General features: G+C 55.3%; 205 protein-coding genes, 7 tRNA genes, 6 rRNA genes, 3 pseudogenes and 1 riboswitch (2 of these 222 running past the window's edge). Of the genes and pseudogenes, 93 read left to right on the top strand and 128 right to left on the bottom strand.

Features of this window, described 5'->3' with window-relative positions; translation table 11 throughout:
• From ACJ69_RS15180 to ACJ69_RS15195, 4 genes are all read left to right on the top strand, one after another.
• Nucleotides 1-1,193, top strand: partial view of an anaerobic C4-dicarboxylate transporter gene (locus ACJ69_RS15180; protein ID WP_023334226.1) — the 3' portion only. It extends 109 nt beyond the left edge of the window; only the last 1,193 of its 1,302 coding nucleotides appear in the window; the start codon falls outside the window, past its left edge; its stop codon occupies nt 1,191-1,193.
• Between the two features lie 113 nt (nt 1,194-1,306).
• Nucleotides 1,307-1,630, top strand: coding sequence for a divalent cation tolerance protein CutA (gene cutA, locus ACJ69_RS15185; protein ID WP_014168278.1), 324 nt, complete (start codon nt 1,307-1,309; stop codon nt 1,628-1,630).
• Complete coding sequence (locus ACJ69_RS15190; protein WP_059347273.1) at nt 1,606-3,297, top strand: protein-disulfide reductase DsbD; 1,692 nt, start codon at nt 1,606-1,608, stop codon at nt 3,295-3,297. The genes cutA and ACJ69_RS15190 overlap by 25 nt, the downstream gene beginning before the upstream one ends.
• Before the next feature lie 49 nt (nt 3,298-3,346).
• Nucleotides 3,347-3,922 carry a transcriptional regulator gene (locus ACJ69_RS15195; protein ID WP_023310110.1) on the top strand — a complete coding sequence of 192 codons (576 nt, stop codon included), beginning with the start codon at nt 3,347-3,349 and terminating at the stop codon, nt 3,920-3,922.
• Here the strand turns inward: ACJ69_RS15195 and ACJ69_RS15200 are convergent.
• Nucleotides 3,919-4,509 carry a LysE family translocator gene (locus tag ACJ69_RS15200; RefSeq protein WP_059347274.1) on the bottom strand — a complete coding sequence of 197 codons (591 nt, stop codon included), beginning with the start codon at nt 4,507-4,509 and terminating at the stop codon, nt 3,919-3,921. The two genes, ACJ69_RS15195 and ACJ69_RS15200, sit on opposite strands and share 4 nt — an antisense overlap.
• Nucleotides 4,510-4,545: 36 nt before the next feature.
• Nucleotides 4,546-5,391 carry an AraC family transcriptional regulator gene (locus ACJ69_RS15205; protein ID WP_029742108.1) on the bottom strand — a complete coding sequence of 282 codons (846 nt, stop codon included), beginning with the start codon at nt 5,389-5,391 and terminating at the stop codon, nt 4,546-4,548.
• A gap of 169 nt (nt 5,392-5,560) precedes the next feature.
• Here ACJ69_RS15205 and ACJ69_RS15210 point away from each other — a divergent pair.
• Nucleotides 5,561-5,636: transfer RNA gene (locus ACJ69_RS15210), tRNA-Phe, on the top strand.
• Between the two features lie 236 nt (nt 5,637-5,872).
• On the opposite strand, the gene rrf (ACJ69_RS15215) is transcribed toward ACJ69_RS15210, so the two are convergent.
• The 4 genes from rrf (ACJ69_RS15215) to ACJ69_RS15230 form a co-directional block, all read right to left on the bottom strand.
• A 5S ribosomal RNA gene (gene rrf, locus ACJ69_RS15215) occupies nt 5,873-5,988 on the bottom strand.
• Nucleotides 5,989-6,064: 76 nt separating this feature from the next.
• Nucleotides 6,065-8,970: ribosomal RNA gene (locus tag ACJ69_RS15220) — 23S ribosomal RNA — on the bottom strand.
• 192 nt (nt 8,971-9,162) lie between these two features.
• Nucleotides 9,163-9,238: transfer RNA gene (locus tag ACJ69_RS15225), tRNA-Glu, on the bottom strand.
• An 85-nt stretch (nt 9,239-9,323) separates the two neighbouring features.
• Nucleotides 9,324-10,863 (bottom strand): 16S ribosomal RNA (locus ACJ69_RS15230).
• The 16S, 23S and 5S rRNA genes sit together here with 1 tRNA gene alongside, the layout of an rRNA operon.
• 496 nt (nt 10,864-11,359) lie before the next feature.
• On the opposite strand from ACJ69_RS15230, the gene ACJ69_RS15235 reads away from it, so the two are divergent.
• Complete coding sequence (locus tag ACJ69_RS15235; protein WP_059347275.1) at nt 11,360-12,313, top strand: nickel/cobalt transporter; 954 nt, start codon at nt 11,360-11,362, stop codon at nt 12,311-12,313.
• A gap of 33 nt (nt 12,314-12,346) precedes the next feature.
• Here the strand turns inward: ACJ69_RS15235 and proP are convergent, their stop codons facing one another.
• Both proP and ACJ69_RS15245 read right to left on the bottom strand, forming a co-directional pair.
• Complete coding sequence (gene proP / locus ACJ69_RS15240) at nt 12,347-13,849, bottom strand: glycine betaine/L-proline transporter ProP (protein WP_029740241.1); 1,503 nt, start codon at nt 13,847-13,849, stop codon at nt 12,347-12,349.
• Between the two features lie 491 nt (nt 13,850-14,340).
• Nucleotides 14,341-15,321 (bottom strand): IS5-like element IS5 family transposase, encoded by a 981-nt coding sequence (locus ACJ69_RS15245; RefSeq protein WP_000019402.1) that lies wholly within the window; start codon nt 15,319-15,321, stop codon nt 14,341-14,343.
• A 67-nt stretch (nt 15,322-15,388) separates the two neighbouring features.
• Between ACJ69_RS15245 and ACJ69_RS15250 the strand changes: the two are divergent.
• Nucleotides 15,389-16,198 (top strand): annotated as a pseudogene (locus ACJ69_RS15250) (2-keto-3-deoxygluconate permease); the annotation flags it as partial.
• A gap of 51 nt (nt 16,199-16,249) precedes the next feature.
• On the opposite strand, the gene ACJ69_RS15255 reads toward ACJ69_RS15250, so the two are convergent.
• Together ACJ69_RS15255 and crfC are read right to left on the bottom strand one after the other, a co-directional pair.
• Nucleotides 16,250-17,125: a diguanylate cyclase regulator RdcB family protein gene (locus ACJ69_RS15255; RefSeq protein WP_054829827.1), complete on the bottom strand. Its 876-nt coding sequence runs from the start codon at nt 17,123-17,125 to the stop codon at nt 16,250-16,252.
• On the bottom strand, nt 17,122-19,476 hold the full coding sequence (gene crfC, locus ACJ69_RS15260; RefSeq protein ID WP_059347276.1) for a clamp-binding protein CrfC: 2,355 nt from the start codon (nt 19,474-19,476) through the stop codon (nt 17,122-17,124). The genes ACJ69_RS15255 and crfC overlap by 4 nt, the downstream gene beginning before the upstream one ends.
• A gap of 595 nt (nt 19,477-20,071) precedes the next feature.
• Between crfC and ACJ69_RS15265 the strand changes: the two genes are divergently transcribed.
• The 16 genes and pseudogenes from ACJ69_RS15265 (at nt 20,072) to phnP (ending at nt 31,720) form a co-directional block, all read left to right on the top strand.
• A complete protein-coding gene (locus ACJ69_RS15265; RefSeq protein ID WP_023310096.1) occupies nt 20,072-20,407 on the top strand; it encodes a zinc ribbon domain-containing protein YjdM in 336 nt (111 codons plus the stop codon).
• Between the two features lie 80 nt (nt 20,408-20,487).
• A complete protein-coding gene (gene yjdN / locus ACJ69_RS15270) occupies nt 20,488-20,925 on the top strand; it encodes a VOC family metalloprotein YjdN (RefSeq protein WP_047646860.1) in 438 nt (145 codons plus the stop codon).
• A gap of 136 nt (nt 20,926-21,061) precedes the next feature.
• Nucleotides 21,062-21,850, top strand: coding sequence for a phosphonate ABC transporter ATP-binding protein (gene phnC / locus ACJ69_RS15275; RefSeq protein WP_023334215.1), 789 nt, complete (start codon nt 21,062-21,064; stop codon nt 21,848-21,850).
• Nucleotides 21,851-21,874: 24 nt separating this feature from the next.
• Nucleotides 21,875-22,891, top strand: a complete 1,017-nt coding sequence (gene phnD / locus ACJ69_RS15280; RefSeq protein WP_048976469.1) for a phosphonate ABC transporter substrate-binding protein — start codon at nt 21,875-21,877, stop codon at nt 22,889-22,891.
• Between the two features lie 50 nt (nt 22,892-22,941).
• Nucleotides 22,942-23,721, top strand: a complete 780-nt coding sequence (gene phnE, locus ACJ69_RS15285) for a phosphonate ABC transporter, permease protein PhnE (protein WP_023334213.1) — start codon at nt 22,942-22,944, stop codon at nt 23,719-23,721.
• A 20-nt stretch (nt 23,722-23,741) separates the two neighbouring features.
• Complete coding sequence (gene phnF, locus ACJ69_RS15290; RefSeq protein ID WP_023310091.1) at nt 23,742-24,467, top strand: phosphonate metabolism transcriptional regulator PhnF; 726 nt, start codon at nt 23,742-23,744, stop codon at nt 24,465-24,467.
• A complete protein-coding gene (gene phnG, locus ACJ69_RS15295) occupies nt 24,468-24,920 on the top strand; it encodes a phosphonate C-P lyase system protein PhnG (protein WP_033144437.1) in 453 nt (150 codons plus the stop codon).
• Nucleotides 24,917-25,501 (top strand): phosphonate C-P lyase system protein PhnH, encoded by a 585-nt coding sequence (gene phnH, locus ACJ69_RS15300; RefSeq protein ID WP_032662532.1) that lies wholly within the window; start codon nt 24,917-24,919, stop codon nt 25,499-25,501. The genes phnG and phnH overlap by 4 nt, the downstream gene beginning before the upstream one ends.
• Nucleotides 25,501-26,565 carry a carbon-phosphorus lyase complex subunit PhnI gene (locus ACJ69_RS15305; RefSeq protein ID WP_059347277.1) on the top strand — a complete coding sequence of 355 codons (1,065 nt, stop codon included), beginning with the start codon at nt 25,501-25,503 and terminating at the stop codon, nt 26,563-26,565. Before phnH ends, ACJ69_RS15305 begins: the two co-directional genes overlap by 1 nt.
• Nucleotides 26,558-27,403 (top strand): alpha-D-ribose 1-methylphosphonate 5-phosphate C-P-lyase PhnJ, encoded by an 846-nt coding sequence (phnJ, locus tag ACJ69_RS15310; RefSeq protein WP_023310087.1) that lies wholly within the window; start codon nt 26,558-26,560, stop codon nt 27,401-27,403. The genes ACJ69_RS15305 and phnJ overlap by 8 nt, the downstream gene beginning before the upstream one ends.
• On the top strand, nt 27,400-28,155 hold the full coding sequence (phnK, locus tag ACJ69_RS15315) for a phosphonate C-P lyase system protein PhnK (protein WP_059347278.1): 756 nt from the start codon (nt 27,400-27,402) through the stop codon (nt 28,153-28,155). The genes phnJ and phnK overlap by 4 nt, the downstream gene beginning before the upstream one ends.
• A gap of 9 nt (nt 28,156-28,164) precedes the next feature.
• Nucleotides 28,165-28,845 (top strand): phosphonate C-P lyase system protein PhnL, encoded by a 681-nt coding sequence (gene phnL, locus ACJ69_RS15320; protein ID WP_059347279.1) that lies wholly within the window; start codon nt 28,165-28,167, stop codon nt 28,843-28,845.
• On the top strand, nt 28,842-29,978 hold the full coding sequence (gene phnM, locus ACJ69_RS15325) for an alpha-D-ribose 1-methylphosphonate 5-triphosphate diphosphatase (protein ID WP_054829828.1): 1,137 nt from the start codon (nt 28,842-28,844) through the stop codon (nt 29,976-29,978). The genes phnL and phnM overlap by 4 nt, the downstream gene beginning before the upstream one ends.
• Nucleotides 29,975-30,526 carry a ribose 1,5-bisphosphokinase gene (phnN, locus tag ACJ69_RS15330; protein ID WP_155616782.1) on the top strand — a complete coding sequence of 184 codons (552 nt, stop codon included), beginning with the start codon at nt 29,975-29,977 and terminating at the stop codon, nt 30,524-30,526. The genes phnM and phnN overlap by 4 nt, the downstream gene beginning before the upstream one ends.
• On the top strand, nt 30,519-30,953 hold the full coding sequence (phnO, locus tag ACJ69_RS15335; protein ID WP_059347281.1) for an aminoalkylphosphonate N-acetyltransferase: 435 nt from the start codon (nt 30,519-30,521) through the stop codon (nt 30,951-30,953). The genes phnN and phnO overlap by 8 nt, the downstream gene beginning before the upstream one ends.
• Before the next feature lie 9 nt (nt 30,954-30,962).
• Nucleotides 30,963-31,720: pseudogene (gene phnP, locus ACJ69_RS15340) on the top strand (phosphonate metabolism protein PhnP).
• Nucleotides 31,721-31,772: 52 nt separating this feature from the next.
• On the opposite strand, the gene yjdP reads toward phnP, so the two are convergent.
• On the bottom strand, nt 31,773-32,096 hold the full coding sequence (yjdP, locus tag ACJ69_RS15345) for a DDRRRQL repeat protein YjdP (RefSeq protein WP_049007719.1): 324 nt from the start codon (nt 32,094-32,096) through the stop codon (nt 31,773-31,775).
• 69 nt (nt 32,097-32,165) lie between these two features.
• Nucleotides 32,166-34,445: an ATP-binding protein gene (locus tag ACJ69_RS15350; protein WP_059347282.1), complete on the bottom strand. Its 2,280-nt coding sequence runs from the start codon at nt 34,443-34,445 to the stop codon at nt 32,166-32,168.
• 181 nt (nt 34,446-34,626) lie between these two features.
• On the opposite strand from ACJ69_RS15350, the gene ACJ69_RS15355 reads away from it, so the two are divergent.
• The 6 genes from ACJ69_RS15355 to ACJ69_RS15380 are packed head-to-tail and all read left to right on the top strand — an operon-like array spanning nt 34,627 to nt 40,724.
• The gene (locus ACJ69_RS15355; RefSeq protein WP_059347283.1) at nt 34,627-36,147 is read left to right on the top strand and encodes a sugar ABC transporter ATP-binding protein; all 1,521 of its coding nucleotides are present in this window, start codon (nt 34,627-34,629) and stop codon (nt 36,145-36,147) included.
• Complete coding sequence (locus ACJ69_RS15360; RefSeq protein WP_029741569.1) at nt 36,144-37,139, top strand: ABC transporter permease subunit; 996 nt, start codon at nt 36,144-36,146, stop codon at nt 37,137-37,139. The genes ACJ69_RS15355 and ACJ69_RS15360 overlap by 4 nt, the downstream gene beginning before the upstream one ends.
• Nucleotides 37,140-37,171: 32 nt before the next feature.
• Nucleotides 37,172-38,113: an ABC transporter substrate-binding protein gene (locus tag ACJ69_RS15365; protein WP_021242935.1), complete on the top strand. Its 942-nt coding sequence runs from the start codon at nt 37,172-37,174 to the stop codon at nt 38,111-38,113.
• 49 nt (nt 38,114-38,162) lie between these two features.
• Entirely contained in the window at nt 38,163-38,849 is a 687-nt protein-coding gene (locus ACJ69_RS15370) for a D-lyxose/D-mannose isomerase (protein WP_059347284.1), read from the top strand.
• A gap of 10 nt (nt 38,850-38,859) precedes the next feature.
• A complete protein-coding gene (locus ACJ69_RS15375) occupies nt 38,860-39,720 on the top strand; it encodes a ketose 1,6-bisphosphate aldolase (RefSeq protein ID WP_054829830.1) in 861 nt (286 codons plus the stop codon).
• Nucleotides 39,720-40,724 (top strand): carbohydrate kinase family protein, encoded by a 1,005-nt coding sequence (locus ACJ69_RS15380; protein ID WP_059347285.1) that lies wholly within the window; start codon nt 39,720-39,722, stop codon nt 40,722-40,724. Before ACJ69_RS15375 ends, ACJ69_RS15380 begins: the two co-directional genes overlap by 1 nt.
• Here the strand turns inward: ACJ69_RS15380 and ACJ69_RS15385 are convergent.
• Entirely contained in the window at nt 40,721-41,452 is a 732-nt protein-coding gene (locus ACJ69_RS15385) for a response regulator (RefSeq protein WP_047646875.1), read from the bottom strand. The two genes, ACJ69_RS15380 and ACJ69_RS15385, sit on opposite strands and share 4 nt — an antisense overlap.
• A gap of 256 nt (nt 41,453-41,708) precedes the next feature.
• Here ACJ69_RS15385 and fdhF point away from each other — a divergent pair, with 256 nt between their 5' ends.
• The 3 genes from fdhF (at nt 41,709) to ACJ69_RS15405 (ending at nt 45,128) form a co-directional block, all read left to right on the top strand.
• Complete coding sequence (gene fdhF, locus ACJ69_RS15395) at nt 41,709-43,856, top strand: formate dehydrogenase subunit alpha (RefSeq protein ID WP_081051435.1); 2,148 nt, start codon at nt 41,709-41,711, stop codon at nt 43,854-43,856.
• Nucleotides 43,857-44,179: 323 nt separating this feature from the next.
• Nucleotides 44,180-44,332 carry a Hok/Gef family protein gene (locus ACJ69_RS15400; RefSeq protein ID WP_054829833.1) on the top strand — a complete coding sequence of 51 codons (153 nt, stop codon included), beginning with the start codon at nt 44,180-44,182 and terminating at the stop codon, nt 44,330-44,332.
• 121 nt (nt 44,333-44,453) lie between these two features.
• Nucleotides 44,454-45,128: a tetratricopeptide repeat protein gene (locus tag ACJ69_RS15405; protein ID WP_029740746.1), complete on the top strand. Its 675-nt coding sequence runs from the start codon at nt 44,454-44,456 to the stop codon at nt 45,126-45,128.
• An 80-nt stretch (nt 45,129-45,208) separates the two neighbouring features.
• Here ACJ69_RS15405 and gltP read toward each other — a convergent pair whose 3' ends face one another.
• On the bottom strand, nt 45,209-46,522 hold the full coding sequence (gltP, locus tag ACJ69_RS15410) for a glutamate/aspartate:proton symporter GltP (RefSeq protein WP_059347286.1): 1,314 nt from the start codon (nt 46,520-46,522) through the stop codon (nt 45,209-45,211).
• A gap of 423 nt (nt 46,523-46,945) precedes the next feature.
• On the opposite strand from gltP, the gene acs reads away from it, so the two are divergent.
• The 3 genes from acs to actP all read left to right on the top strand — a co-directional run bounded on the left by acs (nt 46,946) and on the right by actP (nt 51,056).
• Nucleotides 46,946-48,904 carry an acetate--CoA ligase gene (gene acs, locus ACJ69_RS15415; RefSeq protein WP_059347287.1) on the top strand — a complete coding sequence of 653 codons (1,959 nt, stop codon included), beginning with the start codon at nt 46,946-46,948 and terminating at the stop codon, nt 48,902-48,904.
• Between the two features lie 191 nt (nt 48,905-49,095).
• On the top strand, nt 49,096-49,410 hold the full coding sequence (locus ACJ69_RS15420) for a DUF485 domain-containing protein (RefSeq protein WP_054829834.1): 315 nt from the start codon (nt 49,096-49,098) through the stop codon (nt 49,408-49,410).
• A complete protein-coding gene (gene actP, locus ACJ69_RS15425) occupies nt 49,407-51,056 on the top strand; it encodes a cation/acetate symporter ActP (protein WP_038417698.1) in 1,650 nt (549 codons plus the stop codon). The genes ACJ69_RS15420 and actP overlap by 4 nt, the downstream gene beginning before the upstream one ends.
• Nucleotides 51,057-51,088: 32 nt before the next feature.
• On the opposite strand, the gene ACJ69_RS15430 is transcribed toward actP, so the two are convergent.
• Nucleotides 51,089-51,778 carry an LrgB family protein gene (locus tag ACJ69_RS15430; protein ID WP_038417700.1) on the bottom strand — a complete coding sequence of 230 codons (690 nt, stop codon included), beginning with the start codon at nt 51,776-51,778 and terminating at the stop codon, nt 51,089-51,091.
• Nucleotides 51,771-52,181 carry a CidA/LrgA family protein gene (locus tag ACJ69_RS15435; RefSeq protein WP_021242769.1) on the bottom strand — a complete coding sequence of 137 codons (411 nt, stop codon included), beginning with the start codon at nt 52,179-52,181 and terminating at the stop codon, nt 51,771-51,773. Before ACJ69_RS15435 ends, ACJ69_RS15430 begins: the two co-directional genes overlap by 8 nt.
• A 102-nt stretch (nt 52,182-52,283) precedes the next feature.
• Between ACJ69_RS15435 and ACJ69_RS15440 the strand changes: the two genes are divergently transcribed.
• Nucleotides 52,284-53,171, top strand: coding sequence for a LysR family transcriptional regulator (locus ACJ69_RS15440; protein ID WP_038417702.1), 888 nt, complete (start codon nt 52,284-52,286; stop codon nt 53,169-53,171).
• A gap of 76 nt (nt 53,172-53,247) precedes the next feature.
• On the opposite strand, the gene ACJ69_RS15445 is transcribed toward ACJ69_RS15440, so the two are convergent.
• The 4 genes from ACJ69_RS15445 to soxR form a co-directional block, all read right to left on the bottom strand.
• Nucleotides 53,248-54,894: a Na+/H+ antiporter gene (locus tag ACJ69_RS15445; RefSeq protein ID WP_029740207.1), complete on the bottom strand. Its 1,647-nt coding sequence runs from the start codon at nt 54,892-54,894 to the stop codon at nt 53,248-53,250.
• Between the two features lie 150 nt (nt 54,895-55,044).
• Nucleotides 55,045-56,394 (bottom strand): guanine/hypoxanthine transporter GhxP, encoded by a 1,350-nt coding sequence (gene ghxP / locus ACJ69_RS15450; protein WP_047646881.1) that lies wholly within the window; start codon nt 56,392-56,394, stop codon nt 55,045-55,047.
• 294 nt (nt 56,395-56,688) lie between these two features.
• Nucleotides 56,689-57,360: a glutathione S-transferase family protein gene (locus tag ACJ69_RS15455; protein ID WP_047646882.1), complete on the bottom strand. Its 672-nt coding sequence runs from the start codon at nt 57,358-57,360 to the stop codon at nt 56,689-56,691.
• 292 nt (nt 57,361-57,652) lie between these two features.
• On the bottom strand, nt 57,653-58,111 hold the full coding sequence (gene soxR, locus ACJ69_RS15460; protein WP_023310057.1) for a redox-sensitive transcriptional activator SoxR: 459 nt from the start codon (nt 58,109-58,111) through the stop codon (nt 57,653-57,655).
• A 98-nt stretch (nt 58,112-58,209) separates the two neighbouring features.
• Between soxR and soxS the strand changes: the two genes are divergently transcribed.
• A complete protein-coding gene (gene soxS / locus ACJ69_RS15465) occupies nt 58,210-58,536 on the top strand; it encodes a superoxide response transcriptional regulator SoxS (RefSeq protein ID WP_013095071.1) in 327 nt (108 codons plus the stop codon).
• A gap of 6 nt (nt 58,537-58,542) precedes the next feature.
• Here the strand turns inward: soxS and ACJ69_RS15470 are convergent, their stop codons facing one another.
• Nucleotides 58,543-60,108, bottom strand: a complete 1,566-nt coding sequence (locus ACJ69_RS15470; RefSeq protein WP_029740210.1) for an EAL domain-containing protein — start codon at nt 60,106-60,108, stop codon at nt 58,543-58,545.
• Nucleotides 60,109-60,754: 646 nt separating this feature from the next.
• On the opposite strand from ACJ69_RS15470, the gene ACJ69_RS15475 reads away from it, so the two are divergent.
• Nucleotides 60,755-61,036, top strand: a complete 282-nt coding sequence (locus tag ACJ69_RS15475) for a YjcB family protein (RefSeq protein WP_008503385.1) — start codon at nt 60,755-60,757, stop codon at nt 61,034-61,036.
• 259 nt (nt 61,037-61,295) lie between these two features.
• Here the strand turns inward: ACJ69_RS15475 and ACJ69_RS15480 are convergent, their stop codons facing one another.
• Complete coding sequence (locus ACJ69_RS15480) at nt 61,296-61,541, bottom strand: AbrB/MazE/SpoVT family DNA-binding domain-containing protein (protein ID WP_048216952.1); 246 nt, start codon at nt 61,539-61,541, stop codon at nt 61,296-61,298.
• Nucleotides 61,542-62,198: 657 nt separating this feature from the next.
• Nucleotides 62,199-63,563, bottom strand: coding sequence for an anti-phage deoxyguanosine triphosphatase (locus ACJ69_RS15485; protein WP_059347288.1), 1,365 nt, complete (start codon nt 63,561-63,563; stop codon nt 62,199-62,201).
• A 527-nt stretch (nt 63,564-64,090) separates the two neighbouring features.
• On the opposite strand from ACJ69_RS15485, the gene ACJ69_RS15490 reads away from it, so the two are divergent.
• Entirely contained in the window at nt 64,091-64,657 is a 567-nt protein-coding gene (locus ACJ69_RS15490; RefSeq protein WP_081051437.1) for a DNA adenine methylase, read from the top strand.
• The gene (locus ACJ69_RS15495) at nt 64,654-65,499 is read left to right on the top strand and encodes an 8-oxoguanine DNA glycosylase (protein ID WP_048216955.1); all 846 of its coding nucleotides are present in this window, start codon (nt 64,654-64,656) and stop codon (nt 65,497-65,499) included. Before ACJ69_RS15490 ends, ACJ69_RS15495 begins: the two co-directional genes overlap by 4 nt.
• On the opposite strand, the gene ACJ69_RS24340 is transcribed toward ACJ69_RS15495, so the two are convergent.
• The 4 genes from ACJ69_RS24340 to ACJ69_RS15510 are packed head-to-tail and all read right to left on the bottom strand — an operon-like array spanning nt 65,443 to nt 68,267.
• Nucleotides 65,443-66,117, bottom strand: a complete 675-nt coding sequence (locus ACJ69_RS24340) for a nitroreductase family protein (RefSeq protein WP_223862018.1) — start codon at nt 66,115-66,117, stop codon at nt 65,443-65,445. The genes ACJ69_RS15495 and ACJ69_RS24340 overlap by 57 nt on opposite strands.
• A complete protein-coding gene (locus ACJ69_RS15500; protein WP_048216956.1) occupies nt 66,095-66,700 on the bottom strand; it encodes a 7-cyano-7-deazaguanine synthase in 606 nt (201 codons plus the stop codon). The genes ACJ69_RS24340 and ACJ69_RS15500 overlap by 23 nt, the downstream gene beginning before the upstream one ends.
• Nucleotides 66,697-67,938, bottom strand: a complete 1,242-nt coding sequence (locus ACJ69_RS15505; protein WP_081051438.1) for a PfkB family carbohydrate kinase — start codon at nt 67,936-67,938, stop codon at nt 66,697-66,699. Before ACJ69_RS15505 ends, ACJ69_RS15500 begins: the two co-directional genes overlap by 4 nt.
• Nucleotides 67,935-68,267, bottom strand: coding sequence for a hypothetical protein (locus ACJ69_RS15510; protein ID WP_048216957.1), 333 nt, complete (start codon nt 68,265-68,267; stop codon nt 67,935-67,937). The genes ACJ69_RS15505 and ACJ69_RS15510 overlap by 4 nt, the downstream gene beginning before the upstream one ends.
• Before the next feature lie 359 nt (nt 68,268-68,626).
• On the opposite strand from ACJ69_RS15510, the gene ACJ69_RS15515 reads away from it, so the two are divergent.
• Nucleotides 68,627-69,232: a hypothetical protein gene (locus ACJ69_RS15515; RefSeq protein ID WP_048216958.1), complete on the top strand. Its 606-nt coding sequence runs from the start codon at nt 68,627-68,629 to the stop codon at nt 69,230-69,232.
• Nucleotides 69,233-69,516: 284 nt separating this feature from the next.
• Here ACJ69_RS15515 and ACJ69_RS15520 read toward each other — a convergent pair whose 3' ends face one another.
• Nucleotides 69,517-69,759 carry an AbrB/MazE/SpoVT family DNA-binding domain-containing protein gene (locus ACJ69_RS15520; protein ID WP_048216959.1) on the bottom strand — a complete coding sequence of 81 codons (243 nt, stop codon included), beginning with the start codon at nt 69,757-69,759 and terminating at the stop codon, nt 69,517-69,519.
• Nucleotides 69,760-70,018: 259 nt separating this feature from the next.
• Here ACJ69_RS15520 and ACJ69_RS24345 point away from each other — a divergent pair.
• From ACJ69_RS24345 to ACJ69_RS15530, 3 genes and pseudogenes are all read left to right on the top strand, one after another.
• Nucleotides 70,019-70,484: pseudogene (locus ACJ69_RS24345) on the top strand (tyrosine-type recombinase/integrase); the annotation flags it as partial.
• A gap of 3 nt (nt 70,485-70,487) precedes the next feature.
• Nucleotides 70,488-72,614: an ATP-dependent nuclease gene (locus tag ACJ69_RS15525; RefSeq protein ID WP_059347289.1), complete on the top strand. Its 2,127-nt coding sequence runs from the start codon at nt 70,488-70,490 to the stop codon at nt 72,612-72,614.
• A 2-nt stretch (nt 72,615-72,616) separates the two neighbouring features.
• A complete protein-coding gene (locus ACJ69_RS15530) occupies nt 72,617-74,308 on the top strand; it encodes a UvrD-helicase domain-containing protein (RefSeq protein WP_059347290.1) in 1,692 nt (563 codons plus the stop codon).
• 200 nt (nt 74,309-74,508) lie between these two features.
• Here the strand turns inward: ACJ69_RS15530 and ACJ69_RS25580 are convergent, their stop codons facing one another.
• The 7 genes from ACJ69_RS25580 to ssb1 all read right to left on the bottom strand — a co-directional run bounded on the left by ACJ69_RS25580 (nt 74,509) and on the right by ssb1 (nt 81,631).
• Nucleotides 74,509-74,928 carry a hypothetical protein gene (locus ACJ69_RS25580; RefSeq protein WP_048216962.1) on the bottom strand — a complete coding sequence of 140 codons (420 nt, stop codon included), beginning with the start codon at nt 74,926-74,928 and terminating at the stop codon, nt 74,509-74,511.
• Nucleotides 74,921-75,868 (bottom strand): hypothetical protein, encoded by a 948-nt coding sequence (locus ACJ69_RS15540; protein ID WP_232248556.1) that lies wholly within the window; start codon nt 75,866-75,868, stop codon nt 74,921-74,923. Before ACJ69_RS15540 ends, ACJ69_RS25580 begins: the two co-directional genes overlap by 8 nt.
• 313 nt (nt 75,869-76,181) lie before the next feature.
• Nucleotides 76,182-77,162: an IS5-like element IS5 family transposase gene (locus ACJ69_RS15545; protein ID WP_000019402.1), complete on the bottom strand. Its 981-nt coding sequence runs from the start codon at nt 77,160-77,162 to the stop codon at nt 76,182-76,184.
• 40 nt (nt 77,163-77,202) lie between these two features.
• On the bottom strand, nt 77,203-78,153 hold the full coding sequence (locus tag ACJ69_RS15550) for a hypothetical protein (RefSeq protein WP_232248565.1): 951 nt from the start codon (nt 78,151-78,153) through the stop codon (nt 77,203-77,205).
• Nucleotides 78,146-79,708 (bottom strand): site-specific integrase, encoded by a 1,563-nt coding sequence (locus ACJ69_RS15555; RefSeq protein WP_048216964.1) that lies wholly within the window; start codon nt 79,706-79,708, stop codon nt 78,146-78,148. The genes ACJ69_RS15550 and ACJ69_RS15555 overlap by 8 nt, the downstream gene beginning before the upstream one ends.
• On the bottom strand, nt 79,695-80,942 hold the full coding sequence (locus ACJ69_RS15560) for a tyrosine-type recombinase/integrase (RefSeq protein WP_048216965.1): 1,248 nt from the start codon (nt 80,940-80,942) through the stop codon (nt 79,695-79,697). Before ACJ69_RS15560 ends, ACJ69_RS15555 begins: the two co-directional genes overlap by 14 nt.
• A 158-nt stretch (nt 80,943-81,100) precedes the next feature.
• On the bottom strand, nt 81,101-81,631 hold the full coding sequence (gene ssb1, locus ACJ69_RS15565; RefSeq protein WP_029740211.1) for a single-stranded DNA-binding protein SSB1: 531 nt from the start codon (nt 81,629-81,631) through the stop codon (nt 81,101-81,103).
• Between the two features lie 250 nt (nt 81,632-81,881).
• Here ssb1 and uvrA point away from each other — a divergent pair, with 250 nt between their 5' ends.
• Nucleotides 81,882-84,704: an excinuclease ABC subunit UvrA gene (uvrA, locus tag ACJ69_RS15570; protein ID WP_054830309.1), complete on the top strand. Its 2,823-nt coding sequence runs from the start codon at nt 81,882-81,884 to the stop codon at nt 84,702-84,704.
• A gap of 3 nt (nt 84,705-84,707) precedes the next feature.
• Here the strand turns inward: uvrA and ACJ69_RS15575 are convergent, their stop codons facing one another.
• The 4 genes from ACJ69_RS15575 to tyrB form a co-directional block, all read right to left on the bottom strand.
• Nucleotides 84,708-85,061, bottom strand: a complete 354-nt coding sequence (locus ACJ69_RS15575) for an MmcQ/YjbR family DNA-binding protein (RefSeq protein WP_023310053.1) — start codon at nt 85,059-85,061, stop codon at nt 84,708-84,710.
• 2 nt (nt 85,062-85,063) lie between these two features.
• Nucleotides 85,064-85,480: a secondary thiamine-phosphate synthase enzyme YjbQ gene (locus ACJ69_RS15580; RefSeq protein ID WP_054830310.1), complete on the bottom strand. Its 417-nt coding sequence runs from the start codon at nt 85,478-85,480 to the stop codon at nt 85,064-85,066.
• Nucleotides 85,481-85,593: 113 nt separating this feature from the next.
• A complete protein-coding gene (gene aphA / locus ACJ69_RS15585; protein WP_059347291.1) occupies nt 85,594-86,307 on the bottom strand; it encodes an acid phosphatase AphA in 714 nt (237 codons plus the stop codon).
• A 217-nt stretch (nt 86,308-86,524) separates the two neighbouring features.
• A complete protein-coding gene (gene tyrB / locus ACJ69_RS15590) occupies nt 86,525-87,718 on the bottom strand; it encodes an aromatic amino acid transaminase (RefSeq protein WP_059347292.1) in 1,194 nt (397 codons plus the stop codon).
• A gap of 206 nt (nt 87,719-87,924) precedes the next feature.
• Here tyrB and ACJ69_RS15595 point away from each other — a divergent pair, with 206 nt between their 5' ends.
• The 7 genes from ACJ69_RS15595 (at nt 87,925) to ACJ69_RS15625 (ending at nt 91,651) form a co-directional block, all read left to right on the top strand.
• Nucleotides 87,925-88,482 (top strand): DUF2589 domain-containing protein, encoded by a 558-nt coding sequence (locus tag ACJ69_RS15595; RefSeq protein ID WP_029740216.1) that lies wholly within the window; start codon nt 87,925-87,927, stop codon nt 88,480-88,482.
• A 75-nt stretch (nt 88,483-88,557) separates the two neighbouring features.
• Nucleotides 88,558-89,160 (top strand): DUF2589 domain-containing protein, encoded by a 603-nt coding sequence (locus ACJ69_RS15600; protein WP_059347293.1) that lies wholly within the window; start codon nt 88,558-88,560, stop codon nt 89,158-89,160.
• Complete coding sequence (locus ACJ69_RS15605) at nt 89,160-89,609, top strand: lysozyme (RefSeq protein WP_045888341.1); 450 nt, start codon at nt 89,160-89,162, stop codon at nt 89,607-89,609. Before ACJ69_RS15600 ends, ACJ69_RS15605 begins: the two co-directional genes overlap by 1 nt.
• Nucleotides 89,610-89,627: 18 nt before the next feature.
• Nucleotides 89,628-90,110, top strand: coding sequence for a ribonuclease domain-containing protein (locus ACJ69_RS15610; RefSeq protein ID WP_059347294.1), 483 nt, complete (start codon nt 89,628-89,630; stop codon nt 90,108-90,110).
• 65 nt (nt 90,111-90,175) lie between these two features.
• Complete coding sequence (locus ACJ69_RS15615; RefSeq protein ID WP_197937163.1) at nt 90,176-90,460, top strand: hypothetical protein; 285 nt, start codon at nt 90,176-90,178, stop codon at nt 90,458-90,460.
• Between the two features lie 28 nt (nt 90,461-90,488).
• Nucleotides 90,489-91,186, top strand: a protein-coding gene (locus tag ACJ69_RS15620; RefSeq protein ID WP_103215986.1) for an IS1-like element IS1A family transposase whose coding sequence is annotated in 2 segments (ribosomal slippage) — nt 90,489-90,738 and nt 90,738-91,186 — 699 coding nt in all. Because the reading frame shifts where the segments join, the coding sequence is not laid out codon by codon here.
• Between the two features lie 174 nt (nt 91,187-91,360).
• The gene (locus tag ACJ69_RS15625; RefSeq protein ID WP_029740221.1) at nt 91,361-91,651 is read left to right on the top strand and encodes a hypothetical protein; all 291 of its coding nucleotides are present in this window, start codon (nt 91,361-91,363) and stop codon (nt 91,649-91,651) included.
• 81 nt (nt 91,652-91,732) lie between these two features.
• On the opposite strand, the gene ACJ69_RS15630 is transcribed toward ACJ69_RS15625, so the two are convergent.
• Nucleotides 91,733-92,326, bottom strand: a complete 594-nt coding sequence (locus tag ACJ69_RS15630; protein WP_223862650.1) for a response regulator transcription factor — start codon at nt 92,324-92,326, stop codon at nt 91,733-91,735.
• A gap of 317 nt (nt 92,327-92,643) precedes the next feature.
• On the opposite strand from ACJ69_RS15630, the gene ACJ69_RS15635 reads away from it, so the two are divergent.
• Entirely contained in the window at nt 92,644-93,774 is a 1,131-nt protein-coding gene (locus ACJ69_RS15635) for an ENY2 family protein (RefSeq protein WP_059347295.1), read from the top strand.
• Between the two features lie 51 nt (nt 93,775-93,825).
• On the opposite strand, the gene alr is transcribed toward ACJ69_RS15635, so the two are convergent.
• Nucleotides 93,826-94,905 carry an alanine racemase gene (gene alr / locus ACJ69_RS15640; protein ID WP_029740224.1) on the bottom strand — a complete coding sequence of 360 codons (1,080 nt, stop codon included), beginning with the start codon at nt 94,903-94,905 and terminating at the stop codon, nt 93,826-93,828.
• A gap of 16 nt (nt 94,906-94,921) precedes the next feature.
• Entirely contained in the window at nt 94,922-96,334 is a 1,413-nt protein-coding gene (gene dnaB, locus ACJ69_RS15645) for a replicative DNA helicase (RefSeq protein WP_059347296.1), read from the bottom strand.
• A 66-nt stretch (nt 96,335-96,400) separates the two neighbouring features.
• On the opposite strand from dnaB, the gene ACJ69_RS15650 reads away from it, so the two are divergent.
• Nucleotides 96,401-97,384: a quinone oxidoreductase gene (locus tag ACJ69_RS15650; RefSeq protein WP_039264131.1), complete on the top strand. Its 984-nt coding sequence runs from the start codon at nt 96,401-96,403 to the stop codon at nt 97,382-97,384.
• A 185-nt stretch (nt 97,385-97,569) separates the two neighbouring features.
• On the opposite strand, the gene pspG is transcribed toward ACJ69_RS15650, so the two are convergent.
• The 4 genes from pspG to ACJ69_RS15670 all read right to left on the bottom strand — a co-directional run bounded on the left by pspG (nt 97,570) and on the right by ACJ69_RS15670 (nt 100,998).
• Nucleotides 97,570-97,812, bottom strand: a complete 243-nt coding sequence (gene pspG, locus ACJ69_RS15655) for an envelope stress response protein PspG (protein WP_023310044.1) — start codon at nt 97,810-97,812, stop codon at nt 97,570-97,572.
• A gap of 136 nt (nt 97,813-97,948) precedes the next feature.
• The gene (dusA, locus tag ACJ69_RS15660; protein WP_059347297.1) at nt 97,949-98,944 is read right to left on the bottom strand and encodes a tRNA dihydrouridine(20/20a) synthase DusA; all 996 of its coding nucleotides are present in this window, start codon (nt 98,942-98,944) and stop codon (nt 97,949-97,951) included.
• A gap of 82 nt (nt 98,945-99,026) precedes the next feature.
• Complete coding sequence (locus ACJ69_RS15665) at nt 99,027-100,337, bottom strand: conjugal transfer protein TraF (protein ID WP_059347298.1); 1,311 nt, start codon at nt 100,335-100,337, stop codon at nt 99,027-99,029.
• 172 nt (nt 100,338-100,509) lie between these two features.
• A complete protein-coding gene (locus ACJ69_RS15670; protein WP_029741577.1) occupies nt 100,510-100,998 on the bottom strand; it encodes a cupin domain-containing protein in 489 nt (162 codons plus the stop codon).
• Nucleotides 100,999-101,113: 115 nt separating this feature from the next.
• On the opposite strand from ACJ69_RS15670, the gene zur reads away from it, so the two are divergent.
• Entirely contained in the window at nt 101,114-101,626 is a 513-nt protein-coding gene (zur, locus tag ACJ69_RS15675; protein ID WP_008503369.1) for a zinc uptake transcriptional repressor Zur, read from the top strand.
• A 69-nt stretch (nt 101,627-101,695) separates the two neighbouring features.
• Here the strand turns inward: zur and ACJ69_RS15680 are convergent, their stop codons facing one another.
• The 4 genes from ACJ69_RS15680 to ACJ69_RS15695 all read right to left on the bottom strand — a co-directional run bounded on the left by ACJ69_RS15680 (nt 101,696) and on the right by ACJ69_RS15695 (nt 104,512).
• On the bottom strand, nt 101,696-101,905 hold the full coding sequence (locus tag ACJ69_RS15680; RefSeq protein WP_014830284.1) for a CsbD family protein: 210 nt from the start codon (nt 101,903-101,905) through the stop codon (nt 101,696-101,698).
• 120 nt (nt 101,906-102,025) lie between these two features.
• Complete coding sequence (gene dinF, locus ACJ69_RS15685; protein WP_029741578.1) at nt 102,026-103,363, bottom strand: MATE family efflux transporter DinF; 1,338 nt, start codon at nt 103,361-103,363, stop codon at nt 102,026-102,028.
• A 63-nt stretch (nt 103,364-103,426) separates the two neighbouring features.
• Nucleotides 103,427-104,035, bottom strand: coding sequence for a transcriptional repressor LexA (gene lexA, locus ACJ69_RS15690; RefSeq protein ID WP_023310039.1), 609 nt, complete (start codon nt 104,033-104,035; stop codon nt 103,427-103,429).
• 108 nt (nt 104,036-104,143) lie between these two features.
• The gene (locus ACJ69_RS15695; protein WP_023334158.1) at nt 104,144-104,512 is read right to left on the bottom strand and encodes a diacylglycerol kinase; all 369 of its coding nucleotides are present in this window, start codon (nt 104,510-104,512) and stop codon (nt 104,144-104,146) included.
• A 154-nt stretch (nt 104,513-104,666) separates the two neighbouring features.
• On the opposite strand from ACJ69_RS15695, the gene plsB reads away from it, so the two are divergent.
• A complete protein-coding gene (plsB, locus tag ACJ69_RS15700) occupies nt 104,667-107,087 on the top strand; it encodes a glycerol-3-phosphate 1-O-acyltransferase PlsB (RefSeq protein WP_029741579.1) in 2,421 nt (806 codons plus the stop codon).
• Nucleotides 107,088-107,205: 118 nt separating this feature from the next.
• Here the strand turns inward: plsB and gntU are convergent, their stop codons facing one another.
• The 5 genes from gntU to ACJ69_RS15725 form a co-directional block, all read right to left on the bottom strand.
• On the bottom strand, nt 107,206-108,546 hold the full coding sequence (gntU, locus tag ACJ69_RS15705; RefSeq protein WP_010436459.1) for a gluconate transporter: 1,341 nt from the start codon (nt 108,544-108,546) through the stop codon (nt 107,206-107,208).
• A 3-nt stretch (nt 108,547-108,549) separates the two neighbouring features.
• Nucleotides 108,550-109,077, bottom strand: coding sequence for a gluconokinase (gene gntK / locus ACJ69_RS15710; RefSeq protein ID WP_008503362.1), 528 nt, complete (start codon nt 109,075-109,077; stop codon nt 108,550-108,552).
• Nucleotides 109,078-109,203: 126 nt separating this feature from the next.
• Nucleotides 109,204-110,199: a gluconate operon transcriptional repressor GntR gene (gntR, locus tag ACJ69_RS15715; RefSeq protein WP_021242747.1), complete on the bottom strand. Its 996-nt coding sequence runs from the start codon at nt 110,197-110,199 to the stop codon at nt 109,204-109,206.
• A 101-nt stretch (nt 110,200-110,300) separates the two neighbouring features.
• Nucleotides 110,301-110,996 (bottom strand): pirin family protein, encoded by a 696-nt coding sequence (locus ACJ69_RS15720; RefSeq protein WP_003861565.1) that lies wholly within the window; start codon nt 110,994-110,996, stop codon nt 110,301-110,303.
• A gap of 123 nt (nt 110,997-111,119) precedes the next feature.
• Complete coding sequence (locus ACJ69_RS15725) at nt 111,120-112,157, bottom strand: oxidoreductase (RefSeq protein WP_047646897.1); 1,038 nt, start codon at nt 112,155-112,157, stop codon at nt 111,120-111,122.
• Between the two features lie 256 nt (nt 112,158-112,413).
• On the opposite strand from ACJ69_RS15725, the gene yhhY reads away from it, so the two are divergent.
• Complete coding sequence (gene yhhY, locus ACJ69_RS15730) at nt 112,414-112,902, top strand: N-acetyltransferase (protein WP_059347299.1); 489 nt, start codon at nt 112,414-112,416, stop codon at nt 112,900-112,902.
• 88 nt (nt 112,903-112,990) lie between these two features.
• Here the strand turns inward: yhhY and ggt are convergent, their stop codons facing one another.
• Nucleotides 112,991-114,736 carry a gamma-glutamyltransferase gene (gene ggt / locus ACJ69_RS15735; protein ID WP_197937165.1) on the bottom strand — a complete coding sequence of 582 codons (1,746 nt, stop codon included), beginning with the start codon at nt 114,734-114,736 and terminating at the stop codon, nt 112,991-112,993.
• Between the two features lie 123 nt (nt 114,737-114,859).
• On the opposite strand from ggt, the gene ACJ69_RS15740 reads away from it, so the two are divergent.
• Nucleotides 114,860-115,237, top strand: coding sequence for a DUF2756 family protein (locus tag ACJ69_RS15740; RefSeq protein WP_029742185.1), 378 nt, complete (start codon nt 114,860-114,862; stop codon nt 115,235-115,237).
• On the opposite strand, the gene ugpQ is transcribed toward ACJ69_RS15740, so the two are convergent.
• The 10 genes from ugpQ to livK form a co-directional block, all read right to left on the bottom strand.
• The gene (ugpQ, locus tag ACJ69_RS15745) at nt 115,221-115,967 is read right to left on the bottom strand and encodes a glycerophosphodiester phosphodiesterase (RefSeq protein WP_029742186.1); all 747 of its coding nucleotides are present in this window, start codon (nt 115,965-115,967) and stop codon (nt 115,221-115,223) included. The two genes, ACJ69_RS15740 and ugpQ, sit on opposite strands and share 17 nt — an antisense overlap.
• A complete protein-coding gene (locus tag ACJ69_RS15750; protein ID WP_029742187.1) occupies nt 115,964-117,034 on the bottom strand; it encodes a sn-glycerol-3-phosphate import ATP-binding protein UgpC in 1,071 nt (356 codons plus the stop codon). Before ACJ69_RS15750 ends, ugpQ begins: the two co-directional genes overlap by 4 nt.
• A gap of 1 nt (nt 117,035) precedes the next feature.
• Nucleotides 117,036-117,881: a sn-glycerol-3-phosphate ABC transporter permease UgpE gene (gene ugpE, locus ACJ69_RS15755; protein WP_013099125.1), complete on the bottom strand. Its 846-nt coding sequence runs from the start codon at nt 117,879-117,881 to the stop codon at nt 117,036-117,038.
• Nucleotides 117,878-118,765, bottom strand: a complete 888-nt coding sequence (ugpA, locus tag ACJ69_RS15760; protein WP_023310026.1) for a sn-glycerol-3-phosphate ABC transporter permease UgpA — start codon at nt 118,763-118,765, stop codon at nt 117,878-117,880. The genes ugpE and ugpA overlap by 4 nt, the downstream gene beginning before the upstream one ends.
• A 133-nt stretch (nt 118,766-118,898) precedes the next feature.
• Entirely contained in the window at nt 118,899-120,215 is a 1,317-nt protein-coding gene (ugpB, locus tag ACJ69_RS15765) for a sn-glycerol-3-phosphate ABC transporter substrate-binding protein UgpB (protein ID WP_023310025.1), read from the bottom strand.
• A gap of 256 nt (nt 120,216-120,471) precedes the next feature.
• On the bottom strand, nt 120,472-121,185 hold the full coding sequence (gene livF, locus ACJ69_RS15770; protein ID WP_081051440.1) for a high-affinity branched-chain amino acid ABC transporter ATP-binding protein LivF: 714 nt from the start codon (nt 121,183-121,185) through the stop codon (nt 120,472-120,474).
• Nucleotide 121,186: 1 nt separating this feature from the next.
• Entirely contained in the window at nt 121,187-121,954 is a 768-nt protein-coding gene (gene livG, locus ACJ69_RS15775) for a high-affinity branched-chain amino acid ABC transporter ATP-binding protein LivG (RefSeq protein ID WP_023310024.1), read from the bottom strand.
• Nucleotides 121,951-123,228, bottom strand: a complete 1,278-nt coding sequence (gene livM, locus ACJ69_RS15780) for a branched chain amino acid ABC transporter permease LivM (protein WP_029741812.1) — start codon at nt 123,226-123,228, stop codon at nt 121,951-121,953. The genes livG and livM overlap by 4 nt, the downstream gene beginning before the upstream one ends.
• On the bottom strand, nt 123,225-124,151 hold the full coding sequence (gene livH / locus ACJ69_RS15785; RefSeq protein WP_008500099.1) for a high-affinity branched-chain amino acid ABC transporter permease LivH: 927 nt from the start codon (nt 124,149-124,151) through the stop codon (nt 123,225-123,227). Before livH ends, livM begins: the two co-directional genes overlap by 4 nt.
• 46 nt (nt 124,152-124,197) lie before the next feature.
• Nucleotides 124,198-125,307, bottom strand: a complete 1,110-nt coding sequence (gene livK, locus ACJ69_RS15790; RefSeq protein ID WP_039264148.1) for a high-affinity branched-chain amino acid ABC transporter substrate-binding protein LivK — start codon at nt 125,305-125,307, stop codon at nt 124,198-124,200.
• 425 nt (nt 125,308-125,732) lie between these two features.
• On the opposite strand from livK, the gene panM reads away from it, so the two are divergent.
• Nucleotides 125,733-126,122 (top strand): aspartate 1-decarboxylase autocleavage activator PanM, encoded by a 390-nt coding sequence (panM, locus tag ACJ69_RS15805; RefSeq protein WP_023310021.1) that lies wholly within the window; start codon nt 125,733-125,735, stop codon nt 126,120-126,122.
• A 116-nt stretch (nt 126,123-126,238) separates the two neighbouring features.
• Here panM and livJ read toward each other — a convergent pair whose 3' ends face one another.
• From livJ to ftsY, 6 genes are all read right to left on the bottom strand, one after another.
• Complete coding sequence (livJ, locus tag ACJ69_RS15810; protein ID WP_072163886.1) at nt 126,239-127,339, bottom strand: branched chain amino acid ABC transporter substrate-binding protein LivJ; 1,101 nt, start codon at nt 127,337-127,339, stop codon at nt 126,239-126,241.
• Nucleotides 127,340-127,536: 197 nt separating this feature from the next.
• Entirely contained in the window at nt 127,537-128,802 is a 1,266-nt protein-coding gene (locus ACJ69_RS15815) for a 4-aminobutyrate--2-oxoglutarate transaminase (RefSeq protein WP_059347300.1), read from the bottom strand.
• Nucleotides 128,803-128,938: 136 nt separating this feature from the next.
• Nucleotides 128,939-129,796 (bottom strand): RNA polymerase sigma factor RpoH, encoded by an 858-nt coding sequence (rpoH, locus tag ACJ69_RS15820; protein WP_023334143.1) that lies wholly within the window; start codon nt 129,794-129,796, stop codon nt 128,939-128,941.
• A 251-nt stretch (nt 129,797-130,047) separates the two neighbouring features.
• Entirely contained in the window at nt 130,048-131,103 is a 1,056-nt protein-coding gene (ftsX, locus tag ACJ69_RS15830; RefSeq protein ID WP_029741817.1) for a permease-like cell division protein FtsX, read from the bottom strand.
• Entirely contained in the window at nt 131,090-131,761 is a 672-nt protein-coding gene (gene ftsE, locus ACJ69_RS15835; RefSeq protein WP_023310016.1) for a cell division ATP-binding protein FtsE, read from the bottom strand. Before ftsE ends, ftsX begins: the two co-directional genes overlap by 14 nt.
• 2 nt (nt 131,762-131,763) lie before the next feature.
• Nucleotides 131,764-133,224: a signal recognition particle-docking protein FtsY gene (gene ftsY, locus ACJ69_RS15840; RefSeq protein WP_059347301.1), complete on the bottom strand. Its 1,461-nt coding sequence runs from the start codon at nt 133,222-133,224 to the stop codon at nt 131,764-131,766.
• Nucleotides 133,225-133,351: 127 nt separating this feature from the next.
• On the opposite strand from ftsY, the gene rsmD reads away from it, so the two are divergent.
• Entirely contained in the window at nt 133,352-133,954 is a 603-nt protein-coding gene (rsmD, locus tag ACJ69_RS15845) for a 16S rRNA (guanine(966)-N(2))-methyltransferase (protein ID WP_023334140.1), read from the top strand.
• Complete coding sequence (locus ACJ69_RS15850) at nt 133,938-134,219, top strand: DUF1145 family protein (protein ID WP_010436509.1); 282 nt, start codon at nt 133,938-133,940, stop codon at nt 134,217-134,219. Before rsmD ends, ACJ69_RS15850 begins: the two co-directional genes overlap by 17 nt.
• A 60-nt stretch (nt 134,220-134,279) precedes the next feature.
• On the opposite strand, the gene ACJ69_RS15855 is transcribed toward ACJ69_RS15850, so the two are convergent.
• Complete coding sequence (locus tag ACJ69_RS15855; RefSeq protein ID WP_059347302.1) at nt 134,280-134,636, bottom strand: DUF2500 domain-containing protein; 357 nt, start codon at nt 134,634-134,636, stop codon at nt 134,280-134,282.
• A 129-nt stretch (nt 134,637-134,765) separates the two neighbouring features.
• Between ACJ69_RS15855 and ACJ69_RS15860 the strand changes: the two genes are divergently transcribed.
• A complete protein-coding gene (locus ACJ69_RS15860) occupies nt 134,766-135,392 on the top strand; it encodes a lysoplasmalogenase (RefSeq protein ID WP_029741976.1) in 627 nt (208 codons plus the stop codon).
• A gap of 76 nt (nt 135,393-135,468) precedes the next feature.
• Entirely contained in the window at nt 135,469-137,640 is a 2,172-nt protein-coding gene (gene zntA, locus ACJ69_RS15865; protein WP_059347303.1) for a Zn(II)/Cd(II)/Pb(II) translocating P-type ATPase ZntA, read from the top strand.
• Nucleotides 137,641-137,727: 87 nt separating this feature from the next.
• Here the strand turns inward: zntA and ubiA are convergent, their stop codons facing one another.
• The 5 genes from ubiA to malK form a co-directional block, all read right to left on the bottom strand.
• Nucleotides 137,728-138,597 carry a 4-hydroxybenzoate octaprenyltransferase gene (gene ubiA / locus ACJ69_RS15870; RefSeq protein ID WP_059347304.1) on the bottom strand — a complete coding sequence of 290 codons (870 nt, stop codon included), beginning with the start codon at nt 138,595-138,597 and terminating at the stop codon, nt 137,728-137,730.
• A gap of 12 nt (nt 138,598-138,609) precedes the next feature.
• Nucleotides 138,610-139,107, bottom strand: a complete 498-nt coding sequence (ubiC, locus tag ACJ69_RS15875) for a chorismate lyase (RefSeq protein ID WP_023334136.1) — start codon at nt 139,105-139,107, stop codon at nt 138,610-138,612.
• A gap of 180 nt (nt 139,108-139,287) precedes the next feature.
• Complete coding sequence (gene malM, locus ACJ69_RS15880) at nt 139,288-140,241, bottom strand: maltose operon protein MalM (RefSeq protein ID WP_023334135.1); 954 nt, start codon at nt 140,239-140,241, stop codon at nt 139,288-139,290.
• 114 nt (nt 140,242-140,355) lie between these two features.
• Nucleotides 140,356-141,669, bottom strand: a complete 1,314-nt coding sequence (locus ACJ69_RS15885; protein WP_029740620.1) for a maltoporin — start codon at nt 141,667-141,669, stop codon at nt 140,356-140,358.
• Between the two features lie 71 nt (nt 141,670-141,740).
• On the bottom strand, nt 141,741-142,850 hold the full coding sequence (malK, locus tag ACJ69_RS15890; protein ID WP_023310005.1) for a maltose/maltodextrin ABC transporter ATP-binding protein MalK: 1,110 nt from the start codon (nt 142,848-142,850) through the stop codon (nt 141,741-141,743).
• Nucleotides 142,851-143,220: 370 nt separating this feature from the next.
• Between malK and malE the strand changes: the two genes are divergently transcribed.
• The 3 genes from malE (at nt 143,221) to malG (ending at nt 146,986) form a co-directional block, all read left to right on the top strand.
• Nucleotides 143,221-144,411, top strand: a complete 1,191-nt coding sequence (gene malE / locus ACJ69_RS15895) for a maltose/maltodextrin ABC transporter substrate-binding protein MalE (RefSeq protein ID WP_059347305.1) — start codon at nt 143,221-143,223, stop codon at nt 144,409-144,411.
• Nucleotides 144,412-144,536: 125 nt separating this feature from the next.
• Nucleotides 144,537-146,081, top strand: coding sequence for a maltose ABC transporter permease MalF (malF, locus tag ACJ69_RS15900; protein ID WP_047646911.1), 1,545 nt, complete (start codon nt 144,537-144,539; stop codon nt 146,079-146,081).
• 14 nt (nt 146,082-146,095) lie between these two features.
• The gene (gene malG, locus ACJ69_RS15905) at nt 146,096-146,986 is read left to right on the top strand and encodes a maltose ABC transporter permease MalG (protein ID WP_023310002.1); all 891 of its coding nucleotides are present in this window, start codon (nt 146,096-146,098) and stop codon (nt 146,984-146,986) included.
• Nucleotides 146,987-147,083: 97 nt separating this feature from the next.
• Here malG and psiE read toward each other — a convergent pair whose 3' ends face one another.
• Nucleotides 147,084-147,494 (bottom strand): phosphate-starvation-inducible protein PsiE, encoded by a 411-nt coding sequence (gene psiE, locus ACJ69_RS15910; RefSeq protein WP_000202963.1) that lies wholly within the window; start codon nt 147,492-147,494, stop codon nt 147,084-147,086.
• Nucleotides 147,495-147,590: 96 nt separating this feature from the next.
• Here psiE and ACJ69_RS15915 point away from each other — a divergent pair, with 96 nt between their 5' ends.
• Nucleotides 147,591-148,043 (top strand): acyltransferase, encoded by a 453-nt coding sequence (locus ACJ69_RS15915; RefSeq protein WP_054830151.1) that lies wholly within the window; start codon nt 147,591-147,593, stop codon nt 148,041-148,043.
• A gap of 77 nt (nt 148,044-148,120) precedes the next feature.
• Here the strand turns inward: ACJ69_RS15915 and ACJ69_RS15920 are convergent, their stop codons facing one another.
• From ACJ69_RS15920 to pgi, 5 genes are all read right to left on the bottom strand, one after another.
• Nucleotides 148,121-150,217: a YjbH domain-containing protein gene (locus tag ACJ69_RS15920; RefSeq protein WP_029740624.1), complete on the bottom strand. Its 2,097-nt coding sequence runs from the start codon at nt 150,215-150,217 to the stop codon at nt 148,121-148,123.
• Nucleotides 150,217-150,954, bottom strand: coding sequence for a capsule biosynthesis GfcC family protein (locus ACJ69_RS15925; RefSeq protein WP_059347306.1), 738 nt, complete (start codon nt 150,952-150,954; stop codon nt 150,217-150,219). Before ACJ69_RS15925 ends, ACJ69_RS15920 begins: the two co-directional genes overlap by 1 nt.
• Nucleotides 150,951-151,589: a YjbF family lipoprotein gene (locus ACJ69_RS15930; protein ID WP_059347307.1), complete on the bottom strand. Its 639-nt coding sequence runs from the start codon at nt 151,587-151,589 to the stop codon at nt 150,951-150,953. The genes ACJ69_RS15925 and ACJ69_RS15930 overlap by 4 nt, the downstream gene beginning before the upstream one ends.
• A gap of 63 nt (nt 151,590-151,652) precedes the next feature.
• Nucleotides 151,653-151,895, bottom strand: coding sequence for an exopolysaccharide production protein YjbE (yjbE, locus tag ACJ69_RS15935; protein WP_008503423.1), 243 nt, complete (start codon nt 151,893-151,895; stop codon nt 151,653-151,655).
• A 367-nt stretch (nt 151,896-152,262) separates the two neighbouring features.
• Nucleotides 152,263-153,912, bottom strand: a complete 1,650-nt coding sequence (gene pgi, locus ACJ69_RS15940; RefSeq protein WP_054830152.1) for a glucose-6-phosphate isomerase — start codon at nt 153,910-153,912, stop codon at nt 152,263-152,265.
• 374 nt (nt 153,913-154,286) lie between these two features.
• Between pgi and lysC the strand changes: the two genes are divergently transcribed.
• From lysC to ACJ69_RS15955, 3 genes are all read left to right on the top strand, one after another.
• Nucleotides 154,287-155,636 carry a lysine-sensitive aspartokinase 3 gene (gene lysC, locus ACJ69_RS15945; protein WP_023309996.1) on the top strand — a complete coding sequence of 450 codons (1,350 nt, stop codon included), beginning with the start codon at nt 154,287-154,289 and terminating at the stop codon, nt 155,634-155,636.
• A 93-nt stretch (nt 155,637-155,729) separates the two neighbouring features.
• The gene (gene panS / locus ACJ69_RS15950) at nt 155,730-156,674 is read left to right on the top strand and encodes a ketopantoate/pantoate/pantothenate transporter PanS (protein ID WP_059347308.1); all 945 of its coding nucleotides are present in this window, start codon (nt 155,730-155,732) and stop codon (nt 156,672-156,674) included.
• A gap of 50 nt (nt 156,675-156,724) precedes the next feature.
• Nucleotides 156,725-156,997: a YjbD family protein gene (locus ACJ69_RS15955; RefSeq protein WP_032662654.1), complete on the top strand. Its 273-nt coding sequence runs from the start codon at nt 156,725-156,727 to the stop codon at nt 156,995-156,997.
• Here ACJ69_RS15955 and rluF read toward each other — a convergent pair whose 3' ends face one another.
• From rluF to metH, 5 genes are all read right to left on the bottom strand, one after another.
• Nucleotides 156,998-157,870, bottom strand: a complete 873-nt coding sequence (rluF, locus tag ACJ69_RS15960) for a 23S rRNA pseudouridine(2604) synthase RluF (protein ID WP_023309993.1) — start codon at nt 157,868-157,870, stop codon at nt 156,998-157,000.
• A gap of 54 nt (nt 157,871-157,924) precedes the next feature.
• Nucleotides 157,925-158,242: a CcdB family protein gene (locus ACJ69_RS15965; RefSeq protein ID WP_029740630.1), complete on the bottom strand. Its 318-nt coding sequence runs from the start codon at nt 158,240-158,242 to the stop codon at nt 157,925-157,927.
• Nucleotides 158,242-158,535 carry a type II toxin-antitoxin system CcdA family antitoxin gene (locus tag ACJ69_RS15970; protein ID WP_032662656.1) on the bottom strand — a complete coding sequence of 98 codons (294 nt, stop codon included), beginning with the start codon at nt 158,533-158,535 and terminating at the stop codon, nt 158,242-158,244. Before ACJ69_RS15970 ends, ACJ69_RS15965 begins: the two co-directional genes overlap by 1 nt.
• A gap of 95 nt (nt 158,536-158,630) precedes the next feature.
• Nucleotides 158,631-160,262: a Na/Pi cotransporter family protein gene (locus ACJ69_RS15975; protein ID WP_023309990.1), complete on the bottom strand. Its 1,632-nt coding sequence runs from the start codon at nt 160,260-160,262 to the stop codon at nt 158,631-158,633.
• Between the two features lie 116 nt (nt 160,263-160,378).
• The gene (metH, locus tag ACJ69_RS15980; protein WP_059347309.1) at nt 160,379-164,062 is read right to left on the bottom strand and encodes a methionine synthase; all 3,684 of its coding nucleotides are present in this window, start codon (nt 164,060-164,062) and stop codon (nt 160,379-160,381) included.
• A gap of 193 nt (nt 164,063-164,255) precedes the next feature.
• Between metH and iclR the strand changes: the two genes are divergently transcribed.
• Nucleotides 164,256-165,086 (top strand): glyoxylate bypass operon transcriptional repressor IclR, encoded by an 831-nt coding sequence (gene iclR / locus ACJ69_RS15985; protein WP_038417708.1) that lies wholly within the window; start codon nt 164,256-164,258, stop codon nt 165,084-165,086.
• A 22-nt stretch (nt 165,087-165,108) separates the two neighbouring features.
• Here iclR and aceK read toward each other — a convergent pair whose 3' ends face one another.
• The 7 genes from aceK to ACJ69_RS16020 form a co-directional block, all read right to left on the bottom strand.
• On the bottom strand, nt 165,109-166,860 hold the full coding sequence (gene aceK, locus ACJ69_RS15990) for a bifunctional isocitrate dehydrogenase kinase/phosphatase (RefSeq protein WP_059347310.1): 1,752 nt from the start codon (nt 166,858-166,860) through the stop codon (nt 165,109-165,111).
• Between the two features lie 51 nt (nt 166,861-166,911).
• On the bottom strand, nt 166,912-168,216 hold the full coding sequence (aceA, locus tag ACJ69_RS15995) for an isocitrate lyase (RefSeq protein WP_059347311.1): 1,305 nt from the start codon (nt 168,214-168,216) through the stop codon (nt 166,912-166,914).
• Between the two features lie 31 nt (nt 168,217-168,247).
• Entirely contained in the window at nt 168,248-169,849 is a 1,602-nt protein-coding gene (gene aceB / locus ACJ69_RS16000) for a malate synthase A (protein ID WP_059347312.1), read from the bottom strand.
• A 270-nt stretch (nt 169,850-170,119) separates the two neighbouring features.
• The gene (metA, locus tag ACJ69_RS16005) at nt 170,120-171,049 is read right to left on the bottom strand and encodes a homoserine O-acetyltransferase MetA (RefSeq protein ID WP_024906663.1); all 930 of its coding nucleotides are present in this window, start codon (nt 171,047-171,049) and stop codon (nt 170,120-170,122) included.
• A 173-nt stretch (nt 171,050-171,222) separates the two neighbouring features.
• Nucleotides 171,223-171,338, bottom strand: a 5S ribosomal RNA gene (gene rrf / locus ACJ69_RS16010).
• Nucleotides 171,339-171,414: 76 nt separating this feature from the next.
• Nucleotides 171,415-174,319 (bottom strand): 23S ribosomal RNA (locus ACJ69_RS16015).
• A gap of 209 nt (nt 174,320-174,528) precedes the next feature.
• Nucleotides 174,529-176,068, bottom strand: a 16S ribosomal RNA gene (locus ACJ69_RS16020).
• Between the two features lie 561 nt (nt 176,069-176,629).
• Between ACJ69_RS16020 and purH the strand changes: the two genes are divergently transcribed.
• A complete protein-coding gene (gene purH, locus ACJ69_RS16030) occupies nt 176,630-178,219 on the top strand; it encodes a bifunctional phosphoribosylaminoimidazolecarboxamide formyltransferase/IMP cyclohydrolase (protein ID WP_032641537.1) in 1,590 nt (529 codons plus the stop codon).
• Between the two features lie 15 nt (nt 178,220-178,234).
• A complete protein-coding gene (gene purD / locus ACJ69_RS16035) occupies nt 178,235-179,527 on the top strand; it encodes a phosphoribosylamine--glycine ligase (RefSeq protein WP_059347313.1) in 1,293 nt (430 codons plus the stop codon).
• Between the two features lie 43 nt (nt 179,528-179,570).
• Here purD and ACJ69_RS16040 read toward each other — a convergent pair whose 3' ends face one another.
• From ACJ69_RS16040 to nudC, 6 genes are all read right to left on the bottom strand, one after another.
• Nucleotides 179,571-180,263 carry a DUF1481 domain-containing protein gene (locus ACJ69_RS16040; protein ID WP_023334112.1) on the bottom strand — a complete coding sequence of 231 codons (693 nt, stop codon included), beginning with the start codon at nt 180,261-180,263 and terminating at the stop codon, nt 179,571-179,573.
• 11 nt (nt 180,264-180,274) lie between these two features.
• Nucleotides 180,275-180,547, bottom strand: coding sequence for a nucleoid-associated protein HU-alpha (gene hupA, locus ACJ69_RS16045; RefSeq protein WP_002445246.1), 273 nt, complete (start codon nt 180,545-180,547; stop codon nt 180,275-180,277).
• Between the two features lie 186 nt (nt 180,548-180,733).
• Complete coding sequence (locus ACJ69_RS16050) at nt 180,734-181,324, bottom strand: YjaG family protein (protein ID WP_029742042.1); 591 nt, start codon at nt 181,322-181,324, stop codon at nt 180,734-180,736.
• Nucleotides 181,325-181,365: 41 nt separating this feature from the next.
• Nucleotides 181,366-182,037: a deoxyribonuclease V gene (gene nfi / locus ACJ69_RS16055; RefSeq protein ID WP_059347314.1), complete on the bottom strand. Its 672-nt coding sequence runs from the start codon at nt 182,035-182,037 to the stop codon at nt 181,366-181,368.
• Nucleotides 182,038-182,046: 9 nt separating this feature from the next.
• Nucleotides 182,047-183,111: a uroporphyrinogen decarboxylase gene (gene hemE, locus ACJ69_RS16060; protein ID WP_029742041.1), complete on the bottom strand. Its 1,065-nt coding sequence runs from the start codon at nt 183,109-183,111 to the stop codon at nt 182,047-182,049.
• A gap of 38 nt (nt 183,112-183,149) precedes the next feature.
• Nucleotides 183,150-183,923, bottom strand: a complete 774-nt coding sequence (nudC, locus tag ACJ69_RS16065) for an NAD(+) diphosphatase (protein WP_054830115.1) — start codon at nt 183,921-183,923, stop codon at nt 183,150-183,152.
• A gap of 95 nt (nt 183,924-184,018) precedes the next feature.
• Between nudC and ACJ69_RS16070 the strand changes: the two genes are divergently transcribed.
• The 10 genes from ACJ69_RS16070 to ACJ69_RS16115 all read left to right on the top strand — a co-directional run bounded on the left by ACJ69_RS16070 (nt 184,019) and on the right by ACJ69_RS16115 (nt 192,804).
• Entirely contained in the window at nt 184,019-184,516 is a 498-nt protein-coding gene (locus ACJ69_RS16070) for an Rsd/AlgQ family anti-sigma factor (RefSeq protein ID WP_054830116.1), read from the top strand.
• Nucleotides 184,517-184,570: 54 nt separating this feature from the next.
• A riboswitch (TPP riboswitch) is annotated at nt 184,571-184,682 on the top strand.
• Nucleotides 184,683-184,760: 78 nt separating this feature from the next.
• Nucleotides 184,761-186,656 (top strand): phosphomethylpyrimidine synthase ThiC, encoded by a 1,896-nt coding sequence (thiC, locus tag ACJ69_RS16075; protein WP_059347315.1) that lies wholly within the window; start codon nt 184,761-184,763, stop codon nt 186,654-186,656.
• Nucleotides 186,656-187,297 (top strand): thiamine phosphate synthase, encoded by a 642-nt coding sequence (gene thiE / locus ACJ69_RS16080; RefSeq protein ID WP_059347316.1) that lies wholly within the window; start codon nt 186,656-186,658, stop codon nt 187,295-187,297. Before thiC ends, thiE begins: the two co-directional genes overlap by 1 nt.
• Nucleotides 187,284-188,039 carry a thiazole biosynthesis adenylyltransferase ThiF gene (thiF, locus tag ACJ69_RS16085; protein ID WP_054830118.1) on the top strand — a complete coding sequence of 252 codons (756 nt, stop codon included), beginning with the start codon at nt 187,284-187,286 and terminating at the stop codon, nt 188,037-188,039. The genes thiE and thiF overlap by 14 nt, the downstream gene beginning before the upstream one ends.
• Nucleotides 188,023-188,223, top strand: coding sequence for a sulfur carrier protein ThiS (gene thiS, locus ACJ69_RS16090; RefSeq protein WP_023309972.1), 201 nt, complete (start codon nt 188,023-188,025; stop codon nt 188,221-188,223). Before thiF ends, thiS begins: the two co-directional genes overlap by 17 nt.
• A 1-nt stretch (nt 188,224) precedes the next feature.
• Nucleotides 188,225-188,995: a thiazole synthase gene (thiG, locus tag ACJ69_RS16095; RefSeq protein ID WP_023334103.1), complete on the top strand. Its 771-nt coding sequence runs from the start codon at nt 188,225-188,227 to the stop codon at nt 188,993-188,995.
• Nucleotides 188,992-190,119 (top strand): 2-iminoacetate synthase ThiH, encoded by a 1,128-nt coding sequence (gene thiH, locus ACJ69_RS16100; RefSeq protein WP_059347317.1) that lies wholly within the window; start codon nt 188,992-188,994, stop codon nt 190,117-190,119. Before thiG ends, thiH begins: the two co-directional genes overlap by 4 nt.
• Before the next feature lie 337 nt (nt 190,120-190,456).
• On the top strand, nt 190,457-191,998 hold the full coding sequence (locus ACJ69_RS16105; RefSeq protein ID WP_029741808.1) for a sensor domain-containing diguanylate cyclase: 1,542 nt from the start codon (nt 190,457-190,459) through the stop codon (nt 191,996-191,998).
• Nucleotides 191,999-192,178: 180 nt separating this feature from the next.
• On the top strand, nt 192,179-192,487 hold the full coding sequence (locus tag ACJ69_RS16110) for a PTS sugar transporter subunit IIB (RefSeq protein ID WP_023334100.1): 309 nt from the start codon (nt 192,179-192,181) through the stop codon (nt 192,485-192,487).
• Nucleotides 192,487-192,804 (top strand): PTS lactose/cellobiose transporter subunit IIA, encoded by a 318-nt coding sequence (locus ACJ69_RS16115; RefSeq protein WP_033146992.1) that lies wholly within the window; start codon nt 192,487-192,489, stop codon nt 192,802-192,804. The genes ACJ69_RS16110 and ACJ69_RS16115 overlap by 1 nt, the downstream gene beginning before the upstream one ends.
• 115 nt (nt 192,805-192,919) lie before the next feature.
• Here the strand turns inward: ACJ69_RS16115 and rpoC are convergent, their stop codons facing one another.
• From rpoC to ACJ69_RS16185, 13 genes are all read right to left on the bottom strand, one after another.
• Nucleotides 192,920-197,143: a DNA-directed RNA polymerase subunit beta' gene (gene rpoC, locus ACJ69_RS16120; protein ID WP_029741888.1), complete on the bottom strand. Its 4,224-nt coding sequence runs from the start codon at nt 197,141-197,143 to the stop codon at nt 192,920-192,922.
• 76 nt (nt 197,144-197,219) lie between these two features.
• Nucleotides 197,220-201,248: a DNA-directed RNA polymerase subunit beta gene (gene rpoB / locus ACJ69_RS16125; RefSeq protein ID WP_023334099.1), complete on the bottom strand. Its 4,029-nt coding sequence runs from the start codon at nt 201,246-201,248 to the stop codon at nt 197,220-197,222.
• Between the two features lie 319 nt (nt 201,249-201,567).
• Nucleotides 201,568-201,933 (bottom strand): 50S ribosomal protein L7/L12, encoded by a 366-nt coding sequence (gene rplL, locus ACJ69_RS16130; RefSeq protein ID WP_006176746.1) that lies wholly within the window; start codon nt 201,931-201,933, stop codon nt 201,568-201,570.
• A gap of 66 nt (nt 201,934-201,999) precedes the next feature.
• Nucleotides 202,000-202,497: a 50S ribosomal protein L10 gene (rplJ, locus tag ACJ69_RS16135; protein ID WP_001207203.1), complete on the bottom strand. Its 498-nt coding sequence runs from the start codon at nt 202,495-202,497 to the stop codon at nt 202,000-202,002.
• Nucleotides 202,498-202,788: 291 nt separating this feature from the next.
• Nucleotides 202,789-203,493 (bottom strand): 50S ribosomal protein L1, encoded by a 705-nt coding sequence (gene rplA, locus ACJ69_RS16140; protein WP_006810530.1) that lies wholly within the window; start codon nt 203,491-203,493, stop codon nt 202,789-202,791.
• A 3-nt stretch (nt 203,494-203,496) separates the two neighbouring features.
• The gene (gene rplK / locus ACJ69_RS16145) at nt 203,497-203,925 is read right to left on the bottom strand and encodes a 50S ribosomal protein L11 (protein ID WP_008503452.1); all 429 of its coding nucleotides are present in this window, start codon (nt 203,923-203,925) and stop codon (nt 203,497-203,499) included.
• 156 nt (nt 203,926-204,081) lie between these two features.
• Complete coding sequence (gene nusG, locus ACJ69_RS16150; RefSeq protein WP_002438628.1) at nt 204,082-204,627, bottom strand: transcription termination/antitermination protein NusG; 546 nt, start codon at nt 204,625-204,627, stop codon at nt 204,082-204,084.
• Nucleotide 204,628: 1 nt separating this feature from the next.
• Complete coding sequence (secE, locus tag ACJ69_RS16155) at nt 204,629-205,012, bottom strand: preprotein translocase subunit SecE (protein ID WP_014068449.1); 384 nt, start codon at nt 205,010-205,012, stop codon at nt 204,629-204,631.
• Nucleotides 205,013-205,240: 228 nt separating this feature from the next.
• Nucleotides 205,241-206,425: an elongation factor Tu gene (gene tuf / locus ACJ69_RS16165; protein ID WP_023309456.1), complete on the bottom strand. Its 1,185-nt coding sequence runs from the start codon at nt 206,423-206,425 to the stop codon at nt 205,241-205,243.
• A 118-nt stretch (nt 206,426-206,543) separates the two neighbouring features.
• A tRNA-Thr gene (locus ACJ69_RS16170) sits at nt 206,544-206,619 on the bottom strand.
• Between the two features lie 6 nt (nt 206,620-206,625).
• Nucleotides 206,626-206,700: transfer RNA gene (locus ACJ69_RS16175), tRNA-Gly, on the bottom strand.
• 117 nt (nt 206,701-206,817) lie between these two features.
• Nucleotides 206,818-206,902, bottom strand: a tRNA-Tyr gene (locus ACJ69_RS16180).
• A gap of 8 nt (nt 206,903-206,910) precedes the next feature.
• A tRNA-Thr gene (locus ACJ69_RS16185) sits at nt 206,911-206,986 on the bottom strand.
• 317 nt (nt 206,987-207,303) lie between these two features.
• Here ACJ69_RS16185 and coaA point away from each other — a divergent pair.
• Nucleotides 207,304-208,254, top strand: a complete 951-nt coding sequence (gene coaA, locus ACJ69_RS16190; RefSeq protein ID WP_021242480.1) for a type I pantothenate kinase — start codon at nt 207,304-207,306, stop codon at nt 208,252-208,254.
• A 43-nt stretch (nt 208,255-208,297) separates the two neighbouring features.
• Here the strand turns inward: coaA and dppF are convergent, their stop codons facing one another.
• The 9 genes from dppF to ACJ69_RS16235 all read right to left on the bottom strand — a co-directional run bounded on the left by dppF (nt 208,298) and on the right by ACJ69_RS16235 (nt 218,864).
• Nucleotides 208,298-209,311 carry a dipeptide ABC transporter ATP-binding subunit DppF gene (dppF, locus tag ACJ69_RS16195; protein ID WP_059347318.1) on the bottom strand — a complete coding sequence of 338 codons (1,014 nt, stop codon included), beginning with the start codon at nt 209,309-209,311 and terminating at the stop codon, nt 208,298-208,300.
• Nucleotides 209,308-210,291 (bottom strand): dipeptide ABC transporter ATP-binding protein, encoded by a 984-nt coding sequence (dppD, locus tag ACJ69_RS16200; RefSeq protein ID WP_008502772.1) that lies wholly within the window; start codon nt 210,289-210,291, stop codon nt 209,308-209,310. Before dppD ends, dppF begins: the two co-directional genes overlap by 4 nt.
• A 10-nt stretch (nt 210,292-210,301) precedes the next feature.
• Nucleotides 210,302-211,204 carry a dipeptide ABC transporter permease DppC gene (gene dppC, locus ACJ69_RS16205; protein ID WP_029742039.1) on the bottom strand — a complete coding sequence of 301 codons (903 nt, stop codon included), beginning with the start codon at nt 211,202-211,204 and terminating at the stop codon, nt 210,302-210,304.
• A gap of 9 nt (nt 211,205-211,213) precedes the next feature.
• Nucleotides 211,214-212,233 carry a dipeptide ABC transporter permease DppB gene (gene dppB, locus ACJ69_RS16210; protein WP_023334097.1) on the bottom strand — a complete coding sequence of 340 codons (1,020 nt, stop codon included), beginning with the start codon at nt 212,231-212,233 and terminating at the stop codon, nt 211,214-211,216.
• A gap of 161 nt (nt 212,234-212,394) precedes the next feature.
• A complete protein-coding gene (dppA, locus tag ACJ69_RS16215) occupies nt 212,395-214,002 on the bottom strand; it encodes a dipeptide ABC transporter periplasmic-binding protein DppA (RefSeq protein WP_029742038.1) in 1,608 nt (535 codons plus the stop codon).
• A 620-nt stretch (nt 214,003-214,622) separates the two neighbouring features.
• A tRNA-Pro gene (locus ACJ69_RS16220) sits at nt 214,623-214,699 on the bottom strand.
• 91 nt (nt 214,700-214,790) lie between these two features.
• On the bottom strand, nt 214,791-216,485 hold the full coding sequence (eptB, locus tag ACJ69_RS16225) for a kdo(2)-lipid A phosphoethanolamine 7''-transferase (protein WP_059347319.1): 1,695 nt from the start codon (nt 216,483-216,485) through the stop codon (nt 214,791-214,793).
• Nucleotides 216,486-216,724: 239 nt separating this feature from the next.
• A complete protein-coding gene (locus tag ACJ69_RS16230; protein ID WP_033146995.1) occupies nt 216,725-217,927 on the bottom strand; it encodes an L-lactate MFS transporter in 1,203 nt (400 codons plus the stop codon).
• A gap of 238 nt (nt 217,928-218,165) precedes the next feature.
• Complete coding sequence (locus tag ACJ69_RS16235) at nt 218,166-218,864, bottom strand: autotransporter domain-containing protein (RefSeq protein ID WP_029741571.1); 699 nt, start codon at nt 218,862-218,864, stop codon at nt 218,166-218,168.
• Between the two features lie 154 nt (nt 218,865-219,018).
• Between ACJ69_RS16235 and tag the strand changes: the two genes are divergently transcribed.
• Complete coding sequence (gene tag, locus ACJ69_RS16240) at nt 219,019-219,600, top strand: DNA-3-methyladenine glycosylase I (protein ID WP_059347320.1); 582 nt, start codon at nt 219,019-219,021, stop codon at nt 219,598-219,600.
• Nucleotides 219,578-220,024, top strand: coding sequence for an N-acetyltransferase (locus tag ACJ69_RS16245; protein WP_032661790.1), 447 nt, complete (start codon nt 219,578-219,580; stop codon nt 220,022-220,024). Before tag ends, ACJ69_RS16245 begins: the two co-directional genes overlap by 23 nt.
• On the opposite strand, the gene ACJ69_RS16250 is transcribed toward ACJ69_RS16245, so the two are convergent.
• Nucleotides 219,987-222,266, bottom strand: a complete 2,280-nt coding sequence (locus ACJ69_RS16250; RefSeq protein WP_059347843.1) for a molybdopterin guanine dinucleotide-containing S/N-oxide reductase — start codon at nt 222,264-222,266, stop codon at nt 219,987-219,989. The genes ACJ69_RS16245 and ACJ69_RS16250 overlap by 38 nt on opposite strands.
• 211 nt (nt 222,267-222,477) lie before the next feature.
• On the opposite strand from ACJ69_RS16250, the gene ACJ69_RS16255 reads away from it, so the two are divergent.
• The 6 genes from ACJ69_RS16255 (at nt 222,478) to ghrB (ending at nt 228,507) form a co-directional block, all read left to right on the top strand.
• Nucleotides 222,478-223,140 carry an OmpA family lipoprotein gene (locus ACJ69_RS16255; protein ID WP_059347321.1) on the top strand — a complete coding sequence of 221 codons (663 nt, stop codon included), beginning with the start codon at nt 222,478-222,480 and terminating at the stop codon, nt 223,138-223,140.
• A gap of 179 nt (nt 223,141-223,319) precedes the next feature.
• Nucleotides 223,320-224,336, top strand: coding sequence for a LacI family DNA-binding transcriptional regulator (locus tag ACJ69_RS16260; protein WP_023309954.1), 1,017 nt, complete (start codon nt 223,320-223,322; stop codon nt 224,334-224,336).
• Between the two features lie 103 nt (nt 224,337-224,439).
• Nucleotides 224,440-225,189, top strand: coding sequence for a sugar phosphate isomerase/epimerase family protein (locus tag ACJ69_RS16265; RefSeq protein WP_038417725.1), 750 nt, complete (start codon nt 224,440-224,442; stop codon nt 225,187-225,189).
• 3 nt (nt 225,190-225,192) lie between these two features.
• The gene (locus ACJ69_RS16270; RefSeq protein ID WP_059347322.1) at nt 225,193-226,131 is read left to right on the top strand and encodes a sugar kinase; all 939 of its coding nucleotides are present in this window, start codon (nt 225,193-225,195) and stop codon (nt 226,129-226,131) included.
• Between the two features lie 94 nt (nt 226,132-226,225).
• Entirely contained in the window at nt 226,226-227,506 is a 1,281-nt protein-coding gene (locus ACJ69_RS16275) for an MFS transporter (RefSeq protein WP_023309951.1), read from the top strand.
• Between the two features lie 26 nt (nt 227,507-227,532).
• Complete coding sequence (gene ghrB, locus ACJ69_RS16280; protein ID WP_059347323.1) at nt 227,533-228,507, top strand: glyoxylate/hydroxypyruvate reductase GhrB; 975 nt, start codon at nt 227,533-227,535, stop codon at nt 228,505-228,507.
• A gap of 58 nt (nt 228,508-228,565) precedes the next feature.
• On the opposite strand, the gene cspE is transcribed toward ghrB, so the two are convergent.
• Complete coding sequence (gene cspE, locus ACJ69_RS16285) at nt 228,566-228,778, bottom strand: transcription antiterminator/RNA stability regulator CspE (RefSeq protein ID WP_003860775.1); 213 nt, start codon at nt 228,776-228,778, stop codon at nt 228,566-228,568.
• Between the two features lie 247 nt (nt 228,779-229,025).
• Nucleotides 229,026-229,736 carry a DUF3053 domain-containing protein gene (locus tag ACJ69_RS16290; RefSeq protein ID WP_023309949.1) on the bottom strand — a complete coding sequence of 237 codons (711 nt, stop codon included), beginning with the start codon at nt 229,734-229,736 and terminating at the stop codon, nt 229,026-229,028.
• A 331-nt stretch (nt 229,737-230,067) separates the two neighbouring features.
• Here ACJ69_RS16290 and ACJ69_RS16300 point away from each other — a divergent pair, with 331 nt between their 5' ends.
• Entirely contained in the window at nt 230,068-230,355 is a 288-nt protein-coding gene (locus ACJ69_RS16300) for an HTH-type transcriptional regulator (protein WP_029740975.1), read from the top strand.
• 39 nt (nt 230,356-230,394) lie between these two features.
• On the opposite strand, the gene ACJ69_RS16305 is transcribed toward ACJ69_RS16300, so the two are convergent.
• Nucleotides 230,395-230,686, bottom strand: the end of a protein-coding gene (locus ACJ69_RS16305) for an ABC-F family ATP-binding cassette domain-containing protein (protein WP_059347324.1). The gene runs 1,328 nt beyond the window's last position; the window shows 292 of its 1,620 coding nt (coding positions 1,329-1,620); its start codon lies beyond the right edge, outside the window; its stop codon occupies nt 230,395-230,397.

The following is a 230,686-nucleotide window of genomic DNA, read 5'->3' on the forward strand; positions in this document are numbered from 1 at the left end:
TTATCTTTCAGATTAAACCCGGCGCAATCCCGTTCGACGTTATTGAAATCATCATGGCCGTTATTGCCGCTATCGCCGCCATGCAGGTGGCAGGCGGTATGGACTACCTGGTAAGCCTGGCGGAGCGTATGCTGCGCCGCCATCCAAAATACATTACCTTCCTTGCCCCGCTGGTGACCTGGTTTATGACCATTCTCGCCGGTACGGGCCACACCGCCTTCTCTACGCTGCCGGTGATTACCGAAGTGGCGAAAGAGCAGGGTATCCGTCCGTCTCGTCCGCTCTCTATTGCCGTCGTCGCGTCCCAGATTGCGATTACCGCCTCACCGATTTCCGCTGCGGTGGTCTTCTTCGCCGGTATTCTTGAGCCAATGGGCGTGAGCTACCTGACGCTGCTGGCGATCTGTATCCCGGTGACGCTGATTGCGGTGATGATCACTGCCGTGCTGTGTAACTTCCTCGGCGCCGAACTGAAAGACGATCCGGTTTATCAGGAACGCCTCGCCAAGGGTGAAGTGAGACTGCGCGGCAGCCAGGTCTTCGAGCTGAAGCCGCACGCAAAACGTTCCGTGCTGCTGTTCCTGATCGGTATTGTCGCGGTGATGTTCTACGCGACCGCTATCAGCGATACCGTGGGTCTGATCCAGAACCCGGTCCTGCCGCGTAACGAAGCGATTGTGGTGTTTATGCTGACCATCGCGACGCTGATTAGCATCACCTGTAAAATTGATACCAGCGAAGTGCTGAACGCCAGCACCTTCAAATCCGGTATGAGCGCCTGCGTGTGCGTCCTCGGCGTAGCCTGGCTTGGTGATACCTTCGTGAAAGCGCACATCAGCGACATTCAGACCGTCGCTGGCGACCTGCTGCACAACTACCCGTGGCTGCTGGCGGTGGTGCTGTTCTTTGCTGCTACCCTGCTTTACTCCCAGGCGGCGACCACCAAAGCGCTGATGCCTGCGGCACTGATGCTGGGCGTTACCCCGCTGACGGCGATTGCCTCTTTCGCAGCGGTTTCTGCCCTGTTCGTTCTGCCAACCTACCCAACCCTGCTGGCGGCGGTGGAGATGGACGACACTGGCTCAACCCGTATCGGTAAGTATGTGTTTAACCACGCGTTCCTGATCCCGGGCGTGGTCGCCATTTCACTTTGCGTGATCCTCGGCTTTATCATTGGCGGCGTGGTGCTGTAAACGGTGAGTGGTTGTAAAAATAGTTAAAATCGGGCCGCTCTGCGGCCCGTTTCATTAATGACCAACCGCCTTGCGTGATATAGTGAAGCCTTTCGTGATGAGGAGGTCGACTTGTGAACACGCCTGATGCTGTTGTCGTACTGTGTACCGCCCCTGATGAAGCCTCTGCCCAGGATCTCGCCGCCAAAGTGCTGGCCGAAAAACTGGCTGCCTGCGTGACGCTCCTCCCCGGTGCCACCTCCCTTTATTACTGGGAAGGCAAGCTGGAGCAAGAGTACGAAGTCCAGATGTTGCTCAAAACCAATCTGGCGAATCAGCAGGCACTCCTGGACTGCCTCAAATCTCATCATCCTTACCAAACCCCGGAGCTGCTGGTATTGCCAGTGGTTCATGGCGATAACGACTATCTCTCATGGCTCAACGCTTCCTTACGCTGATCCTGCTGCTGTGCAGCACGTCAGCTTTTGCCGGGTTGTTTGACGCGCCCGGCCGTTCGAACTTTATTCCTGCCGACCAGGCGTTTGTTTTCGACTTTCAGCAAAACCAGCACGATCTCTATCTTACCTGGCAGGTGAAAGAGGGCTATTACCTCTATCGCAAGCAGGTGAGCATCACCCCTGCCCAGGCAAACGTGGGCGCACTGCAGATGCCCGCTGGCGAGTGGCACGAGGACGAGTTCTACGGCAAGAGTGAAATCTACCGCCAGCGCTTAAGCGTGCCCGTGACGGTGAATCAGGCCGATAAAGGCGCGACGCTGACGGTAACCTATCAGGGATGTGCGGATGCAGGTTTCTGCTATCCGCCGGAGACGAAAGTCGTGCCGCTTAGCGAAGTTAAGGCTGCCGCCGCTTTCTCCCCTCTCCCCTCGGGCGAGACAAGCGAAGAGCGGACAGACCTTCCGTTCTCAGCGCTTTGGGCCTTGCTGATCGGTATCGGCATTGCCTTTACGCCGTGCGTGCTGCCGATGTATCCGCTCATCTCTGGCATCGTGCTGGGCGGTAAGCAACGGCTTTCCACCGCACGCGCCCTGCTGCTGGCCTTTATATACGTGCAGGGAATGGCGCTAACCTACACGGCGCTCGGCCTCGTGGTTGCCGCTGCCGGTTTACAGTTCCAGGCAGCACTCCAGCACCCTTATGTTCTCATTGGCCTGTCAGCGGTGTTTATGCTGTTGGCGCTGTCAATGTTTGGCCTGTTCACGCTACAGCTGCCCTCCTCGCTGCAAACGCGCTTAACGCTGATGAGCAACCGTCAGCAGGGCGGCTCCGCAGGCGGCGTGTTCGCGATGGGTGCCATTGCCGGGCTGATATGCTCTCCCTGCACTACCGCGCCGCTGAGCGCCATCCTGCTCTATATCGCCCAGAGCGGCAACATTTGGCTCGGCGGCGGAACGTTGTACCTGTATGCCCTGGGCATGGGCCTGCCGCTGATTCTGGTCACGGTTTTCGGTAATCGACTTCTGCCGAAGAGCGGCCCGTGGATGGAGACGGTGAAAACCGCATTTGGCTTTGTCATCCTCGCGCTGCCGGTGTTCCTCCTTGAGCGTATCATCGGGGACGTCTGGGGTTTACGCCTGTGGGCGATGCTCGGCGTAGCGTTCTTTGCCTGGGCGTTTATTGTCAGCCTGGGGGCGAAGAAGCCATGGATGCGCCTGGTGCAAATCCTGCTGCTGGCTGCCGCGCTGGTGAGCGTACGCCCTCTGCAGGACTGGGCGTTCGGCACACCGGTGGGTCAGACGCAAGCGCATCTGAACTTCACCCAGATTAAAAACGTGGATGAACTTAACAGCGCCCTGGCAGAGGCGAAAGGCAAAGCGGTGATGCTCGATCTCTATGCCGACTGGTGTGTCGCCTGCAAAGAGTTTGAAAAATATACTTTTAGCGATCCGCAGGTGCAAAGCGCCCTGAAAGAGACCGTTTTGCTCCAGGCGAACGTGACCGCCAATAATGCGCAGGATAAGGCTCTGCTGAAGCAGCTTAACGTGCTCGGGCTGCCAACGATTCTGTTCTTCAATCAACAGGGCCAGGAGCAGCCAGAACAGCGTGTAACCGGGTTTATGGATGCGGCGGCATTTAGCGCGCATTTGCGCAATCGCCAACCGTAAACAACACTTTAAACGGGACATACCGTTGGGAATAGCGGAGGAGATAACCGTGCAACGTGAAGACGTACTGGGACAAGCCCTGCAACTACTTGAGATTCAAGGGATCGCCAGCACCACGCTTGAGATGGTAGCCGACCGTATCGATTATCCTCTGGATGAACTTAAGCGCTTCTGGCCAGATAAAGAGGCACTACTCTATGATGCCCTGCGCTATCTCAGCCAGCAGGTTGATATCTGGCGCAGGCAACTGATGCTGAATGAAGAACTGACCGCGGAGCAAAAGCTGCTGGCGCGCTATACCGCGCTGACCGAATGCGTCAGCAACAACCGCTACCCGGGTTGTCTGTTCATCGCCGCCTGCACTTATTTTCCCGACCCAGGCCATCCTATCCACCAGTTGGCGGAGCAGCAAAAACGGGCGGCGCATGACTTCACCCACGAGCTGCTGACCACGCTGGAAGTCGATGACCCGGCGATGGTAGCGAAGCAGATGGAGCTGGTGCTGGAAGGTTGCCTCAGCCGCATGCTGGTGAACCGTAGCCAGGCCGATGTGGATACGGCGCACCGCCTGGCGGAAGATATTCTACGCTTTGCCCAATGCAGAATGGGTGGAGCGCTGACCTAAGCCAGCATGCCCGCCCAGGCGGAGACGAGCAGACACAGCGCCATCAGGCGCTGAAACCGCACCATCGCCACGGTGGTGCGAAAAATTCGGTTCACCGCTTTACCCAACCACGCCCAGCACATCAAGCAGGCTATCGAGATCAGCAGAAACCATAGCGCCATTAGCGCAATATCCCGCAATGCATGGTCGCCAGTTGGGGCAAACAGGCTGACGACGGCCAGCGCCATCATCCAGGTTTTGGGGTTCACGATCTGCAGCAGCGCCGCCGCCCGAGCGGTGAATCGGATACGGTTCTCAGCGGAAAGACGGGCGGCCGGGGCGCGAAACAGCTGCCAGCTCATCCAGCTTAGCCACAGCACGCCAGCCCAGCTCATTATCTGACGTATCAGAGGGTACTGACGCAGCACTTCCCCCGCGCCAGCGCCTGATACCAGCACAATCGCACTGGCCGCGATACACCCGCCCAGAATAGCTGGTACGGTATTTTTTACGCCAAAGTGCTGGCTGTTCGTCAGCACGAGAATATTGGTCGGCCCCGGCGTAATGGAGGCGACAAATGCGAACAGCAGAAAGGGGATCAAACTCACAGGTGGCTCCTTTTTATTAGAGCCATGAATGTGCCGTTATTTTTTGGAAACGTCTGGAAGGTTTGTGCACAACCGGCGGTAGTGTGCGGGAGAGATACGGTAAGCACGCTGAAACCATCGCCCCAGATGGCTTTGATCGGCAAAACCCACTGCGGCAGCCACATCAACGGGCTGGTCACCGCGCGCCAGCAGCTGTCGGGCCTTTGCCAGACGCAGCTGAATAAGCCATGCGTGGGGCGCCAGGTTGAACTCGCGCTTAAAACAGCGCGTCAGGGTAAAGCGATCCGTGCCCGTCTCGCGCGCAAGATCTGACAGCCCCACGTTCTCACCGATATGGGCATAGAGATAGTCGCGCGCACGATGCGCCACAGCAGCGCTTTGTAACTGCGACGGTAGTTTCTTACGCCAGTGGCAGTGGGCGGTGATCCGGGAGAGCAGATTATCCATTGTGCTTTGCTGAACGATTTTCATCTCGTCATTATGCAGGGTGGAGAATGTCTCACCGATAGCGCGCACCAGCTGCGGCTCCCGCGTCAGCGTTTGGGCAAAGTGGAGTGAATAACTCCCTGGAGTCGATTCGTAGAGCCCCTGTAGCGCATGGGTAAGCCAGCGCTCATCAAGATAGAAGGTCAAATAGGTAAAGCCACCCTCTACAGGCGCATCACCGTCGTGGATCTCGCCAGGCTCGAGGAGAAATGCGTCGCCCGGCTGGCTACGATGACGCTCACGGCGGCAGTGAAACTGCTGCGTGCCGGAGAGGGTTATCCCTACCAGATAGCTATCATGCCAGTGCGGATCAAAGGCATGCCCTTCGAAATGCGCTTTAATCGTCTCAATACCCGTATCTGCATGCTGACGCAGTTCAAGCCAGTCATTTGCCATACTGCCCTCCTCTTGCTCTCAGCATTGCCGTATTACACTGGTTCTGTCTGGAAGATTTGTGCATTTTCACGGCGAAAGCGGACAGATTGCCGCAAACTTAAGCAGTTGAACAGCTTTTCCCGAAATAATGTTGACGATCGAGCGTGATTGCGGTTTAATGCGCTCCGTTGCCCGGATAGCTCAGTCGGTAGAGCAGGGGATTGAAAATCCCCGTGTCCTTGGTTCGATTCCGAGTCCGGGCACCACTATTTAAAGAACCCAGCCTATGGCTGGGTTTTTGCTTTTCTGCGTTTATAAATCCCTTCTTTGTATTCTTGTTTCTCTTTGCCGTGGGATCGTGCGGTCTGCGTTGCCGGATGGCGGCTTTGCCTTATCCGGCCTACTGAGCCCGCAGGCCCGGCAAGTGCAGCACTATCGGCCTTTTCTGCGCGCGCAAAGCAAAAAACCCCGCACCTTACGGTACGGGGTTCTTCTATTTGATGCCTGGCAGTTCCCTACTCTCACATGGGGAGACCCCACACTACCATCGGCGCTACGGCGTTTCACTTCTGAGTTCGGCATGGGGTCAGGTGGGACCACCGCGCTAAAGCCGCCAGGCAAATTCTGTTAAATCTGTATCAAAGCTGAAATTTGATTGTCTGTCTCTCGTCCGCCGAAACAGCTTCGGCGTTGTAAGGTTAAGCCTCACGGTTCATTAGTATCGGTTAGCTCAACGCATCGCTGCGCTTACACACCCGACCTATCAACGTCGTAGTCTTCAACGTTCCTTCAGGACCCTTAAAGGGTCAGGGAGAACTCATCTCGGGGCAAGTTTCGTGCTTAGATGCTTTCAGCACTTATCTTTTCCGCATTTAGCTACCGGGCAATGCCATTGGCATGACAACCCGAACACCAGTGATGCGTCCACTCCGGTCCTCTCGTACTAGGAGCAGCCCCCCTCAATTCTCCAGCGCCCACGGCAGATAGGGACCGAACTGTCTCACGACGTTCTAAACCCAGCTCGCGTACCACTTTAAATGGCGAACAGCCATACCCTTGGGACCTACTTCAGCCCCAGGATGTGATGAGCCGACATCGAGGTGCCAAACACCGCCGTCGATATGAACTCTTGGGCGGTATCAGCCTGTTATCCCCGGAGTACCTTTTATCCGTTGAGCGATGGCCCTTCCATTCAGAACCACCGGATCACTATGACCTGCTTTCGCACCTGCTCGAGCCGTCACTCTCGCAGTCAAGCTAGCTTATGCCATTGCACTAACCTCCTGATGTCCGACCAGGATTAGCTAACCTTCGTGCTCCTCCGTTACTCTTTGGGAGGAGACCGCCCCAGTCAAACTACCCACCAGACACTGTCCGCAACCCGGATTACGGGTCTACGTTAGAACACCAGCCATTAAAGGGTGGTATTTCAAGGTCGGCTCCACGCAGACTGGCGTCCACGCTTCAAAGCCTCCCACCTATCCTACACATCAAGGACCAGTGTTCAGTGTCAAGCTATAGTAAAGGTTCACGGGGTCTTTCCGTCTTGCCGCGGGTACACTGCATCTTCACAGCGAGTTCAATTTCACTGAGTCTCGGGTGGAGACAGCCTGGCCATCATTACGCCATTCGTGCAGGTCGGAACTTACCCGACAAGGAATTTCGCTACCTTAGGACCGTTATAGTTACGGCCGCCGTTTACCGGGGCTTCGATCAAGAGCTTCGCGTTGCCGCTAACCCCATCAATTAACCTTCCGGCACCGGGCAGGCGTCACACCGTATACGTCCACTTTCGTGTTTGCACAGTGCTGTGTTTTTAATAAACAGTTGCAGCCAGCTGGTATCTTCGACTGATTTCAGCTCCACCCGCAGGGGCTTCACCTACATATCAGCGTGCCTTCTCCCGAAGTTACGGCACCATTTTGCCTAGTTCCTTCACCCGAGTTCTCTCAAGCGCCTTGGTATTCTCTACCTGACCACCTGTGTCGGTTTGGGGTACGATTTGATGTTACCTGATGCTTAGAGGCTTTTCCTGGAAGCAGGGCATTTGTTACTTCAGCACCGTAGTGCCTCGTCATCACACCTCAGCGTTAATAAACGACCGGATTTACCTAATCGTTCCGCCTACATGCTTAAACCGGGACAACCGTCGCCCGGCTAACATAGCCTTCTCCGTCCCCCCTTCGCAGTAACACCAAGTACAGGAATATTAACCTGTTTCCCATCGACTACGCCTTTCGGCCTCGCCTTAGGGGTCGACTCACCCTGCCCCGATTAACGTTGGACAGGAACCCTTGGTCTTCCGGCGAGCGGGCTTTTCACCCGCTTTATCGTTACTTATGTCAGCATTCGCACTTCTGATACCTCCAGCATGCCTCACAGCACACCTTCAACGGCTTACAGAACGCTCCCCTACCCAACAACGCATAAGCGTCGCTGCCGCAGCTTCGGTGCATGGTTTAGCCCCGTTACATCTTCCGCGCAGGCCGACTCGACCAGTGAGCTATTACGCTTTCTTTAAATGATGGCTGCTTCTAAGCCAACATCCTGGCTGTCTGTGCCTTCCCACATCGTTTCCCACTTAACCATGACTTTGGGACCTTAGCTGGCGGTCTGGGTTGTTTCCCTCTTCACGACGGACGTTAGCACCCGCCGTGTGTCTCCCGTGATAACATTCTTCGGTATTCGTAGTTTGCATCGGGTTGGTAAGCCGGGATGGCCCCCTAGCCGAAACAGTGCTCTACCCCCGAAGATGAGTTCACGAGGCGCTACCTAAATAGCTTTCGGGGAGAACCAGCTATCTCCCGGTTTGATTGGCCTTTCACCCCCAGCCACAAGTCATCCGCTAATTTTTCAACATTAGTCGGTTCGGTCCTCCAGTTAGTGTTACCCAACCTTCAACCTGCCCATGGCTAGATCACCGGGTTTCGGGTCTATACCCTGCAACTTAACGCCCAGTTAAGACTCGGTTTCCCTTCGGCTCCCCTATACGGTTAACCTTGCTACAGAATATAAGTCGCTGACCCATTATACAAAAGGTACGCAGTCACACCACGAAGGTGCTCCCACTGCTTGTACGTACACGGTTTCAGGTTCTTTTTCACTCCCCTCGCCGGGGTTCTTTTCGCCTTTCCCTCACGGTACTGGTTCACTATCGGTCAGTCAGGAGTATTTAGCCTTGGAGGATGGTCCCCCCATATTCAGACAGGATACCACGTGTCCCGCCCTACTCTTCGAGTTCACAACCTGTGTGCTTTCGTGTACGGGGCTGTCACCCTGTATCGCCGGACTTTCCAGACCGTTCCACTAACACACAAGCTGATTCAGACTCTGGGCTGCTCCCCGTTCGCTCGCCGCTACTGGGGGAATCTCGGTTGATTTCTTTTCCTCGGGGTACTTAGATGTTTCAGTTCCCCCGGTTCGCCTCGTTAACCTATGTATTCAGTTAACGATAGTGTGACGAATCACACTGGGTTTCCCCATTCGGACATCGCCGGGTCAAAGGTTCATATCACCTCGCCGGCGCTTTTCGCAGATTAGCACGTCCTTCATCGCCTCTGACTGCCAGGGCATCCACCGTGTACGCTTAGTCGCTTAACCTCACAACCCGAAGATGTTTCTTTCGATTCATCATCGACTTGCGAAAATTTGAGAGACTCGAACACACATAACATGTGTGTCGTTTCAATTTTCAGCTTGATCCAGATTTTTAAAGAGAAAATATCTCAAACGTCACCCGAAGATGAGTTTTGAGATATGACGGCAGGTGACTTTCACTCACGAACCAGCAAGTGGCGTCCCCTAGGGGATTCGAACCCCTGTTACCGCCGTGAAAGGGCGGTGTCCTGGGCCTCTAGACGAAGGGGACACTGAAGTCTCAATCGCAAGACGCCTTGCTATTTACTTTTCATCAGACAATCTGTGTGAGCACTACAAAGGCAGGTTCTTTAAGGTAAGGAGGTGATCCAACCGCAGGTTCCCCTACGGTTACCTTGTTACGACTTCACCCCAGTCATGAATCACAAAGTGGTAAGCGCCCTCCCGAAGGTTAAGCTACCTACTTCTTTTGCAACCCACTCCCATGGTGTGACGGGCGGTGTGTACAAGGCCCGGGAACGTATTCACCGTAGCATTCTGATCTACGATTACTAGCGATTCCGACTTCATGGAGTCGAGTTGCAGACTCCAATCCGGACTACGACGCACTTTATGAGGTCCGCTTGCTCTCGCGAGGTCGCTTCTCTTTGTATGCGCCATTGTAGCACGTGTGTAGCCCTACTCGTAAGGGCCATGATGACTTGACGTCATCCCCACCTTCCTCCAGTTTATCACTGGCAGTCTCCTTTGAGTTCCCGGCCGAACCGCTGGCAACAAAGGATAAGGGTTGCGCTCGTTGCGGGACTTAACCCAACATTTCACAACACGAGCTGACGACAGCCATGCAGCACCTGTCTCAGAGTTCCCGAAGGCACCAATCCATCTCTGGAAAGTTCTCTGGATGTCAAGAGTAGGTAAGGTTCTTCGCGTTGCATCGAATTAAACCACATGCTCCACCGCTTGTGCGGGCCCCCGTCAATTCATTTGAGTTTTAACCTTGCGGCCGTACTCCCCAGGCGGTCGACTTAACGCGTTAGCTCCGGAAGCCACGCCTCAAGGGCACAACCTCCAAGTCGACATCGTTTACGGCGTGGACTACCAGGGTATCTAATCCTGTTTGCTCCCCACGCTTTCGCACCTGAGCGTCAGTCTTTGTCCAGGGGGCCGCCTTCGCCACCGGTATTCCTCCAGATCTCTACGCATTTCACCGCTACACCTGGAATTCTACCCCCCTCTACAAGACTCTAGCCTGCCAGTTTCGAATGCAGTTCCCAGGTTGAGCCCGGGGATTTCACATCCGACTTGACAGACCGCCTGCGTGCGCTTTACGCCCAGTAATTCCGATTAACGCTTGCACCCTCCGTATTACCGCGGCTGCTGGCACGGAGTTAGCCGGTGCTTCTTCTGCGGGTAACGTCAATCGACAAGGTTATTAACCTTATCGCCTTCCTCCCCGCTGAAAGTACTTTACAACCCGAAGGCCTTCTTCATACACGCGGCATGGCTGCATCAGGCTTGCGCCCATTGTGCAATATTCCCCACTGCTGCCTCCCGTAGGAGTCTGGACCGTGTCTCAGTTCCAGTGTGGCTGGTCATCCTCTCAGACCAGCTAGGGATCGTCGCCTAGGTGAGCCGTTACCCCACCTACTAGCTAATCCCATCTGGGCACATCTGATGGCAAGAGGCCCGAAGGTCCCCCTCTTTGGTCTTGCGACGTTATGCGGTATTAGCTACCGTTTCCAGTAGTTATCCCCCTCCATCAGGCAGTTTCCCAGACATTACTCACCCGTCCGCCGCTCGTCACCCAGGAGCAAGCTCCCTGTGTTACCGCTCGACTTGCATGTGTTAGGCCTGCCGCCAGCGTTCAATCTGAGCCATGATCAAACTCTTCAATTTAAGTTTGATGCTCGTGAATTAAACTTCGTAATGAATTACGTATGTTCACTCAGAGACTTGGTATTCATTTTTCGTCTTGCGACGTTAAGAATCCATGTCACTTTGAGTGCCCACACAGATTGTCTGATAAATTGTTAAAGAGCAGTGCAACGCGGCTTTCGCTCACCGTTGCGAGGTGGCGTATATTACGCTTTCCTCTTTCAGAGTCAACCCGTTATTTCAGGATTTTTTCTCTTCAACCGACCGGATTGTTTGTGAAGTGATTCACATCCGCCGTGTCGATGGAGGCGCATTATAGGGAGTTCTCAACAGGCCGCAACCGCTAAATGACAGAAAAATGACTGACTGCTGCATTCCACAGCAAAACCCCGCCTTATACCCTTTTATGCACAAAGTTATCCACAATCATGAGCGGATCGCGATGCGATCCCACGAATTGAGCGAGAAGATCAACTATACTAGCGGCAAATATTCTCCTCTGTGCAGGCCCACCCTCATGACCACACAACGCCTCGCCCGCGACTGGCGTCTCCCTACTGCAGGAGTGATGCTGCTGGCACTCCTCTTTGCCGTTTTTACCCTGCATGCGCACTGGAACGCCTTTATCCAGTGGTGTCTCGCCACGCAAATTACGCTGCACCGCTATCTGGTGATGTATCTGCTGCAGCTTAATAACCACCAGTACAGCGGCGGATTATGGCTGTTAACGGGGGCTTTCCTTTATGGTGTCCTTCACGCCATCGGGCCCGGACACGGAAAATTCATCGTGACGACCTATCTGACCACCAATAAGGAAAGCGAGCTGGCCGCCCGGGTCGTCCCCTTCCTGGGTAGCCTGATGCAGGGCGTCAGCGCCATTCTGTTTGTCTTTATTCTGGCGGTGGGGTTTAACCTCGCCTCCGGGGATATTAGTACCAGCCGCTGGTACGTGGAGAAGATAAGCGCTGTGCTTATTGGCGCATTCGGTGCTTTTGTCATTTATCAGGCGCTGAAGAGCCTGCGCCCGCGCAGGATGTCTATCTCCGCCATCAAGCCGCTTCATCAGCACGATGAACACTGTGGCTGCGGCCATCACGGCGTAGGTACAGACCTGACGCAGGGCGACTGGAAAACCCGTCTGGGCGTGATTCTGGCGATTGGCGCACGTCCGTGCAGCGGGGCGATCATGATTCTGATGTTTTCGAATGCGCTGGGCATTGTCACCTGGGGAGTGGCCGCAGTCATGACTATGTCTTTAGGCACCGCACTTTCTATTGTGGGGCTTTCCCTGGCAGTGCGTTACGCCCGCGAGCGCACGGTGACCTGGTTCGGAGAAAGCGCCTCACTAAGATGGCTGGTACCGGCAGTCAAAATAGCCGGAGGGGTAGTCCTGATCCTGTTTGCGACGGTGCTGTTCCTGACGGTGATCCCCATCAGCGCCAATGGTGACTACATCGCTGCCGGATGCTAATAAAAGAAAACCCGCCGTTGGCGGGTTTCTTTATTACTCGTTGATGCGTGGATGCTGGTCCACCAGTCGGGAGCGTTTTTTCTGCAGCTCTTCAATCTCTGCGTCAATATCTTCAATCTTCTGCTCTACGTTATCGTAGTGCTCGCGCAGGATCTCTTTCGCTTCCTGGATGTCAGACGCCGCAGGCGTTGCGCCTTTCAGAGGGCGATTAGCCGTCTCCTTCATGGTAAGACCGGTAATCAAACCAATCACCGCAATCACCATCAGGTAATAAGCCGGCATCATCAGGTTCTGCGTGCTCTCGACCAGCGAGGCGGCAAGCGTCGGGGTCAGACCGGCAATCAGCACCGAGATGTTAAAGGCCGCGGCCAGCGCGCTGTAGCGAATATGCGTCGGGAACATCGCGGGCAACGTTGAGGCCATCACCCCGATAAAGCAGTTAAGGATCACCGCCAGCATCAGCAGACCGGCAAAAATCAGCCCCAGCACATCGCTGTTAATCAGAATGAATGCCGGAATGGCCAGAGCAAACAGCGCAACGCTTCCCAGAATAATGAACGGTCGACGACCAAAACGGTCACTCAACAGGCCCATAATCGGCTGCACAAACAGCATACCCACCATGATGGCGATAATAATCAGCACACCGTGATCTTCCGAGTAGTGCAGGTTATGCGACAGGTAGCTCGGCATGTAGGTCAACAGCATGTAGTAGGTCACGTTGGTCGAAATCACCAGGCCAATACAGGTCAGCAGGCTGCGCCAGTGTTTAGTGGCAATCTCTTTGAACGACACCTTCGGACCATCCTGCAGCCCTTCGCGGTCACCCTGTTCCAGTTTTTCGACGTGCTGCTGGAACGCGGGCGTCTCCTCAAGCGCATGACGCAGGTAAAGACCAATTATCCCCAGCGGCAATGCCAGGAAGAACGGGATACGCCAGCCCCAGTCGAGGAAGTTATCTTCACCCACCACGGTTGAAATCAGCACGACTACGCCTGCGCCCATGACAAATCCAGCAATCGAGCCGAAGTCCAGCCAGCTCCCCATAAATCCGCGCTTACGGTCCGGGGAATACTCGGCAACGAAGATTGAGGCACCGGTATATTCACCGCCGACGGAGAAGCCCTGCGCCATCTTACAAATCAGCAGGAGAATGGGTGCCCAAATGCCGATGGTGGCGTAAGACGGTATAAGACCGATACAGAATGTACTGATCGACATAATGACGATGGTGATGGCCAGGATCTTCTGACGACCATATTTATCGCCGAGCATACCGAAGAACAGACCGCCCAGCGGGCGAATCAGGAAGGGAACGGAGAACGTACCCAGTGCGGCAATCATCTGCAGGCTGGGATCGGCCCCGGGGAAAAACACTTTACCTAACGCATAGGCCACAAAGCCGTAGACACCAAAATCGAACCATTCCATCGCATTACCGAGCGAGGCTGCGGTAATGGCTTTACGCAGCTTTGCGTCATCAATAATGGTGACGTCGCGAAGCGTGATGGGTTTAATCTTTTTCCTTCTCAGCATAGCTATCCTCGTTGACTCGGCCCTGTCTGTTTCACAGTCCAGTTAGCGTTCTGTGAACCATGGGATCCGCTCCATGCGAATCGCCTTATTCAAGCGTAGCAGGTTTACTTACATTGACGTTTTACGTCGATACAACCGAACCTGTTGACGCCTGCCTGGGCAGTTAATGACCTTTTTACCCTACCAGCGTTTATATTTGTGATCAACTTCACACATATTTTCGCGTCTCGTCAACTCAGTCCAATTTTTGTCAAGGAGTGCCAATAAGCACATCCTTACCCCGCCTAAAGAACATCCTCCCGCGCGTCATTATTTCTTTCTTAACGGAAAAACAAACCACGTTAAGGAAGGTGCGAATAAGCGGGGAAATTCTTCTCGGCTGACTCAGTCATTTCATTTCTTCATGTTTGAGCCGATTTTTTCTCCCGTAAATGCCTTGAATCAGCCTATTTAGACCGTTTCTTCGCCATTTAAGGTGTTATCCCCAGTTTTTAGTGAGATCTCTCCCACTGACGTATCATTTGGTCCGCCCGAAACAGGTTGGCCAGCGTGAATAACATCGCCAGTTGGTTATCGTTTTTCAGCAACCCCTTGTATCTGGCTTTCACGAAGCCGAACTGTCGCTTGATGATGCGAAATGGGTGCTCCACCTTGGCCCGGATGCTGGCTTTCATGTATTCGATGTTGATGGCCGTTTTGTTCTTGCGTGGATGCTGTTTCAAGGTTCTTACCTTGCCGGGGCGCTCGGCGATCAGCCAGTCCACATCCACCTCGGCCAGCTCCTCGCGCTGTGGCGCCCCTTGGTAGCCGGCATCGGCTGAGACAAATTGCTCCTCTCCATGCAGCAGATTACCCAGCTGATTGAGGTCATGCTCGTTGGCCGCGGTGGTGACTAGGCTGTGGGTCAGGCCACTCTTGGCATCGACACCAATGTGGGCCTTCATGCCAAAGTGCCACTGATTGCCTTTCTTGGTCTGATGCATCTCCGGATCGCGTTGCTGCTCTTTGTTCTTGGTCGAGCTGGGTGCCTCAATGATGGTGGCATCGACCAAGGTGCCTTGAGTCATCATGACGCCTGCTTCGGCCAGCCAGCGATTGATGGTCTTGAACAATTGGCGGGCCAGTTGATGCTGCTCCAGCAGGTGGCGGAAATTCATGATGGTGGTGCGGTCCGGCAAGGCGCTATCCAGGGATAACCGGGCAAACAGACGCATGGAGGCGATTTCGTACAGAGCATCTTCCATCGCGCCATCGCTCAGGTTGTACCAATGCTGCATGCAGTGAATGCGTAGCATGGTTTCCAGCGGATAAGGTCGCCGGCCATTACCAGCCTTGGGGTAAAACGGCTCGATGACTTCCACCATGTTTTGCCATGGCAGAATCTGCTCCATGCGGGACAAGAAAATCTCTTTTCTGGTCTGACGGCGCTTACTGCTGAATTCACTGTCGGCGAAGGTAAGTTGATGACTCATGATGAACCCTGTTCCATGGCTCCAGATGACAAACATGATCTCATATCAGGGACTTGTTCGCACCTTCCTTAATTTGCGGGCAACGGGGACAGTATTACGGAAATCCGGAACGCTGGTGATAACCAAAATAGCGGTAGCCTGGGCGGTGGCAATGATATGCGCGATGTTCATTCCGGAGAATGGAATTCAGACCGGGTTCTTTGCGGGTTTATCAGTCCTGGCGATTGTCTCGGCAATGGATATGACCAACGGCGGATTGTACGCCAGCCTGATGAACCAGTACGGAACGAAAGAAGAGTCCGGCGCATTTGTGTTGATGTCTCTGGAGTCCGGCCCATTGATGACGATGCTGATCCTGGGGTCTGCTGGCCTGGCCTCGTTTGAGCCGCACCACTTTGTCGGCGCAATCCTGCCCTTCCTGGTCGGTTTCGCCCTTGGCAATCTCGACCGCGATCTGCGTGATTTCTTCAGCAAAGCCACGCCGGTGCTGATCCCGTTCTTCGGTTTCGCACTGGGGAACACCATCAACCTGAAGGTCATTCTCGACACCGGCCTGCTGGGCATTGTGCTGGGTGTCGCCGTGATCGTCATCACCGGTATTCCGCTGATTATTGCCGACCGCGTAATCGGAGGAGGAAACGGCACGGCCGGCGTCGCCGCCTCTTCAGCCGCGGGGGCTGCTGTTGCAAACCCGGTGATTATCGCCCAAATTAACCCGGCCTTCGAACCGGTCGCCGCTTCAGCAACGGCACTGGTTGCCGCGAGCGTAATTGTCACCGCGATTCTGGTCCCCATCATCACGGCGCTGTATGCGAAACGCTACGGGAATATGCAAGAGACCCTGCCTGAACCGAAGCCGATAGAAATGAATCATTAACACACCGCACCATTCCCTCTCCCAACGGGGAGAGGGTGAGCGAGAAGGGGTTTACCCAAAAATCTCTTCCACCATCGCGTCCACCAGCCGTTTTGCCGAACAGAGCCTTGGCATACCCAGCGCGACGGTCTGCCAGTTTTGCGTCACTGACCAGCTCACCGGATGTTGATCCGCCTGACACCAGTCCCCCAGCCAGCCCAGCATGTCTTTATGATCGATTAAACCCGGAGAGGCCGGCGTTGTCAGCCACTGGTGATAGAAATGGCGGGTCGTGGGGGATGCATTAATGCCCTGTGCCAGATAGTTAGCCGCCATGCTGCGCAGGTTATCCTTAAGCATTGCCGCCACATCTTCATTCGCGAGGCGGCATGCGTCACCAAATGCCCCCCAGCGCAACTCTTCCAGGACGATAAAACAGCGCCCGGCCAGCGACCAGCCATCATAGTGCCCGGCCCGCCAGCGGGTAAAAATCTGCTCGCTGTGCTCGCCCGCCTGCACCGTCAGCCCGCGCTGGGTTAGTGCCTTCTCTTTATAGGCTGCGCGTTGGGTAAAATGAGAGGCGAGTTCAGCGTACTGCTGCATCAGACCGGGGGACTGCTGGGCGCGCGGGTGCGTCTGCTGGCGCAAAGCAATCAGTTTCTCTGCCATCAGCGTCAGAGCGAGATGACCCGGGTCAAGCATGCCGGCCAGTTTTTCCGCCAGCCCCAGGCGCAGCGCCGCATTTTCATTGAGCATACCCGCCATCGCCCAGGGGCGTAGCCGGGTATGCGTCATGATTTCCTGAGTCAAACGCTCACGAAACTGAAGCTGTTGTGGTCCCAGGTGAGGATGACGCGCCGCGTCTACTCCCTGAACCAGATCGACCATAAATTTTGGATTAATACACTCCAGCGTTCGCCCGGGGCCGTCCAGTAGTGGTGTTGTCATGGTTGCTCTGCCGCGAATAGAGTTTGAATATCATCGCGTAACAGTCGGGTATCTTCCTGTATCCACGTCGCAGTCGTAATACTTTGCTTCAACAGCTGGCAGAGCGCTCGGGTTGAATGCTCATTCTGTTGACGCACTGCGAGGCTATCACGCAAGCTTTCCTGTAACCCGGTCAGGCACAGCGAAAATTCTGCAAAGAACGTCGCCATTCCTGCCGTAACAGAGACATCGACCTGCGCGGACAAAGCTTTACGTATTTGTTCACAAAACAGCTCAATATGTTGCTTAAATTTGTCATGTAGCTGCGCAATATCGATAACATATCGCGTGCGCGTTTCCACATACTCATCCCAGCCCCAGCCCGGGTTATTGAGCCAGCGAGAGACCGTTTCTCGCATACTGCTCCCGCCTGATGACGGGCCTGCCTGGCTGTCATCCTGCGCTATTGCATCATTAAAAAGCGCCCGCGTGTTGAAGTTAAGCTGGTGAGCCTGAAACGCCGGGAAACTGATTCGCGCCCGAAAACCCGCATGGCTCAGATGCTCTTTAATACGCGTTTCGATGGGGCGCATGGCTTCGTTCAGGGAACGCGCCAGCGTAGATTCAAGCTGGTCGAAGCGTAACGCCAGCTCCCGGCAGATTTTCGTCTGTGCATCCAGCATCACCAGTTCGCAGGAGGAGCGGATTTTACTCAGCGCGATCTGCGCCTTCCCTTCATCGTCCAGAACCAGCTGCTTCAGCTCGTGCGGCTCGTCACCGTGAGGGTTCTGCCGATCGATGCCAGCCAAATCAAGAATATGCTGAGCGCTGAACACCTCGCCAATCGCCTGGTTAAGCGCGGTTTTTTGGGCGCCCATAAAGTCCGCGGTAGCGTTCAGCGCCTCCTCAACTTCATGTTTCACCTCATCGCTCACCACGCTCTGGCGCGTCTGGAGAAGCGCCATATCCTCTTCCAGACGTGCGATATTCAGTTCCAGCGCCTCAAAGGCAACCGTCAGCCCCTGATAGCGGAAGTCGAGGTACTCCCGGGCATTTTGTGCGTAGTTGAGCAGCTTATGCGAGGCCGAACGCAGCGCGTAAAGCGAGGCATTGGCATAGGCGGCGTAAATCAGCTTGCGTATCGGTTGTTCGAAAAGCGAATCTTCCCAGAGCAAATCGGCAGAATGACGAATATGGTCGATATCGTCCAGGTCCGCCGTGCGCCAGCGACGCCCAAGCGCCGCTTCGGCAAAGTCCTGCACCCAGGGTTGCTCCTGATGATCCGGCAGCTGTCCGTGGGTACTCATCTCGTAGCGAGCGCGGTTTGCCAGATAGGCCCACATGGACGAAACGGGGTAGATCTGGCCAGGCGAAATATTGCCTTTCATTAAGGTGCCGGAGATCATCGCCCGGATCTGCTCTTCATCATCGCTATTGCGATCTTTCTGATCGAATTTATTGACCAGGGCATACAGCGGCACGGATTTTCCCGCCGCGGAAATGGCCTGGCGGACTTCTTCATCAGAGATGGATTTAAGCTGGGTATAATCCATCACGGCCAGCACCGCCGACGCGCGGGACAACTGCTCGCTGAGCATTTTTTGCAGATGCGGCTGTCCGGCCTCATTCGGCCCGGGCGTATCGAGCAGCGTCAGCTGTCCGAGGTGAGCATCCAGACCCGCAAGATGCACAAACTCCACTTCAATCACCGGAATATGTTCGATGGCGGCATATTCAGAGAAGGGAAACTCCACGCCTAGCGCCTGGGAAAGCCTCACCAGGTCGTTGAGGCTTTTCAGACAATGAAATATCGGCTGCGCGCCCAGGTGATGCTTCTCAAAAGCCTCTCCTTTTTCAATGCGCTCCAGCAGCGTATTCATGTCTTTATCAATTTCCAGATGCTGAGCGAGCTTTCCGCGATCGTAATCGCATAGCTTTTTCTGGAGCAGTTGGATCAATTCATCAATAGGTGAGGCATGTGAGAAATGCAGCACCGGCTCCTTCTGGCCCGGCGTGTGGCGAATCAGGGTAGGGAGCGCCGTCATCGGACGATTGCGGTTCGGCAACACTTCGGTCCCCACAATCGCATTAATGGTGGTCGATTTTCCCGCTTTCATGGTGCCCACAATAGCCAGGACCATTTCCAGCCGGGTTATTTTTCGTAATTCATTATTCAGCATCGCCTGCTGCGCTTCGACACCGCGCGCGCTAAAATGCAAAGGTAAAACGTTGTTCTTTTCACCCGTAATAGCAGCCGCGGTGCTCTCCAGCATCGCAGTCGGCATTGATTTCAACGTATCAAGGTTTTGCAGGGCGAGCTGTAACAAACGCTCAGCTTCCTGGCTTAATTCAAAAATGGTCTGTGTGTGCATGATAAAAGCCTTTCCTTAACGCAAATTTATTACTTTTATTAAGCCACTGGTATTAATTATGTTGTTCAGGCTTATATGATCACGTGTGGAAAACATGTTCGCCGAAATATAACTGATTGATGATAATCAGAAATAATTCGCTATCCTTGCATGGCGTGTATAGCTCCCCTTCTGGCCTGACGGCCAAAGGAAAAAAGCGTAGCCCAATTTTAAGAAACTTCAGGATATATCATCATTATTTACCCACCTAAAAAGAGAGGTAATAGGCCCCTGCCAAAAGATATGGATGGCAGCGAAGTCAGGAGATAAATAACAACGTGTCGCTTCACCTTATCCGAAATGAAGGAGCGTAGCAATTTGCTGCAATAAAATATTCGATATATTTAGCGTCATTTCTTCCCACCGTGTTAATGAGGTAAGCATCGCTTAACTGACTGACACGAAGTGTCACTCCCGATACGCTTTTTGCATTTTTTTAATTCACAATGCCACCGACAAACGTGTGGATTTGCGCTATACTTGCCGCCTTTTTCGGCACGCTGCCGTCATTTAGCTGGCACTTTCCAGCGCGTTTACACTTTTTGAGGATACCGATATGTCACTCCCACACTGCCCAAAATGCAATTCTGAATACACCTATGAAGATAATGGCATGTTCATCTGCCCGGAATGCGCTCACGAATGGAATGATGCCGAACCATCACACGATGCTGATGCACTTGTCGTCAAAGATGCGAACGGCAATCTGCTGGCGGACGGCGACAGCGTAACCGTGATTAAAGACCTGAAAGTGAAAGGCAGTTCTTCCATGCTGAAGATTGGCACCAAAGTGAAGAATATCCGTCTGGTTGAAGGCGATCATAATATCGACTGCAAAATTGACGGCTTCGGTCCGATGAAGCTGAAATCAGAGTTCGTGAAAAAGAACTGATTTACCCGCCCGGTGGCGCTTCGCTTACCGGGCTTTCGGGAACTACACTTAACGAGCTTTTCTTACGTGAGGTAAAGATTATGCCGTTAAGTCCCTACATCTCGTTCGCCGGCAACTGTGCAGAAGCTACTTCTTTCTACCAGCAAGCCGTCGGCGCAGAACTCCTCTATAAAATCACCTTCGGCGAAATGCCAAAAAGCGATAACAGCGATGAAGGCTGTCCGTCCGGTATGCAATTTCCGGATTCGGCTATCGCTCACTCCAACGTTCGCATTGCGGGCAGCGATATCATGATGAGCGACGGAATGCCGCCGGGCAGCAACGCGCAGTACGCGGGTTTCACGCTGGTACTCGATACCCAGGACGTTAATGAAGGCAAACGCTGGTTTGACAACCTCGCCGCGGGCGGGAATATCGACATGGCCTGGCAGGAAACCTTCTGGGCACACGGTTTCGGTAAAGTCACCGATAAATACGGCGTGCCGTGGATGATTAACGTCGTTAAGCAGCAGCACTAATTTTCTGGCGGAGAGCCGTCTGCCTCCGCCTGTCATTAAACTCCCCTCAACTCTTCAAACTCCCGCAACCCAGACTTAACCCAAATGTCACATTGATGCGCCAGCATGAGGCCACATTTATCGTGAGGCCCAGCACATGCAAACCGTCATCCGCGTCGAGAAACTGAGCAAGACCTTCAATCACAATAAGGCTCTGCATGCCGTTGATCTGACCGTCCAGCAGGGCGAAATGGTGGCGCTGCTGGGGCCATCCGGTTCCGGTAAATCCACCCTTCTGCGTCATTTAAGCGGTCTTATCACCTGCGATAAAACGCCGGAAAGCCACGTCGAGCTGCTGGGCAATACCGTGCAGCGCGCGGGGCGTCTCGCCAGCGATATCCGCAAGAGCCGCGCCCAGACGGGCTACATCTTCCAGCAGTTCAACCTGGTGAACCGCCTGACGGTGCTGGAGAACGTGCTGATTGGCGCGCTCGGCAGTACCCCGTTCTGGCGCACCTGTCTGCGCTGGTTCTCCCCTTCGCAGAAGCAGGAAGCCTTACAGGCGCTGACCCGCGTCGGCATGGCGCATTTCGCCCACCAGCGCGTCTCCACCCTGTCCGGTGGACAACAGCAGCGCGTGGCGATTGCCCGCGCCCTGATGCAAAAAGCGCAAATCATTCTCGCTGACGAACCCATTGCCTCGCTGGACCCGGAGTCCGCCCGCATCGTGATGGAAACCCTGCGCGACATTAACCAGAACGACGGCATCACCGTGGTGGTCACGCTGCATCAGGTGGATTACGCCCTGCGCTACTGCGAACGCATTGTCGCCCTGCGTCAAGGACACGTGTTCTTTGATGGCGCGAGCCATCAGTTTGATAACGAACGTTTTGACCATCTCTACCGCAGCATTAACCGCGTCGAAGAGAACGCGCAGGCTGCTTAATTAAACCCGATCCGAGGAAAGTACATGAGCTACAAAGCCGTTGCCGCGCTGGCCTTTACCAGCATGTTCAGCCTCAGCACCCTGTTAAGCCCGGCGTATGCACAAGAGCAGGAAAAAGCGCTGAACTTCGGCATTATTTCGACGGAATCACAGCAGAACCTGAAGCCTCAGTGGGAACCGTTCCTGAAAGATATGGAAACCAAGCTGGGAATCAAAGTGAACGCCTTCTTCGCCCCGGACTACGCGGGCATCATCCAGGGGATGCGCTTTAATAAAGTGGACATCGCCTGGTACGGCAACCTCTCCGCCATGGAAGCGGTGGACCGCGCGAACGGCCAGGTGTTTGCCCAGACCGTCGCGGCAGATGGCTCCCCGGGCTACTGGAGCGTGCTGATCGTGAACAAAGACAGCCCGATCAACAACCTCAACGACATGCTCGCCAAACGCAAAGAGCTGACCTTCGGCAACGGCGACCCGAACTCGACCTCCGGCTACCTTGTCCCTGGCTACTACGTCTTCGCCAAAAACAACGCCTCCGCCAGCGACTTCAAACGCACGGTGAACGCCAGCCACGAAACCAACGCCCTGGCCGTGGCCAACAAGCAGGTGGACGTTGCTACCAACAACACCGAGAACCTCGACAAGCTCAAGACCTCCGCGCCGGACAAGCTGAAAGAGATCAAGGTTATCTGGAAATCGCCGCTGATCCCGGGCGACCCGATCGTCTGGCGTAAAAATCTCTCCGAGAGCACCAAGGACAAGGTGTACGACTTCTTTATGACCTATGGCAAAACGCCGGAAGAGAAAGCGGTCCTGGCGCGTCTGGGCTGGGCACCGTTCCGCCCGTCAAGCGACCTGCAGCTGGTCCCGATTCGTCAGCTGGCGCTGTTTAAAGAGATGCAGGGCGTGAAGGACAACAAAGGGCTGAAGGACGAGGAGAAGACCAGCAAAGTGGCCACCATTCAGGCCCAGCTGGAAGACCTCGATCGCCTGACCGCCGCGCTCGGTGCAATGACGAGCGTGAATAAAGCGGTGCAGTAACTCAAGTTCCCTCTCCCACAGGGAGAGGGAGAACAGCTTAAGGAGCCAACATGCAAACCATCACCCTCCCACCGCCAAAGCGCAGCTGGTTCTCGCTCATAAGCTGGGCCATCCTGCTGGCGGTGCTGGTTATCTCCTGGAAGGGCGCGGAAATGGATCCGCTGCTGCTCTTCAAAGACGCGGGCAACATGGCGACTTTCGCCGCCGACTTCTTCCCGCCGGACTTCAGCCAGTGGCAGGACTATCTCAGCGAAATGGCGGTCACCCTGCAAATTGCCGTCTGGGGCACCGCCCTTGCCGTCGTTCTCTCCATTCCGTTTGGCCTGATGAGCGCCGAAAACATCGTGCCGTGGTGGGTGTATCAGCCGATGCGTCGCCTGATGGACGCCTGTCGCGCCATCAACGAGATGGTCTTTGCGATGCTGTTCGTGGTCGCCGTTGGCCTGGGTCCATTCGCGGGCGTGATGGCGCTGTTCATCCACACCACCGGCGTGCTCTCCAAGCTGCTTTCTGAAGCGGTCGAAGCCATCGAGCCCGGCCCGGTGGAAGGCATCCGCGCAACGGGCGCCAACAAAATAGAAGAAATCCTTTATGGCGTCCTGCCGCAGGTTATGCCGCTCCTGATCTCCTATTCCCTGTACCGCTTTGAGTCCAACGTCCGCTCCGCGACGGTGGTCGGCATGGTGGGCGCAGGCGGGATTGGCGTCACCCTGTGGGAAGCGATTCGCGGTTTCCAGTTCCAGCAAACCTGCGCCCTGATGGTGCTCATCATCGTCACCGTCAGCCTGCTGGATTTCCTCTCTCAACGTTTGCGTAAGCACTTCATCTGAGAAGCGAGGCTTTGTTTTCTATGCACTTATCCAGACATCCGACCAGTTACCCTACCCGCTGGCAAGAGATTGCGGCAAAGCTCGAAGTGGAGCTGCGCACGCACTACCGCTGCGGGGACTACCTGCCCGCCGAGCAGCAGCTTGCCGACCGCTATGAGGTGAACCGCCACACCCTGCGTCGCGCCATTGACCAGCTGGTCGAGCGCGGCTGGGTCCAGCGCCGTCAGGGCGTGGGCGTGCTGGTGCTGATGCGCCCGTTCGACTACCCGCTGAACGCCCAGGCGCGCTTTAGCCAGAACCTGCTGGATCAGGGCAGCCACCCGACCAGCGAAAAGCTGCTTTCGGTGCTGCGTCCGGCCTCCAGCCACGTGGCGGACGCGCTGGGCATTCAGGAGGGCGACGACGTCATTCACCTGCGTACCCTGCGTCGCGTTAACGGCGTGGCGGTATGCCAGATAGACCACTACTTTGCGGACCTCGCCCTCTGGCCCGTGCTCCAGCATTTCTCCAGCGGCTCGCTGCATGATTTTCTTCAGGATGCGACAGGCATTGCGCTCAAGCGCACCCAGACGCGCATCAGCGCCCGTCGCGCGCAGGCGAAAGAGAGCAAGGTGCTCGAAATCCCCAATATGGCCCCGCTGCTCTGCGTGCGCACCCTCAACCACCGTGACGGCGAGATCAACGCGACGGAATACTCCGTCAGCCTGACCCGCGCCGACATGATCGAATTCACTATGGAGCACTGAATGCACTTCGACACCGCCACCCGACAGCGCTGGATGCGCGTGCTGGCCCACAGCCAGCCTGCTGCGCTGGCTGCCCGCATGAACGCGCTCAGCCTGACGCCAGACTACGACACACTTCGCGCCCCGGAGATCGGCCTCGTTCAGATCCAAGCGCGCATGGGCGGCACCGGCGAGCGCTTTTTCGCCGGAGACGCCACCCTCACCCGCGCCGCGATCCGCCTGAACAGCGGCACGCTGGGCTACAGCTACGTGCTGGGGCGCGACAAAGCGCACGCCGAGCGCTGCGCGGTGATCGACGCGCTTTTACAGGAACAACCCTATTTCCAGACGTTAATGGAAACCCTTATAGCCCCGCTGGAAGCCGACCGCGCCGCGCGCATTGCCGCACGTCAGGCCGAAGTGAATACCAGCCGGGTCGACTTCTTTACGCTCGTTCGCGGAGACAACGCATGACGCTTCAACCTGCTTTTACCCTGGCCGTCCAGGATGCCCAACACAGTTTTCGTCGCCTGCTGAAGGCGATGAGCGAGCCGGGCGTGATCGTCTCGCTGCACCAGCTCTCCCAGGGCTGGCTGCCGCTGAACCTGGCGACCACCAGCGTACTGCTGACGCTTGCCGATAACGACACTCCGGTGTGGCTCTCGGGCGCGCTGTCGAACGATATCGCCAGCCAGAACCTGCGTTTTCACACCAGCGCCCCGCTGGTCGATCAGCCCCAGCAGGCGGTTTTTGCCGTGGCCGACGAGCAAATCAGCCATGAACAATTGAATGCCCTGAGCGAAGGCAGCGCCGTCGCCCCGGAGACCAGCGCCACGCTGATCCTGCAGGTCTCCAGCCTGAGCGGCGGCCGCATGCTGCGCCTCACGGGGGCAGGCATCGCCGACGAGCGCATGGTCGCGCCGCAGCTGCCGGAGTGCATCATTCACGAGCTGACCGAACGCCCGCACCCGTTCCCGCTGGGCATTGACCTGATCCTGACCTGCGGCGAGCGCCTGCTGGCAATTCCGCGGACCACCCACGTGGAGGTGTGCTGATGTACGTTGCCGTCAAAGGGGGCGAGAAGGCCATCGCCGCCGCCCATGCGCTACAGGCGCACAGACGACGGGGCGATGAACGGCTTCCCGAGCTGAGCGTCGCCCAGATTGAACAGCAGCTAAACCTCGCCGTCGACCGCGTGATGACCGAGGGCGGCATCGCCGACCGCGAGCTGGCGGCGCTGGCCCTGAAGCAGGCCAGCGGCGACAACGTGGAAGCCATCTTCCTGCTGCGCGCCTACCGCACCACGCTTGCTAAACTGGCGGTGAGCGAGCCGGTGAATACGGCGGAGATGCGCCTGGAGCGCCGCATTTCTGCCGTTTATAAAGACGTTCCCGGCGGCCAGCTGCTTGGCCCGACCTACGACTACACCCATCGCCTGCTGGATTTTACCCTGCTGGCGAACGGCGAAGCGCCGCCGCTCGGCACCTCCGATGCCGAACAGGAACCGTCTCCGCACGTCTTCAGCCTGCTGGCAAAACAGGGCCTGGCGAAGGCGGAGGAAGACTCAGGCGCGCAGCCGGATGACATCACCCGCACGCCGCCGGTTTACCCGTGCTCGCGCTCGTCCCGCCTGCAGCAGCTGATGCGCGGCGACGAAGGCTATCTGCTGGCGCTGGCCTACTCCACCCAGCGCGGCTACGGGCGCAACCACCCGTTTGCGGCCGAAATTCGCAGCGGCTACATCGACGTCGAAATCGTGCCTGAAGAGCTGGGTTTTGCGGTGAACGTCGGCGAACTGCTGATGACTGAGTGTGAAATGGTCAACGGTTTCGTCGCCCCGGAAGACGAAGACCCGCACTTTACCCGCGGCTACGGGCTGGTATTCGGCCTCGGCGAGCGCAAGGCCATGGCAATGGCGCTGGTCGACCGCGCCCTGCAGGCGCCGGACTACGGCGAGCACGTTGCAGGCCCGGCGCAGGACGAAGAGTTCGTGCTGGCCCACGCGGATAACGTTGAGGCCGCCGGTTTTGTCTCGCACCTCAAGCTGCCGCACTACGTCGATTTCCAGGCCGAACTGGAACTGCTGAAACGCCTGCAACGGGAGCGCAAAAATGGCTAACTTAAGCGGCTACAACTTTGCCTATCTGGACGAGCAAACCAAACGCATGATCCGCCGCGCGATACTTAAAGCGGTGGCCATTCCGGGCTATCAGGTGCCGTTCGGCGGCCGCGAAATGCCGATGCCCTACGGCTGGGGCACGGGCGGTATTCAGATCACCGCCAGCGTGATCGGCGAAGCGGACGTGCTGAAGGTCATCGATCAGGGCGCCGACGACACCACCAACGCCGTGTCGATCCGCAGCTTCTTCCAGCGCGTCACCGGCGTTAATACCACCGAAAAAACCGAAGACGCGACGCTGATCCAGACCCGTCACCGCATCCCCGAAACCCCGCTGACGGAAGATCAGATTTTAATTTTCCAGGTGCCGATCCCGGAGCCGCTGCGCTTTATCGAGCCGCGCGAAACGGAAACCCGCACCATGCACGCGCTGGAAGAGTACGGCGTCATGCAGGTCAAACTCTATGAAGACATCGCCCGCTTCGGCCATATCGCCACCACCTACGCCTACCCGGTGAAGGTGAACGGGCGCTACGTGATGGACCCGTCGCCGATCCCGAAATTCGATAACCCGAAGATGGACATGATGCCCGCCCTGCAGCTGTTCGGCGCCGGGCGCGAAAAACGCATCTACGCCGTTCCGCCTTACACCCGCGTGGAAAGTCTCGATTTCGACGATCACCCGTTTACGGTGCAGGAGTGGGACGAGCCGTGCGCCATCTGCGGATCCAAACACAGCTATCTGGACGAAGTGGTGCTGGACGACACGGGCAAACGGATGTTTGTCTGCTCCGACACCGATTACTGCCGCCAACAGAGCGAGGCTAACGGCCAATGAAACCGCTGCTTTCGGTTAATAACCTGACTCACCTGTATGCGCCGGGCAAAGGCTTTAGCGACGTGTCGTTCGAGCTGTGGCCGGGCGAGGTGCTGGGGATCGTCGGCGAGTCCGGCTCCGGCAAAACCACCCTGCTGAAGTCCATCTCCGCGCGCCTGACGCCGCAGAACGGCGACATTCTGTATGAGGGCCAATCCCTTTACGGCATGAGCGAGGCCGGGCGCCGTCGCCTGCTGCGCACCGAGTGGGGCGTGGTGCATCAGCACCCGATGGACGGCCTGCGCCGTCAGGTCTCCGCCGGAGGCAACATCGGCGAACGCCTGATGGCCACCGGCGCGCGCCACTACGGCAACATCCGCGCCACCGCCCAGCGCTGGCTGGAAGAGGTGGAAATCCCCGCCTCGCGCATCGACGACCTGCCGACAACCTTCTCCGGCGGGATGCAGCAGCGCCTGCAGATTGCCCGCAACCTGGTCACCCATCCGAAGCTGGTGTTTATGGATGAACCCACCGGCGGGCTGGACGTCTCCGTGCAGGCGCGCCTGCTCGACCTGCTGCGCGGCCTGGTGGTGGAGCTGAACCTTGCGGTGGTGATTGTCACCCACGATCTGGGCGTTGCGCGCCTGCTGGCGGACCGCCTGCTGGTAATGAAACAGGGCCAGGTGGTGGAAAGTGGGTTAACCGACCGGGTGCTCGACGATCCGCACCATCCGTACACCCAGCTGCTGGTGTCCTCGGTATTACAGAATTAAGAGGCCAACATGATCCACGTACAAAACGTAAGTAAGACCTTTGTGCTCCACCAGCAAAACGGCGTGCGCCTGCCGGTGCTGCAAAATGCCTCGTTAGAGGTCAGCAGCGGCGAATGCGTGGTGCTGCACGGCCATTCCGGTAGCGGAAAATCCACCCTGCTGCGCTCCCTTTATGCCAACTATCTGCCGGATGAAGGCCACATTCACATTCGCCACAACGATGAATGGGTCGATCTGGTGCAGGCCTCCGCGCGTAAGGTGCTGGAAGTGCGCCGCACGACGATCGGCTGGGTCAGCCAGTTTCTGCGGGTGATCCCGCGGATCTCCGCCCTGGACGTGGTGATGCAGCCGCTGCTGGATCTGGGCGTGCCGCGTGAAACCTGCGCCGCCAAAGCCGCCAGCCTGCTGACGCGCCTCAACGTGCCGGAGCGCCTGTGGCATCTCGCCCCGTCGACCTTTTCCGGCGGCGAGCAGCAGCGCGTCAATATTGCCCGCGGCTTTATTGTCGACTACCCGATTCTGCTGCTGGATGAACCTACCGCCTCGCTCGACGATAAAAACAGCGCCGCCGTGGTGGAGCTGATCGAGCAGGCCAAAGCGCGCGGGGCGGCGATCGTCGGGATCTTCCACGACGAAACCGTACGCAGCCGCGTCGCAGACCGACTGCACCCGATGGGGGTCCACGCATGATTATCAATAACGTCAGGCTGGTGCTGGAAAATGAAGTTGTTGATGGCTCGGTTGAAGTCCATGAAGGCGTTATTCGCGCCTTTGCCGAAACCCAGAGCCGTGCCGCTGAAGCGATGGACGGTGAAGGCGGCTGGCTGCTGCCGGGGCTGATTGAGCTGCATACCGATAATCTGGATAAATTTTTCACCCCGCGCCCGAAGGTGGACTGGCCCGCCCATTCGGCGATGAGCAGCCACGACGCGCTGATGGTCGCCAGCGGCATTACCACCGTGCTGGACGCGGTGGCGATTGGCGACGTGCGCGACGGCGGCGACCGCCTGGAGAATCTCGAGAAGATGATCAACGCCGTGGAGGAGACGCAAAAACGCGGCCTCAACCGCGCCGAGCACCGTCTGCACCTGCGCTGCGAGCTGCCGCACCACACCACCCTGCCGCTGTTTGAAAAACTGGTCGGGCGCGAGCCGGTCTCGCTGGTCTCCCTGATGGACCACTCGCCGGGGCAGCGCCAGTTCGCCAACATTGAAAAGTATCGCGAATACTATCAGGGCAAATATTCTCTCAGCGACGCAGAGATGGCGCGCTACGAGGAAGAGCAGCTGGCGCTTGCGGCGCAGTGGTCGCAGCCAAACCGTCTCAGGATTGCCGCGATGTGCCGGGACCGCAATATCGCGCTGGCCAGCCATGACGACGCCACGCACGATCACGTGCGCGAATCCCACCAGCTTGGCAGCGTGATCGCCGAATTTCCCACCACGTTTGAAGCGGCTGAAGCCTCACGCAGGCACGGCATGAACGTGCTGATGGGCGCACCGAACATCGTGCGCGGCGGCTCGCACTCCGGTAACGTCGCGGCAAGCAGGCTTGCCTCGCTCGGCCTGCTGGATATTCTCTCGTCCGACTACTACCCCGCCAGCCTGCTGGATGCGGCGTTTCGGGTTGCCGACGATGAGAGCAACAGCTTTACGCTGCCGCAGGCGATTCGTCTGGTGACGAAAAACCCGGCCACCGCGCTTAACCTTCAGGATCGCGGGGAAATCGCCGAGGGTAAACGCGCGGACCTGGTGCTGGCCCACCGCAAGGGCGAGCACGTTCATATCGACCATGTCTGGCGTCAGGGAAAAAGGGTGTTCTGATGGGAAGGCTCATCTGGCTGATGGGGCCGTCAGGCTCCGGTAAGGATAGCCTGCTGTCGGCGCTGCGGCAGCAGGAACACGCGCGGCTTTTGGTCGCGCACAGGTACATAACCCGCGCGGCCAACGCCGGAAGTGAAAACCATATCGCCCTGAGCGAGCAGGAGTTTTTTACCCGCGCCGGGCAAAACCTGCTGGCGCTGAGCTGGCACGCCAACGGCTTTTATTACGGTGTCGGCATTGAGATCGACCTCTGGCTGCACGCGGGTTTTGACGTGCTGGTTAACGGCTCGCGCGCGCATCTGCCACAAGCGCGCGCCCGCTATGAGGCGGCCCTGCTGCCGGTCTGCCTGCAGGTTTCGCCGGACGTCCTGCGCAGCCGGTTGCAGAGTCGGGGGCGTGAATCAGCCCATGAGATCGATCAGCGGCTTGAGCGTGCGGCCCGCTATGCCCCGTCCGACTGCCACATCCTCAATAACGACGGAAGTTTGCTACAGTCAGTCGATATCTTTTTATCGCTTATCCGTCAGAAGGAGAAACAGCATGCCTGACTGCCAGCTTCGCCCCGCTACTGCCGACGATGCGCAGATTGTCTATGCCCTGATCTGCGAACTGAAGCAGGCAGAGTTCGACCATCAGGCGTTCCACGCCGGGTTTCTTGCCAATCTGCAGGATCGCAACATGCGCTACCAGCTTGCGCAGAGAGAGGGACAGGTCATCGGCATGATCGGTCTGCACATGCAGTTTCACCTCCATCACGCGCGCTGGATCGGCGAGATCCAGGAGCTGGTGGTGATGCCGCAGGCGCGCGGGTTAAAGGTGGGCAGTCAGCTGCTGGCCTGGGCGGAAGAGGTGGCGCGACAGGCCGGCGCGGAGCTGACCGAACTTTCCACCAGCGTGAAGCGCACCGACGCGCACCGTTTTTACGTTCGTGAAGGATACACGCAGAGCCATTTCCGATTCACCAAACCGCTGTAGAGGTGCGCTATGAGTCTGACCATCACGTTGACGGGAACGGGTGGCGCCCAGCTGGTGCCGGTCTTTGGCTGCGACTGCGCGGCCTGCCGCCGGGCGCGCCTGCAGGATAACTATCGCCGTCGCCCGTGCAGCGCGGTGGTGAAATTCAACGATGCCGTCACCCTGCTGGATGCCGGTATTCCGCACCTGATGGACGACTGGCCGGCGGGCAGCTTTCAGCAGTTTTTGCTGACCCATTACCATATGGATCACGTTCAGGGTCTCTTCCCCCTGCGCTGGGCGTGGGGGCGACGATTCCGGTTTACGGCCCGCCGGACGAAGCGGGCTGCGACGACCTGTTTAAACACCCGGGGATTCTGGATTTTAGCCACACGGTCGAACCGTTTGTGATGTTTGAGCTTCAGGGTTTGCGGGTCACGCCGCTGCCGCTCAACCATTCGAAACTGACCCTCGGGTATTTGCTGGAATCGGCCCACAGCCGCGTGGCCTGGCTCTCCGACACCGCCGGACTGCCGGAGAAAACGGTGAAGTTCCTGCTCAACAACCAGCCGCAGGCAATAATTATCGACTGCAGCCATGAGCCACGCGAGGAAACGCCGCGAAACCATTGCGACTTAAATACCGTGATTGCGTTAAACGAGATAATTGGCTGCCCGCAGGTGATCCTGACGCACATCAGCCATCAGTTTGACGTGTGGATGATGGATAATCCGCTGCCGCAGGGCATAGAAGCGGGCTATGACGGGATGGTGCTGGTGCTGGATTAGGTTTTCTCCCTCTCCCGTGGGAGAGGGTCGGGGTGAGGGCAACAGGCCGCACTTAACCTCGATCGTAATCGTCCTCTAACCTGCGCTCATCCTCTTCTAACCGACGACGATCGTCATCCAGCTGACGCTGACGCTCGTCGAGACGGCGACGTCTGTCTTCAAGCTGCCGACGGCGATCGTCGTACTGGCGGCTGTCGATTTGACGGCTGCGGTCATAACGATCGTCATCATCGCTGCTGCGGCTGCTGCTGGGGTTATAGGCATCGTTGATTGCCTGCTGAATGTTGCCAATAGCATCATCAACAATATCAGCATGAGCCAGCTGGCTGGTGAGTGACAGCAGACCGAATAACAGAGCAGTTGAGTAACGTTTCATAAGGCCAGACTCGCAGGTGAACTGGCCTTACGATAATGAACGGCGGAGCACTGAGGTAGCGGAGGAATCTCAAATTACCATGACCTTGCGCAGCGCCTGCGCCAGCTGCACCCGCGTAAACGGCTTGCGCAGTAGCTGGACGTCCGGCAGCTGAGGGTTATGCGCGGGCCGTAGATCCTGGCCGCTGATCAGCAGCACCGGAAGCTGCGGGTAATGGCTGCGCACATGGTTAATCACCTCGGCGCCGCTGAGGCTGCCGGGCAGCATCAGGTCGCTGATAAACATGCCAATATCCGGTGAAGCCTCCAGCATATTCAGCGCCTGTTCGCCGTTGTCTGCTTCCAGCGTCAGGTAGCCGAGCTGATGCAGCTGCTCGCACAGGGTCTGCCGAACATCGGCTTCATCTTCCAGCACCAGAACCAGCCGCTCGCTATCGACGGAGGCGGTGGCTGACAGCGCTTCATCGTCCGCCGCGGCGGGCAGCACGGAGCGCGGGAGATGAAGCCGGACGGTCGTTCCCTGCCCCGGCGCGCTTTCAATTTCCACGCGACCGCCGGACTGGCGGACAAAGCCGTAGACCATCGACAGGCCTAACCCGCTTCCGCTTCCGGTCTGCTTGGTGGTGAAGAACGGTTCAAAGACCCGGGATTTCACCTCCTGCGACATGCCGCTGCCGCGGTCAATCACCTCCAGCGCCACCATATCCTGCCTGCGCCCGTCGCTGCGGGTGACGCGCTGATTCCAGGTCCGGATTTTAATCACCCCGCTTTGCCCTTCCATCGCATCGCGCGCGTTCATCACCAGGTTGATGATGGCGTTTTCCAGCTGGCTGACGTCAATCCAGGCGGGCCAGGCCGGGGTTTGCGCTTCAATCTCCAGGGTCAGGGTGGCAGGCAGGGAGTGGCGCAACAGTTCCCGGAGGTTCTCCAGCAGCGGCAGCATCTCTACCGCATGCGGCGTCAGGGACTGCTTGCGGGAAAACGCCAGCAGGCGCTGCGTCAGTAAGGCACCACGCTCGGCCGCCTTCAGCGCCCGGGTAATGCGCGGCGCGTCTTTCGATTCGGGGTCGGTGAGCTCAAGGCTGCCGATGATCACCGCCAGCAGGTTGTTAAAATCATGCGCCAGCCCGCCGGTCAGCTGTCCAACCGCCTTCATCTTCTGGCTGTGCAGCAGCGCCTCTTCCAGCCCCTGACGCTCAACGCGGTCGATCTCCATCTGCGTGGTTTTCTCTTTCAGCAGGCGCGTGGTGTGCTCAAGCGAGGCGGTATTGCGGGCAAAAACGTTAAACGCGCGCGCCAGCTCGCCCAGCTCATCGCGCCGCTGGAGAGCGGGAACGGAGACATCCTGCTCGCCGTGAGCAAGGCGCGACATCGCCCGGGAAATCGCCGTCAGGTTAGAGGCCAGATTGCGGTAGATATACCAGCAGGCGCACCCGGTGATGATCAGCGCCAGCACGGCGAAGAAGCTGATAAACACGCTGATGGACTGCAGCTCGTGATGGCTCTGGGCCGTGCGAAGGCGGGAGGCCTGCGCCACCTGCCCGACGTACTGATTAATATCGCTGTTGAGGATCGCCACCAGCGCCTTGATGTGGAACATATACCAGCTTATCGCCAGATCGCTCTCTTCCAGCTGCTTCGACAGCGGGGCGAGCTTGCCTAACTCGGCATTAAAATCTGGCAGAACCCCCTTCACGACCGGCTGTACGGCACTCCGGGGCAGCGCTGCGGCCACGGCGTCCAGCTGCTGAACGGTCGCGCGCGGCGAAGGGGTGTCGATGGCGGCGGCGATCAGCCGGTCCATCTCCATCAGCTGCTGCGCATCCGGCACGTTGCTGTCGTAACGGCGGTTGATGTCCTGCAAATGACGCAGGTAGCTCTGGCTTTGGTACAGCGAGCTCAGCAGCGCGTTACGCTCCAGATGGCGGCGCTGGCCGCGCTCAAGCATCTCCGTCACGCTCTGCTGTAGCTCATTGCTTCGTTGAATAATGCGCGCCACCAGCGCCGGCTCCTGCTGCGCCAGCGGCGCATCCGCAAGCTGTTCCAGCGAGCGGCGCAGCGCCATTTGCGTCTGCTTCAGGCGCTCGGCTTCGCCTTTGTACTCCAGCGCCCCGACCACCTGTGAAAGCCGCACCGCCGCCGTCGCCACGTTGGCGGTATCGCGGGCCAGGTTCATGCTTCCGGTCATATCGTCCAGCGTTTGCTGCTGAACCTGCTCCTGGATCTGGCTGGCGTGACGAAAGCCGAGCACCGCCACGCCGCTCACCATCAGCGTCACGGCGACCACCAGCAGATTAAAAATCAGCAGGCGGCCGCGGGCGCTGGCGAAAAAGGGGGGGCGTGATGGCATGGGTTTGGGCTCCTCTGCGGTTTGATGCCCTCACCCTGGCCCTCTCCCACTGGGAGAGGGAAAAGAGAAATGTGACGGCGATTAGCTATTCATAACTATGACAAATATGAACAGCTTCTGACATTTTGCATTTACGCACCTGTGATGAAGTGCAGATATCGGCATTCGCAGGAGATCCGCCATGAGCAGAACCCCGGTATTAGAGATGCGCAGCATTGCCAAAACGTTTGGCAGTTTCCACGCGCTCAAGGGTGTGGATTTGACGGTCTTCCCCGGAGAGATCCACGCGCTGATGGGCGAAAACGGCGCGGGAAAAAGCACGCTGATGAAAATTCTCGCGGGAGCCTATACCGCCACCAGCGGTGAGATCCTGATCGACGGTCAACCGTTTCACATCAAAGGGCCGAAAGATGCGCTGGCCGCAGGCATTACCCTGATTTATCAGGAGATGCAGCTCGCGCCCAATCTGACCGTTGCCGAAAATATCTTTCTTGGCAGCGAGCTGTCGCGCGGCGGGATGGTGCAGCGCAAAGAGATGGCCGCCCAGGCGCAGGCGGTGATTGAGCGCCTCGGCGCACAGTTCAATGCTACCGATCTGGTGATGAAGCTGACCATCGCCGAGCAGCAGCAGGTGGAAATCGCCCGCGCGCTGCACCGCAACAGCCGCATTCTGGTGATGGATGAACCCACCGCCGCCCTCTCCTCGCGGGAAACGCATCGCCTGTTTGAATTGATTTGGCGCCTGCGCGATGAAGGGATGGCGATCATCTATATCAGCCACCGCATGGCGGAAGTGTATGAACTTTCTGATCGCGTCAGCGTTCTGCGCGACGGTCAGTACGTCGGCAGCCTGACGCGCGACAAGCTAAACGCCTCCGAGCTGGTGCGCATGATGGTGGGCCGCCCGTTAAGCGACCTGTTCAACAAAGAGCGTGATATTCCCCTCGGCAGCCCGCGTCTCAACGTCCACCACCTTACCGACGGTAAAAAAGTACAGCCGTGCAGCCTGCAGGTACGTTCCGGCGAAATCGTCGGGCTGGCGGGCCTGGTCGGGGCCGGACGCTCCGAGCTGGCGCAGCTTATATTCGGCGTGCGTAAAGCCACCGGCGGCATGATTGAGGTCGACGGCGAGCCGGTGGTGATCCACTCCCCGCGTGCGGCCATCGAAAACGGCATCGGTTTTCTCACCGAAAACCGCAAGGAGCAGGGGCTGTTTCTGGAGCTGGCGGCGCAGGAAAACATCACCATGGCGACGCTGGAGCGCGACGCGACCTTCGGCATGCTAAACCGCAAAAAAGCGCAGTCGATTTCCGATGACGCTATCGCCCTGCTCAACATCCGCGTACCCCATTCGCAGGTGCGCGCGGGCGGGCTGTCAGGCGGCAATCAGCAAAAGCTGCTGATCTCCCGCTGGGTGGCCATCGGCCCGCGCATTCTGATCCTGGACGAACCCACGCGCGGCGTGGACGTTGGCGCGAAAAGCGAGATCTACCGCATCATTAACCAGATGGCGCGCAAAGGGGTGGCGATTTTAATGATCTCCAGCGAGCTGCCGGAAGTGGTAGGCATGAGCGACCGGGTGTACGTGATGCGGGAAGGCAGTATTGCGGGTGAACTCCACGGGCGCGACATCTCTCAGGAAAACATTATGACGCTGGCAACCGGCGTGAACGACACTCATCATCAGGCGGTGCAATCATGACAACTCCAACCCATCCGCAGCAGGTGGCGAAATCCGCCTCCGCCAAAAAATTGCTGATGAGCGATCTGATGCAAACGGTCGGCATCCTGCCGATTCTTATCCTGATTGTGGCGGTATTTGGCTTTATCGCCCCAAACTTCTTCACCGAGAGCAACCTGCTCAACATTACCCGTCAGGCGTCGATCAACATCGTGCTGGCAGCGGGAATGACCTTCATCATTTTAACCGGCGGGATTGACCTCTCCGTGGGCTCGATTCTCGGCACTACGGCGGTAGCGGCGATGGTGGTCTCGCTTATCCCTGAATTCGCCATGCTCTCCATTCCGGCCGCACTGATGCTCGGCATGGTGCTGGGCCTGTTCAACGGCGCGCTGGTGGCCTTTGCCGGGCTGCCGCCTTTTATCGTGACGCTCGGCACCTATACGGCGCTGCGCGGCGCGGCGTATCTGCTGGCGGACGGCACGACGGTCATTAACTCCAACATCAGCTTCGAGTGGATCGGCAATAACTACCTCGGCCCGATTCCGTGGCTGGTGGTGATCGCGCTGGCGGTCATTGCTATCTGCTGGTTCATCCTGCGCCGCACCACGCTCGGCGTCCACATCTACGCGGTGGGCGGCAACATGCAGGCGGCGCGACTGACCGGCATTAAGGTCTGGCTGGTGCTGCTGTTCGTGTACGGCATGAGCGGCCTGCTCTCCGGGCTTGGCGGAGTGATGAGCGCCTCGCGCCTCTACAGCGCCAACGGCAACCTCGGCACGGGCTACGAGCTGGATGCGATTGCGGCGGTGATCCTCGGCGGCACCAGCTTCGTCGGCGGGATCGGCACGATCACCGGCACGCTGGTTGGCGCGCTGATCATCGCCACCCTCAACAACGGCATGACGCTGATGGGCGTCTCCTACTTCTGGCAACTGGTGATCAAAGGGGCGGTGATCATCATAGCGGTGCTGATCGACAAATACCGTACCCGACACCATCAAAGTGCATAACAACAAAACCCTACAGCTTCGAGGAATACTATATGCGTTTGAAACCGTTAGTGACCGCGCTCTGTGCTGGCGCGCTGCTTGCCGCAACGCCGTTTGCGCAGGCAAAAGATCTGAAGTCCATCGGCGTGACGGTGGGCGACCTGGCCAACCCGTTCTTCGTGCAGATCACCAAAGGTGCCGAGCTGGAAGCGCGCAAGCTGGCTGGCGATAACGTCAAGGTGACGCTGGTCTCCAGCGGTTACGATCTGGGCCAGCAGGTGGCGCAGATCGACAACTTTATTGCTGCGAAGGTGGACATGATCATCCTCAATGCCGCGGATTCCAAAGGGATCGGCCCGGCGGTGAAGCGCGCGAAGGACGCAGGGATCGTGGTCGTTGCGGTTGACGTGGCGGCGGAAGGGGCGGATGCGACCATCACCTCCGATAACACCCAGGCGGGCGAAATGGCCTGTAAGTACATTACCGATCGCCTGAAAGGCAAAGGCAACGTGGTGATCATTAACGGACCACCGGTCTCTGCGGTGCAAAACCGCGTGGAAGGCTGCCAGACGGAATTCAAAAAACATCCGGATATCAAGGTACTCTCGGATAACCAAAACGCCAAAGGCAGTCGTGAAGGCGGTCTGGAAGTCATGACCTCCCTGCTGGCGGCCAATCCGAAGATCGACGGCGTGTTTGCGATTAACGATCCGACCGCGATCGGCGCCGATCTGGCCGCGAAACAGGCTCAGCGCAACGAGTTCTTTATCGTCGGCGTGGATGGCAGCCCGGACGGTGAAGAAGCGCTGAAGCGGGAAAACTCGCTGTTTGTCGCGACCCCGGCGCAGGATCCGCAGGTGATGGCGGCAAAAGCGGTGGAGATCGGCTATGACATTCTACAGGGCAAACCTGCGCCGAAAGCGCCGGTGCTGATCCCGGTGACGATGATCGATAAAAAGAACGTCGGCACGTATAAGGGCTGGACGGTTAAATGATCCTTTTCCCTCTCCCGCAGGGAGAGGGAACTGTTTTCAAGGAGTCCCCATGAAACGCTCCGACATCAATGAAATTCTCGGCCACACGCGACAGTTCTTTTCCATGCACGACGTGCATCTCCCGCCGTTTGCCAGCTTTCCGCCCACAAAATGGCAGCAGCTTGACCAGGCCGCATGGCAGGAGGTATTCGACCTCAAGCTCGGCTGGGACGTGACGGCGTTCGGCGGCAACAGCTTTGCCGCCGAGGGCCTGACGCTGTTTACCTTGCGCAACGGCTCGCCCAACGGCGTGCCTTATGAAAAGTGCTATGCCGAAAAAATTATGCACGTGCGCGACGGCCAGGTGACGCCGTTGCATTTTCACTGGCGCAAGCGGGAAGACATCATCAACCGGGGCGGCGGAAATCTGATTATTGAGTTATGGAATGCCGGAGCGCATGAAGAAACGGAAAACACCGACGTGACGGTCACCGTCGACGGCTGCCGTCAGACCCACGCGCCCGGCAGCCAGCTGCGCCTCATGCCAGGGGAAAGCATCTGTCTGACACCCGGTCTGTACCACAGCTTCTGGGGCGAACGCGGCTTCGGCGACGTGCTGGTTGGGGAGGTGTCATCGGTAAACGACGACGAGCACGATAACCACTTTTTGCAGCCCGTTGCCCGCTATAACAACATCCAAGAAGACGAACCGGCGCTGCTGGTGCTGTGCAACGAGTACAACCTGTTCCGGATATAAGGAGTAAATGATGCCATTGATCTCTCTTGCCGACGGTCTGGAGCACGCCAGGGCGCATCGCTACGCGCTGGGCGCGTTTAACGTGCTCGACTCCCACTTCCTGCGCGCGCTGTTCGCCGCCGCGAAGCAGGAACGCTCGCCGTTTATCATCAACATCGCCGAAGTGCATTTTAAGTACGTCTCCCTGGATTCGCTTGTCGAAGCGGTGAAGTTCGAGGCCGCCCGCCACGATATTCCCGTGGTGCTCAATCTTGACCACGGCCTGCATTTCGAGGCGGTGGTGCGCGCCCTGCGCTTAGGGTTCAGCTCGGTGATGTTCGACGGCTCTATGCTGAGCTATGAGGAGAACATTCGCCAGACGCGGGAAGTGGTGAAGATGTGCCACGCGGTCGGCGTGTCGGTGGAAGCGGAGCTCGGCGCGGTCGGTGGCGATGAAGGCGGCGCGCTGTACGGGCATGCGGATGAAGCGTTCTTTACCGACCCGCAGCTGGCGCGCGAATTTGTCGATTCAACCGGCATCGACGCGCTGGCGGTTGCCATCGGCAACGCGCACGGTAAATACAAGGGCGAGCCGAAACTCGATTTCCCACGCCTGGACGCCATTCGCCAGCAGACGGGGCTGCCGCTGGTTTTACACGGCGGCTCCGGGATTAGCGATGCCGACTTCCGCCGCGCCATCGAGCTCGGCATTCATAAAATCAACTTCTACACCGGCATGTCGCAGGCCGCACTCGCCGCCGTGGAGCAGCGCATGGCGAACCGTCAGCCGCTGTACGATGAGTTTGCCGAGCTGCTGCTGGGGATAGAAGAGGCGATTACCGATACGGTCGCCGAACAGATGCGCATCTTCGGCAGCGCGGGGCAGGCATAATGGAACGTAAAGGCATCATCGCCGCAGGCAACATGCTGGTGGATCACGTCCACCAGGTCGTGCAGTGGCCGGAGCGCGGCTGGCTGGCGGAAATTACCCACAGCGAACGCTCAACTGGCGGCGCGCCGCTCAACGTGCTGCTGACGCTGGCAAAAATGCACGTTGGCCTGCCGCTACAGGCGGTGGGGCTGATTGGCGAAGACGGCGACGGGGATTACATTCTGGCGATGCTTGACCAGTACCACGTCAACCGCCAGCGGGTTCAGCGCACCACCTTTGCCCCGACCTCCATGTCGCAGGTGATGACCGATCCCAGTGGACAGCGCACCTTCTTCCACTCGCCGGGCGCCAACCGCCTGCTGGATCTTCCCGCCTTCGATCGCTTAGACGGATCGATGAAGATCTTCCATCTCGGCTACCTGCTGCTGCTCGACAGCCTGGATATGCCCGATGACGAGTTTGGTACCCGCAGCGCGCGCCTGCTGGCGCAGATGCGCGACCAGGGGTATGAAACGTCGCTCGATCTGGTTTCCCGCAAGGGCGACCCGCGCTACCAGCCGCTGGTGCTCCCTGCCCTGCGCCATCTTGATTATCTGGTGATTAACGAGCTGGAAGCCGGGGAGTTTAGCGGGCTGGAGATGCGCGACGGCAGTGACGTGCTGAATATCGCCCATATCGCCGATGCCGCGACGCAGCTGCTGGCGGCAGGCGTGCGTCAGCGGGTGGTGATCCACTGTCCGGAAGGCGCATGGGGCGAAGCGCCGGGTGAGCAAGGTCGCTGGATCCCCTCATGGCTCCTGGAGCAAAAAGACATTGTCGGCAGCGTCGGCGCGGGCGATGCGTTTTGCGCGGGGTTTTTATACGGCTGCCATGAATCGCTCCCGCTCACGGAGAGCATTTATCTTGCACACGCCTGCGCGCGAGCCAGCCTGCTGGCCGCCAACGCGATTGACGGCGCGAAAACGCTGGCCGAGCTGCGGCTGTTTATCAAAGAGAATACTTAGGCCGCTTTCTCGCTATGGGAAACATCGGTGGCAAACACGTAACCCAGCCCCCGGATGGTTTTGATGAGCGCAGGCTGATGCGGATTAGCCTCGATCTTCCGGCGCAGGCGCATGATCAACACGTCAATCGTGCGGTCGAACACGTCCGCGCTTTCGCTGTGGGTCAGCTCAAGCAGCTGGTCACGACTCAGCACCCGACGGGCATTTTGCGTAAGCGCCAGCAGCAGGCCGTACTCGCCCTGGGTTAAGGGGACAGGGTTACGCTGCGGATCGCTCAGCTCACAGCGGGTGGTATCGAGCGTCCATCCGTTAAAAGCAATGCCCGCTACGGGCGCTGCGGGGACTTCCGCAGCCAGCACGCCCGTACGGCGCAATACCGCTTTAACGCGGGCGACCACCACGCGCGGGTTGAACGGTTTGCCAATATAATCGTCGGCCCCCATCTCCAGCCCCACCACCACGTCTGACTCACTGCCCAGCCCGGTTAACATGATCACCGGTAGCGCCGGGCGCTGCTTTTGCAGCTGCAGCAAAACCTGTAAGCCGTTGATATCCGGCAGCATCATATCCAGCAGTACCAGCGCAATATTCGGCTCCTGCTGTACCTGCCGCAGTGCATCCTGGCCGTTATGGCAGACAAGCACGCTAAAGACGTGCTCGCTCAGCACGTCCTGAAGCAGTTCGCAGACTGCCGTATCGTCATCTACCACCAGAATCGCCGGTTTCATCGTATGCTTCCGTCAGGGGATTATGTTAAGTCTGAACCATTCTGCCGTCGGCTCCAGTCAAATGGTTTTTTCAGTGACGGAAATTCAACCCATGTCACATCCGATGCCCTGTCGACACGTCAATTTTGACGATTGGCTGCTTTTTGTCAGGGTTTTCACCGCGAAGGGACCGTAAAGTCAGGGTATACCCATACAAAAAACATGGCATAGAAGCTGCATAGTGGGTGCGAATGATTCGATTAACTGGAGCAGACTGATGAAAAAAGTCGTCACGGTTTGCCCTTATTGTGCCTCAGGTTGCAAGATCCACCTGGTGGTCGATAACGGCAAAATCGTCCGGGCGGAGGCCGCACAGGGGAAAACCAACCAGGGCACGCTATGCCTGAAAGGTTACTACGGCTGGGATTTTATTAACGATACCCAAATCCTCACCCCGCGCCTGAAAACCCCTATGATCCGCCGCGAGCGCGGCGGCAAGCTGGAAGCCGTCTCCTGGAGCGAGGCGCTGGATTACGTCGCCACGCGTCTGAGCGCCATCAAGACCAAATATGGCCCGGATGCGATTCAGACCACCGGCTCTTCACGCGGGACGGGGAATGAAACCAACTATGTGATGCAAAAATTCGCGCGCGCCGTTATTGGAACCAATAACGTCGACTGCTGCGCTCGCGTTTGACACGGCCCATCGGTTGCAGGTCTGCACCAGTCGGTCGGTAACGGCGCAATGAGTAATGCCATCAACGAGATAGATAACACCGATCTCGTCTTCATCTTTGGCTATAACCCGGCGGATTCTCACCCTATCGTCGCGAACCACGTTATTCGCGCTAAGCAGAACGGGGCGAAAATCATCGTCTGCGATCCGCGCAAAATTGAAACCGCGCGCATTGCGGATATGCACATCGCGTTGAAAAACGGCTCGAACATCGCGCTGCTGAACGCAATGGGGCACGTCATTATTGAGGAGAACCTGTACGACCAGGCGTTTGTCGCGACCCGTACGGAAGGCTTTGAAGAGTATCGGAAAATTGTCGAAGGCTATACGCCAGAGTCGGTGGAAACAATCACCGGCGTCAGCGCGCAGGAGATCCGCCAGGCGGCACGGATGTATGCCGGGGCGAAAACCGCCGCCATCCTGTGGGGAATGGGCGTGACCCAGTTCTATCAGGGCGTGGAAACCGTGCGTTCTCTGACGAGTCTCGCGATGCTGACCGGTAATCTGGGTAAAGCGCACGTCGGCGTCAACCCGGTACGTGGTCAGAATAACGTTCAGGGCGCCTGCGATATGGGCGCGCTGCCGGACACCTACCCGGGCTACCAGTACGTGAAGTTCCCGGAAAACCGCGAGAAATTCGCGAAGGCCTGGGGCGTGGAAAGCCTGCCGGAACACACCGGATATCGCATCAGCGAGCTGCCGCACCGCGCGGCGCACGGCGAAGTGCGTGCGGCCTACATCATGGGTGAAGATCCGCTCCAGACCGACGCTGAGCTGTCTGCGGTGCGCAAAGGGTTTGAGGATCTGGAGCTGGTGATTGTCCAGGATATCTTCATGACCAAAACCGCGGCGGCGGCGGATGTGATTCTACCGTCAACCTCCTGGGGCGAGCATGAAGGCGTCTACACGGCGGCGGACCGCGGCTTCCAGCGCTTCTTTAAGGCGGTCGAGCCGAAGTGGGATCTGAAAACGGACTGGCAGATCATCAGCGAAATCGCCACCCGCATGGGCTACCCGATGCACTACAACAACACTCAGGAGATCTGGGACGAGCTGCGCAATCTGTGTCCGGACTTTTATGGGGCAACCTATGAAAAAATGGGTGAGCTGGGATACATCCAGTGGCCGTGTCGGGATGAGTCAGAAGCCGACCAGGGGACGTCATACCTCTTTAAAGAGAAGTTCGACACCCCGAACGGGCTGGCGCAGTTCTTCACCTGCGACTGGGTCGCGCCGATCGATAAACTCACCGACGAGTATCCGATGGTGCTCTCCACCGTGCGTGAAGTAGGCCACTACTCCTGTCGTTCGATGACGGGTAACTGCGCCGCGCTGGCGGCGCTGGCGGACGAACCGGGCTATGCGCAAATCAACACCGCCGACGCGCAGCGCCTCGGCATTGAGGATGAAGCGCTGGTGTGGGTGAACTCGCGCAAAGGCCGGATCATTACCCGTGCGCAGGTCAGCGATCGTCCGAACAAAGGGGCGGTCTATATGACCTACCAGTGGTGGATTGGCGCCTGTAATGAGCTGGTCACGGAGAACTTAAGTCCGATAACCAAAACGCCGGAGTATAAATACTGCGCCGTACGCGTGGAGCCAATTGCGGATCAGCACGCTGCGGAACAGTATGTCATCGACGAATATAACAAGCTGAAAGCCCGACTGCGCGAAAGCGCAATGTGCTGAAGCCGTTAATTCATAAGTGAATAAAGGGAGTGAGATATTCACTCCCTTTTTATTTCCGATTAACTCATCAAATATATGAATTATTATTCTGGAAAGCGGCTCGCAGAAATAATGTAATTTTCGCGAAAAAGAATTACATCTTTGCATTTTAATTCAGAGGGATAAGATGTGCGGCGGGTGCTTAAGACTTTCTGTCTTGAGCATTGTTGAGGGACAGAAAGTAGAAAGCCCCGGGAAATTTTCATTTACCCGAGGCTACTCTCCCTCAACTCCGACAAGTTGAGAGTAGCCTCTTATTCTTTTTTTGACAAGGAGTAAAAGGCATGACGCCATTAAAAACTGCGTTAGGCATGGTCTTTATTATTTGCCTGACGATAGTGATCTTTACCTTTATTACTCGAGGTAAGTTATGCGAGTTTTCAATAAAGGGTGAACATCAGGAGGTGGCGGCAAAATTAGCCTGTAACGCAGGCTAACCTCTACGGGCGGAACCACGGTTCCGCCCGGCTTGCAGGATGCTGAGGTCTTAATGCACCCATTTTTTTCTTCTGTCGCCGCGATTATACTGCGCGGCGTGTACCCCGATGATAAGAACCCATGAAACATATTTTTCTGTTGTTGTTACTTTTTACATCGCTTGTCCGTGCCGACGAGATTGGCAGTCAGTACAAAGAACAGGCTGAAGCGGGTGACGCCCGTGCCCAGTATTATTTGGCCGATACATACTTTAGCTCCGGTGACAGCAAGCAGGCCGCACTGTGGGCCGAGAAAGCCGCTAAAGGTGGCGATGTCGACGCCATGGGGCTGCTCTCTCAAATCCTCTTTACCCAGGGAAATTATGCGCAAGCTAAGGCACTGGCGCAGCAGGCAACCATAGCGGGCAGCAAACGCGGCGCGATCATGCTGGCGCGCGTGCTGGTCAATACTCAGGCAGGTAAAACTGACTATCCTCAGGCCATCAAACTGCTGCAAACGGCGGCCGAAGATATCGATAACGATTCTGCGGTAGATGCGCAAATGCTGCTCGGGCTGATTTATGCCAACGGCGTTGAAGTTGCCCAGGACGACGTGCAGGCCGCCTCGTGGTTCAAGCGGAGCTCGGCACTTTCACGCACGGGCTACGCCGAGTACTGGGCAGGGATGTTGTTCAGGCAGGGAGAGAAAGGCTTTATCACGCCCAATAAACAGAAAGCGCTCTACTGGTTGAACCTGAGCTGCACTGAAGGGTTTGATACGGGATGCGAAGAGTTTGATGCGTTAAGCGGGGAGTAAAGTGCCGGGTGGCGGCTTCGCCTTACCCGGCCTACAAAACCCGCAGGCCCGGTAAGCGCAGCGCCACCGGGCTTAGGATGTTACTGGTCGGCCGTCTTATCAAAACGACCCAGCACCTCGCGTTCATACGCCAGCGCTTTTTTACGATCGAATTTGTGTTCCCACTTGGCGATAACCAGCACCGCCAGAGCATTCCCCACCACGTTCAGCGCGGTACGCGCCATGTCGAGGATACGGTCGACACCGGCGATAAACGCCAGACCTTCCAGCGGAATACCGACGCTGCCAAGCGTTGCCAGCAGCACCACGAAGGAGACGCCCGGAACGCCTGCAATACCTTTGGACGTCACCATCAGCGTCAGCACCAGTACGATCTCCTGCCACAGCGACAGGTCAATGCCGTACAGTTGCGCAATAAAGATAGCGGCGATGCTCTGGTACAGCGTCGAACCGTCCAGGTTAAAGGAGTAGCCGGTCGGTACCACGAAGCTGGTAATAGAGGCAGGCGCGCCGTAGGCTTCCATCTTCTCAATGATGCGCGGCAGCACGCTCTCAGAACTTGCCGTGGAGTACGCCAGAATCAGCTCATCTTTCAGGATGCGAATCAGGATCCAGATGCTCAGCCCGCACAGGCGCGCCACGATCCCCAGCACCACCAGCGCGAAGAACAGAATGGCGAAGTGCACCAGGAGCACCAGCTTCGCCAGCGGCCACAGGGAGGCAAAACCGAAGTTCGCCACGGTCACCGCGATAAGCGCAAACACCCCTACCGGCGCGTAACGCATCACCATGTGGGTCACTTTAAACATGGTTTCGGAGATAGAGCGGAACACGGTCACCAGCGGTTCGCGATGCGTCGCTGGCAGTGAAGAGAGTCCCAGACCAAACAGCACCGAGAAGAAGATGATAGGCAGCATCTCGCCCTTCGCCATCGACGCCACGATGTTGGTCGGCACCAGCGACAGAATAGTGCCCATCAGGCCATGCGCATGACTCTGCACGTCAGCGGTCGTACTTTGGTATTTCGAAATATCCACCGTGGCCAGCTGCGACATATCGATCCCGGAACCCGGCTGGAACACGTTCGCCAGCGTGATACCGAGGATAATCGCAACCGTAGTGATCACTTCGAAATAGATAATGGTTTTCGCGCCAATACGGCCTAACTGTTTCGCATCGCCGACGCCCGCAATACCGACCACCAGCGTCGAGATCACAATCGGTACCACGATCATCTTGATCAGATGAATAAAGATATCCCCTGCCGGAGAGAGCAGGTTCGCAATCAGCCATTCGCGGCTGTCGCTATGATAGTGGAGGTAACTGCCCAGCAAAATGCCCAGCACAAGGGCGATTAAGATCTGCCAGGCAAGGCTGACTTTAATGTTTTTCATAGAAACTGACTTCCTCAATGAAGCGCCTTATTCACTCAAACTGCATGAACAGGGAGACATACTGAAAGGGTATGAATTGTGTTGCGTTGGTTTATGGGATTTTTTAACGCGGCGTATGAGTATCATTTGCGCGACCTGTTGCGCAAGCCTTAAAGAACGACGCGTTTCACTCACAAAAGCGACGATGACGGGAGTTTGTTCTAATTCTGATAAATAACCTTTTGTTATAAAAACGCTTTTTTAAACATAAATGTGAATAATCGTCAGCATCAATTATTTTCCTTCAAAGTTTCATTCGCTCAATTTTCATACTCTTCAAACAATGCGTGATCTGTAGCCCAAATAATAAACAAAGCTTGTAAAGCCCCTACAATTAACGTTTTTGCGACATATTATTAACATCTTACAAGGAGAAAAAAAGCCATGAGCCAAATACATAAACACGACATTCCCGCAAATATTGCGGACCGTTGCCTGATCACCCCGGAGCAGTACCACGAGAAATATCAGCAATCTATCACCGCCCCGGACACCTTCTGGGGTGAGCAGGGCCATATCCTTGACTGGATCAAACCTTATCAGAAGGTGAAGAACACCTCCTTTGCGCCCGGCAATGTCTCCATTAAATGGTATGAAGATGGCACCCTGAACCTGGCGGCGAACTGCCTCGATCGTCACCTTGCCGAGCGCGGGAACGAGACGGCCATCATCTGGGAAGGCGATGATGCCTCGCAAAGCAAACACATTACCTACAAAGAGCTGCACCGCGACGTGTGCCGCTTCGCCAACGTCCTGCTGGAAAAGGACATTAAAAAAGGCGATGTGGTCGCTATCTATATGCCGATGGTGCCGGAAGCGGCGGTGGCCATGCTGGCCTGCGCGCGTATCGGCGCGATCCACTCGGTGATTTTCGGCGGGTTCTCGCCAGAGGCGGTAGCGGGCCGCATTGTCGATTCCAGTTCAAAACTGGTGATCACCGCCGATGAAGGCGTGCGCGCCGGGCGCGGTATCCCACTGAAGAAAAACGTCGACGAAGCGCTGAAAAACCCGAACGTCAAAACGGTCAGTAACGTTATCGTCCTTAAGCGTACCGGCGGCAAAATCGACTGGAACGAGGGGCGCGACCTGTGGTGGAGCGACCTGATCGAGAAAGCGAGCGACCAGCATCAGCCGGAAGAGATGAACGCAGAAGATCCGCTGTTCATTCTTTATACTTCCGGCTCCACCGGTAAGCCGAAAGGCGTGCTTCACACCACCGGCGGCTATCTGGTCTATGCGGCCACCACCTTTAAATACGTCTTCGACTACCATCCGGGCGACATCTACTGGTGTACCGCCGACGTGGGCTGGGTTACCGGACACAGCTATCTGCTGTACGGCCCGCTGGCCTGTGGCGCAACAACGCTGATGTTTGAGGGCGTACCAAACTGGCCGACCCCGGCGCGTATGTGTCAGGTGGTCGACAAACACCAGGTCAACATTCTCTACACCGCGCCAACGGCGATCCGCGCATTAATGGCGGAAGGCGATAAAGCCATCGAAGGCACTGACCGCTCTTCATTGCGCATCCTCGGTTCCGTGGGTGAGCCAATCAACCCGGAAGCCTGGGAGTGGTACTGGAAGAAAATCGGTAACGAGAAATGCCCGGTGATGGACACCTGGTGGCAGACCGAAACCGGCGGCTTCATGATCACCCCGATGCCGGGTGCCACGCAGCTGAAGGCCGGTTCCGCAACCCGTCCGTTCTTCGGCGTGCAGCCTGCGCTGGTGGATAACGAAGGCAACCCGCTGGAAGGCGCCACCGAAGGCAATCTGGTGATCACAGACTCCTGGCCGGGTCAGGCGCGTACCCTGTTCGGCGATCACGATCGCTTCGAGCAGACCTACTTCTCGACCTTTAAAAACATGTACTTCAGCGGCGACGGCGCGCGTCGTGACGAAGACGGCTATTACTGGATAACCGGGCGCGTGGACGACGTGCTGAACGTCTCCGGCCACCGTCTGGGCACCGCTGAGATTGAATCGGCGCTGGTGTCGCATCCGAAGATTGCCGAAGCCGCCGTGGTCGGTATTCCGCACAACATCAAAGGCCAGGCGATTTACGCCTATGTCACCCTGAACCACGGCGAAGAGCCGTCGCCTGAGCTCTACGCTGAGGTGCGCAACTGGGTGCGTAAAGAGATTGGCCCGCTGGCGACGCCGGACGTGCTGCACTGGACCGACTCGCTGCCGAAAACCCGTTCCGGCAAAATTATGCGTCGTATCTTGCGCAAAATCGCGGCTGGAGACACCAGCAACCTCGGTGATACCTCAACGCTCGCGGATCCTGGCGTGGTGGAAAAACTGCTCGAAGAGAAGCAGGCCATCGCAATGCCATCGTAACCCCTCACCCTAGCCCTCTCCCCATAGGGGAGAGGGAATTAAAACAACCCTCCCCAAAGGATTTCGCGTTGCAGGAAGGCGGCAAGCGAGAACATCCCCAAGAGCATAGTTCACTATGTGTCTGGGGTGGTCGAGTGCGGCCAACGCACCTGCAGCGTGAAAGACGAAGGGGAACCTCTGGAGACTCTGTGATGAATGACCATATTTGTCAGCAGATAGAGAATAGTGCGCACTACAGGGAGCTCGTCGATAAGCGGCAACGGTTTGCCTTCATCCTTTCCATCATCATGCTGGTTATCTACGTCGGCTTTATTCTGCTGATCGCCTTTGCTCCGCACTGGCTGGGCACTCCGCTGCACGAGGGGACCAGCGTGACGCGCGGTATTCCGATTGGCATTGGCGTGATTGTGATTTCATTCTTGCTGACCGGCGTCTACGTCTGGCGCGCGAACGGTGAATTCGATCGACTTAATAAAGCGGTACTGCAAGAGGTAAAAGCATCATGAAGAGAGTTCTGACGGCGCTCGCCGCCACGCTTCCCTTTGCCGCCCACGCGGCGGATGCCATTACCGGCGAGGTCCAGCGCCAGCCAACCAACTGGCAGGCCATTGTGATGTTCCTGATTTTCGTCCTGCTGACGCTGTACATCACCTACTGGGCGTCGAAACGCGTGCGCTCCCGTAACGATTACTACACCGCTGGCGGCAACATTACCGGCTTCCAGAACGGGCTGGCGATTGCGGGTGACTTTATGTCCGCCGCCTCTTTCCTCGGGATCTCCGCGCTGGTGTACACCTCCGGCTATGACGGCCTGATTTACTCCCTCGGCTTCCTCGTCGGCTGGCCGATCATCCTGTTCCTGATTGCCGAGCGCCTGCGTAACCTGGGCCGCTATACCTTCGCTGACGTGGCATCCTATCGCCTGAAGCAGGGGCCGATTCGCACCCTCTCTGCCTGCGGCTCGCTGGTGGTGGTGGCGCTGTACCTGATTGCGCAGATGGTCGGCGCGGGTAAATTGATCCAACTGCTGTTCGGCCTGAACTACCACATCGCGGTGGTGCTGGTTGGCGTGCTGATGGTGATGTACGTCCTGTTCGGCGGCATGCTGGCAACCACCTGGGTGCAGATCATCAAAGCGGTATTGCTGCTGTTCGGCGCCAGCTTTATGGCCTTTATGGTCATGAAACACGTCGGGTTCAGCTTCAATAACCTGTTTACTGAAGCGATGGCGGTCCACCCGAAAGGGGAAGCGATCATGAGCCCGGGCGGGCTGGTGAAAGACCCGATATCCGCGCTCTCGCTGGGTCTCGGCCTGATGTTCGGCACCGCTGGCCTGCCGCATATCCTGATGCGCTTCTTTACCGTGAGCGATGCGCGTGAAGCGCGCAAGAGCGTCTTCTACGCCACCGGTTTCATGGGTTACTTCTATATCCTCACCTTTATCATCGGCTTTGGCGCGATCATGCTGGTGGGGGCGAACCCGGCGTTTAAAGACGCGGCGGGCGCGCTGATTGGCGGTAACAACATGGCGGCGGTGCACCTGGCTGACGCGGTGGGCGGTAACCTGTTCCTCGGCTTTATCTCCGCCGTGGCCTTCGCCACCATACTTGCGGTGGTTGCAGGGCTGACGCTGGCCGGCGCGTCTGCGGTGTCGCATGACCTCTACGCTAACGTGATTCGTAAAGGCGCGAGCGAGCGCGACGAGCTGAAGGTCTCTAAAATCACCGTGCTGGTGCTGGGCGTGGTGGCGATACTGTTAGGCATTCTGTTCGAGAAGCAGAACATCGCCTTTATGGTGGGGCTGGCCTTCTCGATTGCGGCAAGCTGTAACTTCCCGATCATCCTGCTCTCCATGTACTGGTCGAAACTGACCACGCGCGGCGCGATGATTGGCGGCTGGCTGGGGCTGCTGACGGCGGTGATCCTGATGATTCTGGGCCCAACCATCTGGGTGCAGATCCTCGGTCACGCAAGCGCTATCTTCCCGTATGAATACCCGGCGCTGTTCTCTATCGCCGTGGCGTTTATCGGCATCTGGTTCTTCTCGGCCACCGACAATTCGCCGGAGGGTAACCTGGAGCGTGAGAAATTCCGCGCCCAGTTTATCCGTTCTCAAACCGGCCTGGGCGTCGAGCAGGGCCGCGCGCACTAAGCCTTTCTCCCCGGTCATTCTGGCCGGGGAGCTTAAAACATCACCCACGCCACCAGCGGCGCAATCAGCACCATTACCACGCCCGAAAGCATCATCACCAGGCTTGCGACAACGCCCTCCTGCTGGCCCAGCTCATACGAACGTGCCGTGCCCGCCCCGTGCGATGCCGCGCCAAACCCCGCGCCTTTCGCCATCCCTTCACGGATCGACAAGCGCAGGAACAACATATCGCCGACCGCCATACCGAACACACCCGTCACGACAACAAACAGCGCCACCAGATCCGGCTGCCCGCCGAGCGGTTTAGCCGCCGCCAGCGCAAACGGCGTGGTCACCGAACGCACGGCCAGGCTGCGCTGAATTTCATCGGGCAGCGTAAACAGCCGCGCCAGCCAGACGGAGCTGCACACCGCCACCACCGTGGCGGTGATCACGCCTGCGCTGAGCGACATCCAGTGGCGTTTGATAATGGCGAGGTTGTCGTAAACGGGGACGGCAAAAGCGATGGTCGCCGGGCCGAGCAGCCACAGCAGCCAGTGGGATTCGCCAATGTAGTTTTGCCAGGAGATATGGCCGAAGACCAGCATCAGCACCAGCAGGATCGGCGTGAAGACCAGCGGCATCAGCGGTAGCGCGTGAAAGCGGCGATAGAGCCGCTTGTTGGCAAAGTAGATAATTAGCGTCGCAATCAGGCACAAGACGCTGATCTGAAAATTAGTCATGTTTATGCCTGCTGATTTCAAAGCGATACACTTTATCCACCACCCAGGCGGTCGCCCCCAGCACCATCAGCGTACTCAGCGCGATAACCGCAAAGATTCGCCAGCCGTCCACCATCAGCAGCTGGGCGTAGTTCACCACCGCCACCACGGCAGGAACAAAGAACAGCAGCATCTCCGCCAGCAGCCAGCGCGCCCCGGCGCGCACCCAGTTAAGGGGGATCACGCGGCACAGAATAAGCGTGAGCATCAGCAGCATCCCGACAAGATTGGCAGGCAGCGGCAGATGCAGCCAGCCGACAAGATATTCCGCGAAAACAAACAGTCCCGCGTAGAGCAGTACCTGCACCGGGACCTGGAGTCGTTGCACAACGGCAGGCGTAACACGGCTTAACGCCACGGCCATGGGGGTTTTCCTCAAAAATGAGACGAGGCGCCAGTATAGAGAGCGCACGGTATGGACTGAAATGAATTAAAATCATCAAAGGTATAGTTTCGAGGAATAATCATGGACATAAGAACGCTGCGCTATTTTGTCGAAGTGGTTCGTCAGCAAAGTTTTACCCGCGCAGCGGAGAAGTTGTTTGTTACCCAGCCCACCATCAGCAAGATGCTGAAAAACCTCGAAGATGAACTGAACTGTACCCTGCTGATCCGCGACGGGCGCAAGCTGTTGCTGACCGACACCGGACGCGTGGTGTTCGAACGCGGGCTGGCGATTCTGGCGGAGTTTCGCCAGCTGGAAGCAGAGCTGGGCGATATCAATCATCTGAAGAAAGGTGTGCTTCGCCTCGGCATTCCGCCAATGGTGGGGATGATGATGGCCGGACCGATCGGCCTGTTTCGCCAGCGTTATCCCGGCGTTGAGCTGAAGATTTCGGAGTTTGGTGGGTTAACCGTCCAGCAGGCCGTCACCAACGGCGAGCTCGACGTGGCAATGACCGCCCTTCCCGTTGAGGAAGAGAGCGGTCTGGCGACGCTTCCGCTCTTTAGCCACCCGCTGTGCGTGCTGGTTCCCCGCTCCGGCGACTGGCTGAAGTTAGACTCGGTGAGACCTGAACTGCTCGGCGAGCACCCTCTGCTGATCTACAACGAAGACTTCGCTCTCAGCCGCCAGCTGATGACGCTGTTTAACCAGCATAACGTCAAGCCGCGCATAGCGGTGCGCAGCGGACAGTGGGATTTCCTGGCGGCGATGGTGCAGGCCGGCGTGGGGATTGCCATTCTGCCGCAGCCTATCTGCGAGCGTCTGGATAAAAACACGCTGCGCTGGATCCCGCTGGAGAGCGACCTGCACTGGCAGCTGGGGATGATCTGGCGTGAAGGGGTGTATTTATCGCAGAGCGCGCAGGCGTGGCTGCAGTGTTGTGAGGGGTTTTGGGTGCCCTCACCCTAACCCTCTCCCACAGGGAGAGGGAACCGATCGAGCACGTAGGCCGGGTAAGGCGAAGCCGCCACCCGGCAAAACAGCGCTATTGATTCTCTATCAACAGCGCTTCCAGCAGGTCCAGATCGTGCAGCAGCTTTTGCAGCGTTTCGTTGCTGATCTGTCGCGTGGCGCGCAGATGGTACAGCTCGGCACGCTCGGAGCGCAGCGCCGCCAGGCGGAACCGGCGCTCCAGGTTCTCCTCCTGCAGCGAGCTTTCCACGTCGTTGCGCCCGTCCGCGCGGCGGCGCAGGTTACCAATCACGCGGGAACTGACTTCCGTCAGCAGCTGATTGTCGATGTTCTCTTCCGCATCCGCGGCCAGACGCTCTTCCATTTTCTGAATCGCGACAATTGCCACTTCGGCAGTCGCCGCCCGGGCAATACGTTCTTCTTTATGCTGCTGGGTCGAATCACCGGCATCAATATGCTGGAGTAAAATCGGCAGCATAATCACGCCGACAAACAGTGAGAACAGAATCACGCCCGCCGCCAGGAAGACCAGCTCGTAGCGCGCCGGGAAGACGTCGCCCGTAGGCAGCAGCAGCGGAATGGAGAGCACACCAGCCAAAGTGATCGCCCCGCGTACGCCCGCAAAAGAGGCGATCAGCAGCTCACGCGTTGTCCACGAGCCGAACTCCATCGGCTTTTTCTTCAGGAAGCGCACGCTGAATCTCTTCATCGTCCACAGCCAGCCGAAACGCACCAGCATCAGCGCCAGGTAGATCAGCACGATGTCGGTAAACAGCATCCAGACCTCAACGTTCGGGTCGGCTTCGGCCGCCACCAGCGAGGATTCCATAATGCCCGGCAGCTGCAGGCCCAACAGCAGGAACACCATGCCGTTAAAGACAAATTCCAGCATGGCCCAGGTGCTGTTAGCACGCAGGCGCATGGCCAGCGGCGCGCGGCGCATTACGCCGGAGCGGGTGATGGTCATCCCTGCCGCCACCGCTGCCAGAATGCCCGACACGCCGATATGTTCGGCAATCAGATAAGAGGCAAACGGCAGCAGGAACAGCAGTACGATCTGCGTAGCGGGCTCATCGCCGCCCCAGCGGCTGAGGAAGCGCAATGAGCGGCCGTAAAGCCAGCTCACCACGAAACCTGCGAGAATACCGCCAATCGCTACCTTGAAGAATTCCAGGGTTGCGCCGCCGACGGTAAAGACCATCGTGCCCATCGCAACGGCCACGGCAAACTTCAGGGCAACCAGGCCGGAAGCGTCGTTCATTAGCGCCTCACCTTGTAAAATCCCCATGATTTTCTTCGGAATACGGCCTTCACCCACAATGCCGGACAGCGCCACGGCATCGGTTGGCGACAGCACGGCGGCCAGCGCAAAAGCCGGTATTAATGGAATACCCGGAACCGCCCAGTAGATCAGAAAACCAATCCCGACGACGGTGACCACCACCAGCGCCAGCGCCAGGCCGAAGATCTCGCGCCCGTGCTCAAGGAATTCGCGCGTGGGTGTTTTCCAGCCATCGGCAAACAGCAGCGGCGGGATAAACAGCACGAGGAACAGTTCGGGGTCAAATTCCACGTGCAGGCCAAACGTCGGCCACGCCAGCAGCGCGCCGATGGCAATTTGCATTAATGGCAGGGGGACCTGAAAGGGCAGTACGCGTGTAACCACCCCGGATAGCGAGACCACAAGGGTCATGATGAGTATTGTGAAGAAGATTTCCATGCGTTCCCTGTTTGCTGTGTTGCTTATGTACTCCGGAAGGCGTCGTGCCTTTTATTCTATCTTCCCCAGAGTAACGCAAAAGGCAACAGGATGAGTCCTGAAAATAAAAACGGGCGGCCTGAGCCACCCGTTTTCGCATCAAAGGACAACTTAGATTGCCCAGCCGCCCGCGTAGAATGCCACCAGCGCAACGGCGATAATCACGGTGCCAACGTTCAGCTTGCGCCATTCACCGGAAACCAGACGACCAATCACCAGCGACGCGAAGCCGATCATAATGCCGGTCACAATGTTACAGGTCAGCACGATGAAGACCGCGGTAATCAGGCCAGACATCGCGTCAACGAAATCCGCAAAGTCGATTTTCGCGACGTTGCTCAGCATCAGCAGGCCAACGTACATCAGCGCTGGCGCGGTCGCATACGCCGGAACCAGATAGGAGAGCGGAGAGAGGAACAGGATCAGCATGAACAGCACGCCGACGGTGATCGCCGTCAGGCCGGTTTTACCGCCTGCCGCCGTACCCGCTGCGGATTCGATGTACACCGCCGCAGGCGCCGCGCCCACCAGGCCAGAGAAGACGCTGCTCAGGGAGTCAGTGGTCAGCGCTTTGCCGCCATCAATAATCTGACCGTCTTTATCCAGCAGGTTCGCCTGACCGGCCACCGCACGAATGGTACCTGTCGCGTCAAACACGGCGGTCATCACCAGCGCCAGCACGCTTGGCAGGATCACCGGGTTCAGCGCGCCAACGATATCCAGGCTGCCAATCAGGGAGTTGCCTTTGTCATCGCTCAGCGACGGCATGGCGAAGATACCGGAGAAGTGCACGGTTGGATCGAAAATCAGGCCGACAACGGAAACACCGATAATGGTCAGCAGAATACCGCCCGGGACCTTCAGTTTTTCCAGACCGATAATCACCGCCAGACCGATCAGCGACATAATCACCGGGAAGCTGGCGAAGTGGCCCAGCGCTACCGGCAGACCGTCCAGCGGGTTCTTGATGACCAGACCAACGCCGTTGGCGGCGATCAGCAGCAGGAACAGGCCGATGCCGATACCGGTACCGTGCGCCACGCCCTGCGGCAGGTTGCGCAAGATCCAGCTACGGATGCCGGTCGCCGAAATCACGGTAAACAGCACACCCATCAGGAACACGGCACCCAGCGCAACCGGTACGCTGATGTGCTGACCCAGCACCAGGCTGAACGCGGTAAACGCGGTCAGAGAGATGGCGCAACCAATTGCCAGCGGCAGGTTCGCCCACAGGCCCATCACGATGGAGCCCACGCCGGCCACGAGGCAGGTCGCCACAAAGACGGCCGCTGGCGGGAAGCCTGCTTTGCCCAGCATGCCCGGCACAACGATGACGGAATAAACCATCGCCAGAAACGTTGTCAAACCGGCAACAATCTCCTGGCGCACGGTGCTGCCGCGAGCCGAAATTTTAAACATGGCGTCAAGTGAACCGCCAGTACGCGCAGATGGCGTAGACATAGAAAACATCCCCTGAGAGTTTTTTAGGAAGTCCGTAAGCGAGGTGGAGACGCCACTGCCAGCTGAACGTCAAATCCTTGTGTTGCGTTTGTGACGAAAGGGCGTCACAAAAAAAGCAAACGTTTAGCTCCGCGCTTACAAACGGGTGGTCAAATTAAGGCAAACGATTATCTAGCGTAATCCCCGCCCTTTTCAACTGAACTTTCTCGTTTTTCGCTAAAATTCACTTATGACGCTGAAGAAATAAACAGAGGATGCGCAAACGTTATCGTCTATGCGCAATTTGTTTACATTTCAGTCCTCACCGGGAATAGATAACGGTCCCCCTTGTTCCAGGGTTCTTTGCCAGCCAGGGCTGTTCTCAACTTTTGTCTTCCATGCCTGAATATGCGGCAGATTAGCGATACCGCCGCGCGCCAGCAGCGCAAAGATCGGGAAGCTCATCTGGATATCGGCCATGCTGAGCGAATCCCCGGCAAACCAGCTATTTTCGGCAAGATGTGACTCAATAAAGCGCGCATGGGTCTCCAGCTGACGGTTGAGATACGCTTTCTGCACCCCCTGCCCCAGCGCTTTGCCCAGGGTTCTGATACCAAACGGCACCGGCGGCTTGCCGAGGCTGTTGAAGACCAGCTTCATTAACAGCAGCGGCATCAGGGAGCCTTCGGCGTAATGCAGCCAGAAGCGGTATTGCACCTTATGCGCAGGATCCAAAGGCTTAAGCCGCGACTCGGCATCGTACGTTTCCTGCAGGTACTCCAGGATGGCGCCAGACTCCGCAAGAATCAGCCCGTTATCTTCGATGACCGGCGATTTGCCCAACGGATGCACCTTTTTGAGAGCCTCCGGTGCCAGCATGTTCTTTTCGCGCTGGTAGTGAACGATCTCATAAGGCAGGCCGAGTTCTTCCAGCGCCCAGATCGCGCGGTGCGAGCGCGACTGGTTAAGGTGGTGTACCGTGAGCATGGTTTTCTCCTGTTATTCATACTTTTTAACTATAGAAAATTGAACAACACCGCGAAAAAAATTCGTCGAAAAAACGGTCGATGAGGCTGGCGAAAAAACGGGTCTTGCATAGAATTAAAGTGTCAGCACAATCCGGAACCTCCCCAACCAGCTCGACACTGAGGGGTGCTGACGTCGGGGGAAACCCTCCCGTGAACCAGCGGGATAGAGTGAAAGACAAAGACCGGGAAAAACTAAAGCGCCCTTATGTGGCGCTTTAGTTCTTTATAATGCTTTTACCGGCCGCACAAACTCAATCCTCTTCCAGCAGCCGCGCCCCCGTCCCCTGCTCGCCCAGCCTGTCGCCAGGGTTACGCAATGGACAATCGCTACGCGACAGGCAGCCGCAGCCGATACAACCGTCCAGCTCATCACGCAGGACGACCAGCGTATGAATACGCCGGTCCAGCTCTTCACGCCACTGGGACGACAGCTCTTTCCACTCTTTCGGGCTCAGCGTATGCCCTTCCGGCAGCACGCCAAACGCCTCGCCGATCGTGGCCAGGGGAATTCCGATTCGTTGCGCAATTTTGATAATCGCCACGTAGCGGAGCACGTCTCGGGTATAGCGGCGCTGGTTGCCGCCGTTGCGGATGCTTTTAATTAACCCTTTGCTTTCATAGAAGTGGAGCGCCGATACCGCAACGCCGCTTCGCTTCGCCACTTCACCGGGAGTTAAAAGCGCTTTAATTCGCGGCAATCTCTTTTCCATAAAACCTCTTTACCTCAAGTTAACTTGAGGAATTATACTCGCCCGCAGAGAAAACGACTAATTAACCGAGATAGTTGTATCTACAGAGGGGCAACCTTATGTCGCATCAGCAGATTATTCAGACGCTTATTGAATGGATTGATGAACATATCGACCAACCGTTGAACATTGATGTGGTCGCTAAAAAGTCGGGCTATTCGAAATGGTATTTACAGAGAATGTTCCGCACGGTCATGCATCAAACGCTGGGCGAGTACATTCGCCAGCGCAGGCTGCTGCTGGCGGCGCAGGCGCTACGCTCAACGCAGCGGCCCATTTTTGATATCGCGATGGACCTTGGCTATGTGTCGCAACAAACCTTTTCCCGCGTGTTTCGCCGCGAGTTTGACCGCACGCCGAGCGACTATCGCCACCAGTTGAATTAATCACCCTCAGTGCAAAGGCTGCTGCTGCCAGGTCATAAATTCCTGGGGCGGCATCGCTTTCGCGAAGTGCCATCCCTGACAAAACTGGACGCCGCGCTTCAACAGCCAGCTTACCTGCTCTGCCGTCTCTACCCCTTCCGCAATGGTTTTCAGCCGCAGGCTTTGCGCCATCTCGATAATATGCTCGGCGATCAGGTGGCTGGTACTGTTGGTCGTTAAGGTATCGATAAACGATTTATCGATTTTCAGAATATCCACGTTCAGCGAGTAGAGGTTGTGCAGGTTCGAGTAGCCGGTACCGAAATCATCGATCGCGACTTCATAACCCGCCTGACGGAAAGCCTGAATCACCGGGGTGGTTTTTGGCACATCGATAAAACCGCGTTCCGTCACTTCTATTTTGATTTGCTGGGCACGGACGGCGTAGTGGCGGGCCTTGTCGGAAATCATGGCGATCAGCCGCGAGGAGTGGAAATCCGTGGCCGACAGGTTAATCGAAATATAGAGATGCGGATGCTCGGCCAGGAAATGACCCAGATCGTTGAACACCTCCTCAACGACATAGTCCGTAATCCGCTCGCTCATCCCCTCATTTTCCGCCAGCGGAATAAACTCTGCCGGGCTCATCACCTGGCCGTTAAAGCCAGGCCAGCGTAACAGCGCCTCCGCGCCCACACACTGGTTATTCTTAATATCAATAATCGGCTGATAGTGAACGCAAAGCTGTCGTTTGTTCAGCGCCCGGTGCAATAAGCGCCCCGGTGAATTGAGCTCACGATGGGTACGCGACCATACCAGCAAAATAATAATGCTGCAGATCATGCCCAGCGGTAGCGTCAACGTCGCCTGGTGATAAAGCGTTTCATAAAAGCGTTTATTTGATGTCGAGACAATGGCCGCAATCGGTCTTTTGGGAGATGTTACGATCGTATAAAAGCGGTTATCTTTTTGAAATACCGATTCCTTATCCCGAATCATCGAATTTAATAAAGAAACATTGGCTTTCTGGCTGACGGAAAAGAAAGCATTGGTTACCGTGTCGTACACACCCCAGGAGAGAGAATGATCCGCGGACATGACTTCGCTGTATGAAAGCGGATTGACGACCACCACATAATTTCCGCGCTGCATATATGTCATTTTATAGCCAGTATAAAATGGGGTATCGCGATAATAATAGATAGCGACGTCAGGTTTACGCGTGTAATTAGCGACAGGAATGGCGTAGGGGTGATCCGGTGTAAAAACGGTCGAACAAAGAAAATTCTGACCTTCAGCGTAAATTAAATCGGCGACAAACAGGCGGCCACGAACAACGTTCAGCATATATTGACGGTGTCCCGGCGTGCAAAGCTCACCCTGATATTTTACAGCCTCGTCCCTGGCCAGCTCAACCTGTTGAATAACCAGCTCTGTTTTGTCTAAAGCCAGTTCAGCAAATGTGCGTAGCTGGGCGCTTGTTTCAGAAACGGCTCGTAGCTGGGCAAACCATAGCGCAAGCATCACCGGCAGCATAACTACCATGATGATCCCTACCACCCTGAGCATTTTGCGCCGCGCGCTACGATTCATTTCCCGCCCTATATCCCTGCATGTTGTACGCCTGTAGTAATGAAGGCCGGATGCTTTGTTAAACAGGTGATTACGTTGCATGAATCATGCGAAGTTAGCAACTGACTTTTAGTATTAAAAATCTTAAAATTCGTTATGCCGATAATATTTTCCCGTAAGTTAAACTGTAAGTATTCGTTCCGTTTCAATTAAGGAAAATAATTATCCAGCCCGTTTGGGCTGACGGGAAGATAACACAACAGACGATCGTTGATTAAGCCAAACGTCTGACAGCATGAAAAAAGTACAACTTCATCAGGACGTTTTATGCTATTTGCTCGGAGGCATTGTGTCCGTTGATTTATAAATAGTCAGCCTTCACCACAATATTTTCAGGATTGGGTGAGAATAACGTCCCTCTTATAAAAACCGAATTTGCGGCTTCTCCACCTGCCCGATGGGCGTTTCCGGCGCGCTGTGTGCCCACCTCCTCATGCACTGAAGGCCGAACCAACCCGCACAATCGCCTTTTCTGAGGAATAAAATCCTCTTTTTTGATCGCTCAGATACTGGCGAATAAATCAACAAATGTGATATAGTTCACACATATTTTGTAACGAGAAACACCGTTTCATTCAGTTCGTCTGTTTTGTAGAGGATGGGTTTTATGGCAACCATTACTACCAGCATGGTTCTCCTGCGCTGGCCTTTGTTGAGTGCGGTACTGATGTTTTTAGCCAGCACGCTGAATATTCAGTTTCGTAAATCTGACTATGCGGGTCTTGCTGTCATCAGCACCCTCCTGGGGCTGGGTGCGGCCTGCTGGTTTGCAACGGGTCTGCTTGGCATCACCCTGCTGGATATCGCCGCCGTCTGGGAAAATATTAAAGTGGTGATGGTTGAGGCGATGAGCCACACGCCGCCAGACTGGCCGATGGTGATTACCTGATCCCTGACGGAATAAAAAAACCCAGACGATAGTCTGGGTTTTTGTTTTCAGCTCGCGGAAATCAAAATGGTTCTAATTACCTGATAGTGGAAAATAAAACAAAAAATATAATAATTTCATATTGTTATATAATAAGTTATTAACTATGTGAAGTTTTTAGTAAAAAATAGCCTTTATTACGACTAAAAACTTTACTTTCCTCTCTTGGCTGTTGCTCACCGCAATCATTCCAATTTTCTGGAATTAGTCTAAAAGAGAATCAGAGCAACTCTTTGCCTATTAGCAGCCTGAAGTCAACTCTGTTGTGAAGATTAACCTCATAAATTCCCTCAATAAGATTTTCAAGGGAATATTTAACCAGTTCCGCTGGGCCAATAATGATACAGCCATTTTTGACTTCAATATCAATAGCATCGCCGATACTGAAGCCAGCTTTTTCCATAATTGCTTCTGGTATTTTGAATACCGGGCTATCTCCGCATTTCTCAATAATTGTCTGGATCATTAGAGCTCCCCCGCTAGTACCATCACACATCATTTCTATAACTATACTTATATATCAACAACTTATATCACATGATTTCAAACCATTTAGTACGCATCATTCCACTAATCAGTATTAGTAAAAATAATTCAACTATCTTTTATTAATAGATAATTGATACATCCCGCTACAGCACATCGTCCGAACCAAATAGTATCTAATTGATTAGAAATGATTTTAAGTTAAAACAGATGAAAAAAGTCAGATGTGCTGTAGTGGGAAAATGATTTTTAATGGAGTGGCTTGCGGTGCCGAAACCTCCTGATCGATCACCATTTAACAAATGAACATCTACACAAACTTACAGACAGGCTCAAAAATTTGTATACATAGCGCAGTTGAGGTTAGGATAATCAAAGCTTCCCGCCTCCGGGTTGCTACTTACCAAAAATACCAAAGCGGGGTGCTACCCCCGCTTTTTTTGTATCTGGTACTTATTCAGTAACCGTGACTTTCGGCCCAGTGACGCGCAGGATGCTGAGTTAGCAATAGAGCTTATGCTATCCAAAAAAACCATAAAACCCGACAATACTGATAAGGATTGAGCCCCCCTGAAAACAGGGCCAGGGTCAACTTCTATTTCATCGTGCTCACGGTTTGCCATGTGCAGAGGGAACATCAGAGTCTGTCAAAGATTGATCCTTTGCGCGGAACAAAGATTTTCTCATACAGCCGAGTCGCGTACTCGTCCGTCATACCTGAAACATAGTCGCTGATGACCCGCATTTTTTTATCGTCAGCTTTTTCAGCTTCTCTATACTTCTTGCACGTCTCAGCCGGGAGAAAACGTGTGGGGTCGCTTGCCAGCACATTGAACAGTTCTACAATCAGCTTCTGACCTTTGAACTCCAGTAGCTGAACGTTTTCGTGCCGGATCACCTTGTCCTCAACCAGACTGAAAATGGCCTCACGTAGGGCTTCGACTTCGGCAGGTAGTGCCACTTTATAGCGAAGCATTCCGCACTTGAAATCAGGATGCTGCACCTGAAGCGTGACGCTTGTGATCATCAGGTGGACCAGCGTTCCGATGCATTCCTTGCGAAGGTAGCTTCTGCCGAACAGCTTATCGGCTACGTCTTCAGCGGTCAGGTCAAACGAGCTGCGTTGGCATGCTTCAAACAGGTGTGACTTGTCACTGAAGTAGTCCATCCACATGCTTTTGTCGATCATTCTCAGCGAAATCGCGTCCTCAAGATCATGGAGTGAATAGGAAATCTCATCAGCTAAGTCCATAATCGTTGTGTCCAGCGCTTTATATTTCGTTTTTCTGTGCTCAACCGGCTTGGTGGTCTTTCTTCCGGATCTGAATAACAGCGCATCATCATCATCAAAAGGTCGGAGTGCAAAGCTGACAGTATCCGCTTCGGAGTCCAGATAGCATTTCGGGGGCTTAAAGCCGGAGGATTTAAACAGCCATTCACGGCTTCCTGCCTGTGGCTGGCCGTAAGCGCTCTCGTTGACTACCTCAGAGTAGCTTGCCGGGTATTTCAGCACGCCTAGAATAAGCCTGCGCGTGGGATCCAGCCCGTTGGACTCGGTGTACTTATCCAGTTGGGTGAGTATACGCAGCGTCTGTCCGTTACCCTCAAAGCCTCCATAGGCTCTCATGCAGTAGTTAAGCGCAACTTCACCGCCATGACCGAAGGGGGGATGGCCGATATCGTGGGCAAGACAGATAGCCTGCATAAGGCTTGGGTGAGGCAGGAATTCCGCCTCAGTCGCTATCCCAACGGGATAGCGTATATTCAGCTGCGACAGGATGCCGCTGCCAATCTGCGCTACCTCCATAGAGTGAGTCAGCCGTGTGCGGTAGAAGTCGCTCTCGCCCAGACCCAGCACCTGCGTCTTCGACTGTAATCGCCTGAACGCGGAAGAGTGGATTAGTCGGGAAAGATCGCGTTCGTATTCCGACCTTATTTCATCTGGCCTACGGGTATTGCTCCCTTGGCGTTCAGACCAGATCTGTTCTTTGCTGTGTGTCATACAGGCTCCTGTGGGCAGGATATAGCAATCAGCCTGCTTAAGTGCAGACGTGAGAAATGTAAACCCGGGGCTGAGTTTCGTCCCTGTTATTCGGAATGAATCCTCTGTGCCAGCAAACTACCCAGGTTTTATCATCGTTAAAGAGTTCCGGGCGAGCGATCGTCCGTGCTGCACTCTGGAAGTGAAAATGCATCCGTCGCATACATCATTGAGCAGAATAAATTATCTATCACATCTATTCCTGTAACGAGAAAAGTTATTTTTTAAAATCATCACGTTGCTATGCGTTAGTGTGAACAGCTCTGCAATAGAGTTTATAAAAAACGAACTATCAGGTTATTGATTATGTACTTTGTAGTAAAGGAGCGCGAACACCAATATCGATTGAAATTGACATCATCGTCAGAAATGACGATGATTAGTGCATGAGATATCCCGGTGGTAAAGGCAAGTGCTATCAGAGACTCATCAACCTGATGCCAGTGCATGAGACATATATTGAAACCCACCTTGGTGGAGGAGCTGTGATGCGCAACAAACGGCCCGCAGCCCGTAATATTGGAATCGATATTGATCAACAGGTTATTGATGTATGGCGCGGCGGGGATATTCCCTGCGAACTCATTCAGGATGACGCTATAGCGTATCTCAGTACGTTTCCGTATCAGGGTAGTGAGCTAGTTTACGCCGACCCACCCTATGTTCATAGCACGCGTAAACGTAGCAAAATCTATCGTCATGAATATTCAGATGACGATCATCGCCGGCTGCTGCAAGTGCTTGCCAAGTTGCCCTGCATGGTCATGATATCCGGTTACGGAAATACTATCTATGACGAAATGCTCAGCGGATGGCGCTGCGAGCGATTTAACGCCAAGACTCATACGAACGTGCGTGAAGAATGCGTATGGATGAACTTTGATGTTCCTGACAGGTTGCATGACGCGCGATACATGGGCAGCAGTTATCGGGAAAGACAGACTCTGGCCCGCAGACGCACTCGGCTTTATGACCGCATAGAACGAATGGAACCCGCAGAGCGCAACGAACTGATCAACTGGCTGAACGCAACTTATGGTCTGGAGGCTGTATGACACAGCGCGGAGCGGTCTTCATTGGACCGACAATTATCAATCTTGACTTTCCGGCTCCGGAACAGGATATCCTCCCGGGTGTTCAGTGGGGAAGAATTGAGGCGTTCCCATCGCCAGCGTACTGGGCCTATCAAATACTCGCCCGTCGTCTGGAAGTCAACGCCGTCAATTACAAGCTTGGGCGAACGCTCAAAGAGGAAGTGGGTGCCTGCCTGCTGGGTGGACACGGCATACCAGCTGCGATAGGCCTTGCCGCATTCAATAAGCTGAAGGATTGCGGTGCGTTTGATGCTCAGCCACCATCTGAAGCCACTCTTTACGAATGGCTATCAGAGCCCATTAAAACTGGTAAAAAATCAGTACGTTACCGCTTCGCTCGGCAAAAATCGCGCTATCTCTCGGTTGCGCTAAACAGGCTGGATGTAGAGATGCCGCCGACGGATTCGGGCCGTGCTCTCAGAGACTGGCTGACCTCCATTCCCGGTATTGGTCATAAAACGGCATCATGGATAGCACGTAACTGGCTCTGTGCGGATGATGTCGCTATTCTGGACATTCACATCCTGAGGGCGGGACTACTTGCAGGTTTTTTCCCGGGAGACCTTACTGTTGAACGTGACTACCTGAAGCTGGAACAAATCTTTCTGAAGTTCAGTGAAGCTATGGGCGTAAAAGCATCTGAGCTGGATGCGCTTATCTGGTATGAAATGCAGGCCTCTTCCAGTACAGTGTTCAGTCTTATCGAAAACATGCGCGGCCAGCCTCTTGCGAAATTGCGCCCCCGTTCATCGCGAGCCAAAAACCGCCAGTCCGGTACCAGCCAGACGACCTTCCAGTTTTAATCCGGAGCACCAGTCATGGCCTGTAATGCCCAGCGGGCAAAAATTGCATTCCAGCGCTTCGGCAACAAGCGCCATCTGCCCTACAAGAACACCGGAATCGCGCCAAACAAGGCTATCAGCATCTGAATATTTTGCTGACGTTTTTCCTGGCTCAGCGATAAGTCTGACAATAATTCCGCTCTGGATATCAATTACCGGCAAAAGCTCATCGCGTATTTCGAATCGGGTCTGCTCAGGGATCCGAAGCGGTGCCAGCGCATGCATGTCAGGCAGATACAGCTGCCACCCATCCCGTTCAGGGAGGGAAAGAACAATGTGAATAGGATGTATGGCCCCGGCGGAGGGCACGGGGCGTTGAGTTAGTGGAAAGCCATAGCCTGAATGTCCCACAGCCATCACTCTGCCGGTTAGCCATAGCCAGTGAGATAGCTGGACCTGACTGACGTGGCTGAAGTTTCGCTGTGTTCTACGGGTTTCGATCACGTCATTCAATCCGGGAAGCACTGCATTCTCCGAAGGAGGCGGCAGAAAAAACGGATCTCCGGCGGGCCAGTTAACGGGTTGATAGCTGAGTGGCTGTTCACGGGGAACAGGACTAGCGGGAACGGTCCAAGTCATATCCGACATCATCCAGAACCTGAAAATACTTATTGCACCCCCGGCAGTTGCCGCATGGGATGTTTGCCTTATGGCAGCTATGGGCCCAAGCGAGGCCACCTGGCGTAACATCTGAAATTCTGATCAGCTCAGAGGTTGATAACGTAATTGCCGGAGCTTCGACAACCATGCCTCCTTCCTGAAACGACATAAGCTCACTGATTCTGCTGATGAAGCCTATAGTACCATCTAGATGCGTTTCATCTGACTTCACTGTGCCGATCCACAGGTGCGTGACGCCAAGCGTTATTGCCTTCATGGCCGCCAGAGAGATGAGCATCTGGTTACGATACGGCCACCAATCGCTCGATGGTGCATTCGGATCCGTAGCGGTACCAGCCATATCTCCTGATCCCAGCGAACGGCAGTCAATGCGTATAATGTGATGCTCAATTCCAAGGGTCTCACAGGTGGCAGTGGCAGCTTTAATTTCGGCATTGGCGGCTTGCTGACCGTAGTCGAGTGTCAGTGCTATATCCGGGCGTTTCCACCAGGCAATAGCAATGGAGTCCATTCCGCCAGAAAGTAAGAGTGCGGTTTTCATTTTTGAGCGGCCACCCAGAGCGTTTTATAAATTGCTGTGACGTAATCTTTGCTCAAGATACATCCTGATCCTTCCATCATTTTCTGATCCTCTTCCGATTCGTTCTCGGCATAGAACACCACCGGAGTGCCTAGCGCCCGCGCGTAACCGACTTCATAGATGGTGCCGGAGTCGAGCGCATCGCCTATTGCAAAAACGATGTCGGCCTGCCGTATCGCATCAAGATCCTTTTCGACTACTTCTTCTGCGGGTCCGTGTCCAACCATGTGATAGGGGGAAAAAACGTCCAGCCCAAGATCGCTCAGGTTCCGTCGCGCTTGCTCAACAAGCCAGAGCTGTGCCAAGGTAAAGAAGGGGCCAGCCAGATAGACTTTTCTGTTGCCACCCTCAATAAACGCCTGAGAAAGCTTGATGGGGCTGGGACTGAAAGCAGCCAGCCCTTCTGCTGAAGGAAAAAGCCCACTTTCGCAGTAACATGCGGTAGCAAGTGAGGCGTAATTCGCAGCATCGTGGGCTGTTTTTTTGTTCAGCATCCACTCACGGGAAAAATAGGCTACGAATGCGTCACCAGAGCCAATTTTGTTGACCCGACTTGTCTCATAGGCAGGGATATAGGATATGTTACCTTTATCGCAGATGAGTGCACCAGCTGGGCCCTGCTTGATAATGATGACTTCGGCATGACCGCTTTCGTAAAGAAACTCTGCATGCTCTCTGTCGGATAATTCGCGCTGGCCACTGAGGGACTTCGCCTCATAGCGGTTAAGGATCAAAGCGAGGTGCTTTGCTCTGGATCCGTTTGCTGTGAATGGCTCCGGGTTGGTCACATTCTGGGGGTCATATACTGCGTATTCCGCGTCTATTACAGCGGATCCCTCCAGCATTCCATAGCGTAGAACACAGGGCGCTTTCACTGTAATGACCGGGTAAGGGGTGTCCGGGTAATTGAAAATTCGAGGTTCCGCCAGCCCATGCTCATAATGGAATATGACGGATTCACGTACTTCATTCGTATGAAGCGTGAAGTTTTCAAAACAGGCGCGTTCTCGAAGAACCGAATTGACTATTTCATCAGCGTAGGTGTACAAATCAACGTTTACACCGAGCGTTGCCAGTGCTGATGCCGCCCTTCCCGCTGAACCGTAAACCTGGTGATTTCCTGGATGAAGGCTAATTTCATGATATGTACCGCCTGCAATAGTGATGATCTCCGTACTGAACGTTTTGCTGTTGCTCATATCGCGTACACACTGACCCTGACCTGACCACCATTAATAGCGGTTACTTTGGCAACGTAGGTTGTACCATTACTCATACAGTCACGGAGGCGCTGGATGTAGGGAGAAGCGATACCCCCAGCCTGCAAACCGTTGTGCATAGCAACCGTTAGCAGAGTTCCGTTTGAATTGATTTGCATAATCCCCATAATCACGCCGACTGACAGCTGCGCTACGACCTGCGGATCGGGCGAACTTAGCTGAGTATCAATCGTAAGTTTTTCACAGGTCACTTCAAAATCATCCTGACCGAACTGGCCGCCAAAGCTACCCCCACCAGAGCCTGACATAGACACCTCGCGTTACAATTATTAATATATTTGATATTTGTATATCAATAAAATTTGTCGGTGTATAGAAAAATTGTTTGCTTTATGTGCAGGTATCAGGTGTTATTTTTTAACTAACATTAATCATGATTTGTCTTGATAGTCATCTCGGTAGTGTCAGCCTAAGGCCCTTCGAGCAGACCTCGTCGTGAGGACAGAAAGTGCCTATAATTACAGCACCGCCTCAATTAATTTATTGAATAAATTGCCTTTTACAGATAAAGCAATCGTTCTTCGGGATAAAACTTCCGTTGCCCTAATTAAACATGTATTCTACCCGGCTGGGCTTTTTCCAGCGAAAAAACGCGGAGTTAGCACACATGAAGCGGAAAAACAGAGTATTCACCTCCCTTTCGCGCCGTAAACGCCGCGCTAAAACCCGAGAAATCAAAAACCTTATCCACCGTGAACGGCATCGCTGTGGTGGTATATTCTATGACGAGTGCGATATAGATGAGGCATTTGCATGCGGAAACTGGAAGTGGAGCGACATACTTTTCTTGGGAAGAGACTCTGCGGTTTTCTGGAATGCGGAGATAATTACGGCCAGTGTAGAATTTAGTGATAGAGTCGAATCAATCGCATTCAATGAAGCATGGTCGATGCTGGATGATGGCGAACGGTTCTGTGATTTGTGCAATAAACCAGCACTCTCCGAATTCGCAGGGCTGACATGGATGGAATATATTGAGAAGCGAGAACAGGAAATAGCCCGAGAAAACCCACCAGTAGTTCACAGTGGTTATCGTATCCTACCCGGCTATGCAAATGGTATTGGTTTGCAGATTATCGTTGATGTTGATGTTTTGAGCCGTGACGTCATTGAATCCGCTATCGCAGATTTCATTACGCGAGGTGAGCGAGAATGGGTCTCGAATGAACCAGCGTACACCAAGGTATTTCAAGAAACTTCCGCTGTAGATTAGAAGGAAAATATCGAGTCTTGAGAGAAAAATACCATTACAGATAAAGTAGTTAATTAAATTATAAGCATCCCGGTAAGCCAACACATAATATGTATATTGAGAGCTTTAACGAAGATTTCGCTACGAATATCTGAATGAACGCGGTTCAATGTTATTGTACATAAAATGATTAATGCATGATGACAATCACCGACAACACTCAGCGCTGGATTCTCTGCCCCTCCTTCTAAATTTTCAGCAGGTTGGAAGAACATAAAAACCTTTCGGAACAGCGTGAAAAAAAATCAGAGCTGCTCTTTACCTGTTGGTAAACCGAAGCCAATTTTTGGGTGAAGATTAACTGCGGAAATTCCTTCCAAGAGAGTATCCAAGGAATACATTTTCAGTTCCGTATGGCCAATGATGATGCAACCATATTGGTCTTTAATATCAATAACATCATTTGCACCTAAGCCAAATTTTTTCATACCAAACTCCGGGACTCTAACCATCGGGCTGCTCCTCCATTTTTCAATAATAAGAACCATTATAGCCCCCTCATGGGTATCCGCATACAGAGTTTCGATAATCCTGCAAGTGTAGCAGTGAGCTGAATCACTGGACTAAAAGTCATATAGGATCCCTCTTGAGCACATCCGTACAATAATGCTCACATATCATTGATTAAAATATATTTTTAACTAAAACTGAATACCAGACGTTGATGTGCTGTAGCGGGGTACTTACAGTCTGATTGATGTCAGCTTTGTATAAAATAAGCGTCAAAGATGGTTGCCAGAACAGCCAAGGTTACTGATGATTACGGGTGTAAGAACCATCGAATTACGTGCTGCATTATGGTCGGAATTTGATCTAGGTAACGCTTCCTGCTGAAAGGATAAAAATGCGCAGGCTACACCTTGTGCCTTTATCGACTCAAGCGTTAGATTTACTCAATGAACTCAAAATGATGGCAGGGAACTATCGTTATGTTTTTCCGAGGCGGAATGATCCGAACAAATCGATGAGTGAAGCGAGCATTAATCAACTAATCAAGCGAATAGGTTATGGTGGACGACCTACCGGCCATGGGTTTCGACATACTTTTTCAACAGTATTGCATGAAGCAGGGTTCAACCGTATTTGGATAGAGTTACAGTTTGCTCATGTTGATAGAAATAGTATCCGCAGAATATATAACCATGCTAATTATATCGAAAGCCGAATAGATATAATGCAATGGCATTCGAATAAAATTAACCAGAAGAATTAATAAATGTATATTAAAAACTTATCAATACGTAATTTTAGAAATTTTCAAAGTACGAAGTTGAACTTTAAGAAGGAATGTGTGAATACGATAGTTGGAGAGAACTCATCAGGTAAAACAAATGTTTTTGAGGCTATGAGATTAATACTAGATGATTCTCTCCCATATTATAAAAGATTCCTTACTGAAAGAGATTTTCACAGAGGATGTTTGCCGGTTTTTGGTCAATGGATATTAATCAGTTTGGAGTTAGGTGACATTTCTGGAGATGAGGAGTCTGAAATTTTATGTCAATTAAATACGACAGTTGATGCGGGTGGTACAGGTCGAGTAACATACATATATCGACCTCAATTCCATATTAGAGAGAAACTTTTTAATTTATCATCTATTGCAGACTTGCAAAAAAGGAGAGAGGCATATGATAAGTTGCTAAAGGAATATATTATTGATAAAACGACCTACGAGGCCTGGACTGTTTATCAAGGAACCTGTGATTTCTCCGATGAAAATGAATATGTCAGGATTGCTGGTGATTTTTCAAACTTCATTTTCCCAAATCCTTCTGTAGAATATATAGATTTATTAGGAAATAGGCAGCGTGGATATAATTTACTAGACCATATTAGTTGCACATACGCAAGGGCGCTGAGGGATGTTGTTAGTGAGTTAAAAAATAATAGATTCAATCCATTCCAAAAACTATTGGATTTCATCTCTAAAGATATTTCAAATGATGAAGAGCTCACAAGTAATATTATAGACGTAAATAATAAGATATCAACAATATCAGAGGTTAGAAAGCTTTCTACAGGTATTCTAACATCCATTACTAATGCTGTCGGCTCTACTTATTCCCCCTTAGTAAATATTTCATCAGAACTTCCTAGTGACGTCAAAGATCTTGTGAAGGTTTTACAGCTCAAAGCAGGAGATTCGTTGAGTGATGGGTACACGGCTGATTTATCCGAAATGAGCTTGGGTGGAGCTAATTTAATATATCTTGCTCTTAAATTGTATGAGTATGAAGAAGGGGTGAGTAAGAATCTATTGTCAAACTTCCTGATCATAGAAGAACCTGAATCGCATATTCATACTCATATTCAAAAAACACTTTTCAGTAATTTAAAAAACAAAAAAACTCAAGTTTTTATTTCCACGCATTCAACACACATCTCATCAGTCTCTAATATATCATCAACTAATGTTTTGGTGAAAAAACTTGGATACACTCAAGCTTGTTCTCCTTCCTCAGGCCTCGATGAACCAACGATCAATAAGATAGAGCGTTTTCTTGATGCGATACGTACAGATATTTTATTTGCTAAAAATGTGATATTAATTGAGGGGGATGCAGAGGAAATTCTAATACCTCATTTAGTAAAAAACTCTTTCGGTGTAACACTGGATGAGTTAGGAGTATCTCTTATTTCTGTGAGAGGAACCGGGTTTGAATTACTCTCATCGCTTTTTCATCCATCGAGAATAACTAAAAAATGCGCAATACTCACGGATGATGATATTAATATCTATAACGAAGATAAACCGGAGTACATCACTCAGGTAATGTATGATGATGCCATTTCCTCAGAAAAATCAGGGAAAGAGAGAGTTGAGGCGTTAAAGTTATTAACTGCAAATAATAATCTTCTCAAAGCATATTTTACAAAACATACCTTTGAAATTGATTTAGCTCTAAGCGGTTCAAAAAAATATTTTGAGATAATAGCACGAGAATCGTTCGAAAAAGATTTTTATTTAACTCCTTACTTAGATGCTTTCCAATCTTCTGACGATACGAAAATTGGTTCCTTTGCTTTAAAATTGGCAAATAAACATAAGAAAGGTTGGTTTGCAATGAAAGTTGTTGAGAAACTTGACCACAATTTCCCTATCCCTATGGCTTTGTGTAAAGCACTTGGATTTACCAGCGATTTTAATAAGTTAACTCTCGCAAGAGTGATTAAATATAGGTGTGATTATTACACTAAAACTTTAGGTGATAATATAATCGAAGTGGCTTTCTCAGATGATAGCCTTGAATATATTGTTGACAATATAGAACCAGTTTTGGATATTTTCAAAGGACACTATAGCAATGATCCTTTAGTGCATCTTTTAATGGAGGCGTAATAATGGACGATGAAAAAAAAGAATTATTAAAGATCAAAAAAAATCTTTTTGTCTCTGCTTGCCCAGGCGCAGGGAAAACTAAGTTTCTTTTGGGTATGCTTGGCGATAATATTAGGTGTGACTCAGGGTTTAAGTGGCATATAGTTCTTACACATACTAATGCTGCCGCCGATGAAATAAATTTACGATTAGATAACCAAAACATTCTAAATGATAGAGTTTGGTGTGGAACAATACATTCATTTTTACTCGAGTGGGTGGTAAGAAAATATGCGGGGGCAATGGCTAGAACAAAAGATGGAGTAAGGTTAATATCTGAGCGTGAACATCGTGACTTAATACGTAAGATTGAGAAGGAAAAATTCCCCAGTACAAGATTAAAATTTAAATGGGATGAATATGGTGATCCTCATGTTGAGCCATTTTGTTTATTAAATGAGCCTGAAAAAATAATTGATGCTCAAAAAAACGAGGCAATAGTGTGTGAGGAATATGAAAAAAATAAGATAGATGCAAGCCTCATAGATTTTAACGACATATTAACTCTTAGCCTGGAATTTTTGACTCAAAACGAGAAGATCGCAGAGTATTTATCGAAACTTATAGGTTATATTTACTTGGATGAGTCTCAGGACACTAGTTATATCCAGTTGGAAGTTCTTTCATTTATTACAAGATATAATAAAACAATAGTTCTTGTTGTGGGTGATAATGATCAAGCTATATATCAAGATCTTGGTGTGTCTATAAAAGATGAAGTTAGTATTAAGAAAATACTCAAACTCGATGAGTTGGAGGTAAGGCAACTTACGGGATGTTACAGATCTACAAAATCATTAGTAGATTACTATAAAAAATATTCTTATTCGAAATCGAATATAGAATCTATCCGTGAGGATTTAGGTAAGTCACCTATTATTAGACACACGTTGCAAACTGATTTGGCCGGTAGGGTGATGAATCTTATTGAGGCATATAATAAGTCTAAAGGTAGTGTTGAGAGTTTGGCTATAATAGGTCCGAATAGATATTACTTAAATGATCTTATCAATAGTATTTATGAACGTTCAAATGAGTTTGTATTTGATTTTTATTCAACCAATCCTTTGTATACATTGAAAGATACCATTTATAATGATCTTGTTCGTCTTGTGTTGCTTGATGTGTCAGTTAATAATTACAGAGCCAGACATGCGTTATGCATTTCTATAAAAGACAAACTTCCTGAATTTGATGGTTTATCTTGTAGTGACTTGAAAAAAGCAGTAAAGCAATTCAATACAAAGCGAACTGTTTTTATTCTTTGGTTAAAAGATTTTTATGAGTTCCTTTTATCTGCTTTACCTCATTCTCCAAAAATAAATTCTGATTATTTGATCTGTCAGTCCAATCTTTCAGCTTTTCCAGTAAAGGCTGACATAATTTCAATACGAAAAATAATAAATAAAGAGGCTAACGTTGTGAAAGTGACAACAATACATGGTTGTAAGGGTGAAGAATACGATTATGTAATATCTATTGGATATCATGATCAAGTTGTTCCCCATTCTTCGGCGGTTGAAAAGGGTGCTGAATACTCAGAAAGCATCGCAAAAAGATTAATGTTCGTTGCATTTTCGCGCGCTAAAAATCACATGAATATATATATCGATGACCGGAGAGTTGTTAGCCCTTATTTTATAGCTGATACTTGACTTGAAGAGAAACAGTGTTCTTCTGTTTTTCATATGTACCACAGCGCGCAATGCTCTGCCCGCTAAAGGGGCCGCTTTTAATGCAGATGCAATAGCGACCTCAGACCGTACCAGAGATAGCACTGTAAATAGAACGACTCACTTTTAAATATCGTCCGGTTGTAGTAGTCAACTAATTATGGCCACTACAAACTCAATAACTATCTTTTTTCTCCGTCAGTACGCTCACGGTCAATCTTTGTCAACGATGCATTAAGTTGATGTTCTGTCATTCCATGTTTGTATGCATTGTATTGCCAGATTACAAACTGCTGTTTGTACCTCCGGTTTTCTTCTTTAAGCTCTTCGATTTCACTTCCAAGATTCACAATCCTGGCGGCTGCAATATTCAAACTAGCTGGGCGCGGATTTTTGCGGCCCCTGCCTTTCAGCGCCTCTTTTTTTGTTTGATAGGCAGTCACTATTGCCTCATGTGCATTAAGGGATTGCCTTGATGGTAACTTTCCTACCAATGGCTCTGCCGCCTCACAGATTGCTAACCAAGACAATTTTGGTTCTTGCCATCCTCGAATTAGGTTCACGATGGAATCAATATCTCTATTATTCAGATGTTTAGCCAAAACCACCTCCTAGAAAAGTTGTCAAATCATCTAACATCACAGCTTCTTCGCTTGCTTTTCCTTTCTGCTCAATGGACTCAATGGACTTCTTTTCTGCAACACGCCGAAGCTGACTGAAATCATTGCCCCGAAGCTTAATCTGCGCACCATTTTCAATATCTGGCTCTTCTAAAATAGCGACTAACTCCCGAAGTCTGGTGACGGTTTTCTTGTGGTACTGATACCAGCGATCAGCCCCCATCTCGCCGCTTGCCACAGCCGTTTCGGCAAGCGAAAACAATCGTTCCGACTTCACCAGCCGTCTTTTAATTCGATCTAATTTTTCTGTATCATCGCCCTTGATACAAACCTGCTCAATACAATTGACGCAATCTCGGAACTTCTCACAGGGGCTCATGGTGTAGTCATGTACACAGTAGCCATACTCCGTCACATGGACTGAGGAATGCTCTAATGTATTGAATTCCTGCATAGTCACGGGCAAATGCTTTGCCACCTCGCCGACAGGCCCAAATAGCGCTTTTGTGGGGTCTAGGCGTTCAGCCATACCAACCAGCTCGTATTCGGTCATGTGGTTGTAAGTTCGATTCTGCTTAACATCGGCCCGCCCTGACCACTTGGCAATTTCCAGGTTTGACAGTCCGCCGCGCTGGGCAATGGTGTTGAGCAGGTGCCGTGCCTGATGCGAGGTCATTTTAACCCGTTCTCCGTTTTCAGCACGATAACCATGGCGATCAAAGATGCTGGCATGTTTTCCATCCAGAGCCTCACGAGGCACCAGATCATTGTTGCAGAAGTTATTGGTTGGCTTATGTAATTCAACCGGTAGGCATCCTCGGTTTCCGTGGAGCTGATTAGCATTTAGTGCAAACAAGGCATTGCTGTACTTAATTTCCTTGTCTTTATCAAACCACGGAAAGTCAACGGGCAAACGCGCCATAGTATGCTGCCACAGGCTGTTTAACGTATGTACATAATCTTCTTTAGCTAAACGTCGATTACCAAGAGACGACCTACACGTCTTTTTTGAGTCATGTGCGAAACCTAGCGCCATACAAGCCTGCTCCATCGTCAATGGCTCATCATCAGCGATATCGGGGCAGCTAGGGAAGGTGCGAATAAGCGGGGAAATTCTTCTCGGCTGACTCAGTCATTTCATTTCTTCATGTTTGAGCCGATTTTTTCTCCCGTAAATGCCTTGAATCAGCCTATTTAGACCGTTTCTTCGCCATTTAAGGTGTTATCCCCAGTTTTTAGTGAGATCTCTCCCACTGACGTATCATTTGGTCCGCCCGAAACAGGTTGGCCAGCGTGAATAACATCGCCAGTTGGTTATCGTTTTTCAGCAACCCCTTGTATCTGGCTTTCACGAAGCCGAACTGTCGCTTGATGATGCGAAATGGGTGCTCCACCTTGGCCCGGATGCTGGCTTTCATGTATTCGATGTTGATGGCCGTTTTGTTCTTGCGTGGATGCTGTTTCAAGGTTCTTACCTTGCCGGGGCGCTCGGCGATCAGCCAGTCCACATCCACCTCGGCCAGCTCCTCGCGCTGTGGCGCCCCTTGGTAGCCGGCATCGGCTGAGACAAATTGCTCCTCTCCATGCAGCAGATTACCCAGCTGATTGAGGTCATGCTCGTTGGCCGCGGTGGTGACTAGGCTGTGGGTCAGGCCACTCTTGGCATCGACACCAATGTGGGCCTTCATGCCAAAGTGCCACTGATTGCCTTTCTTGGTCTGATGCATCTCCGGATCGCGTTGCTGCTCTTTGTTCTTGGTCGAGCTGGGTGCCTCAATGATGGTGGCATCGACCAAGGTGCCTTGAGTCATCATGACGCCTGCTTCGGCCAGCCAGCGATTGATGGTCTTGAACAATTGGCGGGCCAGTTGATGCTGCTCCAGCAGGTGGCGGAAATTCATGATGGTGGTGCGGTCCGGCAAGGCGCTATCCAGGGATAACCGGGCAAACAGACGCATGGAGGCGATTTCGTACAGAGCATCTTCCATCGCGCCATCGCTCAGGTTGTACCAATGCTGCATGCAGTGAATGCGTAGCATGGTTTCCAGCGGATAAGGTCGCCGGCCATTACCAGCCTTGGGGTAAAACGGCTCGATGACTTCCACCATGTTTTGCCATGGCAGAATCTGCTCCATGCGGGACAAGAAAATCTCTTTTCTGGTCTGACGGCGCTTACTGCTGAATTCACTGTCGGCGAAGGTAAGTTGATGACTCATGATGAACCCTGTTCCATGGCTCCAGATGACAAACATGATCTCATATCAGGGACTTGTTCGCACCTTCCCTAGCATGTCGGTAAAACTTATTCGGGTGTTTCTCAATCCACTTGGCCAGCTGACGGGCATCCTCTGACAACTTTTTCGCTCTGGCGATGGCTGTTTTAGCAACTGAGACCATCACCGTTGGTATCCATTTGATATCGCCCTCGTAGCCTTTTCCTGAGAAAAAACGCCAGCCATAGCGTTCTATCCCTTCACGATCCGTTTCACACACCTCGCAATCCACAGGCAGAGCTAACACTTCAGTAATGCGTGAAGGTGCTGACATCAACATGGCAAAAACCGATGTTGTAAATATGTCTCGCTCATGAATTGGGTCATTGGCAAAAATTTCCGCCAACGCATTAAGAGCAATATCACTCGGAAGTTTCTCTTCCCTATTTTTCTTCGCCTCTCGGCCTGTTTTGTTCTTGTCCTCTACACGCTTAATTGGATTGACCCAATTTTGCATAGCACTTGATACAAGCTGGTTTTCAGTTAAAAACTTAGCCAGCCGCTCAATCTCACGGCCGCAATGATATGCTGAACCATCGGAGTAGTGCTGCCTTGCCAATTCAGCTGCTTCGTCCAGGACAGAAATCGATATGCCATCAATATTTGCGTTCCCGTTTACTTGAAGCAAAGCCGCTTCGACCGAACGGAGAGCCTTACTTTCATTCTTTGTCCCCGTGGGATGATGCCCCTGCTGGTAACGGAAATAGGCTTTGGCGAAATCAATGAACTCAGGGTTTTGTACCTCTCCCTGCATGGGCTTTCGCGTAATAATACCTAACTTGGAAAACACAGTTATGTTTGGCCAAACAGCATCTTCCCAATTTAGATCAGAACCGAATACAGTCAATTGATCTCGGCACTTGGATATGAATGCTTCAAGGTTTTCTGCTGCTGCCAGTGTAGCCTTTGGCTTGAACAGGAAAAGCTCAGCCATTGGTTATTTCCCCCTGTGGACTAAGCTCTTCGCGACGTTTTACACAACGTATGATCACATCTGCCACAGCGATAATGCTGCGATCAAGTACGGCAGCAATCTGTATGTCGCCAGTTATCTCTTTCACCCGTTCACGCTCGTTGAGCAGACCCTCATAGACTTCCTCATGTGGGCCATCCAGCCAAGGCTGGAAATGCATGCAGGTGTAGCAAGGAATAGGAATATTGGCACCACAAAAGCCATGTTCTCCACAAGTACCAACACCCTGGCCCATCTCGGTCCGAATACGACTGGTAGGATCGTTACCTCGATGCGCGTCCCTCTCTGAATCGACAAGTACCCCGACAAAGGCCTGAGCGTATGGTGCCAACTGGAAGCCAACCGCCTCATCAAGCTTTTTCACATGTTCGGGGATATTCTTAATGTAAACGCCTGCGTTTTGGGTGTCCGTATGGTCAAGCAGTTCCGCAATCACCAACTCGCCAAAGCCTTCCCGGGCAGCTCGTGTGCCCGTGGTATAACGAAAACGACGAGCATTGATATGCAATAGCTCACCGGTTCGTTCCGACCGGATATCGGACTTTTCTACGATGTACTGAAGTGTGTAAGTTATCTCTGCTGCGGGGATGTGGAGTTTGTCGGTAGCAAGCAGTTGGCGGAATTCATAAGGAGATTGGACGGCAGCTAACACATTAAGATCCGGAAACAGAGGAATTTGCTGCCGATCATCTTCCTGCAATTCAAACCCCAGACGCTTCTCAACCAGTGCAATTGCATTCCTTGCCTGAGCATTCAGGATAGCCCATAGTTCAAGTGATATCGCGAAGGGCTTGAAGTTTGTTCGGAAAGTGCTGCTGCGCTGTTTAGCTCGCGGCACATTCAACACATAGAAGGGTTCTCCTTTACCATTTTTGCCACAAAGGACATCGACCACACGAAGTAACGATATTTGGATGGGACGACGTCCCGTATGACTGATACAAAGTGTCATAGCCAACTCAGCTATCGTAATTAAGCTCTTTTCATAAGCCCGAATAGCCCCCTCATTAACTGCTGTCAGCTCATTATCCGTCAGAGGCCCCTCTCGAGGATCCATGCGCTTAACCGCATCCCCCTTACGATTACCCTTTAGCGTCCAGCCATCTAGCAATCGGATCACCTCCTTACTGATGCCGGGATAGCCCAGTTCGTGCCAGGATCGAAGAAAGCCACGGATAGTTGCCAGATACCATTCTGTTGCAGGCGACAGCATCGACCGATAATTAATCAATACAATATCAGTAATTTCTCTCGCGCCAGTCTTTCGCAGCATGTGCTGAAACCGTTCAAAAATATTTTTTGTATGAGAAGAAGAACGATTGGAAGCATAAAACGCCAGTGTCCGCAGGCAGCCATCTAGCGACCCATCTGGCAAGTAATAGTGAATATCAGCAAGGTTAATAGTGATATTTCTATCCAATGTCCACGATGTGTCATACAGCAGAAAAGAGTAGCCATTGGCGCTAGCACGGATTTGCTCGGATGCTAATGCAGATAAGGAGTTATTCGTCATCATTCTTCATGTCCTCTGGCAAGCGGGTGCCGCTACCTTCTTGTAATGCCAGAGCGGCCTCAAAACCTTTTTGCCGAATGAAGCGTTTGTTGTAAGTCGCTGCGGTTCCTGAGCCATCCCTCCAGCCCATTAAATACGAACGGAGTTGTTCTTGGCGTTCCTCGCTGACTTGCTCATCCATGGCATCCATTCTTTCTGAAAACTTGCGATTCCAGGTGTGACGGAGCGAGTGCCCTGTCGCTGCATACAACTGCGGTGATACAGTCCTGACCACAGAAAAAATTTTGTGGTATCCCCCTTTGGAGATAGGATTTCCCACAGTTGGCCCTGGCTTGTAAGTTACAAACAGGTAGTCATTTTTCTTCGCATTTCGGACTTTCCGGCGGTCTTGAATGATATAACTATGCAGTTCTTGAACTAAGGATTCAGCCAACGGTAAGAGCCGTTCTCTGGTTTTAGCATTAGGCTGATTGGTTCTAGAGTCAACCCGCTCATCTGCTCGCCTAACGATACGGATCCTGTTAGTACTAAAATCAACATCCTGTATTCTGATATTCAATAATTCACCACCTCGAATACCAAGATAAAACAGAAGCAAGATCATCAGCCGATTCCGGCGCTGCACATCTATTGAGAAAGGATTTGACTCCGATCCAGGCTGGATGACTTCAAATAGCGAATCCAATTGAACATCACTCAATGACCTGTCTTGCAACTCACTGCTTCTGTGCTTTTTAGACGGTCGGCGCGTCTTTATTTGCTGCGCCATAGCATTGATCTGTTCGACAACTTCCAGTTCTGCCGTCTTTAAGATATGCATCGCATACCAGTGTAAATAGTTGGCAAACGTTGTCAGCCGGGAATGCTGTGTCCCGTTATCAACGGTATCGGTCATCACATCTGCCAACCAAGGGGTAGAGGACGCTATTAATGGCCTCTTTCCTTGTTTGCACTGAGCAAAATCTCGCAGATCGTCCAGCTCATGTGGTCTGAAGAAGTCCTTGGTCAAAAACCGCTGCTCAAGGTCAATGTCTCGACTCTCTACAAAGCTTAACAACATAACAAGGTTGCTAGCCGCCGCCAACATCGTTGAAAAAGCATCCCCTCTATTGCGGATTTGAGTTGTTAGAAACAGAGTGGGGTAATACAGGGGAAGGCCAGAAGAACGATCCACCACCATGCAGTAGCGCTCACCACTATCCATAACAAATTTTGTAACCCCGTAGAGTTTCTTCATGCGCACACAACCAACAAACTTTACATAATTGCAAGGTGAACGATGCACCAAAGATTGTCAATTAATGCTTGACGATTTTCCAAGCTCAATAAATAAAAAACCCCTGAATTAACAGGGGGCTGTGTATTTATTCTTTACAAATAACTCTCAGGTCAACTCTAGAACGGAATGTCGTCGTCGAAATCCATTGGCGGTTCGTTAGACGGCGCCGGAGCAGACTGCTGCTGCGGACGAGACTGTGCGCCGCCGCTGAACTGGTTGCCGCCCTGCGGCTGCTGAGGCTGACCCCAACCGCCCTGCTGCTGGCTCTGGCCGCCACCTGCCGGTGCACCACCGCCCTGACGGCCACCCAGCATCTGCATGGTGCCGCCCACGTTGACCACGACTTCTGTGGTGTACTTCTCAGCGCCGGCCTGATCGGTCCATTTGCGGGTACGCAGCTGGCCTTCGATATAGACCTGAGAACCTTTACGCAGATACTCACCGGCCACTTCAGCCAGTTTGCCAAACAGCACAACACGGTGCCATTCGGTCTGCTCTTTCATCTCACCGGTCGCTTTATCACGCCAGGATTCGGAAGTAGCCAGCGTAATGTTGGCAACTGCGCCACCACTCGGCATGTAGCGTACTTCCGGGTCCTGGCCCAGATTACCGACGAGAATCACCTTGTTTACGCCTCTGCTGGCCATGTTCGTGTCTCCTGAATACGTTTCTTAATAGTGTAAACGCGCGAGTGTACCATTTCCATGCTGCACTTTGATAGTTGCGTAGCACGTTCCAGAGTTCTCCCGCAACTCCACATTGTTACACAGCCAATCAGAAAATGCATTCCAATACTGTATATTCAAACAGGTCAAATTGTGTCATAATTAGCCGTTTCTGACAGCCGTTTGTCCTTCAAACAAACCAGGCAATCCGTGTTCCAACCGGGAAAGGTGAATGGATAAGATCGAAGTTCGGGGCGCCCGCACCCACAATCTCAAGAATATCAACCTCATAATCCCTCGCGACAAACTCATTGTCGTGACCGGGCTTTCGGGGTCTGGCAAATCCTCACTGGCTTTCGACACTTTGTATGCCGAAGGACAGCGTCGTTACGTTGAATCGCTCTCTGCGTACGCGCGTCAGTTCCTGTCGCTGATGGAAAAACCGGATGTCGACCACATTGAAGGGTTGTCCCCTGCTATCTCTATTGAGCAGAAGTCCACCTCGCATAACCCGCGCTCAACGGTCGGTACCATTACCGAAATTCATGACTACCTTCGTCTGCTGTATGCCCGCGTGGGCGAGCCGCGCTGCCCGGACCACGACGTCCCGCTGGCGGCCCAGACCGTCAGCCAGATGGTGGATAACGTGCTGTCGCAGCCGGAAGGCAAACGCCTGATGCTGCTGGCGCCGATCATCAAAGAGCGAAAAGGTGAACACACCAAAACGCTGGAAAACCTGGCAAGCCAGGGCTATATCCGCGCCCGTATCGACGGCGAGGTGTGTGACCTGTCCGATCCGCCAAAGCTGGAGCTGCAGAAGAAGCACACCATCGAGGTGGTGATTGACCGCTTTAAGGTGCGCGACGATCTCGCCACGCGTCTGGCGGAATCTTTTGAAACGGCGCTGGAACTCTCTGGCGGCACGGCCGTGGTCTCCGACATGGACGACCCAAAAGCGGAAGAGCTGCTCTTCTCCGCCAACTTCGCCTGCCCGATTTGCGGCTACAGCATGCGCGAGCTGGAACCGCGCCTGTTCTCATTCAACAACCCGGCGGGCGCGTGTCCGACGTGTGACGGCCTGGGCGTCCAGCAGTATTTCGACCCGGACCGCGTGATCCAGAACCCGGAGCTCTCGCTGGCGGGCGGCGCCATTCGCGGCTGGGACAAGCGTAACTTCTACTACTTCCAGATGCTGAAATCGCTGGCAGAGCACTACAAGTTCGACGTTGAAGCGCCGTGGGCCAGCCTGAGCCCGAACGTGCACAAAGTGATCCTGTTCGGTTCCGGCAAAGAGAACATCGAGTTCAAGTACATGAACGATCGCGGCGATACCTCCGTGCGTCGCCACCCGTTCGAAGGGGTGCTGCACAACATGGAGCGCCGCTACAAAGAGACCGAATCCAGCGCGGTGCGCGAGGAGCTGGCGAAGTTCATCAGCAACCGCTCCTGCGCCACCTGTGAAGGCACGCGCCTGCGTCGCGAAGCGCGCCACGTGTTTGTGGAAAACACCGCGCTGCCGACCATCTCAGACATGAGCATCGGCCACGCGATGGACTTCTTCAACAACCTGAAGCTCTCCGGCCAGCGCGCGAAAATTGCCGAAAAAGTGCTGAAAGAGATTGGCGATCGCCTCAAGTTCCTGGTGAACGTCGGCCTGAACTACCTGACGCTTTCCCGCTCGGCGGAAACGCTCTCCGGCGGTGAAGCCCAGCGTATCCGTCTGGCGAGCCAGATTGGCGCAGGCTTAGTCGGCGTGATGTACGTGCTGGATGAGCCGTCCATCGGCCTGCACCAGCGCGACAACGAGCGTCTGCTCGGCACGCTGGTTCACCTGCGCAACCTCGGCAACACGGTGATCGTGGTCGAGCACGATGAAGATGCGATCCGCGCGGCTGACCACGTCATCGATATTGGCCCAGGCGCTGGCGTACACGGCGGCCAGGTGGTCGCGGAAGGCACGCTGAAGGACATCATGGCGGTGCCCGAGTCGCTGACCGGCCAATTTATGAGCGGCAAGCGCAAGATTGAAGTGCCGAAACAGCGCGTAGCGGCAGATCCGGAAAAAGTGCTGAAGCTGACCGGCGCGCGCGGCAACAACCTGAAAGACGTCACCCTGACGCTGCCGGTTGGCCTGTTTACCTGTATCACCGGCGTGTCCGGTTCCGGTAAATCGACGCTAATTAACGATACGCTGTTCCCGATTGCGCAGACGGCGCTGAACGGCGCGACGCTGGCCGAGCCTGCGCCGTACCGCGATATCCAGGGTCTGGAGCATTTCGATAAGGTTATCGACATTGACCAGAGCCCGATTGGCCGTACCCCGCGCTCTAACCCGGCGACCTATACCGGCGTCTTTACGCCCGTACGTGAACTGTTTGCCGGCGTGCCGGAAGCGCGCTCCCGCGGCTATACGCCAGGACGTTTCAGCTTTAACGTACGCGGCGGCCGCTGCGAAGCGTGCCAGGGCGACGGTGTGATCAAGGTTGAGATGCACTTCCTGCCGGATATCTACGTGCCGTGCGACCAGTGCAAAGGCAAGCGCTATAACCGCGAAACGCTGGAGATTAAGTACAAAGGCAAGACCATCCACGAAGTGCTGGACATGACCATCGAAGAGGCGCGCGAGTTCTTTGACGCCGTCCCTGCGCTGGCGCGTAAGCTGCAGACGCTGATGGACGTAGGCCTGACCTACATTCATCTGGGACAGTCCGCAACCACGCTGTCCGGCGGTGAAGCGCAGCGCGTGAAGCTGGCGCGTGAGCTGTCAAAACGCGGCACCGGTCAGACGCTCTACATTCTGGACGAGCCGACTACGGGCCTGCACTTTGCCGACATCCAGCAGCTGCTCGAGGTTCTGCATCAGCTGCGCGATCAGGGCAACACGATCGTGGTCATCGAACATAACCTGGACGTGATTAAAACCGCGGACTGGATTGTCGATCTCGGCCCGGAAGGCGGCAGCGGCGGAGGTGAAATTCTCGTCTCCGGTACGCCAGAGACCGTTGCAGAGTGCGAAGCCTCGCACACCGCGCGCTTCCTTAAACCGTTGCTGTAATTGTCACACGGAGAGTTGCTGTCGGGTGGTTTCCGGCAGCAGCTCAACCGCCTGCTGATAGGACGCGTCCACCAGGTAGTAAATCTGCGAGCCTGGAATCGACCCATCCAGATAGACGGTGCTCCAGTGCGCCTTATTGAGGTGCTTGCTCGGCCTCACGTCATCATGCTGTTGACGTAGCAAATCCGCCAGTTCAGGGCTGGTTTTCAGCGACGCCGCCGGGCGGCCTTCCACCTCTTTCACCATCGCAAACAGCACATCACCCACCTTAATCTGCGTGGCTTTCCAGTCGCTGTGGACGCTCTGCTCCGCGCCGGGCTTGCTCATGCAGTACTGAAGTATCTCCGAAATTGTCATCTTTATTCCCCTTGTAGCGTGGCGATAATTTTACGCGAACCACCGTGAATGCGATGCTCTCCCAGCCAGATCCCCTGCCACGTTCCCAACATCAGCCGCCCGTTGTGAACCGGCAGCATCAACGATACGCCCAGCAGGGAGGATTTAATATGCGAAGGCATGTCGTCCGCCCCCTCATAGTCATGCTCATAAGGCGCGTTGTCCGGGACGCTCTTCAGAAAATAGTGCTCCATGTCGGACCGGACGGTGGGATCGCAATTTTCATTAAGCGTGAGAGAGGCGGACGTGTGCTGAAGCAGCAGATGCAGCAAACCCGTTTTCACCCGCGACAGGTCGCGGAGTTGACCGATGACTTCATCCGTCACCAGGTGAAATCCGCGTGGTTTTGCGCTTAAGGTCAGGGTCTGTTGGTACCACATGTGCTGCTCCGTGATGAAAGATGAATCTTTCTAAGTGTGCAGCAAGAAGACGAAAGGTAAAACCCGCAGCAGCGAGATTTGATTAAAAAAGAGTCAAACCCGCTGCCGGGTACTTAATACTCCGAGTTGACGATCACCTCTTCGCCAAACTTTCCGGCCATCGGCAGCGGTCGATAGGTCGAGTTAGAGGCACGTAACACCCTGATCCCTCTGGCTCCCACGTCATGCGCGGCGGTGATGTCGTTATCCGAATCGCCGTAGAATACTTTGATATTTTTCTTTTCCAGCCACTGGGTTTTGGTGTTTTGCCCTTCTTTGTCACCAGCAAAAATTACCGGATTCATGCTGGTCGCCGGGATCTGGAAATCATCCTGCAGCGTTTTAGAGACGGTTTCGGTTTTGGTCTGACTGCGGCCGGTGACAAAGTAGATGCTGTCACCGCGCTTCACGTGCATGGCAATAAGCGCACGGGCAACCTCTTTCGGGATGCTGAATTCGTCCCAGCCGTTATTCATTTTTTCCCAGAATTCCGGGTTCTTCAGATACGCTTCGCTGTCGGGTGAATACGTTTTCTTCCCGCGCCAGAAACCGGGGCTTGAGAACAGCACGGTATCGTCAATGTCAAAACCCACGGCCATTGGCGCACGGCCCATCAGGCTGTTTTCGATTTGGGCCACGGAAACCCAGTGAATGGGCGCCTGCTCGGCGAGAATGGCGGCGGTGGTGCCGGTGTAAAGCGGCGTCGGGGCAGAAGCTCGCGCGACGACGGCGCTATTAAGCGAGAACAATAAGCAGGCGGCGCTGAGCGCCAGTGTGATCTTGCGCATATTTTCCCCTGAATATTCAGTTTGTTATCGTTTTAATTTGAGTAGATGGTCAAAAAACTATCCGACCATAACCCCAGCGGGAGGTGAAGGGAAGGAGTTTTTGCTTATGAAGCTGAATAAAAAGAAGACGATCACAAAGCGCCGGGCAACGTTTTTGTGCGGCATGATGCCCTCACCCCAGCCCTCTCCCACGGGGAGAGGGCTGATTGGTAAGTACTTACATCACAGCAGCAAAAGCCTGCGCCACGCGATGGACGTTGCTGGCATTCAAACCCGCTACGCACATACGGCCGCTGGCGATCAGGTAAACACCGAACTCTTCGCGCAGGCGATCGACCTGCGCAGCGCTCAGTCCGGTATAGCTGAACATCCCGCGCTGCTTGAGCAGATAGTCGAAGTTATGTCCCGGCACCGCCTCTTTCAGCACGTTAACCAGCTCCTGACGCATGGCCAGGATGCGCTTACGCATCGCTTCTACTTCGGCAAGCCAGGACGCTTTCAGCTGTTCGTCGCCGAGAACCGTCGCCACCACCTGCGCACCAAAGTTCGGCGGGCTCGAGTAAATGCGGCGCACCGTCGCCTTCAGCTGGCCGAGCACGCGACCCGCCGCTTCGGCGTCTTCACAGACCACGGACAGACCGCCAACGCGTTCACCGTACAGGGAGAAGATTTTAGAGAAGGAGTTGCTGACCAGCGCTGGCAACCCTGCGCTGGCCACGGCGCGGATGGCGTAAGCATCTTCTTCCATGCCTGCGCCAAAGCCCTGGTAGGCAATGTCGAGGAACGGAATCAGGTCGCGGGCCTTCAGTACCTCAATCACCGCATCCCACTGGGCGTTGGTGAGATCCGCCCCGGTCGGGTTATGGCAGCATGGGTGCAGCAGCACAATGCTGCGCGCCGGCAGCGTGTTCAGTTTTTCCAGCAGCGCTTCAACGCGCACGCCGTTCGTTTCGCTGTCGAACCACGGATAGGTCGCTACTTTGAAGCCTGCGCCCTCGAAGATCGCAACGTGGTTTTCCCACGTCGGGTCACTGACCCACACGCCTGAATCCGGAAAGTATTTTTTCAGGAAGTCTGCACCCACTTTCAGCGCACCCGAACCGCCCAGCGTCTGGATGGTCGCCACGCGCTTTTGCGCGAGCACCGGGTGATCGGCACCAAACAGCAGCGGCGCAATGGTGCTGCGATAGGCATTTAACCCTTCCATCGGCAGATAAAGTGAAGCACCGTGTGGAACAGCGTTCAGACGCGCTTCAGCTTCGGCAACGGCCTGCAGCTGAGGAATAAAACCCTCGTGGTTGTAATACAAACCGATGCTAAGGTTCACTTTGTCGCTGCGAGGATCTTCTTTGAAACGCTCCATTAAGGAGAGGATAGGGTCGCCGGCATAGGCGTCAACTTTCTGAAACACGCGATGGTTCTCCGGAATTCGATGAGGCAGGGATTTCAACAATAAACCGGAAAATCACTCAACACCACCCCTTAAGATTATCCTGCGATCGGCATAGGTTTTTTGCGTCCTCTCGCCATGCCATTTACCCAATATTTTCCCCTTCTCGCTTTCCGTAATGTGGCTCCTGCGCAACCGCGCATTCACTGATTCAAGGAGTTCACATCATGGATTCACAATTTATTGGTTCAGTTATTAACGCCCTGCCGTTGGAGCATATGATCGGCGGTCCGCTGCAGGCGATGATCAAAGCACAGGTCCAGGCGAGCAAGGCCTATACCGACTTCCTGCTCTCCGTCTGTATTAAAGACGGCAAAGCTGTCGCGATCGAGTTTGACTACGACGAAACCGTGGTAGACGAACAGGGGGTCAATAAAGGCAGCGTGACCCGTAAGATGAGCATTCCGCTCCTGGCGGCTGTCACCCACCCCATCATCTGCATCGAGGACGGCACCATCGACTTCGAGCTGGAAGTGAGCCAGAGCGAAGCCAGTTCCAGCAGCACCGAAGCGGAGGCTTCCGTGGAAGCGTCCATCGGCTGGGGCGTTTTCAAAGCGAAAATGACCGGCAAGGTCTCCCATAAATCGGAGCAGACCCGTTCGACCGATACACGCGCGAAATATTCCATTCATACCCAGATTAAACGCCAGGAACCACCTGAAGCTCTGCAGCGCGTGATTGATTACCTGACCAACGCCAAAACCAAGCCTGTCGCCGCGCAATAATCATCCACGCCGCGACATACGTGCGATTCCGTAACGCAGGGGCTACCCGGGTAGCCCTTTTTCCAGGAGCGAAATATGTCTTTTAAAAAATGGCTGCGCGGCGGCAAGGATGAAGAGCCGAAAAACAGGGCGGGCAAAGAGGATGAAGGCACGCCACCGGTACAGGAAAACACGCCTCCATCGCCTCCAGCCGATATTCCCGGCGTGCCGATCTCGCTTGAAGATATCACGCGTGGGATGCAGTACGCGGCCACTGCGGCCAATGAACTGATTGCTCAGCAGTATATGAAGGCGCTGGATCCCTTTTTCGAACCCGCAGAAGACGGTTCGTTAATTCCACGCACGGTACAGCTGGCGCTGGATGAAAAGCACTACTTTGACCTGCCCTTAGTCGCGCTTTCGACGCCGCGCGGGCTGATGCTGGAAAAGATGAAGGTCAACCTGACGATCCGCACGGAAGGCATGCAGGCGCCTTCCCGCCAGTCCGGTGAAAACGAATTTGGCCGCTTTCACGTCAGCCTTTCGCCTTCCAGCGATAACAAAGGCGGGCGTGACAGCCGCCACGTCGATGTTGAGATGCAATTTACCGCACTTGAGCCACCGGAAAGCGTCATGCGTTTGATTGACGAATACACCAACAAGGTGATTCCCCGTCCGAAAGCAGAGGAGACTCCGTAATGCAAAAACAACCAGAACGTACAGGTGACAAGGGCATTCAGCTTATTTGCCAGTTTGAAGGGCTGAGGCTGGAGCGTTATCGCGATGCCGTAGGTTTATGGACCATCGGCTACGGCCATTTGATCCTCAAAGAGGAGATGGAAAAGCTCACCAAAATTACCACCGGTGAAGCCAAAGATCTGCTGCGCAAAGATCTGAAACGCACCGAGGACGGCGTGAAAAAACTGCTGAACAGCGCTTCGACACAGAACCAATTCGACGCGCTGGTTTCGTTCGCCTTCAACCTTGGCGTGGGCAATTTAAAGAAATCCACGCTGCTCAAAAAATTCAACGCAGGTGACATTCAGGGCGCCGCACTGCAGTTCAAAAGCTGGAATAAGGCAGGTGGTAAGGTTTTGACCGGGCTTACCCGACGCCGCGAAGCGGAAATGAAGCTATTTCTTAGTTAATTCAACAGGAAAAATACAATGAAACCACTATCCATAGTGAAAATGGCCGTACTGTCTGTTTCGTTATTCACCGTGTTACAGGCAACCGCCGCCATGCCAACCTGCGAAGAGGAAATAAAGGAAGCCAACGCCTTTTTATCTTCTCAGGGTATGGTGCCCGTCAATAACGTGACCGATCTGGCGACAACGCTTCGTCATATAAAAAACTTTGGACGCCTGCCCGACCGCTATATCACCTCGGATGAGGCCAAACGCCTCGGCTGGTCGGGTAGTGAAAACGAATCGCTTTGGGGAGTGAAACTCACCAATCAAAAATGGATCGGTGGCGATAAATACAGCGATCGCGCTCTTCCTTCCAGTCAGCCCTGGCTTAGCGCGGATGTCGATGTCGTGAAGGGATATCGCTCTCCCAAGCGTTTGATTTACAGCCTGTCAGGGCAACAGCGCTTTATTACGACCGATAAGTATCAGCATATTGTTGAGCTGGACCCCTGCCAATAATAAGCGCCCGTTACGATAATAAATCCCCTTTTCCAGGGGGATTTATCCTTGCAGAGGATGAACGTATGACTGACATCTATCTCCCGACCCTCATCAGTGAAGCCTTGCTGGCTTTTTCAGGTTTATTTGGCGGCGTCAGTATCTCGTTTTTCTGGCAACCGCAGCGATTGCACCAGCACAGCCGATTTATGGCAGGCATTATTTTTGGTGGAATCAGCATGGGCGCGGCCGTCGCATTAGGTGGATTGGCAGCCCGCTGGTTAAAGATAGATCTTAATCAGGCCGATATCACGCTTGGTTTAGGGTATATCCTCGGGGCAATGGGTGATGCTGCCAACTTACTGATTTAGTGTATGATGGTGTTTTTGAGGTGCTCCAGTGGCTTCTGTTTCTATCAGCTGTCCCTCCTGTTCAGCTACTGACGGGGTGGTGCGTAACGGTAAAAGTACTGCCGGACATCAGCGCTATCTCTGCTCTCACTGCCGTAAAACATGGCAGTTACAGTTCACATACACCGCCTCTCAACCCGGTACGCACCAGAAAATCATTGATATGGCCATGAATGGCGTTGGATGCCGGGCAACCGCCCGCATTATGGGCGTTGGCCTCAACACGATTTTACGTCACTTAAAAAACTCAGGCCGCAGTCGGTAACCTCGCGCATACAGCCGGGCAGTGACGTCATCGTCTGCGCGGAAATGGACGAACAGTGGGGCTACGTCGGGGCTAAATCGCGCCAGCGCTGGCTGTTTTACGCGTATGACAGGCTCCGGAAGACGGTTGTTGCGCACGTATTCGGTGAACGCACTATGGCGACGCTGGGGCGTCTTATGAGCCTGCTGTCACCCTTTGACGTGGTGATATGGATGACGGATGGCTGGCCGCTGTATGAATCCCGCCTGAAGGGAAAGCTGCACGTAATCAGCAAGCGATATACGCAGCGAATTGAGCGGCATAACCTGAATCTGAGGCAGCACCTGGCACGGCTGGGACGGAAGTCGCTGTCGTTCTCAAAATCGGTGGAGCTGCATGATAAAGTCATCGGGCATTATCTGAACATAAAACACTATCAATAATTTGGAGTCATTACCGGGGCAATGAGTAATGGCCTGATCGTCTGGCTGGCAAACTTTTTTCGCCGGCATGAACAGCGCGATATTTTTGATGTTGCAAGCGTCATTAGAAGTAAAGTCAGACATGAGTCACTTTCTCCGCCTGATTTAACCCACAACAAGCCCGATGGAGAATAAATGCTTAACATAATGAATGGCTGGGTGCTTCCCTTTATTATCTTCGTCGACCTGGTAACATCGCTGCTGATTTTGTTTGCCGCCTATAGCCGAAGAGTCCATGCCCTGCCGGTAATGTGTAAAATCGGCTTAGCCGCCCTCGCCTTTGGTTTTTTTGGTGAGAGCAGCTTAAACATGAAATTTATTCTTACCGGCGCTGATATACTGAGTGACAGCTTTCCGTTCTGGCTATTGCAGGACTTCGGAACGCTGGTGGTGGTAATATATTATTTTAAATCTCACTACCGTTAAAAAAAGCGCAACAGACGTCTGTCTGTTGCGCTTTTCACTTAACGCATTTTGACTGCAGCCCTTCGCTTTGCTGGAAATCGACTAATTAGACATATATTTAAAATAGAGCATTGCGGCCTGTGTCCGATTGTTGACCTGTAATCGGTGAAAGATGGATTCAAGATGTACTTTGACCGTACCTGCACTGATATTCAATTGCCGGCTGATCTGCTTATTTGTTCCTCCATTCGCCAGCAGCTTAAGAACTTCCTTCTGCCGACGACTCAGGGAGTAGATCGGCAAACCGCCAGTGGGTTGTTCTCGCTGGACCACGGCTTGCTCCGGAAAACAGACCACCCCCGAGGAGACCATGCAAAGTATCTGGCTGATTTTCTCGGCGGGGAGATCCTTGGTAAAAATGCCCTTAATGCTTTGTCGGATGTAGAAGTTGAATATCTTATCCGTCGTTTTTCGTAACATCACCACGATCGGTAGCTCAGGCCAGTTTGTCATCAAATTAGTGATAAAATCACGGCACTTCATTTCACCATCCAGCAAAATAATGCTGACCGGCATAGAGGTTAAAATTGCGTGTGCATCTTCAAAATTGTTCGCTGCAAAAACAGTGCATTCCGGCATTACGCGTTCCAGCTCTGTTTTCATACCGTGAATGAAGATCGGTAATTCATCGATCATTAATATATTCATCGTAGCATAACCCCGTGTAAAATCTATTTTCTTAGGTTATTCAACCAACTTATTCCGAAATTAAGTATGCGTGCTATTACAAAACTGTAAAAACAGCATTCGGCATAAGGCAAACGTCATATATCCAAAGCAAAAAGTTAAGCAGTACTACACATTAGACATAGCCATATTTAATTAAAAACGATCTTATCATTATCAAAAACAGCCTGGGCTTAATAGCATATTCCCCGAAAAATAGCTGACACATATTATTTAACTGCACGCGTGCCATCCACCTACATATTAATATTTCAATGAGGTCATTTATGACAATACTAACAGTGTATTTCTGTGGTACTGGATCTAATAAATTTGATGAGTCTCATGCTAATTACTGGAACGGCGAGCTCATCTCTTCTCTGGCAGCCAATAACAAGGGTAAAGAGTTCGCCGAATGGGTCATTCTTGATGGCCCGGGGAGCGGCAATCTACAAAGCGATGAGCTTTGGGTCAAAAGCGGAGAATATTCTCAGCTTCGCGCCCAGCTTCTGGGCAGCGGCTGGAATGAGAATGTTCAGCATGCGATCAATATTATCAAAGGCCACGTTGACTGGCAGCGTGAAAAGCTCACAAAAGAAAACTATGAGCAGCTTAAAAAGGCGGGCGTGCCGATTCAGGACGTTGAGGTTACCGGTTCCTTTTGGTGGCGCAAATATGACTATGGCGATCGTAAAGTGACCCAGCAGGCGCTGCAGCAGCAAATCATCAAAACCTTCCGCCAGGGTCAGATCCTACCCACTCAGGTGAACCTTGTTGGGTGGAGCCGGGGCGGAATTAGCTGCCATATGCTTGCCAATACAATGCTTGCCGATCCCCTTTTAACGACGATTCCGGTGAATATTTTTGCGGTCGATCCGGTTCCGGGTATGGGTAATTTCCAGGCGGACAAAGTCACTTTGGGCAGCAACGTTAAGGAGTATGTGGCTTTCTATGCCAGACATGAGCGATCAAAAGGTTTCCCGTGCGTCATTCCACAGACCGATAGCGCGACAAAAGTACATATTTATCCCATGTCTGGTCGCCACGCTACGCTGGTGGGGAATGCTTCGGCCAATGGGAATAGCGGGGATAAAGTGGTCCATGAGCCCGGCACGATCGTGCGTCATTTTGCAGAAGTTTGCCTGCAAAGATGGGGCGTCACGCTGGATAAAAAGCTCAATCTGGATGGAGTGCAGCTGCTGGAATTGCACCAGGCCATTCAGCGCAACGCTCCGCTATTCGCCGAGATGCAAAAAACGGTGTACACCATTTCGGAAAACGATGGAGGGGAGCGCTATGTCTCGCTGGGCAGCACAGGAAAACGGTTCTCGTCCATCCAGGGTTCGCGCTTCAGTCCGGAGTCAGGGCTCGCGTCGGATTATTTGACTAATCAGGCGATCTATAACGTGTTGAAATAAGCGTTACGCGTCCAACGGCAGCTTATGCCGTTGGACGACTATGTGCGAGTCTCAGTCGATGTACTTCATCGCCACCCTTGACGTCAGGCGCGTGATAAGTTCGTAAGCACTCACTTTCGTAATTTCAGCAATGCGTTCGACGGGCAGACCTTCGCCCCACATCACGACATCGTCGCCGGGCTTATCCTGGGCTTCAGGGCCCAGATCGACACAAATCATGTCCATCGCCACGCGGCCAACAATCTTCACCTCGCGACCGTTGACCAGAACCGGCGTACCCGACGGCGCGGCGCGCGGATAGCCGTCACCATAGCCCATCGCCACCACGCCGAGACGGGTATCACGCTCGCTGGTCCAGGTACCGCCGTAGCCGACCGGCTCGCCCGCTTTATGGTCACGCACGGCAATCAGGTTAGAGACCAGCGACATGACCGGCTGGAAGCCAAAGTCCGGCCCCCAGGGTTTGTTCTCCAGCGGCGACACGCCGTAGAGAATAATGCCTGGTCGCGCCCAGTCGAAATGCGACTGCGGCCACAGCAGAATACCGCCGGATGCCGCAATCGAGCGCATCCCCGGCTTGCCTTCGCAGAAGGTGTTAAAGATATCCAGCTGCCGCTCGGTCGCACCGCACTCGGGCTCATCGGCACGGGCGAAGTGGCTGACAATATTCACCGGCTGACGCACGTTTTTGCACCGGCATAAACGCTGATAAAACGCTTCCGCGCTTTCCGGACGCACGCCCAGACGGTGCATGCCCGTGTCGAGCTTCATCCAGACGGTCACCGGCTCGCTCAGTTCGGCGGTTTCGAGTGCGGTTAGCTGTTCTTCGTTATGTACCGCCGTGTGCAGATGTTGGTCAGCAATGGTCGGTAGATCGCTGGCTTCGAAAAAGCCTTCGAGGAGCAGTATGGGTTGAGTAATGCCACCCGCGCGCAGGCGGAGGGCTTCTTCAAGACGGGCGACGCCAAAGGCATCGGCATCGGGGAGCGTTCGCGCGGTCTCAAGAAGACCGTGTCCGTAAGCGTTCGCTTTCACGACTGCAACGAGCTTGCTGGCGGGCGCCAGTTCACGCAGACGTTGCAGGTTGTGTCGCAGAGCGCGGCGGTTAATAACAACAGTTGCCGCTTGCATTTGAATTCCTTAGAAATTACTCATCATCATATTGAGGACCGGCATAGTTGTCGAAACGCGACCACTGTCCGTTAAAGGTCAGACGCACCGTCCCGATTGGGCCGTTACGTTGTTTACCAATAATAATTTCGGCGATCCCTTTCAGGTCGCTGTTCTCGTGATAAACCTCATCACGGTAGATAAACATGATTAAGTCGGCATCCTGCTCGATGGAGCCGGACTCACGCAGGTCAGAGTTGACCGGGCGCTTGTCGGCACGTTGTTCCAGAGAGCGGTTCAGCTGCGACAGCGCGACTACCGGTACGTGCAGCTCTTTGGCTAATGCCTTGAGCGAGCGGGAAATCTCCGCAATTTCAAGCGTACGGTTGTCGGAAAGCGACGGGACGCGCATCAGCTGAAGGTAGTCGATCATGATGAGGCCGATGCCACCGTGTTCACGGGCGATACGGCGCGCGCGGGAACGCACTTCCGTCGGCGTCAGGCCGGAGGAGTCATCGATATAGATGTTACGTTTTTCCAGCAGAATGCCCATGGTGCCGGAGATGCGCGCCCAGTCTTCATCATCGAGCTGGCCGGTACGAATGCGGGTCTGATCCACGCGCGACAGCGACGCCAGAGAACGCATCATAATCTGCTCGGAGGGCATCTCAAGGCTGAAGATCAGCACCGGCTTATCCTGCAACATCGCCGCGTTTTCGACGAGGTTCATCGCAAAGGTAGTTTTACCCATCGACGGACGCGCGGCGACGATAATCAAATCCGACGGCTGCAGACCGGCGGTTTTCTTGTTCAAATCGTCATAGCCGGTGTTTACCCCGGTCACACCGTCGTGCGGCTGCTGGAACAGCTGTTCGATACGGGCAACGGTGGCGTCGAGGACATCGGCGATGTTTTTTGGGCCTTCGTCTTTATTGGCGCGGCTTTCGGCGATTTTAAAGACGCGGGATTCAGCCAGGTCCAGCAGGTCTTCGCTGGTGCGCCCCTGCGGATCAAAACCGGCCTCGGCGATCTCGTTCGCCACCGAGATCATCTCGCGAACGACGGCACGTTCGCGCACGATATCGGCATAAGCGCTGATGTTCGCCGCACTAGGCGTGTTTTTTGACAGTTCCGCCAGATAGGCAAACCCGCCGCAGCTGTTGAGCTGACCAAGACGCTCCAGCGATTCCGCGAGCGTGATCAGGTCGATCGGGCTGCCCGACTCCTGCAGACGCGCCATTTCGGTAAAGATATGGCGGTGCGGACGGGTGTAGAAATCTTCCGCCACGACGCGTTCGGCGACGTCGTCCCAGCGCTCGTTATCCAGCATTAAACCGCCCAACACCGACTGTTCCGCTTCAATCGAGTGCGGCGGGACCTTTAATCCTGCGACCTGGAAATCACGCTCGCGAGGTTCAGTCTGTTTGTTGAAGGGTTTGTTTCCTGCCATAGTGAATGGAGTTACCGAGATAAAGAGTGGGTCGAAAGATTACCATATTTTTCTTACGGAGGGAGCATGGCAACGCGCATTGAATTCCAGAAACACGGTGGGCCAGACGTACTGAAAGCGGTGGAGTTCACACCTGCCGCGCCTGGCGAAAACGAAGTGCAGGTTGAAAACAAAGCCATCGGCATTAACTACATCGACACCTATATTCGCGGCGGTCTCTACCCGCCTCCGTCAATGCCGAGCGGCCTGGGCACCGAGGCAGCCGGTGTCGTCGTCAAAGTGGGCAGCGCGGTTAAGCATATTAAAGAGGGCGACCGCGTGGTGTACGCGCAGTCTGCGCTGGGCGCTTACAGCTCCGTCCACAACGTTCCGGCGGATAAAGCCGCCCTGCTGCCTAACGCCATTTCCTTTGAGCAGGCGGCGGCCTCGTTCCTGAAAGGTCTGACGGTTTACTATCTGCTGCGCAAAACCTATGAAATTAAGCCCGACGAGCAGTTCCTGTTCCATGCCGCAGCGGGTGGCGTCGGGCTCATCGCCTGTCAGTGGGCAAAAGCACTGGGCGCGAAGCTGATCGGCACGGTCGGAAATGCACAAAAAGCGCAGCGCGCGCTCCAGGCGGGCGCCTGGCAGGTGATTAACTACCGTGAAGAGAGCATTGTTGAGCGGCTGAAGGAGATCACCAGCGGCAAAAAAGTGCGCGTGGTGTATGACTCGGTGGGGAAAGACACGTGGGAAGCGTCGCTGGACTGTCTGCAGCGTCGTGGTCTGATGGTCAGCTTCGGCAATGCGTCAGGCGCGGTAACCGGCGTTAACCTCGGTATTCTGAATCAGAAAGGTTCGCTGTATGTGACTCGCCCTTCCCTGCAAGGATACATCACCAACCGGGAAGAGCTTGAGGAAGCCAGCAACGAGCTGTTCTCGCTGATCGCCAGCGGCGTCATCAAAGTGGATGTAGCAGATGCGCAGAAATTCGCGCTGACCGATGCGCAGCGCGCGCATGAGGTGCTGGAGAGCCGGGCGACGCAGGGATCGAGCCTGTTGATTCCCTGAGTCCCAAAAAGAAATTGGGCTTCCCGTGGGAAGCCCTTTCTTTTTTTTAGTTCGGCTGTATGTAGGGTACAGCTCGATGAATTCTTTAACGGCAGTCATAGTGACAGATTCGATAACTAAATCCTATTCTGTTCTAAGCCATGCCGCCGGAAAAGTTACAAGTATGTGACGAACCCCTCAATACCTTAGTAACGGAAGCGGTTATTGCGCTGATAACTGGGCACTTTTGGCGCTTTAATCGCCCGAATCACCCACACGACCGCAATGGCCAGCAGTAGCCACGGCAACAGTTTGATCGTCAGCGCAAACAGTCCGCCAATAAACATGACCACCGTCGCCACCACGATAGCCGCCAGAATGCCGAGCAGCGAAACGCCTGTCGCTAACAGCATGACAAAAAAGCCAATCACAAAAAGTAGTTCCAGCATGGTGCTCTCCCACGAGTTCCCGAGTAATGCAGTAAGCATTACAAGAATCATGCCAGTATTAACCTGTTGTTATTAAAGCAAAACGCCCCGCGAACGTTCGCAGGGCGTGGTGAATTTGACTAACTTTTAGCGAAAGTTATCGCTTGTCTGCCACCAGTCGCAGCGCATGTTCCAGCACCTCAATATCGGCTCCGGCTTTATGCGCATTCTCGCTCAGGTAGCGGCGCCACTGACGCGCGCCCGGAACCCCCTGGAACAGACCAAGCATATGGCGGGTGATATGGCCGAGATACGTGCCATTGCTCAACTCGCGCTCAATGTAAGGGTACATCGCACGCACGACGGCAACCGGATCGGTGTCCGCGCCTTCGATACCAAAGATTTCGCGATCGACCGTCGCCAGAATGCCCGGGTTCTGATACGCCTCGCGGCCGACCATCACACCATCCATATGCGCCAGATGCGCTTTGGCCTCTTCCAGCGACTTGATGCCGCCGTTGATGGACATCGTCAGGTGCGGGAAATCACGCTTCAGTTGATACACGCGCGGATAGTCCAGCGGCGGGATCTCACGGTTCTCTTTCGGGCTGAGGCCGGAGAGCCAGGCTTTTCGCGCGTGGATGATGAACATCTCGCACTCGCCTTTCCCGGATACCGTGTTGATGAAGTCGCACAGGAATTCGTAGCTGTCCTGGTCGTCAATGCCGATACGGGTTTTAACCGTAACCGGAATGGAGACCACATCGCGCATCGCCTTGATACAGTCCGCTACCAGCTGTGCATTCCCCATCAGACAGGCGCCAAACATGCCGTTTTGCACGCGGTCGGACGGGCAGCCAACGTTCAGGTTGATCTCGTCGTAGCCGCGTTCTTCTGCCAGCTTCGCGCACTGCGCCAGCGCGGCCGGATCGCTGCCGCCCAGCTGCAGGGCAACCGGATGCTCTTCTTCGCTATAGGCCAGATAGTCGCCCTTCCCGTGAATGATTGCGCCCGTGGTCACCATTTCGGTGTACAGCAGCGTATGGCGGGAGAGCTGGCGCAGGAAATAGCGGCAGTGTCTGTCCGTCCAGTCGAGCATCGGCGCAATGGAGAAACGGTGTGCAGGGAAAGCGGTCTGTAATTCTGACGACATGGCGAAGTTTTAAGCATCTGGTGGAAAAGGGGCGCTACTATAGCACAAAGAAAAGCCGGAGGCGCAGCGCCTCCGGTGGACTTTAGAACGTCATGCTCAGCTGAGCCCCGGCGCCCCAGGTTTCGTCCTCGCCGTACAGGCCCATCAGGTCAACATGAACGGTACTGAACGGCGCGAAGCCGACACCGCCGGTAAAGACATTGCTGTCGTTACCCTTCACGTCCGCGCGATAACCCGCACGCACCGCCAGCCAGCTGAGCGGCGTAACCTCGGCACCGACGCCAACGTACTGCGAGGTATCTTCGCTCTTGAAGCCTTTGGTTTCGGTCAGATCGCCATCAGCGGTCAGCGTTACCTGGTCGTTGTGCCAGGCGGCACCGGCGGTCACCAGCGGACGGATCTGGTAGGTGTCTTTATAGCTCACCACTTCTCCCGTACGGCCGTTGCGGATACGGATATCTTTGGTGTCGATGTCGCGCGACATCAGGTTTTGGCCGCTCACGCCAACGGTCCAGTGTTCGCCGAAATCAGCCGCAATACCGGCATCAACGTTAAAGCCCGTGTCGTCCGTGCGATAGCGGCTGTCATTCCACTTGTTACTGTCGTAATCGTAGATTGATGTGGTGTAGTTATAGACCCAGGTTTTTTGCAGCTTTGGCGTAACCCCTACGGAAACCGGGACGCCGCCGAGGTCAAACTGACGGGCAACGGCAACACCATAGTCGGACACAATCGCTGCCCGGCCAGACGCCGTTGAGTTGAGATTTTTAGTGATCTGATCCGTGCCGTTCAGCGCAGCGTCCAGGGCAACACCGGCAGCCACCACTTTGCTTTGTTGAATACCGCGCAGATAATCAATATCTTGCTGATCGATAGACGAGCTTACCCGGCCATGGGCATAGCCTTTCGCCATAAAGGCCACGGAAAGCACATCGTTAGGGATACTCACGGCAAGCCCTGCACCTGCCGTCGCGCGTGCGGTTTTACCCTTGAGATAGTCCAGCTCATCGGCCAGATCTTTGGCCGCGCCCTGGAACTGATTAATGGAACCTAACGGATTGGTGATAATGTCTCTTGGGGTGAGGTCGTCAACCACATCCTTATAGTGATTGATTTTGTCGTTGATGGTATCTATCTCGTCCTGAAGATTGTCCTCATCCGTCACCTGTACGCCAACGGACGGCAAAATGACCGTCACATCATCGTCCGGTTTTGCCTTTGCCAGCAACGCGGGGTTGATTAACGCCCCGCTACCATAGCTCCCAGCCGCAACGCCGGTACCACCCATTGCGTCACTCCGTGATTCTGTCCAGGTATTGGCTGCTCCCGCCTGATTTGCCATAAACAAGGAAACAGCGATACTAACCACCGAAAATTTAAAATTTTTTTTCACAGTATGCCCGTTATAGTCTGTTATGAAATAACCCCTGTCTGTTATCACCCAAACAGGAACGAACTATTGCTGTGAATAAGTAGTAAAAGACCCGCTATTTCTATCCCTAAGTAAAACTCCCTTACGGCCTGTTGTATTTTGTGACGGCCCTCAATATTTATAGAAGAGGAAATTATTTTTTCCCAGGTTTTCCATCATGCGGTCCAAAAAACTGGGGCGGGTGGTCTACCCAGCGATCCTCACGGGTAGCGGCATATACGGGGTTGAGCGGATAGTAGATGCGGTTGTGCTTCTTATTGGCCTCGCCAACGACCAGTAACCGCACCTCTTCGTCCGTGTTGTTGATAAAGGTGTGGCAGATACCGGTTCCGGCAGGAAACCCCACGCTGTCGCCCGGTTCAAGTTTCCATAAATAGCCATTAATCCACGCTTCTGGATGACCTTCGAGCACGTAAATGAACTCTTCTTCATCGCTTTCCGCATGCGGATAGGACGTTCTGCGCCCGGGCGGTAAACGCTCATGATGAATACCAATGCGCCCGAGCCCAAGCTTGCGAGCCAACGGGGCGCCGATAGAAAAACGCTCATCGCTATCTGGATAGGTCGAATCATCCGCGCCTTCAACGTCGCGCCAGTGCCGAATACAGTCAGGTTTTTTCATTGTTTATTTCCCGTTTTGCAATGGGTCAGGTATAGCACAGACTGGCGGATCTCGGCGTTTTTACCAGAACATGATAAAGTGAGGGTTTTCCGTCCTATAACATCCGGGGTGCTAAATGGATAAGTCCACAAAAGAGCTGTTAGCGCAGGCCGAAAAGCTGTGTGCGCAACGCAATGTGCGCCTGACTCCGCAGCGCCTTGAAGTCCTACGTCTGATGAGCCTGCAGCAGGGTGCTATCAGCGCCTACGATCTGCTGGACCTGCTCCGCGAAAGCGAGCCGCAGGCGAAACCTCCGACCGTGTATCGCGCCCTGGATTTCCTGCTGGAACAAGGATTCGTGCACAAAGTTGAGTCCACAAACAGCTATGTGTTGTGCCATCTGTTCGATCAGCCCACCCACACATCGGCGATGTTTATCTGTGACCGCTGCGGCGTGGTGAAAGAAGAAGCTGCGGAAGGCGTAGAAGATATTATGCATACGCTGGCAGCGAAAATGGGTTTTGCCCTGCGTCATAACGTGATTGAAGCGCACGGGCTATGCTCTGCCTGCGTGGAAGTGGAAGCCTGCCGTCATCAGGACGCGTGTCAGCACGACCACTCTATTCTTGTGAAGAAAAAACCGCGTTAACGGCAAAAGAAAAGGCGGCTCATGGCCGCCCTCAGGGTGTACTTCCTTGTACTTGCGGGTATAGCCCGGTTACCAGCGGTAGTCGTTGCGTTTTTCCCAGTCGCCTACTTCTTTTTCCGCCTGGTCTTTCGCGTAGCCGTAACGTTCCTGAATTTTACCGACAAGCTGATCGCGTTTACCTTCAATGACGGTCATATCGTCATCAGTCAGCTTACCCCACTGTTCTTTCGCTTTACCTTTGAACTGCTTCCAGTTGCCGCCGATTTCGTCTTTATTCATCATCGTGTCCTCTTAGTTAAGCGTCGGGTCGTAACGTCCGTTACGTTCTTTTCTGCTGGACGTGATAATTATTGTAGTTAAGGATTCGGCAGTTGATTTCATATTCGGAATCTTTAACCGTCACGATATATCGTGACGTGAAGGGAACCAGGTATCGTTTTGCCAGTGGCGGTGCCAGATAAAAGCCAGCGATATCCCTCTCAGCGAGAGGAAAACGGCCAGGGCCAGCCACAAACCGTGATTACCCAGCCAGGGAAGCGTCAGCAGCGTCAGGCCAAACCCGGCCGCAGCGACCGCCATGCTGTTGCGCATTTCCGCTCCGCGAGTCGCACCAATAAACATGCCGTCCAGCAGATAACACCAGACGCCGACCACCGGTAAGATGACTTGCCAGATGAGATAGTGACTCGCCAGCTCGCGCAGCGCAGGGATAGACGTAAGCAACGCGACGATTTGCTCACCAAAGCAGGCATAAACCAGGCCGAACGCCAGCGCCACCAGCCCAGACTGGCGGCAGGCTGCCCGCCAGACGTCCCGCAGCTGCCCGCTTTCGCGCGCGCCGTACGCCTGCCCGGAATGCGCTTCTACCGCATAGGCAAAACCGTCCAGCGCGTAGGCGGTAAAGGTCAGTAACGTCATCAATACCGCGTTGACCGCGACGATTTCTGGCCCCAGTCGAGCCCCGAAAACCGTCAGCGCGCCGAAGCAGAGCTGAAGCAGCAGCGAGCGCAGCATGATGTCACGATTGAGCGCCAGCAGCTTACGGATATTGCCGCGCCATGCGGTTTTGAGCAGCGCCAGGGAGATGCCGCGCATCGCCAGCACGCGCCAGACCATCCACAGGCCAATAATAAAAGTTCCGTACTCGGCAATCGCCGTTGCCAGCGCCGCGCCCTGCACGTTCATATGCAGGCCCATTACCAGCCAGACATCCAGCACAATGTTAAGAAGGTTGCCTACCACCAGCAAAATCACTGGCGCACGGGCGTACTGAACGCCCAGGAGCCACCCCAGCAGAACCAGGTTTGCCAGCGAGGCGGGCGCGCTGAGCCAGCGGATTTCAAGGAAACGTCGCGCCTGCGCCAGTACCGCCTCGCTGCCGCCGACAACATGGAGCGCAAGGTCGATCAGGGGCGTACGAAATAAAACGATTAACGCCCCTGCACCGAGCGCAAGGATCAGCGGCTGGACCAGCGCGCGGGCCAGACGCAGCGGATCTTTTGCACCATAAGCCTGGGCCGTGAGCCCGGTGGTGCTCATGCGCAAAAAGAGCAGCAGCATAAACAGGAAGCTGGTTGCCGTCGCGCCAATCGCCACGCCGCCAAGATAAACAGGCGAATCAAGGTGACCAATAACGGCAGTATCGACCAGACCCAGCAAGGGAACGGTAATATTGGAGAAAATCATCGGCAGAGCGAGACGCCACAATGCCTTATCGGATGCCGTCAGCAGTGACATGAAAAATACCGGGAGTCGAGAATGAAGCAGGCTACAGCGGCGCCATAGCCTGTCAGGAAGAGGTTACAGCCATTCGCCGTTGCGAATGACCCCAACCGCCAGTCCTTCGATAGAGAAGTTGTGTTCGCGGAGATCGACCACAATCGGGGAGAACTCGTTGTTTTCAGGCAGTAGCTGAACGGTGTTCCCCTGTTTTTTCAGACGCTTGACGGTAACTTCATCATCAATGCGCGCGACAACCACCTGACCGTTACGCACATCCTGCGTTTTGTGCACCGCAAGCAGATCGCCGTCAAGAATGCCGATGTCTTTCATCGACATACCGCTGACGCGCAGCAGGAAATCAGCGCTCGGTTTGAACATGCCAGGATCGACCTGGTAGTGGCCTTCAATATGCTGCTGTGCCAGTAAAGGCTCACCGGCAGCAACACGGCCTATCAGCGGAATGCCCGTCTCTTCTTCCACCAGCAGGCGGATACCGCGTGACGCGCCTGAAACAATCTCAATCACGCCTTTACGCGCCAGCGCTTTCAGGTGTTCTTCAGCAGCATTCGGAGAACGGAAGCCCAGACGCTGCGCGATTTCCGCACGCGTGGGTGGCATACCCGTCTGGCCGATATGATCCCGGATGAGATCAAACACCTCTTGCTGCCTGGTCGTTAACGCTTTCATTCCGCCCCCTGGGTGTATATACAGTTATGCTGTGAGTATATACAGTCAAAGGCGATTTTGGAACCAAAAACTGCACAAAAAACCAGGGACTTAATTATTCCTCGAGGCTCATCGGAAATGTGACCAAAGCAGCGTGACCCAGGTGATAACGGCAGTGATAATCGCCAGCAATACGGCAGCAGAGCCCATGTCTTTTGCGCGGCCAGAAAGCTCGTGGAAATCTGAACCAATGCGATCAACAACGGCCTCAATAGCGCTATTAAGAATTTCCACTATCATCACCAGAAGTACGGAACCGATAAGAAGTACGCGGGTAATAGCATCAACATCAAGGAAACAGGCGATGATCACCGCGATGATTGCGGCGACGCCCTCCTGGCGAAAGGCAGCTTCGTTGATCCACGCGGCACGGAAACCTTTCCATGAATAGCCGGCGGCTTTGATGATACGCGTTAACCCAGTGGTATTATTGGCCATTAAAAGAACCTTTTATGAAAAAAAGCGTCAGTAACAGGAACTGTAGCGCGTTTCGCTACAGCCTGAAGTATGACGGGTAACAACAGAAATTTTGCGCGCTTTCTGTTATCCTTGCGCCGCAATTGCATTATTAACCAGAGGCTTTACATCGTTTATGTCCGGCTGGCCACGAATTTACTACAAATTACTTAATTTACCATTAAGCATCCTGGTAAAAAGCAAGTCTATCCCAGCAGAACCCGCGCTGGAATTGGGGCTCGATACCTCGCGTCCTATTATGTACGTTTTGCCTTATAACTCGAAGGCAGACTTACTGACGCTTCGCGCCCAGTGTCTGGCGCATGACTTACCTGACCCGCTTGAACCGCTTGAAGTTGACGGTACGCTGCTGCCGCGCTACGTGTTCATTCACGGTGGACCGCGCGTGTTTACCTACTACACGCCAAAAGAAGAGTCCATCAAGCTGTTCCACGACTATCTCGACCTGCACCGCAGCAACCCCGATCTGGATGTACAGATGGTGCCGGTATCGGTGATGTTTGGTCGTCGTCCGGGCCGTGAAAAAGGTGAAGAGAACCCGCCGCTGCGCATGCTTAACGGCATCCAGAAGTTCTTCGCGGTCTCCTGGCTGGGACGCGACAGCTTTGTGCGTTTCTCCCCTTCCGTTTCGCTGCGTCGAATGGCGGACGAGCACGGTACCGACAAGATCATCGCGCAAAAACTGGCGCGCGTGGCGCGTATGCACTTCGCCCGCCAGCGCCTGGCTGCCGTAGGGCCGCGTCTCCCGGCGCGTCAGGATCTGTTCAACAAGCTGTTGGCCTCCAAAGCGATTGCTCGCGCCGTTGAAGACGAAGCGCGCAGCAAAAAAATATCGCATGAGAAAGCCCAGCAGAACGCCATTGCGCTGATGGAAGAGATTGCAGCGAACTTCTCTTACGAGATGATTCGCCTGTCCGATCGTATTCTCGGCTTTACCTGGAACCGTCTCTACCAGGGCATCAACGTTCATAACGCCGAGCGCGTACGCCAGCTGGCGCACGATGGCCATGAGATTGTCTATGTTCCCTGCCACCGCAGCCACATGGACTACCTGCTTCTTTCCTACGTGCTCTATCACCAGGGGCTGGTACCGCCGCACATTGCTGCCGGTATCAACCTGAATTTCTGGCCAGCAGGTCCGATTTTCCGCCGCCTGGGCGCGTTCTTTATCCGTCGCACCTTCAAGGGCAACAAGCTCTACTCCACCGTGTTCCGCGAATATCTGGGCGAGCTGTTCAGCCGTGGCTATTCCGTTGAGTACTTCGTGGAGGGCGGTCGTTCCCGTACCGGACGTCTGCTCGATCCGAAGACCGGCACGCTGTCGATGACCATTCAGGCGATGCTGCGCGGAGGAACCCGTCCAATCACGCTGGTGCCAATCTACATTGGCTATGAGCACGTGATGGAAGTGGGCACATACGCCAAAGAACTGCGCGGTGCGACCAAAGAGAAAGAGAGCCTGCCACAGATGCTGCGCGGCTTGAGCAAGCTACGCAATCTCGGTCAGGGCTACGTGAACTTCGGCGAACCGATGCCGCTGATGACGTATCTGAACCATCACGTTCCCGAGTGGCGTGAGTCCATCGATCCTATCGAAGCGATTCGTCCGGCCTGGCTGACGCCAACGGTCAACGGCATCGCGTCCGAGCTGATGGTGCGCATTAACAACGCCGGTGCGGCTAACGCCATGAACCTGTGCTGTACGGCGCTTCTGGCTTCGCGTCAGCGCTCGCTGACCCGCGAACAGCTCACGGAGCAGCTGGATTGCTATCTGGACATGATGCGCAACGTGCCGTATTCCGTTGATTCAACCGTGCCTTCTGCTACCGCCAGTGAGCTTATCGATCACGCGCTGCAGATGAACAAGTTTGAAGTCGAAAAGGACACGATCGGCGACATCATCATTCTGCCGCGCGAGCAGGCAGTGCTGATGACCTACTACCGCAACAACATCACCCATATGCTGATGCTGCCGTCGCTCATGGCGGCTATCATCACCCAGCACCGCAGTATTTCGCGTCAGGAGCTATTGCGTCACGTTGAGACGCTCTATCCGATGCTGAAAGCGGAACTGTTCCTGCGCTGGAGCAAGGATGAGCTGGCGGGCGAACTGGACAAACTGACGGAAGAGCTGCGTCGTCAGGGGCTGATCGCCGTTTCAAACGACGAGCTGCACATCAATCCGTCGCGTTCCCGTACCCTGCAACTGCTGGCGGCCGGCGCGCGCGAAACGCTGCAGCGCTACGCCATTACGTTCTGGCTGCTGAGTGCGAACCCGTCAATCAACCGCGGTACGCTGGAGAAAGAGAGCCGGACGCTGGCACAGCGCCTGTCCGTTCTGCACGGCATTAACGCCCCGGAGTTCTTCGACAAAGCGGTCTTCAGCTCTCTGGTCCTGACGCTGCGTGACGAAGGCTACATCAGCGATACGGGCGATGCCGAGCCGGAAGAGACGCTGAAGGTGTACCAGATGCTGGCCGAACTCATTACGTCGGATGTGCGTTTGACGATCGAGAGCGCGACGCAGGGCGAGTGATGTGAAAAAGCCGGGTGGTGGCTTCACCTGACCCGGCCTGGCGTTCTGCATAATATAAAGGCCCGGTAAGCGCTAACGCTACCGGGCCTTATTTTTGAGCCTTGTTAAATCACCGCATTCAGCTCAGCAACGTAAAGGCTATCATCCCGACAATCGCACCCGTCGTGCCGAGGATGGTTTCCATCAGCGTCCAGGTTTTAAGGGTTTGCGCTTCGGTAGCGCCGGTAAATTTCCCGAACAGCCAGAAGCCCGCGTCGTTAACGTGAGAGACCACAATCGAACCGCCTGCGATACAGATAGACAGCGCGGCCATCTGCGCACCGGAGTAGTTCAGCTGTTCAATCACCGGCATCACCAGACCCACGGCGGTTAAGCACGCCACGGTTGCGGAACCCTGGATGATACGCACCGCCGCAGCCAGTACGAAGCAGGTGACCGCAATCGGCAGGCCCATCCCGGTCAGCGCTTCGCCCAGAGCCGGACCCACGCCGGAATCCACCAGCACCTGCTTGAACACGCCGCCGGCGCCGATCACCAGCAGGATAATACCCGCGGGCTGCAGCGCGGCACCGCAGATCTCCATCACCCGGTCTTTTGGCATTCCCTGACGCATCGCCAGGCCGTAAATCGCCACCAGACAGGCCACCAGGATCGCCGTGAACGGGTGGCCGATGAACTCGAACCATTCGTAGGCGCTGGAGCCCACCGGCACAAAGCGCGCGGCGATGGTTTTCAGACCCACGAGAACCAGCGGGAGCAGGATCAGCGACAGGCTGAAGCCGAAGGACGGCATTTTGCCCTCGCCCAGGTGCGGCTCGGTGATGTCGTCCGGAATATGCAGCTCAACGTAACGACTGATGAAGTTGCCCCACAGCGGACCGGCAATAATCATCCCCGGGATTGCCGCGCACAGGCCAATCAGGATCATCCAGCCAAAGTCAGCGTGCATCTGAGACGCCAGCAGCATCGGCGCAGGCCCCGGCAGCAGAAACGCTGCGGCCGCCGCTACGCCCGCAAACAGCGGAATAACCAGCTTCACGAGGTTAGTGCCGGTGTGGCGCGCCATGGAGAACGCGACGCTTATCAGCAGCACAACGGCCACTTCAAAGAACAGCGGCAGCGCGCAAATCAGACCAGCCAGGCCAATCGCGTAGTGCGCGCGGCTGTGGCCGAAGGATTTCAGCATTTTGACAGCAATCTGGTCGACCGCGCCCGTCTCGTGCAAAATCTTGCCAAACATCGCGCCAAGGGCGACCACAATCGCCAGGAAGCCCAGCGTACCGCCCATCCCTTTTTCCATCGTCGCGGCGATCTTGTCGAGCGGCATACCGGAAAAGAGACCTGCACCAATAGAAACCACCATCAAAGCAACAAAAGCGTGCATACGCGCCTTCATCACTAAAAACAGCAGCAGCAATACGGAACCCACTGCTGTCAAAACTAGCGTTAATGTACTCAAAACTTACTGCCTTTTATTAATGACCTCGATGGTGCTGGCAACAACACCCTCCAGTGACTGATCGATATCAACCACTAAGACGTCTTTCTCGTCTTCACCCGGCTCCTGCAGCGCTTCGAACTGCGTCACCAGCATCTGAGTTTTGAAGAAGTGACCTTTACGCGCCTTCAGACGGCTTTCAATCACCTCGAAATCCCCTTTCAGATAGATAAAAGAGAGGTTCGGGTTACCGTCGCGCAGCAGGTCGCGGTAGGTTTTTTTCAGCGCAGAGCAGACGATCAGGGAGACTTTGTTGGTACGCTGCATAGCGAACGCGGCGTCATTCAGCGCCTGCAACCACGGTTTGCGGTCGTCGTCGTTCAGCGGCTCGCCGGAGGCCATTTTCATGATGTTGCTGCGCGGATGGAGGAAGTCGCCATCAAGGAACGCAGCCTGGAGTTGATGCGCCACTTCGCTGGCTACGGCTGATTTCCCGCTACCGGAAACGCCCATCAGGACGTAGACGTGGTGATCGTGATTAGTCGTGCTCAAAGGGTGTCCCTCAGTCAATTGTTACGGGTAACAGTTATCGGTAACATTGTCCTGCCGGGGCAAAAGAGAAGCAATATCCAAACGTGCGCGAAGTGAATAAGTGTGAGCTACTTCAAATTTGTCAGTTCAAATAGATCCACCCGGTGACAAGGTGAAACCTAAATCTAACATTTTTGGGGTAACCGTCTCGCCACGAATGCGCGCCAGCAGGCGTTCTGCGCCAATGCGGCCCATACGTTCACGCGGGGTCAGGACGCTCGCCAGACGCGGCTCCATCACCTGGCCGATGTCGTGGCCGTGGAAACCGGCAATTGCCATATCATCCGGGATCTTGAGCCCCAGACGCTGGCACTCAAACGCCGCGCCGACCGCAAGGTCATCATTGGTGCAGAAAATACCGTCCAGTTGCGGATACTCGCGTCGTGCCTGACGCATCAGCTCAATACCCGACGTATAGGAAGAGGACTGCTCCACCATCACGCTGTAGGGGGTTAAGTTCGCGTCGAGCATCGCCTGCTCGTATCCCTTCTGTTTGATGATAGTACGTTCATCAAGACGCGCACCCAGATAGGCGATATGACGATGCCCACGGGCAATGATGGCCGCCGTCATCTGGCGTGCCGCTTCGAAGTTATCGAACCCCACGGCGATATCGAGGCACGGCGACTGGCTGTCCATCAGCTCCACCACCGGGATACCGGCCACTTCGATCATTTTGAGCGTGCGGGCAGTGTGGGTACGTTCGGTTAAAATCAGGCCGTCGATGTTCCAGGAAAGCATCGATTCAAGACGTTCCTCTTCCAGTTCCGGCTTGTACCCGTAGTGGGCGAGCATGGTCTGATAGCCAAAAGCATCGGTGACGCTTTCAATGCCGCGCAAAACTTCGGCGAAAACCTGGTTGGTCAGGGAAGGAAGCAGGACGCCCACCGCACGGCTGGTCGCATTGGAGAGAATATCGGGCGCGCGGTTGGGGATATAACCCAGTTCATCAAGGGCAGCGGCAATCTTGCCACGTAACGCCACGGAAACCTGCTCCGGGTTACGTAAAAAACGGCTGACCGTCATTTTGGTCACACCGACGCGATCGGCGACATCCTGAAGTACGGGGCGTTTCTTTTTCATCGTCCTGAGAAATCTTGAAGTGAGAGATTTGCTCAGTTTATCACGGACAAAGCCCATCCTTCCCCTGTCAAAGGGAAGGATGGGCATTTATTTATGATTTATTACACCGGCGGCAGGTCAAACAGCAGAATTTCACTTTCGCTGTCGGCATGCACGGAGAGCGCCTGCTCATCCCAGACGGCCAGGCCATCGGCGGTTGTCGCTTTGGTGCCGTTGATGGACACTTCTCCTTTCACCACCTGGATCCAGACGCGGCGGTTGGCGGCAATCTGATGGACAGACTGTTCGTCTTTCGCCAGCGCCCAGCGGTACAGCTCCATATCCTGATGCACCTTCAGGGAACCTTCACGCGCATCCGGGGACAGCACCAGCTGTTTGCCCTGTTTCGCGTCGAAGCGGCGCTGCTCGTAGCGCGGCGTGATGCCGGTCTCTTCTGGAATGATCCAGATTTGATACAGGTGCAGTTTTTCCGTTTTGCTCGGGTTGTACTCGGAGTGACGCACCCCGGTACCGGCGCTCATAATCTGGAACTCGCCCGCCGGAACCTGCTCTTTGTTGCCCATGCTGTCCTGGTGCTCAACCGCCCCTTCCAGCACATAGGTCAGGATTTCCATGTCTTTGTGCGGGTGGGTACCGAAGCCCTGGCCTGCATCAATCACGTCGTCGTTAATCACGCGCAGTGCGGAGAAGCCCATGAAGTTTGGGTCGTAGTAGTCGGCAAACGAGAATGAATGCCATGAGTCCAGCCAGCCATGATTCGCGTGACCACGTTCGTTTGCTTTGCGTAAGTAGATCATTGTTTTCACCCTCAGTTCGTTTCGATGGAGTAAGTGTGGACGCAAACCGCCTGGGATCATAGAGGGTGAAAATTGACTCCTCTGTTCAAAAATTATGAACAAGCGCAGAGGAGCCGTTTTTGCTTATTTCGCGAGGGTTACCGTGGCAGGAGAAGCCTGCTCGAAGGCCCGTTCGAGGATTTCCAGGTTGGTCAGAACGTCAGATTCCTTGACGTAATTCGGCGCGCCGGTTGTGAGAGTTTCATACAGCGCATCGTAGACGCGGCCATAGTCGCCAATTTCCGGCTTCAGCTCCTCCCTGACCGTTACGCCCTCATCGTTCACGTACTCCAGCACGCCCACGGAATCATCCGCCGCAAAGCCCGGTTCGCCCGGCATGATGTTGGCCTTCAGGCTGGTCTCCTGCTGGTCGATGCCGTACTTGATGAACGAGCCGCGGGTGCCGTGAACGATAAATTTCGGATAGTCGATTTTCACCAGATGGCTGGTTTTGACGATGGCTTTCAGGTCGCCGTAGAACAGCTGCGCTTCAAAAGTGTCGTCCGGGTTGGCTTTATTACGCAGGCTGCGGATGTCGTATGCGACATGATCCGGTCGGCCAAACAGGGAGATGATCTGGTCCATGGTATGCACGCCCAGGCCATAGAACGAGCCGTCCTGCGGCAGGCCGGGTTGGGTTTCCGCTACCGGACGGTAGTAATCGAAGTGGCTTTCGATTTCCACAATGTCGCCCAGCCTGCCGCTTTCAATCGCCTTTTTCGCCGTCAGGAAGCAGCTGTCAAAGCGACGGTTCTGATACGGCGTAACGGTCAGCCCTTTGCTTTTCGCCAGCGCGAACAGCTCTTTTGCTTCGGCGATAGTTGGGGTGAACGGTTTTTCCACCAGCACGTTTTTGCCCGCTTCCAGCGCGCGTTTCGCATAGTCAAAATGGCTGTCGGCGTGGGTGCAGACGACAACCAGTTTGACCTGCGGGTCGTTAAGCACTTCATCCAGATCGCTGGTGAAATGGATATGGGAATACTGCGGGGATTGCTCTTCCGGCTTCGCGCGGCGGCGGAAGATGTGCGCGACGTGCCAGCTGTCTTTACGGTTGAGAACATACGGCAGGTGGTAGCGGGTCGTACTTTTACCAAATCCAATAAATGCGCAATGTAGTGTCATGGCTCAGTCCTTTTGGAAGGTTACTGAGTCTAACCATAACAAAAAAAAAGCCAGCTAAAAGCTGGCTAAAGTAATACTGGAAGCAATGTGAGCAATGTCGTGCTTTCAGGTTCCCGTAGTGGTCTTCCTGAATGCAGAGCAATAATAATCATTCTCATTCGCACTTGTCCAATACTTTTTGCAAAAAATAGCGGTTGACTCAAATTTTAAAGTCATTGATGTTGAAAGGGACGTTTAACTGACTGAGGAATAATGAATGAGTGAGATAGTGATACGCCATGCGGAACCGAAAGATTATGACGCCATTCGTCAGATCCACGCCCAGCCAGAGGTGTACCACAACACGCTACAGGTTCCTCATCCCTCTGAGCAAATGTGGCAAGAACGGCTATCCGACCAGCCCGGCATCAAGCAGCTCGTCGCCTGCATAAACGGTCATGTAGCTGGCCATCTGTGCATCGTCGTCGCGCAACGCCCGCGCCGCAGCCATGTGGCTGATTTTGGGATTTGTGTCGGCGCGCAGTGGCAAAACCGGGGCGTTGCCAGCGCTCTTATGCGCACCATGATTGATATGTGCGATAACTGGCTGCGCGTTGACCGCATTGAGCTGACGGTATTTGTCGATAACGAACCGGCAATTGCGGTGTACAAAAAACACGGGTTCGAAATTGAAGGCACCGGCAAACGCTATGCCCTGCGCAACGGCGAGTATGTGGATGCGTATTATATGGCGCGAATGAAGTAGTTTGTTGCCCTCACCCTAACCCTCTCCCACAGGGAGAGGGAATGAAAAACGTAGACCGGGTAAGGCGAAGCCGCCACCCGGCAAACCATCAATACCCCGCCGATAAATCATCCACCGACCGCGGGTCCGAGGCGCCAAACAGCGCCCCGTCCGGCCCGACCATAATACTCTGGGTGCTACCCATCGCCTCCTTCACCGCCACCTTCTGCCCGCGCTGTTCAAGCAGCTTAATGGTGTCCGGGCTAAAGCCCTTCTCCACGCGCAGCTCGTCCGGCAGCCACTGGTGGTGGAAACGCGGAGCGTTGGTCGCTTCGGCGACGTTCATGCCAAAGTCGATGCTGTTCACCACCATCTGCAGCACGGTAGTGATAATACGGCTGCCGCCAGGGCTGCCGGTTACCAGCCAGGTTTTCCCGTCTTTCACGACAATGGTGGGCGACATAGACGACAGCGGACGTTTCTTCGGCCCTACCGCATTCGCATCGCCGCCCACCAGCCCGTAGACGTTCGGCACGCCCGGTTTGGCAGAGAAGTCATCCATCTCGTTGTTCAGCAGAATACCGCTGTTGCCCGCCACAATCCCGGTGCCGAAGGTGGTGTTGAGCGTATAGGTCACCGCCACCGCGTTACCGTCTTTATCCACCACAGAGAAGTGGGTGGTCTGGTTACTTTCATACGGTGCCAGCTTGCCGGGGCGGATCTCGCTCGACGGTTTGGCCTTGTTGATGTCGATCTGATCGGCAATGGATTTGGCATACGCCTTGTTGGTCAGCGCCTGCCACGGCACCTTCACGAAGTCCGGATCGCCGAGATATTCCGACCGGTCGGCGTAGGCGCGTTTTTCCGCTTCCGCCATCACCTGCATGGCGTCCGCGCTGCCAAAGCCGAACTTGTGCATATCGAAGTTTTCAAGAATATTGAGGATCTGCACGATGTGGATCCCACCGGAGGACGGCGGCGGCATGGAGAAGACCTCGTATCCGCGATAGGTGCCGCTAATCGGCTCGCGCTCCACCGCCTTGTATTCCGCCAGATCCGCTTTGGTGATGAGCCCGCCGTTCTTCTGCATCTCTTCGGCAATCTGGTCGGCAATTGCCCCTTTGTAGAAGGCGTCCGGACCGTGCTCCGCAATCAGCTCCAGGCTTTTGGCGAGGTTCTTCTGCACCAGCCTGTCGCCCTTCTTCAGCGGCTCACCGTCTTTCCAGAAGATGGCCTTGCTGTTTTCGTGATTCGGAATGACTTCGCTGCCGTAGGTCTTGAGGTCGTCCGCCAGCGCATCGTTTACCACAAAGCCGTCGCGCGCCAGCTTGATAGCAGGCTGCACCACCTTGTTCAGCGGCATCGTGCCGTATTTCTCCAGCGCCAGCGAGAGGCCCGCAACGGTGCCCGGCGTGCCGGTGGCGAGATGCGAGGTCAGAGATTTTTTGCTGTCAGGGTTACCCTGGTCGTCGAGGAACATATCGCGGGACGCCTGGGAAGGCGCCATCTCGCGGAAGTCAATGGCCGTCGTTTTGCCGTCTTTAGTGCGCAGCATCATAAAGCCGCCGCCGCCCAGGTTCCCCGCCTGCGGATGCGTTACCGCCAGCGCATAGCCGACGGCGACAGCTGCATCCACCGCGTTACCGCCCTGCCTGAGAATATCGACGCCCACTTTTGTTGCCAGCGCATCCACTGACGCCACCATGCCATGGGTTGCCCGCACGGGATGAAAAACATCTTCCTCCACGCCGTAAGAGACCGGAGGCGCCGCTGGCGGGTTGGCCGCCACGCTAAATGTACCGCCTGCCATCAGCGCGGCGATGGCGACCCAGCGCAAAAACGTTGGTTTCATCATTATTGTTCTCCAGGTGATAGGGTCCATATTCCCCGCTTAAGCCTGGTTCACAACTCCTAAAAAATCATCGTCATGGTGAAATCAGGGTAAACTTAAGAGAGACCTCAAAAGGAGGAAATGACAATGAAACGCTTATTGATTCTTACGGCGCTGATCCCGTTTGCCGCGCTCGCACAGCCGCTTAACACCATGAACAACCCGAACCAGCAGGGTTACGTTATCCCGAGCCAGCAGCGCATGCAGACGGAGATGATGAGCCAGCAACAGCAGCAGAAAGGGATGCTTAACCAGCAGCTTAAAACGCAGACCCAGATGCAGCAGCAAAGCCTGCAAAATCAGATGAACGCCAACACCCAGCGCGTGCAGCAGGGGCAGATGCGCGAGCAGCCGCTGCCGAATAAAAACGGCGGGATGTTAGGGGGAATGACGTCGTCAGGCAGCGGACAGCAGCACATGCTGCCGCCGCAGTCGAATGGCAGTATGCTTAATCCGCAGAACTAAAGTCCGGGCCGATCAGGTCGATTGCATCGGTACAGATGCTGTCCACGCCCCAGCGCAGCAGTTCGGCTGCGCGCTGGGGTTTGTTAACCGTGTAGACCAGAATATGCAGACCCGCGTCCTTCAGCATCTTCACCCGCGCCTCATCCAGCAGCCTGTGGTTGAGATGGATAGAGACGCACGCTAAGCGTGCCGTCAGCTCGCGCCAGTCCTCGCGCCACTCGTCAAGCAGCAGCCCGCGCGGTAGCTCCGGTACGGCCGCCTGTGCGGCCTCCAGCGCATCGATTTCAAATGATGACAGCAGCGGCGCGGTCATCCCTTCCCACAGCTCGCGCGCGGCCAGGGCAATGACTTTGCCCGTCAGCGGCCCGGTGCCGGTGGTCGGTTTGATTTCGATATTGGCCATCATGCCGTGCTGGCGACAGCGATCGGCCACTTCCGCCAGCAGCGGCAGCGGTTCGCCTTTAAATTCGCCGCTGTACCAGCTTCCGGCGTCCACCTTCAGCAGATCGCGCCACGGCAGCTCGCCCGCCACGCCCCAGCCGTTGCTGGTGCGCTCGAGGTTATCGTCATGCAGCAGGAAAATTTCGCCGTCTTTCGACAGCTTGGCGTCGAACTCGATCATCGTGTGACCGTAGCGCGCGCCGACGTCAATTGCCGCCAGGGTGTTCTCCGGCGCCAGCTTACCGCCGCCCCGGTGGGCGACGACGTGGGGATAAGGCCAGTTGCTCATACTCGTTGTCCTGTTTCACCGTCAAACAGGTGCAGATGGTTTTCCGGCAGGTGCAGCCACAGCGTGCTGCCGGCTTTCGGACGCTCCTGATGTGCCAGGCGCACCACCATTTTTTGCTCGCCCCAGCGCCCGTGCGCCAGGTTATCTGCACCCAACATCTCCAGCGTGTCCATCACCAGCGGCACGCCGCCGTCCGCCTGAGAGGTTAAAACGATATGCTCCGGGCGGATACCGAGCGTCATCTTACGCCCGGCGTAGCCACGATAGTACCAGTTGATCGGCAACGCCATCCCGCTTTCCAGCTCAAAATGCGTGCCCGCGCTGCTGATACGCCCTTCGAGCAGGTTCATTGCCGGGCTGCCGATAAAGCTCGCCACAAAGCGGGTGGCCGGTTTCTCGTACACTTCCACCGGGGTGCCAATCTGCTCGGCGATGCCTTTGTTCATCACCATTACGCGCTGGGCGAGGGTCATGGCTTCGACCTGATCGTGGGTCACGTACAGAGAGGTGGTTTTCAGACGACGGTGCAGCTGCTGCAGCTCAAGACGCATCTGCACGCGCAGCTTGGCGTCGAGGTTAGACAGCGGCTCGTCGAAGAGGAATACCGCCGGATCGCGCACGATGGCGCGCCCCATCGCCACGCGCTGGCGCTGGCCGCCGGAAAGCTCGCGCGGGCGGCGCTTCAGCAGGCCGTCCAGCTCGAGAATGCGCGCCGCCTCCTTCACCCGCTCGTCGATATGGCCTTTGCCCATGCCGCGGATTTTCAGCCCCCAGGCCATGTTCTCTTCCACGCTCATGTGCGGATAGAGGGCGTAGTTCTGGAACACCATCGCAATGCCTCTGTCTTTCGGCTCCATCTCGGTGACGCGCTGGCGGTCAATCCAGATATCCCCGGAGGTCACGCGCTCCAGCCCCGCCACCATGCGCAGCAGGGTGGATTTGCCGCAGCCGGACGGGCCAACCATCACGATAAATTCCCCGTCCGCCACGTCGAGCGTCAGCGGCTGAATGACCTGGGTTTTGCCGTCCCAGCTTTTGGTTACTGCCTGAAGTTTTAAACCTGCCATCTTATTTCTCGCTATCGACCAGGCCGCGGACAAACGCACGCTGCATGGCTAAAACAATGACTACGGGTGGGATAAGGGTGAGCAGCATCGCCGCCATCACCTGGTTCCAGAGGGTGGTGCCTTCGCCGGTGGCGATCATGCCTTTGATGCCCGCCACGGCGGTGCCGAGGTTAACGTCCTGAATAATCAGCAGCGGCCACAGGTACTGGTTCCAGCCGTAGATAAAGGTGATCACAAACAGCGCTGCGAGGTTGGTTTTCGACAGCGGCAGCACGATGTCGCGGAAGAAACGCATCGGCGACGCGCCGTCGATGCGCGCCGCTTCAATCAGCTCGTCCGGCAGAGTCATAAAGAACTGGCGGAACAGGAAGGTGGCGGTCGCCGAGGCCATCAGCGGCAGGGTTAAGCCCGCGTAGCTGTCGAGCATCTTCAGGTTGGCGATCACCTCCACCGTCGGGAAGATACGTACTTCCACCGGCAGCATCAGGGTGATAAAAATCATCCAGAAGAAGAGGTTACGTAGCGGAAAGCGGAACCAGACGATGGCGAAGGCAGAAAGCATCGACACCGTAATTTTGCCGACCGTAATGCCAAACGCCATGATGAAGCTGTTGAGCATCATCAGCCAGAACGGCGCGCTGTTGGCACCCACACCCTGGGTCCAGATGGTCTTCATGTTCTCGAAAAGATGTGTGCCTGGGATCAGCGTCATCGGCGTGTCGAACACCGCTTTGGTGTCCAGCGTGGCGGCAACAAACGCCACGTACAGCGGGAAGAGGATGACGATAATCCCTAAAATCAGCATGGTATGGCTGAAAATCGTCAGCCCGCGACGGTTCTCAATCATTGGTAGCGCACCTTACTTTCGACATAGCGGAACTGCACCACCGTGAGGATGATGACGAGGAACATCAGCACGACGGACTGCGCGGCAGAGGCCGAGAGATCCAGACCGGCGAAGCCTTCGCGATAGATCTTATAGATAAGCGTCGTGGTCGCCTGCACCGGGCCGCCTGCGGTCGCCGCGTCGATCACCGGGAAGGTGTCGAAGAAGGCGTACACGAGGTTAACCACCAGCAGGAAGAAACTCACCGGGGCGATCAGCGGCAGCGACAGCCTGAAGAAACGACGAATAGGCCCTGCGCCGTCAATCGCCGCGGCTTCCACCAGCGAGCGCGGGATGGACTGCAGCGCGGCAAAGAAGAACAGGAAGTTGTAGCTAATCTGCTTCCACACCGAGGCGAACACCACCAGGAACATCGCCTGACCGCTGTTCTGGGCATGGTTCCAGTCGTAGCCCAGTTCGGCCAGGAAGTGGGTAATCAATCCGCGCCCCGGGTTAAACAGGAAGATCCACAGCACGGCGGCGACGGCGGGAGCCACGGCGTAAGGCAGCAGCATCAGGGTTTGATAAATACGGCTGCCGCGCACCACGTAGTCCACCAGCGCGGCGAAAAACAGCGAGGCAACCAGACCGCTGACGGTCACCAGCGCGCTGAACTTCATCGTCGTCCAGAAGGAGTCCAGGTAGTAGCTGTCATGGAACAGCGCGGTGAAGTTGTCCAGGCCAACAAACTGGCTGGAAAGCCCGAACGGGTCGACGCTTTGTACCGAGTACCAAAGCGCTTCGCCCGCAGGCCAGATAAAGAAGATAACGGTGATGACCAGCTGCGGCGCGACCAGAAGATAGGGCAGCCAGCGGGAACGGAACACCGGACGGGATGATGACATAGGTTTGCTCTGTAGGTATTCACCCCTCATCCCGGCCCTCTCCCCAAAGGGGCGAGGGAGAAAAGACGGCTCCGCGCAGTCCCCTCTCCCCTATGGGGAGAGGGTTAGGGTGAGGGTGAGGGGCAGGTTTGACTTACGATTTGGTCGACTGCTCAAAGCGGCGCAGCAGCTGATTCCCGCGCTCTACCGCAGAGTCCAGCGCCTGCTGTGGCGTTTTCTTACCGGTCCACACGCTTTCCAGCTCTTCATCCACGATGGTGCGGATCTGCGGCATGTTGCCCAGACGCAGGCCCTTGGTGAACGGCAACGGCGGCTTGTTCAGCATCTGACGCGTCGCGATGTCCGCGCCCGGGTTCTTGCTGTAGAAGCCCTGCTCGCGGGTCAGATCGTACGCGGCTTTGGTGATCGGCAGGTAGCCGGTCTTCTGGTGCCATTCGGCAGCGTTTTCCGGCTTCGCCAGGAAGTCGAGGAACTCGGCTACGCCTTTGTAGGTGCCCTTGTCTTTACCCTGCATCACCCACAGGCTCGCCCCGCCGATAATGGCGTTCTGCGGCGCGCCCTTCACGTCAGCGTCGTACGGCATCATGCCCACGCCGTAGTTGAATTTGGCGTAGTGACGGATATCCGCCAGCGAGCCGGACGAGGCGGTGGTAATGGCGCAGTCGCCGTTGTAGAACTTCTCGGTGGATTCGTCTTTACGCCCGAAGTAGCTGAAGTCGCCCTTCTTGTTCAGATCGGCAAGCAGCGCGATGTGCTTCACCTGCTCCGGCTTGTTGAACTCCAGTACCGCATCGGTGCCGTCGAAGCCGTTATTTTTGGTCGCCACCGGCAGGCCGTGCCAGGCGCTGAAGTTTTCAATCTGGATCCAGCCCTGCCAGCCGCTGGCGTAGCCGCACTTCATCCCCGCCGCTTTCAGCTTCGCGGTGTACTCCGCCAGGTCCTGCCAGGTTTTTGGCGGCTGCTCCGGGTCTAAACCGGCTTTTTTGAAGGCGTCTTTGTTGTAGTACAGCACCGGCGTGGAGCTGTTAAACGGCTGGGACAGCAGATGGCCGGTTTTGGAATCGGTGTAGTAACCCGCTACGGTCGGCACGAACTGCGACTCATCGAAGTTGATGCCCGCTTCTTTGAACACTTCATAGACCGGTTTGATGGCTTTAGAGGCCATCATGGTGGCGGTACCCACTTCATAAACCTGTAACAGCGCCGGCGCGTTGCCGGTACGGAAGGCGGCGATGCCCGCGCTCAGGCTCTGCTCGTAGTTGCCTTTGTACACCGGCACAATTTTGTAATCCGGATGGGTGTCGTTGAAACGCTGCGCCAGGGAGTCAACTTCTTTACCCAACTCCCCTTCCATGGAATGCCAGAACGGAATGGTGGTGACAGCCATTGCGTTCGTCGCAAAAGCCAGACCCAGTGCCAGACCCAAAGCTGTGTGTCGTAACGATGTCATTGTCATCTCTCTTATTGTGCCGGATGCGCGATATCACGCGTTTTATGCTCGCGAGGTAACATGACATGCTCGAATTACAGAAAAATAACTGTTTGTTTACAGATAAGTGACAGCCAGGCGTCAGGGGGATGATGGTTGTGTGAAGGGGGCTGGGGGGTGATTTGGGTGCCGTCTGGTGCCCTCACCCCAACCCTCACCCACAGGGAGAGGGAGAAAACACTAAAAAAGGCAACTTGCGTTGCCTTTTTGCTCTTACCTATCCGCCCAGGTAAGCGCTCCGCACCGCTTCATTCACCAGCAGCGCGTCGCCGGTATCCTCCAGCACCACCCGGCCGTTCTCCAGCACGTAGCCACGGTCGGCGAGCTTCAGCGCCTGGTTGGCGTTCTGCTCGACGAGGAAGATGGTCATCCCCTCTTTACGCAGCTGCTCAATAGTGTCGAAAATCTGCTGAATGATGATCGGCGCCAGCCCGAGCGACGGTTCGTCCAGCAGCAGAAGGCGCGGCTGGCTCATCAGCGCGCGGCCAATCGCCAGCATCTGCTGCTCGCCGCCGGACATGGTGCCCGCACGCTGGATGCGGCGCTCCCACAGGCGCGGGAAGAGTTCATATACCCACTTGATGCGGGTCTGGTATTCATCGCGGTGAGCGAAGAACCCGCCCATCGCCAGGTTCTCTTCCACCGTCATGCGGGAGAAGACGCGGCGCCCTTCCGGAACAATCGCCACCGCCTCGCGCATGATTCTGGCGGTCTGCCAGTCGGTAATGTCTTTACCATCGAACACAATCCGCCCGCTGGTGGCGCGCGGGTCGCCGCACAGGGTGCCGAGCAGCGTGGTTTTGCCCGCTCCGTTGGCGCCAATCAGGGTCACGATTTCACCCTGATTGATATGCAGGCTGACGTCGTGCAGCGCCTGGATCTTGCCGTAGTGCGCGTTGACCTTGTCGAACGTTAACATCGCTTTTTCCATCTTATGCCTCACCCAGGTATGCGCGGATCACGTCCGGGTTGTTGCGGATCTCTTCCGGCGTGCCGTTTGCCAGCGGCGTGCCCTGGTTTACCACGTAGATACGGTCCGAAATGCCCATCACCAGCTTCATGTCGTGCTCAATCAGCAGGATAGTGGTGTCGTGACTGTCGCGCAGCTCGGCAATCAGCTCGTCCAGCTCTTTGGTCTCTTTCGGGTTGAGCCCTGCCGCCGGTTCGTCGAGCATCAGGATTTCCGGCTGCGTCACCATGCAGCGCACAATCTCCAGGCGGCGCTGATCGCCGTAGGCCAGGTTGCTCGCCTGACGGTTGGCGTGCTGCAGCAGGCCAATTCGGTCGAGCCAGGTGGCGGCGCGATCAAGCGCTTCATCCTGCGCGCGGCGGAAGGCCGGTGTTTTCAGCAGGCCGGAGAACAGCCCGGTTTTCAGCTGCTGATGCTGTGCCACCAGCAGGTTCTCAATCACCGTCATCTCGCGGAACAGACGCACGTGCTGGAAGGTGCGCACCACGCCCATGCGGGCGATCTGCTGGCCCGGCAGCCCTTCCAGGTGCTGATCGCGCAGCATGATGGTGCCGCCCGTCGGCTTGTAGAAGCCGGTCAGACAGTTAAAGACCGTGGTTTTCCCCGCGCCGTTCGGGCCAATCAGGGAGACAATCTCTTTCTTGTGCAGATCCAGATTCACGTTGTTGACCGCCAGCAGGCCGCCAAAACGCATCATCAGGCCGTTAACGGATAATAATGGCTGACTCATGCCTGCTCTCCTTTCGCTTGCCCGTTCTTCAGCTTCAGCTGTGGACGGGTCATCGGCAGCAGACCCTGCGGACGCCAGATCATCATCAGCACCATCAAACCACCCAGCATCAGCATGCTGTATTCGTTAAAGTCGCGCATTAGCTCGCGCGAGACCACCAGCAGGATGGCCGCGAGGATAACCGCAAACTGCGAGCCCATCCCACCGAGCACCACAATTGCCAGCACAAAGGCGGATTCGGCAAAGGTGAACGATTCCGGGCTAACGAAGCCCTGACGCGCGGCAAACAGCGTTCCGGCGAAACCGGCAAACGCGGCGCTGATGGTGAACGCGGTCAGCTTGATGCGGGTCGGGTTCAGGCCCAGGGAGCGGCAGGCGATCTCATCTTCACGCAGCGCTTCCCACGCGCGGCCCAGCGGCATGCGCAGCAGACGGTTGATCACGAACAGGGTAATCACCACCAGCAGCAGCGCCACCAGATAGAGCCAGATCACGCGGTCGGACGGGTCATACTTCACGCCGAAGAAGTTGCTGAAGGTATCCCAGCCGCCTTCGCGGGCGGTACGGCTGAATTCCAGGCCGAAGAAGGTCGGTTTCGGGATCTGGCTAATACCGTTCGGGCCGCCGGTCACTTCGGTGTTGTTGAGCAGCAGGATACGGACGATTTCGCCGAAGCCTAAGGTCACAATCGCCAGGTAGTCACCGCGCAGGCGCAGCACCGGGAAGCCAAGCAGGAAGCCTGCAGCGGCAGAGACCAGCCCCGCCAGCGGCAGGCAGGTCCAGAAGCCGAGACCGTAATAGTGGTTCAGCAGCGCGAAGGTATAGGCGCCGATGGCGTAGAAGCCGCCGTAGCCCAGCACCAGCAGGCCCGAGAGTCCCACGACCACGTTCAGACCGAGGCCGAGAATCACGTAGATCATGGTCAGAGTGGCGATATCCACGGTGCCGCGAGACACCACAAACGGCCACGCCACGGCGGCCACCAGCAGCGCCACGAGGAACAGCTTCTGCTTAACGGTAGAACCGTCGATTGCCGGCAGGACGAATTTCGGCCCGGAGACGTTTTTCAGCGTTTTCTGGAACAGCGGACGCAGCAGCTGGAACAGGAACACTACGGCCGTACCGATAAATACCCACTGCCAGCGGATGTCAGCTGCGGTATCGACAACCAGTTTGGTGCCATTCAGCTCAAGCTGGACGCCCATAAAGACGCCCGCCAGCACGAAGAACATGGCGGCAGAGAGCAGCGCCATTGCAAAATGCATCGGTTTCATACTTTCTCTACCTCCGGACGGCCCAGAATACCGGTAGGCATCACCAGCAGAACCAGAATCAGCAGGGCAAACGACACCACGTCTTTATACTCCGTGCTCAGGTACGCCGAGGAGAGCGCTTCCGCCACGCCCAGGATCAGGCCACCGATCATCGCGCCCGGAATACTGCCGATACCGCCCAGAACCGCCGCGGTGAAGGCTTTCATCCCGGCCATAAAGCCGATGTACGGGTTGATCACGCCGTAGAACTGGCCCAGCAGGACACCCGCCACCGCCGCCATCGCGGCGCCAATCACGAAGGTCAGGGCAATCACGCGGTCGGTGTTGATGCCGAGCAGGCTCGCCATCTTCAGGTCTTCCGCACAGGCGCGGCAGGCGCGTCCCATACGCGAGTAGCGGATGAACAGCGTCAGGGCGAGCATCGCAATAAAGGTCACCACCCAGATAACCAGCTGCATGGTGGTAATAGAGGCCGCGAAGTTTTCGCTGGCCCCCACAATCCACTGCCCGTTAAACAGGCTTGGCAGCGCCACGTCGCGCGAACCTTCGGTCAGGCTGACGTAGTTTTGCAGGAAGATCGACATCCCGATCGCGGAAATCAGCGCAATCAGACGCTTGGAGCTGCGCACCGGCCGGTAGGCCACGCGCTCAATGCTCCAGCCGTAGGCGCTGGCTATCACAATCGCGCCGACAAACCCGGCGGCGACCAGCAGCCAGCTGCTGTCGATGCCCATCATCATCAGAGCGGCGATAATCATAAAGGAGACGTAGCTACCGATCATGTACACCTCGCCGTGGGCGAAGTTGATCATGCCGATAATGCCGTAAACCATCGTATAGCCGATGGCGATCAGCGCGTAGGTGCTTCCCAGCGTAACGCCGTTAAACATCTGCTGCAGGAAATAGAGAAACTGCTCGGACATATGCAAACCTTTTTATACCCGCCCGTCATGCCGGGCGGTGGGATAATTATTTGGCGGCCGAGGATGAACCGTCGGCGTGCCACTTAAAGACACCAAACTCAAATCCCTTCAGATCGCCTTTCTCATCCCAGTTCAGCGGCCCAATCACGGTGTTCGCCCCGTGCGCTTTTAAATCTTTCACCAGATCCAGCGGCTCTTTGCTGCCGGAGCGATCCAGCGCGGTGGCCAGAGACTGTACGGCCGCGTAGGTGATCCAGACGTACGGACCACTCGGATCTTTCTTCTGCGCCTTGAGCGCATCCACGATAGCCTTGTTGGCCGGATCCTGGTCATAGCGTTTTGGCATCGTCACCAACATGCCTTCGGCAGAATCCCCCGCGATGTTTGACAGGGAGGCATTGCCCACGCCCTCTGGCCCCATAAACTGGGTTTTCAGACCGGTGGCGCGCGCCTGACGCAGCATCTGGCCCATTTCCGGGTAGTAGCCGCCGTAGTAAACGAAGTCGATGTTCTCTTTTTGCAGACGGGCGATCAGCGCGGAGAAGTCTTTCTCACCGGCGGTAATGCCGTCGAAGAAGACGATATTCGCGCCGCCTTTTTTCAGGCCGTCCTGCACGGAGCGCGCCAGGCCTTCGCCGTACTGCTGTTTGTCATGAATAATGGCAATGCGCTGTGGCTTAACGGTCTCGAGGATGTATTTGGCGGCGGTGGGCCCCTGCGAGGAGTCCAGACCGGCGGTACGCATGATGTGCTGATAGCCGCGCTGGGTCAGTTCCGGGTTCGTTGCGCCTGGGGTGATCATCAGAATGCCTTCGTCTTCGTAGATATCAGACGCGGGCTGCGTGGAGGATGAGCACAGGTGGCCGATCACATACTGGATACCGTCGTTGACGATTTTGTTGGCGACCGCGACGGCCTGTTTAGGATCGCAGGCATCGTCATATTCCACGCCCACCAGCTTGTCGCCTTTGATGCCGCCCTTGGCGTTGATGTCTTTGATGGCCTGGCGCGCGCCGTTGAACTCCATGTCACCCCACTGGGCAACAGGGCCGGACATCGCCCCCACTACCGCAACCTTAATGTCGTCTGCCATAGCGGCATGCGAGATCGACAGTGCGACCATCCCCGCGATTAACGTCTTCGCGTTCCTTTTCATCTCTGAATCCCCATTCGTGATGTCGTGTTTATATTTTGTTTTTTTATGGTTAAAAAGCATTCTGTACTTTTAATGAACAACGCTATTTTTACCAGTGCCTTTAATGGTTTAGCGCAGTTTTTTGTCAAAAAACCAGACTAAAATCTCTATTTTTCAGGCGATTAAGCAAAGATAATATTCTGAAATCAGGCAGAGATAAACAAATAAAAGTGCAGTTTGCAGCATAAAATAACGGTACAAAGCGCCGAATAAATCACTACCGTTCAGGTTAAAATTCTGCTTATTTTTCGATCCATGTGTTTTCAAACTGCCCAACGCGTTGCCAAAAAACTAATCACCTGGTTAATGAGAATAAAAAGAGGAAGCCGCTGAGTGAATAAATTGAGTACACTGCCCCTACTCAATCTGATTTGGACAAGTGGCTAATGAAACTGACTATCGTGCGTCTGGTGACCTTTAGCGACCAGGATCATATCGACCTGGGCAAGATCTGGCCGGAATATTCCCCTTCGTCGCTGCGCGTTGATGAGACCCACCGCATTTATGCCGCGCGTTTTAACGAGCGCCTGCTGGCTGCGGTTCGCGTAACCCTGAGCGGTACAGAAGGGGCGCTGGACTCGCTGCGCGTGCGTGACGTCACCCGTCGTCGCGGTGTGGGACAGTATTTAATTGAAGAAGTGATCCGCGAAAACCCGAGCGTGACCTCATGGTGGATGGCTGACGTGGGCGTGGAAGACCGCGGCGTGATGGCGGCGTTTATGCAGGCGTTAGGGTTTACGGCTCAGGAGAGCGGGTGGGAGAAGCGCCAGGGTTGATTTGTGCTGCCTGATGCCTTCACCCCTGCCCTCTCCCACGGGGAGAGGGAGAACACCGAGCGGTCCCCTCTCCCTGTGGGAGAGGGTTAGGGTGAGGGCATCAACCCTCACAAGAATTATTTGGCATCAGTAGCCGTGCCGTTCGCATGCCAGTCAAACACGCCGAACTCGAAGCCCTTCAGGTCGCCCTTCGCGTCCCAGGACAGCGGTCCCATGACGGTCTCGACTGTATTCGCTTTCAGCCAGGTGGCAATCTCAGCCGGATCGGCTGACTGGTTCAGGCCCGCCTGCAGAGACTGCAGCGCCGCGTAGGTGGTCCAGACAAATGCGCCGCTTGGATCCTGTTTCTTCGCCTTGATGGCATCTACGATAGGTTTGTTCGCAGGGACCTGGTCGTAGTTCTTCGGTTTGGTCACCAGCAGGCCTTCGGCTGATTCACCCGCAATGTTAGACAGGGACACGTTCGCCACGCCTTCCGGGCCCATAAACTGGGTTTTCAGGCCCGCAGCGCGCGCCTGGCGCAGGATCTGGCCCATTTCCGGGTGGTAGCCACCGTAGTAAACGAAATCAATATTCTCTTTCTTCAGACGCGCTACAAGGGTGGAGAAGTCTTTCTCACCGGCGGTGATCCCGTCGAAGAACACCACGTCAGCATTCGCTTTCTTGAGGTTGTCCTGCACTGAACGCGCCAGACCTTCACCGTACTGCTGCTTATCATGAACGATAGCAATGCGCTTCGGCTTCACTTTTTCAACGATGTATTTCGCCGCGGTTGGGCCCTGGTCAGAGTCCAGGCCGGTGGTGCGCAGGGTCAGCTTGTAGCCGCGCGCGGTCAGCTCCGGTGCGGTCGCTGCCGGGGTAATCATCAGAATACCTTCGTCTTCGTAGATGTCAGACGCTGGCTGAGTAGAGGAGGAGCACAGGTGACCGATAACGTATTTGATCCCGTCGTTCACCACTTTGTTCGCGACCGCGACCGCTTGTTTCGGGTCACAGGCATCATCATATTTTACGATCTGCAGTTTTTCGCCCTTGATACCGCCCTTAGCATTAATGTCTGCAACCGCCTGCTCAGCGCCGGTAAATTCCTGGTCGCCGTACTGTGCTACCGGACCGGACATTGCGCCAACCACAGCCACCTTGATGTCTGCCTGTGCCATGGTGCTGAATGCCAACGCGATACATCCTGCCAGTAACGCTTTACCCTTCATGTTCATCCTGAGATTCCCCATTATTATGGTTATTACGATTGTTGTGATGTTGTTGTGCAGCGCTTTATGTCAGTTATAGGTGTGCTGTCCGCGCTTTTTCAGCATACTCTGCTAAAACATACCCGATTTTTATGATTTTGGAATAGCTAATTTGAAATGAATATATGATAAGCCCGGCTGGGATTTTCGCCGGGCATGTGGCTTTAACGTGTCAGCGACGCGGAGATAATGTCCAGCGCTTTACGGAACTGCGCTTCAGGGATAGTCAGCGGATAGAGGAAGCGAATGACGTTGCCATAGACGCCGCAGCTCAGAAGGAGCAGCCCTTCCTGCAACGCGCGCTCCTGCACCTGGCGGGTAAATTCCGGCGAAGGCTGACCCGTTTGCGGGTCGTTAAACTCCACCGCCACCATCGAGCCCTGCGCGCGAATGTCAGCGATATACGGGCAGTGTTCCTTCGCCTTGTTCAGCACTTCCACCAGGTGATGGCCAAGATGCGCCGAGCGCGTGCAGAGATCCTCTTCATCAATCACGTCGAGCACGGCATGCGCCGCCGCAATCGCCAGCGGGTTTCCGGCGTAGGTACCACCCAGCCCGCCAGGCGCGGGGGCGTCCATCACCTCCGCACGGCCAGAAACCGCAGAAAGCGGCATTCCGCCCGCCAGGCTTTTCGCCATGGTGATCAGATCGGGCTTCACGCAGTGATGTTCCATCGAGAACAGCTTGCCGGTACGGGCAAAGCCGCTTTGCACCTCGTCGGCAATCAGCAAAATACTGTGGGTGTCGCACAAGGCGCGCAGCGCCTGCATAAAATCAGCTGGCGCAATGTTGAAACCGCCCTCGCCCTGAACCGGTTCGAGAATAATGGCCGCGACCTGGTCGGGAGCGATATCCGCTTTAAAGATGCGTTCCAGGCTTTTCAACGCTTCCGCCGTGCTAACGCCGTGCAGTTCATTCGGATACTGCGCGTGATACACCGAACCGGGGAACGGGCCAAAGCCGATCTTGTACGGCGCAACTTTGCCGGTCAGCGCCATGGTCATAAAGGTGCGGCCGTGAAACGCGCCGCCAAAGGTGATAAGGCCAGGACGTTTGGTGTACGCCCGGGCAATTTTGACCGCGTTTTCGACCGCCTCTGCCCCCGTGGAGAAGAACGCGGTTTTGGCCGGACCGTCAACGGGCACGCGCTGGTTGATGCGCTCGGCAAGCGCGACGTAGCTTTCGTACGGCACAATCTGGTACGCCGTATGGGTAAACGCGTGGAGCTGTTTTTCAATGGCGGAAATGACTTTTGGATGACGATGGCCAGTATTCAGCACCGCGATCCCGGCGGCGAAGTCGATGTACTCGTTGCCTTCCACGTCCCACACCGTGGCGTTTTCAGCTTTATCGGCATAGAAGTTACACATCACGCCGATGCCGCGCGGCGTCGCCTGTAAACGCCGGTCGTTCAGTTCGTTATTTTTCACCCTGTCCCCCTGAGAAAGTCGCCTGCTTAGCGCATCAGTAAGTGTTTGCCAGGGGGAGGGAATTCGCCAGAGCGGGCGCTAAAAAAACAAAACCCCCGGACTTTCATCCAGGGGTTCTCGGTGTACTTCGCGAAAATTACGCTTCGATAGCGGCGCGAAGTTTTTTCATGGCGTTCTTTTCAAGCTGACGGACACGTTCCGCAGAAACGCCGTAGCGGTCGGCCAGCTCCTGCAGCGTGGACTTGTTGTCTTCGTCCAGCCAGCGGGCGCGGATAATATCCTGGCTACGCTCGTCGAGGCCTTCCATCGCATGGGTCAGCTTGTTCGCAGCCTGATCTTCCCAGTTATCCTCTTCGATGCCATCAGCAAAGTTAGAGGTTTTATCCTGCAGATACAGAACCGGTGCCATCGGCTGGCTGTCAGATGCGTCGTCGTCGGAGGACATATCAAAGGTCATGTCCTGCGCGGCCATACGGGATTCCATCTCACGCACGTCTTTGCTGGTTACGCCCAGCTCGCGCGCCACCATTTCCACTTCATCCTGATTGAACCAGCCCAGACGCTGCTTGGCTTTACGCAGGTTGAAGAACAGTTTACGCTGCGCTTTTGTCGTGGCGACTTTCACGATACGCCAGTTGCGCAGCACGTATTCATGAATTTCTGCTTTGATCCAGTGCACGGCGAAGGAGACCAGTCGCACACCCACTTCCGGGTTAAAGCGACGCACAGCCTTCATCAGGCCGATGTTACCTTCCTGAATCAAGTCCGCCTGCGGCAGGCCATAGCCCGCATAGTTACGAGCAACGTGAACAACAAAGCGCAGGTGAGACAGGATCAGCGTCTTAGCTGCTTCCAGATCGCCCTGGTAATGCAGCTTTTCAGCAAGCTCCTTTTCTTCCTCGGCCGTTAACATCGGCCAGGTGTTCGCAGCCCGGATATAAGATTCCAGGTTACCAACAGGGGCTAAAGCTAAAGTTTGCATTTCTTTGGTCATTCATTCCTCTCAATGTTTCTTCTGGTCCAGGTCGTCCCCGTCAGGCAACAACCATGCCAAAGCGTTTGAGCAACGAGATTAGCATTCACTCTTTTATCAGACAGTGATTTTATCCACAAGTTCCAGGTGCAACGGTGAATAAATTACGCACAAAATGTGACATGGAAATGATAACAGGGGGAGCGACAACAGGGACGCTTTCCCTGCAGAGCGAACATCTCGGTGCAGGGAAAGATTATATCACGCTTTTATTAGTCGGGAGTAAAGTGACGTAAATGTTGAACGGTTGCCAGCCAGGCAGCCACCCACCCAATCATCGAGCAAACCAGCAGCAGTAACAGACACTCATCGAACCCTAAGCCACTGATATCAAACTTCGTTCCAAAAACCTGCGCCACTTCAGTCACGGCAGAAGAAAGCCGCATCACCAAAATTTCTGACAATATCAGTGAAAGAAATGCGCCGGAAAAACCGAGCAGTGCGCCACCGTAAAGGAATGGTCGGAGGATGAAACCATCCGTCGCACCAATCAGTTTCTGCACGTTGATGGTATCGCGACGGGCAAAGATGCTCAGGCGCACGCTGTTACCGATGACGAGGAAGACCGCCGCCACCATCAGCACGCCAATCATCGCCGCGACGCGTCCTACCAGCCCGGTCAAGGCAGCAAGGCGCGCAAACCAGCTGTCGTCCATGCGCACTTCATCAATGCCCTTAATGCGCGTGATGCGATCGCGGAGGGTGTTAAGCGAATCGGTCCCCTGGAAATCCAGCTTCGGGATAACCACCGCCACGGCGGGCAGCGGGTTTTCTTCGAGCATATCCAGCGCGCCGCCAAAGCCAGACCAGTTACGGAACTCGCCCAGCGCGTCTTCACGTGAGAGATAGTTGACCTTCTCCACGCCCTGCTCGGCCTGGATTTGCCCAACCACCTGCGCCGCGGCGTTATCGTCGAGCGCTTTATCCATATAGACCGTGATCTGCGGGGACGGATAATACTGTGAGGCCGCCTGGTTGACGTTCTTATAGACCATGTAGCAGACGCTTGGCAGCGTCAGGGAGATGGCAATCACCATCACCGTCAGGAACGTCGCCAGCGGTTTGCTTTTCAGGTCCTGCAGCGCGCCGTGGAAGGCATAGCGCACCTGCTCGTTAAATACGTTGGTTTTACGGGAGGCCGGTTTTGGCGCGGCCTTCTGGCGCTTCGGCGCATTACGATTGCCGTCACCACCGCCCTGCGGCTTACGGAAACGGTCAAACCGGTTCCCGAACTGCCGAATCTGGTTCATTGCATCACGCTTGTTCACCGTGGCCTCCGTGCAAATGCCCGTCGCTCAGGGTCAGCATGCGGTACGAACGACGGGAAATGAGCCCGATGTCGTGCGTCGCCATCAATACCGTGACCCCTACGCGGTTGAATTCCTCAAACAGACGCAAAATCCCTTCGGACAGGGCATCGTCCAGGTTACCGGTCGGTTCATCCGCCAGCAGTACGGCAGGCTTGTTCACCACCGCACGGGCGATGCCCACGCGCTGCTGCTCACCGCCGGACAGCTGGATCGGGAAGTTCTTCGCTTTGTCCAGCAGCCCGACCTTATCCAGCGCCGCAGAAACGCGACGGCGGATATCATCATAGCTGGCGCCGGCAATAATCAGCGGAATGGCCACGTTATCGAAAACGGTGCGATCCATCAGCAGGTGGTGATCCTGGAAAATCATGCCGATCTGACGACGCAGGAACGGCACTTCGCGGTTTTTCAGGCGGCTGATCTCATGGCCGCCGAAAAAGATTTTCCCGGCGCTTGGCCGCTCGATCCCACAGATAAGCTTGAGCAGGGTACTTTTCCCCGCGCCGGAATGGCCGGTCAGGAATGCCATCTCGCCCGGCTGCAGGTGGAATGTCACCCCCTGCAGCGCTTGTCTCCCACCGAGATAGGCCTTGCTGACGTGTTCAAAGCGAATCATTGTTAGTCCTCTCGGGCAAATAATGCCTCAATAAAGTCGTCCGCTTTAAACGGACGCAAATCCTCAATACGCTCGCCCACACCGATGTAGCGGATAGGAATGCCGAACTGATCGGCCACGGAGAAGATCACCCCGCCTTTCGCGGTGCCGTCCAGCTTGGTCAGCGCGATCCCGGTCAGTCCTACCGCTTCATTGAACAGCTTCGCCTGGCTGATGGCGTTCTGTCCGGTGCTGGCATCAATGGTCAGCATAATTTCATGCGGTGCGTCTTCGTCCAGCTTCTTCATGACGCGAACGATTTTCTTCAACTCTTCCATCAGGTGCGATTTGTTCTGCAAACGCCCTGCGGTATCGGCAATCAGCACGTCCACGTTGCGCGCCTTCGCCGCCTGGATGGCATCGAAGATCACGGACGCGGAGTCAGCGCCGGTATGCTGGGCAATCACCGGAATGTTGTTGCGCTGGCCCCAAACCTGCAGCTGCTCAACCGCCGCCGCACGGAAGGTATCGCCCGCCGCCAGCATCACAGATTTGCCCTGCTGCTCGAACTGACGCGCCAGCTTGCCGATGGTGGTGGTTTTACCCACGCCGTTCACGCCAACCATCAGAATAACAAATGGCGTTTTGCCTTCAATATTAAGCGGTTCGTCAACTTTTGCGAGAATTTCGCCCATCTCGTCTTTCAGCAGACCGTACAGCGCTTCGGCGTCGCGCAGCTGTTTGCGGCTCGCCCCTTCGGTCAGATTGGCGATGATCTTACGGGTGGTTTCCACGCCGACGTCCGCAATCAGCAGCTGTTCTTCCAGCTCTTCAAAGAGATCGTCGTCGATCTTCTTGCCGCGGAACAGACTGATAAATCCGGATCCTAAGTTTTCTTTGGTTTTGAGCAGGCTGCGCTTCAGGCGCGCGAAGAAACCTTCTTTGGTCGGTTTTTCCTGCTCCTGAACGATCTCTTCTTCCGGCTGTTCTTCCACCGGCACGACGATGACCGCTTCTTCCGCGGCTTCTGCCGCCAGCGCCTGGGCTTCCAGCTCTTCATCGGTCAGCTCTGGCTCGAGTGCCGCTTCTTCTTCCACCGCCTCAACGATTTCAACGGTTTCCGCTTCGGCCTGCCACTCCTCGGCAGACACCTCTTCGGCTTTCACCTCTTCCGGCAGCGGCAGCTCTTCGTGCTCGATTACGACCTGCGGCGCTTCAGCAACGGCGTCGATGACAACCGGTTCTGGCTTCTCGCTCTCCTGAACCTGTTCCGTGACCTCAACCACCTCTTCTGCAAAGGATTCAATTTCTTCTTTGCTGTGCGCCGTTTCTTCCGCTTCGACTACCGCGGCGGTTTCTACAGGCGTTTCAGGCTGTGACTGCTCTTCAACGGCTTGTTGCTCTTCGGTTTTCTGTTCTGTTTCTTGCTCTTTTTCACCGAAGCCCAGCCAGGAAAAGAAGCCACGTTTTTTTTGTTTTGCCATCTGCGACTACACTCCTCGCGGCGCTATATACATGGAAGCTAAAAAAATGATGAAATAGTCTAACACTTTACTTAATTGACATCACCGCCCGCAATCGCAGGCCAATTGTTAACAGAGCTTTCCTGAGATGAAGAAACCCAACCGCGCCCCGGCCGGTCAAATTCGTATTATCGGCGGTCAGTGGCGAGGCCGGAAATTACCGGTGCCGGACAGCCCCGGTTTACGCCCTACTACCGATCGCGTGCGCGAGACGCTGTTTAACTGGCTGGCCCCGTCAATGGTAGACGCCCACTGCCTGGACTGCTTCGCCGGAAGCGGCGCGCTCGGGCTTGAAGCGCTGTCGCGCTATGCCGCCAGCGCCACGCTGCTGGAGATGGAGCGCGGCGTTGCGCAGACGCTGCAGCAAAATCTGGCGACGCTGAAGGCGAGCAACGCCAAAGTCGTGAACACCAACACGCTGAGTTTTCTTGCGCAGAAAGGCACGCCGCATAACGTGGTGTTTGTCGACCCGCCGTTCCGCAAGGGGCTGCTGGAGGAGACGTTATCCCTGCTGGAGCAAAACGGCTGGCTGGCGGATGACGCGCTAATTTACGTTGAAAGCGAAGTGGAAAACGGTCTGCCGCCGGTTCCCACTCACTGGGATCTGCACCGCGAAAAGGTCGCCGGCCAGGTCGCTTACCGTCTTTATCACCGTCAGGCACAAGGAGGCTCCGATGCCGGTACTGATTAACCTGGGACGTTTGCTGATGCTGGGCGTCTGGGCATTTTTGATTTTAAATCTTGTGCACCCGTTCCCGCGCCCGATGAACATTTTCGTTAACGTGGCGCTGATTTTCACGTCGTTTATGCACGCCCTGCAGATGGTGATGCTGAAAAACGGCCTGCCGAAAGACGGCCCGCAGATGACGGGCTGGCAGCAGCTGCGCGTGTTTATTTTCGGCGTGTTTGAACTGCTGGTGTGGATGAAAAAGTTTAAGGCGCAGGTGAAGAAGTAAGGGGCGGCCTGATGCCCTCACCCTAACCCTCTCCCACAGGGAGAGGGGACCGTTCGTGCATTATTCCGTCCTGAACCCCTCAAACCGCGTCCCTTTGTAGCTCAACGTCCCTTTATCCCCCACCGTCAGCTGATGGTACTGCTGCGCCTCCAGGCGGAAGGTCATCTCCAGGCCGCCCGTTTCCGGCTTAAAGCTCGCTTCATAGCGCATTGCTGTGCCCGCAGGTGTCACCTGCTGCTGGCGCGAGCGGCGGTCGTTGAGCGGTTTCTCGCGTTTGTTGGTCACCTCCACGCGCTTTTGCATCAGCGGCGCGGCATCGTTATCCGCCTTCTCGCGGCGCTGCTGCACGAAACGGAACGAGGCGGCAATGACGATAATCGCCACCACGATAATGAAAAAAAGCGGCATCTTGCTCATTCGACAATCCCATCAGATTTTGCGGAATTAAGGATACCTTGCCTCCCCCGCCATTGCCAAACGCCCGCCCGCGTCACTACACTGGATCAGAAACTGATTATTCAGACTTAACAGATACAGGGAGTTAATATGCTTTGGTCATTTATCGCTGTCTGTTTTTCCGCATGGCTTTATGTCGATGCGTCGTACCGCGGTCCCACCTGGCAGCGCTGGTTGTTTAAACCGGTCACGCTGTTGCTCCTGCTGCTGCTGGCCTGGCAAGCGCCGATGTTCAACGCCGTCAGCTATCTGGTGCTCGCCGGGCTGTGTGCATCCCTGATTGGCGATGCCTTAACCCTGCTGCCGCGCCAGCGTCTGCTGTACGCCGTTGGGGCGTTCTTCCTGTCGCATCTGCTCTATACCATCTACTTTGCCAGCCAGATGACGCTCTCCTTCTTCTGGCCGCTGCCGCTGGTGCTGCTGGTGATTGGCGCACTGCTGATTGCGGTGATCTGGTCGCGTCTGGAAGAGATGCGTTTGCCGGTCTGTACCTTTATCGCCATGACGCTGGTGATGGTGTGGCTGGCGGGCGAGCTGTGGTTCTTCCGTCCGACCGCTCCGGCGATGTCCGCGTTCTTCGGCGCCGCGCTGCTGCTGATCGGGAATGTCGTCTGGCTGGGCAGCCACTATCGCCGCCGCTTCCGGGCGGATAACGCGATTGCCTCCGCGTGTTACTTTGCCGGGCATTTCCTGATTGTGCGTTCGCTGTATATCTAAATAGCGCTTGACTCTGGAGTCGACTCCAGAGTGTATGCTGCGGTTAATGAGAAAATTATCATTGCCGGAGACTGCCATGTCGACTCCAGAAATACCTAAAAAAGTTCCTCAATTCTCGGCACTTAAGCTCAGCCCGGCTCCGTCGAAAGACGACTGCTGCTGCGAAGGCGCGTGCGAAACGCCAACTCAACCCCTTCCTGAAAGCGGGAACCGCTTCAGCTGGGTCGTCAACGGCATGGACTGCGCGGCCTGCGCCCGCAAGGTGGAAAACGCCGTCAAGCAGGTGCCGGGCGTGAGCCACGTTCAGGTGCTGTTTGCCACCGAAAAGCTGCTGGTCAGCGCCGATAACGACGTCAGCAAACAGGTTGAAGCCGCCGTCAGCAAGGCGGGCTATACCCTGCGCAGCGAAACGGCGCCCGTTGAAAAAGCCTCCTCACTGAAAGAAAACCTGCCGCTCATTACCCTCATCATCATGATGGCCCTGAGCTGGGGTCTGGAGCAGATTAACCATCCGTTCGGCAATCTGGCATTTATCGCCACCACGCTGGTCGGCCTGTTCCCGATTGCCCGTCAGGCGCTGCGCCTGATGAAAAGCGGCAGCTGGTTTGCCATCGAAACGCTGATGAGCGTGGCGGCAATCGGCGCGATGTTCATTGGCGCGACGGCGGAAGCGGCGATGGTGCTGCTGCTGTTCTTAATCGGCGAACGTCTTGAGGGCTGGGCGGCGAGCCGGGCGCGTAAAGGGGTCAGCGCGCTGATGGCGCTGAAGCCGGAAACCGCCACTCGCGTGATAAACGGCACGCGTGAAACGGTCGCCATCAACACGCTGCGCCCGGGCGACGTGATTGAAGTGGCCGCAGGGGGGCGTCTGCCCGCAGACGGCGCGCTGCTTACCGCCACCGCGAGCTTTGATGAAAGCGCCCTGACCGGGGAATCCATTCCGGTAGAGCGTGCCGCGGGTGAAAAAGTGCCTGCTGGTGCCACCAGCGTCGACCGTCTGGTGCAGCTCACCGTGCTTTCCGAGCCGGGCGACAGCGCCATCGACCGTATCCTGAAGCTGATTGAAGAGGCAGAGGAGCGCCGCGCGCCGGTCGAACGCTTTATCGATCGCTTCAGCCGGATTTATACCCCTGCCATCATGCTGGTTGCCCTGCTGGTCACCGTCGTCCCGCCGCTGTTCTTTGGCGCGCCGTGGGAGGGCTGGATTTATAAAGGGCTGACGCTGCTGCTGATTGGCTGCCCGTGCGCGCTGGTGATTTCCACCCCGGCGGCGATTACCTCAGGTCTGGCGGCAGCGGCACGTCGCGGCGCGCTGATTAAGGGCGGCGCGGCGCTGGAACAGCTGAGCCAGGTTCAGCATATCGCCTTCGATAAAACCGGTACGTTAACCGTCGGCAAGCCGCAGGTGATCGGCGTATATCCGCAGGAAACCAGTGAAGATGAGCTGCTTACATTGGCCGCCGCCGTTGAACAGGGGTCCACTCACCCCCTGGCGCAGGCGATTGTGCGAGAAGCGCAGTCGCGCGGGCTGAACATCCCTCCGGCAACCGCCCAGCGGGCGCTGGTCGGGTCAGGGATTGAGGCCACCGTTGACGGTAAAAAGGTGCTGATTGTCGCGGCGGGCAAGTCTTCCAGTCCAGAGGTTGAGGCGTTAGAACAGACCGGACAAACCGTCGTGACCGTCCTGCAGGACGGCGTCGCGAAGGGAATGCTGGCGCTGCGCGATACCCTGCGCGATGACGCAAAAGAAGCCGTGGCGGCGCTGCACAAGCTGGGCGTGCAGGGCGTTATTCTCACCGGTGATAACCCTCGCGCGGCGGCAGCGATTGCCGGTGAGCTGGGGCTGGAGTTTAAAGCCGGATTGTTGCCTGCGGATAAGGTCAGCGCCGTGACGGAACTGAACGCTCGCGGGCCGCTGGCAATGGTCGGTGACGGGATTAACGACGCCCCGGCGATGAAAGCGTCCACCATTGGTATTGCGATGGGCAGCGGGACCGACGTGGCGCTGGAGACGGCCGACGCGGCATTGACGCACAACCGCCTGACCGGGCTGGCGCAGATGATTAGCCTGGCGCGGGCGACGCGGGCCAACATCCGTCAGAACATCGGCATTGCGCTCGGTCTGAAAGGGATTTTCCTCGTGACGACCCTGCTCGGCATGACCGGACTGTGGCTGGCGGTGCTGGCGGATACCGGGGCAACGGTGCTGGTGACGGCGAACGCGCTCCGGCTGCTGCGTCGCCGATAAAAAAAGCCCGGTGGCGCTAACGCTTACCGGGCCTCCATGTCCTGCTAACTCATCGGTCGGGTAAGGCGAAGCCGCCACCCGACTTTTTTATAAGAAATAGCTCATCGCCAGGCCTAAAAACAGCACCAGACCGACGTAGTTGTTGTTCATAAACGCTTTAAAGCATGCGTCGCGCTCACGCTTAGCAATCAGCTTTTGCTGGTACGCAAACAGCAGTCCCGCCACCAGTACGGACCAGTAAAACTCCCAGTTCAGCCCGTTCAGGCGACCGATCGCGACCATCAGCGCCAGTACCGCGACCTGCAGGATACCGATAATCAGCTTGTCCTGACGACCAAAGAGGATGGCGGTGGATTTGATGCCAATCTTCAGGTCATCGTCGCGATCTACCATCGCGTATTGCGTGTCATACGCCACGGCCCAGAGAATGTTCGCCAGGAACATCAGCCAGCAGCTGAGCGGTAAGGACTCACTAACCGCCGCAAACGCCATCGGAATCGACCAGCCAAACGCCGCGCCCAGCACCACCTGAGGCAGGTGGGTATAGCGCTTCATAAAGGGATATACCCAGGCCAACGCCAGCGCCGCAACGGAAAGCAGAATGGTCATGGTGTTGAGGGTTAACACCAGCAGGAAAGAGAGCAGCACCAGCACAATGAACAGCACGCGGGCTTCTTTCCCGCTGACCTGCCCGCTGGGTAACGGACGACCGGCAGTACGCTTAACATGACCGTCGAATTTACGATCGGCATAGTCATTCACCACGCAGCCCGCCGCGCGCATCAGCCAGACGCCGGCAACGAACACGGCCAGGATCCACAGCGGCGGCACGCCCGGCGTGGCGAGCCACAGCGCCCACAGGGTCGGCCACAGCAGCAGTAACGCGCCAATGGGTTTATCGGTACGCATTAAGCGGTGATACGCCAACAGCTTATTCTGCGTCAGGCTCCACTCCATTTTTTCTTCCTCTTAGTACAACGGTGATGCAGGTAAAAAAAGCTCCGTCAGAATTAACGGTTTACCGCTCAGGCGAAGGCGGGAACGACGCCCCCAGAGTTCGGCATCACGACCAATCTCAATAAAATCCCGGGTAAGCTCAGACGAGGTAAAAAGGTAACGCCCCAGAGGCGTTTTCCCCAGACGTTGCAGCGCGAGCTCTGGCCCGGAAAGGGTGGACTCGGGGACCACCGTCCGCCCGGCAAGCCACGGCTCACCATCAGCACAGAGTAAAATTTCGCGCAGCCAGTAGCGTGGCTCTTGCGGCAGCAGCGGCAGCTCGCTGGCGATCTCATCGCCAGAGACAAACCCTTCCTGAATCAGGGTCACCGTGACCGTTTTACCCTGTTGCTCAAAACGTTTCGTCATGGAATCTTCCAGCAACAGCCAGTCCAGTTGCTGCGGATCAAGCGCAGGTATTTGGTCGAAATAGCGCAGCGCACGCAGTTGCGTTAGCGCAGGGTGTGACATGCCAGACTCTCCGATACATAACGTAATGGCATTGTATCGCAGAAACACGGATTGAGGGGGGCCAAACGTTATTTAACGATCACGATCGCAACATGGGCGCAACAGCCTGGCGGCTACGAAAAAAAGTGCGCCCACTCAGGCGCACCAAACTACTAACAAATCAGCACTGTGGGGAAACGGTTACCCCTTGCCTTTTACACTGCTGATAAAGGTGGAACGGGCAGTGGTTGAACCTAAACGTTCGGCTTCATCAAGCAGTTTTAGCGCTTTATCGACATCGCCGCGCTTCACCGCCTGCTTAATGGCGTTGTTGAAGTACTCTTCGGTGTCGTTCAGTACCGGCTCGGCTTTCTTAGCCGGGGCAGGCGCTGCGGTCGCCACCGGTGCGGCTGCCGTAGCAGCTGGCGCGGTATAGGCAGGAGCAGCAGTGTTACCTACAGTGACAGGGCCGGTGCCGGAGGAGCCAAACAGCGGGCCGACCAGCACGCTGGACGCATTGTTAGTTGAGACTTTCAGTTTAAGCAGGCCGTCGGTGACGTGGCGCGCTAACGGATCAGGGATATCCGGAACAGAGTTACCCGTTCCTTTGGCGTAGGCTTTTGCCGGATCGATAAGCTTAGTGGTCTGCTGTAGATCTTTTTCAGTCGTGAAAACCAGAACATAAATCTTCTGCTGTCCCAACGCTGGCGTCAGGCGCATTTTGCCTTCCAGACGGTCGGCGCTCATGACGCCAGGCTCCTGATAACTAAAGTACTCGCTTGGGAAGAAAGCAGACGGCGTCAGATTCTGATCCAGAATCAGAACGTTCGGTGCAAAAACGCTGGTTTGCTTGTTCACTTCGCTGGTCAGCGTCAGGGTTAGCTCACCAATGTTAGCCGGCACGCTGTAGGCGGCAACCGGCCCGGTGATACCCGGCACGTTCAGCTGCTGGCCACCCGTAGAAAGCTGTGTCGACTGGGTTTTGGATTGATCAACTGGCGTCCATGTCAGCTGCTGGAGGGCCGCCGCCGGGATAGCCGGCGCAGCGCTGGTATTTTGTGGCACGAAATTCACGTCTGCAAAGGAGACCGCCGGAACACAGGCCATCAGCCCCGCAGAGAGGCACAGCGCGACGAGACTTTTCTTCATTTTCATTGTTATTACCTCTGATAGCGTGAGCACTGCGGTGGCCAGGCAATAGCGCGCAGCACCCTAAGGATAGAGGGGCTTGCGCCCCTCTTTTTAGGTCATTACGTCAGGTCTAACGAATTACCACCAGATTTCCATCTGGGCACCGAAGGTCCACTCATCAGAGTCGCCGCGGCTGAAGGTTTTTGCGGACGTGTCGCTGTACGCAATACCAGAGTCATAGCCTGCACCGGAGTCGCCGTTCGCGTAGCCCCATTTCTCATCCCATTTCGCGTAGGTTGCGAAGACGCGGATAGCCGGACGGGACCAGATGCTGTCGCCAGCCTGCCATTGCTGTGCCAGGGTAATTTTGTACTGGCTGTTCGTGTCGTCAGTTTTCTGAGACTTGACGTTGTCGTAGCCCACTTCCAGCAGGGTGCTCATGATTGGCGTCCATTTGTACATAGGACGAACACCGACAGTCCACCATTTGGTGCCGTTGTTGTTATCCAGGTTGATGTCCTGGTACATACCCACGTACATCAGATCCCAGGAGTCGCCCAGAGAGATCGCACCGTGGTCCAGAACACGCCACATGTCGCCGTTGTTGTTGATGCTACCGCCTTCCGCACGGCCCTTGCCGTTGGAAGTCATAGAGTCAGTTGCGTACTGCAGCACAAATTTGTTAAAGCCCTTCAGCATGCTCTGGGTATGTTCAGCAGTGAACATCCAGCCGTCTTTAGACGCGCCAGGCTGCAGGTAGTAATCATCAGGAATATTGGTGTGACCATAATCAACACCGAACTCCAGCGTACCGCCTTCGTTGACCTGCATCTGTGCTAAACGGACGTCGAAGACATCGTTCGGTACCAGGTTGTCATAAATACGGTTACCCAGCGCGTCACGATCCGCGAAGGTCGCTGAGCCGCCCGCTTCAGAAGAACGGGTTGCGGCCAGAGAGAGCTTACCGAAGCCCAGGTCGATGTTTTCGATACCCGCACCAGGACCTGAAATATCCCAGTAGTAGAAGTCGATCATGTGAACGTCATGACGCTGATAGAAGCGCTTACCGGCCCAGATGGTGGAACCTGGCAGTGCTTCAATGAGGTTTTTACCCTGCACGTTAGCTTCACGGAAGGCCGGGCTGGTGGATTCCCAGTCGTTCTGCTGAGAAACGGAATACGCGACGTTGGTGTCGAAGTAGAAGCTCTTATCGCCCTCTTTCCACACTTCCTGGCCCAGTTTCAGTTCAGCGTAGGTCTCACATTCGTTACCGAGACGGTATTTACTTTGAGCACCTGTTGCCTGGAAGCATTGCTGCTCACCGCCACTCCCGGTCCAGCCAATGCCGGAACGAGCATAACCTTTAAAGTCCACGGCGCCTGCCTGGGCAGACAGGATGCCTGCCGCAATGGCGATTGCCAGAGGGACTTGTTTGCGCAGAGTAATCATCATTCTATCTCCTGAGATCATTGCTTTTCTTTGAACACTTCACCTGTCGGTTTCGTGTCTTCTTTTGGGATTGCTTAAACGCCTGGCTCTTTATGCAACCGACGACATGCAGTGCCATCCTCACGGAACAGATGGCAACGCTCTGGCGGCAAACCGATAGCGAATGTGGCACCCTCTTCTACCAACACCACGTCATTCTGGCGGTAGACCAGGTTCTGACGGATGGCGGGGATCTGGATATGAATCTGTGTTTCGTGACCAAGCTGTTCGACGACCTGAACGTCACCTTCCAGAGTTACATCAGCGATGTGGCTCGGCAGCAGGTGCTCAGGACGAATACCGAGGGACATGTTTGCCCCGACCTGTACGTTGGCGCTGTCGACCGGCAGCCAGACCTGCTGGCGGTTTGGCAGCTCCACCTGTACCTGTTCAATGGCTGTCGCGGTCACTTTGACGGGCAGGAAGTTCATCTTTGGCGAGCCAATAAAGCCCGCAACAAAGCGGTCTGCCGGGTAGTGGTACAGCTCCAGCGGTTTACCCACCTGCGCCACGCGGCCGGCATCCAGCACCACGATTTTGTCGGCGAGGGTCATCGCTTCCACCTGATCGTGGGTGACGTAAATCATCGTGCGGCCAAGACGCTTGTGCAGACGGGAGATTTCAATACGCATCTGGACACGCAGGGCGGCATCCAGGTTAGAGAGAGGTTCATCGAGCAGGAACACGCGCGGTTCGGCCACCAGCGTACGGCCAATCGCCACACGCTGACGCTGACCACCGGAAAGCGCTTTTGGTTTACGCTCCAGCAGGTGGGCCAGCTGTAACACTTCCGCCACCTGCGTCACGCGCTGGTTAATGACTTCTTTCTTCGCGCCGGCCAGCTTCAGGCCAAAGGACATATTTTCGGCAACGGAAAGGTGTGGATAGAGTGCATAAGACTGGAACACCATACCGACGCCACGTTCGGCGGGCGGGATGTCGTTCATTCGTGTATCACCAATCAGCAGATCGCCGCTGGTGATGGTTTCAAGACCGGCAATCATACGCAGCAGAGTAGATTTACCACAGCCTGATGGACCAACAAACACCACGAATTCGCCTTCGTTGATGTCCAGATTGATGTCTTTCGACACCACAACGTCACCCCAGGCTTTCGTTACATTACGCAGCTGTACGCTCGCCATGCCCTTCTCCCTTCGTTACAACCTGTCACCGACAGAAACATTCAAGATAAGTTCACTATGGGGTATCCATTACTTTCCCGAATCCTCCACCCCCCGCCTTTTTTATGGGGGAGGAGGCGGGAGGATGAGGGAGCAGGCTCTGCGACCGCCGCGGGAGGGCTGAGGCAAAATTCGTGAAGCCGCCTGCAAAATTCGGTGGGTTTTTATGTGCGCCAGCACTCATAACTTAAATTTATGCAACGGAGATCACACAAACGGGGGGTGGGGCGTAGGGGTTGGGAGGATGGAAAGAGGATGTCAAATAAGGAGACTGAGTCACGTTGAACCACCTTATGTATCCACGAGCACATCACCAAAAAGGATGGCAGATATGAATATCAAGACTGGCGCACGCCTTTTCGCATTGTCCGCCCTTGCAGCAATGATGGTTTCCGCCCCAGCGCTCGCCAAAATTGAAGAAGGCAAGCTGGTTATCTGGATTAACGGCGACAAGGGCTATAACGGCCTGGCCGAAGTGGGCAAAAAATTCGAAAAAGATACCGGCATCAAAGTTACCGTAGAACACCCGGACAAGCTGGAAGAGAAGTTCCCGCAGGTTGCAGCAACCGGCGACGGCCCGGACATCATCTTCTGGGCGCATGACCGTTTCGGGGGTTACGCGCAGTCTGGCCTGCTGGCAGAAGTGACGCCAGATAAAGCCTTCCAGGACAAGCTGTTCCCGTTCACCTGGGATGCCGTTCGCTATAACGGCAAGCTGATCGCTTACCCAATCGCGGTTGAAGCCCTGTCTCTGATTTACAACAAAGACCTGGTACCAAACCCACCGAAAACCTGGGAAGAGATCCCGAAACTGGATAAAGAGCTGAAGGCGAAAGGTAAATCCGCCCTGATGTTCAACCTGCAAGAGCCGTACTTCACCTGGCCGCTCATTGCTGCCGACGGCGGTTACGCGTTCAAGTTTGAAAACGGCAAATATGACGTGAAAGACGTGGGTGTGGACAACGCTGGCGCGAAAGCGGGTCTGACCTTCCTGGTGGATCTGATCAAGAACAAACACATGAACGCGGATACCGACTACTCCATCGCGGAAGCGGCGTTCAACAAAGGCGAAACCGCGATGACCATCAACGGTCCGTGGGCCTGGACCAACATCGACAAGAGCAAAGTCAACTACGGCGTAGCGCTGCTGCCAACCTTCAAAGGCAAGCCGTCTAAACCGTTCGTTGGCGTGCTGAGCGCAGGCATCAACGCCGCCAGCCCGAACAAAGAGCTGGCGAAAGAGTTCCTGGAAAACTACCTGCTGACCGATCAGGGTCTGGATGAAGTGAACAAGGACAAACCGCTGGGCGCCGTCGCGCTGAAATCCTTCCAGGATCAGCTGGCGAAAGACCCACGTATCGCGGCCACCATGGATAACGCCCAGAAAGGCGAAATCATGCCGAACATCCCACAGATGGCTGCGTTCTGGTACGCCACGCGTACCGCGGTCATCAACGCTGCAAGCGGTCGTCAGACTGTCGATGCCGCGCTGAAAGATGCTCAGGGTCGTATTACTAAGTAATGACGTAGTCCCCTCTCCCTTTGGGAGAGGGTTAGGGTGAGGGTTGGCGCTATCCGCACGCCCTCACCCCGGCCCTCTCCCCCAGGAGAGGGAGAAAAGATCAAACGTTGTAGAGGAAAAACCCCATGGATGTCATTAAAAAGAAACGCTGGTGGCAAAGCGACGCGCTGAAGTGGTCAGCGATAGGTCTGCTGTGTCTGCTGGTGGGTTACCTTGTTGTTTTAATGTACGTACAAGGGGAATATCTGTTCGCCATCATGACGCTGATTTTAAGCTCTGCTGGCCTGTATATTTTCGCTAATCGTAAAGCCTATGCCTGGCGCTATGTCTACCCGGGCGTGGCCGGGATGGGGCTGTTTGTCCTGTTCCCGCTGATTTGTACCATCGCCATTGCGTTTACCAACTACAGCAGCACCAACCAGCTTGCGCAGGAACGCGCGCAGCAGGTCCTGCTGGATCGCTCCTATCAGGCAGGCAAGACCTTTAACTTCGGCCTGTATCCTGCCGGTAACGAGTGGAAGTTAGCGCTTACTGACGAAGCAAGCAGCAAATACTATGTCTCCGACGCGTTCAAATTTGGCGGCGAGCAGAAGCTGGCCTTAAAAGAGGCACAGGCCCTGCCGGAAGGTGAACGTGCCAACCTGCGCGTTATTACCCAGAACCGTCAGGCGCTGACCCAGCTCACCGCCGTGCTGCCAGACGAAAGCAAAGTGACCATGAGCTCGCTGCGCCAGTTCTCCGGCACGCAGCCACTCTATACCCTGGCGGACGACGGCACGCTGACCAACAACCAGAGCGGCGTGAAATATCGTCCGAATAACGACATCGGTTTCTATCAGTCCATTACTGCCGACGGCAAATGGGGTGATGACAAGCTCAGCCCTGGCTATACCGTCACCATCGGCTGGGACAACTTTACCCGCGTGTTTACCGACGAAGGCATTCAGAAACCGTTCTTCGCCATCTTCGTGTGGACGGTGGTCTTCTCGGTGCTGACGGTGATCCTGACCGTAGCCGTGGGCATGGTGCTGGCCTGTCTGGTCCAGTGGGAATCCCTGAAAGGCAAAGCGATTTACCGCGTGCTGCTGATCCTGCCGTATGCCGTACCGTCGTTTATCTCGATTCTAATTTTCAAAGGGCTGTTTAACCAGAGCTTCGGTGAAATCAACATGATGCTGAGCGCCCTGTTCGGTATCAAACCGGCCTGGTTCAGCGACCCGACCACCGCCCGCTCGATGATTATCATCGTGAACACCTGGCTCGGTTATCCGTACATGATGATCCTGTGCATGGGCCTGCTGAAGGCTATCCCGGACGATCTGTACGAAGCCTCGGCGATGGACGGCGCGGGCCCGTTCCAGAACTTCTTCAGGATTACGCTGCCGCTGCTCATTAAGCCGCTGACGCCGCTGATGATTGCCAGCTTCGCCTTTAACTTTAACAACTTCGTGCTGATTCAGCTGTTGACCAACGGCGGCCCGGACCGCCTTGGCACCACGACGCCAGCAGGCTATACCGACCTGCTCGTGAGCTACACCTACCGTATCGCCTTCGAAGGCGGCGGCGGCCAGGACTTCGGTCTGGCGGCAGCAATTGCCACCCTGATCTTCCTGCTGGTGGGCGCTCTGGCGATTGTGAACCTGAAAGCCACACGTATGAAATTTGACTAAGGAGGGCATCGATCATGGCAATGGTACAACCCAAATCTCAGAAGTTGCGCCTCCTGGCGACGCACTTAGGCCTGCTGATTTTCATCGCGGCGATCATGTTCCCGCTGCTGATGGTTATCGCCATCTCCCTGCGTTCGGGTAACTTCGCCACCGGGAGCCTGATCCCGGACGAAATCTCCTGGGAGCACTGGAAGCTCGCGCTGGGCTTCAGCGTGGAACATGCGGATGGCCGCGTTACGCCGCCGCCGTTCCCGGTGCTGCTGTGGCTGTGGAACTCGGTGAAAATTGCAGGCATTACCGCCATTGGTATCGTGGCGCTTTCCACCACCTGCGCCTACGCCTTCGCCCGCATGCGTTTCCCGGGCAAAGCGACGCTGCTGAAAGGGATGCTGATTTTCCAGATGTTCCCGGCCGTGCTGTCGCTGGTGGCGTTGTATGCCTTGTTTGACCGTCTGGGCCAGTACGTACCCTTTATCGGCCTGAACACTCACGGCGGCGTGATCTTCGCCTATCTTGGCGGTATCGCACTGCATGTCTGGACTATCAAAGGCTACTTCGAAACCATCGACGGCTCGCTGGAAGAAGCGGCCGCGCTGGATGGCGCAACCCCGTGGCAGGCGTTCCGCCTGGTGCTGCTGCCGCTGTCGGTGCCAATTCTGGCGGTAGTATTTATCCTGTCGTTTATCGCTGCGATCACCGAAGTACCGGTTGCCTCACTGTTACTGCGTGATGTGAACAGCTACACCCTGGCCGTAGGTATGCAGCAATACCTCAACCCGCAAAACTACCTGTGGGGCGACTTTGCCGCGGCGGCCGTGCTTTCCGCCATCCCGATTACCGTGGTGTTCCTGCTGGCGCAGCGCTGGCTGGTCAACGGCCTGACGGCGGGCGGTGTGAAAGGTTAAGTTTCATTTTGTTATGCCACTGCAACCCTCAACTTTAGACGTATTGTATTGACCCAACTTGTGACTGTTGTTAGGCGGCCTCCGGGCCGCCATTTTTTTATTCGCGTTTCAGCCGCTTCGAGTTGCACAGCCAGAGGGTGATCACCAGCAGCAGGATCGCCGCCGAGTAGATCAGCACATCGAGCGGGGATTTATGATCGACGATGATCAGCCGCACAATCGCGGTGATCCCAATGTAGACAAAATAACGCAGCGGGAAGTGAAAGCCGGACTGAAAGTACTTCACAATCAGGGCAATAAATTCAAAGTAGAGAAAGTAGACCACCAGGCCTTCCACCAGCGCATATTTGCTGGTTTGTTCAGGGGCGAACAGTACATCCGCCAGATGCACCGTCTCTTTGCCGAGAAAGACGACCAGTATCAGGCCAAGGCTCAACAGACCGAGGTTCAGCACGGTCTGGAGGATAGTTGAGATAAACTCAACGCGCGGGCGAGTCAGGGATGTCATACAGCACCTCATTCTCCAGGGCGAGGTTCCTGTATAACGCAAAAATGTGACGGGGATCTATATTTTTTAATTATGTTTTATGTAGGAAGAAAACCGATGGAGCGTAAACAAACCGGGGTTCGCAACGTGAGCTGTGGCGACAATGTGATCGTATATGAACCTGCTAACCTTTACGACTGTGTGCTGGGCAATGGCGTATTCGTCGGCCCGTTTGTTGAAATCCAGGGCAATACGCGCATCGGTGACGACTGCAAAATCCAGTCGCACACCTTCATCTGCGAGTATGTCACTATTGGTAAGCGTTGCTTTGTTGGCCATGGCGTGATGTTTGCCAACGATATGTTTCGGGAGGGGAAACCGAACGCCGACCGAGAGAGCTGGGGCCATATTACCGTGGGGAATGATGTTTCGATAGGCAGTGGAGCGACCATTCTGGCGGTATCCATCTGCGACGGTGCGGTGATTGGTGCAGGGAGCGTGGTAACAAAATCGATCGTCGAGAAAGGTGTCTATGCCGGGAACCCGGCGAGGCTACTGCGCCGCTTGTGATTCGCCCGGTGGCGCTGCGCTTACCGGGCCTACAAAATAGTAGGCCGGGCAAACGCAGTGCCGCCCGGCGTGAAGCATCAGCGGAAGTTAATGTTCTTATCGCTCGTCATGTCATACAGCTGGAACTTACGTCCAAGCTGCTGACCCCCGTCACGCGTCAGCGGCGTCCAGCCCACTGCCGCGCGGCTGCGGGTTGGGCCTGACGAGAACAGATCCAGCGGAATCGACACGTAGACCCCTTTGGTGAAGTCCCCTTCCCCGTATTCGTCCGGCGAGACGTTGGTGATGGTGGCGTAGCCGCCCACCACGACGCCGCTGTCGAAGTGTTTAGAGATATCCAGCGTACCGCCCTTATCGCCCGCCAGATACTGGCCGACGCTGGCTTTCACCAGCACGTCAGGGGCAAACGACGGCGTCCAGTAGGCGGTCAGATGGCCCGTTTTGACGCTGTAGTCGGTGAACTTCATCATGTCCTGCGCGCTGCGCCAGTCACGCTGCTTGACGTAGTTGGCATCCACCCCGAACGCCCAGTTACTGTCGACAGGACGATAAAGCACTTCCGCCCCCGCGCCGCCGTACATGGTTTCCAGATACCCACCGTACACCTGGCCGTAGAAGCCGTTGCCGAAGTACTGGAAGTAGTTGGCCTGCAGGTTATTCACGTAGGCATCGTTCTGCACGTATTCACGCACGCGGGTACGCACGCGCGGCAGCGTCGAGTCTTTTGGCGGGTTGGTGTAGTTGAATTTGTCGTAGTTGTTAGCGATGTTGCCGAACAGGCTGCCGGTGGTCAGCAGGTGGTCGGTGACCCACAGATCCGCTGTCGCCATCACGCCCAGCTGATACATGTAGAAGTTTTCAGGCCCGCCGACGGACTGGTTCAGCACCGGATCGATATGGAAATCGAAGCGCGATTTGTCGATATACCAGCCCTGCTCGGTGGTGTCCGGCACCACGGGCTCGATGCGTTTTTGCACCAGCTCGGTTTCATGCCCGAGCGGCTCGCCTTCCAGATGGCGCTTGAGGCTGGCAACGTCCGTTTCGGTTGTGACCTGCGGCAGGTTGAGACGGTTCTCCGTCACGCGGATCGTGCGGATCCCCTCCGGCAGATCGTTCATAACGATCCGGTTGGCGCGTTCGATCCCTTCGCGCGAGTCGCGGTATTTCACCTGCTCGCCGGTGACGTAAAGCGTGTCGCCCTTGGTCTGAATCTTCGGATCCGCCAGACCGGCATTGTATTTCAACAGCGTCAGCTGGTTTGCCACCACGGAGTGCTGCAGAATCGCATCCTGCGGCTCCGGCCGGTATGCAGGGCGCGCGTTATCATTGTAGTGTGGCCGCATGTCGTTAAAGTTGGTGCGCAGCGTGAAGCCAAACATCACCGTATTGCCGCGCTCGTAGCTGAGGTTAACGTCGGCCCAGTCGGTGACGCGATAAATGGCGCCGACGTTAAACTTGCTCTTCTGCTCAATCTTTCCGGCGAAGTCGTGCGAGTAGTCATTCCCTTCATATTCCAGCTTCAGGCGTAATGGCTGCCAGGGCGTTTGATACTCTACGCCGCCAAACAGCGATGCCGGGCCGTGGAACATCTGATCCCCGTTGATGGAACCGGCTTTTTTGTAGCTGTTATCGCGATAGCAGTATTTGTCGCTGTAGGAGCAAAACGGGTTTTTCACGTTACCGCTGGTGCCGAGATAGCCCCATCCCAGGCCGAGCGAGAAGTCGAACGGGCCCCAGGCTTTGCTGGCCACGATGTATTCCGCATCAAACAGACCGGTACCACCGATATCTTTGGCCCCCACGGACACCTGCGGCATCCAGTAGCTCTCTTCCCACAGGCGCAGCTTGACGTCGAAGGCTTTATCTTTGTAGGTCTGATCGCCGGAGAACGCCTCAACGCTGCTGTATTGTTTCGTACGCACGTCGGTATAGCGCAGCGTGGTTTCAAGCCACGGGAACAGCTGCACCGACGCCGAGTAGTAGCGATACTGGTCGTTATCACGGTAGTTAAGGCTAATTTCCCCTTCGCGCGCCATACGCGCGGTGGGCGTTTGCAGTAAACCGACGCCGCCGAAGTCTGACTGAGACGGGCCAATGGGTGCCGGATACGTTTCTGCATGGCAGGCGGCACTCACACAGAGCGCCAGCATGCTGTAGAGATAGGTTTTTTTCATTATTCCGGTATCCGCTGAATCAGGGAGTGAAGGATATCGGCGTTAAGCCCGTCATACGCCTTCGTCCAGAAATGGTCGGCAAAACCGACAAAAATGATGCTGCCCGGCATAGGTTCGATATGCCGTTTATTCCAGTAAGCGACGGGGGCTTTTTGTGTGTGTCCGTCAGGGTAAACCACCCAGGCATAGCTGTTATCGGCACCGCTCAGCAGGCTCTGCTCGTCGAGGTAGCTCGCCACGTCACGACCGGGCGTAAAAGGCTTTTTACCCGGGCTGCTGATAAGCCCCATCACGGTCACCGTCGTCGGCTTCGCCGGCAGCCAGAGCGTATACTCCCCTTCAAGCGTGGGGTTGCCCTTTTCCGTGACGCGCACCTCGTCTGGATCAAGATTGACTTTCTGACGGCCCGTCACCTTCAGCGCCTGCAGCTGCTGGCGAACGCTGTTAATGGCCGCCGCGTCGTCGCCATCTTCCTGCTCCGCTAACCCCGTCAGCCTGGCAAGGAGCGCCTTGTGCTGTTGTTCCGCTTCAGCGCTCTTCTGCCGTTCAGCGATTACTGCCCCTGGCCACCAGCTGTTGGCGAGCCTAGGCTGTCCGACGAGATCGATCAGATGCTCGGCGTGGGTTAAGGTTTTGGGTTTTTCACTGTCCGGCGTGTAGACATTTACCGTCCCTGCGGACCATGCCAGCGGCGCGGCAAGGCTGGCGAGAAGCGCAACGTGGATGAGCGTTTTCATGATTTCGCCGCCTTGATCAGGGTGGTTTTCACCGGGAAGAATCCGGCCCCGAGATACTGCAGGGACTGGCGGATCTGCCCTTCCTCGTCGATCCAGAAGCGGTTGTGCCAGGTGGCCTGGTCGGTGGTGACTTCTTCATCCAGCACGCGGACATGGGTTTCGTCGCTGCCGACTTTCACACTGTCCGTGCCGTCCCAGCGGAAGGTCGAGCGTGCCGTGGCGTAACGCACCTGCTTATGTTCGGTCCAGCCCATCGTGCGCGTCCAGCTTGCGCTGTCGGCGATCTGGTTCGGCTTGAGCAGCGGATCGGCAGCGATATTGTTCACTTCAAGCAGGTTGTCGCCGCCCAACAGGGTTTTCACGATACGGCCATGCTGCGTCACGATGGTAGCCTGATCCTGCGTCACCCATTTCTGCTGCCCGTTTTCATCGAAAGCGAGCACCACAAACAGCTGCGGGCCATCGTTAAGCTGCATGTACTGACTGGCATAGGGCATGTTTTGAAGTTCGTCATCGGTCAGATGTACGCCCGGTGTACCGAACATGCTTTCCCACAGTGAGTTTCCCAGCCCTTTAGTGGTGGCCGAGCACGCCTGCAGCAGCAGGCAAATCAGAATGATTGCAGGTCGCTTCACGACTCTTCTCCGAAGGGGCGAAATAACCACACCGAAGTGTGGTTATGATTAAAACACCCGCTATTACTGGGTGCTGGTTGTCGTGGTGGTCGTGGTTCCGGTATTGGAGCCATCACCGCCACCGGTTGCCGCCAGCGCGACACCCACGGCTGAACTTACGGTGCTGGCGCTGGCTGCGGTAGAACTTCCCGCAGACGCAGACGTCGCAGCCGAACCTGCCGCTTCCCCGACCTGAACCGGAGCTGCATAAACAGATGTCGCCGCAAGCGCAGATATGGCAAAAATGCCATACAGTACTTTCTTCATAACAATTTCCCTTCAATGAATGAATGGAGATTTGCCCGAAAAGAATTTCAGGCGGAATCGAGTATACACAACTCCTGCCGTGGGTTTGCCGTAAGGGGAAATAGGGAGAGGGTTTTCGGACTAATGGTTAAAATGGAAATGAAAGACAAATAGAAGAAATATATAATAGATAAAATTCAATAGGTTATAATATAGACATATTAATGAACTACTGCGTATTTTCTTAAAATAAACCGCAGCAATTAACGGGTTAAGCGCCTTTTTCGGATTAAACTCAGATCCAGAGTTAGAGTTAACTAACAGACATCAGGAATTATCCGATAAAAAAATGCCGGCATTATGCCGGCACGTTTTCATGACGTTTTAATTACGCGCGCCATGCTTTATAACGGTTGATCAAACCATTTGTCGAGCTGTCATGGCTGGCAATCGCTTTATCGTCACCCAGCTCTGGCAGAATACGGTTTGCCAGCTGTTTGCCCAGCTCAACGCCCCACTGGTCAAAGGTAAAGATGTTCAGGATGGCGCCCTGCGTGAAGATCTTGTGCTCGTACAGGGCAATCAGCGCACCCAGGCTGAACGGCGTGATTTCGCGCAGCAGGATGGAGTTGGTTGGACGGTTGCCTTCGAACACTTTGAACGGCACAACGTGGTGCAGCGTGGCCGGATCTTTACCCTGGTCACGGTATTCCTGCTCAACCACCTCGCGGGATTTACCGAACGCCAGCGCTTCGGTCTGCGCAAAGAAGTTCGACAGCAGCTTCGGATGGTGGTCAGACAGCGGGTTATGGGTGATAGCCGGAGCGATGAAATCGCACGGTACCATTTTGGTGCCCTGGTGGATCAGCTGGTAGAAGGCATGCTGACCGTTGGTGCCCGGCTCGCCCCAGATAATTGGGCCAGTCTGGTAATCCACCGCGTTGCCGTTACGGTCAACGTATTTACCGTTGGATTCCATGTTGCCCTGCTGGAAGTAGGCCGCAAAGCGGTGCATATACTGGTCGTACGGCAGGATCGCTTCGGTTTCAGCGCCGAAGAAGTTGTTGTACCAGATACCGATCAGCGCCAGCAGCACCGGCAGGTTTTTCTCTGGTGCGGTCGTGGAGAAGTGTTTATCCATCGCGTGCGCGCCGGAGAGCAGCTCAACGAAGTTGTCGAAGCCCACGGACAGGATGATGGACAGACCGATCGCAGACCACAGGGAGTAGCGGCCGCCAACCCAGTCCCAGAACTCGAACATGTTCGCGGTATCAATGCCGAACTCGCTGACGGCTTTACCGTTGGTAGACAGCGCCGCGAAGTGTTTCGCCACGTGCTTGTTGTCGCCCGCGGTTTTCAGGAACCAGTCGCGCGCGCTGTGGGCGTTGGTCATGGTTTCCTGAGTGGTGAAGGTTTTGGAGGCAACCAGGAACAGGGTGGTTTCCGGGTTCACGTTCTTCAGCACTTCGGCAATGTGGGTACCATCGACGTTAGACACAAAGTGCATATTGAGGTGGTTTTTGTACGGGCGCAGCGCTTCGGTCACCATGAACGGACCGAGGTCAGAGCCGCCGATACCGATGTTAACCACGTCGGTGATCGCTTTGCCGGTGTAGCCTTTCCAGCTACCGGAGATGATCGCTTCGGAGAAGGTTTTCATCTTTTCCAGCACCGCGTTCACTTCCGGCATGACGTCTTTGCCGTCAACGATGATTGGCGTATTGCTACGGTTACGCAGGGCCACATGAAGCACGGCACGGTCTTCGGTACGGTTAATTTTCTCACCGGAGAACATGGATTTGATGGCGTCGGCAAGCTCGGTTTCTTTCGCCAGATCCTGCAGTTTTGCCAGCGTCTCTTCGGTAATGCGGTTTTTGGAGAAATCCACCAGCATCAGGTCGTCGAAGGTCGCGGAGAACTTAGAGAAACGATCGGCATCCTTCGCGAACAGATCCGCGATGGTGACGTCTTTCATTTCATCAAAATGTTTCTGGAGTGCCTGCCAGGCAGCGGTCTGCGTTGGGTTGATGTTTTTCATTAGCAATACTCTTCTGATTTGAGAATTGTGACTGCGGTCGATTGTAGCGCCTGCAAATAAAAATTGTGATGGTTTTTATGCCATTGCCCTGGCCTGCATCAAACACAGGTGAAAAGACCCGAAAAGTATAGCTGCTGAAGTGCCCTCCTGGGGCGGCGAAATGTCGCCCAAAACAGGCTAAAATGGAGCATAAAATATGGCCCTGTTATAAGTCCTGTTTCTCAGGGGTACCCCCCCATAAAAAATCCGCATAATCCCAGCATTGACAGGACCTCCCCCGCATTTTATTTATAGGGCCGTATTTTGCGCCTGCACCTGTTTTCGTTTCACTCTTGTGCCAAGGTCGCTTATTCATTCCCTGACACGAGGTTGTTATGACGAGTTTTGTGGTCGCCAAATTTGGCGGCACCAGTGTGGCCGATTACGATGCCATGAACCGCAGCGCCGATGTGGTGCTGGCCGATCCGAATACCCGCCTGGTGGTGCTCTCAGCATCCGCCGGCGTGACGAACCTGCTGGTTTCTCTGTCTGAAGGACTGGAAGCGACAGAACGTTTCGTGAAGCTGGATGCACTGCGCAAAATTCAGTTCGACATTCTTGAGCGTCTGCAGAACCCGAACGTCATTCGCGAGGAAGTGGAACGCCTGCTGGAAAATATCACCACCCTGGCAGAAGCGGCCTCTCTGGCCACCTCCACCGCCCTGACCGACGAGCTGGTCAGCCACGGCGAACTGATGTCCACCCTGCTGTTTGTGGAAATCATGCGCGAGCGTAACGTTCAGGCGCAGTGGTTTGACGTGCGTAAAGTGATGCGTACCAGCGATCGCTTTGGGCGTGCCGAGCCGGACGTTGAGGCGCTGGCGGAGCTGACCAATCAGCAGCTGGCACCACGCCTGGCAGACGGTATCGTGATCACCCAGGGCTTTATCGGCAGTGAAGCGAAAGGCCGCACCACCACGCTTGGTCGCGGCGGCAGCGACTACACCGCCGCGCTGCTGGGCGAGGCCCTGCATGCAACGCGCGTGGATATCTGGACGGACGTTCCGGGCATTTACACCACCGACCCGCGCGTCGTTTCTGCGGCTAAACGTATTGATGTGATCGCCTTTGAAGAAGCCGCGGAAATGGCCACCTTCGGCGCGAAAGTGCTGCACCCGGCAACGCTGCTGCCGGCCGTACGCAGCGATATTCCGGTCTTCGTGGGTTCCAGCAAAGATCCGAAAGCGGGCGGGACGCTGGTCTGCAAGAAAACCGAAAACCCACCGCTGTTCCGCGCCCTGGCCCTGCGCCGTCGCCAGACGCTGGTGACGCTCCACAGCCACAATATGCTGCATTCCCGTGGATTCCTGGCGGAAGTGTTTGGCATTCTGGCGCGCCACAATATCTCGGTGGATCTGATCACCACCTCTGAAGTGAGCATTGCGCTGACGCTGGACACCACCGGCTCTACCTCCACCGGCGACACGCTGCTGACGCAGTCTCTGCTGATTGAGCTTTCTGAGCTGTGCCGCGTGGAAGTGGAAGAAGATCTGGCGCTGGTTGCCATCATTGGCAACAAGCTGTCGCGCGCCTGCGGCGTGGGTAAAGAGGTGTTCGGCGTGCTCGACCCGTTCAGCATCCGCATGATCTGCTACGGCGCATCCAGCTACAACCTCTGCTTCCTGGTGCCTGCCGATCAGGCTGAGCAGGTCGTGCAGAAACTTCATCAGAATTTGTTTGAATAAAATTCGTTAGCACGATAAACAATACCTATAAGCCGGGCACAGACCCGGCTTTTTCATAACTAAACAACACGACAATACTGCAAGGAATCCACTATGTTATCCGCCGTTACGCGGCTGTTCCCGTTATGGGCGCTGCTGCTCTCCGTACTCGCGTATTACACCCCCGCCACTTTCACGGGCATTGGTCCGTGGGTCGCCACGCTGCTGATGCTGATCATGTTCGGTATGGGCGTGCATCTGAAAATCGACGACTTTAAACGCGTGCTGTCTCGCCCTGCGCCCGTCGCAGCAGGGATCTTCCTGCACTACCTGGTCATGCCGCTTGCGGCGTGGCTGCTGGCAATGGCCTTTAAGATGCCGCCCGATCTCTCCGCCGGGATGGTGCTGGTAGGCAGCGTGGCCAGCGGCACGGCGTCCAACGTCATGATCTACCTGGCGAAAGGCGACGTGGCGCTCTCCGTCACGATCTCGTCCGTTTCCACGCTGGTTGGCGTCGTTGCCACGCCGCTGTTAACCCGCCTGTACGTGGACGCGCATATTCAGGTGGACGTGATGGGCATGCTGCTCAGCATTCTGCAAATTGTGGTGATCCCGATTGCGCTGGGGCTGGTCATTCACCATCTTTTCCCGCGCATGGTGAAGGCCGTTGAGCCGTACCTGCCCGCGTTTTCGATGGTCTGCATTCTGGCGATCATTAGCGCCGTGGTGGCGGGTTCCGCATCGCACATTGCCTCCGTGGGCTTTGTGGTGATCATCGCCGTGGTGCTGCATAACACGATTGGCCTGCTGGGCGGCTACTGGGGCGGGAAGCTGTTTGGTTTTGACGAATCGACCTGCCGTACGCTGGCAATCGAGGTAGGCATGCAGAACTCCGGCCTGGCGGCGGCACTCGGTAAAATCTACTTCTCCCCGCTGGCGGCCCTGCCCGGCGCGCTGTTCTCCGTCTGGCATAACCTCTCCGGCTCGCTGCTGGCGGGCTACTGGTCCGGCAAACCGATTGATGAACAAACGAAAAAAGATGCGGTGAAGCAGGGTTAATTTACGCGGCTTGCTTTACACTGAAGCCTCTCTATCATGAGGCTTCAGCAATGGCTACACCACGTTTGACCCAGAAAGACATGACGGAAGCCGAGCAGCGCGAACTGAAAACGCTTCTCGACCGCGCCCGTATCGCACATGGCCGCACGCTGACGAACGCCGAAACCAATCAGGTGAAAAAAGAGTACATCGATAAGCTGATGGCGCAGCGTGAGGCCGCGGCGAAAAAAGCCCGCAAGCTGAAAAAAGAGCAGGCTTATAAACCGGATGCAGAGGCGACCTTTTCCTGGTCCGCCACAACGTCTACCCGTGGAAGGCGCTAATCAGCGCCCTTTCTTTTTGCGCCCCGGCTGGGTAAAGCGTTTTCCATTACCCGGCTTGCCTCGCCCCTTATCTTCCGCCTGCGGCGCCTTCACCACCGGGCGCTTAATCGCCTGAGTTTTCGGTTTTGCTTTGGCCTTCGGCTTCGCTTCGGACGAGGAATTCTCGATAAGCTTGAAGAGTTCAATCAGCTCGTCATCCGTTAAATCGCGCCACTCGCCCAGCGGGATGCCGGACAGGCTGACGTTCATGATGCGCGTGCGTTCCAGCTTCGTCACTTCATAACCGAAGTGTTCACACATGCGGCGGATCTGGCGGTTCAGGCCCTGCACCAGCGTAATGCGGAACGCGAACGGCGCTTCTTTCTTCACCTTACACTTTTTCGTGACGGTACCGAGGATCGGCACCCCGGCGCCCATGCCGCGAATAAATTCGTCCGTGACCGGCTTATTGACCGTCACAATGTACTCTTTCTCGTGGTCATTACCGGCACGAAGAATTTTGTTGACCAGATCGCCGTGGTTGGTGAGGAAAATCAGCCCCTGTGAGTCTTTATCCAGACGGCCAATCGGGAAGATACGGCTGCTGTGGTTCACGAAATCAACGATGTTGTCCCGCTCACCGTCTTCCGTGGTGCTGACAATCCCAACCGGTTTGTTCAACGCGATAAACACCAGGTCTTCAGCATCACGCGGTTCGATGACCTGACCATTCACTTTAACCACATCGCCAGGGACCACCTGGTCGCCGATGGTGGCGCGTTTGCCGTTAAGAAACACGTTACCCTGTTCAATGTAACGGTCAGCCTCGCGACGTGAGCAGATCCCGCTCTCGCTAATGTATTTGTTTAATCGGGTTGATTGAGTTGGCAGCATAGTTTCTCCTGTGAAGGGCGAAATATACCTTACCTTGCGGCTGACAAAAAAGTGTTAGTAGCCGTTGATCAAAAAATCGAGTGCATCCCGCAATGAAGCCCGGTTTTGCGTAAGATCGGCAACACGCTCACCTAACTCTTTTGGCGATATGCCAGCCATCATGTGCATCATGACCACGCAGGGCTTACCCGCTATCTCAACGACAGGGCACACTTTCGCAGGCGGCTGAATGCCTCCCAGATGGCTAAGCTCAACTGCTGGTGCGACCAGGACATGCTTCATCACATTGGCCACGGGATGCTGCATATTGATTAGCCAGGGATAGGCAGTTTTCCCCTTACCCTCATTCTCATAAGCAAAATATTGTTCCATCAGAACGATCTCTGAGAATCACTAAAGGAGCCGTTTTCATCAACCCACTGGTTAATGGCCTCAATAGAAGCTTTATTTTCTGCTAACCACTCTGCGCGCTGATGCGCTCGAAACTGCTCCTGCAGCGCAGCCGTGAGTACAGCAGAGAGATTAAGTTTAAGCCGACGCGCCTCTTCAAGGATTTCTGGTGCTAACGACACATTGACTGATTTTTTGATGCCATGAGTAGCGCGCATGAGAACCCCCATCGGAATGCGCATGAATTGGCGAAGTGTAGCGTAATAAACGAGCATTTTCTATTCCCTTCAAAATGTAAGGTCTGAAGAGTAAATTGCGCTTTATAAGGTGTCACGCCCCGCAAAACGGTTTTGCGAGGCGCTTTCAGAGATTAATACTCATCCCGCTCGTCGTCTTCATCCGGCTGTTCCATCACGCTGTACGCTACCGCGCAGAACAACGAGTTGAGACGCTTCATATCCCCCAGCAGCCCCAGATGCAGGGAGCTGGTCTCGATGCTCTGCACGTTCTGCTGGTGCAGACGCTCAACGTGGGCGTGCGAGTAGCGGCGGTTCAGAATGCGGAAACGATGCTTGTTGCGACGCAGGCGGCGCGCGCTCGGCACGTCGCTGGAGAAGAAGACCAGCATCGCCAGCTTGAGGTTGCTGACCAGCTGTTCGTGCAGCGCTTCCAGCTCCTTCAGGCCTTCACCTGAAAACGCACGACGCGCGGCAAGGGATTTGTCGGCGATCTCGCTGCCCATACGCTCAACGATATCCGAGGCCTGCTCAAGGTTAAGCGACATTTCGATGATTTCCGCCCAGCGGCGGGACTCCTCTTCCGCCAACTCGTCCTGCGGCATACGCGCCAGGTAAAGCTTAATGGCGGTATAGAGCACGTTGATATCGTCCGCCAGTCTGCGCAGTTCTTTCTCTTCACGCGGCTCGCCGTGCATCACCTTTTGCAGGCCTTCGAGCATGGTTTCCATTGCGTCGCCCATGCGCAGCGTCTCGCGAGCGGCATTCGCCAGCGCCAGCGCCGGGGTATCCAGCGCGGAGGTATCCAGGTGCTTCGGCTTCAGGCGCGCATCCAGCTCCGGCTCGTCCTGAATGAGGCGTTCGCAGAAGCGGGCCATCGGCGCGGCAAAAGGCACCATTGCCAGGCAGCGCACCAGGTTGTAGAACACGTGGAAGTAGATCACCAGCTCCGCCTTCGGCAGCGGTAGATTGTCCATCAGGTTCGCCAGCGGGTGAACGAACGGCAGAATAATCAGGCTGCCCACCAGCTTAAACAGCAGGCTGCCGAGAGCCACGCGGCGGGCGGCGGCGTTGGCCGCGCTGTTATTGAGCATCGCCAGCAGGCCGGAGCCGAGGTTGGCCCCGATCACCAGACACAGCGCCACCGGGAAGGAGATCGCCCCTGTGGCGGTTAAGGTCGCCGTCAGAAGAACCGCCGCCAGGCTGGAGTAGCTGACGATGGCAAATACCGCGCCAATGAGGGCGTCAAGCATGATGTCCCCGGTCAGGGAGGCAAAGATGACCTGCACGCCGTTGGCCTCGGTGATTGGGGTGACCGCCTGCACAATCAGCTCCAGCGCCAGCAGGATCAGCCCCAGGCCTATCCCTACGCGCCCGAGCTGCCCGGCACGCGTCTGCTTGCGGCCAAGGAAGAAGATAACGCCGATAAAAATCAGCAGCGGCGACAGCCAGGAGAGATCGAAGGTCAGGATACGCGCCATCAGCGCGGTACCTACATCCGCACCCAGCACAATCACCAGCGCCGGGGCCAGCGCCACCAGATCCTGCGCCACAAAGGAGGTGACAAGCAGGGTCGTGGCGTTACTGCTCTGAACCAGTGCCGTTACGCCAATGCCCGCGCAGAAGGCGAGCGGCTTCTTCTCAACGCTGCTGCTGAGAACGGTACGTAAGCGCGCGCCAAATACGCGCATCACGCCGGTACGGACGATATGGGTGCCCCATACGAGCAGTGCGACTGCAGAGAGCAGGTGTAACAACGTCAGCACGGAAGTTTTTCCTCCTTATCGTTATTCGTTTTCCATAGGTTCAGTATAAGGGTTTAAACGTAAGAAAGAGACAGGGCGCCCAATGAGCGCCCTGTTTGTTGTAAGGAAAAGTGATTTTAGTCGGCGTCGTAGCCGAGATTTGGCGCCAGCCAGCGCTCCACTTCAGACACGCTCATCCCTTTGCGCAGGGCGTAATCTTCAATCTGATCCCGCTGCAGCTGCGCCACGGCAAAGTACTTGCTGTCCGGATGGCTGAAGTACCAGCCGGAAACTGACGCGCCTGGCCACATGGCGAACGACTCGGTGAGCTTCATGCCGGTATGGGCTTCCACATCCAGCAGCTTCCAGATGGTGCCTTTTTCGGTGTGTTCCGGACAGGCCGGATAGCCCGGCGCCGGGCGAATCCCCTGGTAGTTTTCGCGGATCAGATCCTCATTGCTGAGGTTTTCATTCGCCGCATAGCCCCAGTGCACCTTGCGCACGCGCTCGTGCAGGTACTCGGCGAAGGCTTCCGCCAGGCGGTCGGCAATCGCTTTCACCATGATTTTATTGTAATCATCGTGCTGCGCTTCGAACGCGTCCGCCAGCGCATCTTCTTCGAGACCGCCGGTTACCGCAAAGGCGCCGATATAGTCGGCTTTACCACTCAGCTTCGGCGCGACGAAATCGGCCAGGCAGTAGTTGGCAAAGCCCACTTTCTCCGTTTGCTGGCGCAGATGGCGGCTGACCGCCAGCACGTGGGTGCGGGTTTCATCACGGTAGATTTCTACATCGTCGCCCACGCGGTTCGCCGGGAACAGGCCCACCACGCCGCGCGGGTTGAGGGTTTTCTCTGCGCTCAGCGTGTCGAGCATGTCGTTGGCATCTTTAAACAGGCGCTTCGCCTCCTCGCCGACCACCTCATCTTCCAGGATGCGCGGATATTTGCCCGCCAGCGACCAGGTCATAAAGAACGGCGTCCAGTCAATGTAGTTGCGCAGCGTCTCGATGCTGGCCGTCACGTCCTGCACGCCCAGACGGTGCGCGACCGGCGGCGTGTAGCTGGACCAGTCGAAGGCCAGATCGTTATCGCGCGCAGCCTGCAGCGAAACAGGCGGGGTGCGCGGCTTCTTACGGCCGTGCTGGATGCGAACGGTTTCGTACTCTTTACGGGTGCGCGCCACAAAATCGTCGCGCTGGGTGTCGGAGAGCAGCGCGGAGACCACGCCCACGGTGCGCGAGGCGTTCTGCACGTAGACCGTCGGGCCGCTGTAGTTCTGCTCGATTTTCACCGCCGTGTGCGCTTTCGAGGTGGTCGCCCCGCCAATCAATAGCGGAATGGTGAAGCCCTGTCGCTCCATCTCTTTTGCCACGTTGACCATTTCGTCGAGCGACGGCGTAATCAGGCCGGAGAGGCCAATCAGGTCGGCGTTCACCTCGCGCGCGGTCTTGAGGATTTTGTCCGCCGGGACCATCACGCCGAGGTCGATAATCTCGTAGTTATTACACTGCAGCACTACGCCAACGATGTTCTTGCCGATGTCGTGCACGTCTCCCTTAACGGTGGCGATAACCATCTTGCCGTTGCTGGAGCCTTTCTCTTTGCTGGCTTCGATGTAGGGTTCCAGATACGCCACCGCCTGCTTCATCACGCGGGCGGATTTCACCACCTGCGGCAGGAACATTTTACCCTCGCCGAACAGATCGCCGACCACGTTCATGCCGTCCATCAGCGGGCCTTCGATCACCTCAATTGGGCGGGCTGCCTGCTGGCGCGCCTCTTCGGTATCGAGCTCGATAAATTCGGTGATGCCTTTGACCAGCGAGTATTCCAGACGCTTTTTCACGTCCCAGGAACGCCACTCGGCCTGCTGAACGTTTGCCGCCTCATCCGATTTGCTGCCGCGGTATTTCTCCGCCAGGTCCAGCATGCGCTCGGTGGCGTCGTCGCGGCGGTTAAGGATCACGTCCTCGACGGCGTCGCGCAGCTCGGCAGGGAGATCGTCGTAAATCGCCAGCTGGCCGGCGTTAACGATCCCCATGTCCATGCCGTTGCGGATGGCGTAGTAGAGGAACACGGCGTGGATCGCTTCGCGCACCGGGTCGTTGCCGCGGAACGAGAACGACACGTTCGATACGCCGCCGGAGATCAGCGCATGCGGCAGCTCGCGCTTGATGTCCTCACATGCGCCGATAAAGTCCTGGGCGTAGTTGTTGTGCTCTTCAATCCCGGTCGCGACGGCGAAGATATTCGGGTCAAAGATAATGTCTTCCGGCGGGAAGCCCACCTCTTCGGTCAAAATCTTGTACGCGCGGCGGCATATCTCAATTTTACGCTCGCGGGTATCCGCCTGGCCCACCTCGTCGAAGGCCATGACCACCACGGCGGCACCGTAGCGGCGGATCATCTTCGCGTGGTGGATAAAGATATCAACGCCCTCTTTCATCGAGATAGAGTTGACGATGCCTTTACCCTGGATGCACTTCAGCCCTTTTTCGATGACCTCCCACTTGGAGGAGTCGATCATGATCGGCACGCGGGCGATGTCCGGCTCGCCGGCGATCAGGTTGAGGAAACGCACCATCGCCGCTTCGGCGTCGAGCATCCCCTCGTCCATGTTGATATCGATAATCTGCGCGCCGCTTTCCACCTGCTGGCGGGCAACGTCCAGCGCTTCGCTGTATTTCTCTTCTTTGATCAGGCGCTTGAACTTTGCGGAACCGGTGACGTTAGTACGCTCACCCACGTTCACAAACAGGCTGTCGTCGCCGATGGTCAACGGCTCAAGACCGGAAAGGCGACAGGCAACCGGAAGCTCGGGCAGCTTGCGCGGCGGCAGTCCGGCCACGGCGTTGCTCATAGCCGCGATGTGCTCCGGCGTGGTGCCGCAGCAGCCGCCGACGATGTTCAGGAATCCAGACTCGGCCCACTCGCGGATTTGCGCCGCCATGGTGTCGGCATCGAGATCGTATTCACCGAACGCGTTCGGCAGACCGGCGTTCGGGTGGGCGGTGACGTAACATTCCGCGATACGGGAAAGCTCCTGCACGTACTGGCGCAGTTCATCCGGCCCCAGCGCGCAGTTCAGGCCAAAGGAGAGCGATTCGGCGTGACGCAGGGAGTAATAAAACGCTTCGGTTGTCTGACCGGACAGGGTACGGCCGGAAGCGTCGGTGATGGTGCCGGAAATCATGATCGGCAGGTCAACGCCCAGCGCCTCAAACTCCTCTTTCACCGCGTAAATCGCGGCTTTGGCGTTGAGGGTGTCGAATACGGTTTCAATCAGGATCAGATCGGAACCGCCTTCCACCAGCGCTTTGGTCGATTCGCGGTAGGCGGCAACCAGCTGATCGAAGGTGATATTACGAAACGCCGGGTCGTTGACGTCCGGTGAAATCGACGCGGTGCGGTTCGTCGGGCCAAGCACCCCGGCAACGTAGCGAGGCTTGTCCGGCGTGCGGGCCGTCCACTCGTCGGCGCAGGCGCGCGCCAGCTTCGCGGCTTCCAGGTTGATTTCCGCCGACAGGGATTCCATCTGGTAATCCGCCATGGCGATGGTTGTCGAGTTAAAGGTGTTGGTCTCAACGATATCCGCCCCCGCTTCGAAGTAGGCGTTGTGGATATCCTTAATAACGAACGGCTTGCTGAGCACCAGCAGGTCGTTGTTCCCTTTCAGGTCGCAGGGCCAGTCGGCAAAGCGTTCGCCGCGGAAATCGTCTTCACTCAGACGATACCCCTGGATCATGGTGCCCATGCCGCCATCCAGCACCAGAATTCGTTCATTTAACTGCGCACGCAGTTGCTCTACTTTGCTGCTCACACTTGCTCCCGACAACGCTCAACAAGGCCAAAAGGCTGGGTTCCATACTGGCACAATCTCGCAGGGTGGAAAAGTCGCACAGCGGTAACATGAGACATGTTCACCATCACTCCTCCGATCAGTCAGGATAACGGTTGCAAATTCACCAAATAAAACGAAAATGATTTCCACGATACAGAAAAAGGAGATCGTCATGGTCGCGACCGTTCCCGCTAAACGCGGCAGAAAACCTGCTGCCACCACCGCCGCCGCACAACAGGGCGGACAGGTTCAATCGCTCACGCGCGGTTTGAAACTGCTGGAGTGGATAGCCGAGTCGCACGGCAGCGTGGCCCTGACGGAGCTGGCCCAGCAGGCTGGCCTGCCGAACTCCACGACGCACCGCCTGCTGACCACCATGCAGCAGCTGGGCTTTGTCCGCCAGGTCGGCGAGCTGGGGCACTGGGCGGTGGGCGCGCACGCGTTTATCGTCGGCAGCAGCTTCCTGCAGAGCCGCAACCTGCTGGCGATTGTGCACCCGATTCTGCGCAAGCTGATGGAGGAGTCCGGCGAGACCGTAAACCTGGCGGTGCTGGACCAGAGCGACCACCAGGCGATTATCATCGACCAGGTGCAGTGTACGCAGCTGATGCGTATGTCCGCACCGATTGGCGGCAAGCTGCCGATGCACGCCTCCGGGGCGGGGAAAGCGTTTCTCTCGCAGCTGAGCGAAGAGCAGGTGACGGGGCTGCTGCACCGTAAAGGGCTGCACGCCTACACCCACGCCACCCTGGTATCGCCCGTGCATCTGAAAGAAGATCTGGCCCTGACCCGCAAGCGCGGCTATTCGTTTGATGATGAAGAACATGCCCTGGGCCTGCGCTGCCTCGCGGCCTGTATTTTTGACGAGCACCGCGAGCCGTTTGCCGCGATCTCCATCTCCGGTCCGATTTCGCGGATGACCGATGACCGCGTGACCGAGCTGGGTGCGCTGGTGATTAAGGCGGCAAAAGAGGTGACGCTGGCGTATGGTGGGATTCGTTGAGATTGAGTGCGGCCTGATGCCCTCACCCCGGCCCTCTCCCACAGGGAGAGGGAGAAAATCTTATGCAAAACCTCTGCTTGCGGCGGTAAGCGTACACATCTTCGACATGCCCATTTTTGATCCGCGTTTGCAGTCCGCGCCAGTAGCTGGCGCGGAACAGATCCTCATGCATCTCTTCGAATAGCGGCCCGATGCGCGGGTCGGCACACAGCCAGTGGCGAAACTCCTCCGGAAACACATCGCCCGGCGAGACGCTGTACCACGGCTCACCGGAAAGCTCATCTTCCGGGTAGCGGGGCTGTGGTATATCGCGGAAATTCACCTCGGTCATGTAGCAAATTTCGTCGTAGTCGTAGAACACCACCCGCCCGTGACGGGTGACGCCGAAGTTTTTAAACAGCATGTCGCCCGGGAAAATATTGGCGGCGGCAAGCTGGCGAATCGCGTTGCCGTATTCTTCAATGGCATCCCGCAGCGCCTGGCCTTCGGACTGCTCAAGCCAGATATTCAGCGGCACCATGCGGCGCTCAATGTAGAGATGGCTAATCACGATTTTATCACCCAGATCGGTGATTTTTGCGGGCGCTTCCTGCATTAACAGCGCCATGAGCGCTGGGTCGATCTGCTGTTTATCCAGCACAAAGTTTTCGAATTCCTGGGTATCCGCCATGCGCCCGACGCGATCGTGCTCTTTGACCAGCTGATAGCAGGCGCGAACGTGCGCGGCGGTCATCTCTTTCTGCGGCGCGAATCTGTCTTTAATCACCTTAAAGACCCGGTCGAAACCCGGCAGCGTAAACACCAGCATCACCATACCGCGAATGCCTGGCGCTTCAATAAACTGCTCGTCGGCCGTCGTGACATAGCGCAGGTACTCCCGGTAGCTTTCCGTCTTGGCGTGCTTCTGACAGCCAATGGCCATATACAGCTCGGCGGTGGTTTTGCCCGGCAGGATCTCGCGCAGCCACTCCACCAGCGCGGCAGGCAGCGGGGCGTACACCATGAAATAGGAGCGGGCGAAACCAAACACGATGCTGGCCTCGGCGCCGGTGGTCAGGCAGGTATCGACAAACAGTTCCCCGTCGTCGGTACGGTGAATGGGCAGCAGAAAAGGCACAATGGCGGTCGGCGTAACCAGTTTGCCGACCAGCCAGGCGGCTTTATTGCGGTAGAAAAGCTCGTTAGCCACCTGCAAATGGCTATGGCTAAGCACCTCCGCGCCGAAGGTTTCGTTGAGATGGGTGTGAATATAGTCGATATCCCGGGTTTTATTCTCCCAGGGCAGGCGCAGCGGCAGATCCGTTAGCACGCGGTGCAGGAGCTTTTCCCATCCGCGATCGGGAAAGAAATCTTTCGCCAGCGGACGTGGAATGGTTCGAAAGCGGCGCTCGGGCTGGGAGCTGAAGATAAATAACCGCTCAGGAGATAGTGAGCGGTGGTCAAATAACCGGCAATAGACGGAGTTGAAAAAGCTCTCCGCAATCTCGAAGCGCGGGTAGTCGGGTAACAAATGGGTGTAGTGCTCCTTCACGCGCAGTAAAAAATCCGCGTCGGGACTTTTACCGTCGGTAATACAGCGCAGCTGCTCCACCACCAGACCCACGTGGTGATCGTAGAGATGGATACGCTGCTTCATGGCCTGTTGAACCGCATGCCAGTCTGCATGTTCGAAGCGCTGCTGCGCGCCGGATGTCACTTCAAGAAAACGACCATACTGGGCATCGAAGCCCTGCAAAATAGTTTGGGCAATCAGCAATTCCAGGCCACGCGACATATATTCCCCCTCACCCCAACCCTCTCCCCGAGAGGGGAGAGGGGGAAAAGATTAAAACTGTGCTTCTTCCGTTGAACCCGTTAAGGCGGTGACGGAGGAGGTACCGCCCTGAATAATCGTGGTCACATTATCAAAGTAGCCGGTTCCCACCTCCTGCTGGTGAGACACGAAGGTGTAGCCGTCTTTGCCCGCGGCAAACTCCGGCTGCTGCACCTTCTCAACGTAGTGCTTCATGCCCTCGCCCTGCGCGTAGGCGTGCGCCAGGTCGAACATGTTGAACCACATGCTGTGGATGCCTGCCAGGGTAATGAACTGGTATTTGTAGCCCATATCGGACAGCTGCTGCTGGAAGCTGGCGATCGTTTTGTCATCCAGCTTTTTCTGCCAGTTGAATGACGGCGAGCAGTTATAGGCCAGCAGCTTGCCCGGATACTTCGCGTGGATGGCGTCGGCAAAGCGTTTTGCCAGCGCCAGATCCGGCGTGGAGGTTTCACACCAGACCAGGTCCGCGTAAGGCGCGTACGCCAGGCCGCGGCTGATCGCCTGTTCAATGCCGGCATGGGTGCGGTAGAAACCTTCGCTGGTGCGCTCGCCGGTGATGAATTCGCTGTCGTACGGGTCGCAGTCAGAGGTGATCAGGTCCGCCGCGTCCGCATCGGTACGGGCAATGACCAGCGTTGGCACGCCGAGCACGTCAGCAGCCAGACGCGCGGCAACCAGCTTCTGAATCGCTTCCTGAGTCGGAACGAGCACCTTACCGCCCATGTGCCCGCATTTCTTCACTGACGCCAGCTGGTCTTCGAAGTGAACGGCCGCTGCACCGGCCTCAATCATCGATTTCATCAGTTCGAAGGCGTTCAGTACGCCGCCGAAGCCTGCTTCCGCATCCGCGACGATCGGCAGGAAGTAGTCCGTAAAGCGCGGATCGTTGGGTTCGATACCTGCGGCCCACTGGATCTGATCCGCACGGCGGAAGGTGTTGTTGATCCGATCCACCACCGACGGCACGGAGTTAGCCGGATAGAGCGACTGATCCGGGTACATGCTGGACGCCAGGTTTGCGTCCGCCGCAACCTGCCAGCCGGAGAGATAGATAGCTTCAATACCGGCCTTCGCCTGCTGCAGCGCCTGACCGCCGGTCAGCGCGCCGAGGCTGTTGATGTAGCCCTTTTTAGAGCCACCGTGCAGCAGCTTCCACATTTTCGCCGCACCGTTTTGCGCCAGCGTGCATTCCGGGTTGACCGAGCCGCGTAATTTCACCACTTCCTCCGCGCTGTAAGGACGGCGGATGCCTTCCCAGCGAGGCTGTGTCCACTCTTTCTTCAACTCTTCGATTTGTTGGGTACGGGTTTTCATGTGCAGATGCTCCATATTGTTATGTGGTGAGTTACGCCAGGAAGCGGTAGCCCGGCAGGGTCAGGAAGTCGATTAAGTCATCTGATGTGGTGATTTGCTCCATCAGACGCGCAGCGTCGTCAAAACGCCCGCTGCTGAAACGGTGTTCGCCCAGCTCGTCCTGGATCACCCGCATCTCTTCGGCCAGCATCTGGCGGAACAGAGATTTGGTCACGGGTTTGCCGTTGCTGAGCGTTTTTTGATGGTGGATCCACTGCCAGATGGAGGTACGTGAGATCTCCGCCGTCGCGGCATCTTCCATCAGGCCGTAGATAGGTACGCAGCCGTTGCCTGAGATCCACGCTTCGATGTACTGGACCGCGACGCGGATATTGGCACGCATGCCCTCTTCCGTACGCTCGCCCGCGCACGGTGCCAGCAGCTGTTCTTCAGCCGTTGGGGCATCGTCTTCGCGCGTGACAAACAGCTGGTTTTTGTTGTCGCCGAGAACGCGGTTAAAGACCTCCATCGCCGTATCGGCCAGGCCGGGATGGGCAATCCACGTGCCGTCGTGACCGTTACGGGCTTCAAGCTCTTTGTCGGCCTTCACCTTGTTGAGCACCTGATTGTTGCGCTCTGCGTCTTTGCTCGGGATAAATGCCGCCATGCCGCCCATCGCAAAGGCGCCGCGCTTGTGGCAGGTTTTGATCAGCAGGCGCGAGTAGGCGCTCAGGAACGGTTTATCCATGGTCACGACCTGGCGATCCGGCAGTACGCGGTCGGGATAGTTTTTCAGGGTTTTGATGTAGCTGAAAATATAGTCCCAGCGTCCGCAGTTCAGGCCGACAATGTGGTCGCGCAGGGCGTGCAGAATTTCATTCATCTGGAACACGGCTGGCAGCGTTTCAATCAGCAGCGTGGCTTTGATGGTGCCGCGCGGCAGGTTGAAACGATCTTCCGCATAGCTGAAGACCTCGCTCCACCAGGCCGCTTCCTGCCAGGCCTGCGTTTTTGGCAGATAGAAATAAGGGCCGCTGCCTTTTGCCAGCAGGTTCTTGTAGTTGTGGAAGAAATAGAGCGCGAAATCAAACAGGCTGCCCGGAATGGCTTCCCCACGCCAGGTGACATGTTTTTCAGGCAGGTGCAGGCCGCGTACGCGACAGATCAGCACCGCCGGGTTCGGTTTGAGCTGGTAAATTTTGCCGGCTTCGTTGGTATAGCTGATGGTGCCGTTCACGGCGTCGCGCAGGTTGATCTGCCCCTCGATGACTTTACGCCAGTCCGGCGCCAGTGAGTCTTCAAAATCGGCCATAAAGACTTTAACGTTGGCGTTCATGGCGTTGATCACCATTTTGCGCTCTACCGGACCGGTGATCTCAACGCGACGATCCTGTAAATCTTCAGGGATGCCGCGGATTTTCCACTCGCCACGGCGAATGGAAGCGGTTTCCGAAATGAAGCCAGGCAACTTGCCATCGTCAATTTCCTGCTGCTGATGAATGCGTGCCGCCAGCAGCTTATTACGCTGCGGCGTAAAGCGGGTTACCAGTTCAGTCAGAAACTCTACCGCTTCCGCCGTCAACACTTGCTGTTCTTGCTCGCCGTACGGCTTGGTAAAGACCAGTTCATCGACCGTCGTTGCCTGTTGAGTCATTACTCTGCTCCTCATCAAAGATCCAAAATCACGCCCCCGATGCGAACGAAAGATCGTTGGGTAGTTTTCGCTCAGCAGAATTAAGACTATCTATATTTTTTCTAAAATCAAAAACAATTTCCATTTTAATTATTAATTGTGATTAATTGATTGATTTCATTGAGATTAAAGTTGGATCGAACGGTGAGTGACATTTCGGAAATAAAAAAGGCACCCGAAGGTGCCTGATTTGAATAGCTGAAACGCTTTAGGATCGTTTAGTGCAGAAGATTACTCCAGCGTCGGATTCATGTGGCGCAGATCGTATGGCGTGATCTGGTAGACGTAATAGTTGAGCCAGTTAGTGAAAAGCAAATTCCCGTGGCTGCGCCAGGTTGCTCTCGGTTTGTTTTGCGGATCGTCTTTCGGGAAATAGTTGTACGGTACATCCGGATTAAGACCCGCTTCGACATCACGGAAATACTCTGACGCGAGGGTATGCGGATCGTACTCAGGATGCCCGGTCACAAAAGCAATGCGTTTATCCTTGCTGGCAAACAGGTAAGCATCCCCGTCTTCCGTTTCGGCCAGGATCTCCAGATCGGTGTAATCACGAATCAACTGGGCCGGGAAATCGGCGTAGCGCGAATGCGGGGCCAGGAAGGAATCATCGAAACCACGCGTCAGCAACGCATGTGGGTGAAGAATATGGTGTTCGTATACGCCGGAGAGCTTTTCAGTGCGGGTTTGCTTGGGGATGCCATAAAGAATATTCAGTGCGGCCTGTACCGCCCAACAGACAAACAATGTGGACGTAACGTGATCTTTTGCCCACTCTAGCACCTGTTTGATCTGCGGCCAGTAGGCGACATCGTTAAATTCAACCAGACCCAGCGGCGCGCCGGTTACGATCAGTCCGTCGAAGTTTTCCCCCTGAATATCATCGAAGTTACAGTAGAAGTTGTTCAGATGCTCAGAAGGCGTGTTACGTGACTCACGGGCATCGATTCGCAGCAGCTGAATATCAACCTGCAGAGGGGAGTTCGACAGAAGACGCAGGAACTGGTTTTCTGTTTCGATCTTTTTTGGCATCAGATTGAGAATAAGCACCTTCAGCGGGCGAATTTCCTGACCTGTCGCACGCGAAGCCGTCATGACGAAGACGTTTTCTTCACGCAAGAAATTGACGGCTGGTAGCTCGTCCTGCACCCGAATCGGCATAAATTTATATCCTCACAGCATACGTATAAACGTTTAGACATCCAGACAGCTAACGATACCCAGAAATGGTTTGAATGTCGAGTCTGCAAGCAGAAGGTGAGAAAGTTTCAAGGAAGGGGAAAGACAAAAGCAAAAAACCCCGCACCTTACGGTACGGGGTTCTTCTATTTGATGCCTGGCAGTTCCCTACTCTCACATGGGGAGACCCCACACTACCATCGGCGCTACGGCGTTTCACTTCTGAGTTCGGCATGGGGTCAGGTGGGACCACCGCGCTAAAGCCGCCAGGCAAATTCTGTTAAATCTGTATCAAAGCTGAAATTTGATTGTCTGTCTCTCGTCCGCCGAAACAGCTTCGGCGTTGTAAGGTTAAGCCTCACGGTTCATTAGTATCGGTTAGCTCAACGCATCGCTGCGCTTACACACCCGACCTATCAACGTCGTAGTCTTCAACGTTCCTTCAGGACCCTTAAAGGGTCAGGGAGAACTCATCTCGGGGCAAGTTTCGTGCTTAGATGCTTTCAGCACTTATCTTTTCCGCATTTAGCTACCGGGCAATGCCATTGGCATGACAACCCGAACACCAGTGATGCGTCCACTCCGGTCCTCTCGTACTAGGAGCAGCCCCCTCAATTCTCCAGCGCCCACGGCAGATAGGGACCGAACTGTCTCACGACGTTCTAAACCCAGCTCGCGTACCACTTTAAATGGCGAACAGCCATACCCTTGGGACCTACTTCAGCCCCAGGATGTGATGAGCCGACATCGAGGTGCCAAACACCGCCGTCGATATGAACTCTTGGGCGGTATCAGCCTGTTATCCCCGGAGTACCTTTTATCCGTTGAGCGATGGCCCTTCCATTCAGAACCACCGGATCACTATGACCTGCTTTCGCACCTGCTCGAGCCGTCACTCTCGCAGTCAAGCTAGCTTATGCCATTGCACTAACCTCCTGATGTCCGACCAGGATTAGCTAACCTTCGTGCTCCTCCGTTACTCTTTGGGAGGAGACCGCCCCAGTCAAACTACCCACCAGACACTGTCCGCAACCCGGATTACGGGTCTACGTTAGAACACCAGCCATTAAAGGGTGGTATTTCAAGGTCGGCTCCACGCAGACTGGCGTCCACGCTTCAAAGCCTCCCACCTATCCTACACATCAAGGACCAGTGTTCAGTGTCAAGCTATAGTAAAGGTTCACGGGGTCTTTCCGTCTTGCCGCGGGTACACTGCATCTTCACAGCGAGTTCAATTTCACTGAGTCTCGGGTGGAGACAGCCTGGCCATCATTACGCCATTCGTGCAGGTCGGAACTTACCCGACAAGGAATTTCGCTACCTTAGGACCGTTATAGTTACGGCCGCCGTTTACCGGGGCTTCGATCAAGAGCTTCGCGTTGCCGCTAACCCCATCAATTAACCTTCCGGCACCGGGCAGGCGTCACACCGTATACGTCCACTTTCGTGTTTGCACAGTGCTGTGTTTTTAATAAACAGTTGCAGCCAGCTGGTATCTTCGACTGATTTCAGCTCCACCCGCAGGGGCTTCACCTACATATCAGCGTGCCTTCTCCCGAAGTTACGGCACCATTTTGCCTAGTTCCTTCACCCGAGTTCTCTCAAGCGCCTTGGTATTCTCTACCTGACCACCTGTGTCGGTTTGGGGTACGATTTGATGTTACCTGATGCTTAGAGGCTTTTCCTGGAAGCAGGGCATTTGTTACTTCAGCACCGTAGTGCCTCGTCATCACACCTCAGCGTTAATAAACGACCGGATTTACCTAATCGTTCCGCCTACATGCTTAAACCGGGACAACCGTCGCCCGGCTAACATAGCCTTCTCCGTCCCCCCTTCGCAGTAACACCAAGTACAGGAATATTAACCTGTTTCCCATCGACTACGCCTTTCGGCCTCGCCTTAGGGGTCGACTCACCCTGCCCCGATTAACGTTGGACAGGAACCCTTGGTCTTCCGGCGAGCGGGCTTTTCACCCGCTTTATCGTTACTTATGTCAGCATTCGCACTTCTGATACCTCCAGCATGCCTCACAGCACACCTTCAACGGCTTACAGAACGCTCCCCTACCCAACAACGCATAAGCGTCGCTGCCGCAGCTTCGGTGCATGGTTTAGCCCCGTTACATCTTCCGCGCAGGCCGACTCGACCAGTGAGCTATTACGCTTTCTTTAAATGATGGCTGCTTCTAAGCCAACATCCTGGCTGTCTGTGCCTTCCCACATCGTTTCCCACTTAACCATGACTTTGGGACCTTAGCTGGCGGTCTGGGTTGTTTCCCTCTTCACGACGGACGTTAGCACCCGCCGTGTGTCTCCCGTGATAACATTCTTCGGTATTCGTAGTTTGCATCGGGTTGGTAAGCCGGGATGGCCCCCTAGCCGAAACAGTGCTCTACCCCCGAAGATGAGTTCACGAGGCGCTACCTAAATAGCTTTCGGGGAGAACCAGCTATCTCCCGGTTTGATTGGCCTTTCACCCCCAGCCACAAGTCATCCGCTAATTTTTCAACATTAGTCGGTTCGGTCCTCCAGTTAGTGTTACCCAACCTTCAACCTGCCCATGGCTAGATCACCGGGTTTCGGGTCTATACCCTGCAACTTAACGCCCAGTTAAGACTCGGTTTCCCTTCGGCTCCCCTATACGGTTAACCTTGCTACAGAATATAAGTCGCTGACCCATTATACAAAAGGTACGCAGTCACACCACAAGGGTGCTCCCACTGCTTGTACGTACACGGTTTCAGGTTCTTTTTCACTCCCCTCGCCGGGGTTCTTTTCGCCTTTCCCTCACGGTACTGGTTCACTATCGGTCAGTCAGGAGTATTTAGCCTTGGAGGATGGTCCCCCCATATTCAGACAGGATACCACGTGTCCCGCCCTACTCTTCGAGCTCACAACCTGTGTGCTTTCGTGTACGGGGCTGTCACCCTGTATCGCCGGACTTTCCAGACCGTTCCACTAACACACAAGCTGATTCAGACTCTGGGCTGCTCCCCGTTCGCTCGCCGCTACTGGGGGAATCTCGGTTGATTTCTTTTCCTCGGGGTACTTAGATGTTTCAGTTCCCCCGGTTCGCCTCGTTAACCTATGTATTCAGTTAACGATAGTGTGACGAATCACACTGGGTTTCCCCATTCGGACATCGCCGGGTCAAAGGTTCATATCACCTCGCCGGCGCTTTTCGCAGATTAGCACGTCCTTCATCGCCTCTGACTGCCAGGGCATCCACCGTGTACGCTTAGTCGCTTAACCTCACAACCCGAAGATGTTTCTTTCGATTCATCATCAAATTGCGAAAATTTGAGAGACTCGAACACACCATTAAAGATGTGTCGTTTCAATTTTCAGCTTGATCCAGATTTTTAAAGAGCAAAACTTCTTAATGCACTCAAAAGTACATTCAGAAGTTCATCATTCATCAGACAATCTGTGTGGACACTACAAAGGCAGGTTCTTTAAGGTAAGGAGGTGATCCAACCGCAGGTTCCCCTACGGTTACCTTGTTACGACTTCACCCCAGTCATGAATCACAAAGTGGTAAGCGCCCTCCCGAAGGTTAAGCTACCTACTTCTTTTGCAACCCACTCCCATGGTGTGACGGGCGGTGTGTACAAGGCCCGGGAACGTATTCACCGTAGCATTCTGATCTACGATTACTAGCGATTCCGACTTCATGGAGTCGAGTTGCAGACTCCAATCCGGACTACGACGCACTTTATGAGGTCCGCTTGCTCTCGCGAGGTCGCTTCTCTTTGTATGCGCCATTGTAGCACGTGTGTAGCCCTACTCGTAAGGGCCATGATGACTTGACGTCATCCCCACCTTCCTCCAGTTTATCACTGGCAGTCTCTTTTGAGTTCCCGGCCGGACCGCTGGCAACAAAGGATAAGGGTTGCGCTCGTTGCGGGACTTAACCCAACATTTCACAACACGAGCTGACGACAGCCATGCAGCACCTGTCTCAGAGTTCCCGAAGGCACCAATCCATCTCTGGAAAGTTCTCTGGATGTCAAGAGTAGGTAAGGTTCTTCGCGTTGCATCGAATTAAACCACATGCTCCACCGCTTGTGCGGGCCCCCGTCAATTCATTTGAGTTTTAACCTTGCGGCCGTACTCCCCAGGCGGTCGACTTAACGCGTTAGCTCCGGAAGCCACGCCTCAAGGGCACAACCTCCAAGTCGACATCGTTTACGGCGTGGACTACCAGGGTATCTAATCCTGTTTGCTCCCCACGCTTTCGCACCTGAGCGTCAGTCTTTGTCCAGGGAGCCGCCTTCGCCACCGGTATTCCTCCAGATCTCTACGCATTTCACCGCTACACCTGGAATTCTACCCCCCTCTACAAGACTCTAGCCTGCCAGTTTCGAATGCAGTTCCCAGGTTGAGCCCGGGGATTTCACATCCGACTTGACAGACCGCCTGCGTGCGCTTTACGCCCAGTAATTCCGATTAACGCTTGCACCCTCCGTATTACCGCGGCTGCTGGCACGGAGTTAGCCGGTGCTTCTTCTGCGGGTAACGTCAATCGACAAGGTTATTAACCTTATCGCCTTCCTCCCCGCTGAAAGTACTTTACAACCCGAAGGCCTTCTTCATACACGCGGCATGGCTGCATCAGGCTTGCGCCCATTGTGCAATATTCCCCACTGCTGCCTCCCGTAGGAGTCTGGACCGTGTCTCAGTTCCAGTGTGGCTGGTCATCCTCTCAGACCAGCTAGGGATCGTCGCCTAGGTGAGCCGTTACCCCACCTACTAGCTAATCCCATCTGGGCACATCTGATGGCAAGAGGCCCGAAGGTCCCCCTCTTTGGTCTTGCGACGTTATGCGGTATTAGCTACCGTTTCCAGTAGTTATCCCCCTCCATCAGGCAGTTTCCCAGACATTACTCACCCGTCCGCCGCTCGTCACCCAGGAGCAAGCTCCCTGTGCTACCGCTCGACTTGCATGTGTTAGGCCTGCCGCCAGCGTTCAATCTGAGCCATGATCAAACTCTTCAATTTAAGTTTGATGCTCGTGAATTAAACTTCGTAATGAATTACGTATGTTCACTCAGAGACTTGGTATTCATTTTTCGTCTTGCGACGTTAAGAATCCATGTCACTTTGAGTGCCCACACAGATTGTCTGATAAATTGTTAAAGAGCAGTGCAACGCGGCTTTCTCTCACCGTTGCGAGGTGGCGTATATTACGCTTTCCTCTTTCAGAGTCAACCCGTTATTTCAGGATTTTTTCTCTTCAACCGAACCGCTTGTTGTGTGAAGTGATTCACATCCGCCGTGTCGATGGAGGCGCATTATAGGGAGTTATCAGCTGGCCGCAACCGCTAAATGACAGAAAAATGACTGACTGCTGCATTCCACAGCAAAACCCCGCCTTATACCTTTTTACACACAGACTTATCCACAATGATACGAAAAAGTGAAAATGTGCGAGCGTTGCGCAAACGTTTTCGTTAAAATGCTCGCGCTTAATAAGGATGCCCCGTCAGGTGTGTTAGATGAGTTTTTCGCAGGAAAATTCATCTAACGCTCTCTGTAATCGTGAAATCCAGGGGATTTACCATGCAACAACGTCGTCCAGTCCGCCGCGCTCTGCTCAGTGTTTCTGATAAAGCCGGTATCGTCGAATTCGCTCAGGCACTTTCCGCACGCGGTGTGGAGCTGCTTTCTACAGGCGGTACCGCTCGCCTGTTAGCAGATAAAGGTCTGCCGGTAACCGAAGTGTCCGATTACACCGGTTTCCCGGAAATGATGGATGGACGCGTCAAAACTCTGCACCCGAAAGTGCACGGCGGTATTCTTGGCCGTCGCGGTCAGGACGACGCCATTATGGAACAGCATGACATCGCCCCAATCGACATGGTTGTCGTTAACCTCTACCCGTTTGCCCAGACCGTAGCCCGCGAAGGCTGTTCTCTGGAAGATGCCGTAGAGAATATTGATATCGGCGGCCCAACCATGGTGCGCTCCGCGGCCAAGAACCATAAAGATGTGGCCATCGTCGTAAAGAGCAGCGATTACGAAACCATTATTAATGAGATGGATGCCAACGAAGGGTCACTGACTCTGGAAACGCGTTTCGACCTCGCCATCAAAGCCTTCGAGCACACCGCGGCGTACGACAGCATGATCGCCAACTACTTCGGTAGCCTGGTGCCTGCCTACCACGGTGAAAGCAAAGATCCTTCTGGCCGCTTCCCGCGCACCCTGAACCTGAACTTCATTAAGAAGCAGGATATGCGTTACGGCGAGAACAGCCACCAGCAGGCAGCCTTCTATATAGAAGAAGAAGTAAAAGAAGCCTCTGTTGCGACAGCCCAGCAGGTTCAGGGCAAAGCGCTCTCCTATAACAACATTGCTGACACCGACGCCGCGCTGGAATGCGTGAAAGAGTTCAGCGAGCCGGCCTGCGTTATCGTTAAGCACGCGAACCCATGCGGCGTTGCCGTGAGCACCTCTATTCTGGACGCCTACGATCGCGCCTACAAAACCGACCCGACCTCCGCGTTTGGCGGCATTATCGCCTTCAACCGCGAGCTGGATGCTGAAACCGCACAGGCCATCATCTCCCGCCAGTTCGTTGAAGTGATCATCGCGCCATCCGCATCCGAAGAAGCGCTGAAAATCACCGCGGCAAAACAGAACGTACGCGTGCTGGTTTGCGGCCAGTGGGCAGAACGCGTGCCGGGCCTGGACTTCAAGCGTGTGAACGGCGGCCTGCTGGTTCAGGACCGCGATCTGGGTATGGTGACGGAAGCCGACCTGCGCGTGGTGACCAAACGTCAGCCGAGCGAACAGGAACTGCGTGACGCGCTGTTCTGCTGGAAGGTCGCGAAGTTCGTCAAATCCAACGCCATCGTCTATGCGAAAGAGAACATGACCATCGGGATAGGCGCAGGCCAGATGAGCCGCGTTTACTCCGCGAAAATCGCGGGCATTAAAGCAGGCGATGAAGGTCTGGAAGTCAAAGGCTCCGCCATGGCTTCTGACGCCTTCTTCCCGTTCCGTGACGGTATCGACGCGGCAGCCGCTGTAGGGATCACCTGCGTGATCCAGCCTGGCGGCTCAATCCGCGACGACGAAGTGATTGCCGCCGCCGACGAACACGGCATTGCGATGATCTTCACCGACATGCGCCACTTCCGCCATTAATTCCCGGAGCAGAAAATGAAAGTATTAGTGATTGGTAACGGCGGACGCGAGCACGCTCTGGCGTGGAAAGCGGCGCAGTCTCCGCTGGTGAAAACAGTCTTCGTAGCACCGGGCAACGCCGGTACCGCGCTGGAACCCGCGCTGCAAAACGTGGCTATCGGCGTGACCGATATCCCGGCGCTGCTGAGCTTTGCCCAGAGCGAGAAAATCGATCTGACCATCGTCGGCCCGGAAGCGCCGCTGGTGATTGGCGTGGTGGATGCGTTCCGCGCGGCGGGTCTGACCATCTTCGGGCCAACGGAAGGCGCCGCGCAGCTGGAAGGCTCCAAAGCCTTCACCAAAGATTTCCTCGCGCGTCACAACATCCCGACGGCGGAATATCAGAACTTCACCGAAGTGGAGCCAGCCCTGGCCTATTTACGTGAAAAAGGCGCGCCGATTGTTATCAAGGCCGACGGTCTGGCCGCTGGTAAAGGCGTTATCGTCGCGATGACCCTCGAAGAAGCCGAAGCCGCGGTTCAGGATATGCTGGCGGGCAACGCCTTTGGCGATGCGGGCCACCGCATCGTGATCGAAGAGTTCCTCGACGGTGAAGAAGCGAGCTTTATCGTGATGGTCGACGGCGAACACGTTCTGCCGATGGCCACCAGCCAGGACCACAAGCGCGTGGGTAATGGCGATACCGGCCCGAATACCGGCGGAATGGGCGCTTACTCCCCTGCTCCGGTAGTGACTGATGAAGTACACCAGCGCACCATGGATCGCGTCATTTGGCCAACCGTGAAAGGGATGGCGGCGGAAGGCAACACCTACACCGGTTTCCTCTATGCGGGTCTGATGATCGACAAGCAGGGTAACCCTAAGGTCATCGAATTCAACTGCCGCTTTGGCGATCCGGAAACGCAGCCCATCATGCTGCGCATGAAATCCGATCTGGTGGAACTGTGTCTGGCAGCCTGCGAAGGCAAGCTCGACGAGAAAACCTCAGAGTGGGACGAGCGTGCGTCTCTGGGCGTGGTGATTGCTGCAGGTGGTTATCCGGGCAACTACAACACCGGGGATGAAATCCACGGCCTGCCGCTGGAAGAGATTGAAGGTGCGAAGGTGTTCCATGCGGGTACGAAGCTGGCTAACGACGATCGCGTCCTCACCAACGGCGGACGCGTGCTGTGTGCAACCGCGCTGGGCCATACCGTGGCAGAAGCGCAGAAACGCGCCTATGCGCTGATGGCGGATATTCACTGGAACGGCAGCTTTAGCCGTCAGGATATCGGTTATCGTGCGATTGCGCGTGAGCAGGGCGAGTAATTTCAGACCCTAACCCTCTCCCTCAAGGGAGAGGGTACTTAAATCAAAAACTCTTCTCTGTCGGCTGCCAGGTGCAGAAGTCTTCGTTCGCCACCAGCAGCAGCTGAGAGCCTTCCGGCGCTTCCAGCCACGCCACACTCACTTCCACTGATGAATGACGCTGACGACGTTGTATGTGTTCTGTTGCCCAGGATTCGAGCTCGGGCTTGACCGTCTGCCCTTCGCAGGTGGTTACCGTTCCATCGTTATGCCAGCGCCCCTGGCGCAGCACAACGCGGCCCAGACGAAGCGCGTCGCTGGTCTGGCGGATTTGTTCGGCACGATAACGGTAGAGGGCGATTTGATCGCTGGAAAGCTGCTGTTTTTGACCGCTGACTTCGCGCTGCATAAAGCTCAGCTCGCCATGGTCGTCAAAACGCACTTTCACGTGTTCGGGGGTCTTGCTGTAGACGTTCAGTTCAATCAGCGACAGGTCATCTCCCTGCCAGCGATATTCCGCCGTCGACGTATTGCCGTTATGCCACGGGCTGAAGGCAGAAAGCAGATGCACTTCGCCGCCGGAATCTTTGCGCCAGATCCTGACCGCACCCTGGTTGTCCGCGTAGCCGCTGGCGGTAAACGGTGGCAGGGAGGTGTCGTGGCTGCAGGCTGACAGCAGCAGCATGCCTGCCAGCGCGAGCGTTCCACGCCAGAAAGACAAAAGGGGCGTTACCGCCCCTTCGCTAAAACTGTTCACTGCCACGCGTCTTACTTAACAGCGTCTTTCAGTGCTTTACCAGAAACAAATGCCGGCACGTTAGCTGCGGCGATTTTGATTTCTTTACCGGTCTGCGGGTTGCGGCCAGTACGCTCAGCGCGGTGGTTCACTTTGAAGGTACCGAAACCAACCAGTTGCACAGCATCGCCTTCTTTCAGAGACTCAGTAATAGCAGCCAGGGTAGATTCCAGAGCAGCTTTAGCCTGCACTTTAGACAGATCAGCCTTGTCCGCAATTACATCAATCAGTTGAGTCTTGTTCATAAGTTATCCTTTCAATGTGTTTATCGCTTGCTAAGCATCGAGTGCGACGAAAATGCCAAAAAAGCACTCTCCTGCATACACGCACCGATAGCCACTTTTTTTCGCCCCCCAAATGTAGACCAGACAAGGGGCGAAAGGGAAGAGTCGAGGAGCGACAAAACGGGCGTTATCTCAAGTTTTATTGTCTCATTGGTTAAAAATTATACCAATATTGCTCTCAGCAGCCTCTCGTAAGTCCGCGCGCAGCCCTTTTATCAGCTCAATATCGCGTTCTTCACACTCTGCCAGCAGGCGGAAAATTTCCCACTGAATGTCCCATTCTTGCTCAACCGCCGGGTTCGCACGCAGCTCTTCGTCGGTCATCTCGCGACCTTCCTGGGTCATTTCCAGCATCGCGACGGTCGTAATAGATGCCTTACTGACTTCAATAGCGTGCTCCAGCGTTTCACCGCTCAGACGGGAGTGGAGCAGTTCGCTTAACGCCACGCAGGCATCAATCGCCGGGTAGACACCGTACAGGTCAAAATCATCCGCAGCCGGAATCGCCTCTTCCAGCTTTTCCAGCTGGGAGTCGAAGTTCACCTTCGCGTCTTTCACCGTCAGCGTTTCCCAGATCAGATCCAGAATGCGGCGGTAGATATGGCCATCACCAAAGCCCGTCTCCTTACAGAACGCGGCATAGTTGGGATACATGCGCTCGCACAGGCAAGCCATAAACGTCACGTGCTGCCAGCTTTCAACTTTCTCAAGGCGCAGGTGAATCGGGTTTTGTAGCATGATGATCTCTCGAATCGAAAATTAGGCGCAGTTTACCTGAATCATCGCTGAATTTCCTGCCAACGAACAAAAGCCGGACGCGAAGAGGCCACGGCGTCTGCCCAGCGCGTCGGCTCCGGCAAGCGGTAGCCCTTCATGCAGCGCTGGACCCACGCCAGGGCGCTGTCCATGCTCACCCGGTGCCCGGTGGCGATAAAGAGCGGGTTACAGCGCGCCTTGCTGCGCCAGACCCACGCTAGCTGCTCACCTTTATGGATAAGCGGCGCCAGCGCGCCCGGCTCGGCAGAAAGAGGTTCAAACGCGCCGCACAGGCGTTTCTTGGCGACGCCAATGGTCGGCACATCCACCAGCAGCCCAAAATGGCTGGCAACGCCTAAACGGCGCGGGTGTGAGATACCGTGTCCATCGACAAACAGCAGGTCAGGTTTTTGCGAGAGTTGCTCCCACGCTGCCAGCAGCGCGGGATATTCGCGGAAGGAGAGAAAGCCCGGAATGTACGGCATGGTGGTCGCGATACGCGCTACCTTGTACTCCACCAGCTCAAGCGAAGGGTATTTCAGTATCACCATCGCCGCTCGCGTCACTTCCCCACCCTGCTCGAATCCGACGTCTGCTCCGCCAATATACTGCGGAGGATCTTTATCCAGACGATCCTCGCGGATCACCGATGAGGCCAGTTCGATTTGTTGAGCGCGTAGCGACGCGAGATCCATAATCACTCCTTATTTGTGATACTGGGCAGAAAGCCGATGCACCGCCTCCACAAATACGCCTGCGTGTTCTGGCGGCACATCCTGATGAATACCGTGGCCGAGGTTAAAGACGTGGCCTTCACCCTGGCCGAAACCAGACAGTATAGTCGACACTTCTTCTTCAATGCGGGCTGGCGGCGCATAGAGCATGGACGGGTCCATATTGCCCTGCAGCGCCACTTTGTCGCCCACGCGGCGGCGGGCATCGGCAATATCAGTGGTCCAGTCGAGGCCCAGCGCGTCGCAGCCGGTTGCCGCCATCGCTTCCAGCCACTGACCGCCACCTTTGGTGAACAGCGTCACCGGCACGCGGCGGCCTTCGTTTTCACGCAGCAGGCCGTCGACGATTTTGTGCATGTAATACAGGGAGAACTGCTGATAATCGCGCCCGGTCAGCACGCCGCCCCAGGTATCGAAAATCATCACCGACTGCGCACCAGCCTTAATCTGCGCGTTCAGGTAGAGGGTGACGCTCTTCGCCAGCTTGTCGAGCAGCGCATGCAGGGCCAGCGGCTCGGCGTACATCATCTTTTTAATCATGGTGAAGGCTTTGCTGCTGCCCCCTTCCACCATATAGGTCGCCAGCGTCCACGGGCTACCGGAGAAGCCAATCAGCGGCACTTCACCTTTCAGCTCGCGGCGAATGGTGCGTACGGCGTTCATCACGTAGCCCAGCTCGCCTTCCGGATCGGGGATCGGCAGCTTATCCACGTCGGCTTTACTTTTGATTGGGGAGGTGAAACGCGGGCCTTCACCGGTTTCGAAGTACAGGCCAAGGCCCATTGCATCCGGAATGGTCAAAATATCCGAGAAGAGGATCGCAGCATCCAGCGGGAAGCGGCGCAGCGGCTGGAGCGTCACTTCGCAGGCCAGCTCGGCGTTTTTGCACAGCGACATAAAATCGCCCGCCTGCGCGCGCGTGGCTTTGTACTCCGGGAGATAGCGTCCCGCCTGGCGCATCATCCACACCGGGGTGACATCAACGGGCTGGCGCAGCAGCGCACGCAGATAACGATCGTTCTTCAGTTCGGTCATTTTTGCAGTTCCTTAAGCGTCATGGCCTCAGTGTAACACTACTCATACTCGGCCCGACACATCGCCACGGTATCTTCTATCAGCCGACGCGCCACGGTGCCCGGCGGAGGCAACAGCGGTAAATCGTCGTAGCGATACCAGTTCGCGTCCAGAAGTTCTTTCTGGTCGATAACGATCTCGCCGCTGTCGTATTCGGCCATAAATGCCGTCATCAGCGACTGCGGGAACGGCCACGGCTGGGAGGTGACGTAGCGCAGGTTCTTCACTTTGATTCCGCTCTCCTCCATTACCTCGCGCGCCACAGCCTGCTCCAGCGTTTCGCCCACCTCGACGAAGCCGGCCAGCACGGTGTGAATACCATTGCGATGGCGGGTATGCTGCGCCAGCAGGATGGAATCCTCCCGGCGGATAGCGACGATGATGCACGGCGCAATCTGCGGATAGTAGCGCTCGCGGCAGTGGCTGCAGAGCATCGCCCACTCGGTTTTGCTCGGGCGCATGGTATGACCGCAGTAGCCGCAGTATTTATGCGAGCGGTAAAACTCTGCCAGCTGCACGCCGCGCCCCGCCAGCTGGAACAGCCCTACGTCCAGATCCAGCACCTGGCGCACGGATCCCATATCCTGGCGGCGGGACTGTTGGATCAACCACACGGGTTCACCCTGCCACTCGCCGATCTGTAGCGCTGGCTGGCCAACGAGATCGAACGCCTCAGCTTCGCCATAGGGGATTTCCCCGGCAGGAAGCCATAATTTTTGTTCGTGACTGACGATCCACCAACCAAGATCTGATTTTTCAATAATACGATCCATATCTATTGCACTACCTTCGCTTCACTGACATGTTGTTAGCATTGTGGTTACATTCTGGATAAGCAGATTCAATCCTACATTTTGCGGAGTCGACCATGTTAAACCAGCTGGAAAGCCTGACTGAGCGCGTTAGAGGAAGTAACAAACTGGTGGATCGCTGGCTACATGTACGCAAGCATCTACTCGTGGCTTATTACAATCTGGTCGGTATTAAGCCTGGCAAAGAATCGTTTATGCGACTGAATGAAAAAGCGCTGGATGATTTTTGTCAGGGCCTGGTCGACTATCTGTCCGACGGCCATTTCAATATTTATGAACGCATTATCCGCGAAATGGAAGGGACAACACCCTATTTAGCGGCCAGCAAGCTCTATCCGCTGCTGGAAGCCAACACCCAGCAGATCATGGATTACTATGATTCCGCGCTCGAGAACGCTATCGATCACGATAACTATCTTGAGTTTCAGCAGGCGCTATCCGACCTCGGCGAAGCGCTGGAAGAGCGATTCACGCTGGAAGATAAGCTGATCGCCCTCGTGCTGGACAACGATTTGAACATCAGTAGCGAAGAGAACGTCGCGCGCCCTGCTTGAGTTCTTCATCGTTAACGAGTAATTTACAACCATTCGCCCCTCTCACGAGGGGGATTTTTCTTGTCGGAGTGCCCAGCGCCTGAAAGCGCGGGCTGAGACCGTTAATTCGGGATCCGCGGAACCTGATCAGGCTAATACCTGCGAAGGGAACAAGAGTCACACTGCTGTTGTATCGCCTGAGGGCGATCCTCTCTTGCTTCATCCGTCGTCTGACAAGCCATGTCCTTCACTTTTGGAATGAGCTATGTCTACTGCAAAACTGACCCGCCGCGAACAGCGCGCACAGGCCCAACACTTCATCGACACGCTGGAAGGCACCGCTTTCCCGAACTCGAAACGCATCTATCTTTCCGGCTCGCAGGCCGATATCCGCGTCCCAATGCGCGAAATTCAGCTCAGCCCGACGCTTATCGGCGGCAGCAAAGATAACCCGCAGTATGAAGACAACGAAGCCGTGCCGGTATACGACACCTCCGGCCCGTACGGTGACCCTGATGTTGCCATCAACGTCCAACAGGGTCTGGCGAAGCTTCGCCAGCCGTGGATTGATGCGCGCAACGACTGCGAAGAACTGAGCGTGCGCAGCTCTGCATACACTAAAGAGCGCCTGGCCGACGACGGTCTGGACGAGCTGCGCTTTACCGGCCTGCTGACGCCAAAACGCGCTAAGGCGGGCAAATGCGTGACCCAGCTGCACTACGCGCGCCAGGGCATCGTCACGCCGGAGATGGAGTTCATCGCCATCCGCGAAAACATGGGCCGCGAGCGCATCCGTAGCGAAGTGCTGCGCTATCAGCATCCGGGTGAAGGCTTTGGCGCTCGCCTGCCGGAGAACATCACGCCGGAGTTTGTACGTGACGAAGTGGCCGCAGGCCGCGCGATTATCCCTGCCAACATCAACCACCCGGAATCCGAGCCGATGATTATCGGCCGCAACTTCCTGGTGAAGGTCAACGCGAACATCGGTAACTCGGCCGTCACCTCCTCCATCGAAGAAGAGGTGGAAAAGCTGGTCTGGTCCACGCGCTGGGGTGCGGACACGGTAATGGACCTCTCCACCGGCCGCTATATTCACGAAACCCGCGAGTGGATCCTGCGTAACAGCCCGGTACCGATTGGCACCGTCCCGATTTACCAGGCGCTGGAAAAGGTCAACGGCATTGCCGAAGACCTCACCTGGGAAGCGTTCCGCGACACGCTGCTGGAGCAGGCCGAGCAGGGCGTGGACTACTTCACCATTCACGCGGGCGTGCTGCTGCGCTACGTGCCGATGACCGCGAAGCGTCTGACCGGCATCGTCTCGCGCGGCGGTTCCATCATGGCGAAGTGGTGCCTGTCACATCATCAGGAAAACTTCCTCTACGAGCACTTCCGCGAGATCTGCGAAATCTGCGCCGCGTACGATGTCTCTCTGTCGCTGGGCGACGGTCTGCGCCCGGGCTCGATCCGCGACGCCAACGACGAAGCGCAGTTTGCCGAGCTGCACACGCTGGGCGAACTGACCAAAATCGCCTGGGAGTATGACGTGCAGGTGATGATTGAAGGCCCGGGCCACGTGCCGATGCAGATGATCCGCCGCAACATGACCGAGGAGCTGGAGCACTGCCACGAAGCGCCGTTCTATACCCTGGGGCCGTTGACCACCGACATCGCGCCGGGCTATGACCACTTCACGTCAGGCATTGGGGCGGCGATGATCGGCTGGTTCGGCTGCGCCATGCTCTGCTACGTGACGCCTAAAGAGCACCTCGGCCTGCCAAACAAAGAGGACGTGAAGCAGGGGCTGATCACCTACAAAATTGCCGCCCACGCGGCGGATCTGGCCAAAGGCCATCCGGGCGCGCAAATCCGCGATAACGCCATGTCGAAGGCGCGCTTCGAATTCCGCTGGGAAGACCAGTTCAACCTGGCGCTGGACCCGTTCACCGCCCGCGCCTATCACGACGAGACCCTGCCGCAGGAATCAGGCAAAGTCGCGCACTTCTGCTCTATGTGCGGGCCGAAGTTCTGCTCGATGAAAATCAGCCAGGAGGTGCGCGACTACGCCGCCGCGCAGACCATTGAAGTGGGGATGGCGGACATGTCTGAAACCTTCCGCGCCAGAGGCGGCGAAATCTACCTCAAAAAAGAGGAGGCGTAATGTATAAGCCCGATTTCCCGCCCGTCCCCTACCGTTTAGGGCTCTATCCGGTGGTGGACAGCGTGGAGTGGATAGAGCGCCTGCTGAAGGCGGGCGTTCGAACGATCCAGCTGCGCATCAAGGATAAACGCGATGACGAGGTGGAAGCCGATGTGGCTGCCGCCATCGCGCTTGGGCGTCGCTACGATGCCCGTCTGTTTATCAACGACTACTGGCGGCTGGCCGTTAAGCACCAGGCATACGGCGTGCACCTGGGTCAGGAGGATCTGGAAACAACGGATCTGAGCGCTATCCGCGAAGCCGGGTTGCGTCTTGGCGTTTCAACGCACGATGACATGGAGATCGACGTGGCGCTGGCGGCCCGTCCCTCTTACATCGCGCTGGGCCACGTCTTCCCGACGCAAACCAAGCAGATGTCCTCCGCACCGCAGGGTCTGACACAGCTGGCGAGTCACGTTAAACGCCTTGTCGATTACCCTACCGTCGCCATTGGCGGAATCAGCCTTGAACGCGCCCCGGCGGTGCTGGAGACCGGCGTCGGCAGTATCGCCGTCGTCAGCGCCATCACCCAGGCCGCAGACTGGCGGTTCGCCACCGAACAGCTGTTACAGCTGGCAGGAGCGGGTGATGAACGATCGTGATTTTATGCGCTACAGCCGTCAGATCCTGCTGGAAGATATCGCCATCGACGGGCAGCAAAAGCTGCTCGCCAGCCGGGTGCTGATTGTCGGCTTGGGCGGGTTAGGCGCGCCCGCCGCGCTTTATCTGGCTGGTGCAGGTATCGGTACGCTGGTGCTGGCCGACGACGACGAGGTTCACCTCAGCAACCTGCAGCGACAAATCCTCTTCACCACCGAGGATATCAACCAGCCAAAAGCGCAAATTACCCGGCAGCGCCTGAACCAGCTCAACCCGGATATCGCGCTGATTGCCCTGCAGGATCGGCTCAGCGGTGAAAACCTGCGCCGTGAGGTCGCCCTTGCCGACGTGGTGCTGGACTGCACGGACAACATGGCGACGCGCCAGGCGATTAACGCCGCCTGCGTGGCAAATAATACGCCGCTTATCACCGCCAGCGCGGTGGGTTTCGGCGGGCAGATGATGGTCCTGACCCCGCCGTGGTCGCAGGGCTGCTATCGCTGTCTGTGGCCGGATGATGCAGAGCCGGCGCGCAACTGCCGTACGGCGGGCATTCTTGGTCCGGTGGTCGGCGTAATGGGCACAATGCAGGCGCTGGAAGCCATCAAGCTGCTCAGCGGCATGGAGACGGAACGCAATACGCTGCGGCTGTTTGATGCCCGCTCCAGCGGCTGGCGCCATCTGGCGTTACACCGCGCCAGCCGCTGCCCGGTATGCGGAGGCCGCGATGCGCATTCTGTTTAACGATGAGCCGATGAGATGCGACGACGGGCTCACCGTTGCGGTACTGCTCGACAAGCTGCGTCAGCTGAAGCCGGGAACGGCGCTGGCGCTCAATCAACAGATCCTGCCGCGCGAGCAGTGGGAACATCAGCAGGTCAATGACGGCGACCAGATCCTGCTGTTTCAGGTTATCGCAGGGGGCTGAGATGTTACGTATTGCCGATAAAGTCTTTGATTCACATCTGTTTACCGGAACCGGAAAATTCGCCTCGCCGCAGCTGATGGTGGATGCCATTCGCGAAAGCGGCAGCCAGCTGGTGACGCTGGCGCTCAAGCGCGTGGATCTACGTCATCACAGCGATGCTATTCTGGCGCCTTTACTGGAGGCTGGCGTCACGCTGCTGCCCAACACCTCCGGTGCCAAAACGGCCGAAGAGGCGATTTTCGCCGCGCAGCTGGCCCGCGAGGCGCTCGGCACCCGCTGGCTGAAGCTGGAAATTCATCCTGACGCCCGCTGGCTGCTCCCCGACCCCATCGAAACGCTGAAAGCGGCTGAAAAGCTGGTGCAGCAAGGGTTTACCGTCCTGCCTTACTGTGGCGCCGACCCTGTCCTGTGCAAACGGCTGGAAGAGGTCGGCTGCGCCGCCGTCATGCCTCTGGGCGCCCCCATTGGCTCCAACCAGGGGCTGGAAACCCGCGCGATGCTGGAAATCATTATTGAGCAGGCTACCGTACCTGTAGTGGTTGATGCGGGCATCGGCGTGCCCAGCCATGCCGCGCAGGCGCTGGAGATGGGCGCCGACGCGGTGCTGGTCAACACGGCCATCGCGGTTGCCGACGATCCGGTCATGATGGCACGTGCGTTCCGCATGGCCGTAGAGGCTGGCCTGCTGGCAAGGGAGTCCGGCCCCGGATCGCGCAGTTTCCAGGCCCAGGCCACCAGCCCGCTGACCGGTTTTCTGGAGGCGATCTCATGAGCACGTTTACCGAGCGCTGGCGGCAGCTTAGCTGGGACGACATTGCCCTGCGCATCAACAGCAAAACGGCGGCTGACGTGGAGCGCGCGCTGAATGCCCGCCATTTGACCCGCGAGGATCTGATGGCTCTGCTCTCCCCGGCGGCCAGCGCATACCTCGAACCGATGGCCCAGCGAGCACAGCGGCTCACCCGCCAGCGTTTTGGCAACACGGTGAGCTTCTACGTGCCGCTTTATCTCTCAAACCTGTGCGCCAATGACTGCACCTACTGCGGTTTTTCCATGAGCAACCGCATCAAGCGTAAAACGCTCGATGAAGGTGAGATTGCCCGCGAGTGCGCGGCTATTCGTGAAATGGGCTTTGAACATCTTCTGCTGGTCACGGGCGAACATCAGGGAAAGGTGGGAATGGACTATTTCCGTCAGCACCTTCCCGCCATTCGTCGTCAGTTTGCGTCGCTGCAGATGGAAGTGCAGCCCCTGGCGCAGGAGGAGTATGCGGAGCTCAAAACCATCGGGCTAGACGGGGTCATGGTCTATCAGGAAACCTACCACGAGGCGACGTACGCCCGGCACCACCTGAAGGGCAAGAAACAGGATTTCTTTTTCCGGCTGGAAACGCCGGACAGGCTGGGTCGCGCGGGCATCGACAAAATCGGTCTGGGCGCGCTGATCGGGCTCTCTGACAGCTGGCGGGTGGATTGTTACATGGTAGCGGAACATTTGCTGTGGCTTCAGCAGCACTACTGGCAGAGCCGTTATTCCATCTCCTTCCCGCGCCTGAGACCTTGCGCGGGAGGGATTGAACCGGCTTCGCTGATGGATGAACGCCAGCTGGTGCAGACCATCTGTGCGTTTCGCCTGCTCGCCCCGGAAGTGGAATTATCGCTCTCAACGCGTGAATCCCCGGCGTTTCGCGATCGCGTTATCCCGCTTGCGATTAACAACGTCAGCGCGTTTTCCAAAACGCAGCCTGGCGGCTACGCCGACGATCGTCCGGAGCTGGAGCAGTTTGTGCCTCATGACGGACGACGTCCGGAAGCGGTCGCCGCAGCCCTGACGGCCCAGGGTCTCCAGCCTGTCTGGAAAGACTGGGACAGCTGGCTGGGAAGAGCCTCGCAATGACGCTGAAACGCACTGCAACACCATAAAAAATTGTCGAGCCGCTACGAAAAGGCAAAACCGGGTGGTTGTCAGCGATCGTCCGGTTTTTTATTGTCACACGGTCAGCAACGGATGCTGACCAGGGCGAAAAGCTTCTTCCTCGTTTCGCCCTGCCTCTGGTTCATTGCACAAACGGCTCCTGGCAAGTTGAATAAGTATTTTCTTAATGGTTCTTAAGATAAATCATCCCGCCAGAAATCGTGTGCCGTATAATTCACCGCTAACCGCAGGACAGCGACTATGCTGAGAGGATATCGGCAGACGAAAAGTATTCACCATCAGGAACGATGTACAGCTCATGGCACTTCACAGCAAAAAGCTCTCTTTTACCCGGCCAATCATGCTCAGCTTCGCGGGGATCCTCTGCAGTTTTGCGGTGATCGCGATCGCGGTGACGCTTTCGCAACGAAAAGATTTTCTTGAGGATTATCACCAGATCAACAGCAATTTCACGCACAACCTGGCGGTGAACTACACCGAGTCTATCCTGCGTGAAAACGACTATATCCTGGGCCGTTCCGCGATGTACTTTGCCCGCGACGACAGGCTAAACGAGACGCTCAACGTTAACCCGACGCAGGGGCTGCAGATGATGATGCATTTGCAAAACCTGATGCCGACCGTATCCTCCATCTCGCTGGCGGACACGCAGGGGCATTATCTCCGCGCGCCGGAAGTGCTACCCACGGAGAAGAGTAAAACCTTCGATCCCCGGAAGCGGCCGTGGTTTATCGCGCAGGCCGAAGCCAGTATCTTCAGCCACTATACTCGCCCGTACATGGACTACTTCACCGGCCATCCGACGGTCACACTTTATAAACCCTTAATTTCACCCGAAGGCAGACTGAAGGGAACGATCGCGTTTCATCTCGACTTGACGTCAATGGGCTTTACACTGCGTCAGATGGTGGCGCCCGTTCAGGGAGAATTCTTCGTCGTTGAACGCGACGGCGCCGTTGTGCTTCACCCGGATACAGGCGCGCTCTTCAAACAGTACGTGAGCGAAGCGCTGATGGACAAAATGACCAGCGGCGAAGGCCACCTTTACGACAAAAAAAGCAACGCCTGGTATTACTACTACTCATTTACCAATCCGGACTGGTTTGTCATCTACCGGGTCTCTGGCGAGACGCTCACCGATATCACCCGCCACGAAACAACGATTGTTGGCTGGGGGTTTGCGCTGGCGGCCATTATCATCATCCTCTTCGGCTTATACCTTCGCCACGCCTCGCGTACCGTGCTGATGCACATTATCAATGCCATCAAAACCGGCGACGTCAGCGAGGCGCCACGCTTGGAAGCGATGCTGAGCCATACTATCCAGTCCAACAAAGAGCGTGAGATGGCCTATGTGCGCCAGGCCACTCACGATGCGCTGACGGGCTGTAAAAACCGCCGCGCGTTCGATAGCGATATCGCGGAGCTGCTGAATGCCCAGCAGCCCTTCGCGATGGCGCTGGTGGACATTGATAACTTCAAGTCGATTAACGACACGCTGGGCCACCTGACCGGTGATATCGTTCTGCGCAACGTGGCCCGCGAAGGGATCCAGATCATGCAGCCACATCACGTCTCGCTTTACCGGTACGGTGGAGAAGAGTTTGCGGTAATTTTCCAGGCTGAGCAGATGACGTCTGCGCTCTCATTGCTGGAAGCCTGGCGTACCGCAGTTGAAAAACGCGTCTGGCGAGAAGAAAACCTGCGGGTTACGTTCAGCGGCGGTCTTGGGGAGTGGCATTTTGAACCGCTGGAGCAATTTGTCGGAAGCGTTGATAACGCCCTCTACAGCGCCAAACAGCAGGGCAAAAACCGCATTAACCGAACGTCCATCAGCTAATCCTCCCTCTTTCACCCTGCCCGTTTCCACGGGCCGGGTACCCAACAATGCAAAATTGTAACCGGTTTCAGAAAATCACCGGTTTCTTTGTGATGCCTGACACACAATCGCGGTAAACCGGTTGTTGAAGCGCTCTGCACGGGATAATTATCAATAAACACATGTAGATCGAGGCTGATTATGAAGAACATCGTTTTATGCTGTGCAGCGGGAATGTCAACCAGCATGCTGGTTCAACGTATGAAAGACGCCGCGCAGAAAAAAGGGGTTGAAGTCACCATTAAAGCCGTTCCGGTTGCGGAGTTTAAAGACAACATCGCGACGGCCGACATCGTATTGCTGGGGCCACAGGTTAAATACGAGCAGGCGAAACTTCAGGCACAGGCCGAGCCGCTGGGTAAAAAGGTCGCGGTGATCGACATGATGGATTACGGCATGATGAAAGGCGATGCCGTACTGGAAAAAGCGCTCAAACTTCTGGAGTCATAATGGAAGACTTAGAAACCACGATAATGGAACTGCTGGTCAACGCAGGCGCGGCGCGCAGTGCGGCCCTGACGGCGTTACAGATGGCGCGTAAAGGTGAGTTTGACGAAGCAGAAAAAGCGATGGAAGAGTCGCGCGAATATGTGAAGCATGCGCACACGATCCAGACTCAGCTTATCGGTTTTGACGAAGGGACCGGGAAGCTTCCGGTTAACCTGATCACCGTCCACTCTCAGGATCACCTGATGAACGCGATGGTCATTCAGGATCTGGCGGGCGATATGATTGAGCTTTATCGTCGGATCCCGTTGGTAAACTGATAACCTACAGATGTAAAAAAACCCGCCGAGGCGGGTTTTTTATGGTCGGGTGGCGCTGCGCTTACCCGACCTACGAGGCACATGCCCGGTAATATTCATCACCGGGCATCAACGATTACTCGTTGTCGGAACCGCCCAGACCTGCGTTCAGCAGTTCTGCCAGGCTCGCGGATGCATCTTCAGCAGTCACCTGCGGTGCAGCTGGCAGTTCGCCCGCAGCACGACGACGCATACGATCCTGATGGTACGCATAACCGGTACCAGCTGGGATCAGACGACCCACGATGACGTTCTCTTTCAGACCGCGCAGTTCATCACGCTTACCAGCAACAGCGGCTTCGGTCAGGACACGAGTCGTTTCCTGGAACGATGCTGCAGAGATGAAGGACTCGGTTGCCAGAGACGCTTTGGTGATACCCAGCAGATCGCGCGAGAAGGTCGCACCGATTTTGCCGTTCGCTTCCAGATCGCGGTTAGCAATCTTGACGCGTGAGTATTCAACCTGCTCGCCTTCCAGGAACTCGGAGCTGCCTGCGTTTTCGATGGTTGCTTTACGCAGCATCTGACGAACGATAACTTCGATGTGCTTATCGTTAATCTTAACGCCCTGCAGACGGTAAACGTCCTGCACTTCGTTGGTGATGTAACGCGTTACCGCGTGTACGCCACGAAGACGCAGAATGTCGTGCGGTGCTTCTGGACCATCGGAAACCACGTCACCGCGTTCTACACGTTCACCTTCGAACACGTTGAGCTGACGCCACTTAGGAATCATCTCTTCGTACGGTTCGCTGCCATCTACTGGAGTGATAACCAGACGGCGTTTCCCTTTGGTCTCTTTACCGAAGGAGATGATACCGCTGATTTCAGCCAGGATTGCAGGCTCTTTCGGACGACGTGCTTCGAACAGGTCCGCAACGCGTGGCAGACCACCGGTGATGTCCTTGGTACCGCTGGATTCCTGTGGAATACGCGCCAGAGCATCACCCGCACCGATCTGAATGCCATCTTCCAGCTGAACGATCGCTTTACCCGGCAGGAAGTACTGCGCAGGCATGTCGGTACCCGGGATCAGAACGTCGTTACCCTGAGCATCAACGATTTTCAGTGCAGGACGCAGATCTTTACCACCGGTAGTACGTTCAGCAGAATCCAGAACCACCAGAGAAGACAGACCGGTCAGCTCGTCAGTCTGACGAGTAATGGTCTGGCCGTCGATCATGTCAGTGAAGCGGATGAAACCACTTACTTCGGTGATAACCGGCATGGTGTGTGGATCCCAGTTTGCAACGGTTTCACCGCCGGCAACCTGCTCGCCATCACCTTTCGCCATAACCGCACCGTAAGGCACTTTATAGCTCTCTTTGGTACGACCGAATTCGTCGATCAGCTTCAGCTCGGTGTTACGAGAGGTCACAACCAGCTTGCCAGCGGAGTTAACAACAGACTTCGCGTTGCTGAGCTTGATGCTACCTTTGTTTTTCACCTGGATGCTGGATTCAGCAGCCGCACGAGATGCCGCACCACCGATGTGGAACGTACGCATCGTCAGCTGTGTACCCGGCTCACCGATGGACTGTGCCGCGATAACGCCGATTGCTTCACCTTTGTTGATGATGTGGCCACGCGCCAGGTCACGACCGTAGCAGTGCGCACATACACCAAAGTCGGTGTCACAAGATACAACGGAACGTACTTTCACGGAGTCAACAGAGTTCGCTTCCAGCAGGTCACACCAGTGCTCGTGCAGCAGCGTGTTGCGTGGAACCAGAATGTCTGCAGTACCCGGCTTCAGAATGTCTTCCGCAGTTACACGACCCAGAACGCGATCGCGCAGTGGCTCTTTAACATCACCACCCTCGATAACCGGGGTCATGGTGATACCTTCGAGGGTGCCACAATCGTCTTCGGTCACAACCAGATCCTGCGCAACGTCAACCAGACGACGCGTCAGATAACCGGAGTTCGCAGTTTTCAGTGCGGTATCCGCCAGACCTTTACGAGCACCGTGCGTGGAGATGAAGTACTGGAGTACGTTCAGACCTTCACGGAAGTTCGCGGTGATTGGCGTTTCGATGATGGAGCCATCTGGCTTCGCCATCAGACCACGCATACCTGCCAGCTGACGAATCTGTGCTGCGGAACCACGCGCACCGGAGTCGGCCATCATGTAGATGCTGTTGAAGGAAACCTGCTGCTCTTCTACGCCGTCACGGTTAATCACGGTTTCGGTCTGCAGGTTATCCATCATCGCTTTGGATACACGATCGTTCGCCGCTGCCCAGATATCGATAACTTTGTTATAGCGTTCGCCCGCGGTAACCAGACCAGACTGGAACTGCTCCTGGATCTCAGCAACTTCGGCTTCCGCTTCAGAGATGATCTCGTGTTTCTTCTCTGGGATGACCATGTCATCAATACCAACAGATGCACCTGAACGCGCTGCATAAGCAAAGCCGGTATACATTGTCTGGTCAGCGAAGATAACGGTCGGCTTCAGACCCAGAATGCGGTAACAGGTGTTCAGCATTTTGGAGATCGCTTTCTTGCCCAGCGCCTGGTTGACGATGGAGAAAGGCAGACCTTTCGGTACGATCATCCACAGAATGGCACGGCCAACGGTCGTGTCTTTCAGGCTGGTTTTCGCAACGAATTCGCCGTTTTCATCTTTTTCGTATTCGGTGATACGCACTTTAACGCGCGCATGCAGAGAGGCCAGGCCAGCGCGATAAATACGCTCAGCTTCTTTCGGGCCAGTCAGCACCATGCCTTCGCCTTTGGCGTTAACACAGTCACGGGTCATGTAGTACAGACCCAATACAACGTCCTGAGAAGGAACGATGATAGGTTCACCGTTCGCTGGGGACAGGATGTTGTTGGTAGACATCATCAGCGCACGCGCTTCGAGCTGGGCTTCCAGCGTCAGCGGTACGTGAACAGCCATCTGGTCACCATCGAAGTCGGCGTTATATGCCGCACAAACCAGCGGGTGCAGCTGGATAGCTTTACCTTCGATCAGGACTGGCTCAAATGCCTGGATACCCAAACGGTGCAGGGTTGGTGCACGGTTCAGCAGTACCGGGTGTTCGCGGATAACTTCGTCCAGGATATCCCAAACGACAGCTTCTTCACGCTCAACCATTTTCTTAGCGGCTTTGATGGTGGTGGCCAGGCCACGCAGTTCCAGTTTGCCGTAGATGAACGGTTTGAACAGCTCCAGTGCCATTTTCTTCGGCAGACCGCACTGATGCAGACGCAGGTATGGACCTACGGTGATTACAGAACGACCGGAGTAGTCAACACGCTTACCGAGCAGGTTCTGACGGAAACGACCCTGTTTACCTTTGATCATGTCGGCCAAAGATTTCAGAGGACGTTTGTTAGAACCGGTGATCGCACGACCGCGACGACCGTTATCCAGCAGGGCATCTACCGCTTCCTGCAGCATACGTTTTTCGTTGCGTACGATGATGTCCGGCGCAGCCAGATCCAGCAGACGTTTCAGACGGTTGTTACGGTTAATAACGCGACGATACAGATCGTTCAGATCGGACGTTGCGAAACGACCACCATCCAGCGGAACCAGTGGACGCAGATCTGGCGGCAGAACCGGCAGAACGGTCAGGATCATCCACTCTGGTTTGTTACCAGACTGAACGAACGCTTCCAGCAGTTTGATACGCTTGGTCAGCTTTTTACGTTTGGTTTCGGAGTTGGTTTCGTTCAGCTCTTCACGCAGCTGCTCGCACTCTTGCTCCAGATCCATGCTCTTCAGCAGGGCCTGAATAGCTTCCGCACCCATCTTCGCGTCGAATTCGTCACCGAACTCTTCCAGCGCGTCCAGATACTGCTCTTCAGTCAGGATCTGATGACGTTCCAGGTTCGTCATCCCGCCTTCGATAACCACATAAGATTCGAAGTACAGAACGCGTTCGATATCGCGCAGCGGCATATCCAGCAGCAGACCGATACGGGACGGCAGAGATTTCAGGAACCAGATGTGAGCGGTCGGAGACGCCAGCTCGATGTGGCCCATGCGCTCACGGCGCACTTTGGTCTGGGTCACTTCAACGCCGCACTTCTCACAGATCACACCACGGTGTTTCAGGCGCTTGTACTTACCGCACAGGCACTCGTAATCTTTTACTGGCCCGAAAATACGCGCACAGAAAAGGCCGTCACGCTCAGGTTTGAACGTACGGTAGTTGATGGTTTCCGGCTTTTTAACTTCACCGAATGACCATGAACGGATCATGTCTGGCGAAGCCAGAGCAATTTTGATCGCATCAAACTCTTCGGTTTTAGTCTGCGCTTTCAGAAACTTTAATAAATCTTTCACGGATTTGCTCCCGTCGGAGTTAGCACAATCTGGTGCCGGGGATTAACCCGGCACCAGTGACCTGTTTGAGCGAGAATTACTCGTCTTCCAGTTCGATGTTGATACCCAGCGAACGAATCTCTTTCAACAGTACGTTGAAGGATTCTGGCATGCCCGGCTCCATCTGATGGTTGCCGTCCACGATGTTTTTATACATCTTGGTACGACCGTTCACGTCATCAGACTTAACGGTGAGCATTTCCTGCAGGGTGTATGCCGCGCCGTATGCTTCCAGCGCCCACACTTCCATCTCCCCGAAGCGCTGACCACCGAACTGTGCCTTACCACCCAGCGGCTGCTGAGTAACCAGGCTGTAAGAGCCGGTAGAACGAGCGTGCATCTTGTCGTCGACCAGGTGGTTCAGTTTCAGCATGTACATGTAACCTACGGTTACCGGACGCTCGAACTGTTCACCGGTACGGCCGTCAAACAGCGTAATCTGACCAGACGTTGGCAGACCACCCAGTTGCAGCAGCTCTTTAATTTCAGCTTCTTTCGCACCATCGAAGACTGGCGTTGCGATTGGCATACCTTTTTTCAGGTTCTCAGCCAGGCGCAGCACTTCTTCATCACTGAAGGTATTCAGGTCGACTTTCTGACGAACGTCGGTACCCAGATCGTAGGCACGCTGGATGAATTCGCGCAGTTTCGCGACTTCTTCCTGCTGCTTCAGCATGGCGTTGATCTTGTCGCCGATACCTTTCGCAGCCATACCCAGGTGGGTTTCCAGGATCTGACCGATGTTCATACGAGACGGTACGCCCAGCGGGTTCAGTACGATATCTACCGGCGTACCGTTAGCATCGTGCGGCATATCTTCGATCGGGTTGATCTTAGAGATAACACCCTTGTTACCGTGACGACCTGCCATCTTATCACCAGGCTGGATCTGACGTTTAACGGCCAGATACACCTTAACAATCTTCAGCACGCCTGGTGCCAGATCGTCGCCCTGAGTGATTTTACGGCGTTTCGCTTCGAGTTTTTTCTCGAACTCGTGTTTCAGTTCGTCATACTGCTCAGCCAGCTGTTCCAGCTGATTTTGTTTCTCTTCGTCGGTCAGGCCCAGTTCCAGCCAGCGATCGCGTGGCAGTTTGTCGAGCTTCTCAGCTTCAACGCCACCGGCAACCAGCACCGCATAGATACGGCTGAACAGACCCGCTTCGAGGATCTGCAGTTCTTCAGACAGGTCTTTCTTAGCCTGTTTGAGCTGCATCTCTTCGATTTCCAGCGCACGCTTATCTTTTTCAACGCCGTCACGGGTGAAGACCTGAACGTCGATAACCGTACCGGAAACACCGTTTGGTACGCGCAGAGAAGAGTCTTTAACGTCAGACGCTTTCTCACCGAAGATTGCACGCAGCAGTTTCTCTTCTGGCGTCAGCTGGGTTTCACCTTTCGGCGTAACCTTACCAACCAGAATGTCGCCGCCGGTCACTTCCGCACCGATGTAAACGATACCGGATTCATCCAGTTTGGAGAGCGCAGCTTCACCCACGTTAGGGATGTCAGCGGTGATCTCTTCTGGCCCCAGCTTGGTGTCACGGGACACACATGCCAGTTCCTGAATGTGGATGGTGGTGAAACGATCTTCCTGAACCACACGCTCGGAGACGAGGATGGAGTCTTCGAAGTTGTAACCGTTCCACGGCATGAACGCTACGCGCATGTTCTGACCGAGCGCCAGTTCACCGAGGTCGGTGGACGGACCGTCTGCCAGCACGTCGCCGCGCTCAACTGGCTCACCCAGAGATACGCAAGGCATCTGGTTGATACAGGTGTTCTGGTTAGAACGGGTGTATTTGGTCAGGTTATAAATGTCGATACCTGCTTCGCCCGGATACATCTCGTCTTCGTTAACTTTGATAACGATACGGGATGCGTCGACGTACTGAACAGTACCGCCACGTTTAGCAACCGCAGTAACACCGGAGTCAACGGCAACAGCACGTTCCATACCGGTACCAACCAGCGGCTTATCAGCGCGCAGAGTTGGAACGGCCTGACGTTGCATGTTCGCACCCATCAATGCACGGTTGGCGTCATCGTGTTCAAGGAACGGGATCAGGGACGCACCGACGGATACCACCTGCTGGGTGGATACGTCCATGTAGTCAACCTGGTCGCGGCTGAACAAGCTGGATTCGCCTTTGCTACGGCAGGTTACCAGATCTTCTACAAAGTGGCCTTCGTCATCCAGGTTGGAGTTCGCCTGAGCGATAACGTAGTTGCCTTCTTCGATAGCAGACAGGTAGTGAATTTCGTCGGTTACAACACCGTCAGTCACTTTACGGTACGGAGTCTCGAGGAAACCGTATTCGTTAGTCTGTGCGTACACGGACAGGGAGTTGATCAGACCGATGTTTGGACCTTCAGGCGTTTCGATTGGACATACGCGACCGTAGTGCGTCGGGTGTACGTCTCGAACTTCAAAGCCTGCGCGTTCACGGGTCAGACCGCCTGGGCCGAGTGCAGAGATACGACGTTTGTGCGTAATCTCAGACAGCGGGTTGTTCTGGTCCATGAACTGAGACAGCTGGCTTGAACCGAAGAACTCTTTCACTGCTGCAGAAATCGGCTTGGCGTTGATCATATCCTGAGGCATCAGGGTATCCAGATCGCCCAGAGACAGACGCTCTTTCACCGCACGCTCTACACGTACCAGGCCAACGCGGAATTGGTTTTCCGCCATTTCGCCTACGGAACGGATACGACGGTTGCCGAGGTGGTCGATATCGTCCACTTCGCCTTTACCGTTACGGATATCGATGAGCTTCTTCATCACTTCGATGATGTCGTCTTTGCTCAGGATACCGGAACCTTCGATTTCGTCGCGCAGCAGAGAACGGTTGAACTTCATACGACCAACCGCGGACAGATCGTAGCGGTCTTCGGAGAAGAACAGGTTCTCGAACAGGCTTTCCGCCGCTTCGCGAGTTGGTGGCTCACCAGGGCGCATCATGCGGTAGATTTCTACCAGCGCGCTCAGACGATCGGTGGTTGGGTCGACGCGAATAGTCTCAGAGATATACGCACCGTGGTCCAGATCGTTGGTGAACAGCGTTTCGATACGTTTGTGGCCAGACTGGCTCAGCTTAGCCAGCAGATCCAGGCTCAGCTCCATGTTCGCTGGGCAGATCAGCTCACCCGTTGATTCATCAACGTAATCTTTCGCGGCTACTTTTCCTGCAATGTACTCAACCGGAACTTCGATGAGTTTGATATCATCTTTTTCCAGCTGGCGAATGTGGCGCGCGGTGATACGGCGACCTTTTTCCACATACACTTTGCCGTCGGCTTCGATGTCGAACGACGCGGTCTCACCACGCAGACGTTCCGGCACCAGCTCCATCTGCAGCTTGTTGTCGCGGATTTCAAAGATCACTTTCTCAAAGAACAGGTCCAGGATCTGTTCAGTGGTGTATTGCAGCGCACGCAGAATGATGGTTGCAGGCAGCTTACGACGACGGTCGATACGGACAAACAGGTTGTCTTTCGGATCGAACTCGAAGTCCAGCCATGAACCACGGTAAGGAATGATGCGTGCGTTATACAGTACTTTACCGGAAGAGTGTGTTTTACCTTTATCGCTGTCGAAGAAGACGCCCGGGCTACGGTGCAGCTGGGAAACGATAACACGCTCAGTACCGTTGATAACGAAAGTACCGTTGTCTGTCATGAGTGGAATTTCACCCATGTAGACTTCTTGTTCTTTAATGTCTTTTACGGTGCCTTCCGGCGCTTCGCGCTCGTAGATCACCAGACGCAGTTTTACGCGCAGCGGTGCGGAATAGGTCACGCCACGGATCTGACATTCCTGAACGTCAAACACCGGTTCGCCAAGGCGGTAGCTGACGTACTGCAGCTCGGAGTTACCGCTGTAGCTCTGAATCGGGAACACGGAGCGGAAGGCTGCTTCCAGACCGTACTGCCCTTCAGGATCTTGCTCGATAAACTTCTGGAACGAGTCAAGCTGGATAGAAAGGAGATATGGAATGTCCAGAACTTGTGGACGTTTACCAAAATCCTTACGAATACGTTTTTTCTCGGTATAGGAGTAAACCATAGGGTTCCTCAGCTCGCTGACAAGTCGACCCATCTGTCCGACGAAGGGACAGTTTGTGCAACACCATTTTGTGGACCGGAAAATTGAATACTTTCCGCAATACCTGTTGCTATCACGCTTAAATCATTTCGTCGCGATTTACACAGAGCGAGCACCCTGTCGCAATATATTAAGTCGTCGATAGAAACATGCATTGTCAGGACAATCAGCAGTCAAACAGTGTGAAATGCTACTGATGCCTTACAGCGCAAAAAGGCTGGTGACTAAAAAGTCACCAGCCATCAGCCTAATTACTTAGGCTGCAACCAGAAAAGTTGGCTTATTTAACTTCAACTTCAGCGCCAGCTTCTTCCAGAGATTTTTTCAGTGCTTCTGCGTCGTCTTTGCTCACGCCTTCTTTCAGCGCAGCTGGAGCAGATTCTACCAGGTCTTTAGCTTCTTTCAGACCCAGGCCAGTTGCGCCACGTACTGCTTTGATAACAGCAACTTTGTTAGCGCCAGCAGCTTTCAGAATTACGTCGAATTCAGTTTTTTCTTCAGCAGCTTCAGCCGGGCCCGCAGCTACAGCTACAGCAGCAGCAGCAGAAACACCGAATTTTTCTTCCATTGCAGAAATCAGTTCTACAACGTCCATTACGGACATAGCTGCAACTGCTTCAATGATTTGATCTTTAGTGATAGACATTTAAATTGTTCCTGAAAATCAGAATAAGTTTATACGTAAGCAAATGCTTTATAAAGATAACTGCGATTAAGCAGCTTCTTTTGCATCGCGAACAGCAGCCAGAGTGCGAACCAGTTTGCCAGCCGAAGCTTCTTTCATGGTTGCCATCAGGCGTGCAATTGCTTCTTCGTAGGTCGGCAGGGTTGCCAGGCGATCGATTTGCGATGCCGGGATCAACTCACCTTCAAAGGCTGCAGCTTTGACCTCAAATTTTGCATTCGCTTTCGCGAACTCTTTGAACAGACGAGCAGCAGCGCCCGGGTGTTCCATAGAGTATGCAATCAGGGTCGGACCAACAAACGTGTCTTTCAGGCACTCGAACTGAGTACCTTCAACTACGCGACGCAGCAGGGTGTTACGAACAACACGCATGTATACGCCAGCTTCACGACCTGCTTTACGCAGTTCAGTCATTTTGTCTACAGTAACGCCACGGGAATCCGCAACTACTGCAGACAGCGCGCCTTTGGCTACTTCGCTGACTTCAGCAACAATCGCTTGTTTGTCTTGAAGATTTAAAGCCATTAGCTTTGCTCCTGGATGTTTGCCGGAACTCATGTTCCGGAACTCACTTCACTCTCCCAAACGGAAAGAGCGTCTTAATACGGTGAGCAGAAACAAGCCAGAGTATCCAAAAATAATCTTAGCGTTCTGTCACCGTCTACGCAGGGGATTAAGTCTCTTGCGAAACACCTGCGGTCTTCGACGGAGGCCTGGATTAGGCCAGGCTCCAACGAACAAATCTTTTAGCCGCTAACTTTCGTTAGCAAACGTGGGGGTAAGATTGTAGACAAAATCACCGCCCACGTAAAGGCATTAGTTTGCAGCAGCGCTCAGGCCAGCCTGGTCAACTGCAACACCTGCACCCATGGTGGTGGAGATGCTAACTTTCTTGATGTACACGCCTTTCGCCTGAGTTGGTTTTGCTTTTTTCAGCGCAACCAGCAGAGCTTCCAGGTTTTCTTTCAGTTTGTCAGCGTCAAAGTCCACTTTACCGATGGTGGTGTGGATGATGCCGTTTTTGTCGTTACGATAACGAACCTGACCTGCTTTAGCGTTCTTAACCGCTTCAGCAACGTTAGGAGTTACAGTACCAACTTTCGGGTTTGGCATCAGGCCGCGTGGACCCAGAACCTGGCCCAGCTGGCCAACAACGCGCATTGCATCTGGAGAAGCAATAACAACGTCAAAGTTCATTTCGCCTTTCTTGATCTGATCAGCCAGATCTTCCATACCTACCAGTTCAGCGCCGGCAGCTTTAGCAGCTTCAGCGTTTGCACCCTGAGCAAATACAGCTACGCGAACGGAACGGCCAGTACCGTGTGGCAGTACAGTTGCGCCACGAACGTTCTGATCGGATTTACGCGCGTCGATGCCGAGGTTAACGGCAACGTCAACGCTTTCAACGAACTTAGCAGTTGCCAGTTCTTTCAGCAGAGCGATAGCTTCGTTGATGTCGTACTGTTTGGTCGCATCAACTTTGTCACGGATCACGGACATGCGCTTGGTCAGTTTAGCCATTTCTTAGTCCTCCACTACCAGGCCCATGGAACGTGCAGTACCTTCGATTGAGCGAGTCATCGCTTCAATGTCGGCACCAGTCATGTCGGCAGCTTTGGTCTGCGCGATTTCCTGCAGCTGAGCGCGGGAAATTTTACCCACTTTGTCTTTGTTCGGTTTACCGGAACCAGACTTGATACCAGCCGCTTTCTTCAGCAGAACAGCTGCTGGAGGGGTTTTGGTAACGAAAGTGAAAGAACGGTCAGCGTAAACAGTGATTACGACTGGGATTGGTAGACCTTTTTCCAGGGATTCGGTTTTGGCGTTGAACGCTTTACAGAATTCCATGATGTTCACACCCTGCTGACCCAGAGCTGGACCAACTGGTGGACTTGGGTTCGCCATACCAGCTGCAACCTGCAGCTTGACGTAGGCTTGTACTTTCTTAGCCATTCTAAAATCCTCTGATTGGGTAATAGCGCCTCAGGAAGGCTCCCCGTGAATAAAATTCGTTTTACGGGCCGGGGCCCATAAAAACAAAAGGCGCGAAATTGTATTCCAATCTCGCGCCCTGTGCAACGATTAAATCGCCGCTTTTTTGATCGCTGCTTAGGCTTTTTCGACCTGCGCAAAGTCCAGTTCTACCGGGGTCGCACGACCGAAGATAGAAACAGAAACTTTCAGGCGGGACTTCTCGTAGTCCACTTCTTCAACCACACCGTTAAAGTCAGCAAACGGACCGTCGCTAACACGAACCATTTCACCCGGTTCAAACAGCGTTTTCGGACGCGGCTTATCACCCACCTGCTGCAGGCGGTTCATAATCGCATCAACTTCTTTGTCGCTGATTGGCGCCGGACGGTCAGACGTGCCGCCGATAAAGCCCATCACGCGCGGTACGCTGCGCACCAGGTGCCAGCTCGCGTCGTTCATCACCATCTGAACCAGCACGTAACCCGGGAAGAATTTACGCTCGCTTTTGCGACGTTGGCCGCCACGGATCTCAACCACTTCTTCGGTCGGAACCATAACTTCGCCAAATAACTCTTCCATGTTGTGTAATTTGATATGCTCACGCAGCGACGTTGCTACGCGGCCTTCAAAACCGGAAAACGCCTGAACGACGTACCAACGCTTTTTAGGGGCTTCAGACATCTTAGAACCTCAGGCCAGTAATAAAGGAAACCAGGCGAACCAGAATACCATCCAGTCCCCACAGGATCAGTGACATTACCGCAGTCACTGCAGCCACGATCAGCGTGGTATGCAATGTTTCCTGGCGAGTCGGCCAAATGACCTTGCGGACTTCGGTACGTGCTTCGCGAGCGAAAGCAACGGTTGCTTTACCCTTAGTCGTCAACAGCGCGACACCGCCCGCTGCAGCAATCAGAATCACCACTGCCAGCGCGCGGAGCGGCAGCATCATGTCACGATAAAGATAGTTGCCAACGATTGCCACAATCAGCAGCACGGCAACAGCGACCCACTTCATCGCTTCCAGGCCGCGCCCGCTCCCTTGAGCTTCGGTATTCGCACTCATAAACCAACCTGTCAGAAGAATTCTACAAATAATTTCACCCCGCGATTGCGAGGCGAGCCAAATCGAAACGCTAATCCCTTTATGGATTATACGCTCTCTGCAGAGCCTGTCTCAGCAATGATTATGACAAAAATAATCACTGATGAGCCAGGTTCTGATGTGAAAGCGTGCAAAAAGGGCATCAAATGATGCCCTTTTCATGCGCATTGCGTCAAATGTTATCAGCGATTAGCCGAGAACTTTAGCAACCACGCCCGCGCCAACGGTACGGCCACCTTCACGGATTGCGAAACGCAGACCGTCGTCCATCGCGATTGGGTGGATCAGAGTCACAACCATCTTGATGTTGTCGCCTGGCATTACCATCTCAACGCCTTCTGGCAGTTCGATGGTACCGGTCACGTCAGTTGTACGGAAGTAGAACTGTGGACGGTAGCCTTTGAAGAACGGAGTATGACGGCCGCCTTCGTCTTTGGACAGGATGTACACTTCAGATTCGAACTTGGTGTGTGGCTTGATTGAGCCTGGCTTCGCCAGAACCTGACCACGTTCGATTTCTTCACGTTTGATACCACGCAGCAGAACACCAACGTTCTCACCAGCACGGCCTTCGTCCAGCAGTTTGCGGAACATTTCAACGCCAGTACAGGTAGACTTAGCAGTCTCTTTGATACCAACGATTTCAACTTCTTCGCCAACTTTGATGATACCGCGCTCTACACGACCGGTAACAACGGTACCACGACCGGAGATGGAGAATACGTCTTCGATTGGCAGCAGGAATGGCTTGTCAATCGCACGCTCTGGTTCTGGGATGTAAGAATCCAGGAAGCCAGCCAGTTCGATGATTTTCGCTTCCCACTCTGCGTCGCCTTCCAGCGCTTTCAGAGCAGAACCACGAACGATTGGAGTATCGTCGCCCGGGAAATCGTACTGAGACAGCAGTTCACGAACTTCCATCTCTACCAGTTCCAGCAGCTCTTCGTCATCAACCATGTCGCATTTGTTCAGGAACACGATGATGAAAGGAACGCCTACCTGACGACCCAGCAGGATGTGCTCACGAGTCTGAGGCATTGGGCCGTCAGTCGCAGCAACAACCAGGATCGCGCCGTCCATCTGCGCAGCACCGGTGATCATGTTTTTAACATAGTCGGCGTGGCCTGGGCAGTCTACGTGTGCGTAGTGGCGAGTCGGGGTGTCGTACTCAACGTGGGAAGTGTTGATGGTGATACCACGAGCTTTTTCTTCTGGTGCGTTATCGATCTGGTCGAATGCACGAGCAGAACCACCGTAGGTTTTTGCCAGAACGGTAGTGATTGCAGCGGTCAGCGTTGTTTTACCATGGTCAACGTGGCCGATAGTACCGACGTTAACGTGCGGTTTTGTACGTTCAAACTTTTCTTTAGACATCGATTGTCCCTCTAAGACACGGATAAATCGGTGATATCACCACATCAACCAGGCGAAATGCCTGAATTGTTGAATACAGTAAAATTGAAACAGAGAGAAACGGGAAGGAGAAGTGAAGTGGTGCTGATACCCAGAGTCGAACTGGGGACCTCACCCTTACCAAGGGTGCGCTCTACCAACTGAGCCATATCAGCACGTATTGGAGCGGGCAGCGGGAATCGAACCCGCATCATCAGCTTGGAAGGCTGAGGTAATAGCCATTATACGATGCCCGCATCCTGAAACTCGGCTACCCAGTTCTTTCTGTAACAAAAAAAGAGATTTCTCTCTTTTTCAGTTTGAGCTGGCTAATTTTTCCAACCAGCTCCGGCGGCATTTACGCTGCCAGAAAGTGGTGGTGGGGGAAGGATTCGAACCTTCGAAGTCTGTGACGGCAGATTTACAGTCTGCTCCCTTTGGCCGCTCGGGAACCCCACCGGACTTGATGGTGCCGACTACCGGAATCGAACTGGTGACCTACTGATTACAAGTCAGTTGCTCTACCTACTGAGCTAAGTCGGCATCAAGTAGCGCGCATTCTATGGATACCTGCGCGGTCATGCAACTAAAAATTTGCATAAAACGTTCTTTCGCTCACATTTTATGCGAAGAGCACATCAGACGCTGTAAAAGTAGTCATTCGAGGTCAAATATTCAACATATCAGCGTGATTTGCACCGTATTCACCGTAGCGTGACGGCTTCCGCGTTACGCAGCGCTTTCCATCTTTTTTCTTATTATTCCCGTCATCTGGTGTTAACCTCCTGCCCATTGTCCAAAATTAACTGTGTGATGAGCCACGATCCGGCAGTGTGATGCTGGCTCACTGAAGCATGCTTATGAGCAAAAAAGAGCAAACGTTAATGACGCCTTATCTTCACTTTAACCGCAGCCAGTGGGCTGCCCTGCGTGATTCCGTCCCTATGACGCTGACGGAAGGTGAAATCGCACGGTTAAAAGGGATAAACGAAGATCTGTCCCTGGAAGAGGTGGCAGAAATTTATCTCCCCCTCTCTCGCTTGCTTAACTTCTATATCAGCTCGAACCTGCGCCGTCAGGCCGTGCTGGAGCAGTTTCTCGGGACGAACGGTCAACGTATTCCTTATATCATTAGTATCGCAGGCAGCGTGGCCGTGGGTAAAAGTACCACCGCGCGCGTCCTGCAGGCGCTGTTGAGCCGCTGGCCGGAACACCGCAGCGTGGAGCTGATCACCACCGACGGCTTCCTGCACCCGAACGAGGTGTTAAAAGAACGTGGGCTGATGAAGAAGAAGGGTTTCCCGCTTTCTTATGATATGCACCGTCTGGTGAAATTTGTCTCTGACCTGAAATCCGGCGTGCCGCACGTGACTGCGCCAGTCTATTCGCACCTGATCTACGATCGCATCCCGGGCGGGGATAAAACCGTGGTCCAGCCGGACATCCTGATTCTGGAAGGTCTGAACGTGCTGCAAAGCGGGATGGACTATCCTCACGACCCGCATCACGTATTCGTCTCGGATTTCGTCGATTTCTCTATTTATGTCGATGCGCCGGAAGATCTGCTGCAAAACTGGTACATCAACCGCTTCCTGAAGTTCCGCGAAGGGGCGTTCACTGACCCGGATTCCTATTTCCACCACTATGCTCAGCTTTCTGAAGAAGAAGCGATCAACGTGGCCACGGGGCTGTGGAATGAGATCAACTACGTGAACCTCAAAGAGAACATCCTGCCGACGCGCGAGCGCGCGAGCCTGATCCTCACCAAGAGCGAGAAGCACGCCGTCGACCAGATTCGCCTGCGGAAATAATCAAGCAGACATAAAAAAACCGGCTTAGCGCCGGTTTTTTTCGTTATAACTGTGGCTTCTCGCCATTTTCATCCTGATCGACCGCGAAGCAGGCAACCAGCTGGCCGCCATAATCCTTCAGCTGCGGCTGGAGCTGGGTGCACGGACCAAAGCGGCGACTGCAGCGGGCGTTGAATGCACATCCCGGAGGTGGATTCAGCGGACTTGGCAGTTCACCCGTCAGCTTAATACGCTCACGACGATCGTCAGGGTTCAGACGCGGCGTCGCAGACAGCAGCGCCTGGGTATACGGGTGACGAGGATTATTGAAGATCTGGTCTTTAGTCCCCTTCTCCACGCAGCGCCCCAGGTACATCACCATCACTTCATCGGCAATATGCTCTACCACCGACAGGTCGTGGGAGATGAACACGTAAGAGAGCCCCAGCTCCTGCTGGAGATCCATCATCAGGTTCAGCACCTGCGCACGCACGGATACGTCGAGCGCGGAGACCGGCTCATCGGCAATCACCACGTCCGGATCGAGCATCAGCCCGCGCGCGATAGCGATACGCTGACGCTGGCCGCCGGAGAACATGTGCGGATAGCGGTCATAATGCTCGGTTTTGAGGCCGACCTTCGCCATCATCGCCAGCGCTTTTTCACGGCGCTGCTCTTTGCTCAGATTACTGTTGATCAGCAGCGGCTCTTCCAGAATCTGCCCGACTTTTTTACGCGGGTTCAAAGAACCATAGGGGTTCTGGAACACAATCTGGATTTTCTGGCGACGCAGCTTCTGCGCCTGCGGATCGTGCTTGAGCAGGTCCTGCCCCTGATAATAGAGCTCGCCGCCGGTCGGCACTTCAATCATCGTCAGCAGACGGCCCAGCGTGGATTTGCCGCAGCCAGACTCCCCCACCACCGCCAGCGTTTTACCGCGTTCGAGGTTAAAAGAGACGCCGTCCAGCGCTTTCACCAGGCGTTCAGGAGCAAACAGCCCCTTCTTCACCGGGTAGTATTTTTTCAGATCGATGGCCTGCAACAGCGGCTGTTGCGTGGTGGCCTGTTGCGTACTCATAGTGTTGGCCTCCCGGCATCATCGAGTGGGTAGTGGCATTTCGACTGACGACCGTCAGCAAGCTGGTTAAGCTCTGGCTCTTCTGCCCGGCATTTATCCGTCGCATACGGACAGCGCGGATTGAGCAGACAGCCCTGGGGACGGTCATATTTACCCGGTACCACACCCGGCAGCGACGCCAGACGCGCTTTGTCCTGGGCAAACTCCGGCAGCGCGCGTAAAAGCGCCTGGGTATACGGGTGACGTGGCGCGCGGAAAATATCGTGTGAATTTCCGGTTTCGACCACCTGACCGGCATACATCACGATGATTTTGTGCGCGGCTTCGGCCACCAGCGCCAGATCGTGCGTAATTAGCACCAGCGCCATATTCTCTTTCTGCTGCAGCTCCAGCAGCAGTTCGATGATTTGCGCCTGGATGGTCACATCCAGCGCCGTCGTCGGTTCATCCGCAATCAGCAGTTTTGGTCGACAGGCAATCGCCATCGCGATCATCACGCGCTGGCTCATCCCACCTGAGAGCTGATGCGGGTAAACGTCCAGACGCGATGCCGGGTCCGGAATACCCACCTGGTTCAGCAGATCGATCGCGCGCTGACGACGGGTTTTCTTATTCCCGCCCTGATGCACCTTAATCGCTTCCATAATCTGGAAACCAACGGTGTAGCAGGGGTTCAGGCTGGTCATGGGATCCTGGAAAATCATCGCCACTTCGGCGCCCACCAGCTGGCGGCGCTGTTTTTCAGAAATGCGCTTCAGGTCCTGACCGTTAAACTGCAGGTTTTCCGCCATCACGCGGCCCGGGTAATCAATCAGCCCCATGATCGCCAGCGAGCTCACTGACTTACCGGAACCGGACTCCCCGACAATGCCAACCACTTCGCCCTGATTTACGCTGTAGCTGATGCGGTCCACGGCGCGAAACGGGGTGCCTTCGTCACCGAAGTGCACCGATAATTTATCTACATTTAATAACGCCATCTCGTGCCTCTTACTGCTTCAGTTTGGGATCAAGCGCATCACGCAGGCCATCACCCATCAGGTTAAATGCCAGCACCGTCAGCAGGATTGCCAGACCCGGGAAGGTGACAACCCACCAGGCGCTTTGTGCGAACTGCAACACGTCGGAGAGCATGGTGCCCCACTCCGGTGTTGGCGGCTGCGCACCCATGCCCAGGAAGCCAAGAGCGGCCATATCAAGAATGGCGTTAGAGAAACCGAGCGACGCCTGAACAATCAGCGGCGCAAGGCAGTTAGGGAAGATATTGACGAACATCTGGCGCATCGCACCGGCCCCCGCCACGCGAGACGCGGTGACGTAATCGCGGTTCACTTCCACCAGCACCGCCGCACGTGTTAAACGCACGTAGTGAGGGAGCGCCACGAAGGTCAATGCCAGCGCGGCATTGCCGATCGACGGGCCGAAGATCGCCACCAGCACCAGTGCCAGCAGCAGGCTTGGCAGCGCCAGCATGATGTCGACGATGCGCATGATGATGTTATCAACGATGCCGCCGAAGTAACCGGCAACCAGGCCGAGTACAACGCCCATGATCAGCGACAGCACAACAACGAGACAGCCGACCAGCAGCGACAGGCGCGCGCCGTACATCAGACGCGACAGCACGTCGCGGCCCACGTCATCGGTACCCAGCAGGTGCGTCAGGCTACCGCCATCCTGCCACGCAGGCGGCGCGAGCAGCGCATCGCGGAACTGGTCCGCCGGGTTATACGGTGCGAGGAAGTTCGCAAACACCGCAATCAGGATCATGATTACGACATACACCAGCCCTACCACCGCGCCTTTATTGCGCTTGAAGTAGTGCCAGAATTCCTGCAGCGGCGTCATAGGAACCGGTGCAGCGACCACTTTATTTTGAGTGACTTGTGACATGATGGTCCCTTACTTCTTATGACGAATACGCGGGTTCACCACGCCGTACAGCAAATCGACCAGCAGGTTGACGAGGATAATCATCGTCGCGACCAGCAGTACACCGCCCTGCACAACCGGATAGTCACGGCGTTGCAGCGCGTCAATCAGCCAGCGTCCAAGGCCCGGCCAGGAGAAGATGGTTTCGGTCAGGATCGCCCCCGCCAGCAACGTCCCCACCTGGAGACCGATGACGGTCACCACCGGCAGCATGGCATTACGCAGCGCGTGAACGATGATGACGCGCATACGCGTCAGGCCCTTGGCGCGCGCGGTGCGGATATAATCCTCACCCAGCACTTCCAGCATCGATGAACGGGTCATACGCACGATCACCGCCAGAGGAATGGTGCCCAGCACCATGGCAGGCAGGATCATGTGCGCCACGGCATCAATGAAGTTGCCCTCTTCGCCCCAGATAGCCGTATCAATCAGCATAAAGCCGGTGAGCGGGTTGGAGTCATCCAGGAAGACCATATCACTGACGCGCCCGGAGACCGGTGTCAGGTTAAGCTGCACCGATACCAGCATGATCAGCATCATGCCCCACCAGAAGATGGGCATGGAGTAGCCGGTCAGCGCCAGGCCCACGGCGGTATGGTCAAAAATAGAGCCACGCTTGACGGCAGCCAGTACCCCGACAGGAATACCCACCGCAGTGGCGAAAATCATGGCGCAGACGCCAAGCTCCAGCGTCGCTTTAAAACGCGGCACGAACTCGTCCCACACCGGAAGACGGCTTTTCAGCGAAATCCCTAAATCACCGTGCAACACGCCCCAGATATAGTGGAGGTACTGCTGCCACATCGGCTTATCGAGACCGAGTTCCGCCAGCAGCTGTGCATGGCGCTCAGGGGAAATACCACGCTCGCCCGCCATAATCATTACCGGGTCGCCGGGGATCATATGGACGAAGGCAAAAGTGAGAAGGGTGATACCGATAAACGTGGGGATAACAAGTCCCAGACGTCGGAGGATGAACTGCAACATAACCCGGATTCTCTCTGATGACGCACGACCATTGGCGTGACGTCTGTATTGCTCACAAATGTAAATTCCCTCTCCCAGCGGGAGAAGGTTAGGGTGAGGGGATGCATGCACGCCCCTCACCCCTGCACTCTCCCGGAGGGAGAGGGAGAACACCCTACTTATTATTCAACAGATACGTTTTCGAAGTGGTGTTTGCCCAGTGGATCAACCACATAGCCCTTCACTTCTTTACGCACTGGCTCGTACACGGTGGAGTGAGCAACAATCAGCGCCGGAGCCTGATCGTGCATAACAACCTGAGCCTGCTTGTACAGTTCAATACGTTTGTTGTGATCGTCGGTCGCACGCGCCGGCTGGATCAGGTCTTCAAACGGCTTGTAGCACCAGCGAGAGTAGTTAGAACCGTCTTTCGCCGCTGCGCAGCTGAACAGGGTGGCGAAGAAGTTGTCCGGATCCCCGTTGTCACCGGTCCAGCCCATCATTACCGCCTGGTGCTCACCCGCTTTGGCGCGCTTCAGGTACTCGCCCCACTCGTAGGTCACAATCTTGGCCTGAACGCCAACCTTAGCCCAGTCAGCCTGAACCATTTCCGCCATACGGCGTGCGTTCGGGTTGTAAGGACGCTGTACCGGCATCGCCCACAGCTCAACGGTAAAGCCTTTATCCTGGCCCGCTTCTTTCAGCAGCGCTTTCGCTTTCTCAGGATCGTAGGTGTAGTCTTTAACGTCGTCGTTATAGCCCCACATGGTTGGTGGGATCAGGTTCTTGGCAGCAACGCCTGCGCCCTGGTAAACCGCCTTGATGATCGCTTCTTTGTTCACCGCGTAGGTCAACGCCTGACGCACTTTCACGTCATCAAACGGTTTCTTCTCGGTGTTGAAGGAGAGATAGCCCACGTTCAGGCCAGCCTGCTCCAGCAGGTTGATGTTCTTGTCCTGCTTCATGCGGGCGATATCAGCCGGGTTCGGGTACGGCATTACCTGGCATTCGTTTTTCTGCAGTTTTGCATAACGCACTGACGCATCAGGCGTGATGGAGAAGACCAGACGGTCGATCTTCGGCTTGGTGCCCCAATAGCCTTCGAACGCTTTATACAGAATGCGGGAGTCTTTCTGGTACTGCAGCAGCTGGAATGGACCGGTACCGATTGGGTTCAGGTCAACTTTTTCCGGCGTACCGGCTTTCAGCATGTTGTCCGCATACTCTTTGGACAGAATTGAGGCGAAGTCCATGGCCAGGTCAGCCAGGAATGGCGCTTCCGGACGCGTCAGCACGAACTGAACCGTTTTATCGTCCACTTTTTTCACTTCAGCAATCAGGTCAGGCAGGCCCATCCCTTCAAAGTATTCATAGCTGCCGCCAGACACTTTGTGGTACGGGTTCTGAGCGTTTTTCTGACGGTCGAAGGAGAACACAACGTCGTCGGCGTTAAAGTCGCGCGTTGGTTTGAATTCTTTGCTGTCCTGCCACTTCACGCCCTGGCGCAGGTGGAAGGTATAGGTTTTGCCGTCTTCGCTGACGTCCCACTTCTCGGCCAGACCCGGAATCACTTCCGTGGTACCGGTTTTGAATTCAACCAGACGGTTATAGATCGGTACAGAGCTTGCGTCGTAAGTCGTACCAGAGGTAAAGAGCTGTGGGTTAAAGCCTTCCGGCGAGCCTTCAGAACAGTAAACCAGGGTTTTTGCCTGTACGCTTGCTGCCACGGTCATAGCCACCAGGCTCAGACCAAGCTTCAGCATCCCTGACTTCTTCAAGGAAATACTCATTATTCTGCTCCAATGTGATGTTTTGCTTTGTTGTGTTACGCCGCCAGACCTTTATTTATTTTTTACCCGGTCCGGTCGGTGATGCCCGAAGGCTTTAAAGGGATGGAGAATCCTTTCAGAAGAGCGTTTGAGTTGCAGCGCAGATCGTCCCTGAAATGCCCCTCATGCCCTACAATCTGTCAACAGAATGTGAAAACGTCAATACAGGTGACGGGGATTTACGCTGAGTGTGAGAAACCGCAAACAAAGATTAAAAAAACTATGCATGCCAGTTTTCAGCAGGGAAATTTATGCTACTCGCTATCTTGCAGCACAAGTATCTTCATATTTCGCAACAATCAGTGATTAACTTTTATTCAGAATGGGTAAATTTTCTTGCAGAATGGTGATTATCTGAGCACTAAATACCGCGAACGTTAAAACGCACAGCGAAAAATGCTGAGGTTATCCATAAGCAACGCGAAAAAAGATCAATCTATATATAAAAAAATACAATGGATTATGTCACAAAATCGTTAACAGGCAGGGAGAAGCAGGCCTAAGGGGCATTTTGGATACTCTGGCGGGATAAGATCATAATGCAAAAAGGGCTAACCTTGCGGTTAGCCCTTTTCAGAATGTGGTCGGCGAGAGAGGATTCGAACCTCCGACCCACTGGTCCCAAACCAGTTGCGCTACCAAGCTGCGCTACTCGCCGAATGCGGAGCGCATCTTACTGCTGAGGTGCGCCCCCGTCAATCCCTTATTTTCAAAAAGCCATTCAACTGGCGATATTCTCGCCAGAGCAGCTACTGCGCGGCTTTTACGCTGTTATCAGGGAGTTTACACCAGTTGTTGTTTTCGTTAATCCCACCATTCGGTGAGGTATAGCCGAGACAACCCATAATGGTGTCGTACAGCTCAACGTGACGACGCGGCACCTTCATATCCGCCTCTTTCTTCAGCTGAGCAAACATCTTCGCCTTCTCCGGGTTTTCCAGGTACTTATCCGACATCCACATGATCATCGGCACGCGGAACTGCTCCGGCGGTGCCAGCTTGCGCGGCGTACCGTGCAGGTGCTCTTTCTCGTTGATGGATTCACCGTGATCTGCCGCGTAAATTACAATCGCTTTTTTATCGCGCAGCTGGTCAATGACCCGGCTCAGGAAGGTATCCACGTACAGCACCGAGTTGTCGTAGGCGTTGATCAGCTCCTGCTTGCTGCAGTCTTTATTAATGCCCACGCACTCAGGCTGCCACTTCGCGAAATCACGCGTGTAGCGCTGGTAATAACTGTAATGCGACCCTTTGGTATGCAGAATAACCAGATGCTTGCCCTGCGGATGGTTCTTGAGGGACTGCGACATCTCTTCCAGCAGCAGCATGTCGTCGACGTTTTTACCGCGGTTACGCGGTTCGGCGCCAATCTGCTCACGGTACGCAATGTTATCTGCCAGCGTGTTGGTGTAGAACCACATCTCACTTTGCATCGCGAACAGGTCTGAGCTAAACCCAAGCTGCTTCAGCACGGCAAACACGTTCTGCTCTTTCAGCGTGCGTTGCGGGTTATCGCTTGCACCGCCTTCACGCACAAACATGCAGCGCAGCGATAGCTTGGTTGCGGTATCGCAGGAGTAGCCACGGTAGGCCACCAGGTTCTTTTCCTGCGCCAGCTTTGGCGTGGTGTCCCGGTTATAGCCGAGAATGCCCATATGATCCCAGCGCGTCGTTTCACCGATGACAAAGACGACGTACGTATCATCAATCCCGTCGGCTGGCGGCTGGTAGGTGAATTTTTTCAGTGGATTGATCAGAGACTTCACATCACTGGATTCATCCGCCTGCGCCCAGGCATACAGACCTAATGCTGACAGCCAGTTGGACGGCAAATAGGAGTTTGCCACCACGCCGCCGTAGCTTGGCATATCCACGCCCGTCGCTTTTTCGACGCGTTTTTGCTGCGTTTCCATCAGGCGGATAGGCGCCCATACCAGCAAGCCTGCCAGCAGGACAACCACGATATTGCGGATCCGCTGTCCACGCGTGCGCAGCTGGCGAAGCAGCGTATAGCGGCACGTATTGTTCCAGATAAAGAACAGCGGTATCAGACAGGTTAAAACCGTCCAGACGATAAAGCCTTTCCCTACCACCTCTTTCGAGAGATCGATATCCGTGGTCATCACCGAGGCAACGATACCGTACCCAATGACCACGTTCATAAAGGTCATGTAATAGCTTGCGGCGGCAGAAATAATCACCACCAGCGAGGCCAAAATTTGCCAGGTACGTCGGCCAAAAAGAGAAAGCAGGCGTAAGAGGAAGAAGGTGGCGAGGACGGAACCGAATACTTCAATGGCGGCAAAAATACTATTACTTACGGTAAGGTTTTCAAAATAACCTTCCACTCTTCTGAACAGTACCGCGCCATTCAGAAATAATCCGATATAGACAGCCAGCATCAGACACAATCTTTGCTGGGTAAGAGACCTAATGTATTTCATGCAAACAACCCTGGGGGAAGGGGTATAAAAACCCGACGAATCTCAAAGAGAAAGCGGACAGAGTAAGTAAATGCGTAAGGAAGCGTTATTAGAAACGTCTACAAGCGCGATAAGTAGACCACAGCGGGAGAGAAAAGTGGCAGCAGAGAGTGTGATCGGTGTAAATTTTTACAAATTATCGAGACGGGAAGCGTCTCGCATACAGAAAAAAGAGGCCACAGAGGCCTCTTTCATACAGCTTACGCGTGCGCTTCTTTGAATACTTCGCGCTGCGGCTGGCGAATCGTGGTCGAGAGCGCCAGCGAGATAATCAGCAGGGCAAATATGACGCAGAAGGTCACGTAGAACCCGCCGAACAGGGAGGCAATCAGCGAGCCGCAGATACTGCCGATGCCGAAGCCCAGATAGATAACGCCGTAGTTTTTCGCCAGATTGTTCAGGCCAAAGAACTCGCTCACCAGTGACGGGAAGACGGTAATGGTGCCGCCGAAGTTAAAGGCCACGCAGGCAATCGCCGCGAAGAAGGTGGCTTCATTCAGCGGAGCGAACAGCAGCGCCGCCATGCCGACCAGCGAAACCACCTGCCCAATCGTAATCACACGGATGCGGGCGATTTTGTCAGACAGAATACCGAGCACCAGACGACCGGAGAGGTTAGCGATGGAGATCACCGTCACCGCATTCGCCGCCGTTGCCGCATCCAGCTTCACCATCCCCTGCGCGATATCCTTCGCCACGCCGATCACATACAGACCGCTCATGCAGGCCGTCAGGAACATCACCGCCAGCATCCAGTACTGCGGCTTACGCATGGACTGCGCGAGAGTGAAGTCGTTCTCCACCACGCCGTTAACGGATTTGACCTCCTGCTGCGGCGCATCGGTCATCAGCGTGGCGCCGAACAGAATCATCACCAGCACGATTGCGCCCCAGATCATAAAGGTGTTTTCGAGGCCAACGGACGCCAGCAGATGGGAGTCGATAAATTTGAACCCGAGGCTGCCCAGGCCATAAGAGCCGATGGCGAACGCGGAGATTAAGCCTTTACGCTCCGGGAACCACTTCACGCAGTTTGACAGGGTCAGCAGGTAACCTGCGCCATCCGCCAGCCCCACCAGCACGCCGGCGCTCAGCCACAGCATCATCAGGTTGCTGGAATGCGCCGTCAGGAAAAAGCCCAACCCCAGCAGAATGCCGGACGCCATGGTCACACGCTTCACGCCAAAACGCTCCTGCAGCTTGCCCGCGACGGAAGACGAAATCGCCAGACCCAGGCTCAGCAGACCAAAGGAGAACGCAACCTGGCTGACCGGTGCGCCGAGTTTGTCGGAAAGCGCACTGTTAAACAGGCTCCAGGTATAGACCGACCCCAGCGCAAACTGGGTGACGATGGTGCCAAAGAGCGTAAGCCAGCGCGTGCGGTTATAAGTTGATGTGTTCATGGCAGTTGTCCTGCAAGAGAAATTAAGGAAGTTCGCTGAGGACAACGATAAACAAAACCTTAATACGCCTGGGGTAAAACGGCATGAAATGCAGGCGGAACGGAATGAAATGCCTGGAATCGGGAATGAATGGCCTGGCCCGGGAATAAAGCGACAGCGTGTTAGTACCCGCTATCGCTGTAAAGCCCGTGGTTGTTGTATTCGAGATGTTATAGTAACGTTTAAAAAAGTAACAACTCTAGAAATTTGCGCTAACGCCGAGGGTGTATAAAAACTCCTCACCGGTGGTGGTGTGCTCCCCCTGAGCCAGCGACGCATAGGCCGCCACGTGCGTATTAAAAGGAATATCCGTTCCCACGGTGACGTCCATCCAGCTACCGTTTTGGGCAGGGGCTGGCGTTTGCGGCATACCAAACTGCGATTTCCACTGGTTTTCACCAAACTGCTGGTTATAGCTAATCTGCGCCCACGGACGGAGATCGCCGTACTGGGTATTCACGCGCCACCCCAGCGTGCTGACGCTGGCATGCCAGAGCGGGTCGGTGAGTGCCTGCGTCGACGCGCTATCACCAAACTCGTTGATCATCATGGGAGCCGTGCCGTCGTACCGCCACGCCACTACCGGACCGGTGGTGATACGCGCTGAAACAGGAAAATTCCAGCCCACGCTCATCGCTCCCTCCGTCGTGCTGCCAGACGGTATATTCAGGGCAAGACCCGGCGCGTTTTGCGAAGACTGAATACGCTCAGCAAGAATATCCTCATAACGCGGTTGGTGATCCGCGTCCCATGTATAGCGTTCCGCCGTATTATTTTGGGCGTCTGAAACGATATATTCCTGTTGCCAGGCAGACGCTGTATTACAAAAAAACAGGCAGGCTGAAATTCCCACCAGGCCAGAAGCAGCATGGCGACCACTGATTTTATTTATCATCATCAACGCGACCCCAGAGAGAGCCGAATTCGGCGATATTTGTCGTTATTCAGGAAGAGCTTATAGCCCTTGTATTAACTATTGTCTTTATAGTAAACACGTCAAGCCAGTCAGAACGAAATTTTTGCGAAATCAGTATCAATAAGGGAGATGACGGATGGAACGTTGCGGTTGGGTGAGCCAGGATCAGCTTTATATCGACTATCACGATCGGGAATGGGGCGTGCCGGAAACGGATGGCAAAAAACTCTTTGAGATGATCTGCCTGGAGGGCCAGCAGGCGGGGTTGTCATGGATTACGGTACTGAAGAAACGCGAAAACTACCGCAACGCCTTCCACCAGTTCGATCCTGTCGCCGTCGCCGCCATGACCGATGAAGACGTGGAACGCCTGGTGCTGGACGCCGGCATCATCCGCCATCGCGGTAAGATCCAGGCCATCATCGGTAACGCACGCGCTTACCTGGCGATGGAACATAACGGCGAATCGTTCTCAGATTTTGTCTGGACGTTTGTGAACAACGATCCGCAGGTCACCCAGGCCGCCACGCTCGCGGAAATCCCGGCCTCTACCCCGGCCTCGGATGCCCTCTCGAAGGCCCTGAAAAAACGCGGCTTTAAGTTTGTCGGCTCCACCATCTGCTACGCCTTTATGCAGGCCTGTGGCCTGGTCAACGACCACGTTACCGGCTGCTTCTGTCATCCGGGAGGCCATCATGATCCGCAAATGGCAAAGTGAGAATACCGCGCCGCTTCTGAGCCTGTGGCTTGAAAGCACCACGGAAGCGCATCCGTTTATCGAGCCGGGTTACTGGAAAGAGAACGAGGCCATGGTGCGGGACGTTTACCTGCCGTCGGCGGAAACCTGGGTCTGGGAACAGGATGGCGAGCCATACGGATTTATCAGCGTGATGCAGTCTCAGTTTGTCGGCGCGCTGTTTGTCGCACCGTCATGCATCGGGAAAGGCATCGGGCGCGCGCTGCTGAACCATGTTCAACAGCGCTTCCCGCATTTAACGCTGGAGGTGTACCAGAAAAATGTCCGGGCGGTGAATTTCTACCATGCTCAGGGCTTTCGCATTGAAGACAGCGCCTGGCAGGATGATACCCAGCACCCGACGTGGATCATGAGCTGGCAGGCGGATCAAACGCCGTTAAGGTAAGCTCGGGGCCTTGATATTTCTCTACCCAGGCCAGCGCCGTGTTCCCTGCGCAGCCATTCCCCAGCTTCGAGCTGGGGAGATCTTTAGTCAGCACGTTAACCGCCCCGTTTTTACAGATCCCTCCCTCGGCGGGCTCAAGGTCGGGCCATGCGCCCTGATGAATGCAGATCACGCCCGGTTTAATCCCGTCGCTCACCACCGCCCCTGCCAGCACCTGCCCGCGCGAGTTCCAGACGCGCACCACGTCGCCGTCCGCGATCCCGCGGGCTTTCGCATCAAGGGTATTCAGCGTGATCGGCTCTCGCCCGGCGACCGCATACTGCTCGCGAAGGGAGGTATAGTTAAGCTGGCTGTGCAGACGGTGCGCGGGATGCGCTGACAACACCTGCAGCTGTTCCGGCTGGGCGTTGCCGTGCCACTCGTCCGGCTCGAGCCACATAGGGTGTGGCGGGCAGTCGGCATAGCCAAAGCTGGCGATGCGCTCGCTATAGATCACGATCTTTCCGCTCTCGGTTTTCAGCGGGTGGCTCTCCGGGTCGCGGCGGAAATCGGCAAAACGGACAAACTTCGCGTTCTGTTCGCTCTCCGGCATCTCGACGATCTGGTTCGCTTCCCAGAATTCAGCAAATGCCGGAAGCGTCACGCCCTGCGCCGCGCCGCGCTGTCCGGCAATCTGGTAGAAGGTCTCCAGCCATTGCAGATCGTTTTTCCCTTCGGTAAAACGCTCGCGACCGCCCGCTTCCCACAGCTCGCTCAGTTCAGCAAAGACGTCAAAATCATCACGCGCCTCATCGCGCGGGGCGACAACGCGCTTCATCGGGACCATATGCTGGTTGCTGTAGTCACCGGTCATGGTGAGATCGTTACGCTCAAACGAGGTGGTCGCCGGCAGCACAATATCTGCATGCTTAGCCGAGCCGGTCCAGAAGCACTCGGAAATCACCACCAGCTCCGGCTTTTGCCAGGCGCGGATCAGGCGGTTGGTATCCTGATGGTGCGTGAAGTTCGACCCGCCCGCCCACCAGACAAATTTAATGTCCGGGAAGTGGCGGTCCAGACCGTTGTGCTGATAAAAACCGCCGGGGTTTTCCAGAGCTTCAACGATCCGCGCCACCGGGATTTTATCCACGGCATCGACGCCACCCTGCACCGAGCCTTGCAGAGACGCCAGCACTGCCGCTTTACGCGTCGGGTTACCGCCGTTCGCAAAGTGATAGGAGAGACCAAAACCCCCGCCCGGCGTGCCGATCTGCCCAAGCATTGCGGCAAGCGTTACCAGCATCCAGTGTTTTTGCTCGCCAAACTGCTGACGCTGCATTCCCCAGCCGGACATTAGCATAGTGGTATTTTTATGGAACAACGCCGCCAGTTCGCGGATTTTATCTACAGATACCCCGCAAATATCTGCCGCCCACTCAGCCGTTTTCGCAGCCCCATCGGATTGGCCCGTCAGGTAGTCGGCGAATTTATCGAAGCCGGTGGTACAGCGCGCCAGGAATTCAACATCGTGCCAGCCGTTTTCTACCAGCGTATGGGCAATCCCCAGCATCATCGCCACGTCGGTGCCCATATGAGGGGCAATCCACTCGGCGCTTTCGCCGAAGAAATCCATGGTTTCAGAGCGCATCGGGTCAATGCAGATGATGCGCTTGCCGCTTTTGCGCAGCGCGTCGAAATACCCGATGCCCTGCTCGTCGCTGGCATTCCAGGCAATTTTCAGCGTATTCAGCGGGTTGGCGCTCCAGAGCACCACCACGTCGGTATGCGCCAGCACCAGCGGCCAGCTGGTCTGCTGCTGGTACACTTCGTTCCCCCCCACGACGTACGGCATGATCGCCTGCGCCGCGCCGGTGGAATAATCCCCGAGATGGCCGGTATAGCCTCCCGCCAGGCTCATGTAACGCTGCAGCAGCGTCGAGGCCTTGTGCAGCACGCCGTTAGAACGCCAGCCGTACGACCCGGCGAAAATGGACGACGGACCGTAGCTGTCGCGAATGCGCTTGTGCTGGGCGTGGATTAGCGCCAGCGCGTCATCCCAGCTCACGCGAACAAACTCATCCTGACCGCGAATCCCCTGTGGCTTATCCGGCGAGGCCAGAAAACCTTTACGCACCATCGGCCAGCGCACGCGCGTTTTGCTATGCACCTGATCGCGAACGACGGTCTGTAACGAGTTGGGATGTTGGGTTGGCAGTGCCCCGCGGGACGACAGAACATTTTCGCCATCGGTTTCGACCAGCATCGGCCCCCAGTGGGCGGCGGTCAGAATGGTTTTCGTTGAGGTGCTCAAGCGTGCGCTCCTGGTTGCGTGCAGGTTTACGGCCTTCTTTCTGAGGCAGTTTATGGTTTGTCACAAATTTCAGAGTTATACCCGGAATTTTCTCCGTATCTGGACGTCATAATCAACTGCCACGCTCGCCGTGGCAAAGAATAAAAAGGATTAAGGAAAGAAGATGAAAAAACGCGTACTCGTTATTGCCGCTCTGGTGAGCGGTGCACTGGCTGTTTCTGGCTGCACAACTAACCCTTATACCGGTGAGCGTGAAGCGGGTAAATCCGGCATTGGCGCGGGTATCGGCTCGCTGGTCGGCGCAGGCGTTGGAGCGCTCTCCTCCTCCAAGAAAGACCGCGGCAAAGGCGCGCTGATTGGCGCAGCGGCGGGCGCGGCGCTGGGCGGCGGCGTTGGCTATTACATGGACGTGCAGGAAGCGAAGCTGCGCGACAAAATGAAGGGAACCGGCGTGAGCGTGACGCGCAGCGGCGATAACATCATCCTGAATATGCCGAACAACATGACCTTCGACAGCAGCAGCGCAACGCTGAAACCCGCGGGCGCAAACACCCTTACCGGCGTGGCGATGGTGCTGAAAGAGTACAACAAGACCGCCGTTAACGTGATTGGCTATACCGACAGCACCGGCAGCCAGGATCTGAACATGCGTCTGTCCCAGCAGCGCGCCGACGCCGTGGCCAGCTCGCTGATTACCCAGGGCGTTGAAGCCAACCGCATTCGCACCAGCGGCATGGGCCCTGCCAACCCTATCGCCAGCAACAGCACGGCGGAAGGCAAAGCGCAGAACCGCCGCGTTGAGATTACGTTAAGCCCAATTCAGTAGGTAAAAGCAAAACGGCAACGCTCGTTGCCGTTTTTAGTGGTTGCACCCTCTCCCGTGGGAGAGGGTTGGGGTGAGGGCACCAGACCGCACCCCAGGTAAGCGCAGCGCCACCGGGCAAATTACTTGATTCGCCAGATTTTCCCGCTAAGGTATTCTCACTAAATTCAGGGAAATCAGCGATGAGCAAACCAGCCCGGGCCACCATCAGCGACGTGGCGAAAGCCGCCAAAACCGGTAAAACCAGCATTTCGCGCTACCTCAACGGCGAGAAACACCTGCTGTCCGACGCATTGCTGGCGCGTATTGAACAGGCCATTGCCGATCTCGACTACCGTCCCAGCCTCATGGCGCGCGGGCTCAAACGCGGCCGCACCCGCCTTATCGGGCTAATCATCGCCGATATCACCAACCCCTATTCCGTTAACGTGCTCAGCGGTATTGAAGCCGCCTGTCGCGAGAAGGGTTTCACGCCGCTGGTCTGTAATACCAACAACGAAGTCGACCAGGAGCTGCATTACCTCGATCTGCTGCGCAGCTATCAGGTCGAAGGGATTGTGGTGAACGCGGTGGGCATGCGGGAAGAGGGTTTAAACCGCCTGCAGCAGTCATCTCTGCCTATGGTCCTTATCGACCGTAAAATCCCGGAATTTGCCTGCGATGTGGTCGGCCTGGATAACACCCAGGCCGCTACTACCGCCACCGAACATCTGATCGAACAGGGCTTCGAGGCCATTCTGTTTCTGAGTGAACCCTTAGGGATGGTCAACACCCGTCGCGAACGCCTGAGCGCATTTCGCACCACGCTGGAGCGATATCCTGGCGTAATCGCCGAAAATGCCGAAACGCCGCTTCACGAAGCTGACCAGCTCGACAACACCCTGCGCCAGTTCCACACGCGCCATCGCGGGATGCGCAAAGCCGTTATCTCCGCCAACGGGGCGCTGACGCTTCAGGTCGCCCGCTCGCTCAAGCGCATTGGCCTGCACTGGGGCAGCGATATCGGTCTGCTGGGGTTTGATGAACTCGAGTGGGCGGAGCTGGCGGGCGTCGGCATTACGACACTCAAACAGCCCACCTGGCAGATTGGCTATGCTGCTGTTGAACAAGTGGTTCGTCGCATTGAAGGCACCAGCGATGCCGTTCGCGAGCAGGTCTTCTCCGGCGAGCTGATCGTTCGCGGCTCCACGGCGCGTTAATTTTCCCTTGTGATACCGATCATAAATTCGACATCCTGACCTTTTCTTTGGAACCGGTTCCATCTAGCGTAATAGTATTGATATGTTGCGATGGAGTCCGAAGATGGGCAGGAAAATTATGGTGGTCACCGCCGCGTACGGTGCGGAACAGGTGCGACAGGCAGGCGGTCAGCGGGCAATGCTGCCCGTGATTGCAGGCGCGGGGGCAGACGGCGTAGAGATCCGCCGGGAACTGTTCAGCAGTGAAGAGCTGCTGGCGCTGCCTGCGCTGGGAGAATCCATCGAGCTGCTCGGCCTGCTGGCGTGCTACTCCGCCCCCGCCGCCCTGTTTATGCCCGACGGCACCCTCAACCCGGACCTGACCCGCTACCTCTCTGAGGCCAGCACCCTGAACGCCCTGTGGCTGAAGGTTTCCCTGGGCCATTTCCGCGACGCGCAGCCTCTCGACGCCCTGCGTAGCCTGCTGAACGCAAGCGGCATGGCGCTGGTCGTGGAGAACGATCAGACCGACTGCGGTCAGCTCGCGCCCATGCAGCGCTTCCAGGCCGCCTGTCGGGAAATGGCGCTCCCCGTCACGCTGACCTTCGACATGGGTAACTGGCTGTGGGTTGGCGATTCGCCCGAAGAGGCCGCGCGTCACCTCGCCCCTGCGGTGAGCTATATCCACGTTAAAGCCGCCGTGCCGCATAAAGATAACTTCCGCGCCGTGGCGCCGGACCACGCCGATGCGCGCTGGCTGGATCTGCTCGGCCAGCTGCCTGCCGATGCCCCGCGCGGTATCGAGTTCCCGCTGGAAGGGACGGATTTAACCGCCGTTACCCGCCATTACGTCAACCTGCTGCGCGAGGAGTAAACCATGCACAAGAAGCTGGATGTCATCACGATCGGCGAAGCCATGGCGATGTTTGTCGCCACTGAAACGGGCGAACTGAGCGCGGTAGAACACTTTATCAAACGCGTGGCGGGCGCAGAGCTGAACGTCGCGACCGGCCTGGCGCGTCTCGGCCTGAACGTCGGCTGGGTCAGCCGCGTGGGGGACGACAGCTTTGGCCATTTCGTCCTCGACTCGCTGAAAAAAGAGGGGATTGATGCCGCAGGCGTCACCCTTGATGGACGCTTCCCTACCGGCTTTCAGCTTAAATCTAAGGTCGAAAATGGAACCGATCCCATCGTGGAGTATTTCCGTAAGGGATCGGCCGCCAGCCACCTCTCTGTAGCGGATTTCCACGCCGACTATTTCGCTTCCGCGCGCCACCTGCACCTGAGCGGCGTGGCGGCAGCGCTGTCCGCCAGCTCGTATGAGCTGCTGGATCACGCGGCAGCCACTCTGAAAGCCCAGGGAAAAACGATCTCCTTCGATCCGAACCTGCGCCCGGTGCTGTGGAAAAGCGAAGCGGAAATGGTCGAGAAGCTCAACCGTCTGGCGTTCAGAGCGGACTGGGTTCTGCCGGGCCTGAAAGAAGGGATGATCCTGACCGGCGAAAGCACGCCGGAAGGCATTGCCGATTTCTACCTGAATAAAGGGGTAAAAGCGGTGGTGCTGAAGACCGGTGCCGATGGCGCATGGTTTAAGACGGCCGACGGCCAACAGGGCGCTGTCGCGGCGGTGAAGGTTGAAAACGTTGTCGACACCGTCGGCGCGGGCGACGGTTTTGCCGTGGGCGTGATTAGCGCCCTGCTGGAAGGCAAAACGCTGCAGCAGGCCGTGGCGCGGGGCAACAAGATTGGCTCGCTGGCCATTCAGGTGCAGGGCGACAGCGAAGGATTACCAACGCGAGCAGAGCTCGGCGTTTAAATACCCTCTCCCACAGGGAGAGGGCCCAAATAATTAAGCCACCGTGTACCCTACAGACAACGGCGGTAACAACCTCAACAACAGAGGCAAGCCTATGAACAGTTCAACCAATGCAGTAAAACGCTGGTGGTACATCATGCCAATCGTGTTTATCACGTACAGCCTGGCGTACCTTGACCGTGCCAACTTCAGCTTCGCGTCCGCGGCGGGGATCACAGAGGACCTTGGCATCACCAAAGGTATCTCCTCCCTGCTGGGTGCCCTTTTCTTCCTGGGCTACTTCTTCTTCCAGATCCCCGGCGCGATTTATGCGGAACGCCGCAGCGTGCGTAAGCTGATCTTCGTCTGCCTGATCCTGTGGGGCGCCTGCGCGTCACTGACCGGCGTGGTGAACAATATTCCTGCCCTGGCCGCCATTCGCTTTATCCTCGGCGTCGTTGAGGCGGCGGTTATGCCGGCGATGCTGATCTACATCAGCAACTGGTTTACCAAATCTGAACGCTCGCGCGCGAATACCTTCCTTATCCTCGGTAACCCGGTGACGGTACTGTGGATGTCGGTGGTATCTGGCTACCTGATCCAGTCCTTCGGCTGGCGCGAAATGTTTATCATCGAAGGGGTCCCGGCTGTAATTTGGGCATTCTGCTGGTGGGTGCTGGTGAAGGATAAACCTGCCCAGGCGAAATGGCTTTCCGAAGACGAAAAAGCAGCGCTGCAGGCGCAGCTGGATAAAGAACAGCAAGGTCTGAAGGCGGTACGCAACTACGGTGAAGCCTTCCGCTCGCGCAACGTGATCCTGCTCTGCGCGCAGTACTTTACCTGGAGCATTGGCGTGTACGGCTTTGTGCTGTGGCTGCCGTCGATTATCCGCAGCGGCGGTGAGAACCTCGGCATGGTAGAAGTGGGCTGGCTCTCTTCCGTACCGTATCTGGCCGCGACCATCGCCATGATCGTCGTCTCCTGGGCGTCGGACAAGCTGCAGAACCGAAAATTGTTTGTCTGGCCGCTGCTGCTGATCGCTGCTTTTGCCTTTATCGGCTCGTGGGCCGTGGGCGCAAATCACTTCTGGGCCTCTTATACCCTGCTGGTGGTCGCCGGTGCCGCCATGTACGCCCCGTACGGTCCATTCTTTGCCATCATCCCGGAAATGCTGCCGCGTAACGTCGCGGGTGGCGCGATGGCGCTGATTAACAGTATGGGTGCGCTGGGGTCGTTCTGCGGTTCCTGGTTTGTCGGCTACCTGAACGGTGCCACCGGCAGCCCGTCCGCATCGTACATCTTTATGGGGGTGGCGCTTTTCGCCTCCGTGTGGCTTACTCTGATTGTTAAGCCTGCTAATAATCAACAACACCCTGTCGGCGCACGCCACGCCTGAATCCTTAAAAATCAACGGAGATTAGCATGAAGCCGTCCGTCATTTTGTACAAAGCACTGCCGGAAGATCTGCAGAAACGCCTTGAAGAACACTTCACCGTCACGCAGGTGAAGAACCTGAGCCTGGAAACCGTGGCACAGCACGCCGAAGCGTTCGCCAGCGCCGAAGGCCTGCTGGGTTCAAGCGAGAAAGTGGATGTCGCCCTGCTGGAGAAAATGCCGAAGCTTCGTGCTACCTCTACCGTTTCCGTGGGTTACGACAACTTCGATGTGGATGCCCTTAATGCCCGCAAGATCCTGCTGATGCATACGCCACATGCCCTGACGGAAACCGTGGCCGATACGCTGATGGCGCTGGTACTCACCACGGCCCGTCGCGTGGTGGAAGTCGCCGGGCGCGTGAAAGCGGGCGAGTGGACAAAAAGCATTGGTCCGGACTGGTTCGGCGTGGACGTTCACGGCAAAACGCTGGGCATTGTTGGCATGGGGCGTATCGGGCTGGCGCTGGCGCAGCGCGCGCATTTTGGTTTTAACATGCCGATTCTGTATAACGCGCGTCGCCATCACGGTGAAGCCGAGGAACGCTTCAACGCCCGCTACTGCGAGCTGGATACTCTGCTGCAGGAAGCCGATTTTGTTTGTCTGGTTCTGCCGCTGACGGACGAAACGCGTCATCTGATTGGCAAATCCGCATTTGAAAAAATGAAGAAATCCGCCATTTTCATCAACGCGGGTCGCGGCCCGGTGGTGGATGAGCAGGCGCTGATTGAAGCTCTGCAGAACGGTGAGATCCATGCAGCAGGTCTGGACGTCTTTGAGCAGGAGCCGCTGCCGGTGGAATCCCCGCTGCTTTCGCTGCCTAACGTGGTTGCGCTGCCGCACATCGGCTCAGCCACCCATGAGACGCGCTACAGCATGGCGGCCACTGCGGTCGATAATCTCATCGCCGCCCTTAGCGGAAAGGTGGAGATAAACTGCGTGAACCCGCAGGTGCAACGATAGAAACGAAAAAACCCGCCAGAAGGCGGGTTTTTGAATTTTGTGCTACTGGGTTGGAAGCTTACAGGCTTACAACGTTACCAGCTGCTGGGCCTTTAGCGCCGCTTTCGATGGTGAAGGAAACTTTCTGACCTTCATCCAGAGATTTGTAGCCATCGTTCTGGATAGCAGAGAAGTGTACGAACACGTCTTTTGAGCCATCGTCAGGAGTGATGAAGCCGAAACCTTTATCAGCGTTGAACCATTTTACCAGACCAGTCATTTTAGCAGACATAGAAATTACCTTATTAACAAATATATTGAGCCTTCCGGCTTGATGGATTGCGTTACAGATTTTTAAGCGATGAAGGAAGGGTCACAACGAAGGGTATCTATGGATAACAATCTGGACTGCTTTACTAAACTGCTTTAGGTCTGTGTAACAAACCGACGGGGATAGTTATACCGATGTGGTAGAAGAATGACAAGCGTTATTTTCGATAAGCATAAAAAAACCCCGCCAGGCGCGGGGTTTTTTCGGTTTATTCTGTGGCCGTGACTGCGGCACTCCAGGCCTGGCTAAAGGCCTGATGCTGGGAGGCCAGCGGCCCAATCAGCGTATTGTACTGGCTTGCCTGCTGCGAGGTCGGGAATTGAATGCCGTTGGCAACAAAGCTTACCTGAGTATCCTGCTGGGCAATAAAGTCGCCCACCTGAACCAGCTGTTGCGTGAAGATTTGCGCGGCCGGAATCAGCGGTTGCAGCGCTTCAGACGGTTTCGTCACCACTTTCTCATACACTTTGTCGAAGACCGGTTTGAGATCGTCGCCCTGCTTCAGCGCAGAACGTGACGCGTCAGCCTGCATTTTCGCATTCTGCAACTGCTGGCTCAGCACGCCAAGCGCACCGTTGGACTGGCGAAGCGGTTCACGCTGCGTCATATAATCCTGCGGAACGCGGATGGCGTTCACGCTATCCACCACGGGACGAATTCCGGAATCCATCGCCTGGCTCACCTGCTGTGAATAACCATAAAGAATGGCGTAATCGGACACGAAGGGGCCAAACTGTTTTTTCTGATCCGCAGTCAGCGTCGGCAACCGCTCGCCGCTGCGCATCACTGTATTCTGCAGAAAATCGATAAACGCTTTGCGCTGATCGCCTTCTTTATCAAAACACCCACTCAGGCTAACAACCATCAACAACGCCGCAATAGGCGCAAACCAGCGAGAGCAGGACTTTCCTGTCGCCATTTTATTACTCCTTTCACCCAAAAAAGCGCACACCGGCACACGCGTGCCCGACGCTGACAAGGATAGTCCAGGTCAGCCTTGCAAGATACTCTTTTCATGCAAAACGGCTATTGCCGATTTATTTCTTACCATTTACAAAAAAATACCTGCCGAAGCCGACATATGAGTAATCAGGTAATTAGCATAACTATCCATATCGCTGAATCGGGTAAAGCGATCGTTACCGCACGATTAATCACACCCGTGACGATCCTGGGTTCGTATTAGGGACTATTCTTAACTGGCTCTCTGATGTTCTTGATCACGATGTGAGATTTAAGAGGAGTCCTCAATGGAATATAAAGATCCTGAGTTTGAGCTGCTGAGCAGTCTGGAACAGATCATTTTTAAAGACGTACCGCAGGCAATTACCCTGCAACAAAAATCCAATCCCTTTACAGAATATGAGCAATTGCGCAAAGGGACAGGACTGAAAACCGAAGAATTCGCCAGAGCGATGGGTGTCAGCGTGGCTATGGTGCAGGAGTGGGAGTCAAAACGTGAGAAACCCACCCCAACCGAGTTAAGGCTGATGCGCCTGATTCAGGCCAACCCTGCACTCAGCAAACAGATAGCGTAGTGAAGATTGAATGCCCCCGCCTCTGCGGGGGCTTGTGTTTTAAAGGCTATCACAACGCCAGCCCGCCTCTTCCCACACCCATTCATGCGTTAACGTTAAGCCTCTTAGAAAAGCCTCATCGTGTGATACCACCAGCAGAGCCCCGGGGAAATCGGCCAGCGCCGCTTCAATGGCCTGGACCGAGGCCAAATCCAGATGGTTGGTCGGTTCATCCAGCAGCAGAAGCTGCGTGGCCTCCGCGCGCCACAGCACGCAGGCCAGGGCGGCCTTAAGACGCTCGCCGCCGCTGAGCTCCGCCAGCGGGAGCGTAACTTTGTCGGCACCCAGTTGA

The sequence above is a fragment of the Enterobacter asburiae genome (assembly GCF_001521715.1).
GTDB lineage: Bacteria > Pseudomonadota > Gammaproteobacteria > Enterobacterales > Enterobacteriaceae > Enterobacter > Enterobacter asburiae.

Excerpts from the sequence above, each read along its gene's own strand:
- ACJ69_RS15190 (WP_059347273.1), top strand. The coding sequence starts at position 1,606 with ATGGCTCAACGCTTCCTTACGCTGATCCTGCTGCTGTGCAGCACGTCA.
- ACJ69_RS15205 (WP_029742108.1), bottom strand. The coding sequence starts at position 5,391 with ATGGCAAATGACTGGCTTGAACTGCGTCAGCATGCAGATACGGGTATT.
- ACJ69_RS15235 (WP_059347275.1), top strand. The coding sequence starts at position 11,360 with ATGACCACACAACGCCTCGCCCGCGACTGGCGTCTCCCTACTGCAGGA.
- proP (WP_029740241.1), bottom strand. The coding sequence starts at position 13,849 with ATGCTGAGAAGGAAAAAGATTAAACCCATCACGCTTCGCGACGTCACC.
- ACJ69_RS15245 (WP_000019402.1), bottom strand. The coding sequence starts at position 15,321 with ATGAGTCATCAACTTACCTTCGCCGACAGTGAATTCAGCAGTAAGCGC.
- ACJ69_RS15255 (WP_054829827.1), bottom strand. The coding sequence starts at position 17,125 with ATGACAACACCACTACTGGACGGCCCCGGGCGAACGCTGGAGTGTATT.
- crfC (WP_059347276.1), bottom strand. The coding sequence starts at position 19,476 with ATGCACACACAGACCATTTTTGAATTAAGCCAGGAAGCTGAGCGTTTG.
- ACJ69_RS15265 (WP_023310096.1), top strand. The coding sequence starts at position 20,072 with ATGTCACTCCCACACTGCCCAAAATGCAATTCTGAATACACCTATGAA.
- yjdN (WP_047646860.1), top strand. The coding sequence starts at position 20,488 with ATGCCGTTAAGTCCCTACATCTCGTTCGCCGGCAACTGTGCAGAAGCT.
- phnC (WP_023334215.1), top strand. The coding sequence starts at position 21,062 with ATGCAAACCGTCATCCGCGTCGAGAAACTGAGCAAGACCTTCAATCAC.
- phnD (WP_048976469.1), top strand. The coding sequence starts at position 21,875 with ATGAGCTACAAAGCCGTTGCCGCGCTGGCCTTTACCAGCATGTTCAGC.
- phnE (WP_023334213.1), top strand. The coding sequence starts at position 22,942 with ATGCAAACCATCACCCTCCCACCGCCAAAGCGCAGCTGGTTCTCGCTC.
- phnF (WP_023310091.1), top strand. The coding sequence starts at position 23,742 with ATGCACTTATCCAGACATCCGACCAGTTACCCTACCCGCTGGCAAGAG.
- phnG (WP_033144437.1), top strand. The coding sequence starts at position 24,468 with ATGCACTTCGACACCGCCACCCGACAGCGCTGGATGCGCGTGCTGGCC.
- phnH (WP_032662532.1), top strand. The coding sequence starts at position 24,917 with ATGACGCTTCAACCTGCTTTTACCCTGGCCGTCCAGGATGCCCAACAC.
- ACJ69_RS15305 (WP_059347277.1), top strand. The coding sequence starts at position 25,501 with ATGTACGTTGCCGTCAAAGGGGGCGAGAAGGCCATCGCCGCCGCCCAT.
- phnJ (WP_023310087.1), top strand. The coding sequence starts at position 26,558 with ATGGCTAACTTAAGCGGCTACAACTTTGCCTATCTGGACGAGCAAACC.
- phnK (WP_059347278.1), top strand. The coding sequence starts at position 27,400 with ATGAAACCGCTGCTTTCGGTTAATAACCTGACTCACCTGTATGCGCCG.
- phnL (WP_059347279.1), top strand. The coding sequence starts at position 28,165 with ATGATCCACGTACAAAACGTAAGTAAGACCTTTGTGCTCCACCAGCAA.
- phnM (WP_054829828.1), top strand. The coding sequence starts at position 28,842 with ATGATTATCAATAACGTCAGGCTGGTGCTGGAAAATGAAGTTGTTGAT.
- phnO (WP_059347281.1), top strand. The coding sequence starts at position 30,519 with ATGCCTGACTGCCAGCTTCGCCCCGCTACTGCCGACGATGCGCAGATT.
- yjdP (WP_049007719.1), bottom strand. The coding sequence starts at position 32,096 with ATGAAACGTTACTCAACTGCTCTGTTATTCGGTCTGCTGTCACTCACC.
- ACJ69_RS15350 (WP_059347282.1), bottom strand. The coding sequence starts at position 34,445 with ATGCCATCACGCCCCCCCTTTTTCGCCAGCGCCCGCGGCCGCCTGCTG.
- ACJ69_RS15355 (WP_059347283.1), top strand. The coding sequence starts at position 34,627 with ATGAGCAGAACCCCGGTATTAGAGATGCGCAGCATTGCCAAAACGTTT.
- ACJ69_RS15360 (WP_029741569.1), top strand. The coding sequence starts at position 36,144 with ATGACAACTCCAACCCATCCGCAGCAGGTGGCGAAATCCGCCTCCGCC.
- ACJ69_RS15365 (WP_021242935.1), top strand. The coding sequence starts at position 37,172 with ATGCGTTTGAAACCGTTAGTGACCGCGCTCTGTGCTGGCGCGCTGCTT.
- ACJ69_RS15370 (WP_059347284.1), top strand. The coding sequence starts at position 38,163 with ATGAAACGCTCCGACATCAATGAAATTCTCGGCCACACGCGACAGTTC.
- ACJ69_RS15375 (WP_054829830.1), top strand. The coding sequence starts at position 38,860 with ATGCCATTGATCTCTCTTGCCGACGGTCTGGAGCACGCCAGGGCGCAT.
- ACJ69_RS15380 (WP_059347285.1), top strand. The coding sequence starts at position 39,720 with ATGGAACGTAAAGGCATCATCGCCGCAGGCAACATGCTGGTGGATCAC.
- ACJ69_RS15385 (WP_047646875.1), bottom strand. The coding sequence starts at position 41,452 with ATGAAACCGGCGATTCTGGTGGTAGATGACGATACGGCAGTCTGCGAA.
- ACJ69_RS15400 (WP_054829833.1), top strand. The coding sequence starts at position 44,180 with ATGACGCCATTAAAAACTGCGTTAGGCATGGTCTTTATTATTTGCCTG.
- ACJ69_RS15405 (WP_029740746.1), top strand. The coding sequence starts at position 44,454 with ATGAAACATATTTTTCTGTTGTTGTTACTTTTTACATCGCTTGTCCGT.
- gltP (WP_059347286.1), bottom strand. The coding sequence starts at position 46,522 with ATGAAAAACATTAAAGTCAGCCTTGCCTGGCAGATCTTAATCGCCCTT.
- acs (WP_059347287.1), top strand. The coding sequence starts at position 46,946 with ATGAGCCAAATACATAAACACGACATTCCCGCAAATATTGCGGACCGT.
- ACJ69_RS15420 (WP_054829834.1), top strand. The coding sequence starts at position 49,096 with ATGAATGACCATATTTGTCAGCAGATAGAGAATAGTGCGCACTACAGG.
- actP (WP_038417698.1), top strand. The coding sequence starts at position 49,407 with ATGAAGAGAGTTCTGACGGCGCTCGCCGCCACGCTTCCCTTTGCCGCC.
- ACJ69_RS15430 (WP_038417700.1), bottom strand. The coding sequence starts at position 51,778 with ATGACTAATTTTCAGATCAGCGTCTTGTGCCTGATTGCGACGCTAATT.
- ACJ69_RS15435 (WP_021242769.1), bottom strand. The coding sequence starts at position 52,181 with ATGGCCGTGGCGTTAAGCCGTGTTACGCCTGCCGTTGTGCAACGACTC.
- ACJ69_RS15440 (WP_038417702.1), top strand. The coding sequence starts at position 52,284 with ATGGACATAAGAACGCTGCGCTATTTTGTCGAAGTGGTTCGTCAGCAA.
- ACJ69_RS15445 (WP_029740207.1), bottom strand. The coding sequence starts at position 54,894 with ATGGAAATCTTCTTCACAATACTCATCATGACCCTTGTGGTCTCGCTA.
- ghxP (WP_047646881.1), bottom strand. The coding sequence starts at position 56,394 with ATGTCTACGCCATCTGCGCGTACTGGCGGTTCACTTGACGCCATGTTT.
- ACJ69_RS15455 (WP_047646882.1), bottom strand. The coding sequence starts at position 57,360 with ATGCTCACGGTACACCACCTTAACCAGTCGCGCTCGCACCGCGCGATC.
- soxR (WP_023310057.1), bottom strand. The coding sequence starts at position 58,111 with ATGGAAAAGAGATTGCCGCGAATTAAAGCGCTTTTAACTCCCGGTGAA.
- soxS (WP_013095071.1), top strand. The coding sequence starts at position 58,210 with ATGTCGCATCAGCAGATTATTCAGACGCTTATTGAATGGATTGATGAA.
- ACJ69_RS15470 (WP_029740210.1), bottom strand. The coding sequence starts at position 60,108 with ATGAATCGTAGCGCGCGGCGCAAAATGCTCAGGGTGGTAGGGATCATC.
- ACJ69_RS15475 (WP_008503385.1), top strand. The coding sequence starts at position 60,755 with ATGGCAACCATTACTACCAGCATGGTTCTCCTGCGCTGGCCTTTGTTG.
- ACJ69_RS15480 (WP_048216952.1), bottom strand. The coding sequence starts at position 61,541 with ATGATCCAGACAATTATTGAGAAATGCGGAGATAGCCCGGTATTCAAA.
- ACJ69_RS15485 (WP_059347288.1), bottom strand. The coding sequence starts at position 63,563 with ATGACACACAGCAAAGAACAGATCTGGTCTGAACGCCAAGGGAGCAAT.
- ACJ69_RS15490 (WP_081051437.1), top strand. The coding sequence starts at position 64,091 with ATGCGCAACAAACGGCCCGCAGCCCGTAATATTGGAATCGATATTGAT.
- ACJ69_RS15495 (WP_048216955.1), top strand. The coding sequence starts at position 64,654 with ATGACACAGCGCGGAGCGGTCTTCATTGGACCGACAATTATCAATCTT.
- ACJ69_RS24340 (WP_223862018.1), bottom strand. The coding sequence starts at position 66,117 with ATGACTTGGACCGTTCCCGCTAGTCCTGTTCCCCGTGAACAGCCACTC.
- ACJ69_RS15500 (WP_048216956.1), bottom strand. The coding sequence starts at position 66,700 with ATGAAAACCGCACTCTTACTTTCTGGCGGAATGGACTCCATTGCTATT.
- ACJ69_RS15505 (WP_081051438.1), bottom strand. The coding sequence starts at position 67,938 with ATGAGCAACAGCAAAACGTTCAGTACGGAGATCATCACTATTGCAGGC.
- ACJ69_RS15510 (WP_048216957.1), bottom strand. The coding sequence starts at position 68,267 with ATGTCAGGCTCTGGTGGGGGTAGCTTTGGCGGCCAGTTCGGTCAGGAT.
- ACJ69_RS15515 (WP_048216958.1), top strand. The coding sequence starts at position 68,627 with ATGAAGCGGAAAAACAGAGTATTCACCTCCCTTTCGCGCCGTAAACGC.
- ACJ69_RS15520 (WP_048216959.1), bottom strand. The coding sequence starts at position 69,759 with ATGGTTCTTATTATTGAAAAATGGAGGAGCAGCCCGATGGTTAGAGTC.
- ACJ69_RS15525 (WP_059347289.1), top strand. The coding sequence starts at position 70,488 with ATGTATATTAAAAACTTATCAATACGTAATTTTAGAAATTTTCAAAGT.
- ACJ69_RS15530 (WP_059347290.1), top strand. The coding sequence starts at position 72,617 with ATGGACGATGAAAAAAAAGAATTATTAAAGATCAAAAAAAATCTTTTT.
- ACJ69_RS15540 (WP_232248556.1), bottom strand. The coding sequence starts at position 75,868 with ATGGCGCGTTTGCCCGTTGACTTTCCGTGGTTTGATAAAGACAAGGAA.
- ACJ69_RS15545 (WP_000019402.1), bottom strand. The coding sequence starts at position 77,162 with ATGAGTCATCAACTTACCTTCGCCGACAGTGAATTCAGCAGTAAGCGC.
- ACJ69_RS15550 (WP_232248565.1), bottom strand. The coding sequence starts at position 78,153 with ATGGCTGAGCTTTTCCTGTTCAAGCCAAAGGCTACACTGGCAGCAGCA.
- ACJ69_RS15555 (WP_048216964.1), bottom strand. The coding sequence starts at position 79,708 with ATGATGACGAATAACTCCTTATCTGCATTAGCATCCGAGCAAATCCGT.
- ACJ69_RS15560 (WP_048216965.1), bottom strand. The coding sequence starts at position 80,942 with ATGAAGAAACTCTACGGGGTTACAAAATTTGTTATGGATAGTGGTGAG.
- ssb1 (WP_029740211.1), bottom strand. The coding sequence starts at position 81,631 with ATGGCCAGCAGAGGCGTAAACAAGGTGATTCTCGTCGGTAATCTGGGC.
- uvrA (WP_054830309.1), top strand. The coding sequence starts at position 81,882 with ATGGATAAGATCGAAGTTCGGGGCGCCCGCACCCACAATCTCAAGAAT.
- ACJ69_RS15575 (WP_023310053.1), bottom strand. The coding sequence starts at position 85,061 with ATGACAATTTCGGAGATACTTCAGTACTGCATGAGCAAGCCCGGCGCG.
- ACJ69_RS15580 (WP_054830310.1), bottom strand. The coding sequence starts at position 85,480 with ATGTGGTACCAACAGACCCTGACCTTAAGCGCAAAACCACGCGGATTT.
- aphA (WP_059347291.1), bottom strand. The coding sequence starts at position 86,307 with ATGCGCAAGATCACACTGGCGCTCAGCGCCGCCTGCTTATTGTTCTCG.
- ACJ69_RS15595 (WP_029740216.1), top strand. The coding sequence starts at position 87,925 with ATGGATTCACAATTTATTGGTTCAGTTATTAACGCCCTGCCGTTGGAG.
- ACJ69_RS15600 (WP_059347293.1), top strand. The coding sequence starts at position 88,558 with ATGTCTTTTAAAAAATGGCTGCGCGGCGGCAAGGATGAAGAGCCGAAA.
- ACJ69_RS15605 (WP_045888341.1), top strand. The coding sequence starts at position 89,160 with ATGCAAAAACAACCAGAACGTACAGGTGACAAGGGCATTCAGCTTATT.
- ACJ69_RS15610 (WP_059347294.1), top strand. The coding sequence starts at position 89,628 with ATGAAACCACTATCCATAGTGAAAATGGCCGTACTGTCTGTTTCGTTA.
- ACJ69_RS15615 (WP_197937163.1), top strand. The coding sequence starts at position 90,176 with ATGACTGACATCTATCTCCCGACCCTCATCAGTGAAGCCTTGCTGGCT.
- ACJ69_RS15625 (WP_029740221.1), top strand. The coding sequence starts at position 91,361 with ATGCTTAACATAATGAATGGCTGGGTGCTTCCCTTTATTATCTTCGTC.
- ACJ69_RS15630 (WP_223862650.1), bottom strand. The coding sequence starts at position 92,326 with ATGATCGATGAATTACCGATCTTCATTCACGGTATGAAAACAGAGCTG.
- ACJ69_RS15635 (WP_059347295.1), top strand. The coding sequence starts at position 92,644 with ATGACAATACTAACAGTGTATTTCTGTGGTACTGGATCTAATAAATTT.
- alr (WP_029740224.1), bottom strand. The coding sequence starts at position 94,905 with ATGCAAGCGGCAACTGTTGTTATTAACCGCCGCGCTCTGCGACACAAC.
- dnaB (WP_059347296.1), bottom strand. The coding sequence starts at position 96,334 with ATGGCAGGAAACAAACCCTTCAACAAACAGACTGAACCTCGCGAGCGT.
- ACJ69_RS15650 (WP_039264131.1), top strand. The coding sequence starts at position 96,401 with ATGGCAACGCGCATTGAATTCCAGAAACACGGTGGGCCAGACGTACTG.
- pspG (WP_023310044.1), bottom strand. The coding sequence starts at position 97,812 with ATGCTGGAACTACTTTTTGTGATTGGCTTTTTTGTCATGCTGTTAGCG.
- dusA (WP_059347297.1), bottom strand. The coding sequence starts at position 98,944 with ATGTCGTCAGAATTACAGACCGCTTTCCCTGCACACCGTTTCTCCATT.
- ACJ69_RS15670 (WP_029741577.1), bottom strand. The coding sequence starts at position 100,998 with ATGAAAAAACCTGACTGTATTCGGCACTGGCGCGACGTTGAAGGCGCG.
- zur (WP_008503369.1), top strand. The coding sequence starts at position 101,114 with ATGGATAAGTCCACAAAAGAGCTGTTAGCGCAGGCCGAAAAGCTGTGT.
- ACJ69_RS15680 (WP_014830284.1), bottom strand. The coding sequence starts at position 101,905 with ATGAATAAAGACGAAATCGGCGGCAACTGGAAGCAGTTCAAAGGTAAA.
- dinF (WP_029741578.1), bottom strand. The coding sequence starts at position 103,363 with ATGTCACTGCTGACGGCATCCGATAAGGCATTGTGGCGTCTCGCTCTG.
- lexA (WP_023310039.1), bottom strand. The coding sequence starts at position 104,035 with ATGAAAGCGTTAACGACCAGGCAGCAAGAGGTGTTTGATCTCATCCGG.
- ACJ69_RS15695 (WP_023334158.1), bottom strand. The coding sequence starts at position 104,512 with ATGGCCAATAATACCACTGGGTTAACGCGTATCATCAAAGCCGCCGGC.
- plsB (WP_029741579.1), top strand. The coding sequence starts at position 104,667 with ATGTCCGGCTGGCCACGAATTTACTACAAATTACTTAATTTACCATTA.
- gntR (WP_021242747.1), bottom strand. The coding sequence starts at position 110,199 with ATGAAAAAGAAACGCCCCGTACTTCAGGATGTCGCCGATCGCGTCGGT.
- ACJ69_RS15720 (WP_003861565.1), bottom strand. The coding sequence starts at position 110,996 with ATGATCTACTTACGCAAAGCAAACGAACGTGGTCACGCGAATCATGGC.
- ACJ69_RS15725 (WP_047646897.1), bottom strand. The coding sequence starts at position 112,157 with ATGACACTACATTGCGCATTTATTGGATTTGGTAAAAGTACGACCCGC.
- yhhY (WP_059347299.1), top strand. The coding sequence starts at position 112,414 with ATGAGTGAGATAGTGATACGCCATGCGGAACCGAAAGATTATGACGCC.
- ggt (WP_197937165.1), bottom strand. The coding sequence starts at position 114,736 with ATGATGAAACCAACGTTTTTGCGCTGGGTCGCCATCGCCGCGCTGATG.
- ACJ69_RS15740 (WP_029742185.1), top strand. The coding sequence starts at position 114,860 with ATGAAACGCTTATTGATTCTTACGGCGCTGATCCCGTTTGCCGCGCTC.
- ugpQ (WP_029742186.1), bottom strand. The coding sequence starts at position 115,967 with ATGAGCAACTGGCCTTATCCCCACGTCGTCGCCCACCGGGGCGGCGGT.
- ACJ69_RS15750 (WP_029742187.1), bottom strand. The coding sequence starts at position 117,034 with ATGGCAGGTTTAAAACTTCAGGCAGTAACCAAAAGCTGGGACGGCAAA.
- ugpE (WP_013099125.1), bottom strand. The coding sequence starts at position 117,881 with ATGATTGAGAACCGTCGCGGGCTGACGATTTTCAGCCATACCATGCTG.
- ugpA (WP_023310026.1), bottom strand. The coding sequence starts at position 118,765 with ATGTCATCATCCCGTCCGGTGTTCCGTTCCCGCTGGCTGCCCTATCTT.
- ugpB (WP_023310025.1), bottom strand. The coding sequence starts at position 120,215 with ATGACATCGTTACGACACACAGCTTTGGGTCTGGCACTGGGTCTGGCT.
- livF (WP_081051440.1), bottom strand. The coding sequence starts at position 121,185 with ATGGAAAAAGCGATGTTAACGTTCGACAAGGTCAACGCGCACTACGGC.
- livG (WP_023310024.1), bottom strand. The coding sequence starts at position 121,954 with ATGAGTCAGCCATTATTATCCGTTAACGGCCTGATGATGCGTTTTGGC.
- livM (WP_029741812.1), bottom strand. The coding sequence starts at position 123,228 with ATGAAACCGATGCATTTTGCAATGGCGCTGCTCTCTGCCGCCATGTTC.
- livH (WP_008500099.1), bottom strand. The coding sequence starts at position 124,151 with ATGTCCGAGCAGTTTCTCTATTTCCTGCAGCAGATGTTTAACGGCGTT.
- livK (WP_039264148.1), bottom strand. The coding sequence starts at position 125,307 with ATGAAAAGGAACGCGAAGACGTTAATCGCGGGGATGGTCGCACTGTCG.
- panM (WP_023310021.1), top strand. The coding sequence starts at position 125,733 with ATGAAACTGACTATCGTGCGTCTGGTGACCTTTAGCGACCAGGATCAT.
- livJ (WP_072163886.1), bottom strand. The coding sequence starts at position 127,339 with ATGAACATGAAGGGTAAAGCGTTACTGGCAGGATGTATCGCGTTGGCA.
- rpoH (WP_023334143.1), bottom strand. The coding sequence starts at position 129,796 with ATGACCAAAGAAATGCAAACTTTAGCTTTAGCCCCTGTTGGTAACCTG.
- ftsE (WP_023310016.1), bottom strand. The coding sequence starts at position 131,761 with ATGATTCGCTTTGAACACGTCAGCAAGGCCTATCTCGGTGGGAGACAA.
- ftsY (WP_059347301.1), bottom strand. The coding sequence starts at position 133,224 with ATGGCAAAACAAAAAAAACGTGGCTTCTTTTCCTGGCTGGGCTTCGGT.
- rsmD (WP_023334140.1), top strand. The coding sequence starts at position 133,352 with ATGAAGAAACCCAACCGCGCCCCGGCCGGTCAAATTCGTATTATCGGC.
- ACJ69_RS15850 (WP_010436509.1), top strand. The coding sequence starts at position 133,938 with ATGCCGGTACTGATTAACCTGGGACGTTTGCTGATGCTGGGCGTCTGG.
- ACJ69_RS15855 (WP_059347302.1), bottom strand. The coding sequence starts at position 134,636 with ATGAGCAAGATGCCGCTTTTTTTCATTATCGTGGTGGCGATTATCGTC.
- ACJ69_RS15860 (WP_029741976.1), top strand. The coding sequence starts at position 134,766 with ATGCTTTGGTCATTTATCGCTGTCTGTTTTTCCGCATGGCTTTATGTC.
- zntA (WP_059347303.1), top strand. The coding sequence starts at position 135,469 with ATGTCGACTCCAGAAATACCTAAAAAAGTTCCTCAATTCTCGGCACTT.
- ubiA (WP_059347304.1), bottom strand. The coding sequence starts at position 138,597 with ATGGAGTGGAGCCTGACGCAGAATAAGCTGTTGGCGTATCACCGCTTA.
- ubiC (WP_023334136.1), bottom strand. The coding sequence starts at position 139,107 with ATGTCACACCCTGCGCTAACGCAACTGCGTGCGCTGCGCTATTTCGAC.
- malM (WP_023334135.1), bottom strand. The coding sequence starts at position 140,241 with ATGAAAATGAAGAAAAGTCTCGTCGCGCTGTGCCTCTCTGCGGGGCTG.
- ACJ69_RS15885 (WP_029740620.1), bottom strand. The coding sequence starts at position 141,669 with ATGATGATTACTCTGCGCAAACAAGTCCCTCTGGCAATCGCCATTGCG.
- malK (WP_023310005.1), bottom strand. The coding sequence starts at position 142,850 with ATGGCGAGCGTACAGCTGCGTAATGTAACGAAAGCCTGGGGTGACGTT.
- malE (WP_059347305.1), top strand. The coding sequence starts at position 143,221 with ATGAATATCAAGACTGGCGCACGCCTTTTCGCATTGTCCGCCCTTGCA.
- malF (WP_047646911.1), top strand. The coding sequence starts at position 144,537 with ATGGATGTCATTAAAAAGAAACGCTGGTGGCAAAGCGACGCGCTGAAG.
- malG (WP_023310002.1), top strand. The coding sequence starts at position 146,096 with ATGGCAATGGTACAACCCAAATCTCAGAAGTTGCGCCTCCTGGCGACG.
- psiE (WP_000202963.1), bottom strand. The coding sequence starts at position 147,494 with ATGACATCCCTGACTCGCCCGCGCGTTGAGTTTATCTCAACTATCCTC.
- ACJ69_RS15915 (WP_054830151.1), top strand. The coding sequence starts at position 147,591 with ATGGAGCGTAAACAAACCGGGGTTCGCAACGTGAGCTGTGGCGACAAT.
- ACJ69_RS15920 (WP_029740624.1), bottom strand. The coding sequence starts at position 150,217 with ATGAAAAAAACCTATCTCTACAGCATGCTGGCGCTCTGTGTGAGTGCC.
- ACJ69_RS15925 (WP_059347306.1), bottom strand. The coding sequence starts at position 150,954 with ATGAAAACGCTCATCCACGTTGCGCTTCTCGCCAGCCTTGCCGCGCCG.
- yjbE (WP_008503423.1), bottom strand. The coding sequence starts at position 151,895 with ATGAAGAAAGTACTGTATGGCATTTTTGCCATATCTGCGCTTGCGGCG.
- pgi (WP_054830152.1), bottom strand. The coding sequence starts at position 153,912 with ATGAAAAACATCAACCCAACGCAGACCGCTGCCTGGCAGGCACTCCAG.
- lysC (WP_023309996.1), top strand. The coding sequence starts at position 154,287 with ATGACGAGTTTTGTGGTCGCCAAATTTGGCGGCACCAGTGTGGCCGAT.
- panS (WP_059347308.1), top strand. The coding sequence starts at position 155,730 with ATGTTATCCGCCGTTACGCGGCTGTTCCCGTTATGGGCGCTGCTGCTC.
- ACJ69_RS15955 (WP_032662654.1), top strand. The coding sequence starts at position 156,725 with ATGGCTACACCACGTTTGACCCAGAAAGACATGACGGAAGCCGAGCAG.
- rluF (WP_023309993.1), bottom strand. The coding sequence starts at position 157,870 with ATGCTGCCAACTCAATCAACCCGATTAAACAAATACATTAGCGAGAGC.
- ACJ69_RS15965 (WP_029740630.1), bottom strand. The coding sequence starts at position 158,242 with ATGGAACAATATTTTGCTTATGAGAATGAGGGTAAGGGGAAAACTGCC.
- ACJ69_RS15970 (WP_032662656.1), bottom strand. The coding sequence starts at position 158,535 with ATGCTCGTTTATTACGCTACACTTCGCCAATTCATGCGCATTCCGATG.
- iclR (WP_038417708.1), top strand. The coding sequence starts at position 164,256 with ATGGTCGCGACCGTTCCCGCTAAACGCGGCAGAAAACCTGCTGCCACC.
- aceK (WP_059347310.1), bottom strand. The coding sequence starts at position 166,860 with ATGTCGCGTGGCCTGGAATTGCTGATTGCCCAAACTATTTTGCAGGGC.
- aceA (WP_059347311.1), bottom strand. The coding sequence starts at position 168,216 with ATGAAAACCCGTACCCAACAAATCGAAGAGTTGAAGAAAGAGTGGACA.
- aceB (WP_059347312.1), bottom strand. The coding sequence starts at position 169,849 with ATGACTCAACAGGCAACGACGGTCGATGAACTGGTCTTTACCAAGCCG.
- metA (WP_024906663.1), bottom strand. The coding sequence starts at position 171,049 with ATGCCGATTCGGGTGCAGGACGAGCTACCAGCCGTCAATTTCTTGCGT.
- purH (WP_032641537.1), top strand. The coding sequence starts at position 176,630 with ATGCAACAACGTCGTCCAGTCCGCCGCGCTCTGCTCAGTGTTTCTGAT.
- purD (WP_059347313.1), top strand. The coding sequence starts at position 178,235 with ATGAAAGTATTAGTGATTGGTAACGGCGGACGCGAGCACGCTCTGGCG.
- hupA (WP_002445246.1), bottom strand. The coding sequence starts at position 180,547 with ATGAACAAGACTCAACTGATTGATGTAATTGCGGACAAGGCTGATCTG.
- ACJ69_RS16050 (WP_029742042.1), bottom strand. The coding sequence starts at position 181,324 with ATGCTACAAAACCCGATTCACCTGCGCCTTGAGAAAGTTGAAAGCTGG.
- nfi (WP_059347314.1), bottom strand. The coding sequence starts at position 182,037 with ATGGATCTCGCGTCGCTACGCGCTCAACAAATCGAACTGGCCTCATCG.
- hemE (WP_029742041.1), bottom strand. The coding sequence starts at position 183,111 with ATGACCGAACTGAAGAACGATCGTTATCTGCGTGCGCTGCTGCGCCAG.
- nudC (WP_054830115.1), bottom strand. The coding sequence starts at position 183,923 with ATGGATCGTATTATTGAAAAATCAGATCTTGGTTGGTGGATCGTCAGT.
- ACJ69_RS16070 (WP_054830116.1), top strand. The coding sequence starts at position 184,019 with ATGTTAAACCAGCTGGAAAGCCTGACTGAGCGCGTTAGAGGAAGTAAC.
- thiC (WP_059347315.1), top strand. The coding sequence starts at position 184,761 with ATGTCTACTGCAAAACTGACCCGCCGCGAACAGCGCGCACAGGCCCAA.
- thiE (WP_059347316.1), top strand. The coding sequence starts at position 186,656 with ATGTATAAGCCCGATTTCCCGCCCGTCCCCTACCGTTTAGGGCTCTAT.
- thiF (WP_054830118.1), top strand. The coding sequence starts at position 187,284 with ATGAACGATCGTGATTTTATGCGCTACAGCCGTCAGATCCTGCTGGAA.
- thiS (WP_023309972.1), top strand. The coding sequence starts at position 188,023 with ATGCGCATTCTGTTTAACGATGAGCCGATGAGATGCGACGACGGGCTC.
- thiG (WP_023334103.1), top strand. The coding sequence starts at position 188,225 with ATGTTACGTATTGCCGATAAAGTCTTTGATTCACATCTGTTTACCGGA.
- thiH (WP_059347317.1), top strand. The coding sequence starts at position 188,992 with ATGAGCACGTTTACCGAGCGCTGGCGGCAGCTTAGCTGGGACGACATT.
- ACJ69_RS16105 (WP_029741808.1), top strand. The coding sequence starts at position 190,457 with ATGGCACTTCACAGCAAAAAGCTCTCTTTTACCCGGCCAATCATGCTC.
- ACJ69_RS16110 (WP_023334100.1), top strand. The coding sequence starts at position 192,179 with ATGAAGAACATCGTTTTATGCTGTGCAGCGGGAATGTCAACCAGCATG.
- ACJ69_RS16115 (WP_033146992.1), top strand. The coding sequence starts at position 192,487 with ATGGAAGACTTAGAAACCACGATAATGGAACTGCTGGTCAACGCAGGC.
- rpoB (WP_023334099.1), bottom strand. The coding sequence starts at position 201,248 with ATGGTTTACTCCTATACCGAGAAAAAACGTATTCGTAAGGATTTTGGT.
- rplL (WP_006176746.1), bottom strand. The coding sequence starts at position 201,933 with ATGTCTATCACTAAAGATCAAATCATTGAAGCAGTTGCAGCTATGTCC.
- rplJ (WP_001207203.1), bottom strand. The coding sequence starts at position 202,497 with ATGGCTTTAAATCTTCAAGACAAACAAGCGATTGTTGCTGAAGTCAGC.
- rplA (WP_006810530.1), bottom strand. The coding sequence starts at position 203,493 with ATGGCTAAACTGACCAAGCGCATGTCCGTGATCCGTGACAAAGTTGAT.
- rplK (WP_008503452.1), bottom strand. The coding sequence starts at position 203,925 with ATGGCTAAGAAAGTACAAGCCTACGTCAAGCTGCAGGTTGCAGCTGGT.
- nusG (WP_002438628.1), bottom strand. The coding sequence starts at position 204,627 with ATGTCTGAAGCCCCTAAAAAGCGTTGGTACGTCGTTCAGGCGTTTTCC.
- secE (WP_014068449.1), bottom strand. The coding sequence starts at position 205,012 with ATGAGTGCGAATACCGAAGCTCAAGGGAGCGGGCGCGGCCTGGAAGCG.
- tuf (WP_023309456.1), bottom strand. The coding sequence starts at position 206,425 with ATGTCTAAAGAAAAGTTTGAACGTACAAAACCGCACGTTAACGTCGGT.
- coaA (WP_021242480.1), top strand. The coding sequence starts at position 207,304 with ATGAGCAAAAAAGAGCAAACGTTAATGACGCCTTATCTTCACTTTAAC.
- dppF (WP_059347318.1), bottom strand. The coding sequence starts at position 209,311 with ATGAGTACGCAACAGGCCACCACGCAACAGCCGCTGTTGCAGGCCATC.
- dppD (WP_008502772.1), bottom strand. The coding sequence starts at position 210,291 with ATGGCGTTATTAAATGTAGATAAATTATCGGTGCACTTCGGTGACGAA.
- dppC (WP_029742039.1), bottom strand. The coding sequence starts at position 211,204 with ATGTCACAAGTCACTCAAAATAAAGTGGTCGCTGCACCGGTTCCTATG.
- dppB (WP_023334097.1), bottom strand. The coding sequence starts at position 212,233 with ATGTTGCAGTTCATCCTCCGACGTCTGGGACTTGTTATCCCCACGTTT.
- dppA (WP_029742038.1), bottom strand. The coding sequence starts at position 214,002 with ATGAGTATTTCCTTGAAGAAGTCAGGGATGCTGAAGCTTGGTCTGAGC.
- eptB (WP_059347319.1), bottom strand. The coding sequence starts at position 216,485 with ATGAAATACATTAGGTCTCTTACCCAGCAAAGATTGTGTCTGATGCTG.
- ACJ69_RS16230 (WP_033146995.1), bottom strand. The coding sequence starts at position 217,927 with ATGAACACATCAACTTATAACCGCACGCGCTGGCTTACGCTCTTTGGC.
- ACJ69_RS16235 (WP_029741571.1), bottom strand. The coding sequence starts at position 218,864 with ATGATGATAAATAAAATCAGTGGTCGCCATGCTGCTTCTGGCCTGGTG.
- tag (WP_059347320.1), top strand. The coding sequence starts at position 219,019 with ATGGAACGTTGCGGTTGGGTGAGCCAGGATCAGCTTTATATCGACTAT.
- ACJ69_RS16245 (WP_032661790.1), top strand. The coding sequence starts at position 219,578 with ATGATCCGCAAATGGCAAAGTGAGAATACCGCGCCGCTTCTGAGCCTG.
- ACJ69_RS16250 (WP_059347843.1), bottom strand. The coding sequence starts at position 222,266 with ATGCTGGTCGAAACCGATGGCGAAAATGTTCTGTCGTCCCGCGGGGCA.
- ACJ69_RS16255 (WP_059347321.1), top strand. The coding sequence starts at position 222,478 with ATGAAAAAACGCGTACTCGTTATTGCCGCTCTGGTGAGCGGTGCACTG.
- ACJ69_RS16260 (WP_023309954.1), top strand. The coding sequence starts at position 223,320 with ATGAGCAAACCAGCCCGGGCCACCATCAGCGACGTGGCGAAAGCCGCC.
- ACJ69_RS16265 (WP_038417725.1), top strand. The coding sequence starts at position 224,440 with ATGGGCAGGAAAATTATGGTGGTCACCGCCGCGTACGGTGCGGAACAG.
- ACJ69_RS16270 (WP_059347322.1), top strand. The coding sequence starts at position 225,193 with ATGCACAAGAAGCTGGATGTCATCACGATCGGCGAAGCCATGGCGATG.
- ACJ69_RS16275 (WP_023309951.1), top strand. The coding sequence starts at position 226,226 with ATGAACAGTTCAACCAATGCAGTAAAACGCTGGTGGTACATCATGCCA.
- ghrB (WP_059347323.1), top strand. The coding sequence starts at position 227,533 with ATGAAGCCGTCCGTCATTTTGTACAAAGCACTGCCGGAAGATCTGCAG.
- cspE (WP_003860775.1), bottom strand. The coding sequence starts at position 228,778 with ATGTCTGCTAAAATGACTGGTCTGGTAAAATGGTTCAACGCTGATAAA.
- ACJ69_RS16290 (WP_023309949.1), bottom strand. The coding sequence starts at position 229,736 with ATGGCGACAGGAAAGTCCTGCTCTCGCTGGTTTGCGCCTATTGCGGCG.
- ACJ69_RS16300 (WP_029740975.1), top strand. The coding sequence starts at position 230,068 with ATGGAATATAAAGATCCTGAGTTTGAGCTGCTGAGCAGTCTGGAACAG.